A 214,252-nucleotide genomic window follows, 5' to 3' on the forward strand; every position below is an offset into this window, starting at 1 on the left:
ACGTCGTTCGAGCCGGATCGCCGGTACGGGCTCGTGACGTGTCCGTTCAACGCAATTCAGAATCTAACGACGGTCGGCGACCAGTTAGCGGCATTGCAATCGGTCCACGAGGCGCTTGCACCCGGTGGCCGGTTCGTCTTCGACGTCTTCGTTCCGGGGTTCGACGTCATCTGTGAGACCTACGGCGAGTGGGAGTCCAGGGAGATCGAGTACTGCGGTGAGACTCACGAGGTCCGCTCCCGTGCGCGGATCGCCGACGAGGTCGAACAGCAGTTTACTGTCGAGACGGAACTGTACGATCCCGACGGATCGCTCGTATTTGCCGAGGAGGATCTACTCTCGATGCTTCCGAAGCGACAGGTCGAACTGCTCGCCCGTCACTCTCCGTTCGAATCACACTCGGTGACCGGCGACTTTACCGACGAACCGCTTTCGGACGGCCACTCGATTCAGGTCTGGTCGCTGCAGAAGGCCGACGACTAAGAGCGGCCGGCGTCGCACTTTTGCCCACTGGCGTGAAGCGAATGCGTATGGAGACGATCAGTTTCGGTACCGACGGCTGGCGGGCGACGTTGGAGGAGTTTACGACCCCACGGGTTCGGATGGTAGGGCAGGCGGTGGCGACCTACCTCGCCGACGAGGGACTCGAGGGGCCCGTCGTCATCGGCTACGACGCGAGAGAGACCTCTCGCGGGTTCGCGGAGGAACTCGCCCGCGTGCTGTGTGCGAACGGGTTCGACGTCCTGCTGCCCGAGCGCGACCGACCGACGCCGCTTGTCGCTCACGCAATCGTCGAACGCGACCTCGCAGGCGGCCTCGCGATCACGGCCTCGCACAACCCGCCGGAGTACAACGGCGTGAAGTTCATTCCCAGCGATGGCGCGCCGGCCTTGCCAGAAGTGACCGACGCTATCGCCGATCGACTCGCCGAACCCGACCCACTCCCGGAGAGCGAGTACGGAACCGTCCGAGAGGTCGACCTCGCGACGCCACACGCCGACGCGGTCCTCGAGCGCGTCGCCTCGGTGACCGGCAACGACGAGATTGCCGACGGCGAACTCACCGTCGCCTACGACGCCATGCACGGCAGCGGCCGCGGGACGACCGACGCTGTCCTCGAGCGCGCCGGCCTCGCGGTCGACTGCCTGCGCTGTGACCGTGATCCCGAGTTCGGCGGCGGTGCACCCGAACCCGCGCCGGAGAACCTCGAGGAACTGATCGACCGCGTCACGAGCGGCGACGCGGACCTGGGGATCGCCAACGACGGCGACGCCGACCGGATCGCGATCGTCACGCCCGATCGAGGATACCTCGACGAGAACCTCTTTTTCGCCGCGCTGTACGACTACCTGCTCGAGGACGCCGACGGGCCCGCGGTCCGAACCGTGTCGACGACCTACCTGATCGACCGCGTCGCCGAGGCCCACGGCGAGTCGGTCCGAGAGGTCCCGGTCGGCTTCAAGTGGGTCGCCGAGGCGATGGCAGACGGCGACGCCTTAGTCGGCGGCGAGGAGTCCGGCGGGTTCACGATCCGTGGCCACGTCCGCGAGAAAGACGGCGTCCTGATGGCCGTGCTCGCGGCCGCGATGCACGCCGAAGAACCGCTCGACGAACGGGTCGATCGACTGCTCGAGGAACACGGAACAGTCGTCCAGGACAAGATCAGCGTCGCCTGTCCCGATCACGAGAAAGCGCGGGTGATCGACGACCTGGGCGACGAAATCCCGGACGCAGTCGCCGGAACAGAGGTCGAGACCGTCAACACCGACGACGGGTTCAAACTCCTGCTTTCCGACGGCTCGTGGCTGCTCGTCCGTCCGAGCGGGACCGAACCCGTCCTGCGAGTCTACGCCGAGGCGACCGACGAACAGCGAGTTGGAGAGTTGCTCGAGGCCGGCGAAGAACTGGTCGAACCGCTGGTCTAGGGTGGGCTCGAGCGACGCTCGACTGTCGCCGAGCGACGTGTTTTTCAATTGATGGGTATTAGTCGGTCGTATGGAGTCGAATACGGACGACGGGGCCACCGAACTCGGCCAGGACGAGATCTACCTGGCGGTTCGAGAAGGCATCAAAGACGCACTGTTCGACGTGTTCGCCACAATCTTTCTCCTCGGTCTGGCGCTCGGATCTCTCTGGGCTGGTTTCCAGGGGTTTGCCGCCGCCTCGTCGGCCGTCGGATACGTCTTGGCTGGAACCGCTCTCGGTCTCGCGCTCGTGTTCGTCGCCGCGGCGTTCGATCTCGTTCCTTCCTTCCACGATCGGCTGCTCTCGTAGCCCGAGTGACCGGGAGTTCAGTACCGTCACGATCACCCGGCGAGCACCCCGACGATCACCGCGGTAACGAAGAGATTCCCGAACGAGAGCACGAGCAGCCCCTTCCAGCCGATTTCGATGAACTGGTCGATTCGAAGCCGCGGAACGGCCGACCGGAGCCACTGGGTGAACAGGAAGACGGCCCAGATCTTGGCGAGGAACCAGACGATTCCGAGTTCCGCAGGTCCGGGGCCGGCTGGACCGCCGAGAAAGACCGTTGTAACGATGGCTCCGCCGAGGAAGATGTGAACGAACTCGCCCATGTATATCAGGGTGAAGTACACCGACGAGTACTCGGTCTGGTAGCCGGCAACGAGTTCGGACGGCGCTTCGGCCATGTCGAACGGGTTTCGACCAACTTCCGCCGTCATCGCCGCCAGAAACAGCACGAACGCGAACGGGTTGACGAACGCGTACCAGGACGGGATCGCGACGCCGGCGAGCGCGACCAGTTCTCCGGACTGGGCGTCGACGATGTGACTCGTCCGTAACGTGCCGGCGAACAGGACGACCGACAGCCCCGTCACGACCAGCGGAATCTCGTAGGCGATGCTCGTGGCGACCGCTCGAAGACTTCCGAGCAGTGAGAACTTGTTTCCGGAACTGTAGCCGGCCATCACCAGTCCGAGACTGCCGAGACTCGAGATCGCGAAGACGAACGCGAGTCCGACCTCTGGATCGGCGATCTGTATTCCCGACCCCATCGGAATCACCGCGAATCCGAGCAGGGCCGAGAAGACGACGATCAGCGGTGCAAGGTCGTAGGCCGGTCGATCCGCCGCCTCGGGGATGATGTTCTCCTTCGAGAGCAGTCGGACTGCGTCGGCGACGATGATCAGTATGCCGCCCGGCCCGAGGTGAGTGACCGCGATCCGGTCCGTGAAGGCGGCGGTCGTCTTTCGTTTCGCCCAGACGACCAGCCCGGCGTTTACCAGTATCAGCGTCGCGACGAAGGCGGCCGCGACGAGCGCCGCCAGTAATCCGTCGCCGAGTCCGAGCAGTTCACCGATCCGCTCGGCGAGTACCGTGTTACTGCTCATCGCGTCCGTTCGACCTCCGTGTGCTGGCGCTGGTTTCGAACGGTCATCGCTAGCTTCGACTCGCCGAGGACGGATCGAGTAGGTTCGGACGGATTATTTCGCCCCTTTTTGTGTGCTCGAGCGTCACTGACTCCTGGGCGTCAGTCGCCGACGCCCAGTTCCGCGGCCACCAGGTTGGCGTGTGCCCGCCGGAGTAGATCCGACACGCTCGATACCGCGGAGTCGAGTTCCGCCGCAACGGCTTCCAGATCGGCGGTTCGCGGAATCTCGTAGTAGCCGAGTTCCCAGGCGGTTTCGATCGCACGACGCTGCGTACTGGTCAACGTCGACCCGGCTGCTCGCGGGGCCGAATCGATCGAGAGTACGTCGATCGACACCTCCGCCGGTATCTCCTCGGTAATCTTCTGAAACTCGTCTGCCGTCGTGACGAGCGTAAGGAGGAGTCGCCGATCGGGGAGGTACTCGACCGGCGGAACGACCGCGAGTTCGTCACGTCGAAACGCCGTCGCGAGACTCTTGTTGTAGTCGTCCAGTTCGTCTCGCAGGTACGAGTAGCAGCCGTCTTCGCCGTCGGGATACACCTCGTACTCGTCGATCTCGAGGTCCTGGAGAGCCCTCTCGTAGACGTCCGGGTCCCCCTCGAGATAGTTGATGGCCGTCTCGTAGCCGTCGGAGAGGCTGAAATACAGGAGTAGTTCGCGGTGGACGTCCGGATGTTCGCAGACGAGCGCGTGGATCGGGTGGATCGTCGCCGCCGTGTGGGTAATCGCGATCCGGATCGTTCGCATACTCTCCGTCTCTCCCCGAACCCTAAAAACGTGATACGAACGGCGATCCTCCAGGTCGTTCCGATCAGTCGTCCGTCTCGGAATCGACCAGGTCGCCGACCATCTCCGAGACGAACGCCAGTTCGTCCCGGTTGATTCCGTGACCCATTCCCTCGTAGATGTGCGTCGTCACGTCGGCGTCCAGTTCCTCGAGCACGTCGGCCGTCGCGTGGACTCGTTCCTCGGGAATGTGGGGGTCGCGGTCGCTACAGCCGAGGAAGGCGGGGGTTCCCTCGAGACTCCCCTCGCTCGCGTACGCTTCGGGGTCGTCCAGTTCGTCGCCGATGAGACCGCCGCTCAAGGCGGCGAGGCCGCCGTACCGTCGCGGGTTGCGGGCGACGAACTCGCTTGCGAGACAGCCACCCTGCGAGAAGCCCAGCACCAGCACGCGCTCGGTCGAGATGCCCGCGTCGTTGGCCTCGCCGATGGCGTTCTCGACTGCCTCGAGTCCCGACGTTCGACCAGGCTCGTTCTTCTCGACGGGTTCGAGAAACGAGTTCGGATACCAGGTGTTGGCGGCGGCCTGTGGTGCGAGGAAGGCGACGCCGTCCTGGTGGATCTCGTCGGCCATCCCGATGATGCTGCGGGCGGTCGCGCCGCGGCCGTGGACGAGGACGACGGCGGCGTCGGCATCGGAAAGCGGCGTGCCGGCCGAGACCAGCGGCTGGTCCCCGTGGGGATCTTCGCCCTGGTGACCGCCGCGTCGGCTCATTCGACGCCTCCGACGCCCGCGCTCGCGTCGGGCAGATCGTGTTCGACGACCTCGAGGCCGACGGCCTCGATCGCTTCCCGGAGGTGTTCGTCCTTGGCGTACTCCGCGCCGTCTTCCTCGCGGAGTTCCTGGGCTTTCGCCAGCACCTCGCCGCGGCGGTCGTCGGGAATCTCGTACTTGTCCGTCGAGAGTTCGATCACCAGCCCGTTGTTGTCACGGGTGTAGATCGAGTGGAAGATCCCACGATCGAAGACGTTGTAGCCGTGGCCGGCCTCCTCGAGCGCTCGCATCACGTCCTCGTACTCGTCGGGATCGACGCTGAAACAGAGGTGGTGGACGGCACCGACGCCGGCGCGCTGGCCGCGCGCGGAGGGACGGTCGTCGCTGACGAAGAAGGTCAGGATACGCCCATCCCCAGTGTCGAAGAACAGATGCGTCTGGGAGGGATCGTCCAGGTTGGGCTGGCGCAGGACGAGCGGCATCCCCAGGAGGTCACGGTAGAACTCGATCGTGTCCTCCTCGTTGCTCCCCCAGATCGTGATGTGGTCGGTCCCCGTCGTGTGGAAGGGACTGTCGGGGAGGTCGGGAGTGACCGGCGCTTCGTCCGACTCGTTTCCGGGCATGGTTACTCCGCGACGTGTTCTCCGAAGACACGTTCGGCGTCGGCAGGCACGTCGAAGTCGTGGTAGCGTTCGCCTTTCTCTTTCGAGAGGATGTTCAGCGCAGCGGCGGCACCGTCGCCGACCGCGATCGCGGCCTGCCACTCCTCGGGACGGACCACCGCGCCGACCGCGTAGGCGTCCTCGACGCTGGTCTCCATGTCGACGTCGACGTCGACGACGTCCTCGTCGGTGAAGTCACAGCCGAGTTCCTTCGCGAGTTCGCGGTTCGCACCCGTCGCGATGACGACGTAGTCGGCCTCGTACTCGTCGTCCTCGGTCTCGACGGTGAAGCCGTCGTCAGTGCTGGCGACGCTCGTTACCTCCTCACCCTGGTGGCGGTCGGCACCGAAGTCGTCGACCTGCTGGCGTGCGGTCGCCATGAACTCGCTACCGCCGACAGAGCCGATACCCAGGTAGTTGAACAGGTGGGCCTTGTGCATCCAGGTCTCGTCGCCGTCGAAGACGGTCGCCTCGAGACCGTTCTTTACGGCAAACAGTGCTGCGCTCAGACCGGCGGGGCCGCCGCCGACTACGATTACCGATGTGGGTTCGTCGTCTGCAGTCATATCGTTGCTCACAGTTACATTATGTTACCGCAGCCGTATTAACCTGGCAGGGACCCGGAACCAATCACGTAACACTGCCGTTACCGGCCGTGCCAGGAGTTAGCAGTGGGCGTTATCCCGATCGAACCGTCACTCCCGAATATCCCGCCAGTCCGGAGCCGTCGAGAACTCCCCCTCGGACAGTTCGTCGAACGCGGCGTATATCGACTCCGAGAGCGCGGGATGGACGTGGACCGTCTCGGCGACGTCCTCGACGGTTCCCGATCCGCGGTCCATCGCGACGACGACCTCCTGAATCAACGACGACGCCTGCGGCCCGACGATGTGACAGCCCAGTATCTCTCCGTCGGGTGCAGCCAGCACTTTTACGAGTCCGTCGATCTCGAGGATCGCCCCCAGTGGCGAGACGTCGAACGGGACCGTCGCCGACTCGTACTCGCGGTCCTCGTCCTCGAGTTCGCCCTCTGTCTTCCCGACGCTCGCGACCTGGGGCGAGGTAAAGATAGCGTGGGGCATGGCGTGGTAGTCGACTTCCCGACCTCCGTCTCGCGGCTCCGCCGCTCGACCGTCCGAGGCGCGTTGCGCCTCGCTATCGTCCCGGAGGGCGTTCGCCGCCACCACCCGCGACTCGTAATCCGCGGCGTGTTTGAACGGCTGATCGCCGACGACGTCGCCCAGCACCCAGACGCCGTCGACGGTCGTCTCGAGCCGTGCGTCGGTCTCGACGTATCCCGAATCGTCGGTCTCGATGCTCGTCGCCTCGAGGTTCAGAGTGTCGGTGTTCGGTACTCGCCCGGTCGCGAGCAGGAGGTCGTCGGCGGTGATTTCGACGGCGTCGTTGTCGTCGCTCGGTTCGGCGGTGACAGTTACATCACCGTCGTCGTCGTTCGCGACTGACGCCGCCTCGTGGCCCGTGTACACCTCGCAGTACTCCGCGAGCGCGTCCGTGACGAGTTCGCTCACCTCGTCGTCCTCCCGCGGGATCAGATGGTCGCTGCGGCCGATAATGGTGACGTCGGTACCCAGCGCGCCGAAGAAGTAGCCCAGTTCGGTCCCGATGTAACCGCCGCCGACGATCACGAGTTCGTCGGGACGGTCGTCGAGATAGAGCGCGTTATCGCTGGTGAGATAGTCGACGTCCGCGAGGCCGTCGATCGGCGGTTCCATCGGCCGACTCCCGACGGCAATGACGATCTGTTCGCCGCGTATTTCGTGGGATTCCTCTCCGTCGACCTCGAGCGTTCGATCGTCGACGAACCGTCCCTCACCTCGGTAGAGCGCGACGTTTTCGGACTCCTCGAGGCTCTCCGCCTGCCGGTCGGCCTTTCCGAACACCGCGTCGTGAATCGCGTCGGTGATCTCGTCGTAAGCGACGCCCTCGAGCGTTGCGTCGATTCCTGCTCGCTCTGCACGCTGGATCTCCTCCACCACGTCCGCACGGTGGATGAGCGCCTTCGAGGGGACACAGCCACGGGTGATACAGGCACCACCGAGCGGCCCGCGTTCGACGACGGCCGCCTCGAGGCCGCGGTCGGCCGCGGCGGTCGCGACCTGGCTGCCGGATCCCCCGCCGACGACGACGATATCGTACTCGGTCATGCGGGGATCGACTACGAACGAGGCCGTAAAACGAGCGCGTGCTGTGGCCGGCCTGCTTCTCGAGCGTCGGTTACAGGCTCGAGACGTCGCTACAGCCAGTCGTCGCCCGTCCCGTCCGACATCGCCTGCTCGTGCGAGGCGACGGCTTCCGCCAGGTTCGCGACCGCGTCCTCGGGCGTCTGGCCCTGGCTCGAGACGCCGCTGTCCTCGTCGTCGGCGATGTAGAGGCCGTGTTCGTTGACTCGCATCGTTACCTCCGCGTCCGCGAGCGCGTCGTGCTCGCTGGGGTCCACGTCGACGTCCGCGAGGTCGACGGGTTCCTCGTCTCCTTCGCTCATACGGGTCCGTTGTCGCCGTCGGCTGAAATACGCACCGACGCGGCCCTCCACGGCGACGATCTCACAAATATTTGCGAGTGCTAGTGATATATTGCAGTCGGGCACGTACGATCGATAGTGACCGAGTTCGATCCCGTTCCCGACCGAGACGCTATCGAGGACGTACGCTCCCGGTGGCACGAGTCGGCCGATACGTTCGATCGCGTCTACGAGACCGCCCTCGGTGTCACGGAGCCGACGTCGTACACAGAAATCGCGGAAATAGCAGCATGTTCGCCGAACGCGGCGAAGAAACACCTCAACCGACTCGCCGAGATGGGGATCGTCCGCGCCCATCGCGACGCCAAGCCCGCACGGTACGAACGCAACGACGGCTATCTCGAGTGGCAGGAAGCCAGCCGAATCGCAGCGGAGAAGACGGTCGACGAGATCGTCACCCGCGTTGAGACCCTCGAGCACCGTCGCGACGAACTGCGAGAGCGGTTCGGTGAGACCGACCCGTCCGCAGTATCTGTCTTCACCGATGGCGAGGATCACGAGGCGATCCACGAACGCATGGAGTCCATCGGCGAATGGCAGGCAATCGAGCGTGACGTTCGGCTGTACGAACTCGCCCGACGGATGGCTCAGAACGACGGGCGTCTCACTCCTGCATGACCGACGACGCGCCGTCGATGGGGCCGCCCGATCGACAGACGCTTCGGTTGCTCGAGCGACGCCTCGCGGACGAACCGATCGTGAAGGAGACAGCGTTCGAGCCGAACGGCAACGAGCCACGGACACTTTCGGCATCCCTCGATCGGGATCGGTATCCGCCGCCGATCGAACGTGCTCGAGTCGACGTCCGGTGGTACACGACGGACGACTTTTCGATTCACTACGTCGAGACTGCGGCCGACGAGCATCCTACGGCGAGCGGCAAACGATGGGAGTGTCGGTGGGACCGACATCCGAATCCGCACAACAGCCGCTGTCACTTCCATCGACCGCCCGACGGGACGGATTCGACGGATCTGGAACTGCCGTCGTTACACCCGATAGACGTCCTCTCGACCGTGATCGCCGCGCTCGAGGACCGCATCGATCGTCTCTGGGAGTCGATATAGTTCCGATTTCGAGTCGCAGTCCTGTCGCCCGTAGAAAAAGCCTTTAACGCCGTCGACCCGTATTCGAGGCAAATGGTACTCGACGATCTCGGAAGCTCCCTGCGGGGCACCCTCGACAAACTCCGCGGGAAGTCACGAATCAGCGAGGAAGACGTCGAGGAGATCGTCAAGGAGATTCAGCGGTCGCTGATCTCCGCCGACGTCGAAATCTCGCTGGTCCAGGAGCTTTCGGACAACATCAAGCAACGCGCACTCGAGGAAGAACCTCCCGCCGGCACGCCCGCGCGGGACTTCGTCCTCAGCATCGTCTACGAAGAACTGGTCGATCTCATCGGCGAGTCGACGGATCTCCCGCTCGAGGAACAGACCATCCTGCTTGCCGGCCTGCAGGGGTCCGGTAAGACCACCTCCGCCGCGAAGATGGCCTGGTGGTTCTCGACGAAGGGGCTGCGCCCGGCGGTCATCCAGACCGACACTTTCCGACCCGGTGCCTACGACCAGGCCCAGGAAATGGCCGAACGCGCCGAGGTCGACTTCTACGGCAACCCCGACAACGACGACCCCGTCGAGATCGCACGGAAGGGTCTCGAGGAGACCAGCGAGGCCGACGTCCACATCGTGGACACGGCGGGTCGTCACGCGCTCGAGGACGACCTGATCGACGAGATCGAGCAGATCGAGGGCGTCGTCGACCCCGACACCTCCTTGCTCGTGCTGGACGCGGCGATCGGTCAGGGCGCGAAAGAACAGGCGAGCCAGTTCGACGAGTCGATCGGCATCGACGGCGTCGTCATCACGAAGCTAGACGGTACGGCGAAGGGTGGTGGCGCGCTGACGGCCGTCGACCAGACGGACTCGTCGATCGCCTTCCTCGGGACCGGCGAGGAGGTCCAGGACGTCGAGCGCTTCGAGCCTAACGGCTTCATCTCCCGGCTGCTCGGAATGGGCGATCTCGGCCAGCTCGCCGAACGCGTCGAGCGCGCGATGCAACAGACCGAGATCGAGGAGGAAGATTGGGATCCCGAGGACATGTTGCAGGGGCAGTTCACCCTGAACGACATGCAGAAGCAGATGGAGGCGATGAACAATATGGGGCCGCTCGATCAGGTGATGGACATGATCCCCGGTTTCGGTGGCGGGATCAAGGATCAGCTCCCCGACGACGCGATGGACGTCACCCAGGATCGCATGCGTAGCTTCAGCGTCATCATGGATTCGATGACCGACGCCGAGAAGGAGTACCCGAAGGCCATCGGCGCGAGCCAGATCGAACGCATCGCCCGTGGGTCGGGAACCAGCGAGGAACAGGTCCGGGAACTGCTCCAGCAGTACAAGATGATGGAAAAGACCCTCAAGCAGTTCCAGGGCATGGGCTCGGACAAGGAGATGCAGCGCATGATGCAGCAGATGCAACAGCAAGGCGGTGGCGGCGGCGGCGGAATGGGCGGTATGGGTCCGTTCTAGACGCCGCGTCGCCGCTCTTCCGTTCTCGTCAGTCCATCCTCGTTCTCAGTCGACCGTCGCTGACTCTTCCTCGACCGACGGCTCGGGTGGCAGTTCGTCGATCAGGACGACTGCGTCACCCTCGAGGACGACGGTCTCGTCGTCGTCCGTGACAGTGGTCTCGATCCGGTACCGATCGCCGCCGAGGTTCTCGACGATTTCGCAGGTCGCGGTGACGTGCTCGCCGATCGACAGCGGCGCACGGAAGCTACTCTCCTGGGAGAGGTAGATCGTCAGCCCCGGGAGCCGTGCGAGCGCCGCGCTGATCAGGCCGTTTGCGAGCACGCCGTGGACGATCCGCTCGCCGAACCTGGTCTCGGCGGCGTAGCTCGCGTCGAGATGGAGTCGGTTCGTGTCGCCGCTGATCTCCGCAAAGGCCTCGACGTCCTCGCTCGAGAGAGTCTTCGAGAAGCGAGCGACGTCACCGACCGAGACGGTCGTCTCGTCCTCGCCGCGGTACTCGAACTCCCACTCGTCGCGTTCGTACTGGGTGTCGGTCCGGACCTGCCGGCGCTGGGATTCCGCCTTCGGTTCGACCTTCTTGGCCCGGTGAGCCAAATGTGGTACGTAGTAGGACAGTTCCGTCGTCGTAAGGATACCCACGAGTTCGCCGTCATCGACGACCGGTAGATGCTCGAGGTCGTCGGTACGAAGCGTATCGACTGCCTCGACGATGGTGGTCTCGGGCGCGATCGTCTCGAGCGGTTCGGACATCACGTCGGCCAGTTCGTGAGTACCGAGGTCGGTCCGTTCACAGAGTTGCGTCGCGAAGTCGCCCTCCGTGACGATCCCGACTGGGTCGTCGTCTCGAGCGACGACCACCGAACTGACGTGCTCGTCGCGCAGTAGCGTGGCAGCCTGCGAGACGTTCGCGTCCGGCGGGGCGGTGACGACGTCGGTGACCATGATCTCGGCGACTGGAATCGTGTCGTGCATGTCGACGCCGTACACCGCGCCACCGTATCACTTCCCGCCCTTGTTCTGTCGGTAACGTCGGCTGTGCGGTGTCGTCACCGATTCAGTCGTTGGTTTCGGCCTCGGCTCTCGAGGACCCGATCGAACACGGGCATATTTGTCACTCCGCCCACAAGTGCCGGCATGGACCGCCGCCAGTTCCTCGCGACTGGTGCGACGCTGGCCTCGGCAGCCGCCGGTGGCTGCGTGGGCTGTGCGACCGCGCCGACGCTCTCGCTCTCCATGGAAACGACGTCGAACACCGATATCGCCGATCGACTGACCAGATCCCTCGAGTCGGACGACGACGACGACCGGATCGCGCTCGAGGCCGCCGAGGGCGAGACCGTGACTGCACAGGGACTCTCGGAGCCGTTTCCGTCGGAGACACCGTACGTCCACGACGGAGCCGTCTACGTCGCCGAGACGACGGTCGTCGACCGTGCGTCGGGAACACTGTTCGGCTACGCGATCAATCCGGTCGACGAGGACGAGACCGTCGACCCCGAGAACGCGATCCACTACGACGACCTCCCCGAGGTCGACAGGGAGGCGTTCGGTGACCGCTGGGACTCGTCAGATCCGTTTCTCGGCTACGGCACGTCCGTCTACTATCTCGAGGACGACGTCGACGACTCGGTGCTGGTCCCCGATCAGGAGTACGAGGTCATCGTGTGGCCGGAGACGCGCGGTCGGCTCGAGATAGACGACGGGAACGATCGGCCACTGAAAACCTACGAGTACACTGCCGACGTCGTGGCGGACTCGCTCGAGGCGTACGGACGGACGGTTCGGGGCCTCGTCGAGTTCGAACTCGGCCCGTTCGACGACGACGCGGCGGCAGTCGTCGCAGAGGCGATCGAGGAGGGGACGTACGACGTCCCCGACGGCGAGGAGCTATCGGCAGCGGAATCGCGCGTCGTGGTCGAATTCGAGGGCGAAGAACAGGTTCGACGGCCGAACGAGTCTCCCCGCGAACCGTCGTCGCCGAACGGCAGGTACGTGGTCCGGTACGAGGAGGAGGCCTACTGGACGGAAATCTACGTTCAGAAGATCTGATTCCGCTACTCGTCGATCGGCCGGCCGTCTTCGGTCGGCGGCGCGATGTGGTCGACGTACTCCTCGACGGTCGGCTCCTCGACGCGGACGCGGACACCGATCTCGCCGAGTTCGTCGGGTTCCCCGACCGAGAAGTTCACGCGACCCTGGAAGGCCGCCTGTTTCTTCAGCGCGAACGTGAAGGTATCGCCCTCGCGATTCGCGAAGAACTCGCCGCGAGCAGTGTCGAGAATCTCCTGGCGGTGCAGCAGGTCCGAGAAGTGATCCAGTGAGTGGGTTTCGCCCCTGACCTCGCCGAACTCCTCCTCGAGTTCTGCGTTGGGGAAGACGTTGACGACGGCGTCGGTCACTCGGCTCGTGACCTCGGTGTCGTAGATCGGTGCCGTGATCTCTACGTCGACGCGGTAGACGTCTGTCATGGGTTTACCTCCGTATTCTCGAGTTCCGAATCGACTCCCTCGCGGATGATCGACCGGATTCGATCGCGAAACGCCTCGAGCGAGTCGGTGTTCTCGACGACGACGTCCGCTCGCTCCATCGCGTCGTCCATCCCGAACCCGCGTTCACGCTCGTCGCGGGCCTGCAGGGACTCGCCGCCGTCGTCCTCGGCGGCGTCCCGGCCACGAGTCTCGAGGCGTTCGGCTCGGAGTTCGAACGGTGCCTCGATGCTGACGAGGGTGAAGTCGTCGCCGAACCGCTCCTCGAAGACGTCGACCTCCGTATCGGAGCGGATGCCGTCGACCAGCACCGCGTCGCCGTCCTCGAGGCGGTCCTCGATCATCGGGAGCGACCGCTCGGCGATCGCCGCCGGCCCGTTCTCGTCGCGCAGCGCCTGGGCGACCTTCCCGTGGTCTTTCGTGGGATCGAGTCCGCGGTCGGCCGTCTCCTGGCGGACGACGTCGCCCATCGTCACCACCGGGATTCCGTCTTCGCGTGCGACGGTGGCCGCCTCGCCTTTGCCGCTGCCGGGCAGCCCCACCGTTCCGATGACGTGCATCGAGACGAGATAGCAGCGACACCTGCATAAGGACTGTGTCTCGACTCGAGTAGCGGTCGAACGAACTGGAAAATCGGGGGCTCGTGGACGGATCGCCGGTGACACGTCGAACTGCCGAAACCGATGGGTTCGTCGGCGAACACGACGACGACTCTTTCCGAATCGAACCGTTACGTTCGGGCATGACGCAGACGCCGACCGTGGTCGCCGTTTCCGGTAGCCTCCGTACCGAGAGCTACACTCGAACCGCCCTCCAGTACGTCCTCGAGGAAGCGACCGATGCAGGTGCAGAGACGACGTTACTCGACCTGCAGGAGTACGATCTCCCCGTCTACGATCCCGACGTCGACGGCCAGGGGGACGGCCGAGAGGTCAAACGAATCGTCCGCGAGGCAGACGCCGTCGCGCTCGGCACCCCCGTCTATCACGGCTCCTACTCGGGCGCACTGAAGAACTTCCACGACTATTGTGGCTGGGACGAGTACGAGGACACCACCGTCGGCCTGCTCGCAACCGCCGGCGGCGGGAGCTACGGGTCGACGCTCGATCACCTCCGCATTACCGTACGGGGCGTCCACGGCTGGGTTCTTCCCCATCAGGTTGGGATCCGCAACGCCTCGAGTCGGTTCGTCGACGATCCGGACGCGATCGACGGCCGAGCGTTCGAGGAGGCAAAACTGCAGGAACGCGTCGAGAAACTCGGCCGGATGCTCACGGAGTACGCGTTCATCGATCCCGACGTCAGTTCGGCTCGAGCGGAAGCCGACGACTGATACGGGGGACGACGGCTACTTGTCAACAGGTCTGGTTTTTCGGGTATGAAAATCCGTCCGCTCGAGCCCGGCGACGTGGAGACGCTGGTCGACGACCTCTGGTTTCCGCTCGCTCGCGAGATGGGCGACCTCGACGAGTTCAATCGGGTTGCAGACGACGTTCGCGAGGACGCCATCGGCTACCACGAGCGGGCGCTCACCGACGAGGAACGCATCCTTCTCGTAGCCGTCGAGGATGGGGAGTTCGTCGGGTTCGTCTACGCGAAACGGGAGCGAGCGATGCCGACGTTCCAGCGCACGTACGACCTCCACGTCATCGAAGTCTACGTGCGCGAGGCGTCGCGCCAGCAGGGGATCGCTTCCGAACTGCTAGCTGCGGTCGAATCCTGGGAGAACGCACGGGAGTGTGAGTGGGCATCGCTCGTGGTCCACGTCGACAACCACGCAGCACAGTCGCTGTACGAGGATCACGGGTTCGACGTGAAGCGAAAATTCTTCGCGAAACGGCTTGAATAGTCGTTCTGGTTAGTCACTCGCCTCGAGACCGACCAACCGCTCTTTCTCCCGGCGACTCAACTGCTTGATTTCGTACTCGCGGGACATCGCCGCCGACTGGGTCTCGTAACGTTCGTGGTAGACGAGTTCGACCGGTGTTCGGCCGCGAGTGTACTTCGCGCCGTCGCCGGCGTCGTGTTCCGCGACGCGTCGCTCGAGGTCGGTCGTATAGCCGGTGTAGAGGGAGCCGTCGGCACACTCGAGGACGTAGACGACGTGATCGTCGGCCATCGCCGGTCGGTACAGGGGCCGCGAGCAAAAGAGTCTCGTTAGGACGAGAGGCCCGTGGTCGTCCGGGTCGGTGCAGTCGGCGGGTCAGGTGCCGCGAGCGCGTTCTTTCGCGGCTTCGGCAATCCCCGCGTTGGCCGAGCAGCTGATACACGCGTGGATTTCGCCGTGGTCGTCGGCGAAGACGCGCGCAAAGCGCTCGGAAACGTGCGCGTCGCAGTGGTCACACTTTGGCATTGGGCACACCGGCCGAGGCCGGTACTGGAGTTATTCAGTGTGTGCTTAAGAATGCTTTCCCAAACAAAGAAAGAGTTTTGGAGAGTGGATGAAATCTTTGTAGTACGGTAATTAAATGTGGCCGGTTCGCCCGAGCGCGAGAACAGTAGAGGACAGCCGTGAAACCGCGCCAGCGGCCACTGCTGGCGCGCGCGAGCCGAAATAGCGGGAAAACGCCCGGGAGATATCCCCTCCCTGACTCATCCGACATATACTTTCCGGTAGATTCGAGAGTCGAAACCGACGGATCAACCGCTCCAACCCCCATATCTCGACTCATAACCAGAACATTTATATAATGGTGGGCGGAATCGATATATCGTATGGCAGATCTTATCGTCAAAGCCGCCGTTAAGGAAGCGCTCGATGACAAGAACGTCGCTTCGGACTTCTACGAAGCACTCGACGAAGAGGTTGACGAGCTGCTCGAGGACGCCGCCCGACGAGCCGAGGCCAACGACCGGAAGACGGTCCAGCCTCGCGACCTGTAAAACACGAACAGTCGTTTTCCGATTTTTTGTGACGCAACCGACGAGCGACAGCTGTCTCCGTCCTCGAGTCGTCCGTAGATACCCCTTCCCAGCGGCTGGGAACGGTCAATCGGAGTTTCCGTCAAGACCACCAACTGTCGAGCGTGATGAGCGTCCAGCGACCCCCGTCGGAGGCCGCGTGGGACTCGAGCCAGTGTGAGCCGACCGAGTACTGTCCACCTCGCTGTCCGCGGTTCGTCGACGAGGACGGACGCTCGATGCTGATCCGGCAACCGGAACCAGCCGACCACGACCGGCTCCGGCAGTTGTACGACGAGTTCGACGACGCCCACCGCGCCCAGGGCCTCCCACCGACGACCGACGAGCGACTCGAGGAGTGGCTATCGAGAACACTCGAGGAGGGAAGGAACTTCGTCGCCGACTACGACGGCCGGATCGTCGGCCACAGTTTCTACACGCCGGCGGACCATCCGGAGCCGGAACTCGCGGTGTTCGTCCACCACGACCATCACGGTCGCGGGATCGGAACCGAACTCTGCAAGCACGTCGTCGCGACCGGCGCGGCGACGGATCGAGACGCGATCGTCCTCGAGGTCGAACGTCGCAACCGCGTCGCCGTCCACATCTACCAGGAACTCGGGTTCGAAACAGTCAGAGACGGCCGCGAACTGCTCATGCGACGCTCGTTCGAGGAGGACGAAGAGAATCCGTTTCGGCGGTCGAACACGGCCGAAGCGTAGCGCAGTTCGACTCGAGCGGGCGGTTCGTCACTCCGAACGCGACTCGAGGTACTCCTTTGTCCGACCGAGCACGACGTAGTCGGTGTCACGCAGTTCGTCGACCGACCCGGAACCGGTGACGAACATCGCGGTTCGAAGCTCGAGTTCGAGCGTCTCGATCAGGTCGACGACCGCGCCAGTTCCCTGTCCTGCGGGGCCGAGGAACGGCTTCGCGAGGCCGCCTGCCTGTGCGCCGAGAGCGATCGCCTTCGCGATGTCGAGTCCGGAGCGGACGCCGCCGCTTGCGATAACGGTGTCGTGGACCTGTGCAGCCTCGTAGGTGCTGACTGCCGTCGGAACGCCCCAGGCACGGAACAGCTGTCCGATCGCTTCCTGGCGGTCGGCTCCGACCGCGGCGGCACGGTAGGACTCGATTCCAGACCAGGTCGTTCCACCCTGACCAGCGACGTCGATAGCGTCGACGCCAGCCTCTGCGAGTCGCTCGGCCGTCTCCCGTGCGATGCCGTTGCCCGTCTCCTTGACGACCACCGGAACCGAGAGCCCGTCCGCAACGCGTTCGATCTCCTCGAGACAGCCACGAGCGTCGACGTCACCCTCGGGCTGAACCGCCTCCTGTAAGAAGTTGAGGTGGACCGCGATCGCGTCGGCCTCGATCATGTCGACGGCCTCTTCGACGTCCTCGACGTCGTATTCGAGCAACTGGGCCGCGCCGACGTTCCCGTAGAGGAACGCGTCGGGTGCGACGTCGCGAACGACGGTGTAGGACTCGAGCAGGTCTTCGTCGTCTAACTCGAGGCCGGCACGCTGGCTGCCGACGCCCATGGCGATGTTCGTCTCCTGGGCTGCCTCGGCCAGCGCCCGGTTGATCTTGGTCGTGTTCGGGTGGCCGCCCGTCATGCTCTCGATGACGATGGGGGCCGCGAGTTCGTGCCCGAACAGCGTCGTCGTCGTGTCGATTTCGTCGCGATGGACCTCCGGGAGCGCCTCGTGGACGAGGTCGATGTCGGCGAATCCGGCGCCTGCGGTCTCGACGTCTTCTTCCTCGATGATGCGGATGTGGTCGTCTTTCCTGTCGGATGTCTCGGGCATCGAATCGTCTCCAGTGGAGAATAGTCCGAGGGTATTGAAAAGGTGTCCATCGACGCTAATCGCATCACAGTGTTCATTTTCTGTCAACTTTCGGCAGATAGCGATCACTGACGATACCGCAATCAAGAACACCACGAAAGCCCCTGGCACTGTCCGGTCGATGCACTCGCTGCGCGCTTCGCTCACTGCGTTCGCTGTAGTGCTTGTTCCGGAAGACTCGCTTTGCTCGTCTTCCGACGTTCGCCTCACTCCGTTCGGCTTACCGTCGTGCGTCTTCCCGGACAGTGCCAGCCCCTTTCATTCCCGCCCAGCGGTGGCTTGACCGGCCAGCCGACACGGGTGGGAATGAAAGAGGCTGCGGTTCTCGTCGAACGAGGCGACGCAAGGACCTCAAGGGCTTTCGTGGTGTTGTCGACGATTCTGGTTTCGAGAGACGAATCGTATCGATCGACACGCGACGCACAGTCCGAGAAGTAGAGTCGAGTTTTTTGACCGGCGATAATGTACGACGGCTATGCTCCGATCGCTGTTGATCGCGTTCGGTCTGTTCGAGATCGCGAAGCCACGGCCCGTCGTCGAGGCTTGCGAACGGATCGGCCTCGAGAATCCCGAGAACGTCGACCGGCGTTCGTGGGCGCTGTGGGGTGCGCGACTCGAGGGACTGGTCTTCGTCTGGCTACTGGCTCGCCGGGAGTCGGGCGCTCGTCCCGTCAGTGCCCTGCTCGCGCTCTCCGGTGCTGTTCTGGTCGCCGTTCCACAGCCGATTATCGAACTCAGTCAACGACTGGTCTACGAGAACACCGCCGACCTCGAGTTGAAATCGTGGGTGAAGCCTGCAGCCAGACTGCTGGGTGTACTGTATCTGCTCGTCGGCGTACTCTCGAGTCGAGGCAGAGACGAGAGCGAGAGCGAAGCCGTGGAGACGGCCGAGACAGCGTGAGGCGCCCAGGGAGATTTTTCTTCGCGGCCGTCGAACGCGACCTATGCTCCGGCCACTGGCGATCGGATTCGGCCTGCTCGAGACCCTCGCACCCGAGCGGATCGTCGACCCCGCGGAACGCCTCGCGTTCGAGAACCCCGACGACGGACGGCTACGCTCCTGGACGCTCCCGATGGCTCGACTCGAGGGGCTGCTCTTCCTGTGGCTGCTCCTGCGAAAGGACAGCGGGCCCTCGGTTCTTCGGCTTCCGCTCGGCGCGCTCGGGTTCGTGATGGCTCTCCTCCCGCGAACCGCCCTCGAGTTCGGGCTCGAAGTGGCCTACGAGAACGCTGAGGAACTCGAGACGAAATCGTGGGTGCTGCCGGTGACGCGGCTGATCGGTGCGCTGTACCTGGTTCTGGGGCTGTTGGCCATGCGTGCCGACGGGTCCGAAGAGAGATAGGGGATGACTGCGCTGAAACTATCAGAGATTGATACAATTGGTCTGCTGAATATAGAGCACTAGTGCAGCACGGTGACTTCGTTTGTTTCACGCCGAAAGCAGTGAACTATCTCCTCACTACACCTCGAACAGATCGCTACTTCGAGTAGCGCAAGAGTTTAGTATGTCAGTGATGTAGTGGGTATAAGGTGATCAAAAATGGGAACCCACTCATTCAAAGCGAACAACGGGGAAGAACTCACGCTCACAGTGGACGATAGAGGACGGGTAACACTCCCTAAAGAGGTTCGAGACCGATTAGGAATCGAATCGAACGATGAGATTCCTGCAACCCTCGTCGGATCAGTTCTTGAAGTCAACCCCAAACCGAGCTCGAAATTAGAGACAGCAACAGCCAATCGGGAGGAATGGGAGAACACGACACCAACTGATGCCGGAGAATCGCTCTTCGGACCAATGGACCGGTGAGCGACTATCCAATGACTGATTCTCTCCCGACTGAAGTGACAGTTCTCACTGACGTGAACGTGCTAGCAATCGCGCTCACCGATGACCATCCTGCGCACGACGATGTGTATCCGTGGATCCAGAACGCGATTGATGGACCAAACGTCTTGCTCGTGTTCGATTACTATCCGTTACGAGCGCAGTATCTGATGACGAGTAATTTTGGCGTAGACGAAGTTGCTGCTCGAAACGCTATTCAATCACTTATCCGTAGCCCTGCACGAGTCGTCAGCGCCACTGAGACAACACTGCTTGAGGCGTACGAGATCAGTGCCGAAAAAAATCACGATGTGTACGATTCATTCATCGTTGCGCTTGCACGAGCATATGACGCTGATTACTTGATTACGACCGACCGTGATTTTGACGATCTTTGTGAAGATGAGACTGTAAAATATGTCAACCCCATTCCTGGTGAAAAGTGTGAAAAATTGACACAGATCGAGGGATAGTGTAGTCTTCTATGTATGTTTGATCTGTACTGAGCATTCGACCTCCCGTGTTGGTCGCACTCTGACTCGTGCGACATTCGCGCCCTGTATCTTGCACGGACGAGACAGATCTTATCAGAAGTTGATAGAAACAGCGTGCAACATCCAGAGGATTAGTGCAGCACGCCGACTTCATTTGTTCCACGTCAAAATCAGTGGACCATTCGCTCACTACACATGCGCACTGATCACCGTGATCTTCCCTCGACAGGGTGAAAGAAAACGATACTTTACCCACTACACGTGTTTACCAACCAGAGTAGGACAGTAGATCAGGTGAATTGAATTTGTTCATACGTCCGAACTCAATAGCAATGATCATGAATCCACCAACGGCTGTTACGTACACTCCACTGCCAGCGATGAAATAACCCGTAATGCCCCATTCTATGAGAAACCATATCGGTAATATTAGCGCAGTGCCACCCACAATCCCCCGGAAGACACCCGTATTGGTCCTTGGAACACCAAGGAGTAATCCAAGACTGGTAAGACCAACTAGGGAGAGCAGTAGAACCCCCCAAATCTCGAAGCCCGGGTCAAGACCTACTGGGCGTGGTCTAATTTCATGGCGCGTTGCTAATGGATTTGATGTGACCCATGGGAGGTATGCACCTAGCGAAAGTAACCCCAGTCCGAGCCATGTCCCCGCTTGGCGTGAGGAGGTCATAGGGAAAACTAAGTGACAATCCCTTATAGTCTTTCTATCACTTCGGTCTGTGAGTGCCCTGTATTGAGCGACCACCACCTTCCCAAATCGAGCCGAATCCCGTTCGACATTCGCGCCTTGTATCTTGCAGAAGTGTAGCAAACTGTCGATTATCTGCCGGTAGAGTCGTGCGAGATACAGCGGATGATTTGTAGCAACGTACGACGGTTGGCGGACGCCATGACCGACCTCGAAGGCTGTGTACACCACAGTACGTCAGGCATGCATTTTGTGTGACGAGGCTGGCACAGTATACTCGAGACTACCGACCCTCGAACTCGGGATCGCGACCCTCCATGAACGCGGTGGCGCCTTCCTCGTGGTCGTGGGTGGCGAAGACGGCCGCCTGTGCCGCCGCTTCGTTATCCTGTGCGTCCCGCAGGGAGGTGTCGTACCCCTGTTCGATGAGTTTCTTCGAGGTCCGGAGCGCCACCGTCGGCCCCGTCGCGATCGGCTCGATGAACTCGCCGGCACGGGCCTCGAAGTCCACCTCGAAGACGTGGTTGAACAGCCCCAGTTCCTCGGCTGCTTCGGCGTCCAGCAGTTCGCCGGTGAAGACGAGCTCTTTGGCCTTGCTGACGCCGACCTGCCGGGGGAGGAGATACGAGGTGCCGGTATCGATCGCGAGGCCGACCTGCCGGAAGCCGAAACTGAGGCGGGCCTCCGCGGAGGCGAGCGTGATGTCGGCAGCGATAGCGAGGTTCGCGCCCGCTCCGTAGGCGATGCCGTCGACCTTCGCGATCGTCGGCAGGTGGAACTCGGCGATAGCACGGACCGCACGGCTCGTCTCGTGCTGGATGCGTTCGACGGCCTCGTGTAGCTCGGCGGCACCGCTCATCAGTTCGGCCATCGCGGTGACGTCCCCGCCCGAACAGAAGGTCCCCTCCTTGCCTGTGATCACGAGACAACGGACCTCCTCGGAGTCTTCGGCCTCCTCGACGGCATCGACGATGGCCGCCGACATCTCCGTCGTAAGCGCGTTGCGGTTGTCCGGCCGATTCAGCGTGATCGTCGCGACTCCCTCCTCGATGTCGAGTTGTACTGCGTCGCTCATATTACACATCCACGTGCGAGGGCAGCGACTTAAATCATTCCCCAATAACCAACCATTGTTTATGTATTCTGTATATTTGCTAACAATGGAAGGTTCGAAGCCAGAATAACTGTATCTGCTCAGACGATCGACCGGAGGACGTGGATCGATATCACGGGGATGGAGCCGCAGAGCCCGAAGCGAAGGGACCGAAATCCGTATCGGGGTATTCGGGTAGCAACGCACCGTCGGCTATCCTTCGGGCGACGAGAGCCGCGCACGGACGGTGTCGACGACCGACTCCTGGGACGGCCGGGCGTCGACGAGCGTAACGATACCGAGCGCGCGTGTCTCGGCTTCGCGGATCGACAGTCCGGACTGCAAGACGAGTTCCAGCGGCTCCTGATTCCACCGACAGCCGGCCGTCGCGTAATGGGCGTCGGCGTACCAGTCCTGAAAACGGGCAAGCGGACCGACGTCGCTCCGGCCGTGCTCGAACAGCAAAATTTGGCCACCGGGTTTACACACCCTGTCCATCTCCTCGAGCGCAGCCACCGGCTCCGGAAACGTACAGGTCGACAGCGACGAGATCACGGTGTCGAAGCTGTCGTCGTCGAACGCGAGGTTCTGGGCGTCCATCCGTCGAACCGTCCCGTCGACCGCGAGGCCCTCGAGTCGATCCTGTGCCCGCGCCAGCATCTCCGGGCTGATATCGATCCCGACGACCTCGACGTCCGAGGGAAGATACGGGAAGTTGACCCCCGTTCCGCAGGCGACGTCGAGGACCTGCCCCGATGCGTCACCGAACAGTTCCCGCCGGTAGCGGCCGGTGAGCCGCCGGTCGAGCCAGTCGAGCCGCTCCATCCAGGGCGCACACTCCGCGTACGCCTCGCGGATCTCCTCGAGCGACATGGGGCGAGGGCCGGCCGGATCTCCGGCAGTAGTTGCGTGTGAACACATACCAAATAATTCGGTCTCGAGGATTATAGAGCCCCAGGGGCACTGTCGATAGTTTTACTGGAACCAGCGACATACTGGTTGAATGACTGCCATGTCCCCGCTTCGAACCCTCCGCGAAGGCCTCGGCGACGACTCGTTGCGCGTTGCGATCTACCTCGGGCTCGCGACGGTTCCGTTTACCGTCGCGCTCTCGTGGGACCCGGTCTCGGACGGCGTCGTCAACATCGGCGGCTCGATTTCGGGTGAAGCCTTGCTCCTCGCCGGACTGATCGTTGGCTACTACTATCACGACCGGCCGACCGAAGCGAAACGCGCCGGGATCTGGGCCGGACTCGCAGGTTCGATCGGAACGGTGATCGTCTTCGGGGCCAACTCGAGTGCGGCGGTCGCGTCCGCATCCTGGCCGTGGTCGGCGGCAGCCGTCGTCCTGACGCTCGCTGCCGTCGGATTCGGCGTCGGGTTCACCGTCCTCCTCACGACGGTCGTCGCGATGGGACTCGATTGGGTGCTGACGCGACTCGATCGGAACCGACGAACGGCGGAGTCGAAACCGGGAGACAACACGTCGAAGTGGTGGATCGCACTCGCCGTCTACGCGGTGGTAGCACCGGTCGCGCTCGGCTACCTGTTCGGCATTGCTCCCGAAAGTGACGCCAGCGTACTCCTCAGTGTTCTACTGGTGTTTTCCGTCGTGATACTCTCGTTGCCGACGCTGGTCGCACTGTTCGTCGACGCGACCGCACCCCGGTCGGACTGGCTCCCGAACGTGTGGCTGTACGTCGGCGGACCGATCGTCGCTGGCGTACTCGTCTACCTGTTCGCCACCGTCCGTGGCTGGGGGTTTCCACCTGGATACGGCCAGTACGCGTTCCTCACCGCACTCTGGGTGGCGACTGCCGTCTACCTCGTGAACAGGCGTCGCCACCGCACGGACGGTCCCCGATACGGTAACGCAGCGTAGCCGAACTCGAGATCAGTACTCCCGGACCTCGCACCCGTCGTCCGTTCCCACGTACGTCGCGTCCGCCAGATCGACGAACAGACCGTGTTCGACGACGCCCGGAACGCTCGAGAGTCTCCCCGCCAGTTCCGCTGGATCGTCGATCGCTCCGAACTCGCAGTCCAGCACGAGATTCCCGTTGTCCGTCACGACGGGGCCATCCTTGTGCTCGGCGTCCCTGAGCGTCGGTTCGCCGCCCAGGTCACGAACTCGATCTTCGACGACCGTGTGGGCATCCGGGAGCACCTCGAGCGGCACCGACCGCTCGAGTCGGTCCGCGAGCTTCGAGGGATCTGCGACGACGACGAACCGCTCGGCCGCCGAATCGACGAGTTTCTCGCGGGTGTGTGCCGCCCCGCCGCCCTTGATGAGCGCGCCGTAGGCGCTCGAGTCGGGGTCGTCGACGACCTGGTCCGCGCCGTCGATCGCGAGGTCGACCGTCTCGACGGCGTCCAGCGTCGTCAGCGGGATGCCCACCTCGAGTGCGAGCTGTCGGGACTGGAAGGAGGTGGGGATGCCCTGCACCTTGAGGCCGTCCGCGACTGCCTCGCCGATCGCCTCGATCGCGTAGGCGGTCGTCGAACCGGTTCCGAGGCCGACGACGAAGCCGTCCTCGACTTCTTCGGTGGCGCGTTCGCCCGCCCGTCGTTTCGCTTTCGCACTGGCACCCTCGGTCTTCATGATTCGTGAGGCGTGGGGCGAACGGAAAAGCGTTGCCGGTTATCATCGGCAGGAAGCCGAAGGCGTCGCGTCGAACGAGTAACTCTGAGACTTCAACCATATAACAAGTGGGTGCGAACGAATCGGTATGTCGCCCCCCACTCGCCGGACTGTTCTCGCCTCGTGTGCTACTAGTTCGCTCGTAACGGGTGGGTGTGTCGGGTCGGGAAGCGAACGTCAGGGCACGATTACGCTGTGTGACGTCAGCATCCACAACCGCCACGAAGAACCGATCGAGGTCGAAATTCGCGTTCGCGAGGACGAGACGATCGTGGCCGAAACGGCCGGCGAGATCGAACCCGCCGACGAAGAGGTCAGGGACGGAACCGAAACCGCGGTGTTCGATGGGGTGACTATCCCGAACGGAGAATTACCGGACGAACCGGGAGAGTATCACGTCCGGATGCGAATCGCCGGGAAGGAGTGGCGGGAGATGCGCACCAGAGACATCGGTCCGAGGATCGAGACGGACCACGTTACGATCGATGGGAGAATAGAACGACAACAGCGAGGAGAAACCGAACGAGAGCCCCATCTGGTACTCGGGACGGTTTTGCACTCGGACGGGTGTCCAGACGAGTGAGCGGTCACCGGCGGATCGACCAACCGACGCCGACAGCCGTCAGCGCGCCGACGCCCGCGAGAAGCGACTCGAACAGGAGTCGGACGTGGCCGAGCCACGGGATCCGGAACGAGGCCTTGCCGAGGATCCAGTCGGGTGCGACGACGTTCGTATCGCCATACTGGTACTCGACTGCTTGATCGTAGGCACCGTTGGCGTCGCCTTTCGTCACGAACCCGTCGTGGGATGCGGGACAGGCAGCCAGATCCTCGCAGTCGTTTCCGTTCAGGTACTCGTCGTTTGCTGAGGTCTCGACCCAGTTCTCGCCTTCTTCGACCCAGAAGTGAGCACGGTGAATGATCGGCGTCTCGGCTGGATCACCGTTGGGCGCGAAGATGACGACGTCACCCGGCTCACCGAACGTCTCGTGGCCGCCTTCCTGCTCGTCCTCGAGTGTGACGACGCCGGTATCGCCGATCGCACCGTCGCCGGCGAATCGCTCCTCGTCGACGACGAAGACGAGGTCGCCAATCTCGGCGTTCGGTTCCATACTGCCGCTTTCGATCGCGACGAACGGCGGCCAGACGCCACTGACCGCGAACAGCAGGGCGGCGACGACCGCGACGACCGCGACGGCGGTGACGACGTCTCGAGCGAGTGTGAGCACGAAATCGTCGTCCGACGAATCGGCTGGAGGGTCATCGGCACGGGGATCGGACATCGACGCTCGGTACGACGCCCCCATCAGTCAAGTTTCCGACTCGAGCCCCCGTTTGGCTGTACCTTTTTTGCCGGCTCCGTGGTCGGACACCCATGGATACGGGGACGGCAGTTAGCCTCGAGGACGTCCGCAAGACCTACCAGCTCGGCGAGCCGGTACACGCACTCGACGGCGTCTCCCTGACAGTACCGCGTGGCTCGTACACGGCGATCATGGGACCAAGCGGCTCCGGGAAGTCAACGCTGATGAACCTCGTGGGCTGTCTGGACACGCCGACTGCGGGCACCGTGATCGTCAACGATACCGACGTGACGACCCTCTCGGACCGCGAACGAACCAGCCTCCGGGGGACCGAGGTCGGGTTCGTCTTCCAGACGTTCAACCTGATGCCGCGGCTGACCGCACTCGAGAATGTCGCGCTTCCGCAACTGTTCCAGGGGGCCAGCAAGAACGAGCGTCGCGAACGCGCTCGCGACCTCCTCGCTCGAGTTGGACTCGCGGACCGCGAGGACCACCTCCCGAACGAACTATCGGGTGGTCAGCGCCAGCGGGTCGCGCTGGCTCGAGCGCTGGTGAACGATCCGGCGCTCGTGCTGGCGGACGAACCCTCGGGGAACCTGGATACGGAGACCGAAGCCGACGTGCTCGACCTCTTCGCGGAGTTTCACGACGCCGGGACGACGATGGTCGTCGTCAGCCACGAGCGCCACGTCGCCGAACGCGCCGAGCGGATCGTCCATCTGCTCGACGGGAAGATCGAACGGATCGAAGAACTCGACGAATCAGGTGACGCCGACGCGGAGCCGAGGGACCGCTCCTGATGGATCCACTCGAGCACCTGCGACTCGCGTGGCGTTCGATTCAGGGTCACAGACTCCGATCGGCGCTGACGACGCTGGGTGTTATCATCGGTATTGCCGCCGTCATCGCCTTCGTGACCCTGGGTGCGAGCCTGCAGGCCGGCATCGTCGGCGACATCAGCCCCGACGACCAGCGCAATCTCTACGGCTGGGCCGCCGACCCCGACACCGAGGGTGGCCCGCTCGCGGGCGCTCAACCCGTCGTCAGCGAGTCGGACCTGGAGAACGTCGAGGAACTCGAGGACGTCGACGCCGCGTACGGGTACGCGACGATACAGAGCCAGGCGGTCTCCGACGGCGAAGAAGAGGTCGCCCAGGGCGACGGGGTGATCGCGTCGGGACCGTCCTACGTCCGCGAGGACAGTCTCGAGGAGGGCAGACAGTTCGAGATGGGCGAACGCGAAGCGGTCGTCAACCCGGCCGCGGCGGGCCAGTTCGAGGAGAACGTCAGCGTCGGCGACGAACTCGAGCTTACGTTCCTCGCCGGCCAGAGAGCAACGGTCGAGGTGGTCGGGATCACCGACACCTCCGAAGGATTGAGCCCGTTCGAGGGGTTCGAGTCCTCGCCGCGGATCTACGTGCCGACGGATCCCTACTACGTCGAGCAGACTGGCGGACTGGACCTCGGGACTGGAGACGACGAGGGCGTCGATCTCGACGACGAAAACGGTGAGACTCGCTTCCTCGCCGTCGTCGTCGAAGCAGAGTCGCCAGCCCAGGAAGACGTCGACGCCGCCCGCGACGCCGCGGTCGATTACCTCGAGAGCGCCGACGCCGACGCGAGCGAGTTCCTCGACGAGGATCTCGCGGTCACCTTCCAGACCAGCACGGAGTTGCTCCAGCAGTTACAGGACGTACTCGACCTGCTGCAGAACTTCATCGTCGGCATCGCGGCCATCTCGCTCGTGGTCGGTTCGATCGGCATCGCGAATATCATGCTGGTCTCGGTCACCGAGCGAACCCGCGAAATTGGCATCATGAAAGCCGTCGGCGCGCAAAACCGGGACGTCCTCGGACTCTTCCTGACCGAAGCGATCGTCCTCGGGGTGGTCGGCGCGATCCTGGGGACGGCGCTCGGACTTGCCGTCGGCTACCTCGGCGCGTGGTACGTCGACCTCCCGCTCGTCTATCCGCTCGAGTACGTCGCACTCGCGATTGCGGTCGGGATCCTCGTGGGCGTGTTCTCGGGGCTGTACCCGGCCTGGCGAGCGGCGCGGACGGATCCGATCGATGCGCTCAGACACGAGTAACACAAGACACATATTCTCCATGTTACATCACCCGGTATGCGACGCCGTCAGGTCCTCGCGGCGGCCGCCGGAACGGGGATCGGCTCCCTCGCCGGCTGTCTCGAGGACGACTGCCCTCCACGATCGAACGCCGAAACGCCGCCCGACGGCTGGCCGGTGCCGGGATACAACGCGGCAAACGCCGGAATAACCGCCGATTCGACCCTCGGTACCGACGTCGACTCGCCGGACGAACCGAAATCACTCGATCGATGGCGCTTCGACGCCTGGGAGTACGACGACGAAATCCAGGGCGGTGCGACCGCTCCTGTCGTCGACGACGAGCGAGTTTACTTCGCGTACGGGCACCCGAGCTACGGTCCGGATCCCGAAGGCGGTGCGCTGTTCGCCCTCGAGGAGTCGACCGGCGAACTCGAGTGGGTCTACACCTTCGGGACGAACGCAAGCGGTGCGCCCGCACTCGTCGGCGACGGCATCCTCGTCGGGGATGCAAACGGTACCTTTCGCCGTCTCGAACGGGAAACCGGCGACCTCGTCTGGGAAACCGACCTCGAGAGCGCGGTTCGGACGCCCGTAGTCGCCGACGGTCGGTGTTACGTCCAGTGCGCTGACGGCCGCGTCGTCGCCGTCGACGTTGCCTCCGGTGAACGGTGCTGGACGGCCCGGTACGGCGGCTTTCTCGGACGGTTCATAGGTGGCGAGTGCGAGACCGGAGGGCGACCTGCGATAACCGACGACGCAGTCGTCGTGACCACCGGCGTCGAAGGCGATCCGAGGGATCGGACCGTCGTTCGCGTCCTCGAGCGAGAGAGCGGCGACGAGCGGTGGGAACTCGAGATCGATGACGGGCTGTATGGTCCGCCGCGATCCCCGGTCGTCGACGAGGGAATGATCTTCGTCGCCGTCCCGAATCGGCTGATCGCGTTCGATCTCGAGGGAGAACGCGAATGGTCCTTCGCGACCGGTTTTCGCGAGACGAGTGCACCCGCCGTCGACGGGGATACCGTCTACTGCAACGCGAAAAACGCCTACGCGATCGACCGAGAGAGCGGCGAGGAGCGGTGGCGACACGTGAATCTCGCTCCGGATGATTCCTGGCAGAGCTCCAAACGCGTCCCCCTGGTCGCCACACCAGCAGTCGCCGACGGCGTCATCGCAGCCGCTTTCGGCGCACTCGATGCCGCGACCGGTGATCACCTGTGGGGAGACGTCGGGAACGACGAGGACAGCGACTACTTTCCAGGAGCGATCCGTGGGCCGCCGATACCGATCGAAGGACCTGCGATCACAAACGGTGCGCTGTACGCGACGACGACCAGCGGCCGACTCGTGAAGGTGGAGCCATGAGAGGGAGACGTGCCTTCCTCGCCGCAGGCGCCTCGAGCGTGGTCGCATCGCTCGCCGGTTGTTTCGACGAGGTAAGGGGTGCCCTCGAACCGCTCGAGGGCGAGGTCGACGTCGATCCTGCAAGCGCCGTCGACGAAGACGCGTGGTCGGTCGTCCACGGCGATCCCGGGAACACCCGATCGGTGCCGGCCGACGCCGTGCCGGAACTTCCGCTGTCGATCGAGTGGCGTGAACCCTACGAGACCCACGTCGGCCACGTTCGCCCGGTGTCGGATGGGGAGATCGTGATCGGTACCGACTGGGACGAGGAACTGTTCGCGATCGACGCGGACTCGGGCGAGCGACTGTGGACGGCGACCGATCCGGCGTTCGAGCCGCGATCGGCGCCGGTAATCACGGACGAGGCGGTGCTGATCGGGTCGCGGTCCGCGCTGTGGGCGTTCGACCGTGACGGCGGGGAGCGACTGTGGCGAACCGACGACTCCCTCTCGCTCGGCACCTTCGACAGCCATCCGAACGCCGACGGGGACCTCGCGATCGGCGGAACGCCGCTGGGCGTCGCCGCATACGACCTCGAGACGGGCGAACGCCGGTGGAGACGGCAGATCGGGCTCCAGTCGCGGACCGAACCAGCGATCCACGGCGAGACGATCTACCTCGGCGGCGGGGATGCGACGCTGCACGCACTCGAGAGCGAGACCGGTGAGTGGCGGTGGCGGACCAACGCCGACACCGAGATTCGTGCCGGTCCCGCGGTAACCGACTCACGGATCTTCGTCGGGACGGACGACGGTACGCTGATCGCGTACGACCACGACGCAGAGCAGCTGTGGCGAACCGATCTCGGCGAAGGGCGGGCCGACGAACTCGCGGTCGGGAACGGAGTCGTCTGCGCGGCGACGGAAGACGACGCGCTCACCGCCGTCGACCCCGCCAGCGGCGACCGCGCCTGGCGGTCCCAGCGGTACGTCTCGACGTACGCGAACGGGCCAACCGTCGGCGGTGGCCTGGTGTTCGGAACCGTCCAGAGCGACGACGTGCGCCACAGCCGCGGAGGAGAAAGAATCGGTGCGTTCGACGCCGAGACGGGCGACCTCGAGTGGGAATCGGAGGAAACCGGACTCGAGAACGGGCCAGCGATAGTCGACGGAGGGCTCTACGTGACGGGACGAATGGACCGGGAGTCCACCGTCGCAAAACTCTCCTGACGGTTACGTGTCTTCGTCTCCGTCGGTTTCGGTCTGCTCGTACCACCGCGTATCGTCCTCGAGTACCCGGTCGGTCTCGTCTCGAGTGTCGGCACGACCGGCCGCGGAATCGGTGCGGTCGACGAACGGTTCGTCCGGATCGGTGTACGAACGTTCCGCACTGTAGCGGTCGTCGACGGATTCCGGCCGTCCCTCCCGCGGAACCGACGGTTCTTGGTTGGGAGGTGTTGGTTCTTCCATACCGATCGTCCGGCGCGTGTTCGCCCGTTTCTGTGGATACTCTCGTGCCAGATACGACCCGAGGTAACCACCGACCAGCGAGAGGCCGACGGTATAGAGCGCGGCGAACGTCCCGAGGACGAGCAAGGCGAAGACGACGAACGCGACGCCCTCGACCGGAGCGGCAGCGACGCCGATCGCGAAGCCGAAGAAAGCGAAGAGAGCCACTGCACCGACAGCGAACGGGAGGAACGCGATCAAGCCGGCCAGCGCACCGACGACCGCCCCGTCACGGCCGTCCGGCCCCTCGAGAAAGCCGGCGGCGGCACCGCCGATGACGGTCGAGAGCGGGATAAACGAGAGGACGATGCCGACGACGGCACCGATGATCGCGTGGATGAGAGTCCGGCCAGTCACCATACTGGTTCGACGACGGGCAGGAAGAAAAGTCTCTGTGATCGTTCACGAAGAGACCGCTGGAAACGCGGCCTCAATCGGCTACCTGCGATTCCAATTCTTCCACGGTCGACTCCGTTTCGTCCGACGCGTCAGCCGTCTCGGGTTCGGTGTCCGACTCGAAAGCGAGTTCGGAGTCTCCGGTCTCGCCCCGTGCGAGTTCGGCGAAATCGGCATCCCCGTTGACTTCGTCGGCAAGGATATCGACGGCTTCGACGAAGACGGCGACGATCAGGGGCCCGACGACGATTCCGATCGCTCCCAGCGTAAAGAGCCCGCCAGTGAACCCGACGAAGTAGAGGCTCCCGGGAAGTCCGGCGGAGCGGCGAGCGAGACGCGGACGAATGCCGACGTCGGGGAACCAGGCGATGAGTGTGACCCCGAGGACGCCGACGAGGACCGCAGCGGCGAGTTCGCCCGCTGCGACGTGGTAGATGACGATCGGTGCAATGAGCAGGCTGGGGCCGATGATCGGGACGAACTGCAAGATTGCGGCGAAGAGCGCGAGGGTAAACGCCATCTCGTAGCCGAGCGCCCAGAACAGCGGGTAACCGATCAGAAGCGTCGCGACGGACGTCGCGAGTTGGAGGACGTAGATCGCGTACAGCGTCTCTCGAGCCCGACGCGCCAGGGCGTAGACGACGTCTCTGTACTCGCGTGGAACGGGAGCGACCGCGGCCTGTCCCGCGGCATCGCCCTTGAGCAAGATCGCAAACAGCAGGATGACGAACAGCGCGAACTTGATCGCGAGCACCGGCAGCGACGAAGCGATCGAGACGGCGACGTCCTGCAGGTAGCCGATTACGAGCGTCTGGACCTCGGCGACCTCGATGACCAACGTCTCGTCGAGCACTGTCACTGGAATCTCCCGTGGCAGTCCCTCGATGATCGCGATTATCTCCTCGAGTCGGAAGTACAGCGTCGCGAAGATCGGCGAGAAGACGGCGATTGCGCTGGCGAACCCGATCAGGGTCGCTGCTACGGCCGCCAACCGTTCGGAGAGACCGCGCCTGTCCAGCCAGTTTTTGACCGGCAAGAGGACGTACGCGACCGTCAGTGCAAGCATGATCGTACCGAGTACCTCGAGAAGAATCGCACCGGTCAGAATCCCGAGTGCGCCGACGACACCCGCCAGGACGTAGCGGCGAGTACTTGTCCCACCCACGTGAGGGTCCTCGTCCGGATCCGATTCCGGATCGTGGACGCCCCCGTTCGCGTTCGCTGTCACACAGGTGAATCTCAGTGGAAGGATAAAGTCCTTCGGTCGGGTCGATGGGCCTTCGAACTATCCGAGTATGCCGAAAAACTCGTTAGACAGGTCTCGAAGGTATAGTGTTAGGTGTACTAGTGTCATTCGTGTCGAACATATAGGGTAGTGTTCGTATACCACTTACTGGATTCGAGTACGATTTCGCCCCATATTGGGGATAGTCGTACGTATTCAGGGACGGTTCGGACGATATAGGAGGAATATGTGATACACATACTCGATATACCCGGCCAAACCGGAGTGTCGGGCCGCAATTATCGATACCTGGTTCGTTATAGACAGCGTGGCATGACCGGTCCGAGAAGTGTATGGAACATACATATGATTTTTTATACTACACGGAAGCAGCTAGTATGTTTAGATATTTCGAGATAGGTCGTAAACGCGGCTCACGGGCGAGTGATAGCCTTCGTTCTTCGCCACTGCCCTGATACTCGAGCACCTACACTCTCCATTTCCGTCTGCAAGCACAGTGATAGCGACGTATCTGGACCGGCAGCCTGTGTTCGCGAGCGGCCGTTCACCGATAGGGGAACACGAGAGTAGCCGAAAGTTAAATTACAGGTGTACATATGTAATCACAGACGTACAGCCACGAACAGACAGATGGATTTCCGAGTATACCGGAATAAACTTCGTGCATCGCCACCCCGATTGACGTCATTGCTGCCCGATTTGGTCCGATACAAGGACTACCGAACGGAATTCGGACCCCACGATCGAAAGGCAGTCTCCTCGAGGATCTCGCAGTCGCCTCGAGCAGACGATAGACGAGGAGTCGAAAACGGATCGAACACGAGACGAGATGTGACGATAGAAGGGACGACCGGACGAGTTCGCGTACGACTCAGCCCGTTCAGTCGAAGAAGCGTCCGGTAAACTCGGAAGAAATGCCCTGTTATTGGGTTACGGAAGCGTCCCTGAGCGACCGAGCCGTCGACCGCGCTATGCTGATCCCAGGGGAGCGAACGCCTCGATCGTCGGTTCGGCTACCTCGTCGGCGGCCTGTTCCGGGATCGTGATCAGCGGTCGATCGACGATGGTCTCCGAGACGAGAGTTCGAAGCTTCTCGCGTGCCTGTTCGGGCGTGCCGGCGACGCCGAGTTCGTCGACCATCTCGTCGGTGACGAGGTCGGCAGCCTCGCTGCGGTTTCCGTTCTGCCAGGCGTCGGCGACGCGTTCGACGCGATCCGGGAACGCGGTCGCGATGGCGTTCCGGTAGCCGTCGGCGCTGCCCGCGTAGTAAGCGATATGGCCTCTAACGGCGTCGTAAGCCGTCTCGGGATCGTCGCTCACCGCTGCAGGGACGTACGGAGCGATCGTGATCGCGTCGGGGTCGCGGTCGCGCTCTCGAGCGGCATCCGCGACGACCTCGAACGCGTCGTCGAGCCCGGAAAAGGGGATATTGTGCGGGATCCAGCCGTCACAGAGCCGGCCCACGACGCGTCTGTTTGCCGACCCGAGCGCTGCCTGGTAGATCGGGATCTCCCTGTCCAGCGGCGGAACGCCGGTGACCGAGACCAGTTCGCCGTCGTAGGAGACCGGTTCGTCGCCCGTCAGAATCCGGCCGACTACCTCGATCGTCTCGTGGGACCGGCGAATCGGCCGCTCGAAGTCGATTCCGTGGACGTTCTCGATGGCGGTCGGCGTACTCGTTCCCAGTCCGAGCGCGGCGCGACCGTCCGAGACGTCGTCGAGCGTCGCCGCCGTCATCGCGAGGACGGCCGGACTGCGCGAAAAGACGTTGACGATCGCGGTCCCGAGTTCGACGGTGTCCGTTCGCGTCGCGATTTCGGTGAGTTTGACCACCGAACTCGTTCCCCAGAGTTCGCCCATCCAGACGGAGTCGTATCCCAGTTCCTCCGCGGTGACAGCGAGGTCCGTCGGATCGTGTGCGGCAATTCGTGGAACGACCAGACCGAGGTGCATACGCAACCGTGTGACGTGGTACGGTAAACCAGTATCGCTGTCGGCAGCGCAGTCGTGCGCTATCGACCGACGAACTCGGGGTCGCCGTCACCGAAGAACGCCTCGAGTCCCCGTTCGTAATCCTCCGTTTGCGCAGCCTCGGCGAGGGCGTCGGCTTCCGCCGAGAGGTGGCCTTCGAGTCCGTGTTCGTAGCTGTCGGTCAGCAGCCGCGTCAGGGCTCCGAGTGCCTGTGTCGGGCCGGATGCGATCTCCGTCGCGAGTTCCTCGAGTCGTTCGTCGAACTCGCCGGCGGGAGCGACCTCGGTGGCCAGTCCGAGGTCGACGGCCTTCTCGGGGCCGATCGGTTCGTCCCGGAGGACGATCTCTTTCGCGGTCCGGAGTCCGACCAGCCGCGGGAGGAAGAACGTCGACCCGCCGTCGCCAGTGAGTCCGATGCCGGGATAGGCGAACTGCAGCGTCGCGTCCTCACCGAGGACGACCAGGTCAGGCATCAGCGCGAAGCTGAAGCCGATTCCGGCCGCGGTGCCGTTCACACCGCCGACGACCGGCGTCTCCGTCCGATGGAAGTGGACGATCGCTTCGTGGGCGCGGCTTGCCAGTTCACGGAGGCGCGGCGCGTCGGAAGCGTCGCCCTCGAGTTGCGAGAGGTCGGCACCCGAGCCGAAAAAGGGCCCCTCGTGCGTGAGGACGATACACCGCGTCTCGGGGTCGTCGCCGAGCGTCGACGCGACCGAAGCGAGTTCGTTCGCCATCTCGAGGGTGAGTGCGTTCCGGCCGGCAGTGCTCTCGAGCGTTACCGTCGCGACGCCGTCGTCGTGATCGACGGACAGGTTCTCGTAGGTCGACATACAGGTCACGGGTTCGTCACGCCGAAGGTAATCCTTGTCCATCGACGGCGGAAGCTGAACGATGCGTCCCTCGAGATCGGATTCGCTATCCGATCGTGGGGACATCGTACGCTTTAGTATCCGACTCACGAATGTCGGGGCATGGAACTCACGAACGAGCAGGAACTCATCCGGGATACGGTCCGCGATTTCGTCGCGAACGAGGTCGGCGAGGACGTCCGGGAACTCGACGACCGCCAGGAGTTCCCCGAGGACGTCTGGGACGGCCTCGCGGAACTGGACTTCACAGGGATGACCGTCCCCGAGGAGTACGGCGGCCTGGACGTCGACGAGGTCACCTACAGCATCGTCAACGAGGAACTGGCCTACGGCCACCTCGCGGTCGCGACCGCGCTGTCGGTTCACTGTCTCGCGACCTCCTGCATCCGACAGTTCGGCTCCGAGGAGCACAAAGAAGAGTGGCTCCCGAAGATGGTCGACGGTCGACCCGTCGGCGCATTCGCTCTGTCGGAACCCCACGCGGGCTCGAACCCTGCCGAGATGAGTACCGAGGCGCGACTCGACGAGGACGCCGGCGAGTACGTCATCAACGGCAAGAAACAGTGGATCACGAACGGCGAACGCGCCGGCGTCGTAATCCTGTTCGCCAAGACCGACCGCGACGACCCGGACACCGTCACCCAGTTCCTCGTGCCGAAAGACGTCGACGGCCTCGAGGTCGGCAAGAAGGAGGACAAACTCGGCCTGCGGGCAAGCGACACGACGACGCTGATCTTCGACGACGTCCGCATCCCCGAAGAGAACCGGCTGACGGAGGTCGGCGCAGGGCTGAAGGCCGCGTTCTCGATCCTCACGGGCGGCCGGATCGCCATCGCGAGCCAGGCTGTCGGTGTCGCACAGGCAGCCCTCGACGCTGCAGTCGCGTACGCCAACGAGCGCGAACAGTTCGGCCAGCCGATCATCGAACACCAGTCGATCGGCCAGAAACTCGCGGACATGCAGACGGACGTCCAGGCGGCTCGACTGCTCACTCGAGACGCCGCAGGCAAGAACGAAGACGGCGTCGACCCGATGTCGGCGGCGATGGCGAAGTACTTCGCCAGCGAGACGGCCGTCGACGTGGCGAACGAGGCCGTCCAGGTCCACGGCGGCTACGGCTACACGAAGGACTTCGACGTCGAACGCTACTACCGCGACGCGAAGATCACGACGATCTACGAGGGAACGAGCGAGATCCAGAAGAAGATCATCGCTCGCCATCTCAAGGAGTAGAGCCGTACTTAACACGGAATGGCGCACGCTGGCAGTCAGCCGAGCAATAGCGAGGCTGCCTGATAAAATCGTGCGAGGGATGAGCGAGTGAACACCGCGAACGAGCGAATCGGCTGGGGAGGGTGTGGTGACTCCCTGTTGTCACGATAGCAGGACGCTTCGTTCCGACGATCACCTCAAAGACACCGATCCATGCACCTCGAGGACGCTGATCCACGTACCTCGAATACGTCTGGTACACGAGTATCTGTAGCAAGCGGTAGCGCCACGAAAACAGGTGTCTGAATCCTCAACAGCGCCGACTAGTCGTACTCGTAGAACCCCTTCCCCGTCTTCTTGCCGAGTTCTCCCGCCTCTACTTTGCGCTTGAGGAGGTAGGCCGGCTTGTACCGGTCGCCCAGTTCCTCGTGGAGCGTCTCGGAGGCGTGCAGACAGACGTCCAGTCCGATGTGGTCGGCAAGCGTCAGCGGCCCCATTGGGACGTTCGTTCCGAGTTCCATTCCTGCGTCGATGTCGTCCTTGCTCGCGACGCCCTCGTCGTAGGCGCGGATGCCCTCGTTGATCCAGGGCATGAGGATGCGGTTCGTGACGAAACCGGGTTTGTCGTCGGACTCCCAGGTCGTCTTCTCGAGCGCCGCCGAGAAATCGTGGGCGAAGTCGACGACCGCGGGATCGGTCTTCTCGCCGACGACGACCTCGACGCCCTCCATGATCGGGACGGGATTCATGAAGTGGAGGCCGACGACCTGCTCGGGTCGGTCGGTCGCGCTCGCGATCGAGGTGATCGAGAGCGTGCTCGTGTTCGTCGCCAGCACGGCGTCGTCGTCCGTGACCTCGTCCAGATCCCCGAAGATGTCTTTCTTTACCTCGAGGTTCTCGACGGCGGCCTCGACGACGACGTCGCAGTCCGCGAGGTCCGCGAGGTCGGTCGTCCCCTCGATCCGGCCGCGGATCGTCTCGGGGTCGTCCTCCAGGGCGTCCTTGCCGTCGAGGCGCTCGAGACTCGAGTCGATCGAGTCGAAGCCGCTCTCGACGAACTCCGCTTTGATGTCCCGCATCACGACGTCGTAGCCGTTCGTGGCGGCGACCTGTGCGATACCGCTTCCCATCGTACCCGCGCCGACGACGCCGACGCGGTCTACCGTCTCGAGGTCCATCAGAGAATCCTGTTCTCACGACGATAATAAGTGTGGCGCTCCCCCGAAGCGGGATCAGCCGTGTTTTTCCTGTTCCTGCTGCCGCAGTTCGACCCGTCGGATCTTGCCACTCGAGGTCTTGGGTAGTTCGTCGACGAACTCGATGCGCCGCGGATATTTGTAGGGGGCCGTCTCTGCTTTCATATACTTCTGAAGTTCGTCCTGTAGCTCCTCGCTTCCCTCGTAGCCGTCGGCGAGAATCACGTAGGTCTTGACGACGCTGCCGCGTTCCTCGTGTGGACTGTCGACTGCAGCGGCCTCGGCGACCGCCTCGTGACTGACCAGGGCGTCTTCGACCTCGAACGGGCCGATCCGGTAGCCAGCGGAGATGATGACGTCGTCGGCCCGTCCCTCGAAGAAGAAGTAGCCGTCCTCGTCGCGGGTCGCGAGGTCGCCGGTGCGGTAGTAATCGCCGGACAGTTTCTTCTCGTCGAGTTCCGGCTTCTCGTAGTAGCCGTCGAAGATCGCCGGCGAGTCCACGGGAACGGCGATCTCACCGATCTCGCCGGGCTTGGCTTCTTCGTCCTCGTCGAGGTCGACGATCGTCGCGCCGACGCCCGGCGTCGGCTTCCCCATGCTGCCGGATTTGACGTCGATCCCCGGATAGTTCGTCACGAGCGCGACCGTCTCGGTCTGCCCGTAGCCGTCGCGTGGCGTGACGCCCCAGGCGTCCTCGATACGCTCGATCGGTTCCTGGTTCAGCGGTTCACCCGCCGACAGCGCGTCGGTGAGGTCGACGTCGTAGTCCTCGAGGTCGGCGCTGGCGAACATCCGGTACTGCGTCGGGACGGCACAGAGCCTGGTGACGCCTTCCGACTCGAGGATCTCGAGGAAGGTTTCGGGTTCGAACTCGCCGTCGTAGATGAGTTGGGTTGCGCCGGTCGTCAGGCCGACGCCGACCGGACTCCAGAACCACTTCGCCCAGCCGGTGCCGGTCGTCGCCCACAGCAGTTCCTCTTCGAGGTCGGCGTCCGCGTCGATTCCCCACCAGAAAGGGGCGTTGATCCGGTTGAAACAGTACTGCCAGCGGTGTTTGTGCAGGACCGGCTTCGGTTTGCCGGTCGTCCCGCTGGTGTAGTTGATCGACATCGGGTCCTCGACACCAAGGTCTGGACCGTCGTACTCAGTCGGCTGCCCGTCGACGACGGACTCGTATGTCCGAAAGCGGTCGTCCTCGCGCTCGTCGCCGTCGAGGACGATCACGCGCTCGAGGGGCGTCTCCTCGAGGGCGGATTCGACCATCTCGGTGAGGCTCTCGTGGACGACGGCCGTCGTCGCCGAACAGTCGGTCGCCCGGAACTCGATGTCCGACGCACGCAGCATCGACGAACACGGAACGAGCAACGCACCGGTCGAGAGCGCACCCAGCTGGATCGCAAAGGCCTCGGGATGACGGGGGAACAGGTGCATCACCCGGTCGCCTTTCCCGACGCCGAGTTCCTCGAGGCCGTTCGCGAACCGATTCTTGTCGTCCCGGATATCGGCGTAGGTTCGTTCGGTTCGATTACCGTTCTCGTCGAGGAAGTGAACGGCGACCCGGTCGCCGAATGCCTCGGCGTGGGACTCGACGGCCGACGCGACCGTGTACGACTCCGGGATGTCCCACTCGAACGTCTCCACTGTGGTATCGTACGACACACCCATGTCCGGCGGCTACCACAGCCCCGGTAATAACGTTCGGGTTCAGTTCTCCGCAACGGTATTCAGGCGGTGAATATCGACCGACTCGAGGGCGGAACCACCGATTGTTCAATAACCAATAACAAGACTTTAGAATCTTGGCATACACGATCGTACTAATGTTCGATCAGAAAGAACTCGAGGGAATCCGCGAGCAGCGGGAGCGGTGGGAGAGCGAGCGACTCGATCCCACGCTCGAGGCCCACGGGGAGCGACAGGATCGCTTCGCGACGGTCTCGAACCACGAGGTCGATCGACTCTACACGCCGGAGGATATCACGGACCTGGAGTATCTCGAGGATCTGGGCTTTCCCGGTGAACCGCCGTACACGCGGGGAGCCTACCCGACGATGTATCGTGGCCGGACCTGGACGATGCGCCAGTTCGCCGGCTTCGGCACCGCCGAGGAGACGAACGAACGGTTCCACTACCTGATCGATCAGGGTCAGACCGGGCTCTCGACGGCGTTCGACATGCCGTCGCTGATGGGGATCGACTCCGATCACCCGATGAGCGAGGGTGAGGTCGGCAAGGAGGGCGTCGCGGTCGACACGCTGCGCGACATGGAGATCCTGTTCGACGGGATCGACATCGGCGAGGTCTCGACCTCCTTTACGATCAACCCCTCGGCGGCCGTCATCTACGCGATGTACATCGCGCTGGCCGACCAGCAGGGCGTCCCCCGCGACGAGGTACGGGGAACTCTCCAGAACGACATGCTCAAGGAGTTCATCGCCCAGAAAGAGTGGGTCATCCCGCCCCGTCCCTCGCTGGATATCGTCACCGACACCATCGAGTTCGCCGTCGAGGAGACGCCGAAGTTCCACCCCGTCTCCATCTCCGGCTACCACATCCGCGAAGCCGGTTCGACCGCCGCACAGGAGGCCGCCTTTACCCTCGCCGACGGCTTCGCCTACGTCGAGGACTGCCTGGATCGTGGCCTCGAGGTCGACGAGTTCGCCCCCCTTCTATCGTTCTTCTTCAACTCCCACAACTCCATCTTCGAGGAGATCGCCAAGTTCCGCGCCTCGAGGCGGATCTACGCCCGTGTGATGGAAGACTGGTACGGTGCCGAAAAGGACGAGTCCAAGCGGCTGAAGTTCCACACCCAGACCGCCGGCCAGTCGCTGACCGCCCAGCAGCCGCTGAACAACATCGTCCGCGTCACGATCCAGGCGCTTGCCGGCGTGTTCGGCGGCACCCAGTCGCTGCACACCAACAGCTTCGACGAGGCGTTGGCCCTGCCCAGCGAGAAGGCCGTCCGCGTCGCGCTCCGGACCCAGCAGATCATCGCCGACGAGTCGGGCGCGGCCGACATCGTCGACCCGATGGGCGGCAGTTTCGCCATCGAGAAACTCACAAACGAGATGGAAGCCGAGATCATGGGCTACATCGAGGAGATCAAGGAGAAAGGCGACGGCTCCGTCCGCGACGGCGTCCTCGACGGCATCGACCAGGGCTACTTCCAGCGCGAGATCCAGGAGTCCAGCTACGAGTACCAGCAACGCGTCGAACGCGGCGAGGAAGTCGTCGTCGGCGTCAACGAGTACACCATCGAGGAGGATACCTCCCCCGAGATCCTCAAGATCGACGAGACCACCCGCGACCGCCAGCTCGAGCGCCTCGAGTCGGTCAAGGAAGAACGTGACGACGAGGAAGTCGAGGCCACCCTCGAGGCCCTCTCCGATGCGATCGAGAGCGACGAGAACGTCATGCCGTACATCGTCGACGCGGTGAAGGCGTACGCGACGATGGGCGAGATCATGGAGATCTTCGAGGATCACCACGGCGCGTATCAGGAAGAACTCAGTCCGGTCTGACGACGTAGGTACACTCCGTGTAGCGCTCGTCGCCGATCGAGATTTCCTCGGTCGACTCCCGTTCGAAGCCGAACGACTGGTAGAATTTGTTTCCGAGATCGTTCTCCTCGAGCACCATCGATTTGACACGGTCGACGCCGCGATCGAACAGTCGGTCGACCGTCGTCTCGAGCAACTGGCCGCCGATCCCCTCGCCGCGGTGTGCCGGATCGACGTAGACTCGCAGCAGGTGACCCTCGCCGCCCTCTCCGTGAGCCGATTCGTCGTCCGGTTCCCAGATCGCGTGTGCAAAGCCGACGACCTCGTCGTCGCGGTCGGCGACCAGCAGGAGTGCCTGCGACCAGACGATCGAGTCACGGACCAGTTCCGGCGAGTACCACTCGCCGACGCCCTCTCGGATGGATTCGCGGCTCAGCACGTCGGGATAGTCCTGCTCCCAGGATCGTCGTGCGACCTCACGGATGGCGTCGACGTCGTCGGTCGTCGCCTCGCGTACTGCCATGTGGTAGCGAACCACAAGTAGCGACTAATGGGTTTCCCTCGTTCGGTCGGCGTCTACGAAACTGCGAAAAACGGTCCCACGGAAACCGTAACGAAAGGGCCGATCAGTCGAGCAGGTCCTGTGCGATCGTGTTCCGGAGGACTTCGCTCGTCCCCTCGTAGATCTCGTTGAGTTTGGCGTCGCGGTAGTAGCGTTCGACCGGGAAGTCCTTCGTATAGCCGTAGCCGCCGTGGATCTGGATGCCCTCGTTTGCGACCTCGCGAGAGATTTCGCTGGCGTAGAGTTTCGCCTGTGCAGCCTCCTTGATGAAGGATTCGCCGCGGATCTTCTTGTCTGCGGCGTCGTGCATCAAGAGCCGTGCGGCGCGGATCTTCGTGTCCATGTCGGCGATCTTGTGCTGGATGGACTGGAACTCCGAGATCGACTGGCCGAACTGCTCGCGGTCCTGGCTGTACTCGAGGGCTGCGTCGAGTGCCGCCTGTGCGATACCGATCGAACGGGCAGCGATCGTGATCCGACCGCCGTTGAGGGTCTTCAGTGCCTGGACGAAGCCGTCGCCTTCCTCGCCGAGCAGTCGATCCTCGGGGACCCACAGGTCGTCGAACCGAAGTTCGGCCGTGGGACAGCCCTTGTCGCCGAGTTTGTCCTCCGTTCCCTCGACGATGAAGCCGTCGTCGTCCTCGGGTCGGACGATGAAGGAGCTAATGCCTCTGTTGCCGGCCTCGGGATCGGTCTTCGCGAACACCGTCACCGTGTCGGCGACCGAACCGTTCGAAATCCAGAGTTTGCCGCCGTTGATCAGGTAGCCGTCGCCGTCCTTCTCCGCGGTCGTCTCCATCGACGGGACGTCACTGCCAGCACCCGCTTCAGAAAGGGCGAACGCGCCGATATCCGTCCCTTCCGCAAGCGGCGTCAGGTACTCCTCCTTCTGTGATTCGTCACCGAACGCATAGACCATGTTACCTGCAAGGGAGATGTGGGCGGCGACGATCGTTCCCAGGCCGCCGGAGCCGCGTGCAATCTCCTCGAGTGCGGCGGGATAGGCGTGATAGTCCAGTCCGGCACCGCCATACTCCTCGGGGAACGGCATCCCCATCAGGCCGAGTTCGGCGAGTTCGTCGACGAGGTCGTGGGGGAACTCGTCGGTCTTGTCGATCTCGTCGGCGACGGGAACGACCTCCTCGTCGACGAAATCGCTGACCATCTCCGTGATCTGGCGTTGTTCGTCCGTGAGACTGAAGTCCATACCTACGGCTTTGCCGATTATCCCTATAGATGTTCCCCTTCGACGAAACTATCCTCGAGAGCACTAGTACACGCCCCTAACGTGATAGACTACGGGCACCCCATCGACGGAAACGTCGGCCATCACGATTAATACGGCAAAATCAAAACGTCAATCGGAATCGTTCCCGTGCTCGAGGACGACGATTCGAATAGACCATACGCACAAATGACAGATACACAGTAGTGTCTGGATTGTTATAGTCGGAAACTTCAGAAACCGAACGAACAGACTGAAACGGTTCCCTCTGCGTGACGAACGACTCGTCGATCGGGTCGTCCTTCCAGTTTCGAGACGGAACTCGTACCAGTATCTAGCGTCTGCAGAAGTTCACTGTACGAGTGGAAATTTCAAGGATTCGAGGCCGTTCGGCACGGAATGCGTAGAGAAACCGACGAAACGAATCGATGTATATTCGTTATACAGATCTGTTAATTTAGTTGATGAGACGGTTTTCTGCCACGACTACCTCCGGCAAAAGCGGACGATCCGGACGGACGAAAACGGCCCACTCGTCGAGCCTCGAGTACGGGGACACGAACCTTAAGCCATCCCGGTGTGAGGTGCAAACGATGAGACGACGGACGTTCGTCCGTGGCGTCGGTGCGGGTTCGACCGTCGGAGTCGCCGGTCTCGCCGGTTGTCTCGAGCGCGAGACCGACGAGGAGGAAGAACCCGCACCTCCAGACGAGGACGAGGATACGCTCCGGGTCGCGACCTACACCTCGATGGTGACCGGAGAGTCGCCGGCCGGGACGTGGCTCGCCGAGGCGTTCGAGGAGGAACACGAGGACGCCGAAATCGTCTGGACGGTCCCGGAAGCGGGAATCGAGAACTACGTCCGTCGTGCAGAACTCGAGGCACCGATCGACGCCGACGTCTACCTCGGACTCACGCTCGGCGAACTCGTCTACGCCGACGAGAACCTGGAAGACGACCGGCTCTTCGAACGCCTACAGCGGGATCGACTCACGAACGACGACCGCGTTCGCGAGGATCTGACGTTCGACGACCCACACGACCGAATACTGCCGTTCGATACGGGATACGTCACGCTCGTCGCCGACGAGGCCGAACTCGAGGAGGAGGTTCCCGATTCCTTCGAGGCGTTGCTCGAGTCCGAGTACGATCACAGCCTGCTCGCACAGGATCCCCGTCGGTCCGATCCCGGTCTCGCCTTTCTGCTGTGGACGGTCGCCGAGTACGGCGACGACTACCTGGCGTACTGGCACGATCTCCTGGACAACGGCATTCGCGTGCTGGACGGCTGGACAGAATCGTACCGTGAGGCGTACCTCGAGGGTGAACGCCCGCTCGTCGTCTCGTACTCGACGGACCGGATCGGCGCGAGTGCGGCCGGGAGAGAACTTCGACGACACGTCGTCAGTCCGTTCGACGGGCAGGGATACCGGAACACCGAAGGGGCCGCCGTCTTCGCGGACACTCCCCGGACCGAACTCGCCTACGAGTTCGTCGACTTCGTGCTCTCGCGGCCGGTCCAGAGTCAGATCGTCGCCCGAAACGTCCAGTTTCCGGCCGTCGAGGAGGAGTACGTCGACCTCGAAGAGCGGTTCCGCGAGCACGCACGCGAGCCCGAGGAGGCAGTAACGTTCACCTACGACGACCTTCACGGAACGGTTACCGGCCTGTTAGCGGAGTGGGGGGACGAAATCGGCTAGTACAGCAGTCGACGGCTCGCACCCTCGACGCAGTTTTATCACAGGGAACGTGGTACGTCGGTGCGCATGGCACTGCGACAGCTACTCAGTGGCGACCCATCGAAACAGTCGAAGCTCTATCTCGCGATCGGCGCCCTCTCGCTCGTGAAGGCGATCGCGGTCCGAAACGACCCCGACCGGTTCCGTCGGGAACTGTTAGACGCCGGCCTCTTTCTCGGCGTCGGCATCGTACTACGGCGGTACAGCCAGCTCAAAGAGGAGAAACGAGCCGAACTCGAGTCGGGGCTGCCCGACTGGGTCACCGGTCAGGGGACGGGCGGCGAAACCGGCCTCGAGACGGTCGTGAACCGGCTGACGAGTGGCACGCACGCCGAACCCGAACCGGAACCGACGCTCCGGGACCGCGCTCGGGGCGTTATCTCGAGCTAGGAGAGCGGCCGAAGTTCCGCGGTGAAGTGGCGGATCTCCGGCATCTCGGGTTCGGTCGCGAGTTCGAGCCCCGGAACGTCCGTTCCCTTTTCCAGCACCGTTTCGACGGTGTCGGCGACGTGTTCGAAGTGTTCCCGGTGGTAGGTACGGCGCGGGACGGCGAGCCGGACCAGTTCCGGCCGGTCGGTGTCGGGGAACGCGAAGCTCCCGAGTTCGACGCCGCGAACGCCGCCTTCCCGGTAGAGTTCGCAGACGAGCGCCTGCCCGGGGAAGGCCTCGTCCGGGAGGTGTGAGAGCGCAGCGCCGGCGTCGAGGTAGACCGCGTGGCCCCCGACCGGCTGGTAGATCGGCACGCCGGCGTCCTCGAGCAGCGAGCCGAACTCCTGGATCTGTTCGATGCGGTCCGCGAGGTACTCGCGCTCGACGGCCTCCCGGAGTCCGACGGCGAGTGCAGCGACGTCACGGCCGGCCATTCCGCCATAGGTCGGAAAGCCTTCGTAGAGGATCGCCCGCTGTTTGCACCGTTCGTAGAGCCGGTCGTCGTCGGTCGCGACGAAGCCGCCGGCGTTGACGAGGCCGTCTTTCTTGCCACTCATTACGATGGCGTCGGCGTATCCGAGCTGTTCGCGGGCGATCTCGGCGATCGAGACCTCGGCGTACTCGTCTTCGCGTTGCTGGACGAAGTAGGCGTTCTCCGCGAACCGACAGGCGTCGATCACGAACCGTGCGTCGATTTCGTCGGCGAACTCCCGGACTCGGCGCGTGTTCTCGACGCTGACCGGCTGGCCCGCCGCCGAGTTGTTCGTGATCGTCTGGACGACCACCGGTACGCGGTCGGCTCCGACCTCGTCGACGACCGCGCGGGCCCGCTCGAGCGAGAGGTTCCCCTTGAACGGCTCCATCGACGACGGGTCGTGCGCTTCCGCGACCGGGCAGTCGACCGGATCGGCTCCCTGGTTGGCGACGTGGGCCCGCGTCGTATCGAAGTGGGTGTTGTTCGGGACGACGTCACCGTCCTCGAGCAGCGTGCCGTAGAGGACGTTCTCCGCGCCACGGCCCTGGTGGGCCGGGACGACGTGGTCGAACCCCATGACGTCGGCGACGGCCGACTCGAGTTCGTCGAAACTGCGCGAGCCGGCGTAGGCTTCGTCTCCGCGGACGAGTGCCGCCCACTGCGCGTCGCTCATCGCACCCGTGCCACTGTCGGTCAACAGATCGACGAAAACCTCGTCGGCGTCGAGATTGAAGACGTTGTAACCTGCCGCCTCGAGGTTGCGTTCGCGCTGTGCTCTGGCGGGCAGGGAGATCCGTTCGACCATCTTCGACTTGTACGCGACCATACCCACTCTCCAGTCGCCGGATAGTTCAAATCGAGTGACGGAACGTGGATACTCGGGAATCGACTCGCAACACAGCCGACGAGTTCGAGCAGCGATGCACAGGTCCGGTGGACATCGAATCGATAAAGAACGAGCGTCTCGCGGTGAGCGTCGATTGCGGTATAATCAGTCGAAACCGGCCGTGTGGAAAGCGGCCGGCCGAACGAGCTCCCAAACGGGTGATCGGGAAGACGCGGCGGCGGTCCCGCCGCAGCAAACTGTTACTGGCGGGATACGATCGCTCGCCATACGGGAGTGATCGTGGCAACGACTGAAACCCCCCATCCCGCCAGTTCGACTATTCTGCCCCTCGACAGGTAAATCTATCGGCTATTTGAATTATAGCATTCGGTTACAGGTTTTCGAGATTCAAGCCACAAGACACTTGTTTACGGCGTTTGAGCGAGCGCGAGTCGAACACGGCGGAAGAACGGAACCTGCGCGGTCAGACGATGTCCTGGGTCAACTCGAGCGTCTTCTCGCGGTCGTCCCAGTCGACGAACAGCGCGACGCTGGTCGCGCTCGTGATGACGTCCTGAAGGTGAATCCGCTCCTCGGCGATCGGGTTGACGATTTCGCTGACGATTCCCGGCCTGCTGGGGAGTTCACCGCCGGTGACCCGGACGACGGCGACCGGCGAGTCGACGGTGACACTCGAGAGTTCGTCGCGCGCGATGACCTCCCTGTGAAGGATGTTTTCGGCGCGTTCGGCCTCGCTTTCGTCGATGTAGAACGTGACCGAGTCCATCCCGCTCGCGACCGCGTCGATGTTGATGTCGCTTTCCGAGAGTGCCTGCGAGAGGTGGTGAAAGACGCCGGACTGGTTGCGAATCGCCCGGCCCGCGACGGTCAGGCAGGCAAGCGGTTGCTCGCGCAGGTCGACGAGATTCTCGAACTCGCCTTCGATGCTGGTACCGCCCGAGAGCAGGTCGCCGTGCTGGTAGTGAACGACGCGGACGTCGAGATCAGTGTCCTTGTACGAAAGCGCCGACGGTGCGACGACCTCCGCGCCGCGAAACGAGAGATTTCGCAGTTCGTCGACCGAAATCTCGCCGACGTTGCGTGCACCTTCGACGACGTTCGGGTCGCCGGTCATGACGCCCTCGACGTCGGTGACGATGACGACCTCGTCGGCCTCCATGTACTTGCCCATCATGACCGCCGTGGTGTCGCTCCCGCCGCGACCGAGCGTCGTGATCGAACCGTCCGGCCCTTCCGCGAGAAAGCCCGTGATGACCGGCACCGTGTCCTCGAGATCTTCCGCGACCTCGCTCGCTCGTCGCTGACTCTCCTCGACGTCGACCTCGCCGTACTCGTCGGTGACGACGGGCCAGTTCTCCGTTCCGGGCTCCAGAAACCGGGCGTCGATCCCTCGAGCGGACAGCGCCGCCTTGAGCATCCGAACCGACGTTCGTTCGCCCATGCTGACGATCTGTGCGCGGTCCTGTTCGTCGGTCTCGAAGGTGATCTCCTCTAGCAGATCGTCGGTCGTCGAACCCATCGCGCTCGCGACGACGGCGATCTCGTGACCTCCCTCGACGGCGGCGGCGATCGAGTCCGCCGCGCGATTGATTCGGTCGCCGCTGCCGAGACTCGTTCCGCCGAACTTGGTTACTACACGCATACTGACACCCCGTGGCTGTGGCTGGTTCGCGTACCGGTGTCGTGGATCATACTAAGCCGTTACCAGAGCGGGCAAATAACTGTGTTCCATTCGGCGTATATTGACCGTGTCGGTCGGTAAATCGGACGATCGATGGTGTCAATTCGTACGTTATTCTTTTGGAAGGAACCATGAGGAATAAAGGAATGTGTTCCCGTCCCGGGCTGGATTTATGTTCGTGGGTGGCATTGACACACCGTAATGAACGTACGGGATGCACTCGAGGCCGACGCGGACGCGCTGGCGTCGATCGCCGACTCACCGACGGACGTCATGCGAAATCTCGTCCACGACCGGACGGTACGCGTCGCGGAAGACGGCAGTCACGACCCCAACGCCGACGTCTCGGGGTCACAGTACAACGGCTCGGATCCCGAGGACCTGTTGGGATTCGTCAGCTTCGACGCGCGAGAGGACACCGTCCACGTCACCCAGCTCGACGGCACGGACGACGCCTGTAAGCGACTGCTCGCGGAGCCGATCCGGTTTGCCGAACGCGAATCGATGGCGGTCGAAGTGCTGGTCTCTCGAGAGACGGAGACGATCGCCGACGCCGCCGAAGAGCTAGGGTTCGAACGCAGCGGTTCGGGGCCGCGGTTCGAAGGATCGTCGACGGTACGGTTTCGGATGGAACCGTAGTCTGCTACTGGACGTCCGAACTCGAGGCCTGGTTCAGGAAGTAGACGGCGACGGCACCCAGCACGACGTCGAGAACGAGCAAGACGCCGAGTGCGGGGACGAGCGTGTTCCACACGCCCGTAAAGCTCGTCACCTCGATGACCGTCATGACGTCCTGGTTCAGCATCAGCGCACGAGCGGCGTCGACGCCGTACGTGATCGGATTGAGTGCAGCGACGGTCTGGACCCATCCCGGAAGCGCCTCGACGGGGAGGAACGCACTCGAGAGGAAGAGCAGCGGGAACTGCAACACGTTGACTGCGATGATGGTCGACTCCTGGTCGCGCGTGACGAGTGCCACGATGTTCGAGATGGCGGTGAACCAGATCGAAAACAGGATGGCGACGAGGACGATTCCGACCGCGCCGAGCAAGCCGGTCGCGACGTAGTCGGTCGGCGACGCGCCCGTGTTTAGGTAGAGCAGGACGTAGCCGAGCGCGAGGACGATCCCGACCTGAATAACGATCCTGATGATCTCGGAGAGGGACTTCCCGAGAAACACCGCTCCGCGGTGCAGCGGGGAGACGAGCATCTTCTCGAACATCCCGCTCTCGATGTCCTCGACCTGGCCGATTCCGGAGGTCGTCGCGGCGATCAGTGCCGTCTGGATCACGATCGCCGGCACGAGGAAGGTGACGTAGTTCACCTCCGCGCCGAGGTTCTGGCCGATTGCACCCTCCGCGATTCCACCGAACACCTCCGTAAACAGGACCAGGAAGACGATCGGATTCAACAGTGACGAGGTCAGCACGAACGGGTTCCGGACCGTCTTCACCAGCCACCGCTTCAGGATGATCCACGTGTCCCTGGCGAAGCCGTTGCCGGACGTCTTCCGTCCGATCGTCGACTCCCCGCTCATCGGTCCACCTCCGTGGTCGCCACTGGATCAGCGGGCTCGTTGCCCGAGTCGGGTCCGGCTTCCTCGTCGTCGAGTCCCTCACCCGTAATCGCGAGGAAGACGTCGTCGAGCGTCGGATCGCGGACGTTGAACCCGACGACGGGAACGTCGGCCTCGTGCAACGCGACGAGCAGTTCCGGGCCGCGACGACGGGCCGCCGGCGATCGGACGCTGAGCCCCTCCTCGGTGCGTTCGATCGGCGCATCGTCGAACAGATCAGCCTCGAGTGCGACGTCCCGGGCACGGTCCAAAATTTCGTCGTCGGGATCGTCGATCTCGATCTCGAGGACGGCCCCGCCGACGCGATCCTTGAGTTCGGACGGCGACCCTGACGCGACGATCTCGCCGTCCCGGAGGACGCCGATCCGGTCACAGAGGTGGTCGGCTTCCTCGAGGTACTGGGTCGTCAGGAAGACCGTCGTCCCGCGGTCGTTGATCCGTTCGAAGTAGTCCCAGAGACGGTTGCGTGCCTTCGGGTCGAGGCCGGTCGTCGGCTCGTCCAGAAAGACGATCGGCGGTTCGTGGACCAGCGCGGTCGCGGCGTCGAGACGCTTCTGCATCCCGCCGGAGAACCCCTTGGCCTGCTTGTCCGCGACGCCGGCGAGGTCGACGAGATCGAGCAAGTCGTCGATCCGTTCGTCACGATCGTCACCCGAAACACCGTACGCTTCGCAGGCGAACTGGATGTTCTCGCGAGCCGTGAGTTCGGGATCGATACTGGTTTCCTGGGCCATGTAGCCGATCGACTCCCGCACCGCACGCGAGTCCGATCGAACGTCGTAGCCGTTTACTGTCACCTCACCCGCGGTCGGCTCGAGCAACGTCGTCAACACCTTGATCGTCGTCGTCTTCCCGGCCCCGTTCGCGCCGAGGAAGCCGAAGAACTCACCTTCCGGAACCTCGAGCGTCACGTCGGTGACGGCCTCCGTCCCGTCCGCGTAGGTCAGTTCGACGTGCTGGGCGTCGATCGCGTTCGTCTTGCTCACAGCCGATCTGTCGAAGTGGCAAGGTATATAGCTTGTGAATGAATATTCATTCATAATGAGCGATCAGGGCCCGTTCGCGTCGGCGCCGAACGAGACGCACACACAGATCATGCGAGCGACCTACGAGGCGCTGCGAAAACACGGCTACTCGGAACTAACGATACAGCGTATCGGTGACGAGTTTCCAAAGAGCAAGTCGCTGATCTACCAACACTACGACGGGAAGGACGAACTCCTCGTGGCTTTCCTCGAGTTTCTCCTCGAGCGGTTCAGGGCGGACGTCCCGACCGAGGAGTTCGACGACGCTCGCGAGCACCTCGAGACCATCATCGACCACGGTCTCCCGGAATCGCTCGGCGAGGAAGACGAGGCGTTTACGACTGCAGTCGAGGCGCTGCGCGGACAGGCACCCCACGACGAGACCTACCGCGAACAGTACGCCAGGATCAACGAGTTCTATCGGGAGCGTACCGCCGACGTGATCCACAGGGGCATCGAGCAGGGCGTATTCCGCGAGGTCGACCCGGAGCAGGCTGCCGGATTCATCGTCGCGACCATCCACGGGGCACGCAGCCAGCGTGTCTCGACGGGCGACCACGAGCCAGTGCTTGCGGCACGGCGCGAACTCGAGGAATACGTTCGAACGCGACTGCTCGTCGAGGAGAATCGATAGCCGAGTTCGTCTAGCTGAACTTCTGGACCGTCACGTCTAGCGTATCCAGATCGACGATCGGTGCGTACCCCGAGTCGGGGTCGATGTTGACGCTCTTCTGGAAGTCGGTCTGGGCCTGCCAGCAACCGGAGTTGATCGCGAGCACGTTGTGGTACTTGCCGAAGCCGAGTTTGTGGACGTGGCCGGTGTGGAAAATGTCGGGGACCTCGTCGATGACGAGATAGTCCTCCTCTTCGGGTGCAAGCCGGGTGTGGCCCCCGAACTGCGGCGCGACGTGGCGTTTCTTCAGAAGCTGGTACATCGCCTTGTGCGGATCGTCGTAACTCGCCTTCTCCTCCGGAAGTTCGGCGATGACCTCGTCCAGGGAGACGCCGTGGTACATCAGGACCGAGACGCCCTCGATGGTGACTGTGGAGGGGTTGCTGACGATGCGGGGATCGTGGGCCGACATGATCTCCCGGAGCTCCTCGTCGAACCCTGGCTGGGGTTCGGCGAGTCGAACCGCGTCGTGGTTGCCCGGGATCATGACGATCTCTAAGTCGCCGGGAACCTGCTTCAGGTGCTCGTTGAACGCCTCGTACTGGTCGTAGATGTCGACGATCTCGAGTTCGTCGTCCTGGTCGGGATAGACACCGACACCCTCGACCATGTCGCCCGCGATCAGCAGGTACTCGACGTGCTGGGCCTCCGCGGTGTGGAGCCAGTCGGCAAAGCGGTTCCAGGCCTCGGCCATGAACTCGTCGCTGCCGACGTGGACGTCGCTGATCAACGCGGCCTGGACGTGTCGGTCGGCCGTCGACGGCTCGTACGTACGGGGGACGTCCGGGAAGTACATCGAGTCGACGAAGCCGATTCCTGCGTCGTCCGAGAGCGTTCCCTCCATCGCCAGCGCCTCGTCACAGAGCAGTTCGTTCACCAGGTCGGCGTACTCTCGGTCCTTCATCACCAGCCAGGGGAACGTTCCGGTAGCGTCCTCGAGCTCGATCAACCAGTGGCCGCTGGCGGTCGACCGGACGTCGTTGACCAGCCCGACCATCGCGGCCTCGCTCCCGCCGGGCATGTTCTGGATGGCCGTCGCCGGCCGGTGGTTGACTCGACCGCGTAGCTTCGACCCCAGTCGGTCGAGACGGTCGCGAAACACCGAGACGAAATCCTCGTACTCCCCCGTCCCGGTACTGTCGCCGGTCATGTCGCCGACGATCTCGAGGGAGCGTTTCTCGGGATCGACCGATCGATTTGCGGCCTCCGTAGACCCCTCTGTTTCAACTGGAGACGAGACACCCGATCCGCCAGTGGGCGTGGAAGCAGCTCCAGTTGAAACAGGGGGGTCTGGCGGCGAGGAATCAGTCGACGAAGCGGCGGGTGACGGAGACGATTCGGTAGCCGTCAGTGCGGCGTCGACGTGTTCGGTCCGGACCACCAGCGCGTCGTCCGGAACCTCCTCTAAGACTCGCTCGAGGGCCGCGGCATTGTCGTCCGTCGCTGCGAGACGGGTTACAGCCTCGCGTTCCGCGTTGTAGCCGCGGCTCGTGAGTTCGCTGACGATCCGGGCGGGGCCCTCGAGTGGCACACAACTCGTATTCGTGACCGGAGAAAAAAGGGTAGCGAATCGCGGACCGATCGATGGAACGAGCAGAAGGTTGATTGCGACCCCCGGCAAAAAACCGGGCAATGAGCGGTCCCGACGCCGGCGGTTCCGACGAGCACGACGAGCAGGAACGCGGATTTTCCACGTCGCCGTCGGAAACCGACGTATCGAACGATCCTCCCGACGACGGCGTAACGATCGAAGACGACGGACCCGTCCGCTGGTTTCTCGAGAGCGACGACGAGACCGTCGTCCTCGCCCGGGACGTGGTCAGCAGCGTCGCGATCGTCGCCGTCATCGGCCTGTTGCTGTTCGCAATCAGCGGCGTCTGGCCGCCGCTGGTCGCCGTCGAGAGCGGCAGTATGGAACCGAACATGGAACGTGGCGACCTGATCTTCGTCGTCGACGAAGAGCGATTCGTCGGCGACGACCCCGTCGATGGCACCGGCGTCGTCACGCTCGAGGACGGCCAGAACGGAGGTCACGAGACGTTCGGCGAGCCAGGTGACGTCATCGTCTTCAAACCCGACGGCAGCGAGTTACAGACGCCGGTGATACATCGGGCTCACTTCTGGGTCGAGGAAGACGAGAACTGGGTCGATACCAGGGCGGAAGAGGAGTATATCGGCGGCGCGACCTGTGACGACGTCCCCACCTGTCCCGCGAACCACGACGGGTTCGTGACGAAAGGCGACGCCAACGCCGGCTACGATCAGTACCAGGGTGGCGCCAGGACCGACGTCGTCAAACCGGAGTGGGTCACCGGGAAAGCCTCGTTCCGCATCCCGTGGCTCGGTCACGTCCGGCTGATCTTCGACGAGATGCTCACCGGTATCCTCGTTCCGTCCGCGACAGTCGACGGAGTCGCCTCGGCGACGGGTGAAACCGCAGTCGGAGACACCAACGGGAACGGTAGCGACACGCTCGCCACCGCAGGGACGATCGGCGTCGCCGGTGGTGCAGGAGTCGCGATCGCAGGGGTAGGTATCGCGCGGCGGTACTGACTCGGTTTCGGCTCCGTTCTAACTCGGCTTCGGCTCCGCTCGAGACGAATTTCCGGGCGTCCGAGACGTCCGGAGACCCCGACGAACGACGCATCGTGACGACCATCGCCGACTACTCCTCGGTCTCCGTCGTAACCTCGAGGGAGAGCGAGTCACCGTCGTGAAGCCGTCGGTCGGTCGGATCGACTTCCTCGCCGTCGACCTCGAACGTGATCTCGGTGCCGGAATCGCGCTCGTCGTAGGTCGTTCCGTCGGTCGTGACCACGTGATCGCCGTCGACGACGACTTCGATATCGCCGCTCTCGTGGCCGTCGATCTCGTCGCCCTCGAGGAGGCAACCGGAGAGGGAACCGACGACGAAACCTGCAGTCGAAGCGAGGGCCGTTCGTCGGCGCACGGACGAATCGTCGCTGCCTTCGTATATCGATCCTTCGCCGGATTCGACCGGGTCGGGTGACCGGATGAGCAACTTCGGATCCCCCACGGAATGGACCGACGGGCAGTTGGGACGGCGTTCGAGTTCGTCCCGCAGAACTGGCTGGACTACGACAACCGCTGTTTGGGCTGCGACGCCACGATTATGTCGTCACCGGTAATAACGGCGAATATGGGGTTCTCGACGAGTAGCGATCCGAAGCCCGAGGGGATCTTCGCCCTCGAGATGCTGGCGCTTCTCCTAGTCCCGCCGCTGGTACTCGGCGTCGTCGTCGGTGTCGTCGCTTCGATAGAAGAGGCAGCGCTCGCGTTCCTGATCGGGTTCATCGTCGGTGTCGGACTGGCGTCGCTCAGACGCGAGATTCGGGGGTTTCGAACCGAATGAAAGAGTCGCCAGTGAGCGTCAGTTCTCGAATCGCGCCTGAACGAACGGCTGGACGTCGTCGATGTCGGAGAGCCGGGAGTCCGACAGCAGGACTGCTTCGGTCTCTTCCTGTGGGACGGAGAGGCTGATCTCCTTCGTTCGCCCGTACCGGCCCTTCGAGACGACGACGGCGTTGACGATCCCGAGCATGTCGAGTTCGCTGATGAGGTCGGTGACGCGACGCTGAGTGAGCACGTCGGCGTCGATCTCCTCGCAGAGGCGCTTGTAGATGTTGAACACCTCGCCGGTGTTGATGCTGTGGACGCCGTTTTTCTCGAGCAGGATGATCGAGAAGAGGACGAGCTTGCTCTGGGTGGGGAGCGTACGGACGACCTCGACGACCCGATCGAGTTCGATCTTGTCCTGGGCCTGCCGGACGTGTTCCTCGACGATGGTCTCGGCCTGGGAGCGTTCGGCGAGTTCGCCAGCGGTCCGCAACAGGTCGAGCGCGCGTCGCGCGTCGCCGTGTTCCTGTGCTGCGAACGCGGCACAGAGCGGGATCACGTCGTCCGAAAGAGCACCCCCTTTGAACGCGACATCCGAGCGATGTTCCAGAATGTCCCGGAGCTGGTTCGCGTCGTACGGTGGGAAGACGATCTCCTCCTCGCCCAGCGAGGACTTGACGCGCGGATCGAGGAAGTCGGTGAACTTCAGGTCGTTCGAGATGCCGATAATCGAGACTCGCGAATTCTCGAGTTCGGAGTTCATCCGCGAGAGGTTATAGAGCGTGTCGTCACCGCTTTTCTCGACGAGTTTGTCGATCTCGTCTAACATGATGACGACGACGCGTTCGTCGTAGTCGACCGCGTCGAAGAAAACGCTGTAGACCCGGTCGGTCGGCCAGCCGGTCATCGGAACCTCCTCGAAGGAGTCTCTGTCCTCCTCGAGACTCTCGATTTGCTCTTCGACTTCCTCCCGGGAGTCGAACGGCGTCGACTCGAGTGGATGGTCCGGCGGGAGCGTCGCGTCGACACTATCGTCGGTTTCGTGGCCGGGTTCGGCGTCGGTCGACGCACCGGTGAACGACCCCTCCGTTTCGTCTGTAGAATCGCTAGACGGAGTTTCGCCACCCTCTCCAGTCGAAGTTGAGGTGTTTGCGTCCGTCGAGACGGGTTCTACCTCCGGCGGCTCGAAGAGGTCGCCCTCCGTTTCGTCTCCGGCGGCATCCGCGGCGTCGGAACGTTCGTCGTACTCCTCGAGAGCGTCGAGACGGTCCTCGAGCGAGTCGATTCGGTCGTCGATCCGGCGCTGGTTCTTCTCGATGAACTTGTTGGCAAGCTGTGCGAGGACGCGATACTGGGTGTCGGTCACCTCGCAGTTGATGTACTCGACGTCACACGGGACGCTGTACTTCTGGGACGTGCTCTCGAGTTCCTTGCTGACGAACTTCGCGCTGGCGGTTTTCCCGGTCCCTGTCTTCCCGTAGATGAGGATATTCGAGGGGGTTTCGCCACGAAGTGCGGCGACGAGAATCGTCGCCATCTTGTTGATCTGGTCGCTTCGGTGTGGTAACTCGTGTGGCGTATAGGAAGGGCGCAGCACCTCCTTGTTCTCGAAGATAGGCTCGCCGCTGAGCAGGTCGTCGAACAGTCCTTGCTTGGGTTCGTCGTCGCCGAGATCGGTTCCCTCGAGATCGGTCGAGAATCCGTCTATACCGCCGACGTCGTCCGAACCAGTCGTTTCCGTATCCTCGTCTGACATTCGTCGTACACGTACCCCCTCGTTTCGAGTGGAATACCGGACCCGAAATCAGGAATGGTGCGAGATAGATGGTCTATAACGACACATCTACGATTCCAGTAACCCAACCTGGGTCCAGTTGATGCAAACGAAACAGAGGAACACCATGGTATTAAATTCTTCCCTTCGTTCATCAGTGCTGCCGGGAGAGGGAAATTGCAGCGCTGTGAGGGAGTCTACGGCCCGTTTCTACGAGAGGGGTAGATCGGCCGAAAGCAAAGGCACGTTTCGGGTCGATACACGATGTTGTCCTCGATCAGGTTCGGACGTTCTTTCGGTCTCCAGCACTCCGGCTCACTTCGGTTCGCACGCACGAAGACAAAAGGGGATAGAAGTGGAGGGTGGTGGGAGAAGTGGAGGGTGGAGGGTGGTGGGAGAAGTGAGGGAAGTGAAGAGAGGAGAGTGAGGGGAGAGGAGTGAAGGGAATGAGGGAAGTGAAAACGAGCAGTGCTGACCCAGGGAGCTGGCGTCCCGGAGTTGGTCCTGATTCTGGCAGCCAACGAAGAGAGAAGTAGGTCAGAAAAAGGAAGATAATGAGGAGAGGTGGAAGAGAGGAAGGATAACAAAGGGGAGAGGGTGAACGGATGGAGAAGTCGAACTGTGGATCGAACCTCGAGGGCGAACGGAGACTGGTCTCCAGTAACGAGATGGTGGTTGCCCCGTCCGTAGTGGGACGAAACCAGAATTGTAAGATAATAGATGTATCTCGTCGTCCGATGAATTTTGTTAGATGAGCTCCGGAACCCCCCACCCCTTCGTTTCAGGTGGAACTGTTCGAAGGAGGGGTGGGGGTGGAACCCCCTCTCTAGAAACGAGTGGTTTTATTAGGGTGGGTCAGAAACCATATCCGTAGCACTAGCAGAATGAATTATTTGCTAGAGGAGTTGGTTTTAGTTACTAGATCCAACTAGATCGACGTCCCTCAGCGGGTTCTGTTACTAGAAGCGTCTTTCTTGCCGAATTCGTCCGTCTGATCGCCTCTCTTTCCGTCTCGAGTCGAAATAAGGGGCTATCTCTTCCTCCACGGGTCAACTCCATCCCCCGGAGGGTCGATCAGTTCCAGTTGAAACGAAGGGGTGGGGGCCACGGCGTCGCCTATGTGTAAAGTTATCATCCACCAGGTGAACTAACATCATGACAGTATCTCTGCGAACCTAATCAGTACGGTAGCTGGTAACTCATTTCTGTCTGTTAGTTAACACGTCTGACGTAGGCTTAAGTGAATTCAGTCAGTAGTAGATTCAGATGCACCCCGCGGTGCTGGAGGGCCCCTAAGGATGGGACTGTTCACAGAACTCAAAGATAGTATCTCTCGCGCTAGGGACCGCCTGTTCTCCGAACAGGAGCCAAAACGTATCGGTATCTACGGTCCGCCCAACGCCGGGAAGACGACGCTTGCAAATCGTATCGCACGGGACTGGACCGGTGACGCAGTCGGCACGGAGAGTCACATTCCACACGAAACGCGCCGAGCTCGCCGGAAGGAAAACGTCGAGATCGAACGCGACGGGAAGTCGGTAACGATCGATATCGTCGACACGCCCGGCGTGACGACGAAGGTCGATTACGAGGAGTTCACCGACGAGATGGAGGAAGACGACGCCATCCGTCGCTCCCGCGAAGCGACCGAGGGTGTCGCGGAAGCGATGCACTGGCTCCGCGAAGACGTCGACGGCGTCATCTACGTACTCGACAGCGCGGAGGATCCGATCACGCAGGCCAACACGATGCTGATCGGCATCATCGAATCCCGTGATCTCCCCGTGCTCATCTTCGCGAACAAGATCGATCTCGAGGAAGCGAGCGTCAAACGGATCGAAGACGCCTTCCCACAGCACAAAACCGTCCCGCTGTCGGCCAAGGAAGGCGACAACATGGACGAAGTCTACGACAATATCGCGGATTACTTCGGGTGATACGATGCCAAAGACAACCAACGCGGACGACCAGGACGGTCCGGACGGCGTCCAGATCGATCTGATAAGCGGCGAGCGAATGGAGGGAATGGCCTCCATGGAGAAGATCCGGATGATCCTGGATGGCGTCCACGACGGCAACATCGTCATCCTAGAGGAGGGGCTGACTCCCGACGAAGAGAGTCAGCTCATCGAGGTGACGATGGCCGAGATCAGCCCCGACGAGTTCAACGGGATCGAGATCGAGACCTACCCGAAACCGGGTGGCGGTGACTCGTCGCTACTCGGTCGGATCATGGGATCCGACGATTCGGACGCGAAGCTGACGGTGATCGGGCCGGCCAACAGAATCGAAACGCTCCACAAGGACGAAACGCTGATCAGCGCGCTCGTGTCTCACAACTAATGCCTCACGAATGTACGAACTGTGGCCGCACGTTCCCGGACGGCTCCAAGGAGATGCTGTCGGGCTGTCCCGACTGCGCCGGGAACAAGTTCCAGTTCGTGCCGTCCGGAACGCTCTCGACGTCCGGCGCCGACGCTGACCGGACGAGCGAGCCGGCCTCGAGCACCAGTCCCAGTTCACCGGCTTCGGAGTCGACCCCGGATCCAGCTGCAGTCGACGGCCGTCCACCCGAAACGGAGGGTGATTCTAGCCCCGCGAACACTCGAGCCGAACGGACGGCAACCTCCGCATCCGAGCCCGATTCCGGCTCCGACAGCGTTCGAACGCGAGCGAAAGACACCGTTCGCGAGTGGATGTCGTCGGACTCGACGGACGAAACCGAACAGGACGAGACGAGCGACGGATTCACCGAGTGGCCCGATTCGGCGCGCCGACCCGAGGACCGTTCGACAGCTGAACCGAACCGGGACGATACATCGTCTCCATCTGACGCTACGCCGTCGACTTCTTCACCGCAGTCGAGCACACCTTCGTCGGCTCCATCACCGCCGGACACTCCTTCACCGACCTCATCACAGTCGAACACCGCTTCGTCGAGCCCACCAGGATCGAACGCGGCTTCCTCGACTTCACCGGAGCCGTCTCGAGAAGAAACGACGACGATCGCCGACAGTGAGAACTCCGCACAGGCAGACGCCAGAAGCGAGGTCGTCCGTCGCGACGATCTTCCTTCGGACGTCGGCGGAGATACCGAGAACACTCGAGCGAACGCGGCTGCCGATCCCGTTTCGAACGAGGAGCCAGCCGCCGAACCGCCGTCTAACGGTCGTGTCGTCAGTGAACCCTCCGGTTCGGAGCTGTCGATGGAGCAACTGCGGGCTGAGCTCAACGAACAGTTCGAGAGCATCAAGATCCTGCGCCCGGGACAGTACGAACTCAACCTGATGGAGCTGTACGACCGCGAGGAGTACATCATCTCCCTGCAAGACGACGGTCGGTACGTCATCGACGTCCCCGACTCCTGGCGCGAGTCCGAGGAGTAGTCCGTCGTCATCCTCGTTCGGCTGACGGGAGTCAGACAGATGGATTTAAGCGACGTGCGTGATACCTCTCGACTATGAGCACTGCAACCAAGATCGTTCTCGGCACGATCGCTGCATCGGCGCTGCTGTCAGTCCTGCTGATCTTCCAGACCGCACTCGCCTGATGTTCGAGCCTCGCGAGCTCTCGAGCCCGGTCGAACGGATCCGGGACGAACACGCTCCAGAGGCGCTCGTTTTCGACTGCGACCGGGACTTCGAGACGTTACCACCGGCACAGGCCGAAGAACTCGGGCTCGTCGTCGACTCCCTCGAGCCCGCGAGCTATCCGTCGTCGTGGCTCCCCGAGGACGCGCCGACGCTGCTCGATCGCTACGCGAGTTCGGACCTCACGATCGGCATGCCCGGAGACGGCAGCATCGCCTGGACTCGCCAGACGGATCCGCCGATCGTCCTCGTCAAACCGCGAGTCGAGGGGACGCCCGAGTTGTTCCTCGATTTCCTGCTCGCGGAGGCGTTCGTCGAACTCGGACTCGAGGTGCCCGAACACTTCATCGGTTTCTTCGAGGACGCCTATCCTGATCTGGACCGAGCGGTCGCGTTAGATCCCGGCGGCACCTATCAGGTCGCGGCGGCGCTGTACGACGGCTGGGTCGGACTCGGGAGCCGCGAGGTGTTCGCCGAGTGGCACGGCGACGAACCGGAACTGGCCGACGCCTGGCAGGACGCAGGAGGTCGCCTCGAGGGTCGAGTTTCGGGACTCCCGCGGGCGGTCGCTCGCGGCGAGACGGAGTTTGCCGACGCGACGGAACTCGCGTGTGCAGCGATCAAACACGCGATCGAACTGCCCGCGCCGTTCGCCGCGCTCGATACTGACGCCTATCACGAGCACGGGCCCGACTACGCGGTCAGGTGGGCCGAGAAAACGTTCGAGTCGCTGGCGGAGTGATCGCCACCGAAAACGGTGTAATTGCCCCTCGAGTTTTTCGATCGGTTCCGACGTTCGTCCTCGCAGTTTCGCGGCCGATACTCAGAACTCTGCGTCGACGGTGCCGTCCTCGTCCAGATCGATTACGCCGTCGAACTGGGCACGGAACTCGTCGACGACGTCCGGGTTGTGAGGCTCTTCCGAGAGATGAAAGAGGCCGACAGCGTCGTGTTCCTCGAGCAGTTCGCGAATGCGTTCGACGGCCTCGAGCGCCTGTTCGTCACCGGCGTAGTAGGCGAGTTCGGTGACGGAGTCGAAGCTGATGCGGAGTTTACCGTCGTTGTTCGCGAGGAAACCGTCGATGTGCTCGACGATTCCGTCGACGTCGTCGGGGGCGGCGACGTAGTGGATGGTGTCGGTCTTCCGTCGCGAGTAGCCGCGTTCGATCGATAGCGTGTCGAGGATCTCCGCGCGTTCCTCGTCGACGTCGTAGTGCTCGAGTTTCTGTTTGACTTCGCGTGCGGTCGTCCGGGTAGAAATAACGAGGAAGTGGTCGGTGTCGGTCTTGAGGAAGTCGGTGTCGATGCGATCCGTTTCGCCGGTACTCGGATGAAGCAAGAGAATCCCAGTCCCCCCTGGTACCGTCTCCGGTGTCCCATCTATCTCGAGCGTGTAGTCCATACTGGCCTGAACAACTTTCGGGATCGACTTAATAGTGCGGATATACCGGTCGTTACCGAGTATCGTTCAACTGAGTTTGCTGTCCTCCTGGAGCAACAAGACCAGCATCGAGAGCCCGGAGATAAGGATGAGAAGCAACGCGGGGATCGCTGCGTATCGGTAGGCGAGCGCGTCCTGGGCGTTCCAGATGATGCTGACGAGTGTCTCCATCCCGATGGGTCTGAGCATCAACGTGACCGGTAGCTCCTTCATCGTCGTCAGGAAGACGAGCACGCCGCCGGCGATCACGCCGGGCATGATGAGTGGTAACGTCACGCGCCGAAACGCCTCGAATCGGCTGGCGTTGAGCGTGCGTGCGGCCTCGATGGTCTTGTCGTTGACCTGCAGGACCGAGGATCGGACGGTGCCGACAGCCTGTGGCAGGAACCGGACGACGTAGGCGAATACGAGCAACGCGACGCCCTGCCTGTACAGCGAGGGAAGTGCCCGGTTGCCCAGGAACACTAGTGCGAGCCCGATGACGACACCCGGGACAGCGAATCCGACGTAGGTCGCTCGCTCGAGTACCCTCGAGAGCAGAGAGTTTGCCCGTCCGGAATAGTACGCGACTGGCAGGGCAAAGAGACACGCGACCAGTGCGGCCAACAGTGCGAGCCGAACCGAGTTGTACGCGAACGCCCACTGGAACTCGTAGGATGGGATTGGATCGCCTTCGCTTCGGAACAGCCAGCTCGTGAAGATGGTGACCGGGACGACGAGCGTGACGAGGCCGAGCAGTGAGACGAACCCCATCGCGGGCCACTTCCAGTTGCCGAGTTGGATCGTACTCCCGCTTCCGCCGCCACCTGTGGCGTCTTCGTCGCGGCCGATCCCGGCTTCGATGACGAGGACGATGGCGACGATGGCGATCAACTGGAGTGCGAGGAGGGCGGCGTACTCGCGGCCGAACTCGGTGGCCTCCCAGTAGATCCTGCTCGTGAAGACGTTCGCCCCCATGAACGCGGGTGTCCCGAAGTCCGAAATCGCGTACAGACCGGCGAGCAAGGCGCCTGCGGCGATCCCGGGTCTGATCTGAGGGAACGTGACCCGCCGGAACGCCTCGAGCGGTCCGGCATTGAGCGTGCGGGCGGCGTCGACGATCGAACTATCCATCGACAGCAACGCGGCCCTGGTTGTCAGGAACACGTAGGGGTAGGTGTACAGCGTGATGATGAGAATTGCACCGGGGAGGCCGTCGATGGAGGGAATGGTCGTTCCAAAGAGTGAGTCCACTTCACCACCGGAGCCGAACATCCCGACGAACGCGATCGCACCGATATAGCTCGGGATAACCAGCGGGAGCGCGGCGACGACGGTCCAGACTCGAGGATACGGGAGGTCGGTCCGAGTCGTCAACACGGCCAGTGGAACGCCGAGAACGATCGAGAACAGCGTGACCAGCGCCATCAGGACGATACTGTTGATCGTGATCCAGGCAGTTCGTGAGGAGACGATGAGGTCGTACGCACGCGAGGGTTCGACTTCGACTGCCCGTAAGACGAGCCAGAGCATCGGCGAGATAACGAGCAGGGCGACGATGGTGCTCGCGACCGCCAGCATAGCTGTCGACCGATCGGTCTCGGCGAGCCGATCACGGACCGATCGCGAAGAATCCGGATGGGTAGTGAGTGGTTTCATTGTACTCGTCCGATCCGTCATCGAGAGTCGAATCTGGTTGATCGCTTGGAGTTAGGTTGCCCTAAATCCTCCGGACCGTCCTACGGCGTAAGAAGTGACGAAAACAGACGACGGAAGCGCCGACGGTGCTATACCCCCAGTCCTTCCTCGTCGATCAGGTCTCCTGCCTCCTGCAGGTCCATGTCGAAGTCGCTCAGGTCGAACTCCGGTGGGTTGATCTCCTCGAGGTCGGGCAGCGGCCCGACGTAGTCGACGCCCTCGACGACGGGGTACTCGCCGTTCGCGTCCATCATGAACTCCTGCCCTTCCTCCGCCAGCAGGTGACGGACGAACTCGGCGACGAGTTCGGCGTCGTTGACGTCGTTCAGGACGCCGACGCCGGCGACGCTGAACAGACAGCCCGCGTCGTTTTCCGTGTACGTCGTTCGGATCGGTGCGTCGGGATCCTCGTTGAGGATACGGGCCGCGTAGTAGCTGTTCCCGAGTGCGACGATCGGGTCGTCGTCGCCGCCCCGGTTGACGGCTTCGGCCTGGTCGGAGCCGCCGGTAAAGATCTCGGCGTTCTGGTCGTCGGCCATCGCCTGGACCCACTCGCGGGTCTCTTCTTCACCCTCGAGTTCGACCATCGCCTGGATGAACCCGCGGAAGGTTCCGGAGTTGGGTCGGGTCGAGATGATGTCTTCGAATCGGTCGTCGTGGGCGTACTCCATAATGTCGGTCGGCAGCTCGTCCCAGCTGTCGAACGGCGTCTCGTCGAGCCGGTCGCTGTTGTACTGGATCGAACGGGTTCGTCCAGTGACGCCGGTCCAGTAGCCGTCGTTGTGCTGGTAGCTGCCGGGGACCGCGTCGACGACGTCGTCCGGAAGCGGCTGGAGGACGTCGTTGTTGTACAGTTCGTTCAGTGCACCCGGGTCCTGGGAATACATCAGGTCTGCCGGATGCGTTTCTTCCTCGAGGATCTGGTTGACCTGGACGTCGTTGTCGTCGTAGTCGGTGCTGACGGTGAAGTCGTCGTACTCGTCTTCCAGTGCCTGAAAGACGGGGTCGATCTGGTCGGGCGTTCGTCCCGAGTAGACGGTGATTTCGCCCTCGAGGTCGCCGAGGTCGTCCCACGAGACTGCGGTCGAGCCAATCGACTGTGCCATCGGTTCGACGTCAGCGATCGGTGTGCTGTCGCCGCTGTCGCCGAGACAGCCTGCGAGTCCCGAGATACCGGCGACGGAAACGCCCGTGGCGGCGAGGAATCGTCGTCGGCCGATCGTCGACTGCTGCGTCGAACTGCTGTCGCGCTGTTGCATATCTAGTTTTAGGCTGACCTAAAATACATATAGCTTCCGATTGTTGCCGGAGATACAGGAGTAAAACGGACGCACTACGGCCTATTCGTGCAAGCCACCGTTGGTTTCGGGTGGCCTAAACTCTCAGCAATATCTTTTTAGGCCACCCTAAAGAGACTGTCGGTCCTTCCAGTCGCGTCGGAAGCCGAACCCGTTTTGCGGTCGGAGGACGACCCTGTGTGTATGAGCGTGCGTGAAGAGTTCGACGAGTGGGCCGAAGCGGGCAAGGACAAGGGTATGGAAGAACGCCACTGGCACACGGCGAAACACGCGCTCGCGCGCATGCCAGTCGAGGAAGGCGACACGATTCTCGACCTGGGAACCGGATCGGGATACGCGCTGCGAGCACTCCGAGAAACGGCGAACACGGGTCCGTCGTACGGACTCGACGGCTCACCCGAGATGGTCCGAAACGCTCGCGACTACACCGACGAGGACGACATCGAGTACGTCTGTGGCGACTTCGACGACCTCCCGTTCGAAGACGACTCGATCGACCACGTCTGGACGATGGAGGCGTTCTATTACGCCGCCAATCCCCACAACACCCTCGAGGAAATCGCCCGCATCCTCCGACCGGGCGGGACCTTCTACTGTGCGGTCAACTACTACGAGGAGAACGTCCACTCCCACGAGTGGCAGGAGAAGATTTCCGTCGAGATGACCCGCTGGGATCGCGAGCAGTACCGCGAAGCGTTCCGGGAAGCCGGCCTTCACGTCGCCGAACAGGACAACATCCCGGACCTCGAGATCACGATCCCGGGCGAAGCCGAGTTTCCGACGGAAGACTGGGACACCCGCGAGGAGATGGTCGAACGCTACCGCGAGTACGGCACGCTGTTGACGGTCGGCGTCGCCCCCTAATTTCGACTCGAGACAGCCGTTCTCGGTTCGATACCTCGCTAGGGAGCCGACTCTGGCGTCTCGGATCGTTCGTCGGCTCGTTTTCGCTGTCCCCAGAACCCCTCGCCTTTCGTCACTTCGAGGTCGCCGAGCACTTCGGTCTGGCAGGACAGTCGCAGTCCCTCACGGCCCCGTAGTGGCGGCATCGAGAGCCGTCGCCGTTCGGCCGGCGTCGGTTCACCGACCTCGCCTTCGACTCGAACGGCACAGGTACCACAGGTCGCGTGACCGCCACAGTTGATCCTGTCAGCCATCCCGTTGTGTGGTGACAGCCCCGCGTCTAGCAGTACGTCCCGGAGGTTCGCGCCGCGTTCGCACTCGATCCGCTCGCCGTCGTACTCTATCGTCAGCATACACTGTCCTACGATACCAGAGAACAAAGAGCTGCAGGGGCTCTACTCGAACCGTTCCCCGGCCGGAATCGTCACCTCGAGCCAGTTCTCTTCCGGCGGCAGCGGACAGTCGAACGTCTCGCTGTAGGCACAGAAGGGCGTGTACGCGAGGTTGAAGTCGACGACGAGTTCGTCTCCATCCGCGAGTTCGCGGTCGGACGCCAGTTCCATGTACCGACCGCCCTGGTAGGTCTGCTGGCCCGTCGTCTTGTCCCGGAACGGGACGAAAAGCGGCTCCGGCTGCTCGCTGCCGGGTCGTTCCTGCTGGTAGGCCGCCAACTCGTACGTGCCGTCCTCGAGGTCGTCGTCCTCACGCTCGAGGTCGAAGGTAAGCGTGACGGTCCGGAGATAGCGCATCTCTCGGCCCGTCGTCGTGTCCATCAGGACGACTTCGGGGTCGTCGTGGACCGTCGCGGTCGCGGTCACGCGGTAGTCGGCATCCGGATCGAAGTAATCGAGTCCGTCGAACCCGTCGCGCTCCTCGGGCGGAATCGGCGACTGTGGGTGCTCGCCAAAGAAACCGTCTTTCTCCTCGCGTTTCGACTCGAGTTCCGCGCGCCACTGATCGACGTCGAAATCGGCGTCCGTCTCGCTCATACCGTCGTTTGGCGGCCCACACTCGAGTGCGTTGCGTTCGCTGATTCGATCGGACTCCCCGCGAGCTAAATGCTCGGTGCTATTGCGCTGGCGACGAACAGGTCCGCGAGAAACAGGACGAACGCGAAAAAACCGTCGAACTGGTGGTCTTCGGACTGATGCGTAGACGTAGGCTGCCAGTGCGAGAACCATACCTGTGATTTCGTGTATTTCAACTACTATGTTTCTGTAGCGCGAGTCGTCCGCCACCGTTCACTCGCTGAGAGCAGGGCGAACCCACTTCCCTGCCCTTCGGCTATCGACGACCATGTGGCCCTGGGAACACGCGATCGTCGGCTACCTCGCGTACTCGCTGTTCTGTCACGCCTACTACCGCGAGTCGCCGGGCGGCCTCGAGGCGTTCGCAGTCGTCTTCGCCTCCGTTCTCCCCGATATCATCGACAAACCACTGGCCTGGGAGTACGGCGTCTTCGAGACCGGATACGCGCTCGGTCACTCGATCTTCTTCGCGATCCCGCTGGCGATCGTCGTCGGCTTTCTCGCGCGCTCGTGGGGCCGAACGCGTACAGGAGTTGCCTTCGGCCTAGGCTATCTGCTTCACCTGCCGGCAGACGTCGTCGACGGCTACGTCAGGGGTGGCGAGCTCGAGTGGGGGATCGTCCTCTGGCCGGTCGCGCCGGTCGAGACACCCCCGACGCACACTCACGAAGGGTTTCTCGCCGAGTTCACGCGGTTGTTCGCCGGCTATTTCGACCAACTTCTTGCCGGCGACCTCTCGACGTATCTGTGGCTCCAGGTCGGGATCGCCGTCCTGACGGCTCTCCTGTGGGTCTACGACGGCGTGCCTGTCGTGCGCGAGTGTCTGCTGTGGGCTAAACGAGTGCTGTCGTCGGTCGGGGCGGCTATTCGTGGACTGACGAACTCCCAGCGACGATAACCAGTTCACTCGCCCGCGTCGCCTTCGATCGTCAACACGCCGTTGTGAACGGTCACGTCGTTCGCCGTCGCCGGAAGATCGAACTCGAGTTGTCGGTCGCCCGCGACGACGATGACTCTCGAGTCGAGGACGTCGATCGAGACGCCGTCGTCGGTCGCCACGTTCTGTCCGAAGTCGACGACGACGAGGTCCTCGCGGTCGTCGTACTCGAAACTGCGGACGAGCGAATCCTGACCGTCGGCTTCTCGAAGTGGTTCTGGTACGTTCACGTTCGTCTCGAGGGATGGATGACCGGTAAGGGGTCGGCCAGCAACGGCCTGCCGCCGTGGTCTGGGACGCAACGCTTATTCGTTCCCACGAAATCTACTCAGCCATGTTACACTACGACTGTTCACCGACGTTGGAGGTGCCGTCGACGCCGTGAACGATCGTCGACCGCTTCTCGTCTTTCTCGGGTCTCTCGTGGCGCTCTCTGGTGGTTTCGTCGCTATCTCGTGGCTCGCCGACGTCAGTATGCTCGTACTCTTGCCCGCGTACATGTTCACGCCGATGCTCGCCGGAATCGTCACCTGCATCGCTGGTGGCCCGTCGTTCGAGGCGGCAGGGCTCCGGTTTCCCCACGGACGCTTTCGCTGGCTCGCGGTCGCCGCGGCCGTTCCGATCCTCCTCGTGTTGGTCGGGACGGCGATCGCACTCGCGATTCCGGGCGTCGAGTTCGTCCCCGACGCGAACCCGCTGACCGGCGAGGGGACCGAGTTCGCCGAGACCCAGACACAGGACGGTGAGGCTGCCGCTGGACCGGACCTTCCCGGCTGGCCCTGGAACCTGCTGATTACGATCGTCGCCGCACTCGTCTTCGGCGTGACGATCAACGCCGTCCTCGCGTTCGGCGAGGAGTTCGGCTGGCGCGGCGTCCTCCTGACCGAACTCGCACCGTTTGGCTTCTGGGGTGCCTCGGCGATCATCGGCGTACTCTGGGGTCTCTGGCACGCGCCGGGGATCCTCGAGGGATACAACTACCCGAACTACCCCGTCGTCGGCGCCGGAGTGATGACCCTCGCCTGCCTCGCGATGTCGCCGGTCTACACGTACGTCACGATGCAAGCGAAGTCGGTGCTCGCGCCGACGATCCTGCACGGGACGTTCAACGGCTTCGCGGCGACGATGCTGGTCTTCGCACAGGGTGGCCACGAACTCCTCGTTAACTCCGTCGGCGGAATGGGGATTCTGGCCTTCGGCCTCGCTGCAGTCGTGATCGCCGTTCGCGGTGCGCCCGATCTCGAGCGGGAGTGGGCGCTCCCTGACGAAGGTACTGCGGGCGAAGGCGAAACTAGAGATCGAGATTCAGGCCCGCTCGAGGCGTCGCCACCCGAGGAGTGAGAACTGCGCGGGTTTATCACCGAAGCCGCGACGAGTTCGGTCCGTCAACGCTATGGACGACCGGAGAGGAGTACTGACAGCATGACGGACTGGCGCCCGATCTTCGGCCACGACGAGCCCTACGACGAACAGGTCGACGGGATCGAGACGGCCATCCAAACCGCCCGCGAGGGCGGCTACACCGTCGTCGAGGGAGCCTGTGGCACCGGGAAGACGATGCTCGCGCTCACGGCTGGGATCGACCTCGTGCGCGACCCCGACAGCGACTACGAGCGCGTGTTCGTCCTCACGAGCGTCAAGCAACAGCTGCGCCAGTTCGAAGAAGATCTGGAGACGATAAACGAGAACCTGCCCGACGACTGGCAGCCCGTCTCGGGGCTCACGCTGGTCGGCAAGGCCGACGTCTGTCCGTACAACCGCGAGGGCGCGGCGGGGATCGACGACGGCAACGTCTACGACCGCTGTGAGACGCTGCGGGATCGGACCCGAGACCTCGTGGGAGAGGGTGGCGAGACGACCGCGGGGACCCTGGCCGCACGCGCCCGCAGCCAGCAGATCGGACTCGCCGACAGCGGGAGTTCGACCAGCAGCAACTTTCTCGAGACGGCCGGCGAACCAACGCCGTACCCGCCCGACATGCCGGCATACAGCGACGGCGGACCGGTGAGTGCCGAAACCGAGTACTGTCCGTTCTACGCACAGTATCTCGAGGATCTGCCCGACGGCGAAGACGGCGACCCGGCCGAGGCCGTCCCCTACGACTTCACCGAGGCCGGAATGGTCACGCCCGAGGATCTCGTGGCCCGTGCAGCCCGGAACGGTACCTGCCCGCACTCGGTGATGGGCGCGGTGCTGGGGCAGGTCGAGGTCGTCGTCGGCAACTACTACCACGCGTTCGATCCCCGGACGACCGGCTCCTTTACGGGTGCCTTGCTCGACGACTCGACGTTCGTCGTCTGCGACGAGGCGCACATGCTCGAGCCTCGCGTTCGCGACCTGGTCAGCGACGGTGTCGCCGACCGGACGCTTCGGGACGCCGAGACCGAACTCTCGCGAGTCATCCAGCCGGTCAAGTTCGAACGCGAGGGCCGGAACGCCCAGGGTGGGTCGAAGACCGCCGACGCCGACCTCGTACGCGCCGAACTGAACGACAGCGACGTCTCCTACGAGGAACTGAACCGTACCCTCGAGTTCGTCCAGGATCTCCGCGTGGAACTCGACCGCAGAGTAACTGCCCACCTCGACCGGAACCACAGGGGGTGGGAGTCGAACCTGACGGATCTCGAAGACGAGGAGATCCCTCTCCGTGATCCTGCCGAACCTGCCGAAGACGAGATCACAGAGTGGGCTCGCGAGGCCGGCTACGGCGACGTCGAGTGGGTCCGCGCCGAGTCCGTCGGTGCCGTCGTCGCTCGCATTCTGAACGAGGCCGAAGACGAAGAACGAACCCGTGCCGCGCCAGCGGTCGGCCGCGTGCTCGGCGAGTGGTATCGCTGCGACCACACCGACTACTTCCGGGAGATCGAACTCGAGCGCACCTGGGACGACACCGAACCCGCCGACTCCTGGCGACGGGCCTACAACGCTCGCCTCGCACTGCACAACTGCGTCCCCAGTGACGCCATCGGTGAGCGACTCGGGACTTTCGGCGGCGGCGTGTTGATGAGTGCGACGCTCGAGCCGATGGCGGCGTTTACCGAGGTGACGGGCCTCGAGTACCTCGAGCGCGAGGCAGACAGACCGGTCGTCGAACGTCGGTACGGACTGCACTTCCCCGAGGAGAACCGCGAGAGCTTCGCGGTCGCCGCGCCAAAGTACACGTACGATAACCGCGGGCGTCCGGGAGAGGAGAATCAGACCAGAACGCACTACGCCGATGCCGTCTCGCAGGTTGCCGGCCTCCCCGGAAACGTTCTCGTCGGCATGCCGAGTTACGCCGAGGCCGAGTGGATCGCCGGCGAACTCGAGGAACGGGTCGACAAACCCGTTCTGCTGGATGCCTCGAGCGACGACGAGACCACCCAGTCGCTGAAATCCGAGTTCTTCGCGGGCGAGGGGAAGGTACTCGTGACGAGTCTCCGGGGAACGCTGACGGAGGGCGTCGACTACAGCGGCGACCGCCTTTCGGCCGCCGTGGTCTGTGGCGTTCCGATCGTCAACACCTCGAGTCCGCGGACGAAGGCCGTCAGGCGAGCCTACGACGACGCCTTTGGCGACGGCTTCGAGTACGCGCTGACGATTCCCGCAGTCCGGAAGGCACGGCAGGCGATCGGCCGTGTCATCCGGAGTCCGGAAGACATGGGCGTCCGGGTACTGCTCGACGAACGCTACGCTCGCGATAGCTGGGATTCCGTTCGCGGCTACCTGCCGGACGACGGTGAGTTCCAGTCCGTGAGCCCCGACATGCTCGACCTCGGACTCGACCGATTCCGATCGAAACTCGAGTCGTAGTTCAGTACTGCACCGGAGACGCCTGCCGTGCTCGCTCGCGAACTCGTTCTTTGATCGCGCTGCTCGAGTAGCGCCGTTCCCCGTCGGCCTCGAGGCCGCTCGCGCGTTCGACGCGACAGTCGACTCCCCAGTCCGTGAGCATAGCTTCGACCTCGCGTTCGTCGTGGTGCTGGTCGTGGCCGAGGACGAGCACGTCCGGATCGATTTCGCGAATCGGTACCGAGAAGTCCTCGGGATGGCCCAGATGTGCGCGATCGACTATCTCGAGGGCGTCCACGACCTCACGGCGCTGTTCGGCGGGGAGGACGGGAGCCGGTTTGTGCGTGATACTCTCCGATCGGGCGACGATCACGTGCAGTTCCTCGCCCATGGCTGCGGCCTCCTCGAGATAGTGGACGTGACCGGGATGGAGTATAGTAGCTACTGCAAGTCAATGCACACCTGATCGCACGACAACTGTGCGATCAGTGTGTAAATAGTTGCAGTTGTTACTATCGGTCGAAGGTACCCTGGGCGACGACGCGGGTCGCGGTCATCCCGATCCCCTGACCCGGAGGGTCGTCGTGGTCGTCGTCTCGGTGTACAGCGAGTACAGCAAGACTGCGAAGCCGCCGGCGGTAAACGAACTCTGGATGGCGACGCCGAGCGCGACGTTCCCGCCGAGCAGGTGAGCGAGGCCGCCGACGACCGATCCGGCGAGAATGAAGCTGAACCCGATGGTGACTGCTCGCAGTGCTCGAGAACCGGTTCGACGGAACGCTCGGTAGGCGAGCAACGCGACCGCGCCGCCGAGCAGTAGCGTCGCAGCGTTTGCCGCCGCGATGAGTGGCGTGTATTCGTTCATGAGTTCGATCGGGGACTGTTGTCACGACCTGTGCTACTCGAGCACTTCAGTCGGTCAGCCGGTTCCCACTCACTGGAATCGCCAGGAACATGTTCGGATAGTATAGCGGTTGTCGTTTGCTGTTACTCGTCGACGATCACGCCTCGATGACGCTGCTCGTCGACCGGTTCGACGGTAAACCCGAGCGACTCGTAGAACGGTCGAACGCCGTCGTCGAAGCGTGCGGTAAGCCGTCCCTCGCGCTCGAGTGCGCGCTCGATCAGGAGTCGCCCGATCCCGTTTCCTCGATGGCGGCGACGGACGCCGATGGCCGAGACGTGGGCTCCCCCGTCGACGTCCTGTGGCTCGAGGACGGCGGTACCGAGGATCCGTTCGGCCGTTTCGTCCGATCCTGAATTCGATCGACCACCGCGTCGGTCACCCGCGACGAGGACGTCGCTGGCGTCGATCCGGGTTTCGACGTCGCCCGGTTCGAGCATCGCGGCGTCGAGGATGCGCCTGACCTCGAGGGCGTCGTCCGGCCGAGCGGTGCGAACGAACGGTGACATCGTTACTGGCGACCCGTGAACCGAGCGATCGGCAGGGAGAGTGATCTCGGTCGGCTCGTGATCCGGTCGAGACGTCGGTAGACGTGTGTTCCCGCCATTACTGAGTGGACTCCGTGTTCGGGGGGCAAAACTCTCCGGCTTTCTGGCTCACCTGTGTGGACGACTACCTGTGTCTGTCAGCCGTCCTATCGACGTCAGTATCTCGCGAGGAACGAACCATTATTTGCCCCTGCGCAAATATTGCGTCAAGGAATGACTGGCACCCACGACGCCGTTACGTTCGCCGACATCGAGGCGGCCCGCGATCGGTTCGACGACGACTCGGTCGTCAAACGCACGCCCGTCGAACGGAGTACGTCGCTGGACGAGATAACCGGCGGCGAGGTCCACCTCAAGATGGAACACCTCCAGTGGACGGGCTCGTTCAAGACGCGTGGCGCGTACAACAAGATCGCCAAGTCCGTCGCGGAAGGCGACGTCGGACGCGTCGTCGCCGCAAGCGCCGGCAACCACGCACAGGGCGTCGCGCTCGCGGCGACGAAACTCGACGTCGAGTCGACCATCGTGATGCCCCGGACCGCACCCCAGGCCAAGGTCGACGCGACGCGGGAGTACGGAGCCGAGGTCGAACTCGTCGGCACCGACTTCCGGGAGGCGATGGCCCACGCTCAGGAACTCAGTTCGGGAGACGACGACGTCGAGTTCGTCCACGCCTACGACGACCCCGCGATCGTCGCCGGCCAGGGAACGCTGGGCGTCGAGATGTACGAGGACCTCCCCGAGGTCGACACCATCGTCGTCCCGATCGGCGGCGGCGGGCTCATCTCGGGAATCGCGACCGCGTTCGCCGAACTCTCGCCGGACACCCGCGTCGTCGGTGTTCAGGCCTCGGGTGCCGCGACGGTTCCGGACAGCCTCCAGAAAGGGATCCCGGTCTCGCTCGAGTCGGTCGACACGATCGCCGACGGGATCGCTACCGGCGGCATCTCCGATCTCACGCTCTCGCTGATCGAGGACCACGTCGACGAAATCGTGACGGTGACCGACGGCGAGATTGCGCGGGCGATCCTCCTCTTGCTCGAGCGAGCGAAACAGGTCGTCGAGGGTGCGGGGGCAGCGTCGGTCGCGGCCATCATCAGCGAGGAACTCGACGTCTCCGGCGAGACCGTGATGCCGCTTCTGTGTGGTGGCAACCTCGATATGACGATGCTCCAGACGGTGCTCGTCCACGCACTTTCCGATCGCGAACAACTGCTACGGCTGCGCGTCCGGATCGACGATCAGGCGGGGAAGATGGAGGAGATCTCGGGCCTGATCGCGAAACACAACGCCAACATCCAGACGGTCCGCCACGACCGGTCGGCGCCCGAACTCGACGTCGGCGAGGCTCACCTGGTCTTCGAAATCGAAACGAGCGGTGCAGGGCAAGCGCGGGCGATCATCCGCTCGATCCGGGACACCGGCTACGAGGTCAAACACGTCAACGCCTGACTGCTCGCCCGCTATCCGCCCTTGATCAGCCGCAACACCGTCACCTCGTCGCTCTCGACGGGCTGATCCTCCGGAACGGGTCGACCGTCGACGAGAACGCTCACCTCGTGAGGACTCAGATCGACCTCCCGGAGCAGGCCAGCGTAGGTCCGCTCCTCGAGTTCCTCGAGATCGATCTCGTGGGTCCCCTCGCCTTTGACGTCGACGGTGACGTGCATATCCGCAGTTACGACGGCGTGGACTTGAGCGCGTCGCTCGGTGCCGACTCGCTCCTCGCCGCCTGAACTGGTACAGGTTCGATACACTCGGAAAAGCGGGCCGGGACGGCCCATAGACGGTCTTCTGGTGCCGATCGGGTGAGGTGAATACGTGAACGGCAAGCGTAGATCAGTTCCTGTGACGAGTAAATAGCGTAGTACGTCCTTCGAAAGTGGGAATCGTCGAGAGGTGGTATACTCGAGCGGGACCGAGCAGGGCGTTTCGACGACGACCTTCGGTCGATTTATTTCCGCCCCACGCGTTGGGCCGGTATGAGCGAGGCCGACGCAGAGGCGGCGGAGCCGACACCCGGCAAGACCGAAGTCTGGATCGAGAAGTACCGGCCGGAACGGCTCGACGAGATCAAGGGCCACGAGAACATCGTGCCGCGGCTGAAACGGTACGTCGAGCAGGACGACCTGCCGCACCTCATGTTCGCAGGGCCGGCGGGAACCGGTAAAACCACGGCTGCACAGGCTATCGCCCGCGAAGTCTACGGCGACGACTGGCAGGAGAACTTCCTCGAGTTGAACGCCTCCGACCAGCGCGGGATCGACGTCGTCCGCGACCGGATCAAGGACTTCGCACGTTCCTCCTTCGGCGGCTACGACCACCGCATCATCTTTCTGGACGAGGCCGACGCACTCACGAGCGACGCCCAGTCCGCACTGCGTCGGACGATGGAGCAGTTCTCGAACAACACCCGCTTCATCCTCTCGTGTAACTACTCGAGTCAGATCATCGACCCGATCCAGTCTCGCTGTGCGGTCTTCCGTTTTACCGAACTCACGGAGGACGCAGTCGAGGCCCAGGTCCGCGAAATCGCGGCTAACGAGGGCATCGAGGTCACCGACGACGGCGTGGACGCACTGATCTACGCGGCCGACGGCGACATGCGAAAGGCGATCAACGGTCTGCAGGCCGCGGCCGTCATGGGCGAGACCGTCGACGAGGAGACCGTCTTCGCGATCACTTCCACCGCTCGCCCCGAGGAGGTCGAGGAGATGGTCGAACACGCCATCGACGGCGACTTTACCGCCGCCCGCGCCGCACTCGAGGACCTGCTCATGGACCGCGGACTCGCCGGTGGCGACGTCATCGACCAGCTTCATCGGTCCGCCTGGCAGTTCGACATTCCCGAGCAGGCGACCGTGCGGCTGCTCGAGCGACTCGGCGAAGTCGACTTCCGCATTACGGAGGGTGCGAACGAGCGCCTGCAACTCGAGGCGATGCTGGCGTCGCTGGCGCTGGAAAACGAATCGTCTGCGTAACTGTTCGCTTCACTTTTACTTTCGCTCCGTTCGGCGAGCCTTGTAGTGCCAGCCAGACGAACTCGAGCTATGCGATCGCCACTCGAGATCGTCGACGAAGAGACGTACTGGATCCGCAGCCGCGACGTCAGTGACTCCCCGGCCATCGGCGGGGACGACTACTTCTCCGAACACGACGTGTCGCGTCCGTCGGAGGTAACCACTGACGACCTGCCGCCCGCCGAGAGCGACGCCGTCGCCGCGATCGATCGCGAGGCGCTCGAGCGCGAGAAGACGATCGGCAAGTGGCAGGTGACCGGCTCGGGCGAACGGATCGCGGAGCTGTGGCCCGAGTTCGTCGCCGACGCGGAAGACGGCATCATCTGGGCGACGAAGGCGATGACGACGTACGGATACGAACACCTCGAGATGTACGACGACTATCTCCTGACGGTCTACACGCCGAACTACTTCGCGAAACACGACGTCGACCGCGTCAGAGCGTACCTTCGAGAGGAGTACGGCATCACGCACGAACTGTACTACAAACCGGACATCTACACGAGCAAGGGGATCGTTGCGGAGTCGGCCGCGGAGTTCGGGCTCTCGGTACCGGCCAGGTACGTAGCCTGAGCTGTCAGGTCAGATCCAGCGCTTCGACGCCGCGGAACGCGAACGCCGTCCCGTCGTCGTCCTCCGCGACGCCGACGTCCCAGCCGTGGTCGGCGGCGATCTCCTCGACGTGATCCAGTTGCATCGCACTCCCATCGGTTCCGTTCAGTCGACCGGGCGTCGGCGCGCCCTGCCGTCCGTCGGAGCCGGTCGCCGTCGGTCTGTCGCCGACGACGTAGAAGCCGTCGTCCGTCGCGCCGACGGTGACGGTGACCGGATCGGTGCCGTTCTCGCTTTCGGTGCCGGTATCGATCGCGGTCTCGAGGACGTTCTCGAACAACTCGCGTAGCCGATCCCTGTTGGCCTCGAGGATGAGGTCGCTCTCGGTGACCAGTCGTGCGCCGTCGGCCTCGACGGTCGTCCAGGCGTGGCGTGCGACGTCGCTGACCGCGACCGGTTCGACCTCCTCGCCCTCAGTGCCGACGGTCTCGAGCAGTTCGTCGAGTGCGATCTCGAGTTCCTCGTGGGACTCCTCGATCGTCTCGAAATACTCCTCTTTGCCGCTTTTCTGGGCGAGTTCGAGATAGCTTCGCGCGACGGTCAACTGTGGTTCGATATCGTCGTCGGCGAGTTCGGCGATACTCTCGAGGCGCTTCGTGGCGGCTGCGTGCTCGAGTTCGCGACGTTTGCGGTCGGTGACGTCGTCGTAGACGAGCAGTCCGGCTTTGGTTCGTTCGCCGCCCTCGTCCCCGTCGTCGACCGTCTGGAGCGGGACGACGGTCAACACGAAGTCGCGCGTCCCGTCGACGGTGTCGCGGCGGTGGATGAGCAGTTGCTGTTTTCCGGCGCGGAGCGCCTCGTCGAGCGCGGCCGTCCGCTCCTCGAGACCGTCGGGGACGGTGTACTCTGCGAGCGCCTCGCCGACGACCGTCTCGTCGTCGCCGAACGTCTCGTTGAAGGCGTCGTTGACGGTTCGAACGACCGGCGTTCCGTCCGTGACCTCGTATCGGACCGCAGGGTCCGGGAACCGTTCGAACAGGGTCTGGAGTCGGTCGCGTTCGTTCTCGAGCTGTCTGCAGGCGTCGGCGAACAGGTTCTGTTTGTCCGCGAGCCGATCGCGCTGTCGTCTGATCCGGTCGCGGTCGTTGATCAGGCCGAGTTCCGTCCAGTTTCGCTCGAGGATCGTCGCGGTGTAGCCACACAGCGACTCGAGCATCTCGAGGTCGGACTCGGCGGAGGAGTTTTCGCTGCCGGTGTCGACGACGACCTGCAGTACGCCGACGTCGCCGACCGGGATGCTGTACAGCAAGCGGTCGGTATCGCCGGCACCACCGAGCACGTCGTGGCCCGCGAGGTCGATGTGCGTCGGCTTGCCGGATCGGAACGCTTCCCCGAACGGGCTCCGAACCGGCGTGTCGCCGAGCGCTTGCTCGGGGACTGCCGGCGAGGACGCCCGGGGCACGAGGTCGCCGAAGTTGACGGTCGCGAGCCAACAGTAGTCGAAGCCGAGCACGTCGACGACTTCGTCGATCAGTTGCTCGAAGAGAATCTCGCGGTCGCGACAGTCGGCGATTCGAGCGGCGGCCTGTAGCAGGGTCGTCGTCCGCGAGGACGTCTCGCCTGCCGACCGCGAACTCCCGTCGTCGATCCGTCGTGACCGGCGGTCGCGGTCCGATCGCGATCCGCCCTCGAGTTCCTCGAGTGACTTCGACTTGCTAGTCTCCGTGGAGTCCTCGATGACGGCCGCGTGATAGACTTTCGCGACTTCGTCGGCGAGGTGGACGAGCGCGTCGTCCGTGTTCCGGCGGACGTAGCCGTCGATTTCGTCGGCCGAGCGGGCAGTCGCCGACGCGTAGGACTCGTCCGTATAGAGGACAAAGGGCGTCGTTCCACAGCGGTTGACCACCTCGAGCAGGTCCGTGGTCGTCGCGGCGTCGGTGTCGTCGTCGGAACCCACTTCTGCGAAGACGACGCAGTCGGCCTGTGGCGCGAGTTCGCCGAGGTCCGCGAGCGAACTGACAGCGTGGATCGTCGACTTCGACTCCGTTCCGGGGGCAGTATCCGCCAGTGCGTGCTCCAGTGCGGCCGCTCCGTCGCGGGCCATCGCTTCGGTCTGGGCCGCATAGAGAATCGTTTGGGGCCGGGGACGCGTTGACGAGTATGCCATCGATGTGTTCGAGCGAATTGGTCGCCTACATACACTGTCCGGAAGACCGGGGTAAAGATTCTTCGGCCACGTCTGACGCTAATTTCTACCAGTAGCAGAAAATAACTAGTCGATGTCGTCGAAACGAGGTCGCTACCTCGCCGTCTGGCGGTTCTCGAGCGGATTTCTGCCGTTCGTCTCCGGACGTCGAACGCGATCGACCGATCCCTACGCTATCCGGTGATTCTCCAGCGGTGAACGTTGCGGAACTGTTTTAGGCGCTGGCTGGCCAACACAACTATAATGAGTGACCTGGCGGACGAGTACCGCCTCGAGTACTTCGAGGAGGAAGGATTCGTGCGAACGGAGTGTCCCGGATGTGGGAACCACTTCTGGACGCGCGATACGGACCGGGAGACCTGCGGTGAGCCGCCGTGTGAGGAGTACGACTTCATCGGCGACCCCGGCTTCGACGAGGAGTACAGTCTCGAGGAGATGCGAGAGGCGTTCCTCTCGTTCTTCGAGGAGCACGACCACGAACGGATCGACCCCTATCCCGTCGCCGCCAACCGCTGGCGCGACGACGTCTTGCTGACCCAGGCGTCGATCTACGACTTCCAGCCGCTCGTCACCTCGGGGGAGACGCCGCCGCCGGCAAACCCCCTCACGGTGAGCCAGCCCTGCATCCGGATGCAGGACATCGACAACGTCGGCAAGACGGGGCGGCACACGATGGCCTTCGAGATGATGGCCCATCACGCGTTCAACAGCCGCGAGGACACCGACGCCGAGTACGCCTACGAAGGCGAGGTCTACTGGAAGAACCGGACCGTCGAACTCTGTGACACCCTGCTCGACGAGATGGGCGCGGACATCACGGACGTCACCTACATCGAAGACCCCTGGGTCGGCGGCGGCAACGCCGGCCCCGCGATCGAGGTCATCTACAGGGGCCTCGAGCTCGCGACGCTCGTCTTCATGTGCATGGAGCAGGATCCCGACGGCGAGTACGAGCTCAAGGACGGGAACCGCTACTCCTTCATGGACACGTACATCGTCGACACAGGCTACGGCCTCGAGCGCTGGACCTGGATGAGCCAGGGGACGCCGACGGTCTACGAGGCGATCTACCCCGACATGATCGACTTCCTGAAGGACAACGCAGGGATCGATCACACCGACGAGGAGGCCGAACTCGTCGGCCGCGCCGCTCGTCTCTCCGGAAACCTGGACATCGACGACGTCGACGACGTCGAAGCGGCTCGCGGCGACATCGCCGACCAGCTCGACGTCTCGGTCGACGAACTTCGGGAGCTGGTCGAACCGCTCGAGGACGTCTACGCCATCGCCGACCACTGTCGCACCCTCGCGTACATGCTCGGCGACGGCATCGTTCCCTCGAACGTCGGCACGGGTTACCTCGCACGAATGGTCCTTCGCCGCACGAAACGGCTCTGTGACAACGTCGGCGTCGACGCCCCGCTGGACGAACTCGTCGACATGCAGGCCGATCGCCTGGGCTACGAGAACCGCGATACGATCCGCGACATCGTCCGTACCGAGGTCGAGAAATATCGCGAGACGTTAGAGCGTGGCGGTCGTCGCGTCGAGACGCTGGCCGAGGAGTACGCCGAGAAAGGCGAGTCGATCCCGACCGACGAACTGATCGAACTCTACGACTCCCACGGCATCCAGCCCGATATGGTCGAAGAGATCGCCGCCGAAGCCGGCGCCGACGTCGCGGTCCCTGACGACTTCTACAGTCTCGTCGCGGACCGTCACGACACCGTCGAGGCGGTCGAGGAGGCGACCGAGGAGGAAGACGAGCGGTTCGCCGACCTCCCCGAGACCGAGAAGCTCTACTACGACGATCAGCAGCGAACCCACTTCGAGGCGGTCGTACTGGACGTCTTCGAGCGTGAGGACGGCTACGACGTCGTGCTCGACCAGACGATGTTCTACCCCGAAGGCGGCGGCCAGCCTGCCGACACGGGAACGCTCTCGACCGACGACACGACCGTCGAGGTCGAGGACGTCCAGATCGAGGACGGCGTCATCCTCCATCGGACCGACGAGAACCCCGGCAAGGGCGAGTTCGTCAACGGCCGGATCGACGCCGATCGCCGCCGACAGCTCATGCGCCATCACACGGCGACACACATCGTCATCCACTCGGCCCGCCAGGTGCTCGGCGATCACGTCCGCCAGGCCGGTGCCCAGAAGGGCGTCGACTCCTCGCGGATCGACCTGCGTCACTACGACCGGATCTCTCGTGAGGACGTCAAGGCGATCGAACGTCGCGCAAACGAGATCGTGATGGAAAACACTGCGGTCAGCCAGGAGTGGCCCGACCGCCACGACGCCGAGGCCGAACACGGCTTCGACCTCTACCAGGGTGGCATCCCGCCGGGCGAACAGATCCGGCTCATTCACGTCGACGAGGACGTCCAGGCCTGCGGTGGCACCCACGTCGCCCGCACCGGCGACGTCGGATCGATCAAGGTCCTCTCGACCGAGCGCGTCCAGGACGGTGTCGAACGAATTACGTTCGCCGCTGGCGAGGCCGCACTCGAGGCGACCCAGCGCAAGGAAGACGCCCTCTACGGGGCCGCCGAGGTTCTCGACGTCACGCCCGACGAAGTACCCGATACCGCCGAACGGTTCTTCGAGGAGTGGAAAGACCGGGGGAAGCAGATCGAGGACCTGAAAGAACAGCTCGCGGCGGCCCGTGCGGGTGGCGGCGGTGACGCCGAGGAAATCGATCTCGGTGACACGACCGCTGTCGTCGACCGCATCGACGCCGACATGGACGAACTCCGTCCAACGGCAACTGCGATCGCCGACGAAGGACAGATCGCTGTCCTCGGTAGTGGCACCGATAGCGCCCAGTTCGTCGTTGCCGTTCCCGACGACGTCGGCGTCAACGCCGGCGAGGTCGTCGGCGAACTCGCCGCCAGGGTCGGCGGCGGCGGTGGCGGCCCACCGGACTTCGCACAAGGTGGTGGCCCCAACGTCGAGGATCTGGACGACGCACTCGAGGACGCGCCGGACGTGTTACGGCAAGTCCTCGACGCCTGATTGTCGTCGGTCGCGATTCCTGCTCTACTGGATTCTCCTATTCTGGTTCTCGTTTTCTCGACCGTTCACCCTACTCTGTGTCAGTTCTCTGCAGGATGCACGAAACACTTGTATGCAGTGCATACATTGTATACAGTATGGGGACGATTTCGACGCGAGTACCAGATGATCTCGAGGCCGAACTCGAGGACTATCTCGAAGCAGAACGCCTCGACCGAAGTACAGCCGTTCGAAAACTGCTTGCTGAAGGCCTCGAAGAGTGGCGGCGCGAACAGGCTCTCGATCGTCTCGAAGACGGCGAGGTAACGTTCACACGGGCAGCCGAAATTGCAGGAGTGTCAACCTGGGAGTTCGCTTCCCTCGCTGAAGACCGAGGCATTATATGGGTCTCGAGTGAGCATCTCGAATCGGATCTCGACGATCTATAAATGTGGGTCTTCGACGCAACACCGCTCATCTATCTCGCAAAAGTCGAGCAACTCGAGTTAGCGTCACATCTGGACGGCTCGTGCCGTATTCCCGAACTCGTATACGACGAAGTCGTAACCACTGGTCTCGAAGAAGGATATCCCGATGCGCGCCGTATCGAGCAACGTGTCGACGATGGAACCTTCGACGTAGTGTCAGTCGACGAGACGCCACTTGTCGATCGCCTCCAGCGAAATCCGAACGTAAGCGACGCTGACGTCGCAGTCATTGCGTATGCTGAGTCGTTCGATGCAACTGCCGTACTGGACGAGGCTACTGGACGACGAGTCGCAACTGTCGAAGGAATCGAGACGCGAGGGACAGGGTATCTCATTCTCCTGTGTGCGAAACGGGGCGCTATTTCTCTCTCAGAAGCACGCGAAACGCTCGATGCTATGATCGATGCTGGGTGGTATTGTTCGCCCGACCTCTATGCGAAACTCGTTCGAAAGCTCGAGTCGTTCGAGACCTGAGGAAGCCACGATCTGTGGAACCGAAGCCGTCACCCTCCATCGAGGACCCGACCGACGCCCTCGAGGACCACGTTCTCGAAGGTGGCTGTCGGCTACTTTCGGACGGAACCTGTCCGCGAGAAACCATAAAGAACGTATAGAGTCGGCGGGTTGGCGAACGTATGCGTCGCCCGCTCGTTTCACGTCCGTACCTCGGGGCGTGGCTCGTCCTCCTGTGGAGTGCTGCCCTCGCGTACAGCACCTACGTCAATTTCCTCGGACTCTCTTTCCGACCGCTCGAGTGGAGTCCCGACGATCGACTCGGCGTCAACTACTACGTCTACCACTACTCGGCCGAAGCATTGCTCGCCGGTGAAGACTTCTACGCCGCGACGCCACCCGGCTTCGGCGACCACTACACCTATCTCTACCCGCCGGTCACGATCCTCACCTGGGTACCGTTTACCGCACTCGAGTCGTTCCACGGCTTCCTCCTCCTGACCGCCATCACGATCGCGGTGTCGGCGGCGTCGGCGGTTGCGATCGTCCGGTTCGTCGAGGACGGCTGGGATCGAACGCTGGGATGGCTCGACGTCGGTGCGATCTTCCTCTTTTTCCTGGGTATCCACTCGACGGGAACGCTCAACTTCGGCAACATCAATCTCCTGCTGGCTGCCGGGATCGTCTTCGGCTTCCTCGCGCTCGATCGGGGCCGGGAGGTCACGGCCGGCGTGCTCTTCGGTGCGGTCGCGCTGATGAAGGTGTTTCCGGCGCTTGTCGGCCTCTACCTGCTGCGAATCCGGTCGTGGGCGGCCATCGCGGGTGCGACGGCGACCGGACTCGGCGGGCTGGCAGCCTCGGCGATCGTCTTCGGTCCCGACACGCTCTATCGCTTTTTCTTCGAGATTCTACTGCCACGCAGCGACACGGCCGCGTTCGTCGGTGGCTATCCCCCGGACGGCACCTACTACGTGACGATCCAGCGCCCGCTCTCCCACATCATCTGGAACGTCTACCCCGACGCACCCGCCGCCGTCCTCCCGATCGCTGCCGCGCTCGTCCTCGGGGCCGTCCTCGCGTACTGCTATCTGGGCCTCGAGACGAAGACCGACCACCTCGTCGCGATCCACGCGACGCTGACGGCGACCGTGATCTTCATGTCCTCGTTCCGGTTCTACCTGGCGCTCGTGTTCCTCTCGTGGGTCCCGCTGCTGTACGTCTGGCACGAGGAACCCGACGACCAGCGACGGGGACAGGCGGTCGTCCTCGGGGTTGGCCTTCTCGCCGTCGCGTACCTCTGGTACGCTCCGCTGATCTGGTCGTACTGGCCGCTCGTCGTCGCGTTCTTCGCCGCTGGAGTCGGCGTCGTCTACGCCTGGTACGAGGACGTCGTGCCGACGCTGTTCGTCCTCGGCGGACTGATCGCCAGCATCACCAGCCGTCCCTCGTCGATGGTCTCGAACGTCCAGGAGTATCCCGGCCCGCTGTCGACGCTGCTCGAACCGCTCGTTACCGTGGGAACGCTCCAGTTGTACGGCCTGCTGGTCATGCTCGCGGCCTGTCTGCTCTACAAGTACCGGCAGGGGGTCGGCGTCGCGGACGTCCGCGAGGCAGGACGGGTGCTCCGGACCGACCTCGAGGAGGGCACGCGAACGGTTCGAGCACGCCTGAACGGCTGACCGAAACCGTCGGTTTTCTCCCACTCGCTCGCGTAGCGAGCGTATGCCAACTGCGTCGAACGGAGACGTCTCGCTGTTCTACGAACGCGAGGGCGAGGGCGAAACCGTCGTCTTCGTCCCGGAAGCCGGCCTCGGCGGCTGGTCGTGGGGCTGGCAACACGCCGCGCTTGCCGGTCCCTTCGAGGTCGTCGTCTGGGACCTCCGGGGAACTGGGCGCTCGGACGCGCCACCAGGACCGTACGACCTCGAGACGCTCGCAGACGACCTCGAGGCGGTACTGGCCGACTGCAATGCACGCAACGTCCACGTCGTCGGGCTCGGACTCGGCGGCGCGATCGCACTCGAGGCCGCCCGGACCTCGAGTCGCGTCGAGACACTTGCGCTGATCGGCACCGCTGCCCGCGAGTCGGAATTCGATCTCGAGGGACTGTTCGCTCCGCCGGACGACCGGGAGGGGCTTCGAGAGTCGCTCGAGACGGCTCTCTCGGCAGAGTTCCGCGAGGACCAACCGGAGGTCGTCGACGGAATCGTCGACTGGCGGGCGGACGGCGACGCCGACCGCGCAGGCTGGGAGGCACAGGTCGGCGCGCTCGAGGGGTTCGACGCGACCGACTGGCTCGTCGAGGTAACTCAGCCAGCGCGGGTCTTGCACGGAACCGACGACGCACTGGTTCCTGCGTCGGCCGGTCGAGAACTGGCCCGAGGGCTGCCGCGTGGCGAGTACGTCGAACTCGAGGGGGCGGGCCACCTCGCGACGATCGAGCAGTCGCGGACGGTCAACGATTTGCTCGTGGGGTTTCTCGAGGAGTGGACGGACGACTAGGTGCGCTCCGTCTCTGTTTTCGCTGCGTCAGTCAGTCCCTTCCGTTTCGTCCAGGCGATCGCTCAAGCCCTCGAACACCGATTTCGTTCCGTCGGGACCGGTGATAGTCAGCCACGTCTCCTCGTACGGCGGCGAGACGTCGATGGCGTACTCGGCGAACGAGCAGCACTGTCGTTCGTTCGCGACGAACGTCGCGAGAGCGGCCAGCGTCTCGTCGCTGCCGTCGAAGCGCAGGGTGTAGCCGTTCTCGCGTTCGGTGACGCCCTCGTAGCGGTCGCCGAGAGCGGATCGGATGTGCTCGGCGCGTTCCGTTCGTTCGTCGGCACTCAACGTGCACTCGATCGATGGTGTCGAATCTGATTCCGTCATACTGCGCTTTCGCTTTGCATAGCGAAGTGCTTAAGCTGTCGAGTCCGAAGTATTGGAGTAACTTCGACTGCTCGAATCTATGTCCGAGAATCCAACGTCGACCGATACCGGCCGTCAGAAACCGGCCGAAAACGCCAGCTGTTGTTGTCCGATCGGCGGAGTACTGGACCTGCTGAGCAGGAAATACGCGATCCAGGTGATCTGCGTCGTCGGCGCGCTAGAACCGGTCAGGTACGGCGAGATCGAAGACGCGTTCGGTGACGTCAGCAGTTCGACGCTGTCGGCACGACTGAACGAGTTGACCGACGCCGACCTCTTAGAGCGCGAGCAACACGATACGATCCCGCCGCAGGTCGAGTATCGGCTCACCACCGACGGCACGGAACTTTGCGAGTTGCTGCAGCCGCTGGTGCGGTGGGCCGAGGACCGGTCACTCTCCGAACAGTGATGTCTCGAGTTTGAACCTCTCGATCCGTGGCAACGACGAGTACCGCACCCTCCCCAGCCGACTCTCTCCCTCACTCTGTTCGTTCGTCCCTCGCGGTTTTCGCGCTGCGATTCGCTGTCGCTTATCGCACCGCAGCGCGCCATCGTCGAACGAAGTCACGCTCACTGGTTGACGATCCTCGACAGTGCTTGCTATCGAGCCCCTACCTACTACGACCGTCGACGTCGAAACAGTAGACGTGACTCTCTCGCTGGCCAGCCGAGCCGACCGATTTCCGGCCCGAACTGCTGTCGTCGACGTCTCGGAGGAGAAACTGTACGCGCCGGCGGAGACGATCGACGAGAAGGCGGTCACCTACGCTGAACTCTCGAGGGCGGCCGACAGGACGGCAGCACGACTCGCGAAACTCGGGATCGGAGCCGGCGATACGGTTTCCTTTCTGAGCCGGAATCGCGTCGCCACGCTGTCGGCGTTCTTCGCGTGTCGTCGACTTGGCGCAACGTTCGCGCCGATTTCGCACTGGCTGACGCCGGCGACGATCGAGCGCCCGGTCGAGGTCCTCGAACCGGATCTCGTCGTCGCCGAACGCGCCCAGTCGGACCTCGTCGGCTCGATCCCGACGGAAGAGACCGTGATGCTCGACGAGTTCGTCGATTCAGCGCCCGACGACCTCGAGTTCGACGGAACCGAGACCGACGCGTCCGATCCGTTGCTCGCGCTCCACGGCGATGGCGGCCAGCCAGTCGTGACGTTCTCCGAACGCACGCTCGAGTGGAACTGCATCTCGACGCTCGTCGCGTGGGGCATCTCCCGGAACGACGTCGCGCCGCTCGTATCACCGCTGTTCTCGACCGACGGACTCGTCCGGACCGCGCTTCCGTTGCTGTACGTCGGCGGCGAACTGCTGCTGGATCGGGCGTTCGATCCTGGGGACACGCTGACCGCGCTCGGTGAACGGGATGCAACGTTACTCGTCGGGCGCGCTCGGTCGCTTCGGGACCTGGGAGCCGATTCACGATTCGGAGAGGCGCTCGCATCGGTCGATCGGCTGGTCTGTGAAGGCGAGATTCCCGACGGCGTGTTCGAGGCCGCACGCAAGTCGAGCACGTCGATTCTCCGGGCGTACGGTCGCCTCGAGTGTCCCACGGCGTTTTGCTGGGCCGGTGACGAGAGCGAGGACGCCGGCGTTGGCCGCCCGATGCCTGACTGTCGCGCTCGATTGACCGACGACGGGACCGTCCTCGAGGGGCCAGTCGAGGGTCGACTCGAGCTTTCGGGACGGCTCGTAGCCGAGGGCTACGCAAGCGTTACCGGAGGAGACGAGCCAGCGACGCCCGATACTGGCGACGAGACGGCGGCTCGAGGTCGATTCTCGAACGGCTGGCTCGAAACCGAAGCGTCGTTTCGACGCGACAAACGGGGGAATTACCGTCCAGCGCCGTCAGGGTAACGAGAGTGAACGGCTGTTCTCCAATTGCGGTAATGCCCGCACAGTACAGAAGGTATATTGTCGTCGAGGCTCCAGTACTCTTCGATGAGTAAACTTCGTATCGCCGTCCTGAACGCCGCTCATCGGGACGCGAATACGACGCGGAACTTTCGACGCGAACTCGATGCCTCGATCGCCGAATTCGACGTCACTGACGGCACCGTCCCCGACCACTTCGACTTCGACGGCGTCGTAGTCACGGGATCGCGATCGTCGGTCTACTGGGACGAAGAGTGGATCGAGACGACGAAAGACTGGGTCTCCGACGCAATCGACTGCGGACTCCCCTTCCTCGGGGTCTGCTGGGGCCACCAGCTACTCGCCGACGTCCTCGGCGGTACCGTCGAGGAGATGGGCGTCTACGAGGTCGGCTACAGTGATATCGAACAGACTGCCGACTCGAGCCTGTTCGACGGCGTTCCCGAGGAGTTTACCGCCTTCACCAGCCACTTCGATGCAGTCACGGAACTCCCACCCGGCGCCACGCCGATCGCCGAAAACGACTACTCGAACCACGGCTTCCGCCACGAGCACGTCTTCGGCGTCCAGTTCCACCCCGAGTACGACAGGAAGACCGCCCGCGAACTCGTCGAGCGAAAGGACCTCTCCGAGGAACGCCTCGAGTCGATCCTCGCCGAGATCACCCCCGAGAACTATCGCGCCGCCTGTCCTGCAAAACTCGTCTTCGACAACTTCCTCGAGTACGTTCGCGACCTCGAGACGGCTGACGCTCCGGCGGAGGCGTCCGCCGAGATGGAGACTGCGACGGCGAGTCAACTGGATTGAGGTTCGTCTAGGCCGAATCTCGTCTCTCCATTCACGTATACTACAGAATAATGAGCGGGTGGTGGTGAGACGCATCCCGGAAAAGACACAACTCGAAACCAATCAGATTGGCCTTATCTGAAAAGAAGGGCAGCCCCGATTCCGGCGGCAAATCCTACAAGTGCGATCGGAAGCGAAACGGAGGTCAACATGAGCGAGAATCCGATCCTCGATAGATCGCCGTTGGTTCCTAGAACGACCTGGTAGAGGTACATCACGAACCCAGGTGCGATTCCAACACCGATTGCTGCGATCGCCCCGAGACTATACCACCCACAGATCAGTCCTCCGATACCGGGCAGTACACCAAACGCAATGGTCTCGAGAAGCGACTGACCGCTATCGCCGAGTCCGAGTAGTGGAATCAATCCGAGACTGACTGTTACACCGACACTGATTAGTCCCACGACGAGTACGGCAAGTTCGGCATCTTCTCCAGTAACGTATGTCCGGACCAATTCAGTCGATGACGTATGGAGGGCAGCCATAGTACCAATAAATTCACCTGTTAAATGTTTCTTGTGGTTTTTATACTAAATGGGGTCAAGAGATGTGTTACCCATCAATAACAATCCCCCAACCGTCGTGGGTATCACCGGGAGCACTAATACCAGTCGTATTACCTAACCAGATATCCCTGACGGACGTAATTGAGTAGTTCGACCAAAATTCCTCGACTTGGTCTCGGGCTTCCTCATACTCCCACGGCTCCGTATCGCCGAGTGGGTTCTGGTTATGGTCACAGGGGTCCCAATGGACGTTCCCGAAAGCGCCGATGGTTGAGTCTTCGAAGTCAAAAACCCGGATGTGGTATTGGCTCCAGTGATCCTGATACGGGAAACTACAGGAATCACCATCGTCCTTCTGGATATCATAGTCATGGGAATATATGTTATCCGTCTCGGGATCTTGCGCATATCGAGTTCCGAACTCGTATCCGGGAATTACATCTTCAATCTCATCTTCAATCGTTTCGTTGTCCCAGGGATCATTATCAGCTCCCCAACCGTTCTCCATAGCAGAATTAACGCTGGAAGCGTCTCGGTCCTCCCAAACTAAGTTGACTGGTGCCTGTCTCGCTGAAATACCGCCACCGTCCGCATCGTCTTCGGACTCGTAGAGGTAAAACGGAATATCGTTTGCTATGTCAGTTCTTGCCTCTACCCTTTGACTAAGATGTTGGTGGGCCTGTTTGTGTTCATTGGGTAGTCCGATTACCCGACGGGTCCTTCGCTGCACGGAGACAAGCGTGTTCTCAGTTGTATCTGTGAGGCTCTGATAATGGCTTGGGAGTTCATCAGGACCGTTTAATTCATCAGCAGGAATCCACTCTTTTAGAGCATACTCTGGCTCGAATGAAATTACTTCCCGACCATACCGCTCCTGAACGTCATCGCTGAAAAAGTGCTTTTGATGTATGTACCCGACGAGTTCATTCGCATCATCGTGAACTGGATCGAAGGTGTGAACCATTGATCCTTTAGCCGAAATAGGAAGCTCTTTGTCGTTATCTACGTCTGCTACGTCGACTACTTCATCATCTCGACCGGCCGTAGCCGTAGAAACGCCAGTAATTGTGAAGGTCGATGCACCTAGCCCACTGAGGAATGTCCTTCGTTTCATGGGCATCTGAAATTATGGGATAACAAATTAAAAATCTAATGGCTTTATAAATCATACATGTTTTCCATGTATTGATGTATGTAACGGCCTGAAACAGTAGAACAATCAACGATGCTCTTGTGACATAGATTGTTGTACTCAAACCGCAGTTTTGCGAGTTCTTTGAGGATGAACTGAGCAGTCCAGAAAGAGTATTTCTATATGGCGACCCCGACAATAGCCATTCAATCTCTCCAAACCCCCACGTCCTAACCGACATTTTCGACCGATATTTTGGCTGAAGGAATTCGCTCGCCGCCGTTTTCCCCTCCCGTCTTCTATCAACGAATCTGGCTGTGTAGCCGGGATTAATGGATGGAACTACCGTACGTAACCAGGGCATGACAGCTGTTTCCATGGAGGAAGTTAGCAAATACTTCGACGGGGGCGAGACCGTCGCGAACTACCGGGTAAATCTCGAGGCCGAGGACGGCGAGTTCGTCGTCATCCTGGGGCCCTCTGGCTGTGGGAAGACCACGGCGCTCCGGCTCATCGCCGGCCTCGAGGAGCCCTCGGACGGAGATATCTACTTCGACGACCAGCGGGTCAACAGGTGGTCGCCGAGCGACCGGAACGTGGCGATGGTGTTCCAGAACTACGCGCTGTACCCACACATGACCGTCCGGGAGAACATCGCCTATCCGCTGAAGGTGCGGGGTATTCCGCCCGACGAACGGGATCGACGTATCGAGGAGGTAACGGAGTTGCTTCACATCGAGGGACAGATCGCCAAGCGCCCGGCCGCGCTGAGCGGCGGGCAGCGCCAGCGGGTCGCGCTCGCGCGGGCGATCGTTCGGGAGCCGTCGGTGTTCCTGCTGGACGAACCGCTGTCGAACCTGGACGCGAAACTCCGCCAGGAGATGCGTAGCGAGCTGAAACGGCTCCAGGACGAACTCGCCATTACGACCATCTACGTCACCCACAATCAGGAGGAGGCGATGAGCATGGCCGACACCGTCGTCGTGATGAACCAGGGGACGATCCAGCAGGTCGCGCCACCGGAGGAACTCTACTCCCGACCGCGAACGGAGTGGGTGGCTCGATTCATCGGCTCGCCGCCGATGAACCTGTTCGAGGGACAGCGGCAGGACGGCTCGATTACTGTCGGCGAGGCCGGAACCGTCAGTCTCGAGGGCGTGGCGGGCGCTCGTGGAACGGACGGTGACGGCGACGTCTCGCTGGGCGTCCGCCCGGAGGATCTGTTTATCTCGACGGAGCCCCCGGAGAGCGGCAACGCCATCGAGGGGAGGGTCGACACCGTCGAGCCCCTGGGCGAGTACACGCTCGTCAACGTCGCCGTCAACGACCAGCTCGTGAACGTAAAAGTGGGTGACGCGGCTGTCGGTCGGGGCGACCGGGTGTACCTGACGTTCGACGACTCGGACGCCTACCTCTACGACGAGGACGGTGAACTGGTCACTCGAACGCCCAGTCCACAGACCACGTAGCCATGAGCTTACGGGATTACGTCGACGGTCTCGAGGTGACGGATGGCTCCTCCCTGTACCTGGACGTCGACCGCGAGAAAGTGATCGCGCTCGTCGTCTTTCTGGTGCCAGGGATGACGATCTTCGGGATCTTCTCGGTGGGGCCGATCGTCTACTCGGCGATCGGGAGCTTCTTCTCGTGGGATGCGTTCTCGATGGAGACGTTCATCGGACTGGACAACTGGATTCGGACGTTCAGGGATCCGCTCGTCATCAACTGGGACAACCTGCGGAGCTGGCAGTTCCCGATGGGTGCGCTCCCCCAGAACCTCCTCTGGGTAGTGTTGCACGTCCCGATTAGCACCGTTCTGGGACTCGCGGTGGCCCTGCTGTTTGCCGACCTGCGGGGACGGCGTATCCTCCGTTCGATGGTCTTTCTCGGGTTTACCGTTCCGACGATCGTCATCGGGCTCGTTTTGCTTTTCATCTACGATCCCCAGGCCGGGGTTTTCAACGAACTGCTGCGCGTGGTCGGACAAGAGGACCTCGTCCGCAACTGGACGCAGTCGCCACAGGTGGCGATCTACGCGCTGATCGCCGGCGGGATCTGGGTCCAGACGGGGTTCAACATGTTGCTCTATAGCTCGGCGCTCGCCGCGATCGATCCGTCGTTGATCGAGTCGGCGAAAGTCGATGGTGCGGGTCCGTACCGCCGGTTCAGGGACATCATCTGGCCGCTGGTCAAACCCGTGACTGCGGTCGTCGTCATCATGGGCATCATCTGGGTGCTCCGGGTGTTCGACATCGTCTACGCCGCTGGCGGCTCCGCCGGCGGCCCGAACCACGTCTACTCCGTGCTCGGCATCGAGGTGTACCGGGCCGCGTTCGAACCGCCGATCGACTACGGGAAGGCGATGGTGGTGGCGCTCGTCCAGCTCGTGATCGTCGCCCCACTCGCCGCCTACATCGCCCGCATGGGCTGATCCGACATGAGTGAAGACGACTTCGAACCGACGCAACCGGGCACCGATTCCGAACAGGCGGCCGACGGACGAGGCTATCTCTCCGTCGAGGAGGTCCCAGACACCGCACCCGCGAGGGAACTCGACTGGCCGACGCGGATCGCAAACGCCACGCCGTCGCTGCCGCGACTGCTCAAGTACGCCGTCGCCATCGCAGTCGCGGTCCTCTGGATCGTCCCGTTTCTCGGACTCTTTATGGCCTCGCTGCGACCGCTCAGCGAGATCATCCAGGGCTGGTGGCACGTAGAGGGGATGACGCTCACCCTCGAGAACTACCGCCAGGCCTGGGACTACCAGACGGCACCGATGGGACGAGCGTTGCTCAACACCTTCATCGTTACCGTCCCCTCCGTGCTCGTGGTGATGCTTCTGGGAGCGATGGCGGCCTACCCCTTCGCCCGCTTCGAGTTCCCGCTGAAGACGACGCTGTTCTTCCTGATCCTGCTGGTGATGGCCGCGCCGCCGGAACTGGTCGCGATGGGCAACTACAACACGCTGCGGGAGGTGGGCCTGTTCGACACCTACATGGGGCTGATACTGGTCCACATCGGCTGGGGGCTGGGATGGGTCGTGCTTTTCCTGCGGAACTACCTGCTTGGCATTCCGGAGGAACTCGAGGAAGCCGCACGGATCGACGGCGCGTCTCGGTTCCAGATCTTCCGGACGATCATTCTGCCGCTGTCGGCCCCTGCACTGGTCTCGGTCGCCGTCATCCAGTTCACCTGGGTCTGGAACGCCTTCTTCTTCCCGCTCGTGTTCATGCGTTCGCCGGAACTCTATCTCGCGCCGCAGGTGCTGCCGCTAATGAGGGGGCGCATTCAGGTCGAATGGGGGCTCGTCGCCGCCGGATCGGTGCTGACGATGATCGTCCCCATCGTGTTGTTCCTGATGCTCGAGCGGTACTACAAGCAGGGGATGGTCGCCGCCGTCACGGACTGACTTCGACGGTGACGACCGTTCTCTTTCGGCGATGATCACAGCGGCATCAGGTCCGCCCTCGTCGCGACGACCGTCAGCCCGATCACGAGGAGGTTCGCGACGAAGAACGGCTTCGAGGAGTTCCAGGCGAAGTAGAGCATCGTCGCGAGCGGGAGCGCCGCGATCATCGCCGGCCAGAACCCACGAATCGCTAACGTCGCGAGAAACGCCGTCGTGAACACGTACAGCACGTCGACCGCGGTGGCGCTGGCGTTGCGCCGCCGGAACTCCTCGCCGACGAGGACCAGCGAGTCGACGACCCCGCTGCGGTCACTGTCGCTGCCGCGACTCCCGCTCACGTTACAGCCCTGGCTCGCCTTCGACGGTTTCCTGCAGGACGTCGTCGAGTCCCTGGACGAGGCTCTCGACGTCCTGATCCGGCTGTGCCCAGAGGCCGGTCAACGTCGCCCAGAACTCCGACTGGAACGGATCGCCGAGCGTGTCGTCGAGGTCGGGGACGAGGTCCACTTCTTCGGCGTGTTCGGCGAGGTCACCCATGATCTCCACCTCGTAGGCCTCCTCGGGGACGTCGGCGTTCGAGGCGATGAAACCGCCCCGCTCTGCCCAGACCTGCTGGCCGTCCGCGGAGACGAACTCCGCGACGGCCGTCCGTGCCTCCTCGACGTTCTCGGAGTACTCCGGCACGGTAAGCCAGTTTTCGGCAGCGACCATCGCCTCCGTTCCGGGGAGCATGAAGTAGTCGAGGTCGTCCGGATCCTCGATCGCCTCGAACGCCGGGGTCCACGACCCCATGAAGTAAAGCGGTGTCTCGTTCTCCCAGAAGAACTCGTACTGGACGCCGAAGTCCCGGACTTCGCTGAAGTAGCCCGCCTCGAGGAGGTCCTGGACCTCTTCGAACGCGGTGACGACGCGGTCGTCCGTAAACTCGGCGTCGCCCTCGACGAGGTTTCGCTGGAGTTCGGCACCGTCGTCCTGCCGGAGGATAAAGGCCTCCGTCACGTCGCTCAGCGGCCAGCCGTCGCCGTTACCCGAGGCGAGCGGTGCCTCGACGCCCTCGATCCCGTCGATCTCCGAGAGCAGTTCCTCGAACTCCGCGTAGTCCTCGGGCTCCTCGAGGTCGTTGTCCTCGAAGAACGACTCCCGATACCAGAAGCCGGGCTTCAGGTCCATCGCGAACGGGGCCGCGTAGGCCTCCCCGTCGGCGGTCACGAAGTCCGGATCGGGGGTGAACTCCTCGTCGTCCCAGATGTCGTCGAGCGAGGTCAGATGGCCCCGCTCGCCGTCCGCCTGGACTCGCGCTGGCGACGGCATGACGACGATGTCTGCGGTCGCGACGCCCGCCTCGTAGTCCATCAGGGTTCCAGTCAGAATGGCCTCGGTATCCCGTGGTTCGTACGAAATATCGATACCCGTCTCGTCCTCGACGTGGTCGACGACGGCGAGGAAGTCCTCCTCTTCTCCACCGGTCCAGACCGCGGTTACGGTGACCTCGTCCTGTGCGGCCGCCGTTCCGACGGCACCGACGCCCGCGAGTCCGACCGCTCCAGCACCCATTCCTCGTAGTACAGTACGCCGATCGACCAGCCTGTTGCGCTCGCCCATACCGAACGCTATCCCCGAACACAAACTTAATGATTTTTTCACATACCCATGTAATGGCAACGTCGGCGAGAGTCCGTTCACCGAATAGATCGCCGACCCTACTGACAGAAATCAGACCGTAATCGTCAGAAGGACGTGTGAAAATCGAGTTCGGGATAGTCGCCGACGCCTCAGCGCCAGCGCTCGAGCAACCGGGCCAGCAAACCAGCGGTCTCGTCCTCGGTCTCGTCGGTTCGTTCCTCGAGGATCCGCTCGTACTGGGTAACGATCTCCGCTCGCTGGTGCTCGCGCGTCTCGAGTGCGCGCTCGAGGGCCGTCACGCGGGCCTGCAGTTTCGTTCGTTCGATCCGGGAGTGGAGCTCGGCGTCGGTTCGTGTGGGAGTCTCGTCGGCTGGCTGGAACTCGAGTTCGACGTCGGTACTCGGTTCCGGCCCGGCGCTCGACTCGCGGGGGCGGTTCTCGCTGGGGGATGGGGGTCGCTGCTCGGCGGACATGGGCCACTTCTCCGATACAGTACGTTCCGGGAAAAGATTCAGTCAGTCGGCCGTCAGACGCGTCCGACGCCGGTCGTGCGCTCGTCACGCACCGTTCGGGCGGGTGTTAGTTCTGCAGGTGCTCGAGAACGCCGTCGGATCTATCGAGCCGACGAACTCTCACTCGCAAGGCTCGCGAGAACCCCTTCCGTCTCCGCCGGCACCGGCTCCGGATCCGCGCCAGCGGCCGCCGCCGCGTCGGGATCTTTGAGCAGGTGACCGGTCGTCAGGCAGGCGACGTGCTCGTCGTCGTCGACGATACCTTCCGCCCGCAGTTTCCGCAGGCCCGCGACCGAAGCGGCGGAGGCCGGCTCGACGCCGACGCCCTCGCTCGCGAGGTCGCGCTGGGCCTCCGTAATCTCCTCGTCGCTCACCGCGATTGCGGTGCCGCCGGTTTCGCGGATGCCCGGCAGCGCCTTCGGCGCGTTGACTGGGTTGCCGATCCGGATCGCCGTCGCACGAGTCTCGACGTCGTCCCAGCGCCGGACTTCGTCCGCGCCGTTCTCGATCGCCTCGACCATCGGTGCGGCACCCTCGGCCTGGACGCCGGTCAGTTTCGGGACCTCGTCTTCCGCGAGTTCGCCCGCCTGCACGAGTTCGCGGAACGCCTTGTACAGCGCCGCAGTGTTGCCCGCGTTGCCGACCGGGAGGACGATCCGATCCGGGACCGTGCCGTAGTCGGCGAGGAATCCCTCGAGGATCTCGAGGCCGATCGTCTTCTGGCCCTCGAGGCGGAAGGGATTGAGAGAGTTGAGGAGGTAGGCTTCACCCTTCGCGGCGAGTTCCTGGACGATGTCCAGGCAAGCGTCGAAGTTGCCGTCGACCTCGAGAATGCGCGCCCCGTGGAGACTCGCCTGGGCGACCTTGCCCGCGGCGACCTTCCCTGCGGGCAGCAGGACGAGCGTCTCCATCCCACCGCGGGAACCGTAGGCCGCGAGTGCGGCGCTCGTGTTTCCAGTCGAAGCGCAAGCGAGTCGACCGACGCCGAGTTCCTTCGCGACCGCGACGCCGATGGTCATCCCGCGATCCTTGAACGACCCCGTCGGGTTCATCCCCTCGTGTTTGATTCGCAGGGCCTCGACACCGATATCGTCCTCGAGCCGTGGCACCTCGTACAGCGGCGTCGCCCCCTCCTGGGTGGTGACGCCTTCCTCGAGCGGCAAGGCCTCGGCGTAGCGCCAGACGCCCTGGCCCTCGAAGTCGTCGAAGGTCGGGAGGTCGGCGTAGCGGACCTCGAGCAATCCGTCACACTCGTCGCAGGTGTAGCGAACGTCCTCGAAGGGAGCGAACGTCTCGCCGCAGGCGATGCACTCGAGCCAGACGCCGTCGTCGGCGATGGCGGGCGCGGCCGGTTGTTCGGCCGAGAGACTGAGACTCATTGTCGACCGAGAGGAAAGCGAGGGGGAAAAGCGCGTGGGTTGTGGCCGATTTCCGCTATCCACGAATTCGGAGACTCGAACTCGAGACGCACAGAAAACATTTATCTTCCAATACTTCAGGTGTGCGTATGGATCGCCGGTCTCTGCTCGGAACCTGTACTGCTGGTACGATGGGTGCCCTCGCTGGCTGTCTCGGGACGATTCTCACGTCGGAGACGGCGACGTCGGAACTCGATACCGACGACGTGGACGAAGAGCGAAGCGCGTCCGGCTATCACGGCTGGTTCGACATCGACCACGACGAGGCGACCGCCGTAAGCGCAGCGGAAATCGGCGACGGTCCGGGGACACACCACGTCTACCTCTTCGTCGCGAGCGATAATCCGGTCCCAGTCGAGATCGACGTCGTCGTCGACTCCGACTCGCTCCTGGGCGGATCGTCCGAGACAATTCGGTCCGAATCGGTCGACCTCGAGATCGGACGGTACGTCTACTACCACTTCACGGTCGAGGCGGCGTACTGGCTGGACGTTTCGCTCGAGGGGCACGACCTCGAGTTAGAGATAGAGAAAGACCACATCGAGGCGTCCGGCGGCAGCTACATGCGCGGCTCGAACCAGGCGTTTTGCGTCTGGCCGGACGGAGAGGTCGAGGAGGTCGGCGGGATCGACGACTGACTGGCTACTGTTTCTGCGGGACTCGAGTGTAGGTCTGTGGGGGCTGTCACAGAAGACGGTTCCCGCTCACGCCATCACGTGTTCGGCGGCGATCTCGCTCCCGATGATGCACGCGACGGTGCCGAGGCCGGGCCACGTCGTATCGCCGGCGAGATAGAATCCGTCGATCCCGATGTCCTGTGGGACGGCGTTCTGGTTGGTATTCCGCATCGTCTGTCGATAGCCACCGACGGCTCCGCGAGGGCGGTTCGTGAACGACTCGTACGTGACTGGGGTTCCGACCTCACAGACGGCCGGATCCGAGGCGAGGTCGGGATAGACGGTGCGAGCGATCTCGATAAGCCGATCTCGCATCTCGTTCTTGCGTTGCTCGTACGATTCCGGCGTGAGATCCTGCCAGGGCTCGACGTCGCAGTGTGTCGAGAGCATCACCGCACGGTATCCTTCCGGTGCGGAGACGGTATCACCGGGTGCTGAGACGGTGATGAACATGTTGTTGCCGTCGCCCAGGGGTTCGTCGTACGCTGGAAGGACCTGGTGATGCGTGATCTCGTGATCGTCCACCTCGTGCTCCGGGACGCCGAGGAACACGACCACGGACCCGCCCTCGTGGGCCTCCATCATCGAGATGTGCCGGTCCAATCTGGTTCCGACGATCGATGGAGCGATCTGCTTCGTGAGATTGATCGGGAGGCTACTGACGACCTGTTCAGCACGGTAGTCGTTTCGATCCGTTCGAACGTGGAACCTGCCCTCGGTGCCCGTAATTTCGGTAACAGTCGTGCCGTTCATCACCGTGCCGCCGAGGTCCTCGTAGTGGTCTTCGAACGCCTGCCAGAAGCCGTACATTCCGCCCGTTGCCCGACCGATGCCAGCACGCCGGATCGTACTGCCGAGAACCGCGTTGATCAACGGTGCCTCCTCGAGGGTCGTGTGGACCGTATCCTCGACGAGCATAGCGATCACGTGCCCGAGCGCCGTCTCGTCGTCGACGCCGTAGGCGCTCATCGCGTCGGCCATCGTCCACCGGAGATAGCGAAGCGACAGAAGATCCCCGATCTGCATCGCCCGCAGGTTTCTCACGAGGTCACCGGGCGTCTGGACGGGCAACTTCACGCCATCTCGAGTGATCCGCCAGTACGTCTCGGCGAGGTCGTCTATGAAGGCGTAGAACGCGCGGTGTCGGTCGCTGTTCCCCAGTTTCTCTGCTCGTTCCTCTCGCCACTTCTCTCGATCGTGATACAGCGTCACGCGTCGGTCGGGTAACCAGACTTCGTACGCATCCTGTATCGTGATATCTGGCGGCTCGAGACCGATATCCGCCAATAACTGTCCGCCGACGCCTCCGGGACGGAAATCGACGAGCGTCGTCGCACCCACGTCGAACGAGAACCCGTCGGTCCGGTAATAGCCTGCACAGCCACCGACGTGGTCGTGTTGCTCGAGGACGACGGTCTCGAGTCCAGCGGCCTGTAACCGTGCCGCGGTGCTCATTCCTGCGATGCCGCCGCCGACGACTGCGACCTCGGTAGAACGGAGGGACATAACTGCCGTACGTTCATTATTGGTTACTATACTATCAAGTTTGGGCGCTACAGCCTCAGCGCAGACGCCATCGCCCGACTGCTTTCACGAGCGATACTGTAGTGACAGCCCCCAGATCAGCAGTCCTGCTCCGCCGACGAGATAGACGACACCGGGAATACTGTACGCGATAGTGTCCGTCAACCGACCGACGCCGTATCCGACGAGAACGAGTCCGAGACAGAGGAGGAGAACACTCTCTATTCGACTGTGTCCTGTGCTCGAGTCGTGGGGGCCATACGCCACCGGAGCACACCAGAACATATAGTCCTTCACACACTTTGGCCACCGGACCTCTACCTGCGGAATACGTAGTATAGCACCGCACAGACGCCGCCCCACCAGGTTGCCATCATCAACGTCTGTTCCAGGGTCGTTTCTCGCCCCGGTGGATCGCCGGCCAGCATCCGGAACGACGTGAGCACGGCCACGATGAAGACGAAGAGCGTGCCGGCTTTGGCCAGCGCCGCAGTATCTCTTCGAATCGTCGTGAGCACCCAGTTGCTGATCATCGCGCCTACCATCCCGACCAGTGCAGAGAGGCCAGCGACGAGTGCGTAGAAGAAGACGAGGAATGCGACTTGCACGCCGCTAAACCAGAGTGGCTGTGCCAGGCCGCTGATGAACGCGAGCGAATCGACGAACGGCCAGAATGCCGGAAGTATACCGACGAGTCCGGTCCGCGAACCGACCCGTCGTTCGTCGAGTTCGCGCCCGCTGGCGAGAACCCCGACGAGCAGTCCGGCGACAAACACGGGTTCGAACCCGTACGAGTACCCGTTCGACGACTGCCAGTAGAGAGTCGCTGTGAACGGCGTCGAGGCGAGACCGACGAGGATCGCGTACCGCCACGCATCGTCGGACGCTATCTTCGGGAGGGCTTTCATCGAAACGTGTTGTAGACACAACACTATAGGCTCATAAAACCGACTACACGATTCGACGCCAGTTTCGGAGCGACGTACGATGTTCTCGCCTTCGAGAAGGTAATAGTGCTACTCGAGCAGCCAGCTCAACAACGCCTTCTGTGCGTGCAGTCGGTTCTCTGCCTGGTCGAAGACGATCGAGTGGTCGCTCTCGATGGCGTCGTCTGAGATTTCCTCACCCTGGTGTGCGGTGAGACGATGTGTCACCGAGGCGTCGGGTGCGTCGACCAAGACCGCCTCGTTCACCTGGTACCCCCGAAGTCGTCGAAGGTGGGTGGATCGGTGCATTCGACCTCGAGCAGGCCGTTACACTCGTTTCAGGTGTAGCGAACGTCTCCCCGCAGGCGATGCACTCGAGCCAGACGCCGTCGTCGGCGATGGCGGGTGCGGCCGGTTGTTCGGCCGAGAGACTGAGACTCATTGTCGACCGAGAGGCAATCGAGGGGGAAAGCGCGTGGATTGTGGCCGATTTCCGCTATCCACGAATTCGGAGACTCGAACTCGAGACGCACAGAAAACATTTATCTTCCAACACTTCAGGTGTGCGTATGGATCGCCGGTCTCTGCTCGGAACCTGTACTGCTGGTACGATGGGTGCCCTCGCTGGCTGTCTCGGGACGATTCTCACGTCGGAGACGGCGACGTCGGAACTCGATACCGACGACGTGGACGAAGAGCGAAGCGCGTCCGGCTATCACGGCTGGTTCGACATCGACCACGACGAGGCGACCGCCGCGAGCGCAACGGAAATCGGCGACGGTCCGGGGATACACCACGTCTACCTCTTCGTCGCGAGCGATAATCCGGTCCCAGTCGAGATCGACGTCGTCGTCGACTCCGACTCGCTCCTGGGCGGATCGTCCGAGACAATTCGGTCCGAATCGGTCGACCTCGAGATCGGACGGTACGTCTACTACCACTTCACGGTCGAGGCGGCGTACTGGCTGGACGTTTCGCTCGAGGGGCACGACCTCGAGTTAGAGATAGAGAAAGACCACATCGAGGCGTCCGGCGGCAGCTACATGCGCGGCTCGAACCAGGCGTTTTGCGTCTGGCCGGACGGAGAGGTCGAGGAGGTCGGCGGGATCGACGACTAACCGGCTACCGTTTCTGCGGGAGACGTCGAACGTGCGGGCTCGAGTCGTTTTGCTCGCGCTAGCAACGAGGAGTCGCCACATCCTCCCCAGCGGATTCGTTCGCTTTCCGCGACGCTACGTGTCGCGTGCTCTCACTCATCCACCGGAAGACACGAAGCGTCTTCCGAGCCTTCGCTCGCCCAGCTCGCGAAAACCTCGCGCGACATCGTCGAGGCTGCCCTCGCACCTGCTCGGGCAGCCGGACAGTACGCGCCACACGAGTGATTCCCTCGCCGAGCTGGGTCGGCACAGTACACCACGGACGCCTCGAGGGTGAGAGAACAGGTGAGGGCACCGAGTCGAGTTCGACGGCGTCTCACCTACTCCGGCACGGTTCGGAACCGACGAGTGTGCGTCGGGGTCTCCCAACCGGGACACGCGTATGCTGCCCTATGACGTGTGGGTATATATGGCATCCAGAACAGCAACACGACTCGGCGTCGGGCGCGGAACTGTACTCGAGCCCTGGCAGGCCGGCACCGTCGGCGGTATCGTCGCAGCGATCGCGTTCGGCATCCTGATGTCCATCCAGACGCCGGCCGTCCTCGAGATGGGCATTCCGGCGATGTACGGCCTCGAGGGTGGCCTCGTCGGCTGGACGATCCACGTCGCCCACGGCGCAGTACTCGGCGTCGTCTTCGCCGCGCTCGTTTCGACCACGAACCGAGACCTGACTCCCCGCGGAACGCTCGCCGCAGGACTCGTCTACGGGCTGGTCGTGTGGGCGCTCCTCGCGGTCCTCGTCATGCCGGTCTGGCTCTCGACGGTCGGCTTCGAGATGGCACCAGCCTTCCCGAACGTCGACACCATGAGCCTGATGGGCCACGCGATCTACGGCATCGTACTCGGGGCGGTGTACGTCGTCCTCGAGCGGTGACGCAGTTGCTGTTTTCGGGAGGGAAAAACGGACTCCAGAACGCTACTCGAGCAGCCAGCTCAACAACGCCTTCTGTGCGTGCAGTCGGTTCTCGGCCTGGTCGAAGACGATCGAGCGGTCGCTCTCGATAGCGTCGTCGGTGATCTCTTCGCCACGATGGGCCGGCAGGCAGTGCATGATCGACGCCTCTGGAGCGTGCTCGAGCAGGTCCGAACAGACCTGGAAGCCCTCGAAGTCGTTCATGCGGACGTCGCGTTCGTCCTCCTGGCCCATGCTGATCCAGACGTCGGTGTAGATGATATCGGCGTCCGTGACGGCTTCGACGGGATCGGTCGTGATCGTCGGATCGCCGCCGAGTTCGCGGGCGCGGTCGACGACCTCGTCGTCGATTCCGTACCCCTCCGGCGTCGCCACCGTCAGGTCGATGTCGGTCATCGCCGCGCCGACGGTAAAGGACTGGGCGACGTTGTTCCCGTCGCCGATCCAGGCCGCCGAGACGCCCTCGAAGCCACCCTCCTGCTCGCGGATCGTCTGCAAGTCCGCGAGCGTCTGGCAGGGGTGGGCGTCGTCGGTTAGCCCGTTGACGATCGGAACCGACGCGTAGTCGGCAAGCACCTCGATGTTCTCGTGTTTGAACACCCTCGCCATCACCACGTCGACGTACCGCGAGAGCGTCCTCGAGGTGTCTTTCAGGGGTTCGCCCCGGCCCAGTTGGATGTCGTCCTCGCCGAGGAAGACGGCGTGGCCGCCCAGCTGGGTCATTCCCGTCTCGAAGGAGACCCGCGTCCGGGTACTGGGCTTCTGGAAGATCATCCCGAGGGTCTGGCCCTCGAGGTCTTCGTGTGGCTCGCCCTCGTGCTGGGCGCGTTTGTACTCCGCTGCACGGTCGAGTATCGTCTCGAGTTCGTCGCGCGTGACGTCGTCGATCTCGAGGAAGTGTGTTGGGTTCGTCATGGGTTCTCACCTCTGAGCGTCGTCGCCACTCGCTCGAGGATCTCGACGGACTGGTCGAACTCCGTAAGCGAGAGGCGTTCGTCGGGTGCGTGATCGAGGTCGGAGTTGCCCGGACCGTAGGTGGCTATCGGGCAGTCCCACGCACCGGCGTAGATGTTCATGTCGCTGGTCCCGGTCTTCCGGACCAGCCGCGGCTCTTCGCCTGCATCGCGGATGGCGACGCGGAAGGCTCGTGCGACCGCCGTTCGCGGGCTCGTCATCACGGGTGGGACCTCGTCTTTCCAGGTGACGGTCCCGACCTCGAGTTCGGCTTCCGCGGCCTCGCAGACGGTCTCGACGTCGAGCGACGGTGGAACGCGAAGCTGGACGTCCATCGTTGCCTCGACGGAGAGGCCGTCGTCGCTGACGCCGCCGTCGACGTCGACCGGTTTGGTCGTCACCTGTTCGAAGACGGGTTCATACTCGTCGCCTTCGAAGTGCTCTTCGACGGCTGACCACCAGCGGACGGCGTGCTGGATCGCGTTCGGGTCCGGCCGCGAGGTGTGTCCTGACTCGCTGGTCGCGACGTAGGTGCCGGCAAGCAAGCCGCGATAGCCGAGCGTGATCCCATCGGTTCCGGAGGGTTCGCCGTTGACGACGGCCTCTGGGGCCGACTCTCGATCGTCGACCAGGAAACGCGAGCCACGGGAGTCGACTTCCTCGCCGACGACGCCGACGAACGAGACGCCCGTGCGGACGGCGGCCGCGGCCATCGCTGCGAGCGGCCCCGTCGCGTCGACACTGCCACGACCCCAGAGAACGTCTTCGCCCTCTTCGTCGGCGACGCCGGCCTCTATGTCCTCGGCGTCCGCCGGCTGCACTTCGACCGGAATCTCGCCGGGGACGGTGTCGACGTGTGAGGTCAACAGTACGGAATCGTCGGCCGGCGCGCGAACGTTTCCGATCTCGTCGATCCAGGCCTCGCGGCCGTGTGCCGCGAAGAACTCGACGAGCCGTTCGGCCGCCTCGGTCTCTTCGTCCGTCGGTGAGGGAATCGAGACGAGGTCGATCAACAGCTCTCGGGCGTCCTCGAGCGAGACGTCGTCCATGTCGTCCATCTTGGCGTTCATGATTCGGCTTCTGCCTCGGGGGCGAGTACGGCCGATAGCGCGGTGACGATCTCGTCAGTCTCTTCCTCGTCGATCACCAGCGGCGGTAGCAGCCGGAGGACGGTCCGTCCTGCGGGCAGTGCCAGCACCTGGTGGTTCATCGCCAGGTCTCGGGCGACGCGGTTGGCCCCCCGTTTCAACTCGAGGCCGACGAGCAATCCTTCGCCGCGGACCTCTCGGACCTCGTCGCCGACGGCCGCCTCGAGTTCGCCGGCGAGGTAGTCGCCAACGTCGGCGGCGTGAGCGGGCCACTCCTCTTCGACTAGCGTCGAGATCGTCGCGTGGACCGCCGCGGACACGACGGGGCCGCCGCTGAACGTCGAGTTGTGCGAGGCCGCGCCGTCGGCGATCCAGTCCTGTACTGCGATTCCCCCGATCGGGAGACCGTTCCCGAGTCCTTTCGCCGTCGTGAGCACGTCGGGCGTGACGCCGACGTTCTGGCAGGCCCACATCGACCCCGTCCGTCCCATGCCGGTCTGGACCTCGTCGAGGACGAGCGCCGCACCGACGTCTTCGGTGACCTCGCGGGCGTGCTCGAGGTAGCCCGCCGGTGGGACGTTGATCCCACCCTCGCCCTGGATCGGCTCCAGAATCACGGCCGCGGTCTCGTCGTCGACGGCCGCCGCGAGTTCTCCGCTATCGCCGTAGGGGACGAACTCGACGTCGCCAGCCAGCGGCTCGAACGGTTTCTTGTACTTGTCCTTCCAGGTCGCCGCGAGCGATCCCATCGTTCGCCCGTGGAACGATCGGGTCGCGGCGACGATCTTCGAGTTGCCGGTCGCCGACCGCGCGAACTTCAGCGCGGCTTCGTTGGCCTCGGTGCCGGAGTTACAGAACCAGGCCGAGTCGAGTCCGTCTGGCGTCGACGCGACGAACGCGGCGTAGGCGTCCTCGCGCGACTGGACGGGGAACGAGGAGTCGACGAACGTCAGTTCGCCGACCTGCTTCTGGACGGCGTCGACGACCGCCGGATGGCTGTGTCCCAGCGGCGTGCACGCGAAACTCGCGCCGGCGTCGAGGTATTCCGTTCCGTCCGGGGTGTAGAGGGACGCTCCTTCACCCCGTTCGAAGGCGATCGGTTTGCTCCCGGAGACGAAGTCGTGGTCGCTCACGGTTCCACCTCCTCGCCCTCAGCGAGGGAACCGGGCTCGAGGGTCGTCCCCTCGCCCGCCAGCGCACTCGAGATCGGGTCGTCGGCGTTCGCTGTCGCGACCGTCACCCTCGAGGCACCGCCCTCGAGTGCTTCCTCGGCGGCCATGACCTTCTTCGTCATGAAGCCTTCAGCGGCCGCTTTCACGGTCTCGAACTCCTCGGGCGTCGCAGCCGAGTCGATCTTCGTCGACTCGTCGTCGGGGTCCTCGTAGATGCCCGAGACGTCAGTGAGGACGACGAGGTCGGCCTCGAGCGCGCCCGCGATGGCGGCCGCAGCGCGATCGGCGTCGGCGTTGACGGCGGTGTAGCCGCCGTCTTTCTCTTTGCCGAGTATCGGAACGGAGACGACTGGCGTGTAGCCGCCCGCCAGCATCGTCTCGAGCAGGTCCGCGTTCACCGACGCGATCGTGCCCGAGTGGTCGCCGCGCTTGATCTTCTTCTTGCCGTCCTCCTTCACGCGGACGGCGGACTTGCGTTTCCCCTCGAGCAACTTTCCGTCGGTACCCGAGAGGCCGACGGCGTTCACGCCCTCGTTCTGGAGTGACTCGACGAGGTCGGTGTTGAGTTTGCCCGGCATGACCATCTTGAAGACGTCCATCGTCTCCTCGTCGGTGAACCGACCCACCACTCCGCCAGGAGTCTCGACGTAGGTCGGTTCCTTGCCGAGATCCTCGAGGGTCTCGTCGACGGCGGTCGAACCGCCGTGGGTGAGAACGACGTCTTCTTCATCTTCAACGAGCGAGGCGACGTCCGCGAGCGCACCCTCGGGATCGACGGCGCGTGCGCCGCCGATCTTGACGACGACAGTCATGGTGCTCCCACCGGGTGGAGCCCCGTAAACTCGAGTCCGGCCGTCTCCTCTAATCCGAGCGCGATATTGGCTGCGTGGACCGCCTGGCCCGCGGAGCCTTTCATCATGTTGTCGATCGCCGAGAAGACGACCACGCGCTTGTTCGATGGGTCGAGTTCGAAGCCGACTTCGGCGTAGTTCGTCCCCGCGACTGCCTTCGGTTCGGGGTAGCGGTAGACGCCGGAGCCGCCGGCGGCCATGCGAACGAACGGTTCGTCCTCGTAGCAGCCACGGTAGGCCTTCCAGAGGTCACCCTTCGAAACCGGCGAACTCGGGAAGACGTGGCTCGTCGCACTGGCACCGCGGATCATGTCCACCGCGTGGCAGGTGAACGCGACCGACGTGCCGAGGAACTGCTCGATCTCGGCCTCGTGGCGGTGACCCGTCGGCGCGTACGGACGCACGACGCCCGAACGCTCGGGATGCGAGGAGGCCTCGCCGCCGCCGGCACCCCCTTCCGAGGAGCCGACTTTGACGTCGACGACGACCTGTTCGCCCCCGTCGAGAATGCCGTGCTCGAACAGCGGATACAGCCCCAGGATGGTCGCGGTGGCGTTACAGCCGCCGCCCGCGATCAGTTCGGCGCCCTCGAGGTTCTCGCGGTTGATCTCGGGGAGCGCATATTCGGCTTTCTCGAGGTACTCGGGCGCGTCGTGGCCGTCGTACCACTCGTCGTACTGCTCCTCCGTCTCGAGGCGGAAGTCTGCCGAGAGGTCGACGACCGTGTCGGCAATCTCGAAGAACTCGTCGATCTGCCGCATGGAGACGCCGTGTGGTGTCGCTGCGAACAGGACGTCGACGGACTCGAGGTCGTCGGGCTCGGTAAAGCGCAGGTCCGCTCCGCGCAGCGGCGGGTGAACGGAGCCGACGCTCTTGCCGGCCTTCGAGCGACTCGTCACCTCGGCGATTTCGAAGTTCGGATGGCCCGCGAGCAGACGCAAGAGTTCACCGCCCGTGAAGCCGGAACCACCGATGACGCTCGCTGTGACGGTCTCGGCGTTTTCGTCAGCGCCGGTTTCGGTTCCAACGGCCATCAGGGAGTCACCTCGAGTTCGTTCTCGGCGTTTGCCTTCGTCTCGAGCCAGTCGACGACGGTGCCGGCGACGTCGGTCTCGACGGCCTCGTCGAGAGCCTTGAACTCGACGGTGTGGTTGACCTCGTGGACGGTGTACCCATCCTCGGTTTCCATGAGGTCGACGCCGAGCAGTCCGCCGCCGACGGCGTCGCTTGCCTTCTGCACCAGCTCTTCGGCCTCGTCATCGAGTTCGAAGACGTCCGTCTCGGCTCCTTTCGCGGCGTTGGTGATCCAATGGTCCGACGAGCGGACCATCGCCGCGACCGGTTCGCCGTCGGTCGCGAGCACGCGGATGTCGCGTCCGGGTTTCTCGACGAACTCCTGGACGTAGAACACCTTGTGCTCGTAGTGGCCGAGCGTGGCCTTGTGCTCGAGGATAGCCTCTGCCGCGTCGGGCGAGTCGATCTTCGCCATCAGGCGACCCCACGAACCCACGACGGGTTTGAGGACGCAGGGGTAGCCGAAGTCCTCGATGGCTTCCATCGCGGTCTCTTTGGTAAAGGCGACTTTCGTCGCAGGCGTGGGGACGCCTGCCTTCTCGAGCGCGAGGCTGTTTTTCACTTTGTCCGCACAGACCTCGGCCGTCTCGTTGCTGTTGACCACGGGGATCCCGTAGGCCTCGAAGAACTTCGTAGCGTAGAGGCTCCGACTCGTGGCCAGACAGCGGTCGACGACGAGGTCGAGGTTGGCGAAGGCTTCGGGAACCTCGCCGACGTCGAACTCCTGTTTGCGGACGTCGATCTTGACGACCTCGTGGTCGCGCTCGCGTAGCTCGTTCAACAGGAGCTTCTCGTCCTTGCGGATCCTGGAGTAGAGTATTCCTATTTTCACGCGAGCCACCTCCTGTGGCGAGTGTGAGCAGGGAGCAACTGTGTTGCGACCGTGTGCAAGGTCACTCACCCCAGTCCTCTTCGAGCTCGGGGGCTCGCTCGAGGACTGGCGGCTCGGTGTCGACGACTTCCAGTTCGGCACCGCAGGTCGTACAGTCGATGATCTCTCCAGCTTCCAGATCGTCGTGCAGGGACACTTCGGCCCCGCACTCGACGCATTCGGTCATTGTACTCCCAACTGCGGGCCGACTATCCTTAAACCCATCGAAAATAACAGAGAAATTATAAGACTATACTGGCGACTAACGGTACAAAAAGGCTATTTGCGGCAAGATTTAGTTTGACATATCATTATTTAGGCAGTAGGTCCCCGGGAGGGGACCGCCGCTCCCGTCGCGGTCGAATTCGTACCTGTCGCGGCGGTTCCGGCGAGAACGGCTGCGGTGTACCCTCAGACATAGTCGTTGACCTCCGAACGAAGCTGCTGGTGGGCGTTCTCGAGTACGTCGTCTGCTTCCGTGAGCGCGGTTTCGTCCTCAGCGAGCGCCTCGCGAGCGGACTCGAGCTGATCGCCGACCGCGTCGGGTGCGGGGCCACCCTGCGAGTTGCGACTCGCGACGCTTTCGGCGGGGTCGAGTGCTTCCTCGACGGCTGCGGGTTCGACGTACGACTCGAGTGGTTCTTCGAGAACCTCCTCGGCAGCAGCCGCGAGCGCGTCGTAGTCGCCCCCCGTTTCGGCTGCAACTGCAACCATCTCGTGGGCCGTCCGGAACGGCAACCCGTTCGCCGCCAGCAGGTCCGCGACACCGGTCGCCGTCGAGAAGCCCTCGCCGGCTTCCGCCGCGAGGACGTCCTCGTTCCAGTCAGCCGTTGCAACGGCACCCGCCGCGACCTCGCTTGCCTCCGTCACCGCGTCGACGGTCTCCCAGGCGTGAGTCGTCGCACGCTGGAGGTCACGGTTGTACGCACGCGGCAGCCCCTTCAACGTCGTCGTCAGTCCCTGGACCGCGCCCGCGGCGTCGCCCGCGACCGCGCGGACGAGTTCGAGCGTGTCCGGGTTCTTCTTCTGGGGCATGATCGACGACGTCGAGGAGTAGTCGTCCGAGAGGTCGACGAAGCCGCGGTTCGCGAAGATAATCACGTCCTCCGCTAGCCCCGACAGCGTCGTCGCGTGGGTCGACAGCGCCTGAACCGTCTCGAGCAGAAAGTCGCGACTCGAGGAGGCGTCCATCGAGTTCTCGACGACGCCCTCGAAACCCAGTAGCTCGGCGGTACGTTCGCGGTCGATATCGAACGTTGTCCCCGCGAACGCGGCTCCACCCAGCGGCGACTCGTTGACCCTGTCGTAGGCCTCGAGCAGACGCGCGGTGTCGCGACGCACCGCGCCCTCGTAGGAGAGCGCCCAGTGCGCGACGGTCGTCGGCTGGGCCGGCTGAAGGTGCGTGTAGCCGGGCATGATCGTCTCTTCGTGTTCTTCGGCGACCTCGAGCAGCGACTCGCGCAGGGCGAGGGTCGACTCGATCGCCTCGAGGACGTCTTCACGCAGGCGATAGCGGATGCAGGTCGCGACCTCGTCGTTGCGCGAGCGGGCGGTGTGCATCTTCCCGCCGTCCTCGCCGATGCGTTCGATCACGGCCGTCTCGATCGCCTCGTGGACGTCCTCGCCATCGGGGAGTCCGTCGTGGCCGTCGACTTCGATCGCATCCAGGGCAGTGAGGATCGCACCTGCCGTCTCGTCGTCGACGATCCCCTGTTCGGCGAGCATGAGGACGTGTGCGCGGTCGACCTCGAGGTCGGCCTCGAAGATGCGTTCGTCCGCGGCGAGCGAGGAGAGGAAACTCCGGGCGGGGCCGCCGCTGAACCGGTCCCGACGGACGACCCCCTCGTCGGGGGAGCCGCCGTCGGTCGCGATCACGGGATCGAACGCGCCACCGTCGGATCGCGATCTACTGGATCGCTCACCGTCGCGAGTGCTCTCCTCGGTCATGTTCAGTCGTCCCCGCTGCCGTCGGTCGCGAGCTCGACGGTTTCGTCGTCGTCCTCGAGGACGCCGTTCGCGAGGCGACGCTGGAATCCGTGGTACTTCGCGACGCCCGTGGCGTCTTCCTGCTTGATCTTGCCCACGGTCTCGGTGTCGAAGGAAGCGTGTGCGGCCGAGTACGCGGCGTACTCGCTGTCACGGGCGACGGGACGGGCCTTGCCGCCCTCGAAGCGGATCGTAACGGTACCGGTGACGCGCTTCTGGGTTTCGTCGATGAAGCCCTCGAGTGCGCTCACGAGCGGTGCATCGACGAGTCCTTCGTAGCCCTTCTGGGCCCACTGCTGGTCGATCTGCTGTTTGAACTGGCGCTCTTCCTGAGTGAGGACGAGGCCCTCGAGGGACTCGTGAGCGTTCAGTAGCGTCGTCGCCGCGGGGTGCTCGTAGTTCTCGCGGACCTTCAGCCCGAGCATGCGGTCTTCCATCACGTCGGTACGGCCGACGCCGTAGGAGCCCGCGAGGTCGTTCAGGTACTCGATGAGCGCAACCGGCTCCATCTCCTCGCCGTCGATGGCGACGGGGTACCCCTCCTCGAACGTGATCTCGATTTCTTCGATTTCGCCGGACGGCTCGTCGGTCCAGTTGTAGATATCCGTCGGCGGAACGTAGTTCGGATCCTCGAGTTTATCTCCCTCGACCGAGCGACTCCAGAGATTGGTGTCGATCGACCAGTCGCCGCCGCTGCCGCCCTCGACGGGGAGGTCCTTCTCGGCGGCGTACTCCTGTTCCCACTCACGGGTGAGACCGAGTTCACGCACGGGCGCGATGACCTCGAGATCCGAGTCGCGCCAGACGGCCTCGAACCTGAGCTGGTCGTTGCCCTTGCCCGTACAGCCGTGGGCGATACCCGTACAGCCCTGTTCCTCCGCGACCTCGAGGATCGCTTCGGCGATTACCGGGCGAGCCAGCGCGGTTCCGAGCGGATAGCCCTGGTAGGTCGCGTTCGCGCGGACGCCGTCGAAACAGAGGTCGGCGAACTCCGATTTCGCGTCGACCACGTAGTGCTCGAGGTCGAGTGCCTCGGCGGTCTCTTCGGCTTCTTCGAACTCCGATTCTGGCTGGCCGACGTCTACTGTGACGCCGATCACTTCGTCGTATCCGTATTCCTCCTCGAGCAGCGGGACACAGATCGTCGTGTCCAGTCCGCCCGAGAACGCGAGTGCCACACGTGTCATGTCGTACTCGAATACAACGACAGCATGGACTTAAATTCGTTGGTTTAAGTTACGAAATTTAATGGTAGAGTGCACGCTAACCGGAGAATTGTGGTTTTCTGGAACGTCGAAACGGACGGGGTCGATGGGTATGGTATATGACGGGCTCAAAGGGCCCGTCGTCGCCGCCGTCGCCGGGAAACGGCAGAGCCACCGGTAGCGAAAAGGGCGAGTGCAGTACCGGTGGACTGACTCATTGGTAACTCAGTATCGCCCTGCCCTATTAAAATCTGTCTGTGCTGCAAATGTTGCGGCAGGAGGATCGGTCCGTCAGTCGTCGCTTTCGCGGTCGTCCGGGAGTGCCAACACGTTCTCACGGCCGATTCGGAAGACTTCGATTTCGCCGTCCTCACGGAGGCCGCCGACGACCTGACTCGTCTTGGCCTCGGTCCAGTCCAGTTCCGAGACGACTTCCTGCTGTTTGATCCGTCCGCCTCGCTGGTCGAGCAACTGCAGGATCCGTTCCTCGTTGCTCAACAGTTCCGGCGGCGGGCCGTTGGTCTCTTGCTCTCCCTGGGTAACGTCGCCTCCGCTCGTGGCCGGCTCTGCCGTTCCTGCAGGCGGCTCCGCTTCGCTCGAGGCGCCGTTCGGTGCGAGGATCTCTTCGTGTCTGATCCACCAGCCGGCGGCACCGACGCTCGCGAGTAACGCGAGCGCGGCGGCGACGGTGAGCCATGGCATCGCCGGGCCGGGGTCGGATTCGTCGGCCGGGCCGCTGGCGTTCCCTTCCTCCATAAGGTCTATCCAGGGCTGGTCGTCGGTGAACTCGGTTCCATCGCCATCCCAGAAGACGGATCCCTCGGGTGGATCGTCCGGCGACGGTTCGACGCCGTCGACGACATACCCCTCCGGCGGGAAGACCTGTAGCGTGGTGTCTTTCGGGAGGGTAAAGCCCGAGAGTGCATCGCCGACTTCGATCCGATTCAATTCGATGTAGGCGAAGCCGGTCCACTCGAAGGTAAACTCGACGTGACCGAGTTCCCGCGGCGCGGTACTGACGTCGGTCACGACCGAAACGTTGCGAATCTCCATTTCCCGGTCGGTCTCGTTCTCGCCGTCCTCGAGGATCGCGTTCCAGTCGTCTCTTTCCTCGGCGGCGTACGCGTCGGGATTCGCCTCGACGTCGTCACGGAGCGTGTTCCAGTTCGCATCCGAATCGTTCTCGAATCGGTAGTCGACGACGAACGTCGCTGCGCCGTTCTCGTGGACGAACACGTCGATGTGAACTTCGTCCGCGTCGTCGAGTTGATCGGTTTCGTTGGCCGTCTGATCGGTTTCGTTGGCTGTCTCCTGCAGCAGCGGCTGTTCCGGCCCCGAATCGACCACACCGACACCACCGGACGTGGCCGACGCGGATGGAACGAATGCCACCAGGCATCCCACCAGTGCGAGCACACAGACCAGGGCCCACAGCCCCCTCGCGTCCATTATCACACAATGCTGGTGCTGGCTAAATAGGTCTTTCCGACCACAGATGCGAATCGTAATTGGATCGCAGCGACCTCGACCGAGCGTTTTTCAAACAGTCGCTCGAAGAAGAACGTATGATCGGTTCCCGCGGAAAACTCGAGGTAGAGGCTCTGTTGAAGATCGTCCTCGCCCTGGTCGCCGTCCTCCTCGTGCTCGAGATACTGAGTGCGATCGTCAGCGGCATCCTCGGGCTCTTACAGCCGCTGCTCATGATTGCGATCCTCGTCGTTATCGGTCTCTGGCTGGTGGACCGTCTCTAGTGGCGGTCCAAGCCTGATCTGATGGGGCGAACCGAACCGCACAACAGGGTTCGCCCCATCAGTCGACGCTTGGAACGGTACTAGTCGCGAGGCGTCACACTGATATCGCTTACTCTCGTCGTCTCCCAGTACGTGTACAGCGTCAACGTTCCCGTTCCGGGCCGGGTTCGAACGCTCGCGAACGAACTCTATCCCGAACTCGTGGGGTTCGACTCCGTCCGGGACACTCACTCGTGTCTGCTCAAACGGCTCGGCGACGCCGACCACGTCGCCCAACTCCAGCACCGCGCCCATCGCGCACTCGAGGGTACCCCGGCCGTCGAAGCGACGATCACCGGTATCGACTACTTCGAGGATCCGCCGCTTGGCTCCGCGCCCGTCGTCTACCTGGCCGTCGAGAGCCCCGGTCTCGAGAAGATCCACGACGACCTCACCGACACCTTCGACGTCATCGAGGGACTCGAGGGCGCCGATTACGTCCCACACGTCACGCTCGCTCGCGGAGGCGACGCGGCTACAGCGACACGGCTGGCCGACCGCGAGATCGATCCCGTCACCTGGACCGTCAGCGAACTCGAGTTCTGGGATGGATCGTACAAATTGCCGGTCAGTCGCGTGTCGTTGCCTGCCTGACGTTCTGTCGGCCAGAAAGTATTACGGGTTGGTGTCGCTACCTCGAGTCATGCATCGACGATCGTTCATCGCGCTTGCGGCAGTGACGCCACTTGCAGGTTGCTCCGGTCTCCTCGGCGGCGGCGTCGATTCGACGCTGAGCGACGAGGAGTTCGTCCAGTTCGAGGCCGAAGAGGGAGCGGAACTGACGGTCTCCGTCGACGTCCAGGAGATCGACGAACCGGCCTCGGACGCCGACGTCGAACGTGACTCGGTCGGCGTCCAGATTCAGCACGAAGAGGAAAACTGGGCCCGAACGGAGGATATCGAGGGCTCCGAGACGTACGAAGTAACTATCGAACACGGCGGTGACCACCGCGTTCTGGTCATCGGTGGTACCGCCGACGTCTCGATCGAGTAACGACCGTCGCGAATTCTTACGGTGCCGGCGGTTCGCCGTCGTAGGTATCGTGGTCGCCGTAGAAGTTGAGCATCGCGAACTTGAGTTTCGCCGGGTCGATGTCGATCAGTTCTTCCCGTTCTTCGTGGGGGAAGGTTCCATTGACGCTGTACTTGCCGAGATCCGACTTCGCCCGGTTCGAGTAGCGACGGTCGAGCAACGCCCGGACGCCGACGTCCTCGGGCGATCGGATCACGCGACCGAGCGCCTGTCTGGTCTTTCGAACCGTCGGAATCTCGACGGCGTAGCGCCATCCCGTCTCCGTCCCGTCGAACGCGACGTCGTAGGCGTCCTGAACTGCCTCGGCGCGGTCGTCGAGGTGTGGGTAGGGGACGCCGACCACGAGTACCGTCCGTGCATCTTCGCCGTCGAAACTCACACCTTCGGCGAGGGTACCCCACAGCGAGGTACACAGGACGGCGTCGTCGTCCGCGACGAACTCCTGGCGGAGTTCCTCGACGGCGACGCCCGGTTCGTCCACGTAGACCGTCCGATCCGTCCGCGACTCGAGCCGATCCGCGTACCGACTCGCCTCGCTGTAGTTGGGGAAAAAGGCGAGCGTGTTCCCCGACGTCATCCGAACGGCGTCGTGGATGGCGTCGGTGACCTCCTCCTGGACGGCGGGGTCGTCCCGGTCCGAGGAGAAAAGCGGCGGCGTCTCGACGGCGTACGTTCGGCGGTTCTCCTCGGGGAACTGTAGCCCATAGGCCATCGTGATCGGGTCCTCGAGTCCGAGAACGTTCTCGGTGACGTCGAAGGGCTGTAGCGTCGCGCTCATCAGGACGGTGGCGTACACCTCCTCGAAGAGCTGGCCCGTGACCTGCCGTGGGAGACAGGTGTACAGTTCCGCGCGGCCGTAGATCTCGTCGGTCCCGGCGTCGCGGGTGACCGAGACCACCGGGTACAGCCCCTCCTTGGCACCCTCGTTCATCCAGGCGGAGACGAACCCCGCGGCCTGGAGAGTCTGACACTCTGTCCTCGTCGCAGTTTCGCCCTCGCGGTAGGCCTCTTCGTACTCCTCGTCGAGTCGCTGGCCGAGTTTCATCGCGGCCTCTAAATCGTCGTCGATCCCCTGGCCCGAGTAGCGCTGCAGGAACTCGAGTGTGAGGTCGTCCCGTCGGTCTTCGTTGGCGATGGGAACGTCCTCCCAGTTCTCGCCGATTCGCTCTCGTTCTCCGAACCCGAACGATTCCTCGTAGGCTTCGACGAGCGCGCGGTGGAACGCCGAGAGAACGTTCGCGGCGTCCTCGCTACGAGGATCGTCGGACTCCTCGAGTTCGTCCAGTGCGGACTCGAAGGTCCGTTCCGAGCAGGTCCGGGTCGCGTGCTCACGGGCGGCGTCCTCGACGTTGTGCGCCTCGTCGAAGACGGCGATGACGTCCTCGGGGTCGCGGCCGAGCCACCGGAAGAACTGTTCGCGTATCGTCGAGTCGAGCAGGTGGTGGTAGTTACAGACGACGAGGTCGACACCCTCGATACCCTCTTTCAGGAGTTCGTAGCCGCAGAACTCCTGGCGCTCGGCGTACTCGTAGATCTCGTCGGGCGTGCGGACGTCCTCGAACAGCCACGCGAAGAAGTCGTCCGTGTTCCCGGTGAGGTTGTTCCGGTAGTAATCACAGACGTTCTGCTCCCCGAGATCCTCGAGACGGTCCTCGATCGACTCGAGTTCGTCCATCACGGCCGAGCGAGCGTCGGCCGCCGCGCCGTCGCCGTCCTGACTCTCCGCGAGCAGTTCGCGCTGGCGGCGCTCGAGTTGTTCTTTCTCCTGTTCGGCGTCGACGAGCGCGCGGGTGTTGTCCCGCAGCGCCTGACACTCCTCGTAGCCGACGTCGATGTGACACATCGATCCTTTCCCCTTGAAGACGACGGCGCGGATTCGTTCCTCGCGGGTGATCGCGCGGGCCTCGGCGACGAACTGTCGCATCTGCTGGTGGACGTCGGTCGTGATGACGACCGTCTTGTCCTCCTCGCGGGCAACCTCGAGGGCGGGAGCGAGCGAGGACAGCGTCTTCCCGGTTCCGCAGGCCCCCTCGAAGAGGACGTTCTGGCCGCGGCTCAGGGCGTTGTGGATCCGGCCCATCGCCTCGCGCTGATTCTCGTACGGCTGGTCGTACGGGAAAAAGCGCATGTAACCGCTCGTTTCGGACACGATGGGTGATACGTTCCTGCTTCGGTAAAAGCGTTCGTCTCGTTTCACCGTCTTTCACCAGAAACTACAGGTTCGCTCGGATTGGAGACGTGACCGAACGGATGGACGACGCCTCCCGCACGCTCGAGACCTACGAGTCGGACGTCGATGCGTACGTCCGGAAGTACCGCGAGCAGTCCGTTGCAGTTCTCTACGGCGAGCCGTTCCTCGACGCGCTCGCCGGCGATCGTCTGCTCGACGTCGGCTGTGGTCCCGGGTCGGATCTCTCGACGTTCGAGTCCGCCGGCTACGAGCCGGTCGGGTTCGACCTCACCGACGGATTTCTGCGGGCCGCCGGTGAATCCGCGTCGTCCGCGCCGCTGGTCCGTGGCGACATGCGAGCGTTGCCGTTCGCCGACGCGACGTTCGACGGCGTCTGGAGTTCCGCGTCGTTCCTCCACGTTCCCCGGTCGGACGCAGCCGAAACGCTGGGCGAGTTCCGTCGAGTGCTGCGTCCCGACGGCGTCGTCTTCCTCTCGGTCAAACGCGCCTCCGCGAGGCCGGAGGAATCTCGCGACCGACACTTCGAATACTACCGCCCGGACGAGATTCGCTCGAGCGTTGCGGACGCAGGATTCGTTCCCGAAATCGTCGAAACCACCGAAGAATGGATTGCAATAGTCGCCGAGTCGAAGTAGCCCGACCTCGGTACAACCACCCTCATTCGACGCGGTCCCGTTTTCACCCCGTTTCGGGAATCGCCGCCAGCGATCCATCTGCCAGCGTACGCCTGCTACATCGACATACTACTCGAGTTCGATCCCTCGTGTATGGCTATCCCAGGATACGATTCCAACAGCGTCGCCGAAGCAACACTCGATCGCGTCGGCGCACGGATCGCCGTCGTCGCGGGCGTCGTCCCCGACGAGTTCGACCTCGAGCGAAGCGGGACCGAACCGCCCGTCGATGCGCTCTCGGAGCCGGTTTCGATCACCGAGCTCGACGGGCTGAAGGCAGTTGAGGCCGTCCGACTGACGCTCGCGTACGACCCCTCGAAGCTCCCGCCGGGTGCGAGTCCGACCGACGTCGCGGTTGCTGTCCGAACTGACGACGGCTGGGAACCGCTGGAGTCGACGACCGACCTCGAGGAGACGACGGTGACCGCCGTCCTGAACGACCGCCCGCCGGGATCGACGATCGTGGCGGGCTACGACGACCGCGACGTCGACGAACTCGGCCGGTAGCGACAGGTCGAAACGCACGTCTTTCCCGCGACCGATCGTCCGGTATGATCGCGATTTTCTCCGATACACACAGCAGCGACGGCCACGAACTCGAGGGGGAAGCGCTGAACGCCGCTCGAGAGGCCGACACCGTCGTCCACGCGGGCGATTTCACGAGCGAAGCGGCACTCGAGGCGTTCCAGAAGGAGTGTGCGACGCTCTTTCCAGTACACGGCAACGCCGACAGCGCGGCGATCCGGGAGCGACTGCCGACTGCCCGCGTGGTCGAAGCCGGCGGCGTGCGATTCGCCGTGACCCACCGACGCGACGGCGGCGAGATGGGGCTCGCGATGTTCGGCCGGTCGCGGGACGCCGACGTCGTCGTTTCGGGTCACACCCACCGACCGACGGTCATCGAGACCGAGGACTGTCTCCTCCTCAATCCCGGGAGCCACGCACAGCCACGTGGACACCGTCCGGGATTCGCCGTGCTCGAGGAGAGTGAGGTCGGACTCGAGGGCGAAATTCGGGAACCGGACGGCACGCTCGTCGAGTCGTTCGAGATCCCACAGAAATAGCGGCAACAGGGCGTGGAGGGCTGCGTCAGCGGAGCGGCGGAAACGTGGGGGCGGGTGGTGTGGGAGAGGGTAGGCCGGTTCGAAGAACCGGTGATCGGATGATCGGCGGGCAGTCGTCGACTGCCCAGTTGTCGGGGCACAGGGCTAGTGGTCTCGAATCCGGAGAGGACACGGTCCGAAACTCGAGACGCAATTCGACGTAGGAGCTATAGGGAAATATACGTAGTGTAAGGTGAAAAACCGGTTTTAGCTAGCCAAATCTGGCCCGTCGCCGGCTCTCGAACGCACCAGTACGAAGCCTCGAGACGCCGCGACACGTCGAAACGGTTTTGCACGGTGATGCTGTAGGCCTCGCGTATGCTGGACCTCATTCCCGACGATCCCGTCATCATCGCGGTCGTCCTGATCCTGCTGTCGCTGATCTTCTTCTCGTACCTGCTACTGCGACGGACGGTCCTCGAGTTCCGCGATGGGATGCGAGGGCGCTAAACGGCTTCCTCGACCCGCTCGAGCGCCGTTTCGACGTCGTCTCTCGAGATATTGCGGTGTGTACAGAACCGAACCGTCGTCGGACCGAACTGCGTCGCCAGCACGTCTTCTTCCTGCAACCGCTCGAGAACGGCCTCCGTCTCCAGCCCCGTCTCCGAGACGTCCGCGAGCACGATGTTCGTCTCCGGCGGCTGAACGTCGAAGCCGTCGACGTCGTCGAGACCCTCTGCGAGCAGCTCTGCGTGCTCGTGATCGTCCTCGAGGTCGTCGACGTTTTCGAGTGCCTCGAGTCCGGGCGCGGCGATGATGCCTGCCTGTCGGAGTCCGCCACCGAAGAGTTTGCGGACGCGCTGGGCCTCCTCGATGAATTCCTCGCTGCCGGCAAGCATCGACCCGATCGGTGCGCCGAGGCCCTTCGAGAGACAGAACATCACCGAGTCGACCGGCTCCGTGATCTCGGTGACCGGCACGTCGAGTGCCGTCGCAGCGTTGAACACCCGTGCGCCGTCGAGGTGGACCGGCACGTCGCGGTCGTGTGCAGCGTCGGCCGCTGCAGCGATCTTCTCCGGTTCGATCGCGAGGCCGCCGCGGGCATTGTGCGTGTTCTCGAGACAGAGCAGGCCGGTTCCGGGCCGGTGCAGGTCCTCCTCGACGTAGCCCTCGACGACCTGCTCCGGCGAGAGGACGCCGCGCTCGGCGTCGACCATCCGGATCTGCAGGTTCGAGTGATCCGCGAACCCGCCGAGTTCGTACTTCACGACGTGGCTCTTCTCGTCGGCCAGCACCTCCTGACCGCGCTCGGTGTGGACGCGAGCCGCGATCTGGTTACCCATCGTCCCGCTGGGAACGTAGAGGGCGGCTTCCATACCGACCATCTCGGCCGCTCGCTCCTCGAGTTCGTTGACGGTCGGATCCTCGCCGTAGACGTCGTCGCCGACATCAGCGGCGTGTGCTGCATCGCGCATCTCGTCGTCGGGCTTCGTGACGGTATCCGAACGGAGATCGATCATTGCCGAACCCTCGAGTCGGCGGCGTCCTAACGCTGTCGAACCGGACGCTACGTGTCGTTCGGTCACAGACGACGAAGGTTCCGAAGATTTACTATTCAGTCCGCCAACACGTCAGCCGTGACCGATGCCAGCCCTCCCTCCGGTTCAGTGAACGGTCCCCCTGCCGATCGAAACCCGTTCTTCCGTCACGTCTCGCGGGTCGTCGACCGGTTCGGTGACCTCTTGCCGTTTCTCGTCGTCCCGCTGTTCACGACGCTACTCGAGTTCGACGCCGTGCGCCGAGCGGTCACTGGCGCAGGTCGTGGGTTCTCGATCGAATTCAACTTCCAGTTTCCATCGCCGCTGCTCGATCTGTGGACGTTCACCGATCCGCCGGAGCCCGCTCCGGAACTGGGATCGCCAGGAACGGATGGCGGCGGATTCGGCGATTCGCTTGGCTCGCCGCCCGCCGGCTCCGGGCCCGAGCCCGGCGGGGATATCGTCACCGTCGACCCCCCGCACCAGGCTGGGTCGGTCCCGCTCGAGTCGCTCGGACTCGAATTCTTCGGTTTGATGCTGGCGATCTTGGTCGGACACGCTCTCGTTTACTCGGTCGTCTCCGCGATTTACCTCGGTGGAATAGACCGTCGGCTCCGCAACGAACCCGTCGCGGTCGTCGATTGCGTGCGATCGTACGCCGGGCGGTTCCTGGCGTACTTCGCAGTCATTTTCGGTGCCTTCCTCCTCGCGATACCGATCCTACTCGTACAGCCGCTGTTCGCATTGCTCGCCATTCCCGCGGTGTTGGTCGCTATGTACCTCTTCTACGGGGTCCCGTTCCTGTTCGTCGCCGCGGACGCGTCGGTCCTCGAGGCGTTCCGGAACTCGTACCGGCTGGGGCTCGCCGGCGGCTCCTACCTGCGATTCGGGCTCTGGCACTTCGCCGTCGTCCTGGTCGTTTCACCTGTGGTCTCGTTTGCGGTTACGAGCGGTGGCGCTGTCGGCTTCCTCTTTGGCTCGGTCGTCGTCGTGCCGCTCTCGCTGCTCCTGGCGGCGGCGACGGTGTCCTTCTTCGACGAACTGGTCGACCGAGACCCGAACGCTTTCGACGAGGGCGCGGGTACTGCCCACCCATGACCGGAAACACGACGGAATCCGGACCGATCGCCGCCCATCAGGTCGTCTCCGTGCTCCGTCTCGTCGCCCTTGCACTCGTCGTGGTCGGCTTCGCTGGCTGGGCACTCGAGGACGCCGCCGCGTTCGACCTCGAGTCGCCGTACACGATCGCCTTCGGCGTCGGGGTCGCGTGTGCGTTCGCGTCGATCTATCTGGGGATCTTTCTCGCTGACGGCGGCGACGAGTGAGCGTGAGAATTTCGATTCGAAACTCGTATGCCGGCGGCGGTGAACGCGTGTCACATGGACCCGCGAATCCGCGAACATGCCGAAATAATCGCGAACCACTCTGTCGATCTGCAGGAAGGAGACAACGTCGTGATCGACGCCCACCCAGTCGCCGAGGATCTGGTCGTCGCCCTCCACGAGGTCGCTGGCGAGAAGGGTGCGAACCCGCTTACGACGACCAAGCGATCCGGCAAGCGCCAGACTCGGGCGTATCTCCGCGCGTCTGACGTCGACGACTTCGAGACACCCGAACACGAACTCGCGCTCATCGAGGAGACGGACGTCTACATCGCCATTCGTGCATCGGACAACGTCACCCAGACTAGCGACGTCGACCCCGAAATCCAGTCCGCCTCTCAACAGGCCTACCGTCCTATCCTCGAGGAACGCCTTGGGACGCGATGGTGTCTCACGCAGTTCCCCGCGCCGGCGAACGCCCAGCTCGCCGAGATGTCGACCGAGGGCTACGAGAACTTCGTCTGGGACGCCGTCAACAAGGACTGGGACGAACAGCGCGAGCATCAGGAGAACATGGTCGAGATCATGGATCCGGCCGACGAGATCCGCATCGTCAGCGGCGACACGACCGACGTGACGATGTCGATCGACGGCAACCCGACGCTGAACGACCACGGGAAACACAACCTCCCCGGCGGCGAGGTCTTCACCGCACCTGTCCCCGACAGCGTCGAGGGCGAGGTGCTGTTCGACATGCCGCTGTACCATCAGGGCCGAGAGATCACGGACGTCTACCTCGAGTTCGAGGGCGGCGAAGTCGTCGACCACTCCGCAGCCAAGAACGAGGAGACGCTGACTGAAGTCCTGAATACGGACGAGGGTGCCCGCCGACTCGGTGAACTCGGTATCGGGATGAACCGCGACATCGACCAGTTCACGTACAACATGCTGTTCGACGAGAAGATGGGCGACACCGTCCACATGGCGGTCGGCCGCGCCTACGACGACACGATCGGCGAGGACAACGAAGGTAACGATTCCGCGGTCCACGTCGACATGATCGTCGACATGAGCGAGGATTCGTTCATCGAGGTCGACGGTGAGGTCGTCCAGCGGGACGGTACCTTCAGATTCGAGGACGGATTCGAGGAGTAGCGAGATCTGACCACCAGCGAAAATCTCGGATCTGAACGGGGAGCGTAGCGACCCGTGAGGAGTAGATTTGATCGTCGTAGCTCTCTTATCAAGGTCCGAAGGCCGCGATATCGGCTCCTACCGTCGCCAGTGCGTCGGCGGGGTTCGGGTCGCTATCGGCCAGATGCGTGTACCGATGTTCCGGAACGCTCGAGAGCGCCGTCGCGACGGCATCGCTGTACGTCTCGACGCCCGGTTCCGTCGGGTCGTTGCCGCCCCAGACGTCTCGGATGACCGTCATCGAATCGATCCGCACTTCCAGGCTCCGTGGCTCGTAGCGAGCCAGTAGTTCGGAGAGTCCCAGCTGGAGAGCGACGTATTCGGCGGTGTTGTTCCCCGTCCGGGAGCCGACAGGTCGGCCGAGACGTGCGAGTTCGTCCCCCGAAGCATCCACGATGACAGCACCCGCACCTGCGGGGCCAGGGTTGCCACGCGAACTGCCGTCGACGTAGAGGACGAACGCGTCACTCGCCGGCTCGGCGACGGGTGGCCGGCCGAGTCCCGACTCGAGCAGGCTCTCGAGCGCACCACGCAACTCGTCCGAGGTGGTATTGGGGTCGAAGAGACCGCCGTAGCCGGGGACGGCGTCGTCGATAGCGTCGGTAGCAGCCGCCACCTCGTAGCCGACGCCCGCGAGTACCTCGTCGACGAGCGCGGCGAGCGGCGAGAGGTGTTCGTTCGGAAGTCGGTCGTCGGTCACGCTGTCTGCCTCCTCGAGTTTCGATTCCAGGCTCTTTCACCTTCACCCTCGATCCCGGCCGATTTCGTCGGCTGGTTGCACCGCTGCATATCGGTTCTCGGTGATCGAGCGGGATATTTCTTCAGACTCCACCGGTGGCAGCCATTTCGAATTCATTGACTCCTGAGATCCTCGGTGGCTGACGCAAACGGCTCGTTGAATATAGAGCAGCAATGCAGTACGACGACTCCGTTTGTTTCAGACCGAGGTCGATGACCCATCTGCTCACTACACGCTCGAACTGAGCACCATCACTTAGGTCCAGTTTTCGATACGATGACGACCTGTCGATCCACCGTTCGGGAAGCGACGTAAATGATAACTGGTAAAGAGTTATTTGGAATCATGGTAAAGTAAGCAACAACCCCATTATGACCGAATTCCCGAAATTGAATGTATACGGGAAACTCGTCGCGCTGAGCTCCCTTGCTACCCTCGGGCTTACAGTAATCGACGGGTTTGCCGCGCCAGCAATGACGACGGCCGCTTTCGCCGTACTCGTCCTCTTCGTTGCTATGTATCGGAACGAGGACAACTCCGAATCGAGGAGCTCCGATAATGGCGGCGGAACCTCGGACCGCGAAAAAGAAGCGATGGTCGGGCCAGCGGAAGGCGATCTTTAGTATATAGAGCGGTTCGACCAGCGAGACACGATATTCAGGACGTAGTTCCCACCCGAAACTTTGGCTACCTGTACTGACTGATCACTCTTCTCCGCAGATTGCCTCTCAGTTCGCTCCATACTTGCCAGCACGACTGCCGAAATGTCTCACTATTTGTGGGATTAGCAGATTCACCACATCAGAAATCGAAGCGTCGAATCGTTTCTCCTGCGTTCTGGAGACTGTTCTGGGGGTTTATGATCTCCCGTTCGGTACGGTGCGTATGGCAGTTCTCGTAGCCTACGACGGATCGATGCCCGCACAGAAGGCAGTCGATCGTGCGTTCGAAGAGTACGCCGACGAAGAGATCGTTTTGCTGCGCGTCGTCGAGGCGGCGGGCGGGTCGACCAGTGCTGGCATCAATCTCGCACAGGAGGCGCTCAAAGGCGAGCGTGAGGAAGCCTCGAGCGACCTCGAGGAGCAGGTCGACGACCTTGAGGGAACGGAGGACGTCGACTACCGAACCGAGATCGTCGTCGGGGATCCGGCCCACGAGGTCGTCGAGTTCGCCGAGGACGAGGACAACGACGTCGATCACATCCTCGTCGGCAGCCACGGCCGGTCGGGTGTCTCCCGGATCCTGCTCGGGAGCGTCGCCGAAAAGATCGTCCGCCGGGCACCGGTCCCGGTCACCGTCGTTCGCTGACGCTGGACCGAGAGAAGGGTGCGTCACTCGCTCTCCAGAATCACGACGTCCCCTCGCTGTCCTTCGGGCTGGTACTCACAGCGGTAGGTTTCGATATCCGCTGTCGCCTCGAGCGTGAGCGACTCGACTTCACCGACGACCTCGTTTCCGGGGCTCGAGTAGTCTTCGACGATCTCGCGGTCCGCGTCCCAGAACGCGATATTGTGGTGGATGCCGTCCATGTTCTCCCAGATCACCTCGTACTCGCGGCCCGGGACGAGGACGAGCGTCGGGTTCTCGACTCGATCGATCGCTGGCGGTTCGACGCCGACCCAGCCGCCGACCCAGCCGTCGAACCGGATCGTCTCGACGTCACGCCACGCGTCGGGGGCGGTGTTGCCTTCGGTGGTCTCGGCTTCGTCGACGACGGGTTCGTCTTCCTCGCTCTCGCTGTCGGGGTCGCCGCCGAGACAGCCGGCGACCGCAGCCGCGACTGTCGTTCCGACGCCCGTCAGGAGCGTCCGTCGTCGGATGTCACTCGAGGCCATTGACGGACGTAGGGCTCCCAGCGGCATAAGACGCAGTCGTTCTCCATCTGACTGTTTCACGGGTTGGAACGTCACCGACCGTCTTCGAACCCCTGGTTGCGTACTCCGGGCCTGTGCTTACCGACCTCGCCGTTCATGAACGGATATGAGCCAGCGAAACGACGACGCTGCCTACACTGAACTGACGCCCGACTCCTGGCATCAGAACGACGAGGGGAACTACTACATCGAGTGTCCGGAGTGTGGCTCAGCGGCGACGCTGATGAACGTCGTCAAACACGGCCGCTGTAACGGCTACCTCGATCAGCAAGAGGGTGAGACGGAACTCGACGAGGAGAAATTCGATTGCACGGCGAAACTCTGGTTCGAACTCGGCTACACGTCCGATCCCGACGACGAAATGACGGATGACGCCGTCGGCGAATCCGCGAGCGACGTCGAGATGGAGGAGGGAGTGCCGGCAGAGGGATCGCCACCAGGAACGGACGGGACGGTCGACGACGACCAGACGTAAGGAAAACCAGCAGTCTCATACGGACTGCTGTAACGACGTACCGGCGCAACCGCAGGACGGGCCGCGGTTGCGCTGGAAGTGACTTACAGTAGTCCGTCTCACTCGTCGATTCGCCGGGCCGGAACGCCAGCGACAGTCACACCCGGATCGACGTCGTCGGTGACGACCGAGCCAGCGCCGACAGCTGCGTCCTCGCCGATGGTGATGTCCCCGAGCAGCGTCGCGTTCGCGCCGATTTTCACCCCTTCCTCGACCGTCGGGTGACGTTTGACGGGTTCGGCCGTGTCACCGCCGAGCGTGACGCCGTGGTACATGTGGACGTCGTCGCCCACTTCGGCCGTCTCGCCGATGACGACGCCCATCCCGTGGTCGATCGTCACCCGGCGACCGATCGTCGCGCCGGGATGGATCTCGACGCCGGTCAGCCACCGCACCAGCTGGGAGAACAGCCGTGCGAACAGCCGAAGCCTGGCGTTCCAGAGTCGGTGAGCGATCCGGTGTCCCCAGACGGCGTGGACGCCCGGATAGCAGAGCGCGACCTCGAGACATCCTTTCGCGGCCGGATCCCGATCACACATCGTCCGCACGTCTTCGCGGAGCCGTCCGAGCATCTGTGGTGGCTCGGAATCGGGAGCACCCGCTCTAAAAAGAATCGTTTCTCGATCACTTCCCGCGAGCGAGTCTGCGCCCGATCCGCTCGGGGAGCCCTGCCTCCGTGACCGCCTCCTGGACTGCTTCGATATCGTACTCGACGCGATGGGTCTCGACGGTCATCGCCTCGAGGTCGACCACCGCGTACCCCGCTCGCGGATCGCCGTCTCGAGGTTGGCCGACGCTGCCGGGGTTGAGGACGATCCCTTCCGCGAATTTCTCGACGCCCTGGACGTGGGTGTGACCGAGCACGAGCACGTCCTCGTCGTCGAGCAGCCGTGGCGAGAACTCCTCGGGATACGTGTACCGTGCGTATCGGTCCGGATCGTCGGGATGACCGTGGACGATCTTCAGCCGACCGTCACACTCGAGGCGCTCTTTCGGGAGATTCGCGAGCCACTCGAGTTGGTCGTCCGAAAGCTGCTCTTTGGCGTGTTCGACGCCCGCCTTCGCCATCCCGTTAAATTGGAACGGTGTCGTCGCAGCGACTGCCGCGTCGTGGTTGCCCATCACCGTCGGCACCCCTCGCTGCCGGAGTTCGTCGACACAGTCGCCCGGCCAGGGGTTGTAGCCGACGACGTCGCCCGCACAGACGAGTTCGTCGACCGGCGGCATGTCCTCGAGGACGGCCTCGAGGGCGACGCGATTGCTGTGGACGTCCGAGATGAGTCCGACCTTCATGTCCGTGCTCGAGGCTAACGGGTGCGAGGCGTTTGTAGGTTATCCGGACCGTCTTCAGTCGCTGGCGCTCCCGTTCCTGTGGCCGGTTCGAACCGATGCCGATTTTGGGATGCTCGGTCGAGCAAAAGACACTTTTCAATCTGGTACCAAGTTAGCTCGTGACCCGTATCACGCGCCGCCGCGCCCTCCAGTTCGGTAGCGTCACCCTCGGAGCCGTGGTTGCGGGCTGTTCGTCGCTCGGAGTAGGGGCGGCCGAATCGACTCGCCTGACAGGGATACGGATCAAGAACCGTGACCCGACCTCTCGAGCCGTTCACGTGTTGATTCTCGACGGTGACGATCCGGTTTACTGGGGCTCGGAAGTGGCGGATGCGTATTCGGTGGGAGAGGATCGTCGCGATGAGGCGGATTTCGAGGGGGTCCCGACCGAACTCGGAACCCACGTCCTGTACGCATGGCGCGACGACCAGCCCAGAGACGAGTGGGAACGGTTCGACTTCGGCGACTACGAGCCCTCCTGTGGGCAACTCGTGATCGGGATCGGTTACACCGACGATGATCAGGGAGAACTCACGATTATGACAGCAGACGAGTGTCCCCGCGACGACCACGAACGCTGACGGCTCAGTCGCCGTTCTCTATTGCCGTCTCGAACCCGTCGTCGGTCAGCGCCACACCTGCCGCACAGACCTCGTGTTCGAAGTCGAGTCCGTACGCCTCCTGCGCCGCGTCCTCGGCACTCTCGACGTCGAATTCGTACGCGTCGGGAGAGTCTTTCTCGTAGGTCGCGACCAGCGTCGGTTCGTCGACGGTCTCGACGACGAGAGCGTCCTTGCGGACCGTACCGATCAGCGCCTCGTCGTCGTCGATCGTCGCGGCGATGCGTGGCGTGTCGTAGTCGTCTTTCTCGTAGTCCAGTGCCAGCAGGCTCTCCGCGAGGGCGTCTCGAGCGGGGTAGCCCAACTCGAGTTTCTCCGCGATCGGATCGACGTGCGAGCCGTTACCGAACGCGGCAGTCTCGCCAGTCGGCGTCTCGACGACGCGCAGGCAGTTGTAGGAGACGTACGGGTTGTCCGTCTCCGGCGCGTCCTCGGTGGGACCGACGGTGAGCGCTTCGTCTCGAGCGGTGATCTCGCGGTTCGGGAACGACCTCGAGGAGACGCGATAGGCGCCGACCTCGGGGCCAACGACGACGAATCGTCCGACGTACATGGGTGTGGATGCGCGAGGGGTGGGAAAAGGAATGTCGGTTCTCGATCGTGGACCTCGAGAGGCCGGGGGCGCTACTCGGGCTTCAGACCGCCGTCTTCGACACGCATGACGGCTTCGCCGTCGGCGAGGTTCGGCGCGTCGACGAGTCGAACGATCCGCTTGTCACCCTTGGACTTGCGGAGGTAGATGCGGAACGTGGACTTGTGGCCGAGGATGTTGCCACCGATCGGCTGGGTCGGGTCGCCGAAGTAGGAGTCGGGGTTCGAGGCGACCTGGTTGGTGACGATGACAGCGGCGTTGTAGAGGTTGCCGACCTTGTCGAGGTCGTGAAGGTGCTTGTTGAGTTTCTGCTGGCGGTCCGCGAGTTCGCCACGGCCGACGTACTCGGCACGGAAGTGGGCCGTCAGGGAGTCGACACAGAGCAGTCGGATCGGGTACTCGGAGTCCTCGTGTTCGCTCGCCAGGTCCTTGGCCTTCTCGGCCAGCAGCATCTGGTGGTTGGAGTTGAACGCCTTCGCGACGTGGATCTTCTCGAGAATGGCTTCGACGAGTTCCTCGAGTGCGTCTTCGTCGTCGGCCGAGCCTTCGATCTCGCGGTCCTCCATGGTGGCCTCGATGACGTCGTCGGGGAGGCCACGGACCATGTCGTCGATTCGTTCGGGACGGAACGTGTCCTCGCTGTCGATGAACATCGCGCTACCGTGGAGACCGCCGACCTCCTCGGGGAGCTGGACGTTGACGGCCATCTGGTGGGTAACCTGGGACTTACCGGAACCGAATTCGCCGTACACCTCGGTGATCGACTGGGTCTCGATTCCGCCGCCGAGCAGGTCGTCGACCTCGTCGATGTGCCAGCTCAGTTTGCCGATCTGGTTTCGTCGTTCGAGGACCGTCGAACCGGTCTCGAAACCGCCGACGTCGGCGGCGTCACGAGCAGCACGGACGATGTCCGCGGCGGTGGACTCGCCGACGTCCGCCGTGTTCGATAGTTCGGAGGGCGAGGCCACGGCGAGACTCTGGAAGGACTCGAAGCCTGCGTCCTGGAGTTTCTCTGCGGTTGCCGGTCCAACGCCGGGGAGCGTCTCGAGATCTGCGTCGGGCATACTCCGTCGTTGTGCCGGACCCCCCATAAACCCTCGTTAACAGGGAAGTGAAAGTGAAAGTGCGGGACTGCGACGACCCGGTCGGAAGCGAAGCAGTAGGTTTAGGTAGGAGAAGGCTGGCTCGAGTCGCTACGGCCGCGACTCGTCGGGGTCCCAGGTCAGGCAGTACAGTCGACCGTCGTCGCTGCCGACGAACAGCTGGCGGTCGCCGATTGCGGGCGTGCTCGAGATGCCGTCGGCGGCGCCGAAGTGCCAGAGGTGGGTACAGTCGTCGGCGAGGTCGAGTCCGTACAGCGAGCCGGTCGCGTCGGCGACGCAGACGACGTCGCCGACGACGACGGGACAGCCACGGACTGGCCCGTCGAGCGGGACGCCCTTCTTGGCGAACAGCCAGCCGCGGAGTTTGCGCCGGCCGAACTTCGTGTCGGTGACGTGGAGGTAGCCGTCGGTCGCTCCGACGAGCGTCGTATCGACCTCGGGCAGCACCGTCGCCGAGGAGTTGAACGCGTCACGGATCTCGTAGGAGAACCACGACTGGCCCGAATCCGTATCCATCGCGAGCATGGTGCCGTCGTCGTCGCTCACGTAGACCAGTCCGTCAGCGACCGTCGGCCCGCCAGCGATACCGCCGTCGGCGGGTGCGGTCCAGACTTCTTCGCCCGTCTCGACCTCGAGGCCGTAGACCGTCCCGTCCTCGGTGCCGGCGTAGACGCCCGCGTCATCCGCGTCGCCCTCGTCGTCTCCGGACGATATTGTTACGTCGACTGAGATGTCGCCGGATTCCGGAACCTGAGGCTGGCTCTCCTCGAGCGGCGCGGTTTCGGCTTCGTCGTCGGCGACCGCGGGAGAACCGACGATCGGCGACTCGGTTTCGTACGTCCAGCACAGTTCGCCGCTCTCGCCTTCGAGAGCGGACAACCCTGCCGTGTGGCCGACGTACAACTGTCCGTCGTCGGCGGTCAACGACGAGGAGAGCGATCCGGGTAGTTCGGTACGCCAGCGTTCGTCTCCGGTTCCGGGATCGATCGCGTAGACGGTGCCGTCCTCGGTGGCGAGAAACAGTCGATCGCGGGTGACGACCGGCGTCGCGCCCGTGGCGTTTAGCGTCTCGAAGGTCCACCGGCGACGGCCCGTCTCGCGCTCGAGCGCGTAGAGATTGCCTCGCCCGGTGCCGACGAAGACGGTGTCGCGATCCAGTACCGGCGATCCGACCGGTCCGGTGAGGTCGACGGTCCAGTCGGTCTCGATCCGAAGCGGCCCGTCGAGGTCGCGCCGGACGCCCGAGTTCTGTGGGTCGCCCTTGTGCTGGTTCCAGCTAGTCACTGGCAGGGGCTACTCAATGGACCAGTATAATGGAATGGATACGTCTCGAGGGTTGGGGGAAAGGGGGAAAACCGGCAGGAACCGAGTCGATGCGTGTATGGCGCAGCTGATGATGTGGCGTCGGTCGCCTGCCGTACCCTTCTCTACCGGTTGGAGCGGCATACGCGTGCTCCCAAAGTGATTTGGACGGACGATCCGACGGATCTCATCCTGTCACGTCATTTCCGCCACAACCGCGACACATCCTTCGGTTGCGCCGGGCTACCGTTACAGCAACCCGTATTACTCCCAGGGATGAGTGCCGCTCGAACTCGGCCACAGCGGGTACCAGTACTCCTTCTCGCGTTCGATCTCGAGTTCGCCGTCCAGCGCGGCCTCGAGTTTGAACTCCGCGCTCGAGTCGCGCTCTCGCCCTGGCCGTGGCGCGAAGGGGTAGTACGCGCCCCGACGGAACGAGTAGATCCAGTAGGCGGGACCGTCCCGCCCCTCGTAGGCGAAGACGGCGGCGAGCAGCCGCGAGCCGTAGTCGTGCTCGATGAACGTGTCCGCGGCGAAGTGGAGGCTGGTGATCAGGTCCTCGGGGTCGTCGTCCTCCAAGATCACCCAGTGATAGCCGTGGTCGTCTTCGGAGACGTCGAAGTCGGTGCCGGTCTCTTGCTGGCCGGCCTCGAGGATCGCCTCGACCTCGTCGACGGCCTCCTGGAAGCTATGCGAGTCGACGCCGGAGAAACAGAGCGCGCCGACGTCCGCCGACTCGTAGCCGAGTTCGGCCTCCATCGTCAGGTATGCGGTGCTCATCCCGAAGAGGTCGTCGGGGTCGGCGTCACGACTCGCGTCGGTTTCGGCGCGTACCCCGAGTACGGACCGGATCCCGTCCAGCAGTCCCATAGCCGATAGGACGGCCGCGGCCCTTTAGAATTCACGTGTTTCGGCACGATTGCCCGAACAGTGATGGCCCTCTCGCCCATCTCGTCGATCGTGTCTCGAGTCTCGAGTAGCGTAGCGACGATCGCCCGCGAGTTCGAAACGCGGGTCGCGAACCCGGTCGTACGGTGGCTCCTCCGATCGCCGTTGCACCCGCTCGCCAGTTTCGCGCTCGTGCTCGTCACCTACAGGGGACGACGGAGCGGCCGGGAGTACACGATCCCGGTCGCGTACGCTCGCGACGACGGTCCGCTCGTCGCTGTCACGCCGAAGTCGGAGACGATCTGGTGGACCAACTTCCGGGAGCCAGCCGCGTGTGTGGTCCGACTCCAGGGTACCCGAGAGGCAGCGATCGGTGAACTCGTCACTGACGACGCCGAACGGGCCGAGCTGCTCGAGGTCTACGCCGAACAACGACGCCTGCTGGGGCGAGTGCTCGGACTCGGGGATCGGGATGGCGACTCGAGTGGAGACGAACTCGCTGTCGTTCGGTTCTCGCTCGACTCCTGACTGAAGTCACCATTTCAGACTTACAGTCCTTCTAACCTCCGACGAGGCCGTTATACGCGTCGAACCCGTAGTGAAGTCGAATAGCCAACCGACCAGTTCGCCCCTTCGATGCACCCATGAAAACAAAAGCATCACCGAAAGCACCCTTGCCAGTACCGCCCACGGATCACCTCGAGGAGCGGTCGCTCCGGGCGCACACCGAGCCGATGTCGGTGCTCCCGCTGGGCGACGGCCTCTACGAGGTCGAGTCCGGTAGCGACCACACCTATCTCGTCGACCTCGAGGCCGGCCGCTGTACCTGTCCCGACCACGTCTTCCGTGGCGTCCGGTGCAAACACGTCCGCCGGATCGCCATCGAGATCACCGAGGGTCGGACGCCGCCGCCGGGAGAGGTTTCGCTCGAGTGCCACGATTGCGAGGGGGCGGTGTTCGTAGATGAAGAGGACGCCGTCCAGCCTGTCTACTGCGACGAACACGAGATCTGGCCGGGAGACCCGGTTCGCGACCGCGAGACGGGCGACCGGCTGACGGTCGTCGACGTCTCTCCCTACCGTGCGGACGCGGTCTCGATTTCGGAGGCCGACACCTCCGTAGCCGACTATCCGACGAACGAAGCCTACGACCCCGACGTGCCGGTCGTCGGCGCGGTCTACCCCCACGCCAACGTGAAGCAAAACGGCGTCGTACCATCGTCGCTGAAGGTGTACGTCTTCCCGCGGACGCGGCTCACGAAGGCAGAGGGCCAGTCGTAGCACTCGAGTCGGTCGCTACGACAGATGTGCCGTGACGTCCGTCGAGGAGACCATTCCGACGTAGTCGTCGTCGACGACCGGGAGGTGTTTGATCCCGTAGGTAGTCATCATCGCGGCGACCTCCTCCATGTAGAGGTCCGGTGCGGCAGTTTCGACGTCGGTCGTCATCACGTCCGAGACCTCGAGTTCCGTGGGGTCTTTCCCCTCGGCGACGGCGTCGAGGACGTCCGTACTACTGATGATCGCCCGTGGCGTGGTCCGGACTACGAGCGCGTTGATGTCCTTTTCTCGCATCTGCTGGGTCGCTTCCATCACGGTCGCGTCTTTTGCGATCGTCTCGAGCGGCGCTGACATCACGTCTTCGACGGTCGTTCGGTCGTCTGTGTTCATAGGCCACACGACGACCCCGCCCATCATGATAGTTTCCCGCACGGCAATCTGTCGAATGGATCGTCGAAAAACGCTCGAACACGGACGAGCCGTTTGTTTGCACCGGTTTTATCGAGATTCGTGAGCAAGTACCAGGGTATGAGTCGGCCCATCGATTACGGCGAGTTCGAGGAGGGACGGAACGTCAACTACTGGGAACTCGACCGGGCGATCCAGCGCGAACTCCGGCGAATCTACGCCGACGACGAGTTCGCATGGGCCAAGCCACGACTCTCGGAGTTCGGCGCCGTCGTCGGCCATACGATCGCCGACAACGCCGACTACGTCGACGATCACGGTCCCGAACTCGAGTCCTACGACAAACACGGCGACGTCCAGAACCGCGTTCGGTATCCCGCGGAACTGCTCGAGAGCGAGCAACTCGCTTACGAACGCGGAATCGTCGCCGACGCGTTCGAAGCGCCACCGGGCCGCGACGAACCGATGCCGCTTGCGCACAACCTCGCGATGCAGTACCTGCTGTCCTACGCCGACCCTGGTTTCGACTGCCCGGTCGCGATGACCGCAGGTGCGGCGCTCGTCCTCGAGAAGTTCGACGACGGTTCGCTCGAAGAGTACTACGAGGCTCTGACCAGCCGCGACTACGAGGGGCTGATCGAGGGCGCGATGTTCCTCACCGAGAAGCAAGGTGGCAGCGACGTCGGGGCCGCCGAGACGCTCGCCGAGTACGACGAGGAAGCCGACTGCTGGCGGCTCACGGGCGAAAAGTGGTTCTGCTCGAACATCGACGCCGAAGGGACGCTCGCACTGGCACGCACTCCCGACGCGCCCGAGGGCACCGACGGCCTCTCGATGTTTCTCGTTCCCCACGCGGATCCCGACCACTCCGAGGGGCCGTGGACCAAGGGCGACCGACTCGAGGACGGCTCGCTCTCCCCCGACGAGGCCAACGACCAGTTCTACCGGCGACTCAAGGACAAACTCGGCACCATCTCGGTGCCGACGGGCGAGGTCGAGTTCGACGGCGCGAAGGCTTACCTCGTCGGCGAGGAAGAGCGTGGCTTCAAGCAGATGACCGAGATGCTCAACTTAGAGCGGCTGTCGAACGCTGCGGCCTCTTGCGGCATTATGGGACGGGCGCTGCTCGAGAGCAAGATCCACGCCGCGAACCGGGAGGCGTTCGGCGAGACGATCGATCAGTACCCGCTGATGCGTGAGGACCTGGTGGACATGACGGTCGACCACGAGGCTGCGACGGCGTACGTCTTCGAGGTCGCGCGGCTGTTTTCGGAACGCGAGCGCGCCGAACGGGGCGCGGAGCCACGCTCCGCGGAATCCACGAGCGGTGGAACCGCGAGCGCCGGTGAGGACGCCGACGACGTTTACCGTCTCATGCGCCTGCTGATCCCCATCGCCAAACTCCGGACGGCACGGATGGCCGTCGACACGGCCTCCTACGCGATGGAGGTCCAGGGCGGCAACGGCTACGTGAACGACTTCGTCACCAACCGGCTGCTGCGGGACGCCCAGGTGCTGCCGATCTGGGAGGGCACCGAGAACGTCCTCTCGCTGGATGTCCTGCGGGCCCTCGAGCGCGAGGACGCCCACGAACCGCTCCGAGAGGCCGTCGAGGAACGACTCGAGTCAGTTACCCATCCGGCGCTCGAGGACGCCGCGGAGACGGTCGAGAGCGAGTTCCGCGACCTCGAGACGGCGCTCGTGACGCTTGCAGGCGAGGACGCCGAGTACGCACAGCTGTCGGCCAAACGGCTCGCTCACTACGTCTTCGATGTGTTCACGGCGGCGCTGTTGCTCGAGGAGGCACAGACGAAACTGGAAGACGACGAGGACGGACGGCTGGCACTGATCGCGAACCGCTTCGTGACGAACGAACTCGAGAATCGGGAGGCCCGTGGAATCACGAGCGGGGACCGATTCCCGCTCGAGAGCTTCGACGCGGTCGTTCGCCACGAACCGGTCGACTCCGAGTCCCTGCTCGAGCGCCGGGAAGCCGTGTGAGCGAGTTCGTCGTGACGCATTTCGGGACGGTCGTCCGTGAGTCGACCGCCGTGGCGGTCACTCGAGTGTACTGCCCGGACTGACCGGTCGATAATTGTGCTCGTGGGACCGCTGTGTCGATTCCTGATAGCAGGTAATTGGAACAACACACTTGTCGTCCGGACTGGAAGTCTCGACTATGGTGATACTTGCTGCGATCGACGAGACGGAACGGTCGAAACGGGTCGTCGAAGTAGCCAACGACCTCGCGACGACGTACGACGATCCGCTCGTCGCGTTACACGTCGTTCCGGAAGAGGAGTACAGGGCACACAAGGAGAGTCTCGAGAGCATTCAGGGGATGGGTGACTTCTCGCTGAGTCAGCAGGCCGACAGCGCAAAGCGGTTCGCACAGCAGTTCGTCATCGAAACGGTCGACGTCGATATGGACCGGCTCAGGGCTCGCGGTCGCGTCGGCGAGGTATCCGACGAGATTCTGGCCGAAATCGACGCCCTCGAGCCACGGTACCTCGTCATCGGCGGCCGTCGTCGGTCCCCAGCCGGCAAAGCCGTCTTCGGAAGCACCGCACAGCGACTCCTGCTGGACGCGGAGTGTCCCGTCGTCTCGCAGATCGTCGACGAATGAGACGGCGAGGCGGCTACTCGAGCAACTCGGCCGCTTCCTCTACTTCCATCGTCCCCTGTTTGACCGCGTTCAGGACCCGGAGGGTGTCCTCGTCGAGGCCGTCGTCGTCGCTGCTGATCTCCTCGAGCGTGACTTTCTCGGTGTCGCCGACGAACTCCGGGAAGTCGGTGCCGTCGGCGAGCGCGGTCTCTTTCTTGACGCGGTAGTTGCCGCCGTCAGTGACGTGCAGGTCGGCGGGGTGGAAGAAGTACCAGTCCTCGCGGTCGAACCGGACGCCGATTCGCGGTTTCGCACCGAAGTTCTGGGCGAAGTAGGTCAGGGCCTCGACTTCCTCGCCGGTGAGATAGATCGGATCGCCGGAACTCGATTTGGCCTCGATCGCATAGAACTGCTCGCCGTCGCCGGCGAGTACGTCGGGGAGTTCACGTTCCGTCGCAGAGCCGCTCGCGGGCGCTCGCATCACCGCGAAGCCGGCCTCGTCGAGTTCGTTGACGAGTTCCCGTTCGCGGCGGTCGCCCTTCGCCTGAGACATACCCCACTCTCTCCCGCGGCGACTAATAAAGGAACGGACAGCGGAGTGAACGTGGTACTACAGCGGGACGAACGCGACTGCCTCGATCAGCGAGGTTGCAACGTCTTGCTCGAGGCCGTAGGCCATCGATATGTAGAGAATGACGAACTGGAACGCGTTGAGTGCGGCGTGGGCGATAGTCGGGACCAGGAGGTTGTCGGCCCTGACGTACACGTAGCCGAAGATCACGGACCCACCGAACATGATGACGAGCGACGCGAGGGTTGCGACGACCGATCCGGCGAGTGCGTACATCGGGAAGTGGACGAGAGCGAAGATGACGCTCGTGACCAGGACCGCTTGCATCGGGGTAAACGCCTCGTACAGTCGCTTCTGGATGACGTTCCGGAAGAGAAACTCCTCTGCTGGTGCATTGAAGAAAAAGACGATGACGATCATGATCAGGACCATCGTCTGGTCGCCGCCGATGATGTCGACGACCTGGCTATCCGCGGCGGGAACGCCGAGCAACTCGTAGAGAAAACTGACGACGAACAGGAAGGCGATGCTCCCGACGCTGCCGGCAAGCATGTAGATCCAGTCCCGTTTCGTCGGCACGCGAAGGTCGATCCACGACAGTCCGCGATCGGTCCACAGCAGGTAGATGATACCCGCAAGCGTAATTCCGACGAAGTTCAACGCCATGAAGAGCGTTCGTCCCAGGAGGGAGGTCTCACCGTACTCGCCGGTCTGGGTGGCCTCGAGCAGTGCGGGGTCGACCAGAAACGCTGGCAGCGTCGTAACCTGTGGCACGACGACGAGGCCGAAGGCCATCAGTCCGACGGCGACGAGCATCGATCGGACCGGCGCGCCGTCGCGCTCTATATCGGCAGGGCGGGAGGGTGTTTCCATGTGTACGGCTAGCCGATCACGCTCCTTGGGCGTTCCTGTCTTTATCCGTTTCAGAATTAACGTACGAACAGGGTCACTCTCCTGTAACCGCGATCGTGCCGTCCTCGAGCAGCTGTGCGAGCAACCGTCCCTGACCGATCCTGAGGTGGCGGTTGACCGTCGGCTGGCTCACGTCTAACATCGTGGCGATCTCTTCGCCGGTGCTCTCGCGAGGCCACTCGAAAAAGCCCGCGAAGTAGGCCGTCCGAAGCACCTCGAGTTGGCGGTCCGTGAGGTCGTCGAACAGCGAGGTGACGAGCTCTCGCCGGGTGTGCATCGCACGTTCGACGTGACGGCGTCGTCTGAGGTCGGCCTCGCCGTAATCGTCTGCGATCACCTCGACGAACTCTCGGACGTCGGTTCCCGTCGGGACGTCGACGGTAACGACCGTCTCGTCGCCGTCGGCGCGGATCGATCGAGGACTCCCGCCGTGGCGAACCAGTTGCGAAGCGATGGCGGAACCGGTCACGAGCGCCTCGAACCGGCAGGTGTTGACCTCGTCGCCGTCGTCACCGTCGTCGCTGATCAGCCGGTACTGCGAGACGGAGACGAGATCCTCGAGTACGTCCGTCACTGCCTCGGACTCGACGCCGTGGGTCTCGAAGAAAAGCAGCGTCTCCTCGCCGGAGTTGGTTCCCATCCCCTCGTACTCGACACGTGCGCCCGTCATCGACGCGATCCGGGACAGGACGTCGCTCGAGTCGGGTATCTCGAGAGTGAGTTCGACCGCTGTCTCCGCGTGGAGTGCCTCTCGAGTCTTCGTCGCGGTGATCGCGTTTGCGATCGCCTCGCCGAGTTCGGTGAAGACGGTTCGCTCGAGTGACGTGAACGCGTCAGGATCGGTCGCGTACACGGTCAGGACGCCGTAGCTGTAGTCTTCGATCGTGAGTGGGACGCTGATGACCGACTGGAAACCGGCGTCGAGAGCCTGCTTGCGCCACGACTCCTCTTGCAGTCGGTCGACGACGTTCTCGACGACCGTCGTCTCCCCGTTTCGTTCCGTACGGACTGCCGGTTCGCTCGAGCCGTCGCTGTCGAACGAGACGGCGTCCATGTACTCTTCGTGTCCTCCTGCCCAGCTTCGAGGCTCGAGCGTTCCTTCGGCCGAGTTCGCGTCGCCGATCCAGGCGAACGCGACGTCGTCGTTCTCGACCAGTCGTTCCGGGACGGTTTCCTCGATCTCGTCGCGACTCGTCGCCCCGATCAGCGACTGGTTGATCCGCCGAATCGTCTCGTTGACCGTAACCTGGCGCCTGAGCCGCTGGTTTCGCGTCTCGAGTTCGGCGTCGCGCTCGCGGAGGCTGGCCTCGCTCTCGAGGCGATCGAACGCGGCCTCGGCCGTCGCGACGAGCGTCTCGATCAGTCGACGCGCTTCGATGTCGATCGGTTCCGAGTCGGACGCGACCGTGAAGACGCCGTGGTCACCGATCGGAACGACGACTGCGCTCTCGGCGTCCGCTTCGAAGGCGTCGGAGCGATCGAACGCGGCCGGATCCTCGACGACCGTCTGTGCCCCGGTGACGAACGCATTCCAGAGCACGGAGTCGCTGTTGCCGGCCGCAGCCGACGGCTCGTCGCTCGAGAGCCGATCGAACGCGTCCGTGTGGCTGACCGGGACAAGGTGGTTCACGTCCGAATCGAGTCGGTAGAGAGCGACGGCCTGTGCCTCGAGGACGTCTTCTGCGGCGTCGACCACCTGGTCGGCGATCTCCGTGACCGTCTCCGCACCGAGCAGTCCGCGGGTCGCCTCGTGGAGCGACTCGAGGGCCAGTTCCCGTCGTTTCAGGTCGGTGATATCCTGGAGCGCCCCCTGGTACTTGACGAGTTCGCCGTCCTCGAAGACGGGAGCGCCGAATCCGCGAACCCACCGCAATTCGTCGGGCGACGGCTGCATCCGCGCCTCGAGGTCGTAGACGGTTTCGGTCTCGATCGCCGTTTCGAGTGTGTCCCACACTTCTTGCCTGTCTTCTGGATGATACTGTTCGATTGCGGCCGCCAGATCGGACCCCTCCTCTTTCGACATGCCGTGGATTCGGTACAGCTCTTCCGTCCACGTCGACTCGCGGGGTTCTTCCCGCAGGTCGAGTTCCCAGCCACCGATGTTCGCCATCCGCTGGATCCGCTCGAGGAACGCCTGCGTCCGCTCGAGTTCCTGTTCGCGTTCTTTCTGGTCGGTAATGTCCTGGATCGACCCGCGGACCGCGACGATCTCACCGTCGTCGACGACCGGTTCGCCGATCGTCCGGACCCATCGCTGTTCGCCGTCGTCCCGGATAAATCGCAGTTCGAGGTCGTAGGGGTCGCCGTCCTCGATCGCCCGTTCGACCGCCTGCTCGAGTTCCGGACGGTCCTCGGGATGGTAGTATTCGAGACCTAACTCGAGAGTTCCGTCGATCCCGGGTTCGAGGCCGTAGATGCGAGCCGTCTCGTCGGTCCACTCGACGTGTCGTTCGTCTACGTCGAGTTCCCAGCCACCGACGTTTGCGACTCGCTGAGACTGCTCGAGCAGGGCCTGTGTCCGCTCGAGTTCCCGTTCTCGTTCTTTCTGGTCGGTAATGTCCTGGATCGACCCACGGATCACGACGGCCTCGGTATCGTCGTATCTGTCGGTGTCGTGGCCGCTGCCGATCGGTTCACCGATCGCCCGAACCCACCGCGTTTCGCGGTCGTCTCCGAGGACGCGCAGTTCGAGATCGTAGGGGTCGCCGTCCTCGATCGCTCGCTCGATCGCACGCTCGAGTTCTGGCCGATCGTCGGGATGATACAACTCGAGTGCCCGCTCGTAGTCGACGTCCGAACCGGGTTCGATACCGTGAATTCGTGCCGTCTGGTTGGACCACCGGATGCCGTACTCGTCTTCGTCGGCGTGCAGTTCCCAGCCGCCGACGTCTGCGACCCGCTGGGACTGCTCGAGCAGGGCGCGCGTCCGCTGGAGTTCCCGCTCGCTCTCGACCTGGGGAGTGATGTCGATGATAACTCCCTCGAGATGGTCGAGATCGCCGTCTTCGTCGAACACGCCACGACCCTGTTCGCTCAGCCAGCGCCGTTCGCCGTCGGCGGTTTCGATCGGGTACGTCACCTGGTAGGGCTCTTTTGCTGCTATCGCTCGCTGTACGCTGCTCCAGAGACCGTCGTTGCCGTCGAGAATGACGTCTTCGGACCAGTCGACGTCTCCGTCGACCAGTTCGTTCGTGTCGTACCCCGTAATTTCAAACGCGCCGTCGCTCACGAACTCGAAGGGCCACTTCGGTTCGTTCTCGCAGCGGTAGACGATCCCTGGAACGTTGCTCATCAGCGTCGACAGCTCTCGTTCCTGTTCCTGGAGTTTTCGCTCGCGTTCCTTGCGTTCGGTGACGTCTTCCTGGAAGCCGACGAAGTTGATCACGTCTCCCTCGTCGTCTTCGATCGGCGCGATACTCACCCGGTTCCAGAATTCGGTGCCGTCCTTCCGGTAATTGCGGAGTTCGACGACCGCCGACTCCGCAGCGTCGACCCCCTCTCGGAGCGTCGCAACCCGTTCGGGGTCGGTGTCCGCTCCCTGCAGGAACCGACAGTTCCGGCCACGAACGTCGGACTCGAGGTACCCCGTCAACCGCTCGAACGTCTCGTTTGCGTACACGATCGGATTGTCCGGTTCGTCGGGATCCGTGACGGTAACCCCGATCGGTGCCGCATCGAGCACGCGACTCTTGAACTGTAGTTCCCGTTCGTACTCCTGGCGCTCGAGTACGTCTTCTACCCGCCGACAGACGAGATCGACGAAGGCACGTTCACTCTCCGTAACCGGCGGTTCCCGTGATTCCCGATCGACGAAACAGACCGCGCCGTACAGTTCGCCGCTGATCTCGATTCGACCACCTGCGTACCACTCGATTTCTTCGTCTTCGGAACCCTCGTTTCCGTCCCCGTCGTGGTTCGCAACCACGTTCGAACCGCCGTTCGAGTCGATCACGTACCGGCGGAGTATCTTCCGGAGCTGTGAGTTACTTCCACAGTCGATCGCTGGTTGCGTTGATTCTGAGTGTCGTACTCGGATCTCGGGCTGTGTCCCACCCTCGTCGATGCGTGCGACGACCCCCGCCTTCAGGTCGAGCCGTTCGCACCCTACCTCGAGTATCTCTGCGATCGTCTCCTCACTGTTTGCGTCGGATTCCGACGTGATTCGATCGACTTTTCTCCGGTATCGCTCGTTCGCGGCGAGACCACGCGTTCGTTCCTGAACGACGCTCGTCAGGTCGCCGATCGCTTCGGATAGATCCTCGAGTTCGTCGTCCCGGCCCGGCCCGTGGCCGTGATCGAGGTCGACGTCGAGACTCTCTATCTCGGCAGTCGCTTCCGTTTCCTCGAGCGTGTCGGTGACGGACCGAACCTCGGCGGTGAGTCGTTCGACGACGCTCGATCGACCGGGACTGCCACCGGCGGCGAGTGCGAGAACGCCCGGAACCTCCGACTCGAACGGAAGGGGGAGCGACGAAGCAGCGACGGCAAGTACGAACGCGCAGATCCCGATCGTCGCCACGAGCCACGATCCGGCCTCCACCGTTCGGTTTTCCCGACACCCGGAACTGGAGGTATCTCTTCGGGACGGAACAGGGCCGCGGAACATAACTCCAGTACAGTCCGCCAGGGATTATACGTTGGGGAGGGACGGCCGGCGCCCTCCCGTTCTTCCACAGGGGGGTTATACACGTAGTGTCCAACGTAGAGAGGCTCAACGTATATAACGGACAGAGAAATCCCCCGTTCGCCCCTTGATCAGGTATGGCAGAAACAACCCTGGACTACCACACTGACTCGCCAAGCCTCCGCGTCGTCGATGCACTCGCTGCCGTAACCGACACCGACCCGCTCGAACTCGAGCCGCTGTACCACGCCGTCGATCCCGAAGCACTCGATCAGCTGTTTCGCGACGAGTCGGACGCGTACGCGAGCGTACGCTTCGACTATCAGGACCACACGGTCGAAGTTCGGGGGGACGGCACCGTCGCCATCGATGGAACCGTCCATGAAAGCGGATGACCGGAATCAGCCGTCAGTCCACACGGCTCTCACAGCTCGCCCGCTGAACGCCTCACGACCCACCTCCACCAGACGATGAGTACCCCATCGATAGACACCATCCCCTACGAACCGCCGATGGGCGACGACGTACTCGCTGTTCTCGTTACCGGTGACGACCGCGTAGCCAGACACCTCGAGACGCCACAGACGAACTCGATCCCGCTCGATATCACGACGGCTCCGACGCTCTCCGCTGCCTTCGATCGACTGTCCGGTATCGACTGTTTCGTCTGCCGATATCCGCTCGAAACGGCATCCCTCGAGGAGACGATCGAGCGCGTCCGCCGCCGACGTCCGGGCCTCCCGGTTCTCGTCGTAACTGACGACAGTCGCCTGACGGCGGTTCGTGACGCCACGGCCGACCACCGCTGGATCGATGTCATCGTCGCCGACGAAACGGCGAGCATCGACGAGCGACTCCGCTATCGAGTCCCGCGACTCGTCGAACGAAAGCACCTGTCGACCCTCTCGAACCGGTCGCTGGCTGGCATCGAACTCGCCGGCGACGCGATCGCGATCGTTAACCCCAACGGGACACTCGAGTTCCCGAACCGATCGTTCGCGGTGAAGTTCGGCACCGACCGCGACGACCTCGTCGGCCAGCCGTGGCAGGACCTGTTCACGCCGGAGACCGTCGACCGACTCGAAACGACTGCAATCCCGACGGTCGAAGACGGGTGGCGATGGACCGGCACCTGTACCGGCCGCCGGACCGACGGCACGGAGTTCCAGACGCGAGTCAGCGTCGGCGGACTCGAGGACGGCAGTCTGGTGTTCGTGGTCGACGGACTCGAGACGGCGTAGGCCGTCTCAGCGACAATCTCGTTTTTCCTTTACGTTCCGTGGTCCCAGGAGTCCATGTACTCGCGCTGGGTGTCCGTCAGCGAATCGAACTCGACGCCTTCGGCCTCGAGTTTGATCTTGGCGATCTCGCGGTCGAGTTCGTCCGGCACGTCGTGGACGCCCGCGTCGTACTCGTCGCCGTTTTCGAGCATTTCACGCACACAGACGGCCTGGATACCGAAGCTCTGGTCCATCACTTCGACGGGGTGGCCCAGCGAGACGGGCGCGGCGAGGTTCACGAGTCGGCCCTCGGCGATGACGTTCAGTCGGCGGCCGTCCTCGAGTTCGTAGGCTTCGACACCGTCACGGGCCTCGTAACGGTCGACGGCGAGGTCGTCGAGTGCATCGAGGTCGATCTCGATGTCGAAGTGACCTGCGTTTGCGAGCAGGACGCCGTCTTTCATCTGCTCGAAGTGTTCCTCGACGATGACGTCGCGGTTGCCCGTCGTCGTCAGGAAGACGTCGCCGACCTCGGCGGCTTCCGCCATCGGCATGACCTCGTAGCCCTCCATGTGGGCCTCGAGGGCGCGCCGTGGTTCGACTTCGGTGACGACGACGTTCGCGTTCTGGCCGGCAGCCTTCTTCGCGACGCCCTTGCCACAGTAGCCGAAGCCGGAGACGACGACCGTCTTGCCGGCCCACGAGAGGTTCGTCGTCATGGCGATGGAGGCAAGCGAGGATTCGCCGGTGCCGTGGACGTTGTCGAAGAGTCGCTTCATGGGGGTGTCGTTGACGGCAAACACGGGGTAGTCGAGCGCGCCGTCTTCGTCCATCGCGCGCAGGCGGTGGACGCCCGTCGTGGTCTCCTCGGCACCACCGATAATGCCGTCGATCAGTTCGGGGTAGTCCTCGTGAATCGCGGCGACGAGGTCCATCCCGTCGTCGACCGTGATCGTCGGTTCGTGGGCGATGACGGCCTCGATAGCCTCGTAGTACTCCTCGTCGTCGACGCCGCGTTTCGCGTAACAGGTGATGTTCTCGTGGGCGTCGAGTGCGGCCGAGACGTCGTCGTGCGTCGAGAGCGGGTTGCAACCCGTCACTGCGACTTCCGCGCCGCCCTCGGCGAGCGTCTCGACGAGGATCGCCGTCTTCGCCTCGACGTGCATCGCCATCGCGATCCGCTCGCCCTCGAAGGGTTTCTCCGCGACGAACTCCTCGCGGACGTGCTCGAGGATGGGCATGTGCTGGGCGGCCCAGTCCATCTTTCGCCGCCCTTCCTCCTGGGCGGTTTCGACGTCGTCTAGCTGTTCGCTGATCGGGGGATAGGAACTCCCGGTCTCGGTCATGTCTCGACAGAGAGCGACCGAAGGCAAAACGGTACCGAAGCGAAACGACTCGATGCCGACAGAAACGAACTCGATCGGGTTCGGGGGTGACCCGTGTTCGTGACGGTAGCCCCGCCACCGCCATCGACGACGAAGCGTGCCTCTGACAGTATCGCGTTTTTCCGTCGTTCGATGCCGGTTCAGTTAGCGACTCGTGACCTGATCAGGGTCCGGCGTGGTCGGGCGGACCGCCACCGTTGCCGCCACCACTGTTTCCGCTACTGCTGCCACCACTGTTCCCGTTGCCGCCGTCGTTACCCGGTCCCGCGTGATCCGGCGGTCCCTGGCCGTTCTCGTCATCATCGTCGCCCGGCGGTCCAGCGTGTTCTGGTGGACCCTGGGTACTCTCGTTGCCGTCGTCACTCCCCGGCGGGCCAGCGTGACTCGGCGGACCGGCGTGGTCCGGCGCGTTGCCCGGGTTGTTCTCGACCACGAAGGACGCGATCTGCAGTCCCTGCGTCTCGTTGTCCGTCAGTTCGTTCTCCTTGAAGTCCTGGAGGAGCTGGCCGAAGTTCTCCGGTTCCTCTTCCTCGCCGACGCCCTGGAGCGTCTCCGTCGTTTCGGCGGACTCGTCGTCGACCGTCGCGGTGAACGTCACGTCGACAGTCTCGTCGGGACCGGCGAGACTGACAGTTCCGTTGTCGTCGGTCGTGTAGCTGCCCGTGCCCGCGTACGAGACGTTCTCGCTGTCTTCGCCGTCAGCGAGTGCCACGTCGACGGTCACACCCTCGAGCGATTCGTTGCCGTCGGTGACCTCGACGAGCACGTCACCGTTCTGAGTGACGTCGAGCGAGAGGTCCTCGACGCCGTCGTCGGCTGCGAGCGTGGTCGTCGTCGAGACGCTATCCGCGGTCGTCGAGGCGGTGACTTCGATCTCGACTGGTTCTTCGGGTTCCGGCAAGTCGACCTCGCCGTCGGCGTCGGTCGGGTACGTGCCGGTACCCGCGTACGACGCGTTATCGTCGGTGAGTTCGACCTCGACGGTCGCGTTCTCGACGGCCGTTTCGTTCGCTGTGACGGAAACGAGACCGTCGTCCGATACTACGAGCTCGAGGTCGTCGTCGTCCGGTTCTGCCGCTACCGCGCCGGGAGCGAGCATCGCCAGGACCACGACGACTGCGAGCGTGGATACGAATAATCTGAGGCGGTTCATCCAGCTGGACATTCACTCAAAGAAGCATAAACCCGACCGGCAGTTGCCGACGATTTGTGATCGATCAAACGGGCGGAGAATGGGCTAAAGCGTTTACAAACGAATTTGAACGTTCGAATTCCGTTCACGTCACGCCGCTCTATGGGATCACTCGCCGGCGCGAGCGAGCAGTTTCTCGGTCTCCTCGACCGCCCGTTCGCGGACCGCAGACTCGTCCAGGGTGAGCACGTCACGGTCGCGCATGAGCACCTGCCCGTCACAGATCGTGTGCCGAACGTCGGCAGCGGCCGCGGCGTACGCGAGGTGGCTCACGAGGTCGTTTCGCGGTGTCAGGTGTGGCTTCTCGAGGTCGATCACCGCGAGGTCTGCGGGAGCACCTTCCTCGAGTCGGCCGGACTCGAGGCCGATGGCGTCGGCGCTTCCCTGCGTCATCATCTCGACGACGGCCTCCGCGGGGACCGCGCTCGCGTCGTCGGCCGCGAGTTTGCCGATCATCGCTGCGTCGCGGGCCTCGTCGAGCATGGAGAGGTCGTTGTTCGAGGCCGCGCCGTCGGTTCCGATACCGACGGTGACGCCTGCCTCGCGCATCCGCTCGACGGGAGCCATTCCGCTGGCGAGTTTCATGTTCGAGGCCGGGCAGTGGATCACGCCCGTGCCTGCCTCCGCGAGCAGGCCGATTTCGCTCTCGTCGAGGTGAACGCCGTGAGCGATGAAGTCTTCCGGCTCGAGCATCCCCTTCTCGGCGGCGTAGGCCAGCGGCCGGACGCCGTGTTCTTCGACGATCGGCGTCACTTCGTCGGTGGTCTCGTTGGCATGGTAGTGGATCGGCACGCCGATATCGCGAGCCTTCGGGACGAACTCTTCCAAGTACTCGCCGTCGACGGTCGTCAGCGAGTGTGGCATGAAGGCCGACGAGATGCGGCCGTCGCCCATCCCGTCGACTTCTTCGGCGACTGCGAGCCCCTCACGGGCGTCCTCGCGGGCCTCCTCGTCGTCTTTGGCGACCGAAATGAAGCCGTGGCCGAGGCGGGCGCGCAGTCCCGCATCCGCGACCGCATCGGCGATCGTCGGCACGAAGAAGTACATGTCTGCAAAAGCCGTGACGCCGCCTTTGATCATTTCGAGGGCACCGAGTTCGGTGCCGGCACGCACCGTCTCCGCGGTCAGTTCCGCCTCGACGGGCCAGATGTCTTCCTGCAGCCAGGCGTCTAAGGGCTTGTCGTCGGCGTTCCCCCGGAGCAGCGTCATCGCGACGTGACAGTGGCCGTTGACGAAGCCAGGCGTCACGAGCGAATCCGACGCGTCGAGCGTCTCGTCGGCATCGGCCGTGAGGTCCGTTCCGACCTCGAGGACCTCGCCGCGGTCCTGGTCGATCAGCACGTCCGCTCGTTCGACGGTCAACTCGGGCGAAAGAACCTGCCCGTCGGTGATCGCAAGCGTGGTCATGCTCCGGTGTTTACCCCGGGTGGCCTTATTCTTCCCTCTCTTGGCTGGGCTCACACCGCCAGAATCCGCCGCGCTCTCGGACGGCGTATCCGACGTCTTCGAGCACTGTACGGCTCTCACCCGCGACGTCTCGCTCGAGGCCGTCCCCGTGGATCTCGAGGAAGATCTGCGGTCGATAGTGCTCGAGAACGTCTCGAGCGCCGGCCAGTACCGACGGCGCGGCCCCCTCGACGTCGATCTTGATCGCGTCCGGCGGCGGGAGGTCGTCGCTCCCGTCCCCGACGAGCGAGTCCAGTCGCCGAACCGGGACCGACTGGACCTCGGCTACCGACGCACCCCACCGGCGCGCGCTCTCCCGGTCGAACGCCGACAGTTCGGGGTTGGTCGACCGGAAGAACGGCCGCTCTCCGTCCTCGTCGCCGACGCCACAGGTTCGGACGTCGATCCGGTCCTCGAGGTCGTTTAGCGCAACGTTCGCACGGAGTCGCGACGCGACCGACGGCGCGGGTTCGAACGCGACGACGTGCCGATCCGGACTTCCGGCCGCGAGCGCGAGCGCGTAGATCCCCACGTTCGCGCCGACGTCGAAGACGACCGCAGATGGGCTACAGACGTCGTCCAGTTCCGCGAGCATCCGGTCGCTCCCGTGGCGGTTAATGAGTTCGTAACATCGAAACGAGCCAGCGGGCGTTCCGTTTCGTCTCGACCGTCGGACGTAAGCATAGTTTACTCGACTCACTCGGTGGTAGGTCACGTGGACGATACCGCGAGCGGTCTCGAGTACTCGCCTCGCGGTACCGTTCGCGTCGACTCCCATCTTACGGCGTCCAATGCTGGCCTCCCTGTTGTACGTTAGCCCAAGGGCTACGTTTCACCGTCCCGTATCGACCACCGTGGCCGATGTCCTCGAACGCCTCGAGCGGATCGTCCGCGTCGCTCTCGAGACCAATCTCGAGTCAGTTCGTCGCCCGGAACAGGGATCGGTCGCCGACACCTACGTGCTCGACCTCGCGAGCGATCCGTCACGGGCAGTCTGCAAACTCGGCGGCACGAACGTCTGGACCGGCGACGTAATCGAGCCACACGTCCTCGAGGTCGTCGCCGAACGGACCGATCTTCCGGTCCCCACGGTCCTCGTGTCGGGATCGCTCGCAGGCGTCGACGACGCGCTCGATCGCTGGGCGCTCTACGAGTACTGCGAGGGTCGAAATCCGAGAGCTGATTACAGCGCGCTCGAGCCCCCGGTTCGCCGCCAACTGGTCGCCGACGCCGGCAAGTTGCTCGGGCGGCTACACGCCACGTTTTCGGGGGAGTTCGATCGGGTCGGTGGGCTCGAGCGGGTTAGCGACGGCTGTCGGCTGGGTTCCGGTTCCCTCGGCCCTTCGCTTCGTCTCTGCGAGCCTGCGGGATGGCACGCCGTCGACAGCGACGTCGGGCCGTTTCTCGAGGATCTTCCACTCCCTCGCCCGCTAACTGACGACGACGCCCGTGATCACGTCCTCACTCACGGCGATTACGGGCCAGGAAACCTCCTGATCGCGGACGACGGGACCGTCACCGCCGTCCTCGACTGGGGAAACGCCCACGTCACGCACTCGGGATACGCCCTCGCTCGCGCCGAAGCGCGGTTCGTCGACGTTCATCGCCGGCTCTCGCGGCGCGAACGATCCCGACTCCGGCAAGCGTTTCGGGAGGGGTACGCTCGAGTCGCTTCTCTCGAGGCAGGGTTCGATCGTTACGCCCCGGTCTACAAACTGCTCTGGATCTGCCAGTCGATCGCGAACTACGCACGAATCGCACGGAGTGGGCGGGGACGGAAACAACTGTGGCGGCAGTGCCGACGGCTTCGTGCTGCCAGTCAAATATCGTTTCACGTGCGATAGTGATAGAAATTGGATTTGTTCGTGCCGACGATAGTCGGCGGATTTATCCCACAGATTTGCGTACCGTTGGCACATGAACGGTGGCGGCAACGGTACGGAGGACGATTACGACGACGAGGAGTCCGACGGTCCGGACGAGGAGGACTCCGAGGGGGGATTCGTATTCGGGCCCGAGCGCCACCCGGTTCCGGACGCAGACGACGATTCGGAGCCCGATCAGGAGCCAGAGACGGAGACGACGTCGACGTCGGAACCACAGCAGGAGCAAGCGTCCGAGCCGAAACCGGAGTCGGAATCACAGTCGGCCGACGATACCGATGAGGACCCGACGATCAAGATCAACCTTCCCGACGAAGACGAACCCGAAGACGCGTCGGCGACCGACTCGCCGGAATCCGATCCCGAACCGAGTTCTGGCGGGCCCAGTCGGGGGCCGGAGCCGAGTCCGAACGCCGTCCGAAACTGGTCGCTTCTCACGCTCGTGCTCGCACTGGCGTCGTTTTTCACCGCGGGAGTCACGTACGTCACCCACGACGACGTCACACCGGTCGTCGGTGCCGCCGCTGTCGGAATCGCCTTCACCGTACTCGCCGTTACCGCTCTGATCGACCGCATTTCCGTCCTCGAGATGCTCTCTTCGGGCTGGATCGAGCACCGCCGCCCGGTCTGGTTCTCGATCGGACTGTTCGCGTTCGGGATGCTCGTCGGTATCGCGCTTATGCTCGCCGGCGTCGACCTGACGCAGTTGTTTATCGAAGCGATCGAGCAACAGTACCCGGAACTCGCTGAAGACGATGAGATCGGAACGACGGCCTCGTTCTATCTCGAGAACAACTCGCTGGCGTTTCTCGTCACCATCGCTGGGGCAGTGTCGGTCGGTCTGCTAACCGCGTTCGCGATGATCGTCAACGGGATCATCGTCGGGAACATCAGCGCCGTCCTCGGGAGCACTGCCGGCGTCGACTACGTCGTCGCTGGACTGGCACCGCACGGCGTCTTCGAACTCCCGGCGCTGTTTATCGCCGCCGGCGTCGGCTTCCGACTGCTCTATCGGTTCGGCGAACGCCTCTTCGGGACTCGAGCGGAGTTCCTCACGAAACCCTACGTCTACCGGACCATCGCGTTCGTCGTCTTCGGCTGGCTCCTGCTCGCGCTGGCCGCGTTCGTCGAAGCGTACGTCACGCCGGAACTGCTCGAGATGCTGTTCCCCGAGATCGTCGCGGAAGAACCGTAGCTGGGGACTCGACACGACGTTTCGGACGCCTTCTCTACGAAGACTGGTAGTGATGAAACGCCTCGAGTTTCGTTTCCTGGAGTGGGGACACATTTCACTTTTCATCCGTAAGTGAATCGGTGGATGAATATTGGTCTATTAGTGACAAACCGCTTCAAACGTCGGCCCCTTAGTACGACACGAGTGATCACATCGTGAAATCTACTATTAGCATCACCGGGATGTCGTGTGCGACGTGTTCCGGGACGGTCGAGGAGGCCGTCGGCGACCTCGAGGGGGTCGAGGCCGTCGACGTCAACTTCGCGACCGACGAGGGAACTGTCGAGTACGATCCCGACGAGACCTCGCTGGCCGAAATCTACGCGGCGATCGAGGACGCCGGATACGACCCCGATCGGACGAAGACGACGGTCGAGATCGCCGGTATGTCGTGTTCGACCTGCGCCCAGACGAACGAGGACGCCATCGAGGAGATCCCGGGCGTGCTCTCGGCGACGGTCAACTACGCGACCGAGGAGGGAACCGTCGAGTTCAACCCACAGGATACCTCGCTTTCGGCGATCTACGACGCCATCGAGGACGCGGGGTTCGAACCCGAACGCGCCGGTGACGACGGCGACGAACTGACCGAACAGCGAGAGAGCGCCGTCGAGCGAGAACTCCGCACGAAGCGCAAGTGGACGATTATCGGCGGACTCCTCACCGCGCCGTTCGTCCTCGTGATGATCGACATGTTCGTCCCCGGTTTCCTGCCGGAAACGATCCTCGGCGTCGATCCCGACTGGATCGAGTTCGTCCTTGCGACGGCGCTGATGGCGACGCTCGGCAAACACTTCATCGAGGGCGCGTACAAGTCACTGGTCAACAACTGCCAGGCGAACATGGACACGCTCGTGTCGGTCGGTACCACCACGGGCTACGTCTACAGTACGGCCGTCGTCCTCGGTACCATCGAGGGTGGCCTTTACTTCGAGGCCGTCGCCTTCATCCTGTGGTTCATCTACCTCGGCGTCTGGCTCGAGGCCCGCTCGAAGGCCCGCGCGAGTTCCGCGCTGCGGGAGTTGCTCGAGATGCAGGCCGAGGAAGCCACCGTCGTTGAGTGGGAGACGCCTCCGGCGTCTCGAGCGGACGGCGACGCCGTCCCTGGTGACGAGATGGTCGTCCCGCTCGAGGAGGTCGAACCCGGCGACGTGATGAAGGTCCGACCGGGCGAGAAGGTGCCGACGGACGGCGTCGTCGTCGACGGCCAGAGCGCGGTCGACGAGTCGATGGTCACCGGCGAGTCGGTTCCGGTCGAGAAAAGCGAGGACGACGAGGTCGTCGGCTCGACGATCAACGAGAACGGCGTCCTCTACGTCGAAGCAACTAACGTCGGCGAAGAGACGGCGATCCAGCAGATCGTCCAGCGGGTCAAGGAGGCCCAGGCGCGCCAACCCGACGTCCAGCGACTGGTCGACAAAGTCAGCGCCTACTTCGTCCCTGCGGTGATCGTCAACGCCGTCGTCTGGTCGATCCTGTGGTTCTTCTTCCACGACGCGCTGTACCCCATCGCCTCCTCGCTTGGCGGATGGATCCCGCTGTTAGAGCCAGTCGGCGGCGGGCCCGTCGTCGGCGGCGTCCCCGTCTTCGAGTTCTCGATCATCGTCCTCGCCTCCGCCATCCTGATCGCCTGTCCCTGCGCGCTGGGGCTGGCGACGCCGATGGCGACGATGGTCGGTTCCACGCTATCGGCGAAAAACGGCGTCCTCTACAAGGGTGCCGACGTCCTCGAGAAGGCCCGCGGCATCGACACGGTCGTCTTCGACAAGACGGGGACGCTGACCCACGGCGACATGCGGCTGACGGACGTCGTGCCGGTGGACGAAGCCGTCGAGACGGACGGGGGTGAGCCGAGCGGCGCGAGGCGATCCTCGTCGGACCCCGGGTCCGACGGTGGCGCACCAGCCGCCGATGGCGGCGTCCTCGAGGAAGCCGACGAACCCACCCCCGACGAGGACCTCCTCCTATCGGTCGCAGCAAGCGCCGAATCCGGCTCCGAACACCCGCTCGCACAGGCCATCGTAGCGGGGGCCGAAGAGCGCGGCGTCGACCTCGAGAATCCGACCGAGTTCGAGAACGTCCCCGGCCACGGCATCCGCGCGACGGTGCCCGAGGGCGAGGTGCTCGTCGGGAACCGCAAGCTGATGGCGGACAACGGCGTCGATCCCGCGCCCGTCGAGGCGACGATGGAGCGACTCGAGCGCGAGGGCAAGACTGCGATGCTCGTTGCCTTGGACGGGGAACTACTCGGCGTCGTCGCCACCGCGGACACGGTCCGTGACAGCGCCAAGGAAACCGTCGCCGAGCTACAGGACCGTGGCTACGACGTGATGATGCTGACCGGCGACAACGAACGCACCGGCCGTGCGATCGGCGACCAGCTCGGGATGGACCCCGACGACGTCCACGCCGAAGTTCTCCCGGAGGACAAGGCCGACGAGATCGACGCGATCCAGGCAGACGGGAGTCGGGCTATCATGGTCGGCGACGGCGTCAACGACGCGCCCGCACTGACGACCGCTCACGTCGGCGTGGCGATCGGCTCCGGTACCGACGTCGCCATCGAGAGCGCCGACATCACGCTGATGCGGGACGACCCCGCCGACGTGCTGAAGGCAATGCGGGTCGCGAACGCGACCATCTCGAAGGTCCGCCAGAACCTGTTCTGGGCGTTCGTCTACAACGCGACGCTGATCCCGATCGCGTCGATCGGCCTCCTGAACCCCGCTCTCGCGGGACTCGCGATGGCCGCCTCGAGCGTCTCGGTCGTCTCCAACAGCCTGGCGTTCATGCAGTGGGACCCCCACGAAGACTACGTCTTCTTGCCGTTCCGACCGTTCGTGTGGGTCTCCGAGAAGGTGACGGGCTGATGGCCGGCGCTCGCTCGAGTCGGCGCGGCTTCCTCGCGGCGGGAGCCGCGACGATTGGCCTCACCGTCGCCGGCTGTCTCGGCGACAACACGGACGAGTGGGAATCCGGAGAGACGTTCGCCGTCGCCTCGGCGACCCAGTATCAGGGCCCGAACTGCGACTGCTGTGACGTCTACGCCGACTACCTCGCGGATCACCTCGAGAGCGATCTCGAGACCGTCACCACCGACGACCTCGCGGGCGTCAAAGCCGGGTACGGAATCGCCGAGCCACTGCAAAGCTGTCACACTGTCGTGCTCGACGGGACGATCGTCGAGGGCCACGTGCCGGTCGAGGTCGTCGGGTCGGCGCTCTCCGACGACGTGACGGGAATCGCGCTCCCCGGAATGCCCGCCGGTTCGCCGGGGATGGGCGGCGAGAAAGACGAGACGTGGACGGTGTACGAACTCGAGGACGGCGGGGAACCGGCGGTCTATACGGAACTGTAATCGAAGCGTATCGTCCGGGAACCTGCTATCGTTTTTCAGGCGGCTCTGGCAGGCGAAAACAATGAGGGAGGTTCGGAGTGTTCGGGGCCGTCAGTGACACGCCTCGTGAGCGTGCTCGCCGTCGTGGTGAGCGTCGTGGTGTTCTCCGCGGTCGCCGGCGTGATGGGCATCGTGGTGAGCGTCGTGATGCTCTCCGTGGTCGCCGGCGTGGTGGTCAGCGTGATCGACCACGTGATCGGCCATCCAGTCGTGAGCGTCCGTCCAGTCGATTCCGTCGCCGTTACCGTCGTCTGCGCTCACGAGCGCTACGCCGCCGAGTAACGTGACGGCGACGAGCGCGGCGAGTGCGATCCGGAGCGTGTGTCTGTGCATTGCCTGTCACCTCGGTCGACTGTAGGTGCCGGGGAGATTTGTCGAACTGGGCGTGAACGAACTCGAGTGCGCCGCCCGAGAACGTCCGAGAACGTTTTTCGAGCGGTCTAATCGTTTCTCGCCGTGATTACGACTCGAGGTCGTCGCTCGGGTACACGCGGTACGTTCGTCCCTGTTTCTCGCGGTAGAGCAGCCCTCGTTTCTCGAGTTCGGTGACGGTCTGGCTGACCTTGCTCTTCGAGAAGTCGGCCCGATCGCGGAGTTCGATCTGGGTCAATCCCGGCGACTCGAGGACGGGCTCGAGAACCCGGCGTTCGTCCTCGGGAAGGACGGTCAGCACGTCCGGTCTCGAGGGCTGGCTTTGATCCGCGTCGTCGATCGGTTCCTGTGATGGATCTGCGTCGGCAGAACCCTTCTCGCCACTCAATACGAACGGCTCCGCGGGCGGTTCTGCGCCCCGTCCCTCGTGGCCGACTCCATCCGCCCCGAGTTGATTCCGAACGAGTAGGTAGGCACCGGCGACGACGCTCGCGACGAGGACGGTGCCGAGCAGGTACCAGACCGGGTGGAAGCCGTGACCCATCCCGCCGTGGCCCATCATCTCGGCGTGGGCCTGCGTCTGTCGGTACGTCTGCCAGGCCGCACCGGCACCGAGGACGAGGATTCCGGCGACGAGGATCGCTACGGCGGCGTCGAGGGTCGTTCGGTCCACTGTAGTCGTTTCGACGTTGTCCGGGCGGCTCCCTACCTGTTACGATCTGGTGCCCGAGAACGCCCCTGGCAGCCGAACACGTTCCCTGGCAGACGCGTCTCCTCGAGCGTGTGAGGTCTATATGTCTGTGCGTGGGAGTGACAGTCGATGGCTGCCGACGATTCCATCGCGCGAACCGTTCTGCTCGTCGGCGTAGTGCTCGTGTTCGGTCTCTTGCTCGTCTCGCTGCTCTCGATGACGGTCATGATGCCGATGATGGGTGGGTTCCACGGGAACTGGAACGGAACGACGGGCTTCGCGTGGCCCTGGCTGGTCGGCTGGGGGGTTCACGTTCTCCTGCTTCTGGCCGTCGGATACGCGCTGTACCGCGTTCTCGCTGGGTCGAGCGATCGGCCGACGGAACCCCGCGGCGATCGAGATCAGGCGTTAGAGGAACTCCGAATCGCCTACGCCAGGGGTGAAATCTCGAGCGAGGAGTTCGAAGAACGGCGGGAGCGACTCGAGGGGGTGAGTCGATCCGATGAGTGAGTCGGAACCCGTCCACGACGACCCGCCGGGGTCGAGCGGGAAGCCGACCGACGAGTACTGCTCGTGCTGTCGAGTCTGTCACTGCTACCGGGATATGCCGGAACCCGGCGGGGAGCCTCACGAGCACCGTCGGCCGGACCGCGACGAGGAGCACGACCACGATCACGGCGACGGCGCTCACGTCGATCACTCGGACCACGAAGAGATGTTCAAGCGCCGGTTTTTCATCTGCCTCGTCCTCTCGCTCCCGGTGCTGTATTACAGCCCGATGCTCCAGGAGTGGTTCGGGTACGCTGCGATCGCGTTCCCGGGAAGCGAGTTCGTCGGGCCAGTCCTCGGCGTCGTCGTCTTCGCATACGGTGGAATCCCGTTTCTTCGGATGGGTGCGGTCGAGGCCAGGAACCGTGAACCCGGAATGATGCTGCTGATCTCGCTGGCGATCACCGTCGCGTTCGTCTATAGCCTCGCCGCCGTCCTCTTCGGAATCGGCGAGCCGTTCTTCTGGGAACTCGTGACGCTGATCGTCATCTTTCTGCTGGGCCACTGGATCGAGATGCGGTCAGTCAGACGTGCGTCGGGGGCGCTCGACGAACTCGCGGAACTGCTCCCGGACACGGCCGAACGGATCGCGGAGGATGGGGGGACCGAGGAGGTCCCCGTCGACGACCTCGAGGAGGGCGACCTCGTGCTCGTCCGGCCGGGAGCGAACGTGCCTGCGGACGGCGTCGTCGAGGACGGGGAGTCGAAGGTCAACGAGGCGATGGTCACCGGCGAGTCCAAACCGGTCGCGAAGGAACCCGGCGACGAGGTCATCGGCGGAACGACGAACCGGGAGGGGAGTCTGCGGGTCCGCATCTCGGCGACCGGCGACGAGACGACGCTGTCGGGGATCGTGCGACTCGTCGAGGAGGCCCAGGAGAGTCGCTCGCGGACGCAGGTGCTCGCCGATCGCGCGGCGGGGTGGCTCTTCTACGCCGCGATCGCAGTCGCGGCGGTGACGGCCGTCGCCTGGACTGCCGCGGTCGGGTTCGGGCTCCCGGTGGTCGAACGGGTCGTCACGGTACTCGTGATCGCCTGCCCGCACGCGCTCGGACTGGCGGTTCCGCTCGTGGTCGCGATCAACACCTCGATGGCCGCCCGGAACGGCATGCTCGTCCGCGACCGAATCGCTATGGAGCAGGCCCGCGAACTCGACACGGTCGTCTTCGACAAGACGGGGACGCTCACCGAGGGGGAACAAGGTATCGTCGACGTGGCGGCCGTCGAGGACTGGGACGCGGACGATGTGGTAACCCTCGCGGCCGCCGCCGAGGGTGACTCCGAACACGTGATCGCGCAGGCGATCCGCGAGGAGGCAAGCGAGCGTGACCTCGCGGTGCCCGACGTGCGCGGCTTCGAGGCCCTCGAGGGCCGTGGCGTTCGTGCGACGATCGAACGCGACGCGGTGCCAGCCGTCGTCGGCGAGACGGAGAGAGCGGACTCCGCCGAGGCGACCGATCGCGACGGCCACATGGTCTCGGTCGGCGGCCCCAACCTCCTTCGGCACCTCGAGATCGAACCTGATTCCGACCTCGAGCGGTTCGCGGACGAAGCCGGCGAACGCGGCGAAGGTGTGGTCTACGTCCTCCGGGACGAGCAGGTCGTCGGTGCGATAGCGCTGGCGGACGTGATCCGGGACGCGAGCTACGAGGCGATCGCTGCGCTCCACGGGATGGACGTCGAGGTGGCGATGCTGACCGGCGACGACCGAGACGTGGCCCACAGCGTCGCCGACGACCTCGGGATCGACACCGTCTTCGCGGAGGTGTTGCCCGAGGATAAGGACGAGAAGATCGTCGAATTACAGGATCGGGGTCACCTCGTGGCGATGGTCGGCGACGGGGTCAACGACGCGCCGGCGCTGACTCGAGCGGACGTCGGGATCGCCATCGGTTCCGGGACCGACGTGGCCGTCGAGTCGGCAGATGTGGTGCTCGTCGAGAACGATCCGCGAGACGTCGCGCGGCTCGTCCGCCTGAGCGTGAAAAGCTACCGGAAGATGCAGGAGAACATCGTCTGGGCGGCCGGCTACAACGTCTTCGCCCTGCCGCTGGCCGCAGGCGTGCTCGCACCGGTCGGCGTGTTGCTCTCGCCGGCCGTCGGCGCGGTGTTGATGTCCGCGAGTACGGTGATCGTGGCGATCAACGCCCAGCTACTGCGGCGTGCAGAACTGTCGCTCTGACCGCCCCTCAGTCCGACCGCTCCCACACCGTCGACAACTCGCCGACGATCGCAGGATTACGAAGCAGCGTACTCTCCTCGAGCGGTTCCTCGTCGACGATTCCCTCGAGCACCCGGTACATGGTCTTCCCAGTGTGGGTTTCGGGGAGTTCGGGCGTGAACACGACGGCTGCTGGCCTGGCGAACTCGCCGACTCGCTCGGCGACCACGTCGCGGATCGCCGCGCGTAACTCGTCGTCTTCGGGCTGGTCGCGTTCGGCCGTCGCGAAGACGTAGAGTTCGGTGTCGTCGGTTCCGCCAGCGACCGCTGCGGCCTCGGTGACGCCGTCGACGGCGGTGATCGCGGCCTCGAGTTCGGCCGTTCCGAGTCGGCGGTTGCCGAGCGTGACGACGTCGTCGTCGCGGCCGATAACGGTGACGTAGCCGTCCTCGTCGACGACGGCACGGTCGCCGGTGAAGTACCGCCAGGTGTCGGCCCGGCGGTCCGAGAACTCCTCCCAGTACTCCGCGAGCAGCCAGTAGCGGTCGTCGTCGTGGGGCACGAGCATCGAGGGCCAGGGTCGGGTTATCGTGAGATAGCCCGGTTCGCCTGGCGGGAGTTCCCGGCCGTGTTCGTCGACGACTGCGGCCTCGATTCCGGGTAGCGGCGGGCCGACGGCGCCAGGTTTCATCTCGTCGACGCCGGGCAGCGTCGACAGCAGAACGCTTCCGGTCTCGGTCTGCCACCAGGTGTCGACGATCGGACACTCCTCGTCGCCGACGTGTTCGTAGTACCAGTCCCAGGTGTCGGGACCGATCGGTTCGCCGACGGTGCCGAGCAGTCGTATCGACGAGAGGTCGTGCGCTTCGGGATACTCCGTCCCCCACTTTCTGAAGGTGCGGATCAGCCCTGGCGTGGTGTAGAACACCTCCACGCCGTTTCGTTCGATCAGGTTCCACGTCCGGTTGCGGTCCGCATACCGGAGCGTTCCCTCGGCGAGCACGACCGTCGCGCCGCGGGAAAGCGGCCCGTAGACGACGTAAGAGTGGCCCGTGATCCAGCCGATGTCGGCCGTACACCAGTAGGTGTCACCGGGAGAGAGGTCGAAGACCGACCGCGTCGTCCAGGTCGTTCCCGCGAGGTAGCCACCCGTCGCGTGGGTCATTCGCTCCGGCTTGCCGGTCGTTCCCGAGGTGTGGATCTGAAAGAGCGGATCCGTCGCCGCCCTCGAGACCGGTGGCACCTCTCGACCGGTGAATCGCTCGACCAGCGTCCCGTAGTCGTACTGGTTCTCGCCCAGTTGCGTCTCGTGGCTCGCCCCCAGTCGGTCGACGACGACGGTCGGTATCGACTCCGAGAGCGAGGTGCGTGCCGCGTCCGCTTTCCGTTTCTGCCCGATCGCGGTTCCCTCACGGAAGTAGCCGTCGCAGGTAACCAGCACGCTCGAGTTTGTCCCCTCCATCCGATCGACGAGTGCGTCCGGCGAGAAGCCCGCGAAGACGACGTTGTGTAACGCGCCGATCCGGGCGCAGGCGAGCATCGTGATGGGGAGTTCTGGAACCGTCGGCAGGTAGATCGTGACGACATCGTCTTCCTCGACGCCCAGGTCGCGCAGGGCGGCGGCGACGGCCTGTCCCTCGCGGTGGAGGTCGTGGTAGGTGTAGCTCCGTCGCTCGCCGCGTTTCCCCTCCCACCTGAGCGCGACCTGATTCTTCCGGCCGGCGTCGACGTGACGGTCGACGCAGTTCTCGGCCGCGTTCAGTCGTCCGCCGACGAACCACCGGTAGAACGGCGCGTCGTCGTCCTCGAGGACAGTCTCGTAAGGCTCGTCCCACTCGAGTAGATCGGCTGTCTCGGCCCAGCAGTCGGGCCACTCGCGGTCGAACTGCTCGCGGAGGTCCGGATCGGTGACGGTCGCGTCCCGGAGGAACGCCTGCGGCGGTCGACGCTTCCCCGCTGGATCGGTGGGGACGTCCTCGGCCATAGATCGGCCTGTACGACGTTGTCGTACCTGAGCGTTGTGGCTTCCCCCATCGATCACCGGATCCCTGCCGCTCTCCGTCGTGACATGGAAAGACAGTTCCCCGACCGTCCCGAACGGTCGGTAAATGCGAATCGCCGTTCCCAACAAGGGCCGCCTGCACGAGCCGACGATCGACCTTCTCGAGCGGGCGGGACTCCACCTCGAGAACGGTGCCGACCGGAAACTGTACGCCGACACCGTCGATCCCGAAGTCTCCGTGCTGTTCGCTCGCGCAGCGGACATTCCGGAGTACGTCGCCGACGGCGCGGCCGATATGGGGATCACGGGCTACGATCAGGTTCAGGAGGCTCGCGTCGAGAACGTCGTGGAACTGCTCGACCTCGAGTTCGGAACCTGCAGGCTCGTTCTCGCCGCGCCGGAGGACGGCGACATCGATTCGGTCGCCGACCTCGAGGGTGGGACCGTGGCAACCGAGTTTCCGAACATCACGCGGGACTTCTTCGACGAGACCGGTGTCGCCCCCGATATCGTCGAGGTCACTGGCGCGACCGAACTCACGCCACACGTCGAGATGGCCGACGCCATCGTCGACATCACCAGCACGGGGACGACGCTGAAGATGAATCGGCTGGCCGTCGTCGAGGAGGTCCTCTCGAGTTCCGTCCGTCTCTTTGCCCGAGAAGACGTCCTCGAGGAGCCGAAAGTCGAGGAGGTTCGAACCGCGCTGGCCTCCGTGAAACAGGCCGAAGGCAAACGCTACCTGATGATGAACGTTCCCGAGGAGCGACTCGAGGACGTTCGAGACGTGATCCCGGGAATGGGCGGGCCGACGGTGATGGACATCGCAGACGAGAACGGTAACGGCAAGGTCGCAGTCCACGCCGTCGTCGACGAGAGCGACGTTTTCGAGACGATCACGGACGTCAAGCAGGCGGGCGCGAGCGACATCTTGGTGACCGAGATCGAGCGACTGGTCGAATAAGACGCGCTCGCCGTTCTCTCGAGCCGACTCAGTAGTCGCCCTGGTTACTGTAGATCCGTTCGTGGCTGTGCGTGTAGATCTCTAGCAGGTTCCCCCAGGGATCCTTGCAGTAGGTCATTCGGTAGTGGTGGTCGGGGAACAGTTCCCAGATTTCGGTGTGGTGCTCGCCGCCACTGTCGTCGATTTCGGCCGCGAGTTCCTCGATGTTCGGATCGATCACACAGACGTGGAAATACCCCTCCTCTTTCGGTTCCGGGTCGGACGCCTCCTGTTCGTCGAACTCGAACAACTCGAGGGCGGTCCGCCCGCCGGTCCCGAGGTGGGCGATCTGCACTTCTTCGAACTCCCCGAGTACGTCCAGACACAGTCGCGAGATATGTGATTCGCCGTCCCCGGCTACCGGCTGGGGACCCATGATGCAGTCGAAACCGAGGGTCGTCTCGTACCAGTCGATCGCTTCCTCGACGTCGGGGACGGTCGCGCCGACGTGTGCGAACGGTCGCGGCTGTGGCCGTTGCTGGGTGTCGGACATCGGAACGGACGTCTCCAGACAGTCGCAAAAACGTTGTGCGGGCCTTTCCAGGGGCTAGTACCGTCTCGTCGTCGTTACCGGAACGTGCTCGCGACGACGTCCTCGACCGTCCCGTCGTCGCCCGAAAGCAGCGACTCGAGCGCCGCCAGTTCTCTGCCGGGCGAGACGAGGCCGCGTTCCCGGTCGTAGACGACGAGGCCGCAGGACTCGAGCAGCGGCAGGTGGGTTTGTCGCAGGGCGACGTAGACGCGCTGGCGGAGTTCCAGCAGCGTCGTGACGAACGTCGCGTCCTTCTCGTCGTCGGCGAGTTGCCCGGCGAGCGTCCCGAGCGCGATCGGTTCGTCGGCCTCGAGGATCGTTCGCAGCACCGATCGTCGTCGGTCGTTCTCGAGCGCGCGACGGAGCTGTGCGCGAGAGAGCGGACGATCGTCGGCACTACCGGGTTCGCGAGAGACTGGCCGATCGAGGTAGATCGTCATGGACATCGAATGGTCACGGCGACGAACGGATAAAGCCGCCACCCCGTTTCGACGCTCGACAACAGTTTCGCTCGATCTCGACGAATTCAGGGGTTATGAACGATATAACTCGAATTGATGGTTCGGTAAAACTGTCCTAATCGTCATTTTCTCGGGTGAACCGTCGGTCGCACCGAAACCACTATGGGATCCTGTGTGGTGTGGCATCAGTAACCACCCATGGTGGGCTGTCCCGATCGGTCACTGCTCGCAGCACTCGACGAGCACGGGCCCGTACGAGTGACGTCGCTCGCGAGCGAACTCGACGCCCACCCGATTACGGTCACCCAGCGCTGTGACGACCTTCGATCGGACGGCTACGTCCGCCGAATGTCGGCGGACACCTACACGCTCACCGAGGACGGCCGGGAGTACCTGCTGACTCTCACCGAGTGACGTCGTCCTCGTCCCCGACCGGCGGCCACTCCCAGGCGTCAGCCCGAACGATGCCCAGCAGCTTCCGACGGCGCTCGGACAGGTCCTCGAGTTCGTCGCCGAACTCCGCGTCGGAGACGGTCGGGATCCCCTCTTCGCGAAGCCGCTCCAGATCGGGCTTGGGCGGCACCTCGTCGGCGGGTTCGATGAACGCCGCGTCTAGCGTCTCGAGGTAGCTGTCCGTACTTGCGCGAGCGGTTTCGACCAGCGTCGGCTCGACCTGTTCGTCTGCGGGAACCCCGTGTCGGTACAGCGTCAGCGCCTCGTCCAGAATCGGGACGGCAAGCGCAGACGCTTCGTCGCCGCTCTCGCTGTGGTAGTAGTGGAGGATCGGGTAGGACTTGTGTTGCTCCGCCAGCAGCGACAGCTGGGTGGCCATCGACTCGAGCGGTAACTCGAGGCCGCGGAACGGTTCGTTCGCTTCGCCGGCGTTTTCGTTCCAGCTCGCCCGGACGAACGCCTCGCTTCGCTCTCCGAGGCCGGTGACGTCGCTTGCGAAGGCGCGTTTCTCCGCGACCGAACCAAGGACGGAGAGCACGTAGGAGACGCCGAGCGTAACGAAGGCCATGCCGGTCGCGGTCGTGAACGAACTGGCGATCTCCCAGGTCGGACTCGTGGGCGTGTAGTCGCCGTTCCCGTTGGTGAACATGGTGTAGGCGACGTAGTAGAGGTAGCCCGACCAGTCGGCGGGTTCGCCGGTGTGGACGCTGACCAGAGCTACCGTGCCGCCGGCGAAAAGCAGCGTCCAGCCGATCCACAGCAGGGCGATCCACATCGCCAGCGTGAGCACGAGGATGAGCGGACCGGCGAGGCTAAGCGCGCGGGAATCGTTCCGTCTGATCCGGCGGAGGAGTCGCCAGACGGTCGTCGTCAGTCGACCGGACAGCGGCCCGGAGCCGCCGTCAACCCACAGCGTCGTCCAGATGATGTCTACGATCACTGCGGCCAGAGTGACGATACCGGCGACGAGAAAGAGCGGTTCCATGTGCCGGCGGCTTCACCACCTAACCCCATCAACGACCGGCCGGCGAATTCATCGATTCATCGACGTTTCGGCTCGATACGGGTCCGCGTCGATCCGCCGAGCAGTCCCGATCCGTCCCGCGGAACGGGGAAGACTCGTCAGCGTGGTCGAGTGTTTCCGGTGCTACTCACGATATGGAGATGGGTGCATATGATTCGGTCGAATGGTACGAGAACGAGCCAGCGATCGGCAACGGAGGTTCATCGAGGCGGACAAGAGAGGTGAATTTCATTCGGTTCTGGAACGTCGCCCCAACGCCGAACGATTCGAGGAACTCATCTGGGAGCGTGAGCGGACGCTGTGGTGGATCGTCGTCGCAGGCGTACACCCGTTGCTGGTAACGTACTGGCTCTACGAAGACAGATCTCGCTGCTGGAGCGGAACTTTGCGGAGGACTCGATGGTCCGAGTACGCGAGTACCGGGACGGCGACGGATCGCGCCCCGCGACCGGTCAGTCACGCCGATAGTCGAAAGCGACGGCGGGAGACGCGGTGGCGACAGCGGCGTGACCGCGGGTGCAACCGATTACAGATTCGGCCACGTGTTCTGATCGGAACCCGTATTACCTTAGACCAACGACACAAAGTCATGTATCCGACTCGACCGGTTGCGATCGGTCTCTTCTTCTTCGGTGTCATCCTGCTGACTCGAGTCGTTTTCGTGGGACATGCCCAGACCCTGTTCTCGCTGGTGCAACTCCTCGGTGGGCTGTTTTGCTTCGGAGCCGGTCTCGTCGGACTCTCCTCTGCCGAGGAATGCCGATAGTGTCCGGATACGATCTGAGGGCGAAATCTGCTACTTGTCGGAACGGGAACGAGGCTTGTGAGGGCATCAAGACAGTTGCTGCCGGCCTTCTCGTCTATCGGCGGATGTCGGAGACGAGCCACCCTCGGGGGCAGTGAACGGGTGGAGGGGCGGTCAGTGCGCGGTGAATCCAGGGTTGTCACTCGAGCGGCGGAGATGGAAACGAGGACAGGAACGTTACTCGAGCAGGCCGAGGTCCTCGAGTCGCGAGACGATCTTGTCGACGGCGTGTTCGGCGTCTTCGGGCTTCTTGCCGCCGGTGATGACGAGCTTCCCGGAACCGAACAGCAGCGCGACGACTTCGGGCTCGTCGAGACGGTAGACGAGACCGGGGAACTGTTCGGGCTCGTACTCGATGTTCTCGAGGCCGAGACCGATCGCGATCGCGTTCAGGTTGAGGTTACGTCCGAGGTCGGCCGAGGTGACGATGTTCTGGACGACGATCTCGGGGTCTTCGTTGACCTGGATCTGGAGTTCACGGAGCTTGTCGAAGACGATGCGCAGGCTCTCGTGGACGTCGTCCGTGCTCTTCGCGCCGGTACAGACGATCTTCCCGGATCGGAAGATCAGTGCGGCGGACTTGGGATTCTGGGTGCGGTAGACGAGACCGGGGAACTGTTCGGGGTCGTAGTCGGCCCCCTCGAGGTCCATCGCGACGCTCTGGAGATCGAGTTCCTGGCCGATGCCGGTCGACGCCACCACGTTTTCGATGTTGATGGTGTCCTTGGGATCCGTCATTAGTCGCTTAAAAAGACGTATTTAAGGTTTATAAAGGTTGGTGACGCGGCCTGATATATCCGGTTCGTGGAATAAACGTACTGTGCCAGAACCAGCGTTTCGGGGCGTCTCGGCACTTTCTGGCGTAGAATTTATGAAGTGGGTGGCCGTTCGAGCTCCCGAAAACGGCAGGCTCATACCCGACCCGCGACGACGATCGATCGTGTATCTGCTCGAGCTCGGCGGCGAGGACGAGGCGTTCGCCCTCCAGGAGGCGGCAAGCGCCGCGGCCGACGTTCGCCCGATTGCGCCGGGTCTGGCCCTCGCGAACGCCGTTTCTCCCGAGCGCGTCCAGGGTCTCGCCTACACCCACCGCGCGAGCGACCTCGTCGGCCGGACGGACGCCGACCTCGAGAGCGCCCGGGCCTTGCTCGAGGCCGCACCGCTCGATCGCGAGGGCTCTATCGCCGTGCGTGCGACCGACGTCCACGGTTCGACGGGCGTCAGTACGGAACGCGCAGAGCGCGCGCTGGGTCAGGTGCTGGTCGACCGCGGGTTCTCGGTCGACCTCGACGACCCAGACCACGTTCTGCGTGCGACGTTCTCGGAGGGCAAACTCGAGACGGACGACGCCCGCGGCGAGCGCGTCTCCGTCTGTGCGCTTGGCTGGCTCGCAGCCGAGAGCGTCCGGGACTTTGGAACCCGCGCGCCGACGGACAAACCCTTCTTCCAGCCCGGCAGCATGGACCCGCTGCTCGCCCGTGCAATCGCGAACGTCGCCGGCGCGCGACCCGGCGCGACGATTCTGGACCCGATGTGCGGAACGGGAGGTGTGCTCGTCGAGGCCGGACTCGTCGGCGCGGACGTCGTCGGTACCGACGCCCAGCGGAAGATGGCCGAGGGTGCCCGCGAGAACCTCTCGCACTTCCTCGAGCGCGATGACCTCTCGCCCACCGGCGTCGAACGAGGCTCCTGGGCGGTCGGCCGCGGCGACGCGACCCGACTCCCACTCGACGACGACGCCGTCGACGCCGTCGTCTTCGACGCCCCTTACGGCCGCCAGTCGAAGATCGACACGCACCGGCTCGATGACCTCGTCGCCGGCGCTCTTTCGGAAGCCCGTCGCGTTGCCTCGCGTGCGGTCGTCGTCGCCGATCGGTCGTGGGCCGCGGAAGCGCGGGAAGCGGGATGGGAACTCGAGGCGTCGTTCGAGCGGCGCGTCCACCGATCGCTGACGCGGTACGTGCTGGTGCTCTCGGACGAGTGTCAGTAGCGTTCGAGCAGTTTCTGGTCGCCTCGGCACGTCCTGAATTGGTCACCCTACATTTCTCCCCGAATCTTATGGTGACTGGTCTCTTCACCACGTATAGGGGAGATTACCGTGAGCACGTCCGAAGACCACACCGACGAGGAGTACGGAACGGCGCGTCTCAACCATCGGGGACGACTAACGATCCCGAAAGAGCTACGTGACGATCTCAACCTCGAAGATGGAACCGAGTTTCGGGTCGTCCGTGACGGCGGTAATATTCGACTCGTCAGGGAACTCCCCGAACTCGAGACGCTCACTCGAGATGAAGAGTGGGGCGAAGAAGCGTTCCGGGACGCCGGAGATGCGACGTTCGGTGGACGGTAGATGGCCTCGAAACGAGTTCTTCCGGACCTCAACGCCCTCGCTATCCAGTTGGTCGACGACCATCCCGGTCATCCGTACGTTACCGAGGAGATCGCACCGGCGCTTACGGGCGGTGATACCCTGATCGTCTTCGGTTATCTGCCGCTTCGGATCCAGTGGGTTCTCGAAGATCTCGGATTCGAATCGTACGAGGCGAGAAACGCCGTTTCGTCGCTCTTGCAGTATCCGCTCGAGTTCGTCGACGTCGACGACGAGACCGTTCTCGAGGCCTACGAGATTAGCGCGGAGAAGAACCACGACGTGTCCGACTGTTTCTACGTCGCGCTTGCTCGACGGGCCGACGTAGACGTGCTCGTGACGACGGACCGGGATTTCGAGCAACTGTGCGTGGACGAGTCGTTCGAGTACGTCAACCCCGTTCCGGAACACGTTCTCCGGCGGTTCGACGACGTCGGTGAATCGTGACCGCTCACCTAGTTGTCAGTAGTCTGCCTCAAGCGCCCGCTCGCGCAACCGCTCGCCCTCGTCGCTCTCGACAGTCAGGTCGGGAACGGGCACCGGTGATCCGTCCTCGTCGATCGCGACGAAAGTGAACGAGGATTCGGTGGTCTTCTCCGCTTCGCCACTGCGCGGTTCCTCGCGCCACGCTCGCAGGGCGACGTGGACGCTCGTCCGACCGGAATCGTAGACGTACGACTCGATCAGCGCCGTGTCGCCGATTCCGATCGGTTGCTCGAAGTCGAGTTCGTTCACCTGTGCGGTGACGCAGGTTTCGCCGGCAAATCGCATCGCCGACATCGCGGCGACCTCGTCGAGCCACTTCATGAGGTTGCCGCCGTGGAGCGTGTCGTTGTTGTTCGCGTGGTTCGGCTGGACGCGAAACCGGTTCTCGATGTGCGTTTCGCAGACGGTCGGCATACCGGCTACTGGATCGGGGAGCGCGAAAAAAGTGGTCGCGTAACCGGTCGATCAGGCTGGCTGCTCGGCACCCGCCTCGAGTCCCGTCGTCTGGTACTCGGTCTCAATAACCGCGCTCGCGTTGAGTGCGATCAGGCCGAAGCCGACCTTCGTGAGCAGGTCGAGATAGGTGATCAGCATGACGTCGACACCCGGTGTCAGCACGGCCAGACCCGGCGGCCCGAGCAGCCAGATGACGGGATAGATCGACCAGAGGACGATCGTGAGGTTCCGCAGGCTCACGAACAGCGACTGGGTTCCCGAACCTCGTTCCCGCGCTCGCTCTGTCATCGTCCCCAGAACCATGTACACCATAACGAGGTACGCGATTCCGCCCAGGACGAACAGTCCGAACCGCCAGCTAGCCGAGAGTGCGGCCCCGGCGAAGCCAGCGACCATGACGACCGTGTTGACGGCGACGATTTTGTACAGGGTATCGCGATCGACGCCCGCGAGCATCCCGAGGAACGCGAGCAACAGCGGCGTCGTCAGGATCCAGTCGACGTACCGCGGAATGAAGACGACGCGATCGTCGACCTCGAGCCACCCCTCTCCCATCGCCATCACGGCGTACGCGACCGTCGCGATCAGGCTGATCGCGGCGAGAGTCGCGTAGTATTGCAGGTAGTCGCCGTCTGCCGAGAGCCCTCGCCAGACGAACGCGATCGTTCCGGCGAGCATGCCGAGCGCGCCGACCGCGAACCAGGTCGTTACGTCGATCATGCCGTATCACCCGTCACTGTCGCCCCAGCGCCGTCGTCAGCGCGTGACACCTCGGTGTCCTGCAGGATCTCGAGTAGCGTGTCCGCCTCGTCCGCGAGGTCGTCGACCCGCTGGAAGACGTCCCGGACGGAATCGGCCTGGGTATCGGCGGCGTTCGCGACGCTCTCTGCCTCGGCCGCGGTCTCCTCGGAAACTGCCGCCACGTCGTCGGTCATCTCGACTACCTGCTGTGCCGAGTGAGCCTGGGTATCCGTCGACTCGTTTATCTCCTGGATGCCCGTGTTCGCTTCTTCGACGGCCTCGACGATCCGCTCGAGCGAGTCGACGGTCTCTTCGACGGTGTCGACGCCCCGCGAGATCCGGTCGCTGGTCTCCCGGATGTCCTCGACGGTCTCCTGGGACTGTTCCTGAATGCGGCCGATCAGGTCGTCGATCTCGTCGGTTGCCGCCTTCGTCTCTTCTGCCAGCGATTTCACTTCGTTCGCGACGACCGCGAACCCGTCGCCTTCGTCGTTCGCGTGGGCTGCCTCGATCGAGGCGTTCAGCGCCAGCAGGTTCGTCTGCTCGGCGACGTCGGCGATCAGTTCGGTCACCTCGCCGATCTGCTGGGTCTCCTCGTACAGCGCCTCGATCGCTTCGACGGCCTCGTCGGTCTGAGCTTCGACCTCGTTCATCTCCTGGATCGCCTCCTCCGCGGTCTCACGTCCGGTCTCGCCGGCGGTCGCCGCCTTCTGGGATGTCTCGGCGACTTCGGCTGCACTCGCAGCCATCTCCTCGGTCGTCGCCGAGATGTCGTCCATCTCGTGGGCGATCTCCTGGATGTTCTCCGTCTGGCTGTTCGCACCGCGGGAAATCTCCTGGATCGTCTCGTTGACACCGTCGGTCGCATCCAGCACGTGTTCGGCGTTTTCCCGCACTTGCTGGCTGCTCTCGGAGACCTCGACCGCGAACCGGTCGATACGGCCGACCAGTTCCTCGATCCCCTCCATCATCTCGTTGAACGACGCCGCGATCGACCCCATGGCGTCGTTGCCGCTTTGCGCCTCGAGTCGCTGCGTGAAATCGCCCTCGGCGCAGACCGCCATCACGTCGCTGAACCGCTCCGCTTCGGCTTCCAGTTCCTCGTTGATTTCCGCGAGTCGCTCCCGCTCGTGTTCGACCTCCTCGCGGGCTGTTTCGGCACGCTCGCGTTCGGTCTCGGCTTCCTCGAGCGCCTCTTCAGCGCGTTCTCGCTCGCGTTCTGCGGTCTCGATCGACTCCCGGAGCGAGTCGCGCATCTCGTCGAAGGAGTCGTAGAGGTCGCCGATCTCGTCTTTGCGGCGCGTCTCGAGGTCGACGTCCAGTTCCTCCTCGCCCATGCGACTCGCCTTGGCCGACAGCGAGGACAGCGATACAGCGGTGTTGCCGCCAACCGTCGCCGCGACGAGTCCGAGATTGATCACCGTCAGTACGATCAGTCCGAGAATTGCAGACACCGCGACCTCACCGACGACCGCCGGATCGTCGGCGAGTGCCGCCGTGATCTCGAGATAGACCGCTCCCCCGAATCCGATCGTCACCGCGATCACGAGCGTGAAGATCGCCCCCAGTTTCGCAGTGTAACTCCGCCGAACTCGGCCGGGGAGGAGAAGTCGTGCGACGTTCATGTGCTCCTAACGGAGGAGTATCCGTCTATAATGGTGATGGCCGCACTGTTAGGCTCGAGTTGGTTGGAGAAGTCGAAACGTGGGCCCGAAATGCAGTCGCAGCTACCGCTTGCCGTCGCCGTGTTTCGTAGCGGAGGATACCTGCGTTAGCTCTCCCGACTCAGTTCCGACAGCAGCCGCGCGACGTGAATCCGATCGCTCGTCCCCTCGTGCATCTCGAACTCGATATCGCCCGCGAGTCGGTGGATCCGCGCGAGTCGGTCACCCTGGTAGCGTTTGCGGGCGACCCGAAGGATCGCGTCGACGACCTCCTCGCCGTCTAATCCCTCGTCGATCAGCAGGTCGTCGAGCGTGCTGCGAGCATCCGTGAACTCGCCGTCCTCGGCGTCTTCGAGCATCGACTCGACCTCGTCGTCGACGCCGACGTCGCCGATGGTCTCGTAGGCCGCCGTCATCGTGAGTTCGCCCTCGCCCTCGACGGTCGTCTGGGCCGCGAGGATCGCCCGCCGAAGGTTCCCGTTCGCGTATCCCGCGACGAACTCGAGGCCGTCCTCGTCGTACTCGACGTCTTCTGCCTCGAGAATCCGTTCCAGAACGATCTCGATCTCGTCGCTCGTCGGCGAACGGAAGGAGACTGGGAAACACCGCGAGCGGATCGGCGGGATGAGTTTGGTGGGCTGGCGAGTGGCGACGATAAACTGCGTCGTCCGGTGGTGTTGCTCCATGATCCGGCGCAGCGCCTGCTGGAAGTCCTCGCGGACGTCCTCGGCGTTGTCCAGCAGGATCGTCTTGTACTCGCCCGAGACCGACGAGTAGCTGGCCGACTCCTTGAGGACGTGGTTGATCATGTCGCGTTTGGACATCGAGGAGCGGCCGACGAGGAACTGCTCGAACCGTGGATCGTTCTTGATCTCGGTTTTCGTCCGGCCGAAGAAGTCGGCGACGTTGATCTCGACGAGGTCGTTATCGGGGTCTTCGTGTGCTTCGCGGGCGAGCGCACGCGCCGCTGCGGTCTTGCCGCTTCCAGGAGGTCCCTGCAGGAGAAGATTGATCGGCTCGTCGACGGCTCGCTCGAGGTAGTCGCGAGCGTCGTCCTGTGGCAACTCGGCCAGCTCCGGGGCGTACGTGTCGGTCCACAGCGGCGCGTCCATCGCCCGATCGTACGAACGCGGCGGGTAAGAATCGGTCGATTACTCGTCGCCGTCGTCACCGTCGTCGTCCGCACCGTTTTCGACCTCGAGGTCCGTCTCGCCGGCCTCGAGTTGCTGGCCGTCGGCGATGGTAAACGTCGTCACGACCGGTTCGTCGTCGTGTTCGACCGGCGAAGCCGCCTCGAGGTCGTCGGGATCGCCCTCGTAGAGGACGGCCGCGAGTTCGTCGCTCTCGTCGACGGTCGCGTTCTCGTCGAAACCGATCGTGACGTTCTCGTGTTCGCCGGGTTCGAGTTCTTCGCTCGTGCCGACGACGTCCTCGAGGTCGACGTCGAGTCCGTCCTCGTCGGTCGCATTCTCGTCGTCGACGATCGCGACGAAGCCGTCGGTCGGCGTCGCGACGTCAGCCGTTACCTCGTCCTCGCTCGTCTCGGTGATCGCAACGCTTGGATCAGTGTGGAACTCGAACTCGATCGTCTCGAGTTCGCCGTCCCCGTCGGTGTAGACCCCGATGGTTCGCTCGCCCGGTGTCGTATCGCTCGTGTCGAATTCGAAGGTCACTTCGGTGGACTCGCCTGCAGACAGATCGAGCGCGCGCTGCTCGAGGACCCGTCCGTCGAGGCGGAACTCGACGGATTGTGGGCCGTCGAACTCGGTCGGGTTCTCGATTTCGGCGATGACCTGAAGCGTTTCGTTGGTCGTCACGGTGGGCCGGACGTCGAGCGATTCGACAGCGAACGACTCGTCGAGCGGGTCGTCGAGTTCGGCCGTCGTTACGGTCGCGGTGTCGCTGACCGGGAAGCCGTCCGAGAGGTAGGGTCGGTCCTCTTCGCCATCGGTTTCCTCGTAGGCGTAGGTCTCGTCGTCGGTGGTATCCTGGTGGACAGTCGCGGTGAGCTTTCCAGTAAGTTCCTCCTCTTCGCTCTCGATAGTCGCGTTCTCGTGGGTGCCGCTCTCGAGGTAGTCGGAGACGACGAGGGTTTCTCCGTCCTCGCTGACGACGACGAAGCCGCCGTCGGAGAGGGTTACCTCGTCGATTTCGACGACAGTACCGTTCGTCTCCTGGTCCTCGACGGTGATCGACGCCGTCGGATCCTCCTCGACACCGAAGATCGCGGGGGCCTGCCCGACGATGATGCCCGCGGCGAGGACGATCCCGATCGCGATCAGGATGGCGACGATCCGTTTTATCGTGCCGAAAGTCGATCTCGTGCTCATTGTGATGGTGGCCCCGCGCGGTCCTCGACCGGACGGCGGTCGCAGTATCCGGCGATTGGGGATGCATCGATGTAAACATTGACTTCGTCTGCTGCTCGTGCATCGGTGCGGTTTCGCGTCCGATCACTGCAATCGATGCTGGATCATCGATCGACGTTCGTTCACCGACCGCTACGTGGTAACAACCATCAAATAATCACTATATATTAACCCTAGAATGCATTCAATAATCTCTTCTTGACGTAATATTCAACCTAGTAAAGAGTTATTTACTGATGTATAGAGGGGCAATATATGGGTTCACCGGCACCGAGTATTATCCGGCATCCGTTCGCAGTCACGCACCATCGCCCGGATAGATTGCGTCGTCACCGTCCGATACGACGACAGAAACTGCTGGCACCGGACAGCCGAGTCGACGAGACGCGAACTCGAGCGTCGATTCGCGCTGGCCGACGATGATCGTCGCAGCCACCCTCACGGTACTCGGTCTCCTGATCGGAATCGGGATCGTCCAGCAGTACGGGCTCCGGCTCTCCGGAGTCCTCGTCGTGCCGCTGTTTGCCGTGTACGCGCTGTACGATTTCGTCGCGATACCGGCGTTCGCGCTCGGTATCGTCGCCGCCTACGGCGGTCTGATGGTCCTCCAGCGCCGAACGTTCCTGTTCGGCCGCCAGCTCCTGCTGGCGAGTATGGGGATCAGCATGGCCGTCCCCCTCGGTGTTTTCGGTGGACTCACACTCGCCGGCGTGCCCGGGCTCACCCTCTCCGAATTCACGTTCATCGGGAGCATCCTCCCGGGCGTCGCCGCGTACAACTACCACCAGCTCGAGTCGGATCGACGCCGCGATGACGTGCTGTTGAGCGCCGCGACACTGCTCGGGCTGACCGGGCTCGGTGTTGCGCTCGTCAATCTTCCCCTGGCTCCGTACCTCGGCACGATTACGCCGCCGGTGTTGTACGGAGAAGGATCGGACATCGCTGCCGTCCAGGACGCGACGATCTCCGATGGCGAAACGCCCCTCGAGGCACCGCTCCCGTTGATCCTTGCCGCGATCTTCGTCGGAATGGTCGTTTCTGAGGGGGCGTACCTGCGCTGGGGAATCAGGCTCAACGGCATCATCGCCTTGCCGTTGCTCGCGTTGTTTACGCTTCGGTCGGCCGCAGTTCTCCCGCTGTATCTCGTGGCGCTCGCCGTCGTCTACGGGCTGATAACGCTGCTTCACCGCTGGTCGCTGCTGTACGGGCGGGTGTTGCTCGCGAGCGGCCTGGTCATCGCGATACTCGTCTCCGTGCCGGTCGCGATGCTGGCCCCGGTCACGAGCGGGATTCACCTGTTCTTCACGGCGATCCTGAGCGGTATCGGCGCGTACAACTTCCACCGGATGCCGCCGAAACATCGGTCGACGTCGTTCGTGCTCTCCGCGGGCGCGTTCGTCGCCTTCCTCGGTGGCCTGCAACTGCTGATCGATCCGTCACCGGCGGCGCTCGTCTCCGATCCGAACATCATCCTGATCGCGACCGTCGCGATCGTCGTCGTGATCGTCGCCGCGGTGACAGCCGTCCGACTCGAGCGGCTTCGGCCGAGTGCTGCCGAGCGTCGTCGAATCGCCTCCCACGATCGCACCGACACCTGATCCACCCCTACTCCACCCCCATGGCACACCTCAATCTCGACCTCCCCATCGCGGAACCGGTCACACGAATCGCGAAACAACTCACGACGCCGCTGACGCGTGGCATCGCCCACCGCCAGCGATTGTCGGACATCGACGTTCGTATCGTCGTCTCCGGCACGCGCGGTAAGTCCGGGACGACCGAACGTCTCCACGACGTCCTCCGATCGCGCGGCTACGACGTCTATGCGAAGATCACCGGGAACCACCCGACGTCGCTGTACAACGGCGATCGACACGACGTCGAGCGAGGCGAGCGCGTCACGCTCTACGAGAACGTTCGCGAACTCCGCAAGTACGCGCCCGCCGACGCCCTCATCCTCGAGAACCAGGGGATCACGGACTACACCACGCGGATGATGAACGAGGCGTTCGGGAAACCGGACGTACTCGTCGTCACGAACGTCCGTCAGGACCACCGCGACACACTCGGTGGCTCCCGTGCCGACATCGCACGCGCGTTCGCTCGAGCGACCCCCGAGGGAACCCACGTCGTCAGCGGCGAGCAAGATCCCCGACTGCAGGCGTATCTCGAGCGCGAGCTCGAGGCGATCGGCGCGACGATTACCCACGTCGGCGTCCCGGAGAACCACCGCGACCTGCCGGGTGCGGAGACCGTGTACGCGATCGACGAGGTACTCTCCGCGATCGGCGAAGAACCGCTGTCCGATCGTATCATCGACGACATGCTCGAGGAGTTCCGGCTCGCGTGGACGTCGATCCCGAACGGTCGCGTGTTCAACGCCGCCGACGTCAACGACGTCGAGAGTACGGAACTCGTCAGGCAAACGCTGGTCGACGGTACGGATGAAGTCGTCCAGCCGTTGCTCTACCTGCGCCGTGATCGCCGCGCCCGCACCGCATCGTTCCGGGACTACCTCGAGTCGCTCGCGGACCGAGGCTCGATCGAGCAAGTCCGCGTTGCGGGAGGGCACGCGGACCTGTTCGCCGAGAAGACGACGTTTCCGGTCGTCGTCCACGACGAGGAGTCGGAGCCCGCGGATGCGGTGCTCGAGGAGGCGATCGCCGACGGGTGGCCGGTTCTCGTGATGGGCAACACTGTCGCGGAGTTCATGCGCGATCTCGACGACGCGATCCAGCGACGAGCCGACGCCGTCGACCGACGTCGGGAAGACGAGGAGGCAGCCGCAGCCGAGAACGAGCGTAGTAGTTCCGACGAACGGCGTCGGAACGAGCCGAAGCAACTGCCAGCGTAGTTCGCTCGACCGTTACACATCGACCAACCAAAATTACGACAATGACAGACACTGATACCGACGCTGACACCGACACCGACTCCGTGCGGCATCGTTTCCGAACATCTCGCCGAACGTTCCTGGGCGTGGCGCTTGCTTCCCCGGCCGCGCTCGGAATCGGCGTGACCAGCTACCGGGCTGCTGCACAGCCCGACAGCGCCGATTCGTACGACACCGGTCTCGTCTGCGAACTCGCCGATACCCAGGACGACCTCGAGGGAGACCAGCACGCGATCTCGGCCGATCCGCGGCTGCTCGACGCGTACGACTGCTCGGTCGGGGATCAGTTCCGGATCGAACGCACCGACGGCGACTTTGCGGCGTACACGGTCGTCGAGAGTCGGCCGGAGGCACCCCAGGAGATCGTCCGCATGTCCGACGGCGGGAAGTTCCGCCTCGACCTCGCCGACGAGGAGTGGTCGGACGAGGACGACCTGAACTCCTGTCCCTCGTCCCGAACGGACCACTCGCTCGGAGACGAGTTCGAGGCCGCTCTCTCGACGACTGTTCCGCGATCCGATCTCTCGATCGACGAGGCTCGCCTCCAGGGTGAACTCGTCGAGCGACTCGACGAGGGCGAGGCGTCGCTGGTCGCGATCGCACCACACGGTGGCGGTATGCAGCCGTGGACCGACGAGCAGGCGGCCCGCGTCGGCGAACTCGCGTCGGCGACGAGCTGGCGAGCGCTCGGCTGGGGGCCGACCCCCGAGGGCGGCGCGTTCCGCCGCTGGTACGTTCCGTCGACGCAGATCTCCCCGTCGTCGTACCCGAAACTCGCGGAGATCGTCGACGACGACTTCGACGTCGCCGTCGACTTCGGCGGCGTCTGCGAATCGGGTATCGAAGTCGCCGGAACCGCCGACGAGTCGCTGCGCGCCGAGGTTCGCGATTCGATCAACGAGATGTTGCCGAGTTGCGCAGTCGAGGCGACGCTCCCCGACGAGCCCGACGGGACGGCCGACTCGATGCTGGTCAACCGGCTCGGTGACGACGGGATTTTCATCTCGCAGAGCTACGCGACGCGACGCGCGTACTGGGACCCGATCGCTACCGGGGTCGCCGCCGCCCTGAGCGACGACGTGAGCGCCGAGTCCGTGTCGATCCAGTCGACGAGCTGTTAGGATCGTCACACCGAAAGCGGCTGCTCGATTTTTTCGGCTCGAGTCGAAATTCGAAGGCGGTATACTTGTCCCGGCCCGATACCGATCCGATGCCACTGCGCGTGACGTTTCTGGGGACGGCCGGTGCGATTCCGACGACCGAACGGAATCCAAGCGGTATCTTCGTCGCCCGCGAAGGGGAGGAGCTGCTGTTCGACGCCGGCGAGGGGACCCAGCGTCAGATGATGCGGTTCGGAACTGGCTTTTCCGTCTCGCATCTGTTCGTCACGCACATCCACGGCGACCACGTCTTCGGGATTCCTGGACTCCTCCAGACGATGTCTTTCAACGACCGCGAGGAGCCACTGGCGATCCACACGCCTCATGGGACACGTCGTCAGGTGAAAGGGCTGGTCAACGCCCTCGGCAACCGACCCGACTTCCCGGTCCGGATCCACGAGGTCGGCGACGGCGACGTCCCCTACCGCGCCGACGAGTACGAGGTCCGGGCGTTCGAGACCGACCACGACGCCCGTTCTGTCGGCTACGCGCTCGTCGAGGACGATCGCAAGGGCCGGTTCGACCGCGAACGCGCCGAAGAACTCGGCGTTCCCGCCGGTCCAAAATTCTCGCAACTTCACGAGGGTAATACGGTCGAACTCGAGGACGGCACGGTCGTCGAACCCGACCAGGTCGTCGGCGAGCCCCGACCCGGACGGACGATCGTTTACACCGGTGACACGCGCCCGACCGTCCAAACGATCGAAATCGCCGACGAACCCGACCTGCTGATTCACGACGCCACCTTCGCCGAGGACGAGGCAGAGCGAGCAGCGGAAACCGCTCACTCGACGGCGCGTCAGGCCGCCGAAATCGCGAACCGGGCGGACGCGAAACGCCTCGCGCTGGTCCACATCTCCTCGCGGTACACCGGCGGCGCCGACGACCACCTGGAGCAGGCCCGAGAGATCTGTGCGGGCGAGGTCTTCGTTCCCGCCGACGGCCAGACACTCGAGGTTCCGTACCCCGACGACTAGTAGAGCCCCGCAGTTTCCGACACAGACGGTTTTCGCCTGCAGAACGTACCGGTTCGGGATGCGCCATATCCAGGTCACGATCCCGACCGGGAAACGGCAGGCGGTCCTCGAACTCCTGGACGAGGAGGGGATCGACTACGTCGTGACCGACGAGAGCAGCAGTCGGGAGTACGACGCCGTCGTCTCCTTTCCGCTCCCGACGAACGCCGTCGAACCCGTTCTCGACTCGCTGCAGGAGGTCGGGATCGAGGAGGAGTCCTACACCGTCGTCGTCGACGCCGAGACGGTCGCCTCGAGGCAGTTCGACGAACTACAGGAGGAGTACGCCACCGAGAGCGTCGAGGAAGAACAGATCTCCCGGCAGGAACTGGTTACCCAGGCCGAGGAACTGACGCCGACGTTCAGCGTCTTCTTCACGATGACGCTGATCAGCGCCGTCGTCGCGACCGTCGGCCTCCTGCTGGACTCGCCGGCTGTCGTCGTCGGGTCGATGGTGATCGCACCGCTGATCGGACCCGCCCTGAGCGCCTCGATCGGGACTGTCGTCAACGATCGCGACGTGTTCCTTACGGGGATGCGCTACCAGTTCACCGGCGTCGCCGGCGGTATAATCGCTGCAGCCATCGTCGCCTGGCTGGTCCAGTCGATGCTGCTCGTTCCGCCGGGCCTCGAGATCACCGAAATCGACGAGGTTTCCGAGCGGATCGCTCCCGAGTTGCTCCTGTTGCCGGTCGCGCTCGGTGCGGGCGCGGCGGGCGTGCTCAGTCTCGCAACCGGGTTCTCGATCGCTATCGTCGGCGTCATGATCGCCGCCGCGCTCGTGCCGCCGATGGCCGCTGCGGGCATCGCCATCGCGTGGGGACTCCCCATCGCGGCGCTCGGCTCGACGGTGCTCGTGCTGGTGAACCTGCTCGGCGTGAACCTGTCCGGGCTGGTGACCCTGTGGTACCTCGGTTACCGCCCCGGAAGCTGGTTCGAGATCTCGACGGCACAGCGACAGTTCGTCAAACAGATCGGCATCTTCGTCGTCGTCATCGCGCTGCTGTCGCTGTTCCTGACCGGAATTACTTACACCTCCTACCAGGTCTCGGCGTTCGAGGAGACCGCGACCCAGGAGAGCGAGGCCGTCCTCGCCGAGTACGACGACGCGACCTTGCTCGAGGTGGACGTCGAGGTCCGTGAAGATGGGGCGCCGATCGGCACCTCGCTGGACGCGACACAGCAGATCGACGTCGTGATAATCGAGGTTGGCGGCCCGCCAGGGGTGTACGACGCCGAACTGATCGAACGACTCGAGACCGCTATCAACGAACACACGACCGACGACGTCGCGGTTCAGGTCCGGTTCGTGACGATCGGCGAGAACTATAGTAGCCACTGAAAGTCAGTGCGCACCCGATCGCACGACACCGGTGCGATCGGTGTGCAAACAGTTTCAGTTGTTACTATCGGCCCTCGAGACGAGTTCGACGTCGCTCGAGCCACAGCGTGGACACCGCTGGGCGGTCGAATCGGTGAAACTGGCGCCACAGACGACGCACGTATCGCGGTCGGTCTCCATCCCGGTCCCTCCGCAGACGGAACACTGTTTCCGGGTCGCTCTGAAGTGGGCGGCACAGGACTGGCAACTGTAAACGCCCTTCATACACGAACTACGTCGCGATCGTTGAAGTGCGTTGTGCCGGACGGGATCCGGCTCGTAGCGATCCTCGAGGGGCCCGATTTCGGCTGGCTGCCTGTGGTCGAATCGACGACAGGTTCCCGCGCCGGATTTATAGCTGTCTCGCCCCTACAGCCCCCCGTGAGTACGCGAACGAGTGCGCTCGACGCAGTCGTCTACGGTGTCGACGTCCAGAGTGGTGACGTGCGCGGCGACGCGCCGTCGTACGCACTGGTCAGGTACGATGGCGACGACGTCGCCCGGGACGTCGTCTCCCACCGGAAACTGCGGCGACTGATCGACGACGAGGAGCCAGCGATCGTCGCGACGGACAACATGTACGAGCTGGCGGCCGACAAGGACGAGCTAATCCACTTCTTGGGGTCGCTGCCCGCAGGGACGAAACTCGTCCAGGTGACGGGTGCCCAACAGCCCGAGCCGCTCTCTCGCGTCGCGAAACGCCACGGCATCCCCTACGGGAAAGAGCCGATGAAAGAGGCCGAGGCCGCCGCTCGCCTCGCGGCACACAGCGTCGGCCACGAAGTCTCCGCCTTTACCGACACGACCGAGGTCAAGGTCTCGAGGGGGCGTTCGACCGGCAGCGGTGGCTGGAGCGAGGACCGCTTCACCCGACGCATCCACGGTTCCGTAAAGAAGCGGGCCCGCGAGGTCGAGTCCGAACTCGAGGACGCCAACCTCGAGTACGAGAAAGACGTTCGCGAGGCCTACGGCGGGTTCGCCAACGCCATCTTCACCGTCGAGGCACGCCCTCAGGACATCCCGGTCTCCCGGAACCGGTCCGGCGACGTTCGCGTCGAGATCGAACGCGAACGACGGGACGGCATCGAGTTCCGCCCGCTCGCGAAACGCCGCGACCACGTCGTCGTCGGCATCGACCCGGGCACGACGACCGCCGTCGCAATCGTCGGTCTCGAGGGCGAAGTCTTGGACGTCTGGAGCTCTCGTACCAGCGACACGGCCGAGGTGATCGAGTGGATCGTCGAACGCGGCCGTCCGATCGTCGTCGCTGCGGACGTGACGCCGATACCCGAGACGGTCGAAAAGTTCCGCCGGAGCTTCGACGCCGCCGGCTGGACGCCGGAAAGTGACCTGCCGATCGACGAGAAACAACACCGGACTCGCGACCACCAGTACGAGAACGACCACCAGCGCGACGCCATGGCTGCCGCCCTCTACGCGGTCGACGCCCACGAGGACCAGTTCGAACGCATCGCCGCCAAACTCCCGCCCGGCATCGACCGCGGCGAGGTCACCGCCCGCGTCGTCGCCGGCGAGGAAAGCGTCGAAGCCGTCCTCACGGACCTGGAGGACGACGACGAGAGCGACGAGGAGACGACGGCCCACGAACCGCGCGAACTCACCGACGAGGAACGCCGGATCAAGGACCTCGAGAAACAGGTCGAACGCCTCCAGTCTCACGTCGGCAGCCTAGAGGATCGGCTCGAGGAGAAAGACGACCGCATCGACGAACTCGAGTCCGAACTGGACGAGTCACGCCGAAAGGAACGCAAGGAGGTTCGGCGCAACCGCGAAGTAACTCGTTACCGCCGGAAAGCGGAGCGACTCGAGTACGAACGCGACGAGGCCCGCGAGGAAGTCGAGAAACTCGAGAAGAAGGTCGAACGGATGAAGGCGCTCTGGAAGCTGGATCACTCGAACTTCAGCGACGTCTCGGCGGAGAAGGAGGGACTCGTTCCCGTGAAGGTCGTCGAGAAGTTCACCAAGGGCGCGATCCGCGAGGCCGACGACCAGTACGGTATCGCGGCTGGCGACGTGGTCTACGTGCGAGACGCCAGCGGTGCGGGTCGCTCGACTGCGGAGTTACTCGCCGACTTCGAGCCTCGCGTGATCCTGAAGGAGGGTGGGCTCTCCGACGCCGCAGACGAGATCCTCTTTGACGCCGAGATTCCGGTCGGGCCGGCGGGCGACGTCGCGATGCAGGAGGTCGACGAACTCGCCGTTGCTCGTGAGGACGACGTCGAGGCGGTGATCGACGACTGGCACGAGCGGGCCGAAGAGCGTCGCCGCGACCGCAAAGCGGCGATGGTCGATCAGCTTATCAGCGAGCATCGAGCGGGCGACAACGAGGTTTGAACGACGGCCGAGTACTTTTTCGTCCGTCCGAAGCTGTGGACCTGTGACAGATGCGGATTAGTTGGGCTCACGCTCCGATAGCTATCTGATCCGGGATGAATTGCGTGGCTAAACAGGAGATGCCGTCGGGGTGATTAGATCACTCCAAAAGTACGAGCGGGCCTCGTCACAGCAGGCAGGGGACTCGTCGCAAGCGGGAACGTCCTTGGCTGGGGCTTGATCCTCCTTGCGTTGATCCCGACTCGTGACGAGATGGCCGACGACGGGTAGTGCTGGCCGGCGTGATGGCCAGCACATCTCGATTTTGATCGAATGTAGGCGACTACGTCGGCCACTGGCCTACACGTGGAACTATTACTCCCATCACGCAAAAATAGTGCTATACTATCTAGTTTGTTCTGATACAAAAAGACTCTAGAGAACGGTCACATCATTCCGAAACTCTGGAGAACGCTCGAGACCAGTGACTTCACGACCAGTCCGAGTCCGGCGAGCACGAGGGCGATTCCGGCGGCAACGATGAGACTCTCGATTGCGATGAGTGCGATACCGGCGAGCAGGAGTACGATGCCGACGATTCCGAGCGGTCCGAGATTGTTCAGCATACCGTAAGGTGGCGATGGGAGGGAAATAAACGACGTGGTTTTGCAGTTTTCGTTCGACCGACGAATCGCCGCCGATCGTGAGCTGAAGCGATCCGGCCGACGGCATCAATAAAGGGTTAAACCGATCGAACGCGAACCCTGACCCATGAGTGACGACGGTAACGGCGGTCGGAAGAACCTCCGGATGCCGGACGACGACGAGGTCTTCGCGACCGTCACCGATATGCTCGGGGCGAATCGGGTCAAAGTACGCTGTGCGGACGGGCAGGAACGGACCGCACGCATCCCTGGCAAGATGCAAAAGCGCATCTGGATCCGCGAAGACGACGTCGTTCTCGTCGAACCCTGGGACTGGCAGGACGAGAAAGCCGACATCACCTGGCGCTACGAGAAGAGCGAAGCCGACCAGCTTCGAGAAGAAGGCCACATTCAGTAGCCGCTCCCGCCGTTTCGTTTTCGCCGACCCTCGAGTCGAGTAGCACAGCGAGCGATTTTGGTCTTAGTTCTTCGCGGTAGCGACGGCTCTGTCGTCGTACTCGAGAAGTCAGATACTGAGGAAACGAAATCAGTTCGGCGAGACGCTGATTCGGATCGTCGCGACGCCGGGGATCGATAGTTCGGTGATTCGGCCGTGAAATCGCCGGGCGAGTGCACGCCCGCCGGTTCGGAGAGCGAGGGCACTCGCGCCGACGACGGCGAGTACCGTAACCGCGAGTGTCGGGTAGCTGACGGCCCAGAGCAGGGCGACGATGATGGCAACGAACGCGAATCCGCTGCCGAGCGTCGCCGTCGCCGAGGGTGGTCTGTTGTCGATGCCGCGTCGTGGGAGTGGCTGGTGTTCTCTCATGGTTCTGAGTGGCGCCCCGTCGGAGCGGGACCACCTGTCTCGATTCGAAATACGTGCTCCGGCTATAAAACATTTCATGTATGTGGTAGGAATAGATGTGTGCTAGCATACAACACGAGTTTACAACCAGGGGAGAAGCGTTCTAACACCACGTACTGGTTACCATGGTATAGGTTTTCAATATAACGAACTAATTATGTAATTCGTCCCGCAACGTCGTCGCGGATACCCCTCCTCGCGAGTTCAGAAATACGGTATCGATCGCGAACGCGGCCCGTCTCTCCGTCGCCGCTGAATCACGCTAATCGACATCGAAAATCGAAAACACCCGTGAATACGGACGGCAACCTACTACAGTCCGGCGACGTCTTCGATAGCGTCAGTCAGCGCCTCGATCGACTCGAGGTCGTGTTCACCCATGTGGCCGATACGGAACGTTTTCTCGCCGAGCGCCGAGCCGTAGCCGTTCGCGAAGACCATGTCGTACTCCTTGGAGACGGCATCGATCGTTTCGGCGACGTCGATTCCTTGCGTGTTCTCGATACAGCTCACCGTCTGGGACTCGTACCCTTCCTCGGGGTACATCGCGAAGTGTTCGCGAGCCCACTCACGCGTGTACTCTGCCATCTCGCGGTGGCGCTGGTCGCGAGCGTCGTGACCCTCCTCGAGCATGTACTTCATCTGCTTGCGGTAGGCGAGCATGATCGGGATGGCGGGCGTGGAGTGAGTCTGGCCTTTTCGGTCGTAGTAGTCGAGCGACCGCTGGAAGCCGCCGTACCACGAGGACGACTCGGACTCGAGTTCGCGCTCGTAGGCGTCGTCGCTGACGACACAGACCGCGAGGCCGGGTGGCATGGCGAAGGCCTTCTGGACCGAGGTGAAGATGACGTCGATATTGTGCTCGTCGATGTCGACGTAGTCGCCGCCCAGCGCGGAGACGGCGTCGACGACGAAGTAGGTGTCTTCGTATTCGGCGACGACGTCGCCGATCTCCTCGATGGGGTTGCGAACGCCCGTGGAGGACTCGTTCATCACGCAGGTGACGACGTCGTATTTGCCGTCGCTCTCCTCGAGACGCTGGCGGATGTCCTCGGGTTTGACCGCTTTCCCCCACTCGTACTCGAGGGTGTCGACGTTCTTCCCGAGCCGTTCGGCGACGTTTGCCTGGCGTTCGCTGAAGCTCCCGCAGGTCGTCACGAGGACGTTCTCGTCGACGAGGTTGAGGATCGAACTCTCCATGAACTCGGTTCCCGACCCGGTGAGGACGATGACTTCGTTGTCGGTATCGAGGAACTCTTTCGTGTCCTCGACGATGGTCGTATAGAGGTCGGTCATCCGGTCCATGCGGTGGCCGAACATCGGCTGGCTCATCGCTTCGACGACGTCTTCGCGGACCTCGGTTGGGCCAGGAATGTACAGCGTCTTCTCGGGATAGTCGTCCCTGTATTCTCGTTTCTCGGTCACGTAACCACCTGAATACAGCCCACTGGAACGCGAGGCGGTATGGTACTTTTGATGGCTGCGGAAATCGCCAGCCCTGTCGAGCCGAGAGCGACCGAACGAAAATGCAGTCGGTCCGAGCGTCGAAGCGGCTCGGCACTCGGTTGCACCTTCCCGACGGTCGATCGGAGCACTGCCGCTGCAGGCTGAAGTCGAAAAAGAACGTAACGTCGGAAAACCGGTTATTCGACGATGATTTCGCCGTCCATCGAGTTCTCGTGGGGTTCACAGACGTACTCGGCCATCTCTTCGCTGGCCGTGAACTCGAGGAACTGGTCGTCGCCGGGCTCGTCGTCGGTCGTTTCGTCGGTTGCGAGATCGTCGACGACCTCGCCGCCGTCGTCACGGATCGCGATGTTGTGGTTGCCACCGTCACCCTGTGGCCACCCGATTTCGTAGTCTTCGCCTTCCTGGAGGATGAGCGTCGGGTTGGTCTCGCCGTCGATGTCCGATGGAGCGAGTCCTTCCCAGCCGGCGGTCTGACCGTCGAGTTCGATGGTCGTACCGGGCTCGATATTGACTCCGTCCTCGCCATTGTCGTCACCGTTGTCGCCGCCGTTGTCGTCACCGTTGTCGTTACAGCCAGCGACGAGTGCCGTTGCAGCTGCCCCACCGGTAATCTTCAGCGCAGTTCGGCGCGAAATCGGGTTATCTCGTGTCATCAACCTGTTGTTAGGGGTGAACACATAAAAATTGGTCCCCTCGAACGCCACATCGGTATGTGGTCGCATGTCAGGGTACGAGGCCACTACTGTGGCATCAACCACTAACAATCACCAATGGTATCTGGACAGGTATTGTCACATTCACAACTAGTGTGGTCGCCGATGGCGAGCGACCACGACGATCACGAGCGTGCGTCCCGCCGTCGTCCCTCGCTCGAGGTACCGATCGATAGCCGGAGGAAGGCCGGAACCGTCACGACCGCGATAGCAATCTCGAGCCCGCCGACGACGAGGAAGGCGAGGTCGTAGCCGTGGCTTCCGGCGACGGTCCCGCCGATCAGAAATCCCCCGAGGAAACCGAGGCTTCCGGCGAGATTGAATCCGGCCATCGCAATCCCTCGTTCGCTTTCGTCGGCGATGTCGGTCACCAGTGCCATCGTCGTCGGCGAGACCAGCGCGCCGAGGACGCCGATTGCGACCATTGCGGCGGCTGCAAGCGCCACCGTCGGCGCGGAGCCGACCGCGAGGATACCGACCCCGTAGCAGATCGATCCGACGACGATCGGGATCGTTCGTCCGATCCGGTCGGACAGCGCCCCCATCGGATACTGCAGCAGTGCGAACGGAGCGAAGAAACACGCGAGCAGCAGACCGGTCGTGCCCGCCCCGAGCCCGAACGTCTCCTGGAAGTACAGCGTCCCGACCAGCGCGAAGAAACCGGCGGTCATCCGGTCGACGAAGCCGAAGGCATAGGGGATCGACAGCGTCGGCTGGCGGCGCACACCCTCGAGCAGGGCCCGGGCGCTGCGGCGATGTTCGGGCGATCGATCCTCGACCAGGGTGACCAGCACGCCGACACAGAGCAACAGCACCGTGGCGGCCACCAGCGGCGCGAGCGGATGGAACTCCGTCAGTTGACCGCCGATCGGCGCACCCGTCGCGGCTCCGAGTCCGATTGCGATTCCAGCCGCACCCATGTTCCGCCCGTGACCGCCGCCGAGGTCCATCAGCATGGTCATCGTCAGCGAGAACGCACCGATGGTCATCGCCCCCTGAAACACTCGGAGCAAGAGCACACCCTCGAAGGGAATCGAACCGATCGCGGGGACGGCCGCGAGCGCGGCGTAGCCGACCGCACCGGCGACGGCACCCGCGACGATAAACGGCGTCCGTCGCCCGGTCACGTCACTGGCAGCCCCCCAGACGCCGACGAAGGCGACGTAGGCGGCGAACTCGGCGACGAGGAACCACATGCTCGCGTCGAGCGGCGTTTCGGCGAACGGCGACGCCGTCGCGTCAGCTCCCAGCGCCTCGACGAGCGTCGCGATCCCGGGATAGAGCAACAACTGTGAGAAGAGCACGGCGAAGACGACCGCAGCCAACACGAACCGATCGCGATCTCGTGTATGCACGACCGCGGCTACGAGCTACGACCCTAAGAAGGCGTTCGTCTCCGTCGACGGCCCGTCACGACTCAGTCTTCGACTGCGGCTCGAGCCTCCTCGAGCGAGAAGTTACCCTCGTACAATGCACTACCGACGACGGTGGCGGCCGCACCGGTATCGGCGAGCGCCCGGACGTCATCGAGCGTCGCGACGCCGCCGCTGGCGATCACCGGAATCTCGGTCGCCTCGACCAGGTTCTGGACGGGTTCGGTCGCGACGCCCTCGAGTTTCCCCTCGACGTCGACGTTCGTGAAGAGGATCGCTGCGGCGCCGAGGTCTTCGTAGCGTTCGGCGGCTTCGACCGGAGCGATCCCCGCACCTTCGGTCCAGCCCTCGACGACGACTTCGCCGTCTTTCGCGTCGAGGCTGACGACGACGCTGTCGGGGTGTTCCTCGCTGATCTCGGCGACGATGTCGGGATTCTCGACCGCCGCGGTTCCCAGGATGACGCGGTCGACGCCGCGCTCGAGGAGATCGACGGCGTCCTCGGCGGTCCGAATGCCGCCACCCAGTTGCGTCGGCACGTCGACGGCGTCGACGACCGCGTCGATCGCGTCGGCGTTCTCGCGTTCGCCCTCGAACGCGCCGTCTAAATCGATCAGGTGCAGCGTCTCCGCGCCAGCGTCGACCCACTTTCGGGCGGCGTCGATCGGGTCGCCGTAGGTCTTCTCGGTCCCGCGCTCGCCCTGGACCAGCTGGACGACCTCGCCGTCTTTGACGTCGACCGCCGGAATCACCTCGCACTCGTCGTCACCGACGTCGCTCGCGTCTTCGTTCATACTCGTGTGGGTGGTCCGCACTCGAGTAAAGGCGACGGTTCCCGCGCGACCTCCATCGGTCCGTCACTGTTCACGTCCCGTAGAGAATTCTTACAACGCTGGTCGGTGTCGCCCGTGATATGTCGGCGGGCCTGGTTCTCGCCCAGGACACAGCGACCCAGCCGGAACTGACGGCCGACGCGCTCGTCGTGCTGGGTGTCGTCCTGTTCGCGCTCGTTTTGTTCCTCACCGAGCGGTTACCGATCGACGTGACGGCGATCCTGCTGATCGTCGTGCTGGTCGTCCTGGAGCCGTGGACGGGGATCGATGCCAGCACTGGCATCTCCGGGTTCGCCAACGACGCGACGATCACCGTCCTCGCGATGTTGATCTTGAGCGGCGGCATCAGCCGGACGGGGATCGTCCAGGAACTCGGACGGCGGATGGCTGCTTACGCGGGCGACAGCGTCCGAAAACAGCTGTTCGCGACCGTCGTCGCGACCAGCCCCGTTTCCGGCTTCCTCAACAACACGCCGGTAGTCGCCCTGCTCGTCCCCGTCGTCACCGATGTCGCCAACCGAGGGAACACCTCGCCGTCGAAGCTGTTGATCCCGCTGTCCTACGCCTCCCAGGTCGGCGGGATGCTGACACTGATCGGTACCTCGACGAACCTGCTCGCGAGCGACATCAGCGCGCGGCTGGGCGACGAGTATCCCGAACTCGGCGCGTTCTCGATGTTCGAGTTCACCCAGCTAGGGGTCGTCGTCGTCATCACCGGCGCGCTCTACCTGATCTTCGTCGGCCACTACCTGCTCCCCGAACGGGTTCCGGCGCGGGCCGACTACTTAGAAGAGTACGACGTCTCCGACTACGTCGCCGACCTGGCGGTCGTTCCCGGCTCTCCACTCGTCGGCGGAACGGTCCGTGAGGTGACGGAGCAACTCGGACCCGACGTCGACGTCGTCCAGGTGGTTCGAGACGACGACCGCTCGGTCGCGCCGCGACAGAACACCCGACTCGAGGAGGGTGACGTCCTCGTGGTCCGAACCGACCGGGAGGCGATCGGCACCCTCGAGAACGCCGCGGGCGTCGAACTCGTCGGGAGCCCGACTTCGGCGTCGGAACTCGAGGACGGAGGCGACGAGGAGGACGGACTCGTCACGGAACTGGTCGTCTCGCTCGATTCGCGACTCGTCGGCGAACGACTCGACCCGGAACGTTTCCGCGAGGAGTTCAACGCCGCTGTCCTCGGCATGCGCCACCGCGGGGAACTCGTCGGCGAACGCATCGTCGGTCACCGCCTCGAGGTCGGCGACACCTTGCTCGTCCAGACACCGCCGGACACCCTGGATCGACTCTCGAGGCGCAACGACGTCATCGTCGCCCGCGAGCCACCTCGCCCCGACTACCGCGCGAGTAAGGCACCGATCGCGATCGCCATCATGATCGGCGTCGTCGCCGTCGCCGCCCTCGAGATATATCCCATCCTGATCTCGGCGCTGGCCGGCGTGGTCGCGATGGTCGTCACCGGCGTCCTCGAGCCGAACGAACTGTACGACGCCGTCGAGTGGGACATCATCTTCCTGCTGGCGGGGGTAATCCCGCTGGGAATCGCACTCGAGCAAAGCGGTGCGGCGGCCTACCTCGCGTGGCTCGTCGTCTCGACGGCGGGCTTTCTGCCGACGATCGTGGTCCTGTGGCTGTTTTACATCGTGACTGGGTTGATTACAGAAGTTATCAGCAACAACGCGAGCGTCGTCCTCCTGATCCCGGTCGCGGCGGCCGCGGCCGCGGCAGTCGGTTCGAACCCGTTCGCGTTCGTGATGGCAGTCACGTTCGCCGCGAGCACGGCCTTCCTGGGACCGATCGGCTACCAGACGAACCTGTTCGTCTACGGCCCCGGCGGCTACCGCTTCACCGACTACTTCCGGATCGGCGCGCCGCTCCAGTTGATCCTCTCGATCGTCACCGTGGTCGGAATTGCCGTCATCTGGGGCGTTTGAACGACGTTCGCTCGAGAGGATCGCTCCGCCATCGTGACGAACCTGTCCCGGACGAGAAGGGTCACCGCGAGAAAACAGTACCTACAGCGTACCAAACTAATTTCACACGGTACGGTGAACTGGCACCACGTCATGAGTGCGGGTATCGATCGAGCCCGAAACGGATTCGCGATCGTGCCGGAGGGACGCCTCGAGCGATGAACCCGCGTCGCGTCGACGCAATCATCGATCTCGGCTACGGCGTCCTGATTTTCGTTTCGGTCGTCCTGATCGTCTCGGTCGGAACGCTCGTCGGTCTCGCGTTCGGGCTGGGCGTGCTAATCTCGTACGCGTTACACGTCGTCTGGAAGATGGCCCGGTTCGATCCGGACTGGATGTCTCAGGCAGTCGAACAGACGGTCGAGGAAACCGTCGAGGAGACGGTCAGCGAACAGGTCGATGCAGTCCAGGAACAGATCGAGACGGTCGATCAGCGGATCGATCGCCGTCCGCGAGAGGACGAAATCGAGGAACTACTCGAGGAAACAGTGACAGATGAGAGGGAAGATGCGTCCGACCGCTGAAACCGGTAGCGTTCGACTGTCGCCGGTCGACTCGCGGTCAGGCGACAGAAGACGCCCTGTTGTCGATCCACGTCTCGCGGGATGTCGAACGACACCGACTCGACCGTCCCGGATGGTGCGAAGCGATCCTCACAACCACCGACGTACGTCTCGTACCTACGCATGATTTCGACGCTGCTTCTCATCGGGATCCTCGTCGCGATCTTCGTCGGGTACAACATCGGCGGCGCGACGACCGGCCCCGCGTTCGGGCCGGCCGTCGGTGCCGACGCCATCTCGAAGACCGCGGCCGGCGCGTTGATGACGATCTTCTTCTTCGTCGGCGCGTGGACGATCGGTCGACGGGTCGTCGACACGCTCGGCCGGGACCTCGTTCACGATCCCGGCGTCTTCACGCTCGAGGCGAGCGTCGCCGTCCTCTTTTTCATCGGCGTCGCACTGTTCATCGGTAACGTCTTCGGCGTCCCCGCGTCGACGTCGATGACGGCCGTCGGATCGATCGCGGGGCTCGCTCTCGCCGCTGGCGAACTCAACTGGGCGGTCATGGGGGAGATCGCGATCTGGTGGATCGTCTCGCCCTTTATCGGCTTCTGGGTCTCACTGGTCATCGGCCGCTACTTCTACGCCTGGCTCAACCGGCGAATCGCGATGCAGCGAAGCGAGGGACCGCTCTTCGAGGTCGACCGCTCCGGGATCGTTCCGACGCCGACCCTGACCGACACCACGAACGTTCGCGAGGCCGGTGGCGTCGTGATGGTGATCGCCATCGGCTGTCTGATGGCCTACAGCTCCGGCACCTCGAACATCGCGAACGCAGTCGCGCCGCTGGTCGGCAGCGGCGAACTCGAGATGAACCCCGCGATCATCATCGGCTGTCTCGCGGTCGGCATCGGCACGTTCACGATCGCTCGCCGGACGCTCGAGACGATGGGGAACGAACTCACGGAACTGCCGCTGACGGCGGCGATCGTCACCGCGACGGTCAGCGCCACGCTGGTCATCTTCCTCTCGGCGATCGGCATCCCCGCGAGTTTCGTGATCATTGCGACGATGTGTATCATCGGCCTCGGCTGGGGGCGGGCGACGCGCCCGATCACCGTCTCCGAAGCGGTTCGCGGCGAGGAGTCGGCCCCGGTTTCGGTCGGCGCACTGTCCGAGGACCGGGAGGGCGAGGAACTCCCACCGATCGGCGAGGAGGAAGAACCCGAGCGGATCCCGAAAGCGTCGGATCTCTTCGACCCGGCGACGACGGCACGCGTGGTCCTCATGCAGAACGTCGTCCCGGCTATCGCAACGATCGGCGCGTACGTGACGTTCCGGTTCGTGCCGATCTTCGGGATTTGACGACGAACGCGCCCCCGTGCTTATTCCGATCGCCGTTGGAGGACGCGTATGGTCGACGACGTCCTCGTCCCGATGGATGGCTCCGAAATGAGCGAACGAGCCCTCGAGTACGCACTCGAGGTGTTCCCCGACGCCGACGTCACTGTCCTCCACGTCGTCGGCGAACCGTCGTCGATGTGGGCGGGAGCGACGGGACTCGCGCTCGCCGACGACATAGAGGAGTCTGCCGACGAACTCGCGGAAGAGGTGTTCGAACGCGCCCGCGAAATCGCCGCCGACGGTGACGCCGATCTCGACACCACGGTCGAACTCGGGCATCCGGTTCGGGCGATCGTCAGGACTGCCGACGACTACGACACCGTTGTCATCGGAAGCCACGGCGGAAGCATCGCGGACCGGATATTCGTCGGTAACGTCGCGGAGAAAGTATTCCGGCGGTCCCCGGTACCGGTCGTCGTCGTCCGGTAAGCCGAGTCAGTCGAACTTCGACCGACTCGAGAGCGGTTACGTGGGCCTGGAGGCGGCTGGTTGGCGGCGGAGACCTGTCGGACAGAGTGTATCTCGGATTCCCTTGCTTATTTACGAACGGCGGTATACCATCCGCCGATGGTCGAAACGGTGCTGCTGGTCGGAATTGTCGCCTCGATTTTCGTCGGCTTCAACATCGGCGGTTCGTCGACCGGGATCACGTGGGGCCCCTCTGTCGGGGCTGGAATCGTCTCGAAAACCACCGCAGCGGCGGTCATGACGTTCTTCGTTTTCTTCGGCGGCTGGACCGTCGGCCGGAGGGTGATGGATACGCTCAGCGAGGGAATCATTACGACCGATCTCACGCTGACGGCCGGTGTCGCCGTCCTCTTTTTCATCGGGCTGGGGATGCTCGTCGCCAACATCTTCGGTGTCCCCGTCCCAACCTCGATGACGACGGTCGGTGCAATCGCCGGACTGGGGCTGGCCACGGATACCTTGAACTACCCGATGATTGCCGAGATCATCTCCTGGTGGATCGTCACGCCGATCATCGGCCTCTGGATCGGCGTACTGATCGGTCGCTACATCTACCCGTGGGTCAACCATCGGGTCGATATCGAGAAATCCGACGGCTCGCTGCTTCGACTCGAGCGCCGGGGACCAGTACCGACGCCTGCGCTCGGACCGAATACGACCCGGCAGGAACTCGGCACCACGGTCGCCGTCTTCGTCATCGGCTGCTATATGGCCTTCAGCGCCGGTGCGAGCAACGTTCCGAACGCCGCCGCGCCGCTGGTCGGCGGCGTCGAGGGACTGCCGGATGATACGGCAATCATCCTCGCTACCCTTGCAATCGGGCTCGGCGGATTCACTATTGCTCGTCGGACGATGGCGTCCGTCGGCGGCGAACTGAGCGACATCCCGCTGCTCGCGGCGCTTTTCGTCATGGTAACCGCCTCGACGATCACGACGATCCTCTCGTGGGCCGGTATCCCGATCAGCCTCGTGATGGCGACGGTGATGACCATCGTCGGCATCGGCTGGGGGCGAGCGACCCGTCCGGTCACGGTCCGCCAGGCGGTCACCCAGGACGTGGACGACACCGAGATCGACCTGGGTGCCATCGTCTCCCAGGAGAAAGTCGACGAGACAGCCCCCAAGATCGGCCAACCGGAGTCCGAGGACGTGCTTCGCGGCGACGATCTGTTCAACCCTCGAGCGATCGTCAAGTACGTCTCGATGTGGATCATCGGCCCTTCGATGTCGACGATCCTGGCGTACGGGTTCTTCATCGTCTTTCCCGGCGTCGCCTGACCGCTCCGGGTACTGACATCGTAGCCGGGATTTACGTCACTGGCCGACGAACCACGAGCTATGCTCTCTCGGATTCTCGTCCCCATGGACGACTCCGACCACGCCGAGCACGCACTCGAGTACGCCCTCGAGAACCACCCCGACGCCGACGTGACCGTTCTCAACGTCGTCGGCGTCCCATCGATGATGATGGGCGACGCGGTAGGGCTTTCGCTCGAGGACGACCTCGAGACGGCGGCCGCTGACAGGGCCGAACCGGTCTTCGAACGCGCTCGCGAGGTCGCCGCGGAACGGGACCACGAAATAGAGACGGTCGTCGGGATCGGTCACCCGGCACGGAACGTCGTCGACCGCGCCGACGACTACGACGCGGTCGTTCTCGGTAGCCACGGCGAAGACTGGGACCGCGCAGCGCGGCGCTTTCTCGTGGGTAACGTCGCCGAAACGGTGTCGAAACGCGCGTCGGTACCGGTGACGATCGTTCGGTGAACGGCTCCCTGTACTGATATGCCAGCGCGACCACGACCCGCCCTGGGTTGCGCCGTTTGACGTACAGTGATCTGACGGGATCGGTCGCTACGAGTCGGCCTCTTCTTCCCCTTCGGCCGACTCCTCGACGATCTCTTCGACTTCGTCCTCTCGAGGTCGACGGTCGACGCGTTCGTCGACGGCGTCGACTTGCGTCTGTACTTCGTCGACCTGTTTTTCGACGGTTTCGCCGACTGTTTCCTCGACGGTTTCTTCGACTTGCGTCTGTACTTCTTCGACCTGCTTTTCGACCGTTTCCTCGACGGTTTCTTCGACCTGTGCCGTTACTTCGTCGACTGTTTCTTTGACAGTTTCGCCGACCGTTTCTTCGACCGTCTGTTCGACAGTTTCGCCGACCGTCTCCTCGACCGTTTTGCTAACCGTTTCGTCGACGGTTTCGCCGACCGTCTGTTCGACAGTTTCGTCGACGGTTTCGCCGACCGTTTTCTCGACCGTCTCCTCGACCTGTGCCTGTACGCCCTCGACTTTCTGTTCGACTGTCTCGCCCACCGTCTCCTCGACCGTCCGGGTCATCCAGTCCGGGTCGAATCGCGCCATCTTCCAGACGACGTGAACGATGTAGGCTGCGAACACACCAATACCGAACGCAAGCCCGACGTCCGTCTCGAAGACGGCGATCAGTCCGACCGAAAGCGCAATCAACGCGCCGTAAGCGAGATCGGCGGCCGCGTCGACGTGGACCGGGTTCAGCATCGTCGGCCGTCACCCGTCGTGTTCGTTCGGTCGACTGCCGACTGTGCCGCGGTTCGATCCGGCACCGGTGACGGTCCGTCACGTTGTACTCTTTGCCTGTAGGAATTTAGAACGACACTCATGATATCGGAACATATGGCGTGGTCGATTGAAATGCTTTGTTAAGGGGGACTGCATTCGTCGACGGTTTTCTTCGCCACACAGCGTGGCTCTTCGAACGAGTCTCCGTGGGAACTGGCGGTCTCCGCTGTCACGTGGTCGACAGGCCTCCGTTGTGAGCGAACAGCGCCATTTTTAGGATCAGCCCACTTGAGTTCGTACTGTGACTGAAGTACTGCTTATCGTAGGGATTCTCGTCGCTGTTTTCGTCGGCTACAACATCGGTGGCGCGACGACCGGGCCAGCGTTCGGTCCGGCCGTCGGTGCGAACGTCATCACGAAGCTGATGGCAGCCGCGTTGATGTCGATCTTTTTCTTCCTGGGGGCGGTTACGATCGGTCCGCAGGTCGTCGATACGCTCGGTAACGACCTCGTCCACGACACCGGCGTGTTCACGCTTCGGTCGAACGTTGCCGTCCTCTTTTTCATCGGGGGTGCGCTGTTCGTCGGCAACTACGCTGGCGTTCCAGCGTCGACGTCGATGACCGCAGTCGGGGCAATCGCCGCGCTCGGACTGGCGACCGGCGAACTCGCCTGGGACGTACTCGGCGAAATCGTCGTCTGGTGGATCGTCGCACCGATCATCGGCTTCTGGGTCGCCGGCGTCGTCGGCCGGTACTTCTATCCGCGGATCAACGAATGGGTCGCAATCGAAGGAAGTCGCGACGGTGAACGGATGATTACCGTCCAGTGGTCGGGAATCGTCCCGCGATTCGAGTTCGGCGAGAACGCCGACCGTCGGGAGGTCACGGGCGCGTTCGTCGTCGTCGGGATCGGCTGTCTGATGGCGTTTTCGTCCGGGACGAGCAACATCGCAAACGCCATCGCACCGATCTACGGTGCTGGCGTCGATATGTTCGGACTGCTGGGACTCGAGGGGTCCTCGAACGGCGATCTGCTCTACGGTGTCGACCCCGACATGCTGGTATTGATCGTAATCGGGTCGGCAGCCGTCGCTATCGGCTGTTTCACGATCGCACGCCGGACGCTGGATACGCTCGGCAACGACATCACGAACCTCCCGTTGACGGCTGCGATCGTCGTCGCGGTCATCAGTTCCGGGATCGTCATCGTCCTCTCGTGGATCGGTATCCCGGCCAGTTTCGTCGTTATCGCGACGATGAGCATCGTCGGTCTCGGCTGGGGGCGGGCGACCCGAACGACGACGCTTTCCGACGCTGCCCGCGGCGAAGAGGAAACTCGCGTCTCTGTCGGTGCGCTGACGGCCGAAGAAGAGGGCGAAGAATCACCCGAAATCGGCGAAGAGGAACCCGAGGACATCCCGAGAGCCTCCGACCTGTTCGACCCGTCGACGACGGCTCGAGTCATCGTCATGCAGAACGTCGTCCCGATCATCTCGACCGTCGGTGCCTTCCTCACGTTCCGGTTCGTCCCGATATTTGGATTCTGACCGGAATCCCTGGCAACCAGAACCGTGAGACTCGGTTACCCACCTTCATTTGACGTCTATCGCCGTCTGAATCGGCCAAGCGGTCGCTTTTGTGTTAAAAACGATTTAAAATCGAACAGCAAGCTATACCAGTGCGGGCCACGAATCGGCGAACGATGCCCACGGTAGAATACCTCAACTACGAAGTGCTGGACGACCAGGGCTGGGACATGGACGACGACGACCTCTTCGAGAAGGCCGAAGACGCCGGCCTCGGTGACGAGGACTACGGCGTTCTCGAGGTCAACGAGGGCGAGTACATCCTCGAGGCTGCTGAGGCCCAGGGCTACGACTGGCCCTTCTCCTGCCGTGCAGGCGCCTGTGCGAACTGTGCGGCCATCGTCAAGGAGGGCGAGATCCAGATGGACATGCAGCAGATCCTCAGCGACGAGGAAGTCGAGGACAAGAACGTCCGCCTGACCTGCATCGGATCCGCCGAAACCGACGAGGTCAAGATCGTCTACAACGCGAAACACCTCGATTACCTGCAGAACCGCGTCATTTAAACTGCCACTCACCGCCGTTTTTTGCCGCTCGCCCGGCCTTGCAGCGGTAGCTCTACCGGCCGTTTCGTCTCCGATCGCTGACCTGGAGCCGAAAGGATAACACCACCTCGCTCGAGAGTGGGTGACGTGACACTCGCGTTCGTTTCTGCGACCGGACCGGACCTCCTGCGGCTCGTCGCTCTTCCCGTCTTCGCCTGGGTTGCGATCCGAGATATCAAGACCAGACGCGTCTCGAGCGGCGTCTGGATTCCGCTCGCCTTCCTCGGGGGCGTCTTGCTCCTGTGGGAGGCCCAACTCGCTCGAGCGGCCGGTGAGCAGGTCTGGATATCCGAGTTCCTCGTTCCGGCGGCAATCAGCTTCGGGGTGGTCGTTCCGATCGCGTACACGTTCTGGTGGTTCGGCGGCTTCGGCGGCGCCGACGCGAAGGCGCTGCTCGTGCTGGCCTTGCTCTTCCCGACGTTCCCGCAGTACGTGGTCGGTTCCGCCACGCTCCCGGTTGCGACGACGCCGATCGGCTCGTTCTCGTTTACCATCCTGACCAACGCCGTCCTCGTCGCGATCCTGATCCCGATCGCACTCGCGATCCGAAACGCGGCTGCGGGGCGGATCACACCCGTGATGTTCGTCGGCTGGCCCATCTCGTGGGACGACGTGTCCGACCATCACGGTCAGCTACTCGAGACGAGAGACGGCGTCTCCCGCAGCGGTCTCGATCTCGACGCCCTGCGGATGTACCTCCGATGGCGCGGGCTCACGCTCGAGCAGCTCCGGGAGGATCCCGAGACGTTCCGGGATCCGGTGACGCTACCGAACGATCCGAACCCGCCGACCGACGGCGCGGTCGACGCGGAGGTTCGGACCGACGGCTCGCTCGAGGTCGACCCACAGGCCGGCCTCGCGGCCGATAGCGATCACGACGATCCCTGGGGCGCACGGATTTTCCTCGCGGACATCGACGGCTCGGCGTACGGAACGAGCCCCGCAGAACTCCGGGAGGGTCTCGAAGTCCTTTCCGATTCCGACACCGAGACGGTCTGGATATCGCCCGGAACGCCGTTTCTCGTCCCGATCTTCGTCGGTCTCGTGATCGCCGTCCTCTACGGAGACCTGTTGATCGGCACGTTCCTGTAGGATGCTGGCGAACGGAAATCGGGGACGACGGCTGCAGTATCGAGCGGTGGTTCGCGTAGTTGAGTGACGCGATTCACGCCCGCCGTGAACGGCGGGATTCTCTCGCTGTAAGAAGATAGTAACAACTGCAACTATGTACACCTGATCGCACGACAGCTGTGCGATCAGGTGTGCATTGACTTGCAGTGGCTACTATAGAGTGACGATCTTCGAATCGCAGCCAGCATCAGTACAGATACCGCTCGTACAGCGGCACGAGTGCCGTCCAGAACAGGACGAACGCTGCCCCGACGACGACGATGACGAGCCAGGGTGTCTCCGCTCCGGTCGTCGGTTGCGCCGTCGCGATCAGCGGTGACCCGCCGAGCAACACGAACGTCGCCGCGAACAGTACCAGACAGACGAAGACGCTGCCGACCTCGAGCGTCGTCGCGATGGGGTGTCGACGGAACCGTGCGGCGAGAGTCGAGAGGGACATCTTCAGTTCGTCTCACACACCGGGGTGACAAAACAGTCACGGGCGGCGACTCGAGTTCGATTCTCACTCGGTGACGGCAGCCTCGATTCGGGCCAGCGATCGCGCGATGACGACGAGGACGTAGCAGATCACCAACAACGTCAGCGCGACGATCGCGAGCAACAGTTCGCCGGTAATCACGCCGTATCCCGCGATAAAAAACGCCAGGAATATGCCGACTCCCAGTTCCAGCTCTGTGCTCGAGCCGCTCATAGCTGTGACTGTCGCGCTCGCAAAATAGTACTGTCGATACGTTGATTAGTTGTGTCGTTTGTCCGTGGACTGCGGAACGTAAAAACGTCTTCTCAGGCTCGAGACTCGATTTCTTCGGCGATATCGTCGAGTTCGTCGTCCTCGAGGTCGGGCGTATCGCCCGCGACGGCGTGGATGGGGCCGCCGCCGTCACCCTCGAATCGGGGGACGATGTGGCAGTGGACGTGTGGCACCTCCTGGCCGGCTTCCTCGCCGTTGTTGAACGCGACGGTCGAGGCGTCGGCGTCGACGGCCTCCTCGACGGCGGGGACCATCCGGTGGATGGTCGCGTAGAGGTCGTCGGCGACGTCCTCGGGGACGTCGTTCAGCCGTTCGTACTCGTCTTTCGGGATGACCAGCGTGTGTCCGGGCGCGAGCGGGTTCGCGTCCAGGAAGGCCAGCGTGGTCTCGTCTTCGTACACGACGCGTGCAGGAATCTCACCCTCGACGATCTGGCTGAAGATCGTGCTCATACGCCACTATCTGTCGGCTCACGGTAAGAAGGTTACCCGCCAGGGCCGGTTAGCGTCCTCTGGGCTTGGGTAGCTTCATAGTCTTCCCACCGAGTAGTCCCATCCATGAGCAACGACAAGGGCCCGCTCCAGACGTTCTTCGAGGCCGAGCGTCGGTTCCACGCGATGGTGCCGATCAAGGACCTCTACAGCAAACTACTCTTTCGAACGCTACTCTGGTTTCTGTTCTTCTGGTTTCTCTACATGGCCGTCACGGGGCTGCTGTAGGCCGACCTCGCGCTACGAGACGAGGTCCTCGAGTACCGTGCCCATCTCCTCGAGATACTCCTCGGGTTCGTAGCCGAGTCGTCCGATCCAGACGTCCTGATAAGAGGGATGGAGAACGGGGACGAGCCACACGTCGAGTCGATCGCAGCGAATCGGTTCGAGGACGCTATCGACGAACCCCTCGAGTTCTTTCTCCCGATCTTCGGCCCCGAGAACCGTCAGCGTCGCGTGTTTACCGGTCGCGAGGACGACAGCGGGATCGACCACCTCGAGTTCGGTCAGCAGGTGTGATCGACAGTTCGCTCGCTCTTCGGGTGTCGGCTCCCGGTTCGTCGGTGACTCGCCGTCTTCGAGGTCTCCCGACGCCTCGCTCGGAAAACACTTCACGGCGTTCGTGTAGAAGGCGTCGTCGCCGAAACCGACTTCCACCATCATTCGCCGAATCCGCCGTCCTGAGTGTCTCGAGGTGTATGCCTTGCCCGTCCAGTTGCCACCCTGCCAGCGGTCCGCGTCGGGATTCCCGTACCCCGGCGCTTCGCCGACGACGACGATGCTTGCGTCCTCCGGTCCGGTTCCCCACGAGATACACTCGCGGGCGTCGACGAGCGCGGGACAGCGGTCGCAGTCGGACTCGAGGACGGTCCGCGAATCGGGAAAAGCGACTTCTCGCAGGTCGCTCGAGTCGGCGTCGGGCGGCGTCATGGGAGACGACTGGGGCCGGGAGCGTTTAGTCTGGGCGATTTCTCGAGACCGATCGTTGCTCCAGGAGCGAACCCGGGGACAAGTTTACCTTCATTCGGTGACTCTGAGGCGATAATGTCGTCAGAACTGCTCGTCGAATCACTGTCGATGCTTCTCTACACCGTTGCCGCGGTCGTTCTCACGGTCGGTGGCGTCCTCGCTGAAGGGGCGAGCCTCCAGCACTTCGGCTCCGGTGAACTGGTCGTCGGACTGTGGCTCGCCGCAATCGGTGCCGTCATGCTCTACGCGGGACTTTACGGAATCGCCTACAAGAAATTGCTCGCGTCCGTCCTGGCGCGCTCGTAGTGTTCTCTCGATCGGTCGAGCCGACCGGAAGCCGTTGCATATAACGCGGTCGGAGCGCGAGTACCGACGTATCGATGTCGCACGTCGCCGGTCACGTCCGTCGATTCCGTCGTCTCGGAGCCGAACTGTGGAGCGACGGGCGTGGACCGATCCTCGTCGCGGTCGCCAGCGGCTGGTTTCTCTCCCTGGGCGTCCGGATGATCTACCCTGCAGTGTTGCCACAGCTCCGAGAAGCGTACGGATTCGACCTGACGCTGGCGGGCGTTCTCATCACTGCTCTGTGGATCGCCTACGCACTCGGCCAGCTACCGGGCGGCGTACTCGACGATCGGTTCGGTAGCCGGAACGTCCTCGTCGTGAGTACCGGCGTCTCCGCGATCGCACTGACGCTCGTCGTCACGGCGGGGTCGGTCGGCGTACTGTTCGGCGCGACGGTCCTGTTCGGCTTCGCGACCGCCCTGTACGGCGTCACGCGGTTTACTCTTCTCTCGACCATCTATCCGGATCGCGGCGGGACGGCGATCGGACTGACGATGGGCGCGGGCGACTTCGGGAACGCGGTGCTCCCGCCCATCGCCGGTGCGCTCGCGGCCGCACTCGCGTGGGAACTCGGTTTCGGGTTCACCATCCCGCTGTTTCTCGTCGCAACCGTCGGACTCTACCTCGCGCTCCCGGCCGGAAGCAGGGACGAATCGTCTGCCGACAGTGACGACACGAACGCAGACGACACCGACTTCACTGACACCGCCCGGCGGATCGCTCGAGCACTCCGGCATCGCCCGGTGATGCTCGTCGCTGCGATCCAGACGCTGGGTTACTGCACCTGGCAGGCGTTTACCGCCTTCTACCCGACGTATCTCGTCGAAATGAAGGGGCTCGAGCCGACCACGGCGACGGTCCTGTTCGGCGGGTTCTTCGCGCTCGGCATCGTCGTCAAGCCGGTCACTGGCTCCATCTACGACGCGTACGGGGCGCGTCGCTCGTTGCCGTTCGTCCTCGGATCGATCACGGTGGCGACGCTGGTGCTCCCGTTCGTCGAGAGCCTCGCCGGTCTCGTCGCCGTTACCGCCGTCGCGAGCAGCGTCCTCGGCTACTCGACGATCTCGTTGACGTATCTCACCGCGTCGTTCCCGGACGACGTTCGGGGAACCGGACTCGGCTCCGTCCGGACGGGGTACATGCTGATCGGGGCCGGGAGCCCGACTGTCGTGGGCGTGCTCGCGAACGCCGACTACTTCGACGAGGCGTTCTTCCTGCTGTCGGCGGTTGCAGCCGTCGCGGTCGTCCTCTCGTTGCTCGTCCCCGAAGAGTAGGGAAACCGGGGTCGTCCCACGCGTCACCGCCGGACTGCCAGTTCGTCCGACGTATCGAGGAGCACACGGACCGATTCTCCTTTAGTCTCGGAGCGAATCACGTCACCTATGAGCAGGTTCGACGATGTCGACGACCAGTACGACCCGCACGACCTCGAACAGCGGGTCTTCGACTACTGGGAGGACGTCGACGCCTACGAGCAAACGGTCGAGCACCGATCCGACGGTGAATCCTTCTTCTTCGTCGACGGCCCGCCGTACACGTCGGGCTCGGCGCACATGGGAACCACCTGGAACAAGACGCTGAAAGACGTCTATCTCCGGTTCCACCGGATGCAGGGCTACGACGTCACCGACCGCCCGGGCTACGACATGCACGGGCTCCCCATCGAAACCCGCGTCGAGGAACGGCTCGGCTTCGAGAACAAGAAGGACATCGAGGAGTTCGGCGAGGAGAACTTCATCCAGGAGTGCAAGGACTACGCCAACGAACAACTCGAGGGACTTCAGCAGGACTTCCAGGATTTCGGCGTCTGGATGGACTGGGACGATCCCTACCGGACGGTCGCACCGGAGTACATGGAGGCCGCCTGGTGGGGCTTCTCGAAGGCCGCCGAACGCGGCTTAGTCGAGAAGGGCCACCGCTCGATTTCGCAGTGTCCGCGCTGTGAGACGGCAATCGCGAACAACGAGGTCGAGTACGAGGACGTCGAGGATCCCTCCATTTACGTCAAGTTCGACCTCGAGGATCGCGAGGGGTCGATCGTCATCTGGACGACCACTCCGTGGACGATCCCCGCAAACACCTTCGTCGCCGTCGACGAGGAGGGTGACTACGTCGGCGTCCGCGCGGAGAAAGAGGGCGAGGAAGAGCTTCTGTACGTCGCCGAAGCCAAACACGAGGACGTCCTCCGCGAGGGTCGCTACGAGGAGTACGAGGTCGTCGAAGAGCTCACCGGCGAGGAACTGATCGGCTGGACGTACGACCACCCGCTCGCCGAACAGGTCCCCCAACACCCCGACCACGAGGGTGCAGGCGAGGTCTACGCCGCCGACTACGTCGACACGGGCGGCGACGGTACGGGCCTCGTCCACTCCGCACCGGGCCACGGTGAGGAGGACTTCGAGCGCGGGCGCGAACTCGGGTTCCCGATCTTCTGTCCCGTCGACGGCGACGGCGTCTACACCGGGGAAGCCGGCAAGTACGAGGATCAGTTCGTCAAGGACGCCGACGACGAGATCATCTCGGACCTCGAGGACGAGGGCGCGCTGCTCGCGTCGGGCACCGTCTCTCACAGTTACGGCCACTGTTGGCGCTGTGATACGGGCATCATCCAGATCGTCACCGACCAGTGGTTCATCACGATCACGGACGTCAAGGACGAACTCTTAGAGAACATCGAGGACAGCCAGTGGCATCCCGACTGGGCCCGGGACAACCGCTTCCGGGACTTCGTCGAGGAAGCGCCGGACTGGAACGTCTCCCGGCAGCGTTACTGGGGCATTCCGCTGCCGGTCTGGACGCCCGAAGACAGGGACGACGACGAGGACATGATCGTCGTCGGCGACCGCGAGGAACTCGCCGAACGGGTCGACCAGGATATCGACCCCGAGGAGGTCGACCTCCACAAGGACACCGTCGACGACCTCACGATCACCGAGGACGGCACCACCTACACTCGCGTCCCCGACGTCTTCGACGTCTGGCTCGACTCTTCGGTGGCGACGTGGGGAACCCTCGACTACCCCGGCGAACAGGAGGCGTTCGACGAACTCTGGCCCGCCGACTTCATCCTCGAGGCCCACGACCAGACGCGTGGCTGGTTCTGGTCGCAACTCGGTATGGGAACCGCCGCACTCGGCGAGATCCCCTACGAGGAAGTCCTGATGCACGGCCACGCGCTGATGCCCGACGGCCGCGCGATGAGCAAGTCCAAGGACATCCTGATCGATCCCCACGAGGCCATCGACCGCCACGGTCGGGACGTCATGCGGCTGTTCCTCCTCTCGAACAACCCGCAGGGCGACGACATGCGGTTCGACTGGGACGGGATGCAGACGATGGAGGACCACCTCCGGACGCTGTGGAACGTCTTCCGGTTCCCACTGCCGTACATGCGACTCGATGATTTCGACCCGCAGGAGACCACCTTGGACGATGTGGACGACGACCTCGAACTCGTCGACGAGTGGGTGCTCGCCCGGCTCCAGTCCACGAAAGCCGAGATGACCGCCCACCTCGAGAACCGCCGCCAGGACAGGGCCGTCGACGCCTTACTCGAGTTCGTCGTCGAGGACGTCTCGCGGTTCTACGTCCAGGCCGTCCGCGAACGGATGTGGGAGGAGGAGGACAGCGACTCCAAGACGGCTGCCTACGCGACGCTCTACCGCGTCCTCCGCGAGACGGTCGCGCTGCTGGCCCCCTACGCGCCGTTCGTCTCCGAGGAGATCTACGGCACGCTCACCGGCGACGCCGAGTACGACACCGTCCACATGTGTGACTGGCCGGAGGTCGACGAGTACTGGGAGGACGAACAGCTCGAGGCGGACCTCGCCTTCCTGCGTGCCATCGAAGAAGCCGGCGCGAACGCTCGCCAACAGGCCGGTCGCAAGCTTCGCTGGCCCGTCCCGCGCGTCGTCGTCGCGGCCGACGACGACCGCGTCGCCGAGGCCGTCGAACGACACACCGGTCTGCTCGAGGACCGGCTCAACGCCCGCGAGGTCGAACTCGTCTCGGCCGAAAACCGCTGGGAGGAGCTCCAGTACAGCGCCGAAGCCGACATGAGCGAACTCGGTCCCGCCTTCGGCGACCGCGCCGGACAGGTGATGAACGCGCTCAACGAGGCCCGCATCGACGAACCGAACCTCGAGGCGCTCGAGGCGGCCGTCGCCGACCACCTCGAGGACGACGAATCCATCGAGGAGTCGATGGTCTCCTTCGTCACCGAGACGCCGGACGACATCGCGGGCACCGCGTTCGGCCTGAACGGAGACGACCACGGCGTCGCCTACGTCGACGCCTCGCTGACCGAAGACATCGAGAGCGAGGGGTACGCTCGCGAGGTCATCCGCCGGGTCCAGGAGATGCGCAAGGACCTCGAACTCGACGTCGAGGAACGGATCGCGCTGGACCTCGCAATCGACGACGACCGCGTTGCCGATCTCGTCGACGAACACGAGGACCTGATCAGCGAAGAGGTTCGTGCCGACGAACTCCGCGCAGTCGAGGACGGTGACGGCCACCGCAAGGAGTGGGACGTCGAAGGTGTAACGATGGAGATCGCGATCGAGCCGCTGGCAGCTGCCGAGGCGTCGGATTAGTCGCCGCGTCGCTACGCAACACGGCATTTTAGTAGTTCGGCTGAAAGGAATCGCCTATGAACGACGGATCTGAATCGTTCTTCGAGATGCTGACGGCGATCACGGCGACTGCGACCCTTCCGCTGGGAATTCTCGCAGCAGTCTTTCTGGGGTTTCCCGCGGCGGCAGCCGTATTCGTGACGGGCTGGCTGTTGCTGGTTCCGGTCTTCGCAATCGCCTCGGACTATCTCGGATCGTCTGGGCACGAGATCGACGAAGTAGCACAGGTCCACGAAAGGGTTACGAGTCACTCGAGTGAGCACTCCACCGACACTGACCGACCGTCGAGCGACGACCCTCTCGAGACGCTGCGCGCCCGGTATGCCCGCGGGGAGATCGACGACCTCGAGTTCGAACGTCGACTCGAGCAACTGGTTGCGACCGAGGATGGTCCCGAGGCGGTTCCTGGGGGGACGCTAGAATCGACGTCCGACGGCGGATCGCCGGTCGATGCTGACGACGATCGGATCCGCGAACGCTAACTCGGGGTGAGTCCGTTCACAGTGGTCTCGGCTTCTCTCACTCGGAATCACCACAAAAGTCTTGACCGTCACTTTCGAGTATACGTTCGTGAGCTACCGGGTCGTCGCTGTGATGGTTTTTCTGCTCGTCGCGTCGCTTCCGGCCGGAGTTGCCGGAGCCGCGGGTAGCGGTTCGACGGCCGGCGCTGCTGGCGATCGGATCGGCCCAGCAGGAGCGGTTGCGACTGTCGACGACGAGATCGTCGTCGATCGCAGTGAACAGTTCGCGACGTCGGTCGCGTCGTCGAGCGACACCCTCCATCGGGCGACGACCCTTCGACAGTTGCCCGACGAACCCGGCGAGTTCGAGGCCGAGATGACGTTCGAGTTACCCGACCCCGTCACTGGGCTCGAGGTCGATATCGTTTCGCCAGGGACGGTCGAGTCGACTGACGGCTTCGAGGAGACTGCAGACGGCACCTACGAGTGGACCGAAACGACCGATACGCCGTCGATACGCATGACGGTGCCCGCGGATCGAACCGGCTACGAGGGACACCATCGGGTCGGTTCGACGAACGACTCGACCGGGACGCTGTCTGCTGGTTCGGGCGGAGGCTACAGCTTCGTCGACACAGGCGAGTGGGGTATCGTCCAGGTTCCCCAGGTTGGCCTCTCCTGGCGAGAGACAGAATCCGTCGGCTTCGAGTCGACCGCAACCGTCGACGGACCGGGTGCGACCGGCGGCGACATCGCCGTCTTCGGCGAGGTGACCGAACACGAACGGACCGTCGACGGCGAGCGGCACAGGCTAGTCGTCCCCGAAGCGGCCGACCTGAAAGAATCCCCCGAGGACGTCCTCGAGACGCTCGCCGCTGGCAGCGACGCCCTCGAAGTCGGCGAACGGCCGGACGAACTGTTCGTCGTCGCGGCCCCGACCGACGTCGAGTGGGGACCTCGCGGACTCCAGTACGGTGAGGGCGACGCCTGGGTCCGTGCCGATGCACCGATCGACGAACCCGACAACGTCTGGCTTCACGAATACGTCCACGTTCGCCAGGCCTTCGCCGGCCCACAGGACGGCGTCGCGACCGAGACGGAGTGGCTGATCGAGGCCCAGGCCGAGTACTACGCGGCCCTGATCTCCCTCGAGAAGGGGTTGATCGGGTTCGACGAGTTCCAGCGATTCCTCGAGCGCGGCGAGCAGTCACCCTATGCCAACGACGTCCTCGTCGAACCCAATAGCTGGGAGGACGAGACCGACTACGTGAAGGGACCGCTGGTCTACGGCGAACTCGACCGACAGCTTCGACTCGAGACCGACGGTGACCGAACGCTCGAGGACGTCTTCCGGGAACTCAACGCACGGGCGGACAAGGGGACGGTGACCGAGAGCGACTTCCTCGGAGCACTCGAGAACGCGGGCGGTACGGAAGTCCGCGAGAGCGCCGAACGCTACACGCGGACGAAGGCCGTGCCGTCGACGTGGGATCGATCCGAGCACGAGGCGGCGTTCGACCAGCCGATCTCGACGATGGAGTATCGGTTCGCCACGGAGTCGATCTCGGTCGGGGACGAGTCCTGGAAGCAGTGGGACCGCGACGGCGAGACGACCACTGCGGTTCCGGTTGGCGAACCCGTGACCGTCCCCGTCGCCGTCGAGAACGTCGGCGACCGCGACGGCACCTACGACGCCACCTTGCAGGTCGACGGCAGCGTCGTCGACCACGCACAGGGAAGCCTGACAGCGGGCGACCGAACGACCGAGCGACTCGAGTGGACCCCACCCCAGCAGGGCGTCTACGACCTCCGCGTCGGGAGCGAGACGATGACCGTGTTCGTCCGCGGCCCCTCGAGCGTCACTGTCTCCGACCTCGCCGTCGAACCCGACGACGTCGATCCCGGCGAATCGGTGACGGCGACGGCGACGGTCGAAGCCGCGGACGACCGACCCGGCGCGGCGGTGCTCCCGGTCCGCACGCCAGAGGGTGTCGCCGCCGAGGAATCCGTCGTCGTTCGACCCGGCGAGACGGCGACGCTCGAGTCCGACCTCGCGTTCGACGAGGACGGCTACTACGAGGTCGCCGTCGGCAATCAGAAGACGACGGTGTCAGTCGGTGGGCTCCCGGCGGCCCAACTCGAGGAAGTACCCGGCTTTGGTGCGGTGACTGCAGTGGTCGCGGTGTTCGTGATGCTCGTCGTCTCGCTGTGGCGACGTCGACTTTGAGGTGGGTCGTTTCGAGAGCAGGTCAGTTGGCACCTTCACTTACAGCGGGGAGCGTAAACGAAATCGTCGTCCCTTCGCCCGGTTCGGACTCGAGCCAGATGTCGCCGCCGTGTTTGTCGACGATTCGCTTGCACAGCGCGAGCCCGATTCCCGTCCCCTCGTGTTCTTCGTGACTGTGGAGTCGCTGAAACACCTCGAAAACCCGATCCGTGTCCGACGCGTCGATGCCGATCCCCTCGTCGCTGACCGAAACCATCCACTCGTCGTCCTCGCGAGTGGCGGAAATCGTCACTCGAGGCACCCCTTCGCCGCTGTACTCGATAGCGTTGGAAAGTAGATTCTGGAAGAGTTGCCGGAGTTGGCTGGCGTCGCCCTGAACGGTCGGCAACGACTCCGTCGTGATCTCGGCGTCGGTCTCCTCGATTCGCACGTCGAGATCTTGCAGGACGTCATCTATCACTGCCTCGAGATCGACCGAACCGAGACCGTTATCCTGCGTATCGATTCTGGAGTAGGTGAGGATGCCTTCGATCATCTTCTCCATCCGCTCGGCACCGTCGACGGCGAACTCGATGAACTCGTCGGCGTCCTCGTCGAGTTCGTCGCCGTACTGCTGCTCGAGCAGTTGCAGGTAGCTCGTAACCATTCGTAACGGCTCCCGAAGATCGTGAGAAACGGCGTAGGCGAACTGCTCGAGTTGTTCGTTCGACTGCTCCAGTCGGCGCTGGTACTCGTAGCGCTCGGTGATGTCGAAGTGTGCGACGGCGACGTATCGTCGACCGTCGTCGGTGAACGGCGCTGCCCGCATGAGAAACCACCGCTGTTCGTCGGGAGAGTGGCACGGATATTCGTGTTCGAACAGCTCTCGCTCGCCGTCGAGAATTTCGGCCAGGCCGTCGGCGACGGTCCGTGCGGTCTCCGTCTCCGCCTGTGCGGTGACCTCGAGATAGTTGGTCCCGACCGTGTCCGGCCGGAGTTCGATCTCGTTTGCCTTGCCGAACTCCTGCCACGCCCGGTTCGTATGTAGGATCATCCCCTCGTCGTCGAGGATCGCGAAGTTGATCGGAAGCGTATCGACAGCGGCTGGAACGAGGGCCTCCGGCTCCCGAGAGGTCATGAACGAGTCCAGTCGAGCGATGGGGAAAACGTTGTTCCTGGCTGGGCCAACGAACACGACCCTAGAGTACGAGCCGTCTGCAGGGCGTTGTCGTCCTCACTCGAGTGCGACTCGGAACCGACACGCATCCGCGTCTTCGTGCACACAGTCGATCTTCTCGACGACTGCGCCGGCATCGAACTCGGAAACGAACCCCTCCAGAACGCCGTGTGCCAGCGAGCAGTACTCCCGCTGGGAGCGGTAGGTGACGACGACCGTGTTCCCCTCGTCGGCGACCCGTCCCGACACCTCGGGCAGCGAGACGCCATCGATACCGCTCTCGATGTCGGCCGCTATCGCCTCGAGTTCCAGGAGAACGGTGTGTAGCTCCCGATCGTCGGCGACGTGGGCGTCGAACGTCGCGAGCAGTGCCGGTGCGAGCCGCCGACCGAAGTCACGTTCGATCCCCTCTCTGCTCTGGGCGGCACTGTTCGAGAGTGCCGTGAGGAGTGCCTCGAGTTCGCGGTCGTCGTACCGCGAGACCGGCAGGTACAGCGTCGTCTCGACGGCTGCTCGCTCGAGGACGGCGTCCCATGCCGTTTCGTCGGTGTGCTCGACGACGTACTCCTCGAGGGTTTTGGGGACGATTCCGTGCATCGATTCGGCGATTTGACCGCTCGAGCGTCGATTGTGCCGCTCTCGGCGGTCGGTATCGCCTACGTGTCGCCGACGGCTACTTACCCGTTGTGGCCCCCTGTCCGCAGAGTTACAGGTGGTCTGCGATCGCTGGCGCGACGGAGACGGCGCTTGCCTCGCGTTCGATGGTGTCGGTGCCGTAGATCGCTTCGACGCCGGCCCGTGCGAGTTTCGCGTACGCGTTGCGAGCCAGCAGCGGGTGGACGCAGGTAACGAAGACGCGACCGACGTCTCGCTCGTTCAGGACGCCGATGGCCTCGCTCATCGTCGATCCCGTCGCGATGATGTCGTCGGTGACGACGACGTCCCGGCCGGCGACGTCGACGTCGCTCGGCGAAATCTCGACTTCGGTACCGGAGTGGCGGGTCTTCTCGAAGTAGTCGGTCTCGCCCTCGCCGTAGACATCCCGGACCGTCTCGGCGAGATCGATCGCGCCCGCGTCGGGAGAGAGGAAAACGGGGTTGGCGAGGTTGCCGGGAAGCGGTTCGGCCAGCCGTCCTGCAGCGTCGACCGGCGTCGCCGTCGGCTCGAAGAACTCGCAGACGGCCTCCTCGTGTGGCGTGACCGTCAGCACGCGATCTGTCCCCGTCGAGATGGCTCGAGCAACCGCCCGTGCGGAGATCGGATGCCCTTCCTCGAAGAGTTTGTCCTGGCGAGCGTAACCCATGTACGGGACGACGGTGACGACCTCCTCGACGCCGGCCTCCCGAACGGCGTCCTGTAGCTGGAGCAGTTCGACGTGTGCATCGCTCGAGACGGTCGAGGCGACGACGACCGCTCGCTCGCCATCGGCGTCGGCCGCTTCGGGAACCGCGGCGAGCAGTTCGCCGTCGGGAAACCGGTCGTACTCGACGGCGGCGAGCGGTTCGTCGAGTTCGTCCGCGAGCGCCGCGGCGAGCGACTGTGAGCTGGATCCGCTAACGATCATATTCGGAGTCACAGCGCGGGGCGTAAACCCGCTTTCGTTCTCTCGGTCCGGTCTCTGCTCTCGATCGGATCGAACGCCTTCGAAAACCCGTTCGAGTCCTATCCACCGAAACTGGCGTCCCCGTCGCCGCACGGCCCGCCGTCGGTGTCGCCCAGAACCGACAGGTCGCCGTTGCGATCGACGAACGCGAGGAGGTTGAGACAGTCCGGTTCGTTCCACGTCTCCGCGTTCACCTGGATGGGGTCGTTCTCGTCGAGACGGGCGATCACCCGGAACGAGCCTGCCCCGTCCGACCACTCCCGACCGAGGTCCAGTCCGTCGCCGGCCTCGAGTTCGTGGGTCGTCCAGTGTTCGACGCCGCCGTCGAACTCGACGATGACGTCGATCGTGTGTGTCTGGTCGTCGACGTTTTCGACGCTGATTTCGCCGAGGATCGTCTCGTCGGGGTTGGAACTGACCTCGCTTTCGGTCTCGGGATCGGCGTTCGCTTCGTTTTCGTCTCCCCCCTCACCGTCGCCTTCCTCGTCGGTCGAGCAGCCGGCGATCACGCCCGCGAGCGCGGTTCCGGCCCCTGCCAGAAGGTGTCGTCGCGATAGGCTCATACGACTTCCACAGTCACCGGGGGAAGTTAATCCTACGTCAGACGACGTTGCACCGATCTAACACTATCGCAGCACAGCCAGCCCGGTTACGTCGCGGACGCCGATCGACCGACCCCGCCACTCGCCGTCGCCTGCAATTTCGACGGTTCCCGTCTCCGTCACGGCGTAGAGATACCCGTCGTAATCGATGGCGACGATCCGGTCGTCCGCGTTCGCTCGAGTCTCGTCCTCGCGCCACTCTTCGTCGACGTACTCGTAGACGCTCCTGTCACTGACGGCGTGGGCACGGGAGAGCGAACCCGGACTCGAGCGGGAATCGGCTGCGACCGCGTCGAACGGTCGCTCGTAAATCTTCATCCAGCCGTTACCCAGTTTGTAGAGGCCGTCACCGGTCGCCGCAAGGGGGACGCCGGCCGCGCCGACGTCGCGAACGTCGCTCAGTCCGGCGTGCTCGAGTTCGTCGCCATGGACGCGGTAGACGCCGTCGTCGGTTCCGACGAGGTCGCCGTCGATCGCCCGCACTTCGTCGATCGTTGCGGTTCGTCTCTCGTCGCCGCCTTTCGGCTCGAGGACGGTCCACTTCCCGTTGGCTTCCAGTCGAGCGACCCGGCCGTCGGGTCCGGCCGCAACGAGACGCTCGTCGACGTAGCCGACGGCGACCGCGGGACCGAATCCGGTCTCGGCGAACGTGGGTTCGTCGCTCTCCTCGGACGCGAGAACCAGCGCGTCCTCGTCGGTTGCGACCGCCACGCGACCGTCGCTGGCGGCCACGTCGCGGGCGTCACATCGCGCACAGAGCGAAAACTCGCCGACGTTGTCGCCCGCGATCCGGACCCGGACGACGCCCATCGGACTCGAGACGTACGCCTCGGTCGCCTCGTCGCGGTCGCCGTAGACGCGTTTTTCCTCGATCGAGAGCATACTCGAAGCGTCGGGGGCCCGAACCGAAAGGGTTCCGTCTGGACCGTCGCCGGAAGCAAGGCTTCGGTGGCCTCGAGGCGTCTCCGGAATTCCTATGGGGAATCCCGTCGGACTAGTACCCGATGGAAGTGTTCGGATCTAGCGGGACACGCGGCGTCGCCAACGACGAACTGACGCCCGCGTTCGTCCTGCGCGTCGCGAAAGCGGCGGGGACGGCCTGGGGGGTCGATCGGGTTGCAATCGCACGGGATACGCGATACACCGGCCGAATGCTCGCCGACGCCGCCGCGAGCGGGCTGGCGAGTACGGGAACCGACGTCGACCGCCTCGGAGTCGTCCCCACGCCGGGGGCACAGTTCTACGCCGAACGCGAGGGTGTTCCAGTGATCGTCGTCACGGCCTCGCACAATCCACCGCAATACAACGGGATCAAACTCGTCGGCCGCGACGGCGTCGAACTCGCCGTCGCTGACTTAGAGCGAATCGAGGAAGCGCTGCTCGCCGAGAGCTACACCGTCGCGCCGTGGGACGAGACGGGACGCGTCCGCGAAGTCGAGGGCGTCACCGATGACTACGTCGACGCCCTGCTCGAGTCGGCCGACCGTGAGAAAATCGCCGACGCCGAACTGACGGTCGCGCTCGACCCTGGCCACGGAGCGGGTTCGCTGACCAGCCCCGAGTTCTTCTGGGAACTGGGCTGTCGCGTCGTCACCGTCAACGGTCAGCCCGACGGCCATTTCCCCGGACGCGATCCCGAACCCGTCCCGGACAACCTCACGGACCTCGGTCGGCTGGTTCGGGCGACCGACGCCGACGTCGGCATCGCACACGACGGCGACGCCGACCGTGCGATCTTCTTCGACGAGAACGGCGAGTACGTCGAGGGCGACGCCACCCTCGCGGCGCTCGCAGCCGCGGAACTCGAGGCCGGCGACACGACGGTTTCGGCGGTCAACGTCTCCCAGCGACTCGTCGACGTCGTCACCGAGGTCGACGCCGAACTGGAGTTGACGCCGATCGGCTCGACGAACATCATCACTCGGATCGAGGAACTCGAGGACAAGGGCAAGCGCGTGCCGATCGCAGGCGAGGGCAACGGTGGGATCTTCTTCCCCGGCTACCGGCTCTCGCGGGACGGCGCGTTCACGGCCGCACGGTTCCTCGAACTCGTCGCCGAGCGACCGGTCAGCGAGATCGTCGCGCCCTACGACGGCTACGCGAACGTCCGGCGCAACATCGAGTACGAGTCGACCGCCGAACGCGACGCGATGTTGGACGCGGCGGCCAACCACGCTCACTCCGCGGACGCCGAACTGAACACTCGAGACGGCTACCGGCTGGATTACGGCGACGCGTGGGTGCTGGCCCGTCCCTCCGGAACCGAGCCGCTGGTCCGCATCTACGCCGAGGCCCGCGACGCCGACCGCGCGAACGGACTGGCCGAAGAGCTGTACGAGACGCTGCTCGACGCGAAAGAAGACGCCTGAGTTCCTTCTCCCTGCCGGCAGTAGTCCTTTCCGTCGCTTCGTGGTGGGCAGACGTAGGCCGTGAGTAGCGAAACCGTCCTTTCCACAGCCCGGTCGCTCGAGAGGCGGCCGGACGGCGACCGATGAGCCGACGCGAGGCCGACGATGCGCCTGCGTCACAGCCCGATCCGCTGATCGGGGCGAGCTCGTCCACCGATGCAGCGTTACACTGGCTGTACCTCCACGGCGACCGGCGCGTCCTCACCGGCCTCCTGATCGTCGGCGTCTTCGTCGCCTGCCTGCTGTTGATCGCCGCTGACCTCATCACGCCCGCCGAAGAAGGCGACATCACCGCCATCGCCGCGGCGCTGGTCGGCGGCATGCTCCCCTTCATCACCATCGTCCTCGCGATCAACCAGCTCATCCTCTCCGAGGAGTTCGGCACGACCGGCGCGTTCTTCGAACGGCTCGAGGAGAGCCGGAAGTACCGGCGATCGATCGAGGACCACACCGGCTACCGGCCCAGTCCGGTCGAACCCTCGGAGTTCCTCCGGGTGCTGATCGAGGCCAAGCGTCGGACGTCGCTCGGACTGCAGAACGTCTGTGCCGACGCACCCCCGGAGCTTCGGTCGGACGTCGACGACTTCGTCTCGACGACGGGACCACGAGACGAAGAGGCAGTCGAGACCCTCGAGGGGACGAGCTTCGGCACCTTCACCGTAATCTCCGTCATTCTCCACTACAACGACCCCTGGCAGCTCCAGGAGATACGCCAGATCCGGGAGTTTCACCACCACGCGCTCTCGGAAGCAGCCGAAAACCAGCTCGATCGACTCGAAACCTTACTGGGAGACATTCACGTCGCCCGCCAGTACTTCAAAACAGTCTACATGCAACAGGAGCTGGCGGATCTCTCGAAGATCCTGCTGTACGTCGGATTCCCGACGCTACTCGGTGGTGCGTTCATCATCGTCGGTTACGGGAACTTTCTCGCGCTCGGGTTTCACCCGTACGTCTACGTCGTGGTCGTCACCGTGACGATCACGGCGCTTTTCAGCCCCTTCGCCGTCCTGCTGGCGTACGTCCTCCGAATCGCGACGATCGCACGCCGCACGGCCGCCGACTTCGGGCCGTTCGTCCTCCAGAAACAGATCCCCCGGGAGGCCATCGAGACCAGCGACGCGGGAGAGTCTCGAGACGACTAACGTATAGTAACAACTGCAACTATTTACACACTGATCGCACAGCTGTCGTGCGATCAGGTGTTCATTGACTTGCAGTGGCTACTATAGCTCACGACAGGAACTGCTTTCCGTATCTCGTTCCCACGCGTTCCGTCGCCAGCAATAGCCGGTGGGCGACGAGCAACACCGCGACTGCGAGCACGATCAACGCCCCCTCGAGCAGCGTCGAGAGCAAGCCGAGCGAGACGATCAGCGTGGTCGCGCAGGCGGGTGGATGCCGGGTGTCCGTCGCGAGCATCCCGCCCGCGGTCAGCGTCGTCGCTAGGACGCCGCTGGCCGCGAGGCGAAGCCCCTCGAGCGATCCGGGAGCGGTCGTCGCAGTCATCGAGATTCCCGACGCGAGCAGGTGGTAGGCGAAGAGGCCGGCGACGACGCCGATCGCGTGGCCGCCGATCACTCGCCGGGGCGACGTCGCCTCGCTGTCCTGGAACATCGCGAGCACGAACGCGGACGGGCCGAGGCTGGGGAACAACATCGGCAGTCCCGACAGCCACGCCATCGCTGCCGTCGTCGAGATCAGCAGGCCGGTGTGTATCGTCGTCCCCGTCCGGTCGTCCATGGCCGTCGGTTGGGGTTTCGCGTGCAAAACACCGGTGATTCGTACGTGATCACTCCCCGCGAGGAACGATCGTCACCGGAACCGACGAACGCCGGGTTACGGCCTCGGCAACGCTGCCGAGCAACATCCGTGAGACGCCGGAGCGCCCCTCGCTTCCCATCACGATGGCGTCGACGTCTTCCTCGCGGGCGTACTCGAGAATCGCTTCGGCGGCCGTCCCCTCTACGATGGCGGTGTCGACGTCTCGATCGTGTCGGGTCGCGATCTCTCGGACGTCGTCGAAGAACTCGGGGTCGCGGTCGCGGTCTGCGGTATCGGGGACCGCCGCTCCCCCTCCGTAGGCGGCCTCGAGGTCGTCGACCGAGTGGACGACGGTGAGTTCCGCGTCGGGAAAGACCGCAAGTGCGTGCTCGAGCGCCCGGCGCGCGGTCTCGGAGTCGTCCATCGGGACGAGCAGGTGACGGGACATGGCCAACGATTCGAGCGCCGCGAAGAAAGCGTTCGGGTCTACAGGCGGAGCAGGCCGAGTGCCTCGGGGCTTGACCCCGAGGGTGAAGGCCGTAAGCCCCACTAAACATGTTCCGTCCGCTCGATATACTGCTCAACCGTTTCGGTCGAGACATCGCCTGCCGTTCCGACGTAGTACGATTCCTCCCAAAATCCGCCACCCCACAGGTATTCCTCCAAGAACGGTTCGTGCTGTTCCCACATCTCCCGTGCCGTGATGCTCTTAACCGTCCGCACGATTTCGCTCGGTGAGTGCTTCGGATGGGCTGACAGAAACAGGTGTACGTGGTCGGGAGAAATGTGGAGTGCTAGTATCTCGTAGCCGTACTCGTCGCACACATCGCGGAAACTCGCTTCCAGTGATTCCTCGATTGGTTCGAGAATCGCATTGCGATACTTCGA

General features: G+C 63.6%; 224 protein-coding genes and 2 pseudogenes (1 of these 226 cut by a window edge). 111 read left to right on the forward strand and 115 right to left on the reverse strand.

Going from position 1 to position 214,252, the window contains the following annotated elements; translation table 11 throughout:
- The 3 genes from BLR35_RS14950 to BLR35_RS14960 all read left to right on the forward strand — a co-directional run.
- Nucleotides 1-483: the 3' portion of a class I SAM-dependent methyltransferase gene (locus BLR35_RS14950; RefSeq protein ID WP_090383631.1), read on the forward strand. 282 nt of this gene lie to the left of the window's left edge; only the last 483 of its 765 coding nucleotides appear in the window; its start codon lies off the left edge, out of view; its stop codon occupies nucleotides 481-483.
- Between the two features lie 47 nt (nucleotides 484-530).
- On the forward strand, nucleotides 531-1,925 hold the full coding sequence (locus BLR35_RS14955) for a phosphoglucomutase/phosphomannomutase family protein (protein WP_090383634.1): 1,395 nt from the start codon (nucleotides 531-533) through the stop codon (nucleotides 1,923-1,925).
- A gap of 70 nt (nucleotides 1,926-1,995) precedes the next feature.
- Nucleotides 1,996-2,274, forward strand: coding sequence for a hypothetical protein (locus BLR35_RS14960; RefSeq protein ID WP_090383635.1), 279 nt, complete (start codon nucleotides 1,996-1,998; stop codon nucleotides 2,272-2,274).
- A 32-nt stretch (nucleotides 2,275-2,306) separates the two neighbouring features.
- Here BLR35_RS14960 and BLR35_RS14965 read toward each other — a convergent pair whose 3' ends face one another.
- From BLR35_RS14965 to BLR35_RS14995, 7 genes are all read right to left on the reverse strand, one after another.
- A complete protein-coding gene (locus BLR35_RS14965) occupies nucleotides 2,307-3,353 on the reverse strand; it encodes a complex I subunit 1/NuoH family protein (protein ID WP_090383638.1) in 1,047 nt (348 codons plus the stop codon).
- A 140-nt stretch (nucleotides 3,354-3,493) separates the two neighbouring features.
- Nucleotides 3,494-4,141, reverse strand: a complete 648-nt coding sequence (locus tag BLR35_RS14970; RefSeq protein WP_090383641.1) for a helix-turn-helix domain-containing protein — start codon at nucleotides 4,139-4,141, stop codon at nucleotides 3,494-3,496.
- Nucleotides 4,142-4,205: 64 nt separating this feature from the next.
- Nucleotides 4,206-4,892, reverse strand: a complete 687-nt coding sequence (locus tag BLR35_RS14975; protein WP_090383642.1) for an alpha/beta hydrolase — start codon at nucleotides 4,890-4,892, stop codon at nucleotides 4,206-4,208.
- Entirely contained in the window at nucleotides 4,889-5,515 is a 627-nt protein-coding gene (locus BLR35_RS14980) for a VOC family protein (protein WP_090383644.1), read from the reverse strand. The genes BLR35_RS14975 and BLR35_RS14980 overlap by 4 nt, the downstream gene beginning before the upstream one ends.
- A 2-nt stretch (nucleotides 5,516-5,517) precedes the next feature.
- Nucleotides 5,518-6,120: an NAD(P)/FAD-dependent oxidoreductase gene (locus BLR35_RS14985; RefSeq protein WP_090383646.1), complete on the reverse strand. Its 603-nt coding sequence runs from the start codon at nucleotides 6,118-6,120 to the stop codon at nucleotides 5,518-5,520.
- A gap of 129 nt (nucleotides 6,121-6,249) precedes the next feature.
- Entirely contained in the window at nucleotides 6,250-7,719 is a 1,470-nt protein-coding gene (locus tag BLR35_RS14990) for a dihydrolipoyl dehydrogenase (protein WP_090383648.1), read from the reverse strand.
- A gap of 89 nt (nucleotides 7,720-7,808) precedes the next feature.
- On the reverse strand, nucleotides 7,809-8,057 hold the full coding sequence (locus tag BLR35_RS14995; RefSeq protein WP_090383651.1) for a type II toxin-antitoxin system HicB family antitoxin: 249 nt from the start codon (nucleotides 8,055-8,057) through the stop codon (nucleotides 7,809-7,811).
- A gap of 117 nt (nucleotides 8,058-8,174) precedes the next feature.
- Between BLR35_RS14995 and BLR35_RS15000 the strand changes: the two genes are divergently transcribed.
- The 3 genes from BLR35_RS15000 (at nucleotide 8,175) to BLR35_RS15010 (ending at nucleotide 10,627) form a co-directional block, all read left to right on the forward strand.
- Nucleotides 8,175-8,714 (forward strand): winged helix-turn-helix domain-containing protein, encoded by a 540-nt coding sequence (locus BLR35_RS15000; protein WP_090383653.1) that lies wholly within the window; start codon nucleotides 8,175-8,177, stop codon nucleotides 8,712-8,714.
- Complete coding sequence (locus BLR35_RS15005; protein ID WP_090383656.1) at nucleotides 8,711-9,163, forward strand: toxin-antitoxin system TumE family protein; 453 nt, start codon at nucleotides 8,711-8,713, stop codon at nucleotides 9,161-9,163. Before BLR35_RS15000 ends, BLR35_RS15005 begins: the two co-directional genes overlap by 4 nt.
- Nucleotides 9,164-9,235: 72 nt before the next feature.
- Nucleotides 9,236-10,627 (forward strand): signal recognition particle protein Srp54, encoded by a 1,392-nt coding sequence (locus BLR35_RS15010; protein ID WP_090383658.1) that lies wholly within the window; start codon nucleotides 9,236-9,238, stop codon nucleotides 10,625-10,627.
- A gap of 45 nt (nucleotides 10,628-10,672) precedes the next feature.
- Here BLR35_RS15010 and BLR35_RS15015 read toward each other — a convergent pair whose 3' ends face one another.
- Nucleotides 10,673-11,602 (reverse strand): CBS domain-containing protein, encoded by a 930-nt coding sequence (locus BLR35_RS15015; RefSeq protein WP_090384142.1) that lies wholly within the window; start codon nucleotides 11,600-11,602, stop codon nucleotides 10,673-10,675.
- A 162-nt stretch (nucleotides 11,603-11,764) separates the two neighbouring features.
- Here BLR35_RS15015 and BLR35_RS15020 point away from each other — a divergent pair, with 162 nt between their 5' ends.
- Complete coding sequence (locus BLR35_RS15020) at nucleotides 11,765-12,679, forward strand: twin-arginine translocation signal domain-containing protein (RefSeq protein WP_090383661.1); 915 nt, start codon at nucleotides 11,765-11,767, stop codon at nucleotides 12,677-12,679.
- A 5-nt stretch (nucleotides 12,680-12,684) separates the two neighbouring features.
- Here BLR35_RS15020 and BLR35_RS15025 read toward each other — a convergent pair whose 3' ends face one another.
- A complete protein-coding gene (locus tag BLR35_RS15025) occupies nucleotides 12,685-13,098 on the reverse strand; it encodes an RNA-binding domain-containing protein (protein WP_090383663.1) in 414 nt (137 codons plus the stop codon).
- Nucleotides 13,095-13,676 (reverse strand): AAA family ATPase, encoded by a 582-nt coding sequence (locus BLR35_RS15030; protein ID WP_090383666.1) that lies wholly within the window; start codon nucleotides 13,674-13,676, stop codon nucleotides 13,095-13,097. Before BLR35_RS15030 ends, BLR35_RS15025 begins: the two co-directional genes overlap by 4 nt.
- A 182-nt stretch (nucleotides 13,677-13,858) precedes the next feature.
- Here BLR35_RS15030 and BLR35_RS15035 point away from each other — a divergent pair, with 182 nt between their 5' ends.
- Nucleotides 13,859-14,449 carry an NADPH-dependent FMN reductase gene (locus tag BLR35_RS15035; protein WP_090384145.1) on the forward strand — a complete coding sequence of 197 codons (591 nt, stop codon included), beginning with the start codon at nucleotides 13,859-13,861 and terminating at the stop codon, nucleotides 14,447-14,449.
- Between the two features lie 45 nt (nucleotides 14,450-14,494).
- On the forward strand, nucleotides 14,495-14,965 hold the full coding sequence (locus BLR35_RS15040; protein WP_139169308.1) for a GNAT family N-acetyltransferase: 471 nt from the start codon (nucleotides 14,495-14,497) through the stop codon (nucleotides 14,963-14,965).
- Nucleotides 14,966-14,974: 9 nt separating this feature from the next.
- On the opposite strand, the gene BLR35_RS15045 is transcribed toward BLR35_RS15040, so the two are convergent.
- Both BLR35_RS15045 and BLR35_RS20780 read right to left on the reverse strand, forming a co-directional pair.
- Nucleotides 14,975-15,235, reverse strand: a complete 261-nt coding sequence (locus BLR35_RS15045) for a GIY-YIG nuclease family protein (RefSeq protein WP_090383669.1) — start codon at nucleotides 15,233-15,235, stop codon at nucleotides 14,975-14,977.
- Between the two features lie 84 nt (nucleotides 15,236-15,319).
- On the reverse strand, nucleotides 15,320-15,469 hold the full coding sequence (locus BLR35_RS20780) for a DUF7563 family protein (protein WP_170831050.1): 150 nt from the start codon (nucleotides 15,467-15,469) through the stop codon (nucleotides 15,320-15,322).
- 362 nt (nucleotides 15,470-15,831) lie between these two features.
- Between BLR35_RS20780 and BLR35_RS15050 the strand changes: the two genes are divergently transcribed.
- Both BLR35_RS15050 and BLR35_RS15055 read left to right on the forward strand, forming a co-directional pair.
- Entirely contained in the window at nucleotides 15,832-15,999 is a 168-nt protein-coding gene (locus BLR35_RS15050) for a DUF1931 family protein (RefSeq protein WP_005578700.1), read from the forward strand.
- A 146-nt stretch (nucleotides 16,000-16,145) separates the two neighbouring features.
- A complete protein-coding gene (locus tag BLR35_RS15055) occupies nucleotides 16,146-16,739 on the forward strand; it encodes a GNAT family N-acetyltransferase (RefSeq protein WP_244510255.1) in 594 nt (197 codons plus the stop codon).
- A gap of 27 nt (nucleotides 16,740-16,766) precedes the next feature.
- Here BLR35_RS15055 and fni read toward each other — a convergent pair whose 3' ends face one another.
- Nucleotides 16,767-17,828 (reverse strand): type 2 isopentenyl-diphosphate Delta-isomerase, encoded by a 1,062-nt coding sequence (fni, locus tag BLR35_RS15060; RefSeq protein ID WP_090383671.1) that lies wholly within the window; start codon nucleotides 17,826-17,828, stop codon nucleotides 16,767-16,769.
- Nucleotides 17,829-18,342: 514 nt separating this feature from the next.
- Between fni and BLR35_RS15065 the strand changes: the two genes are divergently transcribed.
- The 4 genes from BLR35_RS15065 (at nucleotide 18,343) to BLR35_RS15080 (ending at nucleotide 20,169) form a co-directional block, all read left to right on the forward strand.
- The gene (locus BLR35_RS15065) at nucleotides 18,343-18,768 is read left to right on the forward strand and encodes a hypothetical protein (RefSeq protein WP_090383673.1); all 426 of its coding nucleotides are present in this window, start codon (nucleotides 18,343-18,345) and stop codon (nucleotides 18,766-18,768) included.
- A gap of 43 nt (nucleotides 18,769-18,811) precedes the next feature.
- Entirely contained in the window at nucleotides 18,812-19,210 is a 399-nt protein-coding gene (locus tag BLR35_RS15070; RefSeq protein WP_090383675.1) for a hypothetical protein, read from the forward strand.
- Nucleotides 19,211-19,408: 198 nt separating this feature from the next.
- Entirely contained in the window at nucleotides 19,409-19,678 is a 270-nt protein-coding gene (locus tag BLR35_RS15075; RefSeq protein ID WP_090383678.1) for an AbrB/MazE/SpoVT family DNA-binding domain-containing protein, read from the forward strand.
- Between the two features lie 11 nt (nucleotides 19,679-19,689).
- Nucleotides 19,690-20,169, forward strand: a complete 480-nt coding sequence (locus BLR35_RS15080) for a type II toxin-antitoxin system VapC family toxin (protein WP_090383680.1) — start codon at nucleotides 19,690-19,692, stop codon at nucleotides 20,167-20,169.
- Nucleotides 20,170-21,179: 1,010 nt separating this feature from the next.
- Here the strand turns inward: BLR35_RS15080 and BLR35_RS15085 are convergent.
- Together BLR35_RS15085 and BLR35_RS15090 are read right to left on the reverse strand one after the other, a co-directional pair.
- Nucleotides 21,180-21,971: an enoyl-CoA hydratase/isomerase family protein gene (locus BLR35_RS15085; protein ID WP_090383682.1), complete on the reverse strand. Its 792-nt coding sequence runs from the start codon at nucleotides 21,969-21,971 to the stop codon at nucleotides 21,180-21,182.
- Between the two features lie 231 nt (nucleotides 21,972-22,202).
- Nucleotides 22,203-22,910: a class I SAM-dependent methyltransferase gene (locus BLR35_RS15090; protein WP_090383685.1), complete on the reverse strand. Its 708-nt coding sequence runs from the start codon at nucleotides 22,908-22,910 to the stop codon at nucleotides 22,203-22,205.
- Nucleotides 22,911-22,992: 82 nt separating this feature from the next.
- Between BLR35_RS15090 and BLR35_RS15095 the strand changes: the two genes are divergently transcribed.
- The gene (locus BLR35_RS15095; RefSeq protein WP_244510256.1) at nucleotides 22,993-23,871 is read left to right on the forward strand and encodes a DUF5518 domain-containing protein; all 879 of its coding nucleotides are present in this window, start codon (nucleotides 22,993-22,995) and stop codon (nucleotides 23,869-23,871) included.
- A gap of 12 nt (nucleotides 23,872-23,883) precedes the next feature.
- Here the strand turns inward: BLR35_RS15095 and rpiA are convergent, their stop codons facing one another.
- The gene (rpiA, locus tag BLR35_RS15100) at nucleotides 23,884-24,591 is read right to left on the reverse strand and encodes a ribose-5-phosphate isomerase RpiA (protein ID WP_090383687.1); all 708 of its coding nucleotides are present in this window, start codon (nucleotides 24,589-24,591) and stop codon (nucleotides 23,884-23,886) included.
- Nucleotides 24,592-24,718: 127 nt separating this feature from the next.
- Between rpiA and BLR35_RS15105 the strand changes: the two genes are divergently transcribed.
- Nucleotides 24,719-25,213 (forward strand): hypothetical protein, encoded by a 495-nt coding sequence (locus BLR35_RS15105; protein WP_090383690.1) that lies wholly within the window; start codon nucleotides 24,719-24,721, stop codon nucleotides 25,211-25,213.
- A 4-nt stretch (nucleotides 25,214-25,217) separates the two neighbouring features.
- Here BLR35_RS15105 and BLR35_RS15110 read toward each other — a convergent pair whose 3' ends face one another.
- Nucleotides 25,218-25,913: a S26 family signal peptidase gene (locus BLR35_RS15110; RefSeq protein WP_090384155.1), complete on the reverse strand. Its 696-nt coding sequence runs from the start codon at nucleotides 25,911-25,913 to the stop codon at nucleotides 25,218-25,220.
- Nucleotides 25,914-26,005: 92 nt separating this feature from the next.
- On the opposite strand from BLR35_RS15110, the gene BLR35_RS15115 reads away from it, so the two are divergent.
- The 4 genes from BLR35_RS15115 to BLR35_RS15130 are packed head-to-tail and all read left to right on the forward strand — an operon-like array spanning nucleotide 26,006 to nucleotide 30,578.
- Nucleotides 26,006-26,734, forward strand: a complete 729-nt coding sequence (locus BLR35_RS15115) for an ABC transporter ATP-binding protein (RefSeq protein ID WP_090383692.1) — start codon at nucleotides 26,006-26,008, stop codon at nucleotides 26,732-26,734.
- A complete protein-coding gene (locus BLR35_RS15120) occupies nucleotides 26,734-28,023 on the forward strand; it encodes an ABC transporter permease (RefSeq protein ID WP_090383695.1) in 1,290 nt (429 codons plus the stop codon). Before BLR35_RS15115 ends, BLR35_RS15120 begins: the two co-directional genes overlap by 1 nt.
- 36 nt (nucleotides 28,024-28,059) lie before the next feature.
- Entirely contained in the window at nucleotides 28,060-29,370 is a 1,311-nt protein-coding gene (locus tag BLR35_RS15125; RefSeq protein WP_090383697.1) for a PQQ-like beta-propeller repeat protein, read from the forward strand.
- On the forward strand, nucleotides 29,367-30,578 hold the full coding sequence (locus tag BLR35_RS15130; RefSeq protein ID WP_090383699.1) for a PQQ-binding-like beta-propeller repeat protein: 1,212 nt from the start codon (nucleotides 29,367-29,369) through the stop codon (nucleotides 30,576-30,578). The genes BLR35_RS15125 and BLR35_RS15130 overlap by 4 nt, the downstream gene beginning before the upstream one ends.
- 3 nt (nucleotides 30,579-30,581) lie before the next feature.
- Here the strand turns inward: BLR35_RS15130 and BLR35_RS15135 are convergent, their stop codons facing one another.
- From BLR35_RS15135 to BLR35_RS15150, 4 genes are all read right to left on the reverse strand, one after another.
- Entirely contained in the window at nucleotides 30,582-31,217 is a 636-nt protein-coding gene (locus tag BLR35_RS15135; protein ID WP_090383702.1) for a DUF5518 domain-containing protein, read from the reverse strand.
- A 70-nt stretch (nucleotides 31,218-31,287) separates the two neighbouring features.
- A complete protein-coding gene (locus BLR35_RS15140; protein WP_090384157.1) occupies nucleotides 31,288-32,418 on the reverse strand; it encodes an AI-2E family transporter in 1,131 nt (376 codons plus the stop codon).
- A 1,050-nt stretch (nucleotides 32,419-33,468) separates the two neighbouring features.
- Nucleotides 33,469-34,452, reverse strand: coding sequence for an LLM class flavin-dependent oxidoreductase (locus BLR35_RS15145; protein ID WP_090383704.1), 984 nt, complete (start codon nucleotides 34,450-34,452; stop codon nucleotides 33,469-33,471).
- Between the two features lie 59 nt (nucleotides 34,453-34,511).
- On the reverse strand, nucleotides 34,512-35,300 hold the full coding sequence (locus tag BLR35_RS15150; RefSeq protein ID WP_090384159.1) for an enoyl-CoA hydratase/isomerase family protein: 789 nt from the start codon (nucleotides 35,298-35,300) through the stop codon (nucleotides 34,512-34,514).
- 141 nt (nucleotides 35,301-35,441) lie between these two features.
- Between BLR35_RS15150 and BLR35_RS15155 the strand changes: the two genes are divergently transcribed.
- Nucleotides 35,442-36,572: an acyl-CoA dehydrogenase family protein gene (locus BLR35_RS15155; RefSeq protein WP_090383706.1), complete on the forward strand. Its 1,131-nt coding sequence runs from the start codon at nucleotides 35,442-35,444 to the stop codon at nucleotides 36,570-36,572.
- A 302-nt stretch (nucleotides 36,573-36,874) separates the two neighbouring features.
- On the opposite strand, the gene BLR35_RS15160 is transcribed toward BLR35_RS15155, so the two are convergent.
- Nucleotides 36,875-37,729, reverse strand: a complete 855-nt coding sequence (locus BLR35_RS15160; RefSeq protein WP_090383708.1) for a 3-hydroxyacyl-CoA dehydrogenase family protein — start codon at nucleotides 37,727-37,729, stop codon at nucleotides 36,875-36,877.
- A gap of 54 nt (nucleotides 37,730-37,783) precedes the next feature.
- A complete protein-coding gene (locus BLR35_RS15165; protein WP_090383710.1) occupies nucleotides 37,784-39,412 on the reverse strand; it encodes an acetate--CoA ligase in 1,629 nt (542 codons plus the stop codon).
- Between the two features lie 155 nt (nucleotides 39,413-39,567).
- On the opposite strand from BLR35_RS15165, the gene BLR35_RS15170 reads away from it, so the two are divergent.
- Nucleotides 39,568-41,268: an acyl-CoA mutase large subunit family protein gene (locus tag BLR35_RS15170; protein WP_090383712.1), complete on the forward strand. Its 1,701-nt coding sequence runs from the start codon at nucleotides 39,568-39,570 to the stop codon at nucleotides 41,266-41,268.
- Here BLR35_RS15170 and BLR35_RS15175 read toward each other — a convergent pair.
- Both BLR35_RS15175 and BLR35_RS15180 read right to left on the reverse strand, forming a co-directional pair.
- On the reverse strand, nucleotides 41,255-41,770 hold the full coding sequence (locus BLR35_RS15175) for a GNAT family N-acetyltransferase (RefSeq protein WP_090384162.1): 516 nt from the start codon (nucleotides 41,768-41,770) through the stop codon (nucleotides 41,255-41,257). The genes BLR35_RS15170 and BLR35_RS15175 overlap by 14 nt on opposite strands.
- Nucleotides 41,771-41,873: 103 nt before the next feature.
- Entirely contained in the window at nucleotides 41,874-43,016 is a 1,143-nt protein-coding gene (locus BLR35_RS15180; protein WP_090383715.1) for an acyl-CoA dehydrogenase, read from the reverse strand.
- 611 nt (nucleotides 43,017-43,627) lie between these two features.
- On the opposite strand from BLR35_RS15180, the gene BLR35_RS15185 reads away from it, so the two are divergent.
- Nucleotides 43,628-44,734, forward strand: coding sequence for a thiamine ABC transporter substrate-binding protein (locus BLR35_RS15185; protein WP_090383717.1), 1,107 nt, complete (start codon nucleotides 43,628-43,630; stop codon nucleotides 44,732-44,734).
- Between the two features lie 66 nt (nucleotides 44,735-44,800).
- Nucleotides 44,801-45,163, forward strand: a complete 363-nt coding sequence (locus tag BLR35_RS15190; RefSeq protein ID WP_090383719.1) for a hypothetical protein — start codon at nucleotides 44,801-44,803, stop codon at nucleotides 45,161-45,163.
- Here the strand turns inward: BLR35_RS15190 and BLR35_RS15195 are convergent.
- A complete protein-coding gene (locus BLR35_RS15195) occupies nucleotides 45,160-46,503 on the reverse strand; it encodes a tryptophanase (protein ID WP_090383721.1) in 1,344 nt (447 codons plus the stop codon). The two genes, BLR35_RS15190 and BLR35_RS15195, sit on opposite strands and share 4 nt — an antisense overlap.
- 484 nt (nucleotides 46,504-46,987) lie before the next feature.
- The gene (locus BLR35_RS15200) at nucleotides 46,988-48,166 is read right to left on the reverse strand and encodes an aspartate kinase (RefSeq protein ID WP_090383724.1); all 1,179 of its coding nucleotides are present in this window, start codon (nucleotides 48,164-48,166) and stop codon (nucleotides 46,988-46,990) included.
- A gap of 240 nt (nucleotides 48,167-48,406) precedes the next feature.
- Here BLR35_RS15200 and BLR35_RS15205 point away from each other — a divergent pair, with 240 nt between their 5' ends.
- The gene (locus BLR35_RS15205) at nucleotides 48,407-48,844 is read left to right on the forward strand and encodes a hypothetical protein (RefSeq protein WP_090383726.1); all 438 of its coding nucleotides are present in this window, start codon (nucleotides 48,407-48,409) and stop codon (nucleotides 48,842-48,844) included.
- 4 nt (nucleotides 48,845-48,848) lie between these two features.
- Here BLR35_RS15205 and BLR35_RS15210 read toward each other — a convergent pair whose 3' ends face one another.
- The gene (locus BLR35_RS15210) at nucleotides 48,849-49,742 is read right to left on the reverse strand and encodes an ABC transporter permease (RefSeq protein WP_090383728.1); all 894 of its coding nucleotides are present in this window, start codon (nucleotides 49,740-49,742) and stop codon (nucleotides 48,849-48,851) included.
- Nucleotides 49,739-50,767 (reverse strand): ABC transporter ATP-binding protein, encoded by a 1,029-nt coding sequence (locus tag BLR35_RS15215; RefSeq protein ID WP_244510257.1) that lies wholly within the window; start codon nucleotides 50,765-50,767, stop codon nucleotides 49,739-49,741. The genes BLR35_RS15210 and BLR35_RS15215 overlap by 4 nt, the downstream gene beginning before the upstream one ends.
- Nucleotides 50,768-50,822: 55 nt before the next feature.
- Between BLR35_RS15215 and BLR35_RS15220 the strand changes: the two genes are divergently transcribed.
- On the forward strand, nucleotides 50,823-51,440 hold the full coding sequence (locus BLR35_RS15220; protein WP_090383733.1) for a TetR/AcrR family transcriptional regulator: 618 nt from the start codon (nucleotides 50,823-50,825) through the stop codon (nucleotides 51,438-51,440).
- Between the two features lie 10 nt (nucleotides 51,441-51,450).
- Here BLR35_RS15220 and BLR35_RS15225 read toward each other — a convergent pair whose 3' ends face one another.
- Nucleotides 51,451-53,010 carry a DNA-directed DNA polymerase II small subunit gene (locus BLR35_RS15225; RefSeq protein ID WP_090383736.1) on the reverse strand — a complete coding sequence of 520 codons (1,560 nt, stop codon included), beginning with the start codon at nucleotides 53,008-53,010 and terminating at the stop codon, nucleotides 51,451-51,453.
- Between the two features lie 101 nt (nucleotides 53,011-53,111).
- On the opposite strand from BLR35_RS15225, the gene BLR35_RS15230 reads away from it, so the two are divergent.
- On the forward strand, nucleotides 53,112-54,032 hold the full coding sequence (locus tag BLR35_RS15230) for a S24/S26 family peptidase (protein ID WP_090383738.1): 921 nt from the start codon (nucleotides 53,112-53,114) through the stop codon (nucleotides 54,030-54,032).
- Nucleotides 54,033-54,144: 112 nt separating this feature from the next.
- Here the strand turns inward: BLR35_RS15230 and BLR35_RS15235 are convergent, their stop codons facing one another.
- Nucleotides 54,145-54,429 (reverse strand): hypothetical protein, encoded by a 285-nt coding sequence (locus BLR35_RS15235; RefSeq protein WP_090384164.1) that lies wholly within the window; start codon nucleotides 54,427-54,429, stop codon nucleotides 54,145-54,147.
- Nucleotides 54,430-54,639: 210 nt separating this feature from the next.
- Between BLR35_RS15235 and BLR35_RS15240 the strand changes: the two genes are divergently transcribed.
- Nucleotides 54,640-54,852 carry a hypothetical protein gene (locus tag BLR35_RS15240; protein ID WP_090384166.1) on the forward strand — a complete coding sequence of 71 codons (213 nt, stop codon included), beginning with the start codon at nucleotides 54,640-54,642 and terminating at the stop codon, nucleotides 54,850-54,852.
- Between the two features lie 18 nt (nucleotides 54,853-54,870).
- Here the strand turns inward: BLR35_RS15240 and BLR35_RS15245 are convergent, their stop codons facing one another.
- On the reverse strand, nucleotides 54,871-56,592 hold the full coding sequence (locus BLR35_RS15245; RefSeq protein ID WP_090383740.1) for an AAA family ATPase: 1,722 nt from the start codon (nucleotides 56,590-56,592) through the stop codon (nucleotides 54,871-54,873).
- A 1,316-nt stretch (nucleotides 56,593-57,908) separates the two neighbouring features.
- On the opposite strand from BLR35_RS15245, the gene BLR35_RS15250 reads away from it, so the two are divergent.
- From BLR35_RS15250 to BLR35_RS15265, 5 genes are all read left to right on the forward strand, one after another.
- Nucleotides 57,909-58,547 carry an Era-like GTP-binding protein gene (locus tag BLR35_RS15250; protein WP_090383743.1) on the forward strand — a complete coding sequence of 213 codons (639 nt, stop codon included), beginning with the start codon at nucleotides 57,909-57,911 and terminating at the stop codon, nucleotides 58,545-58,547.
- Nucleotides 58,548-58,551: 4 nt separating this feature from the next.
- Entirely contained in the window at nucleotides 58,552-58,953 is a 402-nt protein-coding gene (locus BLR35_RS15255; protein WP_090383746.1) for a DUF2073 domain-containing protein, read from the forward strand.
- Nucleotides 58,953-59,996 (forward strand): OapC/ArvC family zinc-ribbon domain-containing protein, encoded by a 1,044-nt coding sequence (locus BLR35_RS15260; protein WP_090383748.1) that lies wholly within the window; start codon nucleotides 58,953-58,955, stop codon nucleotides 59,994-59,996. Before BLR35_RS15255 ends, BLR35_RS15260 begins: the two co-directional genes overlap by 1 nt.
- A gap of 74 nt (nucleotides 59,997-60,070) precedes the next feature.
- Nucleotides 60,071-60,160, forward strand: coding sequence for a hypothetical protein (locus tag BLR35_RS21275; protein WP_449289334.1), 90 nt, complete (start codon nucleotides 60,071-60,073; stop codon nucleotides 60,158-60,160).
- A complete protein-coding gene (locus BLR35_RS15265; RefSeq protein WP_090383751.1) occupies nucleotides 60,160-60,942 on the forward strand; it encodes a DUF7089 family protein in 783 nt (260 codons plus the stop codon). The genes BLR35_RS21275 and BLR35_RS15265 overlap by 1 nt, the downstream gene beginning before the upstream one ends.
- An 81-nt stretch (nucleotides 60,943-61,023) precedes the next feature.
- Here the strand turns inward: BLR35_RS15265 and BLR35_RS15270 are convergent, their stop codons facing one another.
- From BLR35_RS15270 to BLR35_RS15280, 3 genes are all read right to left on the reverse strand, one after another.
- Complete coding sequence (locus BLR35_RS15270) at nucleotides 61,024-61,602, reverse strand: DUF7090 family protein (protein WP_090383754.1); 579 nt, start codon at nucleotides 61,600-61,602, stop codon at nucleotides 61,024-61,026.
- Nucleotides 61,603-61,668: 66 nt separating this feature from the next.
- Nucleotides 61,669-63,279: an ABC transporter permease gene (locus tag BLR35_RS15275; RefSeq protein WP_090384168.1), complete on the reverse strand. Its 1,611-nt coding sequence runs from the start codon at nucleotides 63,277-63,279 to the stop codon at nucleotides 61,669-61,671.
- 128 nt (nucleotides 63,280-63,407) lie between these two features.
- Nucleotides 63,408-64,577 (reverse strand): extracellular solute-binding protein, encoded by a 1,170-nt coding sequence (locus BLR35_RS15280; protein ID WP_090383757.1) that lies wholly within the window; start codon nucleotides 64,575-64,577, stop codon nucleotides 63,408-63,410.
- Nucleotides 64,578-64,799: 222 nt separating this feature from the next.
- Here BLR35_RS15280 and BLR35_RS15285 point away from each other — a divergent pair, with 222 nt between their 5' ends.
- The gene (locus BLR35_RS15285) at nucleotides 64,800-65,480 is read left to right on the forward strand and encodes a class I SAM-dependent methyltransferase (RefSeq protein ID WP_090383759.1); all 681 of its coding nucleotides are present in this window, start codon (nucleotides 64,800-64,802) and stop codon (nucleotides 65,478-65,480) included.
- 38 nt (nucleotides 65,481-65,518) lie between these two features.
- Here BLR35_RS15285 and BLR35_RS15290 read toward each other — a convergent pair whose 3' ends face one another.
- Nucleotides 65,519-65,872 carry a 2Fe-2S iron-sulfur cluster-binding protein gene (locus tag BLR35_RS15290; RefSeq protein ID WP_090383762.1) on the reverse strand — a complete coding sequence of 118 codons (354 nt, stop codon included), beginning with the start codon at nucleotides 65,870-65,872 and terminating at the stop codon, nucleotides 65,519-65,521.
- Between the two features lie 42 nt (nucleotides 65,873-65,914).
- The gene (locus BLR35_RS15295) at nucleotides 65,915-66,508 is read right to left on the reverse strand and encodes a DUF1684 domain-containing protein (RefSeq protein ID WP_090383764.1); all 594 of its coding nucleotides are present in this window, start codon (nucleotides 66,506-66,508) and stop codon (nucleotides 65,915-65,917) included.
- 307 nt (nucleotides 66,509-66,815) lie between these two features.
- Here BLR35_RS15295 and BLR35_RS15300 point away from each other — a divergent pair, with 307 nt between their 5' ends.
- Entirely contained in the window at nucleotides 66,816-67,445 is a 630-nt protein-coding gene (locus BLR35_RS15300) for a metal-dependent hydrolase (RefSeq protein WP_090383766.1), read from the forward strand.
- Between the two features lie 5 nt (nucleotides 67,446-67,450).
- Here BLR35_RS15300 and BLR35_RS15305 read toward each other — a convergent pair whose 3' ends face one another.
- Nucleotides 67,451-67,714, reverse strand: coding sequence for a DUF7127 family protein (locus BLR35_RS15305; RefSeq protein ID WP_090383768.1), 264 nt, complete (start codon nucleotides 67,712-67,714; stop codon nucleotides 67,451-67,453).
- Nucleotides 67,715-67,865: 151 nt separating this feature from the next.
- Here BLR35_RS15305 and BLR35_RS15310 point away from each other — a divergent pair, with 151 nt between their 5' ends.
- Nucleotides 67,866-68,825, forward strand: a complete 960-nt coding sequence (locus tag BLR35_RS15310) for a CPBP family intramembrane glutamic endopeptidase (protein WP_090383771.1) — start codon at nucleotides 67,866-67,868, stop codon at nucleotides 68,823-68,825.
- A gap of 81 nt (nucleotides 68,826-68,906) precedes the next feature.
- Nucleotides 68,907-71,276: an ATP-dependent DNA helicase gene (locus BLR35_RS15315; protein ID WP_090383773.1), complete on the forward strand. Its 2,370-nt coding sequence runs from the start codon at nucleotides 68,907-68,909 to the stop codon at nucleotides 71,274-71,276.
- Nucleotide 71,277: 1 nt separating this feature from the next.
- Here the strand turns inward: BLR35_RS15315 and BLR35_RS15320 are convergent, their stop codons facing one another.
- The 3 genes from BLR35_RS15320 to BLR35_RS15330 form a co-directional block, all read right to left on the reverse strand.
- Nucleotides 71,278-71,691: an FAD synthase family protein gene (locus tag BLR35_RS15320; protein ID WP_244510263.1), complete on the reverse strand. Its 414-nt coding sequence runs from the start codon at nucleotides 71,689-71,691 to the stop codon at nucleotides 71,278-71,280.
- A 117-nt stretch (nucleotides 71,692-71,808) separates the two neighbouring features.
- Entirely contained in the window at nucleotides 71,809-72,120 is a 312-nt protein-coding gene (locus tag BLR35_RS15325; protein WP_090383780.1) for a DUF7521 family protein, read from the reverse strand.
- Nucleotides 72,121-72,242: 122 nt separating this feature from the next.
- Nucleotides 72,243-72,668: a GNAT family N-acetyltransferase gene (locus tag BLR35_RS15330; protein WP_090383783.1), complete on the reverse strand. Its 426-nt coding sequence runs from the start codon at nucleotides 72,666-72,668 to the stop codon at nucleotides 72,243-72,245.
- A gap of 252 nt (nucleotides 72,669-72,920) precedes the next feature.
- Between BLR35_RS15330 and ilvA the strand changes: the two genes are divergently transcribed.
- Nucleotides 72,921-74,159 carry a threonine ammonia-lyase gene (gene ilvA, locus BLR35_RS15335; RefSeq protein ID WP_090383785.1) on the forward strand — a complete coding sequence of 413 codons (1,239 nt, stop codon included), beginning with the start codon at nucleotides 72,921-72,923 and terminating at the stop codon, nucleotides 74,157-74,159.
- An 11-nt stretch (nucleotides 74,160-74,170) separates the two neighbouring features.
- Here ilvA and samp2 read toward each other — a convergent pair whose 3' ends face one another.
- Entirely contained in the window at nucleotides 74,171-74,377 is a 207-nt protein-coding gene (gene samp2, locus BLR35_RS15340; RefSeq protein WP_090384172.1) for a ubiquitin-like small modifier protein SAMP2, read from the reverse strand.
- Between the two features lie 312 nt (nucleotides 74,378-74,689).
- Here samp2 and BLR35_RS15345 point away from each other — a divergent pair, with 312 nt between their 5' ends.
- Nucleotides 74,690-75,688 carry a replication factor C small subunit gene (locus BLR35_RS15345; RefSeq protein ID WP_090383788.1) on the forward strand — a complete coding sequence of 333 codons (999 nt, stop codon included), beginning with the start codon at nucleotides 74,690-74,692 and terminating at the stop codon, nucleotides 75,686-75,688.
- 69 nt (nucleotides 75,689-75,757) lie between these two features.
- Nucleotides 75,758-76,300 carry a putative phosphothreonine lyase domain-containing protein gene (locus BLR35_RS15350; RefSeq protein ID WP_090383790.1) on the forward strand — a complete coding sequence of 181 codons (543 nt, stop codon included), beginning with the start codon at nucleotides 75,758-75,760 and terminating at the stop codon, nucleotides 76,298-76,300.
- Between the two features lie 4 nt (nucleotides 76,301-76,304).
- On the opposite strand, the gene BLR35_RS15355 is transcribed toward BLR35_RS15350, so the two are convergent.
- On the reverse strand, nucleotides 76,305-78,446 hold the full coding sequence (locus tag BLR35_RS15355) for a GAF domain-containing protein (RefSeq protein WP_090383793.1): 2,142 nt from the start codon (nucleotides 78,444-78,446) through the stop codon (nucleotides 76,305-76,307).
- A gap of 282 nt (nucleotides 78,447-78,728) precedes the next feature.
- Here BLR35_RS15355 and alaS point away from each other — a divergent pair, with 282 nt between their 5' ends.
- The 5 genes from alaS (at nucleotide 78,729) to BLR35_RS15380 (ending at nucleotide 84,925) form a co-directional block, all read left to right on the forward strand.
- On the forward strand, nucleotides 78,729-81,503 hold the full coding sequence (gene alaS, locus BLR35_RS15360) for an alanine--tRNA ligase (RefSeq protein ID WP_090383794.1): 2,775 nt from the start codon (nucleotides 78,729-78,731) through the stop codon (nucleotides 81,501-81,503).
- A gap of 137 nt (nucleotides 81,504-81,640) precedes the next feature.
- The gene (locus BLR35_RS15365) at nucleotides 81,641-81,931 is read left to right on the forward strand and encodes a UPF0175 family protein (protein ID WP_090383796.1); all 291 of its coding nucleotides are present in this window, start codon (nucleotides 81,641-81,643) and stop codon (nucleotides 81,929-81,931) included.
- Nucleotides 81,932-82,444 carry a PIN domain-containing protein gene (locus BLR35_RS15370; protein WP_090383798.1) on the forward strand — a complete coding sequence of 171 codons (513 nt, stop codon included), beginning with the start codon at nucleotides 81,932-81,934 and terminating at the stop codon, nucleotides 82,442-82,444.
- Nucleotides 82,445-82,605: 161 nt separating this feature from the next.
- A complete protein-coding gene (locus BLR35_RS15375; RefSeq protein ID WP_090383800.1) occupies nucleotides 82,606-84,102 on the forward strand; it encodes a glycosyltransferase family 87 protein in 1,497 nt (498 codons plus the stop codon).
- A 43-nt stretch (nucleotides 84,103-84,145) separates the two neighbouring features.
- Nucleotides 84,146-84,925, forward strand: a complete 780-nt coding sequence (locus tag BLR35_RS15380) for an alpha/beta fold hydrolase (RefSeq protein ID WP_090383803.1) — start codon at nucleotides 84,146-84,148, stop codon at nucleotides 84,923-84,925.
- Nucleotides 84,926-84,952: 27 nt separating this feature from the next.
- On the opposite strand, the gene BLR35_RS15385 is transcribed toward BLR35_RS15380, so the two are convergent.
- Nucleotides 84,953-85,294 (reverse strand): Zn-dependent oxidoreductase, encoded by a 342-nt coding sequence (locus BLR35_RS15385; protein ID WP_090383806.1) that lies wholly within the window; start codon nucleotides 85,292-85,294, stop codon nucleotides 84,953-84,955.
- Nucleotides 85,295-85,373: 79 nt separating this feature from the next.
- On the opposite strand from BLR35_RS15385, the gene BLR35_RS15390 reads away from it, so the two are divergent.
- From BLR35_RS15390 to BLR35_RS15400, 3 genes are all read left to right on the forward strand, one after another.
- Entirely contained in the window at nucleotides 85,374-85,742 is a 369-nt protein-coding gene (locus BLR35_RS15390; RefSeq protein ID WP_170831051.1) for a winged helix-turn-helix transcriptional regulator, read from the forward strand.
- Between the two features lie 238 nt (nucleotides 85,743-85,980).
- Nucleotides 85,981-87,192, forward strand: a complete 1,212-nt coding sequence (locus BLR35_RS15395) for an AMP-binding protein (RefSeq protein WP_090383810.1) — start codon at nucleotides 85,981-85,983, stop codon at nucleotides 87,190-87,192.
- Nucleotides 87,193-87,276: 84 nt separating this feature from the next.
- Nucleotides 87,277-88,017: a type 1 glutamine amidotransferase gene (locus BLR35_RS15400; RefSeq protein WP_090383811.1), complete on the forward strand. Its 741-nt coding sequence runs from the start codon at nucleotides 87,277-87,279 to the stop codon at nucleotides 88,015-88,017.
- A gap of 113 nt (nucleotides 88,018-88,130) precedes the next feature.
- On the opposite strand, the gene BLR35_RS15405 is transcribed toward BLR35_RS15400, so the two are convergent.
- Together BLR35_RS15405 and BLR35_RS15410 are read right to left on the reverse strand one after the other, a co-directional pair.
- On the reverse strand, nucleotides 88,131-88,544 hold the full coding sequence (locus BLR35_RS15405) for a hypothetical protein (protein WP_139169309.1): 414 nt from the start codon (nucleotides 88,542-88,544) through the stop codon (nucleotides 88,131-88,133).
- A gap of 67 nt (nucleotides 88,545-88,611) precedes the next feature.
- The gene (locus BLR35_RS15410) at nucleotides 88,612-89,679 is read right to left on the reverse strand and encodes a hypothetical protein (RefSeq protein WP_139169310.1); all 1,068 of its coding nucleotides are present in this window, start codon (nucleotides 89,677-89,679) and stop codon (nucleotides 88,612-88,614) included.
- Nucleotides 89,680-90,074: 395 nt separating this feature from the next.
- On the opposite strand from BLR35_RS15410, the gene BLR35_RS15415 reads away from it, so the two are divergent.
- The 3 genes from BLR35_RS15415 to BLR35_RS15425 are packed head-to-tail and all read left to right on the forward strand — an operon-like array spanning nucleotide 90,075 to nucleotide 93,106.
- The gene (locus tag BLR35_RS15415; RefSeq protein WP_090383817.1) at nucleotides 90,075-91,166 is read left to right on the forward strand and encodes an ABC transporter ATP-binding protein; all 1,092 of its coding nucleotides are present in this window, start codon (nucleotides 90,075-90,077) and stop codon (nucleotides 91,164-91,166) included.
- A 2-nt stretch (nucleotides 91,167-91,168) separates the two neighbouring features.
- Nucleotides 91,169-92,128, forward strand: a complete 960-nt coding sequence (locus tag BLR35_RS15420) for a carbohydrate ABC transporter permease (RefSeq protein WP_090383820.1) — start codon at nucleotides 91,169-91,171, stop codon at nucleotides 92,126-92,128.
- Nucleotides 92,129-92,134: 6 nt separating this feature from the next.
- Nucleotides 92,135-93,106 (forward strand): carbohydrate ABC transporter permease, encoded by a 972-nt coding sequence (locus BLR35_RS15425; protein ID WP_090383822.1) that lies wholly within the window; start codon nucleotides 92,135-92,137, stop codon nucleotides 93,104-93,106.
- A gap of 35 nt (nucleotides 93,107-93,141) precedes the next feature.
- Here BLR35_RS15425 and BLR35_RS15430 read toward each other — a convergent pair whose 3' ends face one another.
- From BLR35_RS15430 to thrC, 4 genes are all read right to left on the reverse strand, one after another.
- The gene (locus BLR35_RS15430; RefSeq protein ID WP_090383825.1) at nucleotides 93,142-93,444 is read right to left on the reverse strand and encodes a hypothetical protein; all 303 of its coding nucleotides are present in this window, start codon (nucleotides 93,442-93,444) and stop codon (nucleotides 93,142-93,144) included.
- A 1-nt stretch (nucleotide 93,445) separates the two neighbouring features.
- Nucleotides 93,446-94,708 (reverse strand): ABC transporter substrate-binding protein, encoded by a 1,263-nt coding sequence (locus BLR35_RS15435; RefSeq protein ID WP_170831052.1) that lies wholly within the window; start codon nucleotides 94,706-94,708, stop codon nucleotides 93,446-93,448.
- Between the two features lie 170 nt (nucleotides 94,709-94,878).
- Nucleotides 94,879-95,202 (reverse strand): hypothetical protein, encoded by a 324-nt coding sequence (locus BLR35_RS15440; RefSeq protein ID WP_090383830.1) that lies wholly within the window; start codon nucleotides 95,200-95,202, stop codon nucleotides 94,879-94,881.
- A gap of 140 nt (nucleotides 95,203-95,342) precedes the next feature.
- A complete protein-coding gene (gene thrC / locus BLR35_RS15445; protein WP_090383832.1) occupies nucleotides 95,343-96,620 on the reverse strand; it encodes a threonine synthase in 1,278 nt (425 codons plus the stop codon).
- Nucleotides 96,621-96,748: 128 nt separating this feature from the next.
- Between thrC and BLR35_RS20380 the strand changes: the two genes are divergently transcribed.
- Nucleotides 96,749-97,297 (forward strand): hypothetical protein, encoded by a 549-nt coding sequence (locus tag BLR35_RS20380; RefSeq protein WP_170831053.1) that lies wholly within the window; start codon nucleotides 96,749-96,751, stop codon nucleotides 97,295-97,297.
- Nucleotides 97,298-97,363: 66 nt separating this feature from the next.
- Here the strand turns inward: BLR35_RS20380 and BLR35_RS15455 are convergent, their stop codons facing one another.
- From BLR35_RS15455 to BLR35_RS21015, 4 genes and pseudogenes are all read right to left on the reverse strand, one after another.
- Entirely contained in the window at nucleotides 97,364-98,842 is a 1,479-nt protein-coding gene (locus tag BLR35_RS15455; RefSeq protein WP_090383837.1) for a phytoene desaturase family protein, read from the reverse strand.
- Nucleotides 98,843-99,177: 335 nt separating this feature from the next.
- Nucleotides 99,178-99,768, reverse strand: coding sequence for a DUF5518 domain-containing protein (locus BLR35_RS15465; protein WP_090383840.1), 591 nt, complete (start codon nucleotides 99,766-99,768; stop codon nucleotides 99,178-99,180).
- Nucleotides 99,769-99,876: 108 nt separating this feature from the next.
- Nucleotides 99,877-100,038 (reverse strand): annotated as a pseudogene (locus BLR35_RS15470) (ornithine carbamoyltransferase); the annotation flags it as partial.
- A gap of 23 nt (nucleotides 100,039-100,061) precedes the next feature.
- Nucleotides 100,062-100,228 (reverse strand): annotated as a pseudogene (locus BLR35_RS21015) (threonine synthase); the annotation flags it as partial.
- A 127-nt stretch (nucleotides 100,229-100,355) separates the two neighbouring features.
- Between BLR35_RS21015 and BLR35_RS20390 the strand changes: the two are divergent.
- Together BLR35_RS20390 and BLR35_RS15485 are read left to right on the forward strand one after the other, a co-directional pair.
- Nucleotides 100,356-100,904 carry a hypothetical protein gene (locus tag BLR35_RS20390; RefSeq protein ID WP_170831054.1) on the forward strand — a complete coding sequence of 183 codons (549 nt, stop codon included), beginning with the start codon at nucleotides 100,356-100,358 and terminating at the stop codon, nucleotides 100,902-100,904.
- Nucleotides 100,905-101,352: 448 nt separating this feature from the next.
- Nucleotides 101,353-101,820 (forward strand): DUF6789 family protein, encoded by a 468-nt coding sequence (locus tag BLR35_RS15485; RefSeq protein ID WP_090383851.1) that lies wholly within the window; start codon nucleotides 101,353-101,355, stop codon nucleotides 101,818-101,820.
- A 42-nt stretch (nucleotides 101,821-101,862) separates the two neighbouring features.
- Here the strand turns inward: BLR35_RS15485 and argF are convergent, their stop codons facing one another.
- From argF to BLR35_RS15535, 10 genes are all read right to left on the reverse strand, one after another.
- Nucleotides 101,863-102,774, reverse strand: a complete 912-nt coding sequence (argF, locus tag BLR35_RS15490) for an ornithine carbamoyltransferase (protein ID WP_090383853.1) — start codon at nucleotides 102,772-102,774, stop codon at nucleotides 101,863-101,865.
- Entirely contained in the window at nucleotides 102,771-103,883 is a 1,113-nt protein-coding gene (locus tag BLR35_RS15495) for a [LysW]-lysine hydrolase (protein WP_090383855.1), read from the reverse strand. Before BLR35_RS15495 ends, argF begins: the two co-directional genes overlap by 4 nt.
- Nucleotides 103,880-105,034 carry an aspartate aminotransferase family protein gene (locus BLR35_RS15500; RefSeq protein WP_090383856.1) on the reverse strand — a complete coding sequence of 385 codons (1,155 nt, stop codon included), beginning with the start codon at nucleotides 105,032-105,034 and terminating at the stop codon, nucleotides 103,880-103,882. The genes BLR35_RS15495 and BLR35_RS15500 overlap by 4 nt, the downstream gene beginning before the upstream one ends.
- A complete protein-coding gene (locus tag BLR35_RS15505; RefSeq protein WP_090383858.1) occupies nucleotides 105,031-105,885 on the reverse strand; it encodes an acetylglutamate/acetylaminoadipate kinase in 855 nt (284 codons plus the stop codon). Before BLR35_RS15505 ends, BLR35_RS15500 begins: the two co-directional genes overlap by 4 nt.
- Nucleotides 105,882-106,958, reverse strand: a complete 1,077-nt coding sequence (gene argC / locus BLR35_RS15510) for an N-acetyl-gamma-glutamyl-phosphate reductase (protein ID WP_090383861.1) — start codon at nucleotides 106,956-106,958, stop codon at nucleotides 105,882-105,884. The genes BLR35_RS15505 and argC overlap by 4 nt, the downstream gene beginning before the upstream one ends.
- Nucleotides 106,958-107,830: a lysine biosynthesis protein LysX gene (gene lysX / locus BLR35_RS15515; RefSeq protein WP_090383863.1), complete on the reverse strand. Its 873-nt coding sequence runs from the start codon at nucleotides 107,828-107,830 to the stop codon at nucleotides 106,958-106,960. The genes argC and lysX overlap by 1 nt, the downstream gene beginning before the upstream one ends.
- Before the next feature lie 61 nt (nucleotides 107,831-107,891).
- Entirely contained in the window at nucleotides 107,892-108,056 is a 165-nt protein-coding gene (lysW, locus tag BLR35_RS15520; protein ID WP_006672310.1) for a lysine biosynthesis protein LysW, read from the reverse strand.
- A 224-nt stretch (nucleotides 108,057-108,280) separates the two neighbouring features.
- Nucleotides 108,281-109,816, reverse strand: coding sequence for an argininosuccinate lyase (gene argH, locus BLR35_RS15525; protein WP_090383865.1), 1,536 nt, complete (start codon nucleotides 109,814-109,816; stop codon nucleotides 108,281-108,283).
- 2 nt (nucleotides 109,817-109,818) lie between these two features.
- On the reverse strand, nucleotides 109,819-111,042 hold the full coding sequence (locus BLR35_RS15530; RefSeq protein ID WP_090383867.1) for an argininosuccinate synthase: 1,224 nt from the start codon (nucleotides 111,040-111,042) through the stop codon (nucleotides 109,819-109,821).
- Between the two features lie 309 nt (nucleotides 111,043-111,351).
- On the reverse strand, nucleotides 111,352-112,509 hold the full coding sequence (locus BLR35_RS15535; RefSeq protein ID WP_090383870.1) for a DUF7343 domain-containing protein: 1,158 nt from the start codon (nucleotides 112,507-112,509) through the stop codon (nucleotides 111,352-111,354).
- Nucleotides 112,510-112,625: 116 nt separating this feature from the next.
- Here BLR35_RS15535 and BLR35_RS15540 point away from each other — a divergent pair, with 116 nt between their 5' ends.
- The 3 genes from BLR35_RS15540 to BLR35_RS15550 all read left to right on the forward strand — a co-directional run bounded on the left by BLR35_RS15540 (nucleotide 112,626) and on the right by BLR35_RS15550 (nucleotide 113,844).
- Nucleotides 112,626-112,811 carry a DUF7554 family protein gene (locus BLR35_RS15540; RefSeq protein ID WP_090384177.1) on the forward strand — a complete coding sequence of 62 codons (186 nt, stop codon included), beginning with the start codon at nucleotides 112,626-112,628 and terminating at the stop codon, nucleotides 112,809-112,811.
- Between the two features lie 132 nt (nucleotides 112,812-112,943).
- Nucleotides 112,944-113,444, forward strand: a complete 501-nt coding sequence (locus BLR35_RS15545) for a 2'-5' RNA ligase family protein (RefSeq protein ID WP_090383872.1) — start codon at nucleotides 112,944-112,946, stop codon at nucleotides 113,442-113,444.
- Between the two features lie 49 nt (nucleotides 113,445-113,493).
- A complete protein-coding gene (locus tag BLR35_RS15550) occupies nucleotides 113,494-113,844 on the forward strand; it encodes a hypothetical protein (RefSeq protein ID WP_090383875.1) in 351 nt (116 codons plus the stop codon).
- Between the two features lie 16 nt (nucleotides 113,845-113,860).
- Here the strand turns inward: BLR35_RS15550 and BLR35_RS15555 are convergent, their stop codons facing one another.
- Nucleotides 113,861-116,032, reverse strand: coding sequence for an ATP-dependent DNA helicase (locus BLR35_RS15555; RefSeq protein ID WP_090383878.1), 2,172 nt, complete (start codon nucleotides 116,030-116,032; stop codon nucleotides 113,861-113,863).
- Nucleotides 116,033-116,121: 89 nt separating this feature from the next.
- Here BLR35_RS15555 and BLR35_RS15560 point away from each other — a divergent pair, with 89 nt between their 5' ends.
- From BLR35_RS15560 to BLR35_RS21155, 4 genes are all read left to right on the forward strand, one after another.
- Complete coding sequence (locus tag BLR35_RS15560) at nucleotides 116,122-116,709, forward strand: class I SAM-dependent methyltransferase (protein ID WP_244510258.1); 588 nt, start codon at nucleotides 116,122-116,124, stop codon at nucleotides 116,707-116,709.
- A gap of 132 nt (nucleotides 116,710-116,841) precedes the next feature.
- A complete protein-coding gene (locus tag BLR35_RS15565) occupies nucleotides 116,842-117,255 on the forward strand; it encodes a hypothetical protein (protein WP_090383883.1) in 414 nt (137 codons plus the stop codon).
- 44 nt (nucleotides 117,256-117,299) lie between these two features.
- Nucleotides 117,300-117,812: a metallophosphoesterase gene (locus BLR35_RS15570; RefSeq protein WP_090383886.1), complete on the forward strand. Its 513-nt coding sequence runs from the start codon at nucleotides 117,300-117,302 to the stop codon at nucleotides 117,810-117,812.
- 357 nt (nucleotides 117,813-118,169) lie between these two features.
- The gene (locus tag BLR35_RS21155; protein ID WP_256464811.1) at nucleotides 118,170-118,301 is read left to right on the forward strand and encodes a DUF7859 family protein; all 132 of its coding nucleotides are present in this window, start codon (nucleotides 118,170-118,172) and stop codon (nucleotides 118,299-118,301) included.
- Here BLR35_RS21155 and BLR35_RS15575 read toward each other — a convergent pair.
- Complete coding sequence (locus tag BLR35_RS15575; protein ID WP_090383888.1) at nucleotides 118,298-119,311, reverse strand: threonine aldolase family protein; 1,014 nt, start codon at nucleotides 119,309-119,311, stop codon at nucleotides 118,298-118,300. The genes BLR35_RS21155 and BLR35_RS15575 overlap by 4 nt on opposite strands.
- A gap of 147 nt (nucleotides 119,312-119,458) precedes the next feature.
- Between BLR35_RS15575 and BLR35_RS15580 the strand changes: the two genes are divergently transcribed.
- The 3 genes from BLR35_RS15580 to BLR35_RS15590 are packed head-to-tail and all read left to right on the forward strand — an operon-like array spanning nucleotide 119,459 to nucleotide 121,806.
- The gene (locus BLR35_RS15580) at nucleotides 119,459-120,427 is read left to right on the forward strand and encodes a hypothetical protein (RefSeq protein WP_090383891.1); all 969 of its coding nucleotides are present in this window, start codon (nucleotides 119,459-119,461) and stop codon (nucleotides 120,425-120,427) included.
- Nucleotides 120,424-120,654: a hypothetical protein gene (locus BLR35_RS15585; protein ID WP_090383893.1), complete on the forward strand. Its 231-nt coding sequence runs from the start codon at nucleotides 120,424-120,426 to the stop codon at nucleotides 120,652-120,654. The genes BLR35_RS15580 and BLR35_RS15585 overlap by 4 nt, the downstream gene beginning before the upstream one ends.
- 54 nt (nucleotides 120,655-120,708) lie before the next feature.
- Nucleotides 120,709-121,806: an aminopeptidase gene (locus tag BLR35_RS15590; RefSeq protein ID WP_090383895.1), complete on the forward strand. Its 1,098-nt coding sequence runs from the start codon at nucleotides 120,709-120,711 to the stop codon at nucleotides 121,804-121,806.
- Nucleotides 121,807-121,894: 88 nt separating this feature from the next.
- Here BLR35_RS15590 and BLR35_RS15595 read toward each other — a convergent pair whose 3' ends face one another.
- Nucleotides 121,895-122,545, reverse strand: a complete 651-nt coding sequence (locus tag BLR35_RS15595; protein ID WP_090383898.1) for a ribonuclease HI family protein — start codon at nucleotides 122,543-122,545, stop codon at nucleotides 121,895-121,897.
- Nucleotides 122,546-122,955: 410 nt separating this feature from the next.
- Between BLR35_RS15595 and BLR35_RS20395 the strand changes: the two genes are divergently transcribed.
- Both BLR35_RS20395 and BLR35_RS15600 read left to right on the forward strand, forming a co-directional pair.
- The gene (locus BLR35_RS20395) at nucleotides 122,956-123,207 is read left to right on the forward strand and encodes a hypothetical protein (RefSeq protein WP_139169313.1); all 252 of its coding nucleotides are present in this window, start codon (nucleotides 122,956-122,958) and stop codon (nucleotides 123,205-123,207) included.
- Between the two features lie 262 nt (nucleotides 123,208-123,469).
- Complete coding sequence (locus BLR35_RS15600) at nucleotides 123,470-123,892, forward strand: universal stress protein (RefSeq protein WP_090383901.1); 423 nt, start codon at nucleotides 123,470-123,472, stop codon at nucleotides 123,890-123,892.
- A 23-nt stretch (nucleotides 123,893-123,915) separates the two neighbouring features.
- Here the strand turns inward: BLR35_RS15600 and BLR35_RS15605 are convergent, their stop codons facing one another.
- On the reverse strand, nucleotides 123,916-124,419 hold the full coding sequence (locus tag BLR35_RS15605; protein ID WP_090383904.1) for a hypothetical protein: 504 nt from the start codon (nucleotides 124,417-124,419) through the stop codon (nucleotides 123,916-123,918).
- A 145-nt stretch (nucleotides 124,420-124,564) separates the two neighbouring features.
- On the opposite strand from BLR35_RS15605, the gene BLR35_RS15610 reads away from it, so the two are divergent.
- On the forward strand, nucleotides 124,565-124,933 hold the full coding sequence (locus BLR35_RS15610) for a hypothetical protein (protein ID WP_090383907.1): 369 nt from the start codon (nucleotides 124,565-124,567) through the stop codon (nucleotides 124,931-124,933).
- Nucleotides 124,934-125,031: 98 nt separating this feature from the next.
- On the opposite strand, the gene cysE is transcribed toward BLR35_RS15610, so the two are convergent.
- Together cysE and BLR35_RS15620 are read right to left on the reverse strand one after the other, a co-directional pair.
- Complete coding sequence (gene cysE, locus BLR35_RS15615) at nucleotides 125,032-125,544, reverse strand: serine O-acetyltransferase (RefSeq protein ID WP_090383909.1); 513 nt, start codon at nucleotides 125,542-125,544, stop codon at nucleotides 125,032-125,034.
- A gap of 52 nt (nucleotides 125,545-125,596) precedes the next feature.
- Nucleotides 125,597-126,265 (reverse strand): metallophosphoesterase family protein, encoded by a 669-nt coding sequence (locus BLR35_RS15620; RefSeq protein WP_090383911.1) that lies wholly within the window; start codon nucleotides 126,263-126,265, stop codon nucleotides 125,597-125,599.
- Nucleotides 126,266-126,423: 158 nt separating this feature from the next.
- On the opposite strand from BLR35_RS15620, the gene BLR35_RS15625 reads away from it, so the two are divergent.
- Nucleotides 126,424-126,885: a hypothetical protein gene (locus BLR35_RS15625; RefSeq protein ID WP_139169314.1), complete on the forward strand. Its 462-nt coding sequence runs from the start codon at nucleotides 126,424-126,426 to the stop codon at nucleotides 126,883-126,885.
- Nucleotides 126,886-126,889: 4 nt separating this feature from the next.
- Here the strand turns inward: BLR35_RS15625 and BLR35_RS15630 are convergent, their stop codons facing one another.
- The 4 genes from BLR35_RS15630 to pspAB all read right to left on the reverse strand — a co-directional run bounded on the left by BLR35_RS15630 (nucleotide 126,890) and on the right by pspAB (nucleotide 130,791).
- Nucleotides 126,890-127,477, reverse strand: a complete 588-nt coding sequence (locus BLR35_RS15630; protein WP_090383916.1) for an IMP cyclohydrolase — start codon at nucleotides 127,475-127,477, stop codon at nucleotides 126,890-126,892.
- 71 nt (nucleotides 127,478-127,548) lie between these two features.
- Nucleotides 127,549-128,580, reverse strand: coding sequence for a DNA repair and recombination protein RadA (gene radA, locus BLR35_RS15635; RefSeq protein WP_090383919.1), 1,032 nt, complete (start codon nucleotides 128,578-128,580; stop codon nucleotides 127,549-127,551).
- 129 nt (nucleotides 128,581-128,709) lie between these two features.
- Complete coding sequence (locus tag BLR35_RS15640) at nucleotides 128,710-129,903, reverse strand: outer membrane protein assembly factor BamB family protein (RefSeq protein ID WP_090383921.1); 1,194 nt, start codon at nucleotides 129,901-129,903, stop codon at nucleotides 128,710-128,712.
- A 282-nt stretch (nucleotides 129,904-130,185) separates the two neighbouring features.
- Complete coding sequence (gene pspAB / locus BLR35_RS15645) at nucleotides 130,186-130,791, reverse strand: PspA-associated protein PspAB (protein ID WP_090383924.1); 606 nt, start codon at nucleotides 130,789-130,791, stop codon at nucleotides 130,186-130,188.
- 90 nt (nucleotides 130,792-130,881) lie between these two features.
- Between pspAB and BLR35_RS15650 the strand changes: the two genes are divergently transcribed.
- Entirely contained in the window at nucleotides 130,882-131,337 is a 456-nt protein-coding gene (locus tag BLR35_RS15650) for a nitroreductase/quinone reductase family protein (RefSeq protein WP_090384181.1), read from the forward strand.
- A gap of 116 nt (nucleotides 131,338-131,453) precedes the next feature.
- Nucleotides 131,454-132,089, forward strand: a complete 636-nt coding sequence (locus BLR35_RS15655; RefSeq protein WP_090383926.1) for an SWIM zinc finger family protein — start codon at nucleotides 131,454-131,456, stop codon at nucleotides 132,087-132,089.
- 15 nt (nucleotides 132,090-132,104) lie between these two features.
- Here BLR35_RS15655 and BLR35_RS15660 read toward each other — a convergent pair whose 3' ends face one another.
- The gene (locus BLR35_RS15660; protein ID WP_090384183.1) at nucleotides 132,105-132,479 is read right to left on the reverse strand and encodes a CBS domain-containing protein; all 375 of its coding nucleotides are present in this window, start codon (nucleotides 132,477-132,479) and stop codon (nucleotides 132,105-132,107) included.
- 138 nt (nucleotides 132,480-132,617) lie between these two features.
- Between BLR35_RS15660 and BLR35_RS15665 the strand changes: the two genes are divergently transcribed.
- Nucleotides 132,618-134,498 carry an acyl-CoA dehydrogenase family protein gene (locus BLR35_RS15665; protein WP_090383929.1) on the forward strand — a complete coding sequence of 627 codons (1,881 nt, stop codon included), beginning with the start codon at nucleotides 132,618-132,620 and terminating at the stop codon, nucleotides 134,496-134,498.
- A gap of 178 nt (nucleotides 134,499-134,676) precedes the next feature.
- Nucleotides 134,677-135,123, forward strand: coding sequence for a universal stress protein (locus BLR35_RS15670; RefSeq protein WP_090383932.1), 447 nt, complete (start codon nucleotides 134,677-134,679; stop codon nucleotides 135,121-135,123).
- A gap of 13 nt (nucleotides 135,124-135,136) precedes the next feature.
- On the opposite strand, the gene hjc is transcribed toward BLR35_RS15670, so the two are convergent.
- The 3 genes from hjc to BLR35_RS15685 form a co-directional block, all read right to left on the reverse strand.
- Nucleotides 135,137-135,655, reverse strand: a complete 519-nt coding sequence (hjc, locus tag BLR35_RS15675) for a Holliday junction resolvase Hjc (RefSeq protein WP_090383935.1) — start codon at nucleotides 135,653-135,655, stop codon at nucleotides 135,137-135,139.
- A 57-nt stretch (nucleotides 135,656-135,712) separates the two neighbouring features.
- Nucleotides 135,713-136,546, reverse strand: coding sequence for a CPBP family intramembrane glutamic endopeptidase (locus BLR35_RS15680; RefSeq protein WP_090383938.1), 834 nt, complete (start codon nucleotides 136,544-136,546; stop codon nucleotides 135,713-135,715).
- Between the two features lie 73 nt (nucleotides 136,547-136,619).
- The gene (locus BLR35_RS15685) at nucleotides 136,620-141,191 is read right to left on the reverse strand and encodes a PAS domain-containing protein (RefSeq protein ID WP_090383941.1); all 4,572 of its coding nucleotides are present in this window, start codon (nucleotides 141,189-141,191) and stop codon (nucleotides 136,620-136,622) included.
- A gap of 155 nt (nucleotides 141,192-141,346) precedes the next feature.
- Here BLR35_RS15685 and BLR35_RS15690 point away from each other — a divergent pair, with 155 nt between their 5' ends.
- Both BLR35_RS15690 and BLR35_RS15695 read left to right on the forward strand, forming a co-directional pair.
- Nucleotides 141,347-141,604, forward strand: coding sequence for a DdfA family disk-determining factor (locus BLR35_RS15690; RefSeq protein WP_090383943.1), 258 nt, complete (start codon nucleotides 141,347-141,349; stop codon nucleotides 141,602-141,604).
- A gap of 75 nt (nucleotides 141,605-141,679) precedes the next feature.
- Nucleotides 141,680-142,450, forward strand: coding sequence for a PAS domain-containing protein (locus BLR35_RS15695; protein ID WP_090383946.1), 771 nt, complete (start codon nucleotides 141,680-141,682; stop codon nucleotides 142,448-142,450).
- Between the two features lie 29 nt (nucleotides 142,451-142,479).
- On the opposite strand, the gene BLR35_RS15700 is transcribed toward BLR35_RS15695, so the two are convergent.
- From BLR35_RS15700 to BLR35_RS15715, 4 genes are all read right to left on the reverse strand, one after another.
- Entirely contained in the window at nucleotides 142,480-143,775 is a 1,296-nt protein-coding gene (locus BLR35_RS15700) for an adenosylhomocysteinase (RefSeq protein WP_090383948.1), read from the reverse strand.
- 202 nt (nucleotides 143,776-143,977) lie between these two features.
- Nucleotides 143,978-144,967, reverse strand: a complete 990-nt coding sequence (locus BLR35_RS15705) for a proline-rich domain-containing protein (RefSeq protein WP_090383952.1) — start codon at nucleotides 144,965-144,967, stop codon at nucleotides 143,978-143,980.
- A 147-nt stretch (nucleotides 144,968-145,114) separates the two neighbouring features.
- Nucleotides 145,115-146,413 carry an amidohydrolase gene (locus BLR35_RS15710; protein ID WP_090383955.1) on the reverse strand — a complete coding sequence of 433 codons (1,299 nt, stop codon included), beginning with the start codon at nucleotides 146,411-146,413 and terminating at the stop codon, nucleotides 145,115-145,117.
- A 25-nt stretch (nucleotides 146,414-146,438) separates the two neighbouring features.
- Complete coding sequence (locus BLR35_RS15715; RefSeq protein WP_090383959.1) at nucleotides 146,439-147,230, reverse strand: FkbM family methyltransferase; 792 nt, start codon at nucleotides 147,228-147,230, stop codon at nucleotides 146,439-146,441.
- Between the two features lie 76 nt (nucleotides 147,231-147,306).
- On the opposite strand from BLR35_RS15715, the gene BLR35_RS15720 reads away from it, so the two are divergent.
- From BLR35_RS15720 to BLR35_RS15735, 4 genes are all read left to right on the forward strand, one after another.
- Nucleotides 147,307-148,296, forward strand: coding sequence for a phosphotransferase family protein (locus BLR35_RS15720; protein WP_244510260.1), 990 nt, complete (start codon nucleotides 147,307-147,309; stop codon nucleotides 148,294-148,296).
- Nucleotides 148,297-148,369: 73 nt separating this feature from the next.
- A complete protein-coding gene (locus tag BLR35_RS15725) occupies nucleotides 148,370-149,530 on the forward strand; it encodes a stage II sporulation protein M (protein ID WP_090383965.1) in 1,161 nt (386 codons plus the stop codon).
- A 194-nt stretch (nucleotides 149,531-149,724) separates the two neighbouring features.
- Nucleotides 149,725-152,439, forward strand: coding sequence for a heavy metal translocating P-type ATPase (locus tag BLR35_RS15730; RefSeq protein ID WP_280139369.1), 2,715 nt, complete (start codon nucleotides 149,725-149,727; stop codon nucleotides 152,437-152,439).
- Nucleotides 152,412-152,927, forward strand: coding sequence for a DUF411 domain-containing protein (locus BLR35_RS15735; protein ID WP_244510261.1), 516 nt, complete (start codon nucleotides 152,412-152,414; stop codon nucleotides 152,925-152,927). Before BLR35_RS15730 ends, BLR35_RS15735 begins: the two co-directional genes overlap by 28 nt.
- 90 nt (nucleotides 152,928-153,017) lie before the next feature.
- Here BLR35_RS15735 and BLR35_RS15740 read toward each other — a convergent pair whose 3' ends face one another.
- Together BLR35_RS15740 and BLR35_RS15745 are read right to left on the reverse strand one after the other, a co-directional pair.
- On the reverse strand, nucleotides 153,018-153,299 hold the full coding sequence (locus tag BLR35_RS15740) for a hypothetical protein (RefSeq protein WP_090383972.1): 282 nt from the start codon (nucleotides 153,297-153,299) through the stop codon (nucleotides 153,018-153,020).
- A gap of 127 nt (nucleotides 153,300-153,426) precedes the next feature.
- A complete protein-coding gene (locus tag BLR35_RS15745) occupies nucleotides 153,427-154,011 on the reverse strand; it encodes a helix-turn-helix transcriptional regulator (RefSeq protein WP_170831055.1) in 585 nt (194 codons plus the stop codon).
- Nucleotides 154,012-154,158: 147 nt separating this feature from the next.
- Here BLR35_RS15745 and BLR35_RS15750 point away from each other — a divergent pair, with 147 nt between their 5' ends.
- Together BLR35_RS15750 and BLR35_RS15755 are read left to right on the forward strand one after the other, a co-directional pair.
- Nucleotides 154,159-154,539 carry an SHOCT domain-containing protein gene (locus BLR35_RS15750; RefSeq protein ID WP_090383974.1) on the forward strand — a complete coding sequence of 127 codons (381 nt, stop codon included), beginning with the start codon at nucleotides 154,159-154,161 and terminating at the stop codon, nucleotides 154,537-154,539.
- Entirely contained in the window at nucleotides 154,532-156,760 is a 2,229-nt protein-coding gene (locus BLR35_RS15755) for a heavy metal translocating P-type ATPase (protein ID WP_090383976.1), read from the forward strand. Before BLR35_RS15750 ends, BLR35_RS15755 begins: the two co-directional genes overlap by 8 nt.
- A gap of 7 nt (nucleotides 156,761-156,767) precedes the next feature.
- Here the strand turns inward: BLR35_RS15755 and BLR35_RS15760 are convergent, their stop codons facing one another.
- The gene (locus BLR35_RS15760) at nucleotides 156,768-158,723 is read right to left on the reverse strand and encodes an acetate--CoA ligase (protein WP_090383978.1); all 1,956 of its coding nucleotides are present in this window, start codon (nucleotides 158,721-158,723) and stop codon (nucleotides 156,768-156,770) included.
- 124 nt (nucleotides 158,724-158,847) lie between these two features.
- Here BLR35_RS15760 and hisG point away from each other — a divergent pair, with 124 nt between their 5' ends.
- A complete protein-coding gene (gene hisG / locus BLR35_RS15765) occupies nucleotides 158,848-159,705 on the forward strand; it encodes an ATP phosphoribosyltransferase (protein WP_090383981.1) in 858 nt (285 codons plus the stop codon).
- 28 nt (nucleotides 159,706-159,733) lie between these two features.
- Here the strand turns inward: hisG and BLR35_RS15770 are convergent, their stop codons facing one another.
- Both BLR35_RS15770 and BLR35_RS15775 read right to left on the reverse strand, forming a co-directional pair.
- Nucleotides 159,734-160,237 (reverse strand): VOC family protein, encoded by a 504-nt coding sequence (locus tag BLR35_RS15770; protein WP_090383984.1) that lies wholly within the window; start codon nucleotides 160,235-160,237, stop codon nucleotides 159,734-159,736.
- Between the two features lie 74 nt (nucleotides 160,238-160,311).
- Nucleotides 160,312-160,722, reverse strand: a complete 411-nt coding sequence (locus BLR35_RS15775; protein ID WP_342027642.1) for a DUF7344 domain-containing protein — start codon at nucleotides 160,720-160,722, stop codon at nucleotides 160,312-160,314.
- A gap of 213 nt (nucleotides 160,723-160,935) precedes the next feature.
- On the opposite strand from BLR35_RS15775, the gene BLR35_RS15780 reads away from it, so the two are divergent.
- Nucleotides 160,936-161,151, forward strand: a complete 216-nt coding sequence (locus BLR35_RS15780; RefSeq protein ID WP_090383990.1) for a MarR family transcriptional regulator — start codon at nucleotides 160,936-160,938, stop codon at nucleotides 161,149-161,151.
- Here BLR35_RS15780 and BLR35_RS15785 read toward each other — a convergent pair.
- Nucleotides 161,141-162,175 (reverse strand): potassium channel family protein, encoded by a 1,035-nt coding sequence (locus tag BLR35_RS15785; RefSeq protein WP_090383993.1) that lies wholly within the window; start codon nucleotides 162,173-162,175, stop codon nucleotides 161,141-161,143. The two genes, BLR35_RS15780 and BLR35_RS15785, sit on opposite strands and share 11 nt — an antisense overlap.
- A gap of 628 nt (nucleotides 162,176-162,803) precedes the next feature.
- Between BLR35_RS15785 and BLR35_RS20785 the strand changes: the two genes are divergently transcribed.
- Nucleotides 162,804-162,980: a hypothetical protein gene (locus tag BLR35_RS20785; RefSeq protein WP_170831056.1), complete on the forward strand. Its 177-nt coding sequence runs from the start codon at nucleotides 162,804-162,806 to the stop codon at nucleotides 162,978-162,980.
- A 216-nt stretch (nucleotides 162,981-163,196) separates the two neighbouring features.
- Here the strand turns inward: BLR35_RS20785 and BLR35_RS15795 are convergent, their stop codons facing one another.
- Nucleotides 163,197-163,757 (reverse strand): TATA-box-binding protein, encoded by a 561-nt coding sequence (locus BLR35_RS15795; protein ID WP_006671604.1) that lies wholly within the window; start codon nucleotides 163,755-163,757, stop codon nucleotides 163,197-163,199.
- 202 nt (nucleotides 163,758-163,959) lie between these two features.
- Between BLR35_RS15795 and BLR35_RS15800 the strand changes: the two genes are divergently transcribed.
- The 3 genes from BLR35_RS15800 (at nucleotide 163,960) to BLR35_RS15810 (ending at nucleotide 165,837) form a co-directional block, all read left to right on the forward strand.
- Nucleotides 163,960-165,009 (forward strand): methyltransferase domain-containing protein, encoded by a 1,050-nt coding sequence (locus tag BLR35_RS15800; protein WP_090384189.1) that lies wholly within the window; start codon nucleotides 163,960-163,962, stop codon nucleotides 165,007-165,009.
- A gap of 108 nt (nucleotides 165,010-165,117) precedes the next feature.
- A complete protein-coding gene (locus BLR35_RS15805) occupies nucleotides 165,118-165,372 on the forward strand; it encodes an AbrB/MazE/SpoVT family DNA-binding domain-containing protein (protein WP_090383997.1) in 255 nt (84 codons plus the stop codon).
- A complete protein-coding gene (locus tag BLR35_RS15810) occupies nucleotides 165,373-165,837 on the forward strand; it encodes a type II toxin-antitoxin system VapC family toxin (RefSeq protein WP_090384000.1) in 465 nt (154 codons plus the stop codon). It abuts the gene before it with no gap.
- Nucleotides 165,838-165,852: 15 nt separating this feature from the next.
- Here BLR35_RS15810 and BLR35_RS15815 read toward each other — a convergent pair whose 3' ends face one another.
- The 6 genes from BLR35_RS15815 to BLR35_RS20790 all read right to left on the reverse strand — a co-directional run bounded on the left by BLR35_RS15815 (nucleotide 165,853) and on the right by BLR35_RS20790 (nucleotide 171,542).
- A complete protein-coding gene (locus BLR35_RS15815) occupies nucleotides 165,853-166,290 on the reverse strand; it encodes an acyl-CoA thioesterase (RefSeq protein WP_090384003.1) in 438 nt (145 codons plus the stop codon).
- Between the two features lie 51 nt (nucleotides 166,291-166,341).
- On the reverse strand, nucleotides 166,342-167,052 hold the full coding sequence (locus tag BLR35_RS15820) for a bacteriorhodopsin (protein WP_090384006.1): 711 nt from the start codon (nucleotides 167,050-167,052) through the stop codon (nucleotides 166,342-166,344).
- Complete coding sequence (locus BLR35_RS15825) at nucleotides 167,049-168,698, reverse strand: methyl-accepting chemotaxis protein (RefSeq protein ID WP_090384008.1); 1,650 nt, start codon at nucleotides 168,696-168,698, stop codon at nucleotides 167,049-167,051. Before BLR35_RS15825 ends, BLR35_RS15820 begins: the two co-directional genes overlap by 4 nt.
- A 146-nt stretch (nucleotides 168,699-168,844) precedes the next feature.
- Nucleotides 168,845-169,849, reverse strand: coding sequence for an AAA family ATPase (locus BLR35_RS15830; protein ID WP_090384011.1), 1,005 nt, complete (start codon nucleotides 169,847-169,849; stop codon nucleotides 168,845-168,847).
- Nucleotides 169,850-169,888: 39 nt separating this feature from the next.
- Nucleotides 169,889-171,067, reverse strand: a complete 1,179-nt coding sequence (locus BLR35_RS15835; protein ID WP_090384013.1) for a DUF7282 domain-containing protein — start codon at nucleotides 171,065-171,067, stop codon at nucleotides 169,889-169,891.
- A gap of 337 nt (nucleotides 171,068-171,404) precedes the next feature.
- Complete coding sequence (locus BLR35_RS20790; protein WP_170831057.1) at nucleotides 171,405-171,542, reverse strand: hypothetical protein; 138 nt, start codon at nucleotides 171,540-171,542, stop codon at nucleotides 171,405-171,407.
- Here BLR35_RS20790 and BLR35_RS15840 point away from each other — a divergent pair.
- From BLR35_RS15840 to BLR35_RS15860, 5 genes are all read left to right on the forward strand, one after another.
- Nucleotides 171,526-172,704: a poly-gamma-glutamate biosynthesis protein PgsC/CapC gene (locus BLR35_RS15840; protein WP_090384015.1), complete on the forward strand. Its 1,179-nt coding sequence runs from the start codon at nucleotides 171,526-171,528 to the stop codon at nucleotides 172,702-172,704. The two genes, BLR35_RS20790 and BLR35_RS15840, sit on opposite strands and share 17 nt — an antisense overlap.
- 20 nt (nucleotides 172,705-172,724) lie before the next feature.
- Nucleotides 172,725-173,960 carry a Mur ligase family protein gene (locus tag BLR35_RS15845; RefSeq protein ID WP_170831058.1) on the forward strand — a complete coding sequence of 412 codons (1,236 nt, stop codon included), beginning with the start codon at nucleotides 172,725-172,727 and terminating at the stop codon, nucleotides 173,958-173,960.
- 41 nt (nucleotides 173,961-174,001) lie between these two features.
- A complete protein-coding gene (locus BLR35_RS15850) occupies nucleotides 174,002-175,120 on the forward strand; it encodes a hypothetical protein (RefSeq protein ID WP_090384018.1) in 1,119 nt (372 codons plus the stop codon).
- A gap of 89 nt (nucleotides 175,121-175,209) precedes the next feature.
- Nucleotides 175,210-176,136, forward strand: coding sequence for a ribonuclease Z (rnz, locus tag BLR35_RS15855; RefSeq protein WP_090384020.1), 927 nt, complete (start codon nucleotides 175,210-175,212; stop codon nucleotides 176,134-176,136).
- A gap of 58 nt (nucleotides 176,137-176,194) precedes the next feature.
- Complete coding sequence (locus tag BLR35_RS15860) at nucleotides 176,195-177,517, forward strand: TIGR00341 family protein (protein ID WP_090384022.1); 1,323 nt, start codon at nucleotides 176,195-176,197, stop codon at nucleotides 177,515-177,517.
- Nucleotides 177,518-177,571: 54 nt separating this feature from the next.
- Here BLR35_RS15860 and BLR35_RS21160 read toward each other — a convergent pair whose 3' ends face one another.
- Nucleotides 177,572-177,697, reverse strand: a complete 126-nt coding sequence (locus BLR35_RS21160) for a hypothetical protein (RefSeq protein ID WP_280139370.1) — start codon at nucleotides 177,695-177,697, stop codon at nucleotides 177,572-177,574.
- 240 nt (nucleotides 177,698-177,937) lie between these two features.
- Here BLR35_RS21160 and BLR35_RS15870 point away from each other — a divergent pair, with 240 nt between their 5' ends.
- A complete protein-coding gene (locus BLR35_RS15870; protein ID WP_090384192.1) occupies nucleotides 177,938-179,911 on the forward strand; it encodes a DUF460 domain-containing protein in 1,974 nt (657 codons plus the stop codon).
- Between the two features lie 425 nt (nucleotides 179,912-180,336).
- Here BLR35_RS15870 and BLR35_RS15875 read toward each other — a convergent pair whose 3' ends face one another.
- A complete protein-coding gene (locus tag BLR35_RS15875) occupies nucleotides 180,337-180,516 on the reverse strand; it encodes a DUF7470 family protein (protein ID WP_090384027.1) in 180 nt (59 codons plus the stop codon).
- Nucleotides 180,517-180,661: 145 nt separating this feature from the next.
- On the opposite strand from BLR35_RS15875, the gene eif1A reads away from it, so the two are divergent.
- A complete protein-coding gene (gene eif1A / locus BLR35_RS15880) occupies nucleotides 180,662-180,952 on the forward strand; it encodes a translation initiation factor eIF-1A (RefSeq protein ID WP_090384030.1) in 291 nt (96 codons plus the stop codon).
- A 129-nt stretch (nucleotides 180,953-181,081) separates the two neighbouring features.
- Here eif1A and BLR35_RS15885 read toward each other — a convergent pair whose 3' ends face one another.
- The 5 genes from BLR35_RS15885 to hisA form a co-directional block, all read right to left on the reverse strand.
- Nucleotides 181,082-181,363 (reverse strand): hypothetical protein, encoded by a 282-nt coding sequence (locus tag BLR35_RS15885; protein ID WP_090384032.1) that lies wholly within the window; start codon nucleotides 181,361-181,363, stop codon nucleotides 181,082-181,084.
- 351 nt (nucleotides 181,364-181,714) lie between these two features.
- The gene (locus BLR35_RS15890) at nucleotides 181,715-182,827 is read right to left on the reverse strand and encodes a pyridoxal-phosphate-dependent aminotransferase family protein (RefSeq protein ID WP_090384034.1); all 1,113 of its coding nucleotides are present in this window, start codon (nucleotides 182,825-182,827) and stop codon (nucleotides 181,715-181,717) included.
- A gap of 218 nt (nucleotides 182,828-183,045) precedes the next feature.
- Nucleotides 183,046-183,525: a plastocyanin/azurin family copper-binding protein gene (locus tag BLR35_RS15895; RefSeq protein ID WP_090384036.1), complete on the reverse strand. Its 480-nt coding sequence runs from the start codon at nucleotides 183,523-183,525 to the stop codon at nucleotides 183,046-183,048.
- Between the two features lie 185 nt (nucleotides 183,526-183,710).
- Nucleotides 183,711-184,940 (reverse strand): MFS transporter, encoded by a 1,230-nt coding sequence (locus BLR35_RS15900; protein WP_090384038.1) that lies wholly within the window; start codon nucleotides 184,938-184,940, stop codon nucleotides 183,711-183,713.
- A 62-nt stretch (nucleotides 184,941-185,002) separates the two neighbouring features.
- Nucleotides 185,003-185,752 carry a 1-(5-phosphoribosyl)-5-[(5-phosphoribosylamino)methylideneamino]imidazole-4-carboxamide isomerase gene (hisA, locus tag BLR35_RS15905; protein ID WP_090384041.1) on the reverse strand — a complete coding sequence of 250 codons (750 nt, stop codon included), beginning with the start codon at nucleotides 185,750-185,752 and terminating at the stop codon, nucleotides 185,003-185,005.
- Between the two features lie 119 nt (nucleotides 185,753-185,871).
- Between hisA and BLR35_RS15910 the strand changes: the two genes are divergently transcribed.
- The 6 genes from BLR35_RS15910 to BLR35_RS15935 all read left to right on the forward strand — a co-directional run bounded on the left by BLR35_RS15910 (nucleotide 185,872) and on the right by BLR35_RS15935 (nucleotide 191,915).
- A complete protein-coding gene (locus BLR35_RS15910; protein WP_090384043.1) occupies nucleotides 185,872-187,734 on the forward strand; it encodes an SLC13 family permease in 1,863 nt (620 codons plus the stop codon).
- A 197-nt stretch (nucleotides 187,735-187,931) separates the two neighbouring features.
- Nucleotides 187,932-188,297: a hypothetical protein gene (locus BLR35_RS15915; protein WP_090384046.1), complete on the forward strand. Its 366-nt coding sequence runs from the start codon at nucleotides 187,932-187,934 to the stop codon at nucleotides 188,295-188,297.
- Between the two features lie 162 nt (nucleotides 188,298-188,459).
- Complete coding sequence (locus BLR35_RS15920; RefSeq protein ID WP_090384194.1) at nucleotides 188,460-189,641, forward strand: inorganic phosphate transporter; 1,182 nt, start codon at nucleotides 188,460-188,462, stop codon at nucleotides 189,639-189,641.
- 48 nt (nucleotides 189,642-189,689) lie between these two features.
- Complete coding sequence (locus BLR35_RS15925; protein ID WP_090384049.1) at nucleotides 189,690-190,109, forward strand: universal stress protein; 420 nt, start codon at nucleotides 189,690-189,692, stop codon at nucleotides 190,107-190,109.
- A gap of 138 nt (nucleotides 190,110-190,247) precedes the next feature.
- Complete coding sequence (locus BLR35_RS15930) at nucleotides 190,248-191,426, forward strand: inorganic phosphate transporter (protein ID WP_090384051.1); 1,179 nt, start codon at nucleotides 190,248-190,250, stop codon at nucleotides 191,424-191,426.
- 60 nt (nucleotides 191,427-191,486) lie between these two features.
- A complete protein-coding gene (locus tag BLR35_RS15935; RefSeq protein ID WP_090384053.1) occupies nucleotides 191,487-191,915 on the forward strand; it encodes a universal stress protein in 429 nt (142 codons plus the stop codon).
- Between the two features lie 87 nt (nucleotides 191,916-192,002).
- Here BLR35_RS15935 and BLR35_RS15940 read toward each other — a convergent pair whose 3' ends face one another.
- Nucleotides 192,003-192,668, reverse strand: coding sequence for a hypothetical protein (locus BLR35_RS15940; RefSeq protein WP_090384055.1), 666 nt, complete (start codon nucleotides 192,666-192,668; stop codon nucleotides 192,003-192,005).
- A 322-nt stretch (nucleotides 192,669-192,990) separates the two neighbouring features.
- Between BLR35_RS15940 and BLR35_RS15945 the strand changes: the two genes are divergently transcribed.
- The 3 genes from BLR35_RS15945 to BLR35_RS15955 all read left to right on the forward strand — a co-directional run bounded on the left by BLR35_RS15945 (nucleotide 192,991) and on the right by BLR35_RS15955 (nucleotide 195,914).
- Nucleotides 192,991-194,238 carry an inorganic phosphate transporter gene (locus BLR35_RS15945; RefSeq protein WP_090384057.1) on the forward strand — a complete coding sequence of 416 codons (1,248 nt, stop codon included), beginning with the start codon at nucleotides 192,991-192,993 and terminating at the stop codon, nucleotides 194,236-194,238.
- A gap of 155 nt (nucleotides 194,239-194,393) precedes the next feature.
- Nucleotides 194,394-194,783, forward strand: coding sequence for a ferredoxin Fer (gene fer, locus BLR35_RS15950; protein ID WP_090384197.1), 390 nt, complete (start codon nucleotides 194,394-194,396; stop codon nucleotides 194,781-194,783).
- Between the two features lie 126 nt (nucleotides 194,784-194,909).
- Nucleotides 194,910-195,914 (forward strand): A24 family peptidase C-terminal domain-containing protein, encoded by a 1,005-nt coding sequence (locus BLR35_RS15955; RefSeq protein WP_090384200.1) that lies wholly within the window; start codon nucleotides 194,910-194,912, stop codon nucleotides 195,912-195,914.
- A 226-nt stretch (nucleotides 195,915-196,140) separates the two neighbouring features.
- Here BLR35_RS15955 and BLR35_RS15960 read toward each other — a convergent pair whose 3' ends face one another.
- The 3 genes from BLR35_RS15960 to BLR35_RS15970 all read right to left on the reverse strand — a co-directional run bounded on the left by BLR35_RS15960 (nucleotide 196,141) and on the right by BLR35_RS15970 (nucleotide 197,156).
- Complete coding sequence (locus tag BLR35_RS15960; RefSeq protein ID WP_090384060.1) at nucleotides 196,141-196,392, reverse strand: hypothetical protein; 252 nt, start codon at nucleotides 196,390-196,392, stop codon at nucleotides 196,141-196,143.
- 63 nt (nucleotides 196,393-196,455) lie between these two features.
- Nucleotides 196,456-196,644, reverse strand: coding sequence for a hypothetical protein (locus BLR35_RS15965; RefSeq protein ID WP_090384063.1), 189 nt, complete (start codon nucleotides 196,642-196,644; stop codon nucleotides 196,456-196,458).
- Nucleotides 196,645-196,736: 92 nt separating this feature from the next.
- On the reverse strand, nucleotides 196,737-197,156 hold the full coding sequence (locus BLR35_RS15970) for an HIT family protein (RefSeq protein WP_090384065.1): 420 nt from the start codon (nucleotides 197,154-197,156) through the stop codon (nucleotides 196,737-196,739).
- Nucleotides 197,157-197,261: 105 nt separating this feature from the next.
- Between BLR35_RS15970 and BLR35_RS20795 the strand changes: the two genes are divergently transcribed.
- Entirely contained in the window at nucleotides 197,262-197,423 is a 162-nt protein-coding gene (locus BLR35_RS20795) for a hypothetical protein (protein ID WP_170831059.1), read from the forward strand.
- A gap of 12 nt (nucleotides 197,424-197,435) precedes the next feature.
- Here the strand turns inward: BLR35_RS20795 and BLR35_RS15975 are convergent, their stop codons facing one another.
- Nucleotides 197,436-198,125, reverse strand: coding sequence for a uracil-DNA glycosylase (locus BLR35_RS15975; protein ID WP_090384067.1), 690 nt, complete (start codon nucleotides 198,123-198,125; stop codon nucleotides 197,436-197,438).
- A 114-nt stretch (nucleotides 198,126-198,239) separates the two neighbouring features.
- Between BLR35_RS15975 and BLR35_RS15980 the strand changes: the two genes are divergently transcribed.
- The 5 genes from BLR35_RS15980 (at nucleotide 198,240) to BLR35_RS16000 (ending at nucleotide 205,831) form a co-directional block, all read left to right on the forward strand.
- Nucleotides 198,240-198,470 (forward strand): DUF8151 family protein, encoded by a 231-nt coding sequence (locus BLR35_RS15980; RefSeq protein ID WP_090384070.1) that lies wholly within the window; start codon nucleotides 198,240-198,242, stop codon nucleotides 198,468-198,470.
- 74 nt (nucleotides 198,471-198,544) lie between these two features.
- On the forward strand, nucleotides 198,545-199,783 hold the full coding sequence (locus BLR35_RS15985; RefSeq protein ID WP_090384073.1) for an MFS transporter: 1,239 nt from the start codon (nucleotides 198,545-198,547) through the stop codon (nucleotides 199,781-199,783).
- Nucleotides 199,784-199,891: 108 nt separating this feature from the next.
- Nucleotides 199,892-203,104, forward strand: coding sequence for an isoleucine--tRNA ligase (gene ileS / locus BLR35_RS15990; protein WP_090384076.1), 3,213 nt, complete (start codon nucleotides 199,892-199,894; stop codon nucleotides 203,102-203,104).
- 56 nt (nucleotides 203,105-203,160) lie between these two features.
- Nucleotides 203,161-203,625, forward strand: a complete 465-nt coding sequence (locus BLR35_RS15995; RefSeq protein ID WP_090384079.1) for an SHOCT domain-containing protein — start codon at nucleotides 203,161-203,163, stop codon at nucleotides 203,623-203,625.
- Between the two features lie 112 nt (nucleotides 203,626-203,737).
- Entirely contained in the window at nucleotides 203,738-205,831 is a 2,094-nt protein-coding gene (locus BLR35_RS16000; protein ID WP_244510262.1) for a CARDB domain-containing protein, read from the forward strand.
- A 22-nt stretch (nucleotides 205,832-205,853) separates the two neighbouring features.
- On the opposite strand, the gene BLR35_RS16005 is transcribed toward BLR35_RS16000, so the two are convergent.
- The 5 genes from BLR35_RS16005 to BLR35_RS16025 all read right to left on the reverse strand — a co-directional run bounded on the left by BLR35_RS16005 (nucleotide 205,854) and on the right by BLR35_RS16025 (nucleotide 210,074).
- Nucleotides 205,854-206,948, reverse strand: a complete 1,095-nt coding sequence (locus tag BLR35_RS16005) for a sensor histidine kinase (RefSeq protein WP_090384083.1) — start codon at nucleotides 206,946-206,948, stop codon at nucleotides 205,854-205,856.
- A 96-nt stretch (nucleotides 206,949-207,044) separates the two neighbouring features.
- The gene (locus BLR35_RS16010; protein ID WP_090384085.1) at nucleotides 207,045-207,584 is read right to left on the reverse strand and encodes a heme NO-binding domain-containing protein; all 540 of its coding nucleotides are present in this window, start codon (nucleotides 207,582-207,584) and stop codon (nucleotides 207,045-207,047) included.
- Between the two features lie 109 nt (nucleotides 207,585-207,693).
- Nucleotides 207,694-208,551, reverse strand: a complete 858-nt coding sequence (locus BLR35_RS16015; RefSeq protein ID WP_090384088.1) for a ribose-phosphate diphosphokinase — start codon at nucleotides 208,549-208,551, stop codon at nucleotides 207,694-207,696.
- A gap of 98 nt (nucleotides 208,552-208,649) precedes the next feature.
- Entirely contained in the window at nucleotides 208,650-209,153 is a 504-nt protein-coding gene (locus BLR35_RS16020; RefSeq protein ID WP_090384090.1) for a hypothetical protein, read from the reverse strand.
- Nucleotides 209,154-209,216: 63 nt separating this feature from the next.
- Nucleotides 209,217-210,074: an HVO_0234 family beta-propeller protein gene (locus BLR35_RS16025; protein WP_090384093.1), complete on the reverse strand. Its 858-nt coding sequence runs from the start codon at nucleotides 210,072-210,074 to the stop codon at nucleotides 209,217-209,219.
- 122 nt (nucleotides 210,075-210,196) lie between these two features.
- Between BLR35_RS16025 and glmM the strand changes: the two genes are divergently transcribed.
- Nucleotides 210,197-211,561 carry a phosphoglucosamine mutase gene (glmM, locus tag BLR35_RS16030; RefSeq protein ID WP_090384096.1) on the forward strand — a complete coding sequence of 455 codons (1,365 nt, stop codon included), beginning with the start codon at nucleotides 210,197-210,199 and terminating at the stop codon, nucleotides 211,559-211,561.
- Between the two features lie 122 nt (nucleotides 211,562-211,683).
- A complete protein-coding gene (locus BLR35_RS16035) occupies nucleotides 211,684-212,745 on the forward strand; it encodes a DUF7972 family membrane protein (RefSeq protein WP_090384098.1) in 1,062 nt (353 codons plus the stop codon).
- 88 nt (nucleotides 212,746-212,833) lie between these two features.
- Here the strand turns inward: BLR35_RS16035 and BLR35_RS16040 are convergent, their stop codons facing one another.
- From BLR35_RS16040 to tnpA, 3 genes are all read right to left on the reverse strand, one after another.
- Nucleotides 212,834-213,343, reverse strand: a complete 510-nt coding sequence (locus BLR35_RS16040) for an HPP family protein (RefSeq protein ID WP_090384101.1) — start codon at nucleotides 213,341-213,343, stop codon at nucleotides 212,834-212,836.
- Nucleotides 213,344-213,392: 49 nt separating this feature from the next.
- The gene (locus BLR35_RS16045) at nucleotides 213,393-213,812 is read right to left on the reverse strand and encodes a universal stress protein (protein WP_090384104.1); all 420 of its coding nucleotides are present in this window, start codon (nucleotides 213,810-213,812) and stop codon (nucleotides 213,393-213,395) included.
- Between the two features lie 101 nt (nucleotides 213,813-213,913).
- Nucleotides 213,914-214,252, reverse strand: a 339-nt coding sequence (tnpA, locus tag BLR35_RS16050; RefSeq protein ID WP_090384105.1) for an IS200/IS605 family transposase, incomplete at its 5' end; no start/stop codon positions are given.

Source organism: Natronobacterium texcoconense (assembly GCF_900104065.1).
Taxonomy (GTDB): Archaea; Halobacteriota; Halobacteria; order Halobacteriales; family Natrialbaceae; genus Natronobacterium; species Natronobacterium texcoconense.

Coding starts and splice junctions, on each gene's coding strand:
- BLR35_RS15245 (WP_090383740.1), bottom strand. CDS start 56,592: ATGTCAGACGAGGATACGGAAACGACTGGTTCGGACGACGTCGGCGGT.
- fer (WP_090384197.1), top strand. CDS start 194,394: ATGCCCACGGTAGAATACCTCAACTACGAAGTGCTGGACGACCAGGGC.
- BLR35_RS15780 (WP_090383990.1), top strand. CDS start 160,936: ATGGTGGGCTGTCCCGATCGGTCACTGCTCGCAGCACTCGACGAGCAC.
- BLR35_RS15775 (WP_342027642.1), bottom strand. CDS start 160,722: ATGTCCATGACGATCTACCTCGATCGGCCAGTCTCTCGCGAACCCGGT.
- BLR35_RS15315 (WP_090383773.1), top strand. CDS start 68,907: ATGACGGACTGGCGCCCGATCTTCGGCCACGACGAGCCCTACGACGAA.
- hisG (WP_090383981.1), top strand. CDS start 158,848: ATGCGAATCGCCGTTCCCAACAAGGGCCGCCTGCACGAGCCGACGATC.
- BLR35_RS15285 (WP_090383759.1), top strand. CDS start 64,800: ATGAGCGTGCGTGAAGAGTTCGACGAGTGGGCCGAAGCGGGCAAGGAC.
- BLR35_RS15685 (WP_090383941.1), bottom strand. CDS start 141,191: ATGTTCCGCGGCCCTGTTCCGTCCCGAAGAGATACCTCCAGTTCCGGG.
- hjc (WP_090383935.1), bottom strand. CDS start 135,655: ATGTCTCAGGCGAAGGGCGACCGCCGCGAACGGGAACTCGTCAACGAA.
- BLR35_RS15105 (WP_090383690.1), top strand. CDS start 24,719: ATGTCGCCCCCCACTCGCCGGACTGTTCTCGCCTCGTGTGCTACTAGT.
- BLR35_RS15425 (WP_090383822.1), top strand. CDS start 92,135: ATGAGTGAAGACGACTTCGAACCGACGCAACCGGGCACCGATTCCGAA.
- BLR35_RS15230 (WP_090383738.1), top strand. CDS start 53,112: ATGAGCGGTCCCGACGCCGGCGGTTCCGACGAGCACGACGAGCAGGAA.
- cysE (WP_090383909.1), bottom strand. CDS start 125,544: ATGCTCGGACGGCTCCGCGAAGACGTGCGGACGATGTGTGATCGGGAT.
- BLR35_RS21160 (WP_280139370.1), bottom strand. CDS start 177,697: ATGGAGACCGACCGCGATACGTGCGTCGTCTGTGGCGCCAGTTTCACC.
- glmM (WP_090384096.1), top strand. CDS start 210,197: ATGGAAGTGTTCGGATCTAGCGGGACACGCGGCGTCGCCAACGACGAA.
- BLR35_RS15975 (WP_090384067.1), bottom strand. CDS start 198,125: ATGACGCCGCCCGACGCCGACTCGAGCGACCTGCGAGAAGTCGCTTTT.
- BLR35_RS15120 (WP_090383695.1), top strand. CDS start 26,734: ATGGATCCACTCGAGCACCTGCGACTCGCGTGGCGTTCGATTCAGGGT.
- BLR35_RS15495 (WP_090383855.1), bottom strand. CDS start 103,883: ATGAACGCCAAGATGGACGACATGGACGACGTCTCGCTCGAGGACGCC.
- BLR35_RS15670 (WP_090383932.1), top strand. CDS start 134,677: ATGGTGATACTTGCTGCGATCGACGAGACGGAACGGTCGAAACGGGTC.
- BLR35_RS15885 (WP_090384032.1), bottom strand. CDS start 181,363: ATGAGAGAACACCAGCCACTCCCACGACGCGGCATCGACAACAGACCA.
- BLR35_RS15135 (WP_090383702.1), bottom strand. CDS start 31,217: ATGGTGACTGGCCGGACTCTCATCCACGCGATCATCGGTGCCGTCGTC.
- BLR35_RS14955 (WP_090383634.1), top strand. CDS start 531: ATGGAGACGATCAGTTTCGGTACCGACGGCTGGCGGGCGACGTTGGAG.
- argC (WP_090383861.1), bottom strand. CDS start 106,958: ATGGCCGTTGGAACCGAAACCGGCGCTGACGAAAACGCCGAGACCGTC.
- BLR35_RS15785 (WP_090383993.1), bottom strand. CDS start 162,175: ATGGAACCGCTCTTTCTCGTCGCCGGTATCGTCACTCTGGCCGCAGTG.
- BLR35_RS15755 (WP_090383976.1), top strand. CDS start 154,532: ATGAGTGAGTCGGAACCCGTCCACGACGACCCGCCGGGGTCGAGCGGG.
- BLR35_RS15935 (WP_090384053.1), top strand. CDS start 191,487: ATGCTCTCTCGGATTCTCGTCCCCATGGACGACTCCGACCACGCCGAG.
- BLR35_RS20390 (WP_170831054.1), top strand. CDS start 100,356: ATGGATCGCCGGTCTCTGCTCGGAACCTGTACTGCTGGTACGATGGGT.
- BLR35_RS15665 (WP_090383929.1), top strand. CDS start 132,618: ATGAGTCGGCCCATCGATTACGGCGAGTTCGAGGAGGGACGGAACGTC.
- eif1A (WP_090384030.1), top strand. CDS start 180,662: ATGAGTGACGACGGTAACGGCGGTCGGAAGAACCTCCGGATGCCGGAC.
- BLR35_RS15440 (WP_090383830.1), bottom strand. CDS start 95,202: ATGTCCGCCGAGCAGCGACCCCCATCCCCCAGCGAGAACCGCCCCCGC.
- ilvA (WP_090383785.1), top strand. CDS start 72,921: ATGACTGGCACCCACGACGCCGTTACGTTCGCCGACATCGAGGCGGCC.
- rnz (WP_090384020.1), top strand. CDS start 175,210: ATGCCACTGCGCGTGACGTTTCTGGGGACGGCCGGTGCGATTCCGACG.
- BLR35_RS15435 (WP_170831052.1), bottom strand. CDS start 94,708: ATGGGCGAGCGCAACAGGCTGGTCGATCGGCGTACTGTACTACGAGGA.
- BLR35_RS15210 (WP_090383728.1), bottom strand. CDS start 49,742: ATGAGCGGGGAGTCGACGATCGGACGGAAGACGTCCGGCAACGGCTTC.
- BLR35_RS15895 (WP_090384036.1), bottom strand. CDS start 183,525: ATGACACGAGATAACCCGATTTCGCGCCGAACTGCGCTGAAGATTACC.
- BLR35_RS15080 (WP_090383680.1), top strand. CDS start 19,690: ATGACTGATTCTCTCCCGACTGAAGTGACAGTTCTCACTGACGTGAAC.
- BLR35_RS21275 (WP_449289334.1), top strand. CDS start 60,071: ATGAGCACTGCAACCAAGATCGTTCTCGGCACGATCGCTGCATCGGCG.
- BLR35_RS15965 (WP_090384063.1), bottom strand. CDS start 196,644: ATGAGCGGCTCGAGCACAGAGCTGGAACTGGGAGTCGGCATATTCCTG.
- BLR35_RS15275 (WP_090384168.1), bottom strand. CDS start 63,279: ATGAAACCACTCACTACCCATCCGGATTCTTCGCGATCGGTCCGTGAT.
- BLR35_RS15130 (WP_090383699.1), top strand. CDS start 29,367: ATGAGAGGGAGACGTGCCTTCCTCGCCGCAGGCGCCTCGAGCGTGGTC.
- BLR35_RS15190 (WP_090383719.1), top strand. CDS start 44,801: ATGGCACTGCGACAGCTACTCAGTGGCGACCCATCGAAACAGTCGAAG.
- BLR35_RS15345 (WP_090383788.1), top strand. CDS start 74,690: ATGAGCGAGGCCGACGCAGAGGCGGCGGAGCCGACACCCGGCAAGACC.
- BLR35_RS15760 (WP_090383978.1), bottom strand. CDS start 158,723: ATGGCCGAGGACGTCCCCACCGATCCAGCGGGGAAGCGTCGACCGCCG.
- BLR35_RS15915 (WP_090384046.1), top strand. CDS start 187,932: ATGAACCCGCGTCGCGTCGACGCAATCATCGATCTCGGCTACGGCGTC.
- BLR35_RS15770 (WP_090383984.1), bottom strand. CDS start 160,237: ATGTCCGACACCCAGCAACGGCCACAGCCGCGACCGTTCGCACACGTC.
- BLR35_RS15355 (WP_090383793.1), bottom strand. CDS start 78,446: ATGGCATACTCGTCAACGCGTCCCCGGCCCCAAACGATTCTCTATGCG.
- BLR35_RS15200 (WP_090383724.1), bottom strand. CDS start 48,166: ATGCGTGTAGTAACCAAGTTCGGCGGAACGAGTCTCGGCAGCGGCGAC.
- BLR35_RS15405 (WP_139169309.1), bottom strand. CDS start 88,544: ATGGCTGCCCTCCATACGTCATCGACTGAATTGGTCCGGACATACGTT.
- BLR35_RS15850 (WP_090384018.1), top strand. CDS start 174,002: ATGACAGACACTGATACCGACGCTGACACCGACACCGACTCCGTGCGG.
- BLR35_RS15250 (WP_090383743.1), top strand. CDS start 57,909: ATGGGACTGTTCACAGAACTCAAAGATAGTATCTCTCGCGCTAGGGAC.
- BLR35_RS15825 (WP_090384008.1), bottom strand. CDS start 168,698: ATGAACGTCGCACGACTTCTCCTCCCCGGCCGAGTTCGGCGGAGTTAC.
- BLR35_RS15270 (WP_090383754.1), bottom strand. CDS start 61,602: ATGGACTACACGCTCGAGATAGATGGGACACCGGAGACGGTACCAGGG.
- BLR35_RS15590 (WP_090383895.1), top strand. CDS start 120,709: ATGGACCCGCGAATCCGCGAACATGCCGAAATAATCGCGAACCACTCT.
- BLR35_RS15160 (WP_090383708.1), bottom strand. CDS start 37,729: ATGGACCTCGAGACGGTAGACCGCGTCGGCGTCGTCGGCGCGGGTACG.
- argF (WP_090383853.1), bottom strand. CDS start 102,774: ATGACGAACCCAACACACTTCCTCGAGATCGACGACGTCACGCGCGAC.
- ileS (WP_090384076.1), top strand. CDS start 199,892: ATGAGCAGGTTCGACGATGTCGACGACCAGTACGACCCGCACGACCTC.
- alaS (WP_090383794.1), top strand. CDS start 78,729: ATGAGTGACCTGGCGGACGAGTACCGCCTCGAGTACTTCGAGGAGGAA.
- BLR35_RS15750 (WP_090383974.1), top strand. CDS start 154,159: ATGGCTGCCGACGATTCCATCGCGCGAACCGTTCTGCTCGTCGGCGTA.
- BLR35_RS15110 (WP_090384155.1), bottom strand. CDS start 25,913: ATGTCCGATCCCCGTGCCGATGACCCTCCAGCCGATTCGTCGGACGAC.
- BLR35_RS15960 (WP_090384060.1), bottom strand. CDS start 196,392: ATGTCCCTCTCGACTCTCGCCGCACGGTTCCGTCGACACCCCATCGCG.
- BLR35_RS16005 (WP_090384083.1), bottom strand. CDS start 206,948: ATGACCTCTCGGGAGCCGGAGGCCCTCGTTCCAGCCGCTGTCGATACG.
- BLR35_RS15195 (WP_090383721.1), bottom strand. CDS start 46,503: ATGGTCGCGTACAAGTCGAAGATGGTCGAACGGATCTCCCTGCCCGCC.
- BLR35_RS15630 (WP_090383916.1), bottom strand. CDS start 127,477: ATGTACGTCGGACGATTCGTCGTCGTTGGCCCCGAGGTCGGCGCCTAT.
- BLR35_RS15505 (WP_090383858.1), bottom strand. CDS start 105,885: ATGACTGTCGTCGTCAAGATCGGCGGCGCACGCGCCGTCGATCCCGAG.
- BLR35_RS16015 (WP_090384088.1), bottom strand. CDS start 208,551: ATGATCGTTAGCGGATCCAGCTCACAGTCGCTCGCCGCGGCGCTCGCG.
- radA (WP_090383919.1), bottom strand. CDS start 128,580: ATGCCCGACGCAGATCTCGAGACGCTCCCCGGCGTTGGACCGGCAACC.
- BLR35_RS15620 (WP_090383911.1), bottom strand. CDS start 126,265: ATGAAGGTCGGACTCATCTCGGACGTCCACAGCAATCGCGTCGCCCTC.
- BLR35_RS15415 (WP_090383817.1), top strand. CDS start 90,075: ATGGAGGAAGTTAGCAAATACTTCGACGGGGGCGAGACCGTCGCGAAC.
- BLR35_RS15410 (WP_139169310.1), bottom strand. CDS start 89,679: ATGAAACGAAGGACATTCCTCAGTGGGCTAGGTGCATCGACCTTCACA.
- BLR35_RS15370 (WP_090383798.1), top strand. CDS start 81,932: ATGTGGGTCTTCGACGCAACACCGCTCATCTATCTCGCAAAAGTCGAG.
- BLR35_RS15575 (WP_090383888.1), bottom strand. CDS start 119,311: ATGATCGATCTCCGTTCGGATACCGTCACGAAGCCCGACGACGAGATG.
- BLR35_RS15295 (WP_090383764.1), bottom strand. CDS start 66,508: ATGAGCGAGACGGACGCCGATTTCGACGTCGATCAGTGGCGCGCGGAA.
- BLR35_RS15065 (WP_090383673.1), top strand. CDS start 18,343: ATGCTCCGATCGCTGTTGATCGCGTTCGGTCTGTTCGAGATCGCGAAG.
- BLR35_RS15795 (WP_006671604.1), bottom strand. CDS start 163,757: ATGACGGATCCCAAGGACACCATCAACATCGAAAACGTGGTGGCGTCG.
- BLR35_RS14965 (WP_090383638.1), bottom strand. CDS start 3,353: ATGAGCAGTAACACGGTACTCGCCGAGCGGATCGGTGAACTGCTCGGA.
- BLR35_RS15400 (WP_090383811.1), top strand. CDS start 87,277: ATGAGTAAACTTCGTATCGCCGTCCTGAACGCCGCTCATCGGGACGCG.
- BLR35_RS15365 (WP_090383796.1), top strand. CDS start 81,641: ATGGGGACGATTTCGACGCGAGTACCAGATGATCTCGAGGCCGAACTC.
- BLR35_RS20380 (WP_170831053.1), top strand. CDS start 96,749: ATGGATCGCCGGTCTCTGCTCGGAACCTGTACTGCTGGTACGATGGGT.
- pspAB (WP_090383924.1), bottom strand. CDS start 130,791: ATGGGACTGCTGGACGGGATCCGGTCCGTACTCGGGGTACGCGCCGAA.
- BLR35_RS20780 (WP_170831050.1), bottom strand. CDS start 15,469: ATGCCAAAGTGTGACCACTGCGACGCGCACGTTTCCGAGCGCTTTGCG.
- BLR35_RS16020 (WP_090384090.1), bottom strand. CDS start 209,153: ATGAGCCTATCGCGACGACACCTTCTGGCAGGGGCCGGAACCGCGCTC.
- BLR35_RS16045 (WP_090384104.1), bottom strand. CDS start 213,812: ATGTCCCGTCACCTGCTCGTCCCGATGGACGACTCCGAGACCGCGCGC.
- BLR35_RS15940 (WP_090384055.1), bottom strand. CDS start 192,668: ATGCTGAACCCGGTCCACGTCGACGCGGCCGCCGATCTCGCTTACGGC.
- BLR35_RS15125 (WP_090383697.1), top strand. CDS start 28,060: ATGCGACGCCGTCAGGTCCTCGCGGCGGCCGCCGGAACGGGGATCGGC.
- BLR35_RS15240 (WP_090384166.1), top strand. CDS start 54,640: ATGGGGTTCTCGACGAGTAGCGATCCGAAGCCCGAGGGGATCTTCGCC.
- BLR35_RS15030 (WP_090383666.1), bottom strand. CDS start 13,676: ATGCACGTCATCGGAACGGTGGGGCTGCCCGGCAGCGGCAAAGGCGAG.
- BLR35_RS15540 (WP_090384177.1), top strand. CDS start 112,626: ATGATCGGTTCCCGCGGAAAACTCGAGGTAGAGGCTCTGTTGAAGATC.
- BLR35_RS16010 (WP_090384085.1), bottom strand. CDS start 207,584: ATGCACGGAATCGTCCCCAAAACCCTCGAGGAGTACGTCGTCGAGCAC.
- BLR35_RS15535 (WP_090383870.1), bottom strand. CDS start 112,509: ATGGACGCGAGGGGGCTGTGGGCCCTGGTCTGTGTGCTCGCACTGGTG.
- BLR35_RS15925 (WP_090384049.1), top strand. CDS start 189,690: ATGGTCGACGACGTCCTCGTCCCGATGGATGGCTCCGAAATGAGCGAA.
- BLR35_RS15980 (WP_090384070.1), top strand. CDS start 198,240: ATGTCGTCAGAACTGCTCGTCGAATCACTGTCGATGCTTCTCTACACC.
- samp2 (WP_090384172.1), bottom strand. CDS start 74,377: ATGCACGTCACCGTCGACGTCAAAGGCGAGGGGACCCACGAGATCGAT.
- BLR35_RS15530 (WP_090383867.1), bottom strand. CDS start 111,042: ATGACACGTGTGGCACTCGCGTTCTCGGGCGGACTGGACACGACGATC.
- BLR35_RS15280 (WP_090383757.1), bottom strand. CDS start 64,577: ATGCAACAGCGCGACAGCAGTTCGACGCAGCAGTCGACGATCGGCCGA.
- BLR35_RS15550 (WP_090383875.1), top strand. CDS start 113,494: ATGCATCGACGATCGTTCATCGCGCTTGCGGCAGTGACGCCACTTGCA.
- BLR35_RS15055 (WP_244510255.1), top strand. CDS start 16,146: ATGAGCGTCCAGCGACCCCCGTCGGAGGCCGCGTGGGACTCGAGCCAG.
- BLR35_RS15985 (WP_090384073.1), top strand. CDS start 198,545: ATGTCGCACGTCGCCGGTCACGTCCGTCGATTCCGTCGTCTCGGAGCC.
- BLR35_RS15875 (WP_090384027.1), bottom strand. CDS start 180,516: ATGCTGAACAATCTCGGACCGCTCGGAATCGTCGGCATCGTACTCCTG.
- BLR35_RS14970 (WP_090383641.1), bottom strand. CDS start 4,141: ATGCGAACGATCCGGATCGCGATTACCCACACGGCGGCGACGATCCAC.
- BLR35_RS15565 (WP_090383883.1), top strand. CDS start 116,842: ATGGCTATCCCAGGATACGATTCCAACAGCGTCGCCGAAGCAACACTC.
- BLR35_RS15605 (WP_090383904.1), bottom strand. CDS start 124,419: ATGGCCTCGAGTGACATCCGACGACGGACGCTCCTGACGGGCGTCGGA.
- BLR35_RS15380 (WP_090383803.1), top strand. CDS start 84,146: ATGCCAACTGCGTCGAACGGAGACGTCTCGCTGTTCTACGAACGCGAG.
- BLR35_RS15835 (WP_090384013.1), bottom strand. CDS start 171,067: ATGAGCACGAGATCGACTTTCGGCACGATAAAACGGATCGTCGCCATC.
- BLR35_RS15050 (WP_005578700.1), top strand. CDS start 15,832: ATGGCAGATCTTATCGTCAAAGCCGCCGTTAAGGAAGCGCTCGATGAC.
- BLR35_RS15325 (WP_090383780.1), bottom strand. CDS start 72,120: ATGAACGAATACACGCCACTCATCGCGGCGGCAAACGCTGCGACGCTA.
- BLR35_RS21155 (WP_256464811.1), top strand. CDS start 118,170: ATGCTGGACCTCATTCCCGACGATCCCGTCATCATCGCGGTCGTCCTG.
- BLR35_RS15715 (WP_090383959.1), bottom strand. CDS start 147,230: ATGGGAGTCGACGCGAACGGTACCGCGAGGCGAGTACTCGAGACCGCT.
- BLR35_RS14995 (WP_090383651.1), bottom strand. CDS start 8,057: ATGAGCGAAGGAGACGAGGAACCCGTCGACCTCGCGGACGTCGACGTG.
- BLR35_RS15090 (WP_090383685.1), bottom strand. CDS start 22,910: ATGTGTTCACACGCAACTACTGCCGGAGATCCGGCCGGCCCTCGCCCC.
- BLR35_RS16025 (WP_090384093.1), bottom strand. CDS start 210,074: ATGCTCTCGATCGAGGAAAAACGCGTCTACGGCGACCGCGACGAGGCG.
- BLR35_RS15260 (WP_090383748.1), top strand. CDS start 58,953: ATGCCTCACGAATGTACGAACTGTGGCCGCACGTTCCCGGACGGCTCC.
- BLR35_RS15910 (WP_090384043.1), top strand. CDS start 185,872: ATGTCGGCGGGCCTGGTTCTCGCCCAGGACACAGCGACCCAGCCGGAA.
- argH (WP_090383865.1), bottom strand. CDS start 109,816: ATGACCGAGGAGAGCACTCGCGACGGTGAGCGATCCAGTAGATCGCGA.
- BLR35_RS15600 (WP_090383901.1), top strand. CDS start 123,470: ATGGCAGTTCTCGTAGCCTACGACGGATCGATGCCCGCACAGAAGGCA.
- BLR35_RS15070 (WP_090383675.1), top strand. CDS start 18,812: ATGCTCCGGCCACTGGCGATCGGATTCGGCCTGCTCGAGACCCTCGCA.
- BLR35_RS15300 (WP_090383766.1), top strand. CDS start 66,816: ATGTGGCCCTGGGAACACGCGATCGTCGGCTACCTCGCGTACTCGCTG.
- BLR35_RS15220 (WP_090383733.1), top strand. CDS start 50,823: ATGAGCGATCAGGGCCCGTTCGCGTCGGCGCCGAACGAGACGCACACA.
- BLR35_RS15680 (WP_090383938.1), bottom strand. CDS start 136,546: ATGGAAACACCCTCCCGCCCTGCCGATATAGAGCGCGACGGCGCGCCG.
- BLR35_RS15180 (WP_090383715.1), bottom strand. CDS start 43,016: ATGGACTTCAGTCTCACGGACGAACAACGCCAGATCACGGAGATGGTC.
- BLR35_RS15810 (WP_090384000.1), top strand. CDS start 165,373: ATGGCCTCGAAACGAGTTCTTCCGGACCTCAACGCCCTCGCTATCCAG.
- BLR35_RS15175 (WP_090384162.1), bottom strand. CDS start 41,770: ATGGCAGTACGCGAGGCGACGACCGACGACGTCGACGCCATCCGTGAG.
- BLR35_RS20785 (WP_170831056.1), top strand. CDS start 162,804: ATGTATCCGACTCGACCGGTTGCGATCGGTCTCTTCTTCTTCGGTGTC.
- BLR35_RS15015 (WP_090384142.1), bottom strand. CDS start 11,602: ATGCACGACACGATTCCAGTCGCCGAGATCATGGTCACCGACGTCGTC.
- BLR35_RS15170 (WP_090383712.1), top strand. CDS start 39,568: ATGTTCGATCAGAAAGAACTCGAGGGAATCCGCGAGCAGCGGGAGCGG.
- BLR35_RS20395 (WP_139169313.1), top strand. CDS start 122,956: ATGACCGAATTCCCGAAATTGAATGTATACGGGAAACTCGTCGCGCTG.
- BLR35_RS14985 (WP_090383646.1), bottom strand. CDS start 6,120: ATGACTGCAGACGACGAACCCACATCGGTAATCGTAGTCGGCGGCGGC.
- BLR35_RS15375 (WP_090383800.1), top strand. CDS start 82,606: ATGCGTCGCCCGCTCGTTTCACGTCCGTACCTCGGGGCGTGGCTCGTC.
- BLR35_RS15145 (WP_090383704.1), bottom strand. CDS start 34,452: ATGCACCTCGGTCTGGTCGTTCCACGAATTGCCGCACACGATCCGACG.
- BLR35_RS15255 (WP_090383746.1), top strand. CDS start 58,552: ATGCCAAAGACAACCAACGCGGACGACCAGGACGGTCCGGACGGCGTC.
- BLR35_RS14960 (WP_090383635.1), top strand. CDS start 1,996: ATGGAGTCGAATACGGACGACGGGGCCACCGAACTCGGCCAGGACGAG.
- hisA (WP_090384041.1), bottom strand. CDS start 185,752: ATGAACGAAGACGCGAGCGACGTCGGTGACGACGAGTGCGAGGTGATT.
- BLR35_RS15655 (WP_090383926.1), top strand. CDS start 131,454: ATGAAAACAAAAGCATCACCGAAAGCACCCTTGCCAGTACCGCCCACG.
- BLR35_RS15005 (WP_090383656.1), top strand. CDS start 8,711: ATGACCGACGACGCGCCGTCGATGGGGCCGCCCGATCGACAGACGCTT.
- BLR35_RS15860 (WP_090384022.1), top strand. CDS start 176,195: ATGCGCCATATCCAGGTCACGATCCCGACCGGGAAACGGCAGGCGGTC.
- BLR35_RS15690 (WP_090383943.1), top strand. CDS start 141,347: ATGGCAGAAACAACCCTGGACTACCACACTGACTCGCCAAGCCTCCGC.
- BLR35_RS15700 (WP_090383948.1), bottom strand. CDS start 143,775: ATGACCGAGACCGGGAGTTCCTATCCCCCGATCAGCGAACAGCTAGAC.
- BLR35_RS14975 (WP_090383642.1), bottom strand. CDS start 4,892: ATGAGCCGACGCGGCGGTCACCAGGGCGAAGATCCCCACGGGGACCAG.
- BLR35_RS15185 (WP_090383717.1), top strand. CDS start 43,628: ATGAGACGACGGACGTTCGTCCGTGGCGTCGGTGCGGGTTCGACCGTC.
- BLR35_RS15155 (WP_090383706.1), top strand. CDS start 35,442: ATGGAACTCACGAACGAGCAGGAACTCATCCGGGATACGGTCCGCGAT.
- BLR35_RS15040 (WP_139169308.1), top strand. CDS start 14,495: ATGAAAATCCGTCCGCTCGAGCCCGGCGACGTGGAGACGCTGGTCGAC.
- BLR35_RS15455 (WP_090383837.1), bottom strand. CDS start 98,842: ATGTCCCTCCGTTCTACCGAGGTCGCAGTCGTCGGCGGCGGCATCGCA.
- BLR35_RS15390 (WP_170831051.1), top strand. CDS start 85,374: ATGTCCGAGAATCCAACGTCGACCGATACCGGCCGTCAGAAACCGGCC.
- BLR35_RS15695 (WP_090383946.1), top strand. CDS start 141,680: ATGAGTACCCCATCGATAGACACCATCCCCTACGAACCGCCGATGGGC.
- fni (WP_090383671.1), bottom strand. CDS start 17,828: ATGCCCGAGACATCCGACAGGAAAGACGACCACATCCGCATCATCGAG.
- BLR35_RS15010 (WP_090383658.1), top strand. CDS start 9,236: ATGGTACTCGACGATCTCGGAAGCTCCCTGCGGGGCACCCTCGACAAA.
- BLR35_RS15150 (WP_090384159.1), bottom strand. CDS start 35,300: ATGTCGACCTACGAGAACCTGTCCGTCGATCACGACGACGGCGTCGCG.
- BLR35_RS15830 (WP_090384011.1), bottom strand. CDS start 169,849: ATGGACGCGCCGCTGTGGACCGACACGTACGCCCCGGAGCTGGCCGAG.
- BLR35_RS15820 (WP_090384006.1), bottom strand. CDS start 167,052: ATGATCGACGTAACGACCTGGTTCGCGGTCGGCGCGCTCGGCATGCTC.
- BLR35_RS15035 (WP_090384145.1), top strand. CDS start 13,859: ATGACGCAGACGCCGACCGTGGTCGCCGTTTCCGGTAGCCTCCGTACC.
- BLR35_RS15045 (WP_090383669.1), bottom strand. CDS start 15,235: ATGGCCGACGATCACGTCGTCTACGTCCTCGAGTGTGCCGACGGCTCC.
- BLR35_RS15165 (WP_090383710.1), bottom strand. CDS start 39,412: ATGGGTGTGTCGTACGATACCACAGTGGAGACGTTCGAGTGGGACATC.
- BLR35_RS20795 (WP_170831059.1), top strand. CDS start 197,262: ATGAGCAACGACAAGGGCCCGCTCCAGACGTTCTTCGAGGCCGAGCGT.
- BLR35_RS15930 (WP_090384051.1), top strand. CDS start 190,248: ATGGTCGAAACGGTGCTGCTGGTCGGAATTGTCGCCTCGATTTTCGTC.
- BLR35_RS15085 (WP_090383682.1), bottom strand. CDS start 21,971: ATGAGCGACGCAGTACAACTCGACATCGAGGAGGGAGTCGCGACGATC.
- BLR35_RS15710 (WP_090383955.1), bottom strand. CDS start 146,413: ATGACCACGCTTGCGATCACCGACGGGCAGGTTCTTTCGCCCGAGTTG.
- BLR35_RS15485 (WP_090383851.1), top strand. CDS start 101,353: ATGGCATCCAGAACAGCAACACGACTCGGCGTCGGGCGCGGAACTGTA.
- BLR35_RS16040 (WP_090384101.1), bottom strand. CDS start 213,343: ATGGACGACCGGACGGGGACGACGATACACACCGGCCTGCTGATCTCG.
- BLR35_RS15845 (WP_170831058.1), top strand. CDS start 172,725: ATGGCACACCTCAATCTCGACCTCCCCATCGCGGAACCGGTCACACGA.
- BLR35_RS15330 (WP_090383783.1), bottom strand. CDS start 72,668: ATGTCACCGTTCGTTCGCACCGCTCGGCCGGACGACGCCCTCGAGGTC.
- BLR35_RS15350 (WP_090383790.1), top strand. CDS start 75,758: ATGCGATCGCCACTCGAGATCGTCGACGAAGAGACGTACTGGATCCGC.
- BLR35_RS15840 (WP_090384015.1), top strand. CDS start 171,526: ATGATCGTCGCAGCCACCCTCACGGTACTCGGTCTCCTGATCGGAATC.
- BLR35_RS15020 (WP_090383661.1), top strand. CDS start 11,765: ATGGACCGCCGCCAGTTCCTCGCGACTGGTGCGACGCTGGCCTCGGCA.
- BLR35_RS15970 (WP_090384065.1), bottom strand. CDS start 197,156: ATGAGCACGATCTTCAGCCAGATCGTCGAGGGTGAGATTCCTGCACGC.
- BLR35_RS15420 (WP_090383820.1), top strand. CDS start 91,169: ATGAGCTTACGGGATTACGTCGACGGTCTCGAGGTGACGGATGGCTCC.
- BLR35_RS14980 (WP_090383644.1), bottom strand. CDS start 5,515: ATGCCCGGAAACGAGTCGGACGAAGCGCCGGTCACTCCCGACCTCCCC.
- BLR35_RS15610 (WP_090383907.1), top strand. CDS start 124,565: ATGAGCCAGCGAAACGACGACGCTGCCTACACTGAACTGACGCCCGAC.
- BLR35_RS15075 (WP_090383678.1), top strand. CDS start 19,409: ATGGGAACCCACTCATTCAAAGCGAACAACGGGGAAGAACTCACGCTC.
- BLR35_RS15385 (WP_090383806.1), bottom strand. CDS start 85,294: ATGACGGAATCAGATTCGACACCATCGATCGAGTGCACGTTGAGTGCC.
- BLR35_RS15815 (WP_090384003.1), bottom strand. CDS start 166,290: ATGCCGACCGTCTGCGAAACGCACATCGAGAACCGGTTTCGCGTCCAG.
- thrC (WP_090383832.1), bottom strand. CDS start 96,620: ATGAGTCTCAGTCTCTCGGCCGAACAACCGGCCGCGCCCGCCATCGCC.
- BLR35_RS16000 (WP_244510262.1), top strand. CDS start 203,738: ATGGTTTTTCTGCTCGTCGCGTCGCTTCCGGCCGGAGTTGCCGGAGCC.
- BLR35_RS15725 (WP_090383965.1), top strand. CDS start 148,370: ATGAACGGTGGCGGCAACGGTACGGAGGACGATTACGACGACGAGGAG.
- rpiA (WP_090383687.1), bottom strand. CDS start 24,591: ATGAAGACCGAGGGTGCCAGTGCGAAAGCGAAACGACGGGCGGGCGAA.
- BLR35_RS15570 (WP_090383886.1), top strand. CDS start 117,300: ATGATCGCGATTTTCTCCGATACACACAGCAGCGACGGCCACGAACTC.
- BLR35_RS15920 (WP_090384194.1), top strand. CDS start 188,460: ATGATTTCGACGCTGCTTCTCATCGGGATCCTCGTCGCGATCTTCGTC.
- BLR35_RS15290 (WP_090383762.1), bottom strand. CDS start 65,872: ATGCTGACGATAGAGTACGACGGCGAGCGGATCGAGTGCGAACGCGGC.
- BLR35_RS15265 (WP_090383751.1), top strand. CDS start 60,160: ATGTTCGAGCCTCGCGAGCTCTCGAGCCCGGTCGAACGGATCCGGGAC.
- BLR35_RS15025 (WP_090383663.1), bottom strand. CDS start 13,098: ATGACAGACGTCTACCGCGTCGACGTAGAGATCACGGCACCGATCTAC.
- BLR35_RS15465 (WP_090383840.1), bottom strand. CDS start 99,768: ATGAAAGCCCTCCCGAAGATAGCGTCCGACGATGCGTGGCGGTACGCG.
- BLR35_RS16035 (WP_090384098.1), top strand. CDS start 211,684: ATGAGCCGACGCGAGGCCGACGATGCGCCTGCGTCACAGCCCGATCCG.
- BLR35_RS15205 (WP_090383726.1), top strand. CDS start 48,407: ATGAACGTACGGGATGCACTCGAGGCCGACGCGGACGCGCTGGCGTCG.
- BLR35_RS14990 (WP_090383648.1), bottom strand. CDS start 7,719: ATGACCGAGTACGATATCGTCGTCGTCGGCGGGGGATCCGGCAGCCAG.
- BLR35_RS15705 (WP_090383952.1), bottom strand. CDS start 144,967: ATGAACCGCCTCAGATTATTCGTATCCACGCTCGCAGTCGTCGTGGTC.
- BLR35_RS15585 (WP_090383893.1), top strand. CDS start 120,424: ATGACCGGAAACACGACGGAATCCGGACCGATCGCCGCCCATCAGGTC.
- lysW (WP_006672310.1), bottom strand. CDS start 108,056: ATGACCGAATGCGTCGAGTGCGGGGCCGAAGTGTCCCTGCACGACGAT.
- BLR35_RS15660 (WP_090384183.1), bottom strand. CDS start 132,479: ATGAACACAGACGACCGAACGACCGTCGAAGACGTGATGTCAGCGCCG.
- BLR35_RS15095 (WP_244510256.1), top strand. CDS start 22,993: ATGACTGCCATGTCCCCGCTTCGAACCCTCCGCGAAGGCCTCGGCGAC.
- BLR35_RS15995 (WP_090384079.1), top strand. CDS start 203,161: ATGAACGACGGATCTGAATCGTTCTTCGAGATGCTGACGGCGATCACG.
- BLR35_RS15115 (WP_090383692.1), top strand. CDS start 26,006: ATGGATACGGGGACGGCAGTTAGCCTCGAGGACGTCCGCAAGACCTAC.
- BLR35_RS15740 (WP_090383972.1), bottom strand. CDS start 153,299: ATGCACAGACACACGCTCCGGATCGCACTCGCCGCGCTCGTCGCCGTC.